The organism is Nocardioides sp. NPDC087217, assembly GCF_044744805.1.
In the GTDB taxonomy this organism is placed as follows: domain Bacteria; phylum Actinomycetota; class Actinomycetes; order Propionibacteriales; family Nocardioidaceae; genus Nocardioides.
On the sequence record NZ_JBIUZB010000006.1, the window covers coordinates 49,904 to 245,834 of the forward strand.

General features: G+C 69.8%; 184 protein-coding genes, 1 tRNA gene, 1 pseudogene and 1 riboswitch. Of the genes and pseudogenes, 126 read left to right on the forward strand and 60 right to left on the reverse strand.

The annotated features are described in order from the left end of the window. Window positions 1-172: 172 nt before the first annotated feature. The gene (locus tag ACIO3S_RS23090) at window positions 173-757 is read right to left on the reverse strand and encodes a DUF3043 domain-containing protein (protein WP_400468019.1); all 585 of its coding nucleotides are present in this window, start codon (window positions 755-757) and stop codon (window positions 173-175) included. 187 nt (window positions 758-944) lie between these two features. Here ACIO3S_RS23090 and ACIO3S_RS23095 point away from each other — a divergent pair, with 187 nt between their 5' ends. The 11 genes from ACIO3S_RS23095 (at window position 945) to ACIO3S_RS23145 (ending at window position 10,724) form a co-directional block, all read left to right on the forward strand. Next, window positions 945-1,727 (forward strand): PspA/IM30 family protein, encoded by a 783-nt coding sequence (locus tag ACIO3S_RS23095; protein WP_201451065.1) that lies wholly within the window; start codon window positions 945-947, stop codon window positions 1,725-1,727. Further along, window positions 1,724-2,002 (forward strand): hypothetical protein, encoded by a 279-nt coding sequence (locus tag ACIO3S_RS23100; RefSeq protein WP_350843654.1) that lies wholly within the window; start codon window positions 1,724-1,726, stop codon window positions 2,000-2,002. Before ACIO3S_RS23095 ends, ACIO3S_RS23100 begins: the two co-directional genes overlap by 4 nt. Before the next feature lie 6 nt (window positions 2,003-2,008). Next, window positions 2,009-2,917: a zinc metalloprotease HtpX gene (gene htpX / locus ACIO3S_RS23105; protein ID WP_350843656.1), complete on the forward strand. Its 909-nt coding sequence runs from the start codon at window positions 2,009-2,011 to the stop codon at window positions 2,915-2,917. A 10-nt stretch (window positions 2,918-2,927) separates the two neighbouring features. After that, on the forward strand, window positions 2,928-3,527 hold the full coding sequence (locus tag ACIO3S_RS23110) for a hypothetical protein (RefSeq protein ID WP_400468020.1): 600 nt from the start codon (window positions 2,928-2,930) through the stop codon (window positions 3,525-3,527). Window position 3,528: 1 nt separating this feature from the next. Continuing rightward, the gene (locus ACIO3S_RS23115) at window positions 3,529-4,314 is read left to right on the forward strand and encodes a class I SAM-dependent methyltransferase (protein WP_400468021.1); all 786 of its coding nucleotides are present in this window, start codon (window positions 3,529-3,531) and stop codon (window positions 4,312-4,314) included. A 60-nt stretch (window positions 4,315-4,374) separates the two neighbouring features. After that, a complete protein-coding gene (locus tag ACIO3S_RS23120) occupies window positions 4,375-5,100 on the forward strand; it encodes a response regulator transcription factor (protein ID WP_400468022.1) in 726 nt (241 codons plus the stop codon). 79 nt (window positions 5,101-5,179) lie between these two features. After that, window positions 5,180-6,610: a sensor histidine kinase gene (locus ACIO3S_RS23125; protein ID WP_400468023.1), complete on the forward strand. Its 1,431-nt coding sequence runs from the start codon at window positions 5,180-5,182 to the stop codon at window positions 6,608-6,610. Between the two features lie 109 nt (window positions 6,611-6,719). Next, complete coding sequence (locus tag ACIO3S_RS23130; RefSeq protein ID WP_400468024.1) at window positions 6,720-7,487, forward strand: ABC transporter ATP-binding protein; 768 nt, start codon at window positions 6,720-6,722, stop codon at window positions 7,485-7,487. After that, the gene (locus tag ACIO3S_RS23135) at window positions 7,487-8,836 is read left to right on the forward strand and encodes an FtsX-like permease family protein (protein ID WP_400468025.1); all 1,350 of its coding nucleotides are present in this window, start codon (window positions 7,487-7,489) and stop codon (window positions 8,834-8,836) included. The genes ACIO3S_RS23130 and ACIO3S_RS23135 overlap by 1 nt, the downstream gene beginning before the upstream one ends. Before the next feature lie 17 nt (window positions 8,837-8,853). Then, window positions 8,854-10,086: a histidine kinase gene (locus ACIO3S_RS23140; protein ID WP_400468026.1), complete on the forward strand. Its 1,233-nt coding sequence runs from the start codon at window positions 8,854-8,856 to the stop codon at window positions 10,084-10,086. Further along, window positions 10,083-10,724 (forward strand): LuxR C-terminal-related transcriptional regulator, encoded by a 642-nt coding sequence (locus ACIO3S_RS23145; RefSeq protein ID WP_400468456.1) that lies wholly within the window; start codon window positions 10,083-10,085, stop codon window positions 10,722-10,724. Before ACIO3S_RS23140 ends, ACIO3S_RS23145 begins: the two co-directional genes overlap by 4 nt. 11 nt (window positions 10,725-10,735) lie before the next feature. Here the strand turns inward: ACIO3S_RS23145 and nadA are convergent, their stop codons facing one another. Both nadA and ACIO3S_RS23155 read right to left on the reverse strand, forming a co-directional pair. Then, entirely contained in the window at window positions 10,736-11,908 is a 1,173-nt protein-coding gene (nadA, locus tag ACIO3S_RS23150) for a quinolinate synthase NadA (RefSeq protein ID WP_400468027.1), read from the reverse strand. 63 nt (window positions 11,909-11,971) lie between these two features. Continuing rightward, the gene (locus tag ACIO3S_RS23155; RefSeq protein WP_400468028.1) at window positions 11,972-13,021 is read right to left on the reverse strand and encodes a DUF695 domain-containing protein; all 1,050 of its coding nucleotides are present in this window, start codon (window positions 13,019-13,021) and stop codon (window positions 11,972-11,974) included. A 94-nt stretch (window positions 13,022-13,115) separates the two neighbouring features. Here ACIO3S_RS23155 and ACIO3S_RS23160 point away from each other — a divergent pair, with 94 nt between their 5' ends. Continuing rightward, window positions 13,116-14,201: a glycerate kinase gene (locus tag ACIO3S_RS23160; RefSeq protein WP_400468029.1), complete on the forward strand. Its 1,086-nt coding sequence runs from the start codon at window positions 13,116-13,118 to the stop codon at window positions 14,199-14,201. A 63-nt stretch (window positions 14,202-14,264) separates the two neighbouring features. Continuing rightward, entirely contained in the window at window positions 14,265-14,618 is a 354-nt protein-coding gene (gene erpA, locus ACIO3S_RS23165) for an iron-sulfur cluster insertion protein ErpA (protein WP_008363173.1), read from the forward strand. Window positions 14,619-14,686: 68 nt separating this feature from the next. On the opposite strand, the gene ACIO3S_RS23170 is transcribed toward erpA, so the two are convergent. After that, window positions 14,687-14,902, reverse strand: coding sequence for a hypothetical protein (locus ACIO3S_RS23170; RefSeq protein ID WP_400468030.1), 216 nt, complete (start codon window positions 14,900-14,902; stop codon window positions 14,687-14,689). 119 nt (window positions 14,903-15,021) lie between these two features. Here ACIO3S_RS23170 and ACIO3S_RS23175 point away from each other — a divergent pair, with 119 nt between their 5' ends. Then, the gene (locus ACIO3S_RS23175; protein ID WP_400468031.1) at window positions 15,022-16,005 is read left to right on the forward strand and encodes a carbohydrate kinase family protein; all 984 of its coding nucleotides are present in this window, start codon (window positions 15,022-15,024) and stop codon (window positions 16,003-16,005) included. Window positions 16,006-16,095: 90 nt separating this feature from the next. Here the strand turns inward: ACIO3S_RS23175 and ACIO3S_RS23180 are convergent, their stop codons facing one another. Together ACIO3S_RS23180 and ACIO3S_RS23185 are read right to left on the reverse strand one after the other, a co-directional pair. Then, window positions 16,096-16,332 (reverse strand): sulfurtransferase TusA family protein, encoded by a 237-nt coding sequence (locus tag ACIO3S_RS23180; protein ID WP_160024395.1) that lies wholly within the window; start codon window positions 16,330-16,332, stop codon window positions 16,096-16,098. Then, window positions 16,329-17,438: a cysteine desulfurase family protein gene (locus ACIO3S_RS23185; protein WP_400468032.1), complete on the reverse strand. Its 1,110-nt coding sequence runs from the start codon at window positions 17,436-17,438 to the stop codon at window positions 16,329-16,331. Before ACIO3S_RS23185 ends, ACIO3S_RS23180 begins: the two co-directional genes overlap by 4 nt. 175 nt (window positions 17,439-17,613) lie before the next feature. On the opposite strand from ACIO3S_RS23185, the gene ACIO3S_RS23190 reads away from it, so the two are divergent. From ACIO3S_RS23190 to ACIO3S_RS23235, 10 genes are all read left to right on the forward strand, one after another. Beyond that, window positions 17,614-18,504: a cytochrome c oxidase subunit II gene (locus ACIO3S_RS23190; protein WP_400468033.1), complete on the forward strand. Its 891-nt coding sequence runs from the start codon at window positions 17,614-17,616 to the stop codon at window positions 18,502-18,504. Then, on the forward strand, window positions 18,501-20,183 hold the full coding sequence (ctaD, locus tag ACIO3S_RS23195; RefSeq protein ID WP_400468034.1) for a cytochrome c oxidase subunit I: 1,683 nt from the start codon (window positions 18,501-18,503) through the stop codon (window positions 20,181-20,183). The genes ACIO3S_RS23190 and ctaD overlap by 4 nt, the downstream gene beginning before the upstream one ends. A gap of 5 nt (window positions 20,184-20,188) precedes the next feature. Continuing rightward, window positions 20,189-20,605, forward strand: coding sequence for a cytochrome c oxidase subunit 4 (locus ACIO3S_RS23200; RefSeq protein WP_160024391.1), 417 nt, complete (start codon window positions 20,189-20,191; stop codon window positions 20,603-20,605). A 150-nt stretch (window positions 20,606-20,755) separates the two neighbouring features. Further along, on the forward strand, window positions 20,756-21,964 hold the full coding sequence (locus ACIO3S_RS23205) for an Ig-like domain-containing protein (RefSeq protein ID WP_400468035.1): 1,209 nt from the start codon (window positions 20,756-20,758) through the stop codon (window positions 21,962-21,964). 150 nt (window positions 21,965-22,114) lie between these two features. Beyond that, entirely contained in the window at window positions 22,115-22,852 is a 738-nt protein-coding gene (locus tag ACIO3S_RS23210) for an HAD family hydrolase (protein ID WP_400468036.1), read from the forward strand. Further along, entirely contained in the window at window positions 22,846-23,823 is a 978-nt protein-coding gene (gene phnD / locus ACIO3S_RS23215; protein WP_400468037.1) for a phosphate/phosphite/phosphonate ABC transporter substrate-binding protein, read from the forward strand. The genes ACIO3S_RS23210 and phnD overlap by 7 nt, the downstream gene beginning before the upstream one ends. After that, window positions 23,820-24,635 carry a phosphonate ABC transporter ATP-binding protein gene (gene phnC / locus ACIO3S_RS23220; protein ID WP_400468038.1) on the forward strand — a complete coding sequence of 272 codons (816 nt, stop codon included), beginning with the start codon at window positions 23,820-23,822 and terminating at the stop codon, window positions 24,633-24,635. Before phnD ends, phnC begins: the two co-directional genes overlap by 4 nt. Window positions 24,636-24,711: 76 nt before the next feature. Next, window positions 24,712-25,536: a phosphonate ABC transporter, permease protein PhnE gene (gene phnE, locus ACIO3S_RS23225; RefSeq protein WP_400468039.1), complete on the forward strand. Its 825-nt coding sequence runs from the start codon at window positions 24,712-24,714 to the stop codon at window positions 25,534-25,536. After that, window positions 25,533-26,411, forward strand: coding sequence for a phosphonate ABC transporter, permease protein PhnE (gene phnE / locus ACIO3S_RS23230; RefSeq protein WP_400468040.1), 879 nt, complete (start codon window positions 25,533-25,535; stop codon window positions 26,409-26,411). The genes phnE (ACIO3S_RS23225) and phnE (ACIO3S_RS23230) overlap by 4 nt, the downstream gene beginning before the upstream one ends. Then, complete coding sequence (locus tag ACIO3S_RS23235) at window positions 26,408-27,259, forward strand: MurR/RpiR family transcriptional regulator (protein WP_091049949.1); 852 nt, start codon at window positions 26,408-26,410, stop codon at window positions 27,257-27,259. The genes phnE (ACIO3S_RS23230) and ACIO3S_RS23235 overlap by 4 nt, the downstream gene beginning before the upstream one ends. 82 nt (window positions 27,260-27,341) lie before the next feature. On the opposite strand, the gene ACIO3S_RS23240 is transcribed toward ACIO3S_RS23235, so the two are convergent. The 5 genes from ACIO3S_RS23240 to ACIO3S_RS23260 all read right to left on the reverse strand — a co-directional run bounded on the left by ACIO3S_RS23240 (window position 27,342) and on the right by ACIO3S_RS23260 (window position 32,261). Then, the gene (locus ACIO3S_RS23240; protein WP_400468041.1) at window positions 27,342-27,692 is read right to left on the reverse strand and encodes a hypothetical protein; all 351 of its coding nucleotides are present in this window, start codon (window positions 27,690-27,692) and stop codon (window positions 27,342-27,344) included. 124 nt (window positions 27,693-27,816) lie between these two features. Continuing rightward, entirely contained in the window at window positions 27,817-29,544 is a 1,728-nt protein-coding gene (locus ACIO3S_RS23245; RefSeq protein ID WP_400468042.1) for a cytochrome bc complex cytochrome b subunit, read from the reverse strand. Continuing rightward, a complete protein-coding gene (locus ACIO3S_RS23250; RefSeq protein WP_400468043.1) occupies window positions 29,541-30,704 on the reverse strand; it encodes a Rieske 2Fe-2S domain-containing protein in 1,164 nt (387 codons plus the stop codon). The genes ACIO3S_RS23245 and ACIO3S_RS23250 overlap by 4 nt, the downstream gene beginning before the upstream one ends. Beyond that, the gene (locus tag ACIO3S_RS23255; protein ID WP_350718894.1) at window positions 30,701-31,582 is read right to left on the reverse strand and encodes a c-type cytochrome; all 882 of its coding nucleotides are present in this window, start codon (window positions 31,580-31,582) and stop codon (window positions 30,701-30,703) included. The genes ACIO3S_RS23250 and ACIO3S_RS23255 overlap by 4 nt, the downstream gene beginning before the upstream one ends. A 13-nt stretch (window positions 31,583-31,595) precedes the next feature. Beyond that, window positions 31,596-32,261, reverse strand: a complete 666-nt coding sequence (locus ACIO3S_RS23260) for a heme-copper oxidase subunit III (protein WP_160024382.1) — start codon at window positions 32,259-32,261, stop codon at window positions 31,596-31,598. A 138-nt stretch (window positions 32,262-32,399) separates the two neighbouring features. On the opposite strand from ACIO3S_RS23260, the gene ACIO3S_RS23265 reads away from it, so the two are divergent. Further along, complete coding sequence (locus ACIO3S_RS23265; RefSeq protein WP_160024381.1) at window positions 32,400-32,810, forward strand: hypothetical protein; 411 nt, start codon at window positions 32,400-32,402, stop codon at window positions 32,808-32,810. Continuing rightward, window positions 32,807-33,844, forward strand: a complete 1,038-nt coding sequence (gene trpD, locus ACIO3S_RS23270; protein WP_400468044.1) for an anthranilate phosphoribosyltransferase — start codon at window positions 32,807-32,809, stop codon at window positions 33,842-33,844. Before ACIO3S_RS23265 ends, trpD begins: the two co-directional genes overlap by 4 nt. A 222-nt stretch (window positions 33,845-34,066) precedes the next feature. Here trpD and ACIO3S_RS23275 read toward each other — a convergent pair whose 3' ends face one another. After that, window positions 34,067-34,345, reverse strand: a complete 279-nt coding sequence (locus ACIO3S_RS23275; RefSeq protein WP_141803873.1) for an Lrp/AsnC ligand binding domain-containing protein — start codon at window positions 34,343-34,345, stop codon at window positions 34,067-34,069. A 23-nt stretch (window positions 34,346-34,368) separates the two neighbouring features. Next, entirely contained in the window at window positions 34,369-36,087 is a 1,719-nt protein-coding gene (locus ACIO3S_RS23280) for a DEDD exonuclease domain-containing protein (RefSeq protein ID WP_400468458.1), read from the reverse strand. An 85-nt stretch (window positions 36,088-36,172) separates the two neighbouring features. Here ACIO3S_RS23280 and ACIO3S_RS23285 point away from each other — a divergent pair, with 85 nt between their 5' ends. Continuing rightward, window positions 36,173-38,071 (forward strand): hypothetical protein, encoded by a 1,899-nt coding sequence (locus tag ACIO3S_RS23285; protein ID WP_400468045.1) that lies wholly within the window; start codon window positions 36,173-36,175, stop codon window positions 38,069-38,071. Here the strand turns inward: ACIO3S_RS23285 and ACIO3S_RS23290 are convergent. Both ACIO3S_RS23290 and ACIO3S_RS23295 read right to left on the reverse strand, forming a co-directional pair. Then, a complete protein-coding gene (locus tag ACIO3S_RS23290; protein ID WP_400468046.1) occupies window positions 38,052-39,968 on the reverse strand; it encodes an APC family permease in 1,917 nt (638 codons plus the stop codon). The genes ACIO3S_RS23285 and ACIO3S_RS23290 overlap by 20 nt on opposite strands. Before the next feature lie 82 nt (window positions 39,969-40,050). Further along, window positions 40,051-41,316: an NYN domain-containing protein gene (locus ACIO3S_RS23295; protein ID WP_160024377.1), complete on the reverse strand. Its 1,266-nt coding sequence runs from the start codon at window positions 41,314-41,316 to the stop codon at window positions 40,051-40,053. A gap of 123 nt (window positions 41,317-41,439) precedes the next feature. Here ACIO3S_RS23295 and ACIO3S_RS23300 point away from each other — a divergent pair, with 123 nt between their 5' ends. The 4 genes from ACIO3S_RS23300 to ACIO3S_RS23315 all read left to right on the forward strand — a co-directional run bounded on the left by ACIO3S_RS23300 (window position 41,440) and on the right by ACIO3S_RS23315 (window position 45,411). Beyond that, window positions 41,440-41,622, forward strand: a complete 183-nt coding sequence (locus ACIO3S_RS23300) for a hypothetical protein (RefSeq protein ID WP_091049976.1) — start codon at window positions 41,440-41,442, stop codon at window positions 41,620-41,622. Window positions 41,623-41,718: 96 nt separating this feature from the next. Further along, window positions 41,719-41,923: riboswitch (cyclic di-AMP (ydaO/yuaA leader) on the forward strand. 17 nt (window positions 41,924-41,940) lie between these two features. Further along, window positions 41,941-42,927, forward strand: coding sequence for an NlpC/P60 family protein (locus ACIO3S_RS23305; protein WP_400468047.1), 987 nt, complete (start codon window positions 41,941-41,943; stop codon window positions 42,925-42,927). Between the two features lie 37 nt (window positions 42,928-42,964). Then, window positions 42,965-44,167 (forward strand): hypothetical protein, encoded by a 1,203-nt coding sequence (locus tag ACIO3S_RS23310; RefSeq protein WP_400468048.1) that lies wholly within the window; start codon window positions 42,965-42,967, stop codon window positions 44,165-44,167. Beyond that, window positions 44,164-45,411: a M48 family metallopeptidase gene (locus ACIO3S_RS23315; protein WP_400468049.1), complete on the forward strand. Its 1,248-nt coding sequence runs from the start codon at window positions 44,164-44,166 to the stop codon at window positions 45,409-45,411. The genes ACIO3S_RS23310 and ACIO3S_RS23315 overlap by 4 nt, the downstream gene beginning before the upstream one ends. A gap of 88 nt (window positions 45,412-45,499) precedes the next feature. On the opposite strand, the gene ACIO3S_RS23320 is transcribed toward ACIO3S_RS23315, so the two are convergent. After that, complete coding sequence (locus ACIO3S_RS23320; protein ID WP_400468050.1) at window positions 45,500-47,293, reverse strand: AMP-dependent synthetase/ligase; 1,794 nt, start codon at window positions 47,291-47,293, stop codon at window positions 45,500-45,502. A gap of 132 nt (window positions 47,294-47,425) precedes the next feature. On the opposite strand from ACIO3S_RS23320, the gene ACIO3S_RS23325 reads away from it, so the two are divergent. Genes ACIO3S_RS23325 through ACIO3S_RS23345 form a run of 5 tightly spaced genes read left to right on the forward strand, consistent with a single transcriptional unit; the run spans window position 47,426 to window position 51,444 of the window. Then, window positions 47,426-47,872: an SRPBCC family protein gene (locus ACIO3S_RS23325; protein WP_400468051.1), complete on the forward strand. Its 447-nt coding sequence runs from the start codon at window positions 47,426-47,428 to the stop codon at window positions 47,870-47,872. Beyond that, window positions 47,869-49,086 (forward strand): ArsA family ATPase, encoded by a 1,218-nt coding sequence (locus ACIO3S_RS23330; RefSeq protein WP_400468052.1) that lies wholly within the window; start codon window positions 47,869-47,871, stop codon window positions 49,084-49,086. The genes ACIO3S_RS23325 and ACIO3S_RS23330 overlap by 4 nt, the downstream gene beginning before the upstream one ends. Next, window positions 49,083-49,505 (forward strand): hypothetical protein, encoded by a 423-nt coding sequence (locus ACIO3S_RS23335; RefSeq protein ID WP_400468053.1) that lies wholly within the window; start codon window positions 49,083-49,085, stop codon window positions 49,503-49,505. Before ACIO3S_RS23330 ends, ACIO3S_RS23335 begins: the two co-directional genes overlap by 4 nt. A 3-nt stretch (window positions 49,506-49,508) precedes the next feature. Continuing rightward, a complete protein-coding gene (locus tag ACIO3S_RS23340) occupies window positions 49,509-50,462 on the forward strand; it encodes an ROK family glucokinase (protein WP_400468054.1) in 954 nt (317 codons plus the stop codon). Between the two features lie 10 nt (window positions 50,463-50,472). Continuing rightward, window positions 50,473-51,444 (forward strand): ROK family protein, encoded by a 972-nt coding sequence (locus tag ACIO3S_RS23345; RefSeq protein ID WP_400468055.1) that lies wholly within the window; start codon window positions 50,473-50,475, stop codon window positions 51,442-51,444. On the opposite strand, the gene ACIO3S_RS23350 is transcribed toward ACIO3S_RS23345, so the two are convergent. Further along, window positions 51,441-51,929: a hypothetical protein gene (locus ACIO3S_RS23350; RefSeq protein WP_350718874.1), complete on the reverse strand. Its 489-nt coding sequence runs from the start codon at window positions 51,927-51,929 to the stop codon at window positions 51,441-51,443. The two genes, ACIO3S_RS23345 and ACIO3S_RS23350, sit on opposite strands and share 4 nt — an antisense overlap. Window positions 51,930-52,027: 98 nt before the next feature. On the opposite strand from ACIO3S_RS23350, the gene ACIO3S_RS23355 reads away from it, so the two are divergent. Genes ACIO3S_RS23355 through ACIO3S_RS23375 form a run of 5 tightly spaced genes read left to right on the forward strand, consistent with a single transcriptional unit; the run spans window position 52,028 to window position 55,925 of the window. Beyond that, window positions 52,028-52,795, forward strand: a complete 768-nt coding sequence (locus tag ACIO3S_RS23355; protein WP_400468056.1) for a lysophospholipid acyltransferase family protein — start codon at window positions 52,028-52,030, stop codon at window positions 52,793-52,795. Window positions 52,796-52,845: 50 nt separating this feature from the next. Beyond that, a complete protein-coding gene (locus ACIO3S_RS23360; RefSeq protein WP_400468057.1) occupies window positions 52,846-53,289 on the forward strand; it encodes a flavin reductase family protein in 444 nt (147 codons plus the stop codon). Beyond that, complete coding sequence (locus tag ACIO3S_RS23365; protein ID WP_400468058.1) at window positions 53,286-54,131, forward strand: arylamine N-acetyltransferase; 846 nt, start codon at window positions 53,286-53,288, stop codon at window positions 54,129-54,131. Before ACIO3S_RS23360 ends, ACIO3S_RS23365 begins: the two co-directional genes overlap by 4 nt. Before the next feature lie 25 nt (window positions 54,132-54,156). Continuing rightward, window positions 54,157-55,047: a hypothetical protein gene (locus ACIO3S_RS23370; RefSeq protein ID WP_400468059.1), complete on the forward strand. Its 891-nt coding sequence runs from the start codon at window positions 54,157-54,159 to the stop codon at window positions 55,045-55,047. Window positions 55,048-55,106: 59 nt separating this feature from the next. Next, window positions 55,107-55,925: an NADPH-dependent oxidoreductase gene (locus tag ACIO3S_RS23375; RefSeq protein ID WP_400468060.1), complete on the forward strand. Its 819-nt coding sequence runs from the start codon at window positions 55,107-55,109 to the stop codon at window positions 55,923-55,925. A 57-nt stretch (window positions 55,926-55,982) separates the two neighbouring features. Here the strand turns inward: ACIO3S_RS23375 and ACIO3S_RS23380 are convergent, their stop codons facing one another. Further along, complete coding sequence (locus tag ACIO3S_RS23380; RefSeq protein WP_400468061.1) at window positions 55,983-56,540, reverse strand: GNAT family N-acetyltransferase; 558 nt, start codon at window positions 56,538-56,540, stop codon at window positions 55,983-55,985. Between the two features lie 194 nt (window positions 56,541-56,734). Here ACIO3S_RS23380 and ACIO3S_RS23385 point away from each other — a divergent pair, with 194 nt between their 5' ends. Further along, window positions 56,735-58,069, forward strand: a complete 1,335-nt coding sequence (locus ACIO3S_RS23385) for an endo-1,4-beta-xylanase (RefSeq protein ID WP_400468062.1) — start codon at window positions 56,735-56,737, stop codon at window positions 58,067-58,069. A gap of 395 nt (window positions 58,070-58,464) precedes the next feature. Next, window positions 58,465-59,760, forward strand: coding sequence for a DUF222 domain-containing protein (locus ACIO3S_RS23390; protein WP_400468063.1), 1,296 nt, complete (start codon window positions 58,465-58,467; stop codon window positions 59,758-59,760). A gap of 20 nt (window positions 59,761-59,780) precedes the next feature. Here the strand turns inward: ACIO3S_RS23390 and ACIO3S_RS23395 are convergent, their stop codons facing one another. The 5 genes from ACIO3S_RS23395 to ACIO3S_RS23415 are packed head-to-tail and all read right to left on the reverse strand — an operon-like array spanning window position 59,781 to window position 64,129. Then, the gene (locus ACIO3S_RS23395; protein ID WP_400468460.1) at window positions 59,781-60,476 is read right to left on the reverse strand and encodes a GPP34 family phosphoprotein; all 696 of its coding nucleotides are present in this window, start codon (window positions 60,474-60,476) and stop codon (window positions 59,781-59,783) included. A 5-nt stretch (window positions 60,477-60,481) separates the two neighbouring features. Beyond that, window positions 60,482-61,354 (reverse strand): metallophosphoesterase, encoded by an 873-nt coding sequence (locus ACIO3S_RS23400; RefSeq protein WP_400468064.1) that lies wholly within the window; start codon window positions 61,352-61,354, stop codon window positions 60,482-60,484. Continuing rightward, a complete protein-coding gene (locus tag ACIO3S_RS23405) occupies window positions 61,351-61,824 on the reverse strand; it encodes a hypothetical protein (protein WP_400468065.1) in 474 nt (157 codons plus the stop codon). Before ACIO3S_RS23405 ends, ACIO3S_RS23400 begins: the two co-directional genes overlap by 4 nt. Continuing rightward, window positions 61,821-63,290, reverse strand: coding sequence for an FGGY family carbohydrate kinase (locus tag ACIO3S_RS23410; protein ID WP_400468066.1), 1,470 nt, complete (start codon window positions 63,288-63,290; stop codon window positions 61,821-61,823). The genes ACIO3S_RS23405 and ACIO3S_RS23410 overlap by 4 nt, the downstream gene beginning before the upstream one ends. Continuing rightward, window positions 63,287-64,129 carry a DUF1028 domain-containing protein gene (locus tag ACIO3S_RS23415; protein WP_400468067.1) on the reverse strand — a complete coding sequence of 281 codons (843 nt, stop codon included), beginning with the start codon at window positions 64,127-64,129 and terminating at the stop codon, window positions 63,287-63,289. Before ACIO3S_RS23415 ends, ACIO3S_RS23410 begins: the two co-directional genes overlap by 4 nt. Window positions 64,130-64,318: 189 nt before the next feature. Between ACIO3S_RS23415 and ACIO3S_RS23420 the strand changes: the two genes are divergently transcribed. Further along, entirely contained in the window at window positions 64,319-65,737 is a 1,419-nt protein-coding gene (locus ACIO3S_RS23420; RefSeq protein WP_400468068.1) for an APC family permease, read from the forward strand. A gap of 110 nt (window positions 65,738-65,847) precedes the next feature. Next, window positions 65,848-67,203 (forward strand): class II 3-deoxy-7-phosphoheptulonate synthase, encoded by a 1,356-nt coding sequence (locus tag ACIO3S_RS23425; RefSeq protein ID WP_400468069.1) that lies wholly within the window; start codon window positions 65,848-65,850, stop codon window positions 67,201-67,203. Between the two features lie 60 nt (window positions 67,204-67,263). Here ACIO3S_RS23425 and ACIO3S_RS23430 read toward each other — a convergent pair whose 3' ends face one another. The 5 genes from ACIO3S_RS23430 to pknB form a co-directional block, all read right to left on the reverse strand. After that, the gene (locus tag ACIO3S_RS23430; protein WP_400468070.1) at window positions 67,264-69,309 is read right to left on the reverse strand and encodes a family 20 glycosylhydrolase; all 2,046 of its coding nucleotides are present in this window, start codon (window positions 69,307-69,309) and stop codon (window positions 67,264-67,266) included. Between the two features lie 134 nt (window positions 69,310-69,443). Then, window positions 69,444-69,911, reverse strand: coding sequence for a GNAT family N-acetyltransferase (locus tag ACIO3S_RS23435; protein WP_400468071.1), 468 nt, complete (start codon window positions 69,909-69,911; stop codon window positions 69,444-69,446). A gap of 8 nt (window positions 69,912-69,919) precedes the next feature. Further along, on the reverse strand, window positions 69,920-70,894 hold the full coding sequence (locus ACIO3S_RS23440) for a hypothetical protein (protein WP_400468072.1): 975 nt from the start codon (window positions 70,892-70,894) through the stop codon (window positions 69,920-69,922). A gap of 193 nt (window positions 70,895-71,087) precedes the next feature. Continuing rightward, complete coding sequence (locus ACIO3S_RS23445) at window positions 71,088-71,987, reverse strand: deoxyribonuclease IV (protein ID WP_400468073.1); 900 nt, start codon at window positions 71,985-71,987, stop codon at window positions 71,088-71,090. A gap of 2 nt (window positions 71,988-71,989) precedes the next feature. Then, the gene (gene pknB / locus ACIO3S_RS23450; protein WP_400468074.1) at window positions 71,990-74,113 is read right to left on the reverse strand and encodes a Stk1 family PASTA domain-containing Ser/Thr kinase; all 2,124 of its coding nucleotides are present in this window, start codon (window positions 74,111-74,113) and stop codon (window positions 71,990-71,992) included. A gap of 113 nt (window positions 74,114-74,226) precedes the next feature. Here pknB and ACIO3S_RS23455 point away from each other — a divergent pair, with 113 nt between their 5' ends. Genes ACIO3S_RS23455 through ACIO3S_RS23465 form a run of 3 tightly spaced genes read left to right on the forward strand, consistent with a single transcriptional unit; the run spans window position 74,227 to window position 75,466 of the window. Continuing rightward, window positions 74,227-74,598, forward strand: coding sequence for an Rv2175c family DNA-binding protein (locus tag ACIO3S_RS23455; RefSeq protein WP_160024352.1), 372 nt, complete (start codon window positions 74,227-74,229; stop codon window positions 74,596-74,598). A gap of 35 nt (window positions 74,599-74,633) precedes the next feature. After that, window positions 74,634-75,038, forward strand: a complete 405-nt coding sequence (locus ACIO3S_RS23460) for a ribonuclease domain-containing protein (RefSeq protein WP_400468075.1) — start codon at window positions 74,634-74,636, stop codon at window positions 75,036-75,038. A gap of 5 nt (window positions 75,039-75,043) precedes the next feature. Next, the gene (locus ACIO3S_RS23465; RefSeq protein WP_400468076.1) at window positions 75,044-75,466 is read left to right on the forward strand and encodes a barstar family protein; all 423 of its coding nucleotides are present in this window, start codon (window positions 75,044-75,046) and stop codon (window positions 75,464-75,466) included. Here the strand turns inward: ACIO3S_RS23465 and ACIO3S_RS23470 are convergent, their stop codons facing one another. Then, window positions 75,467-77,029 (reverse strand): molybdopterin-dependent oxidoreductase, encoded by a 1,563-nt coding sequence (locus ACIO3S_RS23470; RefSeq protein ID WP_400468077.1) that lies wholly within the window; start codon window positions 77,027-77,029, stop codon window positions 75,467-75,469. A gap of 101 nt (window positions 77,030-77,130) precedes the next feature. On the opposite strand from ACIO3S_RS23470, the gene sigK reads away from it, so the two are divergent. Both sigK and ACIO3S_RS23480 read left to right on the forward strand, forming a co-directional pair. After that, window positions 77,131-77,733: an ECF RNA polymerase sigma factor SigK gene (gene sigK, locus ACIO3S_RS23475; RefSeq protein WP_400468078.1), complete on the forward strand. Its 603-nt coding sequence runs from the start codon at window positions 77,131-77,133 to the stop codon at window positions 77,731-77,733. Continuing rightward, window positions 77,723-78,400 carry an anti-sigma factor domain-containing protein gene (locus ACIO3S_RS23480; RefSeq protein ID WP_400468079.1) on the forward strand — a complete coding sequence of 226 codons (678 nt, stop codon included), beginning with the start codon at window positions 77,723-77,725 and terminating at the stop codon, window positions 78,398-78,400. The genes sigK and ACIO3S_RS23480 overlap by 11 nt, the downstream gene beginning before the upstream one ends. Window positions 78,401-78,406: 6 nt before the next feature. Here ACIO3S_RS23480 and ACIO3S_RS23485 read toward each other — a convergent pair whose 3' ends face one another. Further along, window positions 78,407-79,492, reverse strand: coding sequence for a polyprenyl synthetase family protein (locus tag ACIO3S_RS23485; protein WP_400468080.1), 1,086 nt, complete (start codon window positions 79,490-79,492; stop codon window positions 78,407-78,409). A gap of 34 nt (window positions 79,493-79,526) precedes the next feature. On the opposite strand from ACIO3S_RS23485, the gene metF reads away from it, so the two are divergent. Continuing rightward, window positions 79,527-80,417 carry a methylenetetrahydrofolate reductase [NAD(P)H] gene (metF, locus tag ACIO3S_RS23490; protein ID WP_160024347.1) on the forward strand — a complete coding sequence of 297 codons (891 nt, stop codon included), beginning with the start codon at window positions 79,527-79,529 and terminating at the stop codon, window positions 80,415-80,417. A gap of 7 nt (window positions 80,418-80,424) precedes the next feature. Here metF and ACIO3S_RS23495 read toward each other — a convergent pair whose 3' ends face one another. Continuing rightward, window positions 80,425-81,750, reverse strand: a complete 1,326-nt coding sequence (locus ACIO3S_RS23495; RefSeq protein WP_400468081.1) for a phytoene desaturase family protein — start codon at window positions 81,748-81,750, stop codon at window positions 80,425-80,427. Next, window positions 81,747-82,382 carry a DUF4126 domain-containing protein gene (locus ACIO3S_RS23500; RefSeq protein WP_160024344.1) on the reverse strand — a complete coding sequence of 212 codons (636 nt, stop codon included), beginning with the start codon at window positions 82,380-82,382 and terminating at the stop codon, window positions 81,747-81,749. Before ACIO3S_RS23500 ends, ACIO3S_RS23495 begins: the two co-directional genes overlap by 4 nt. Window positions 82,383-82,626: 244 nt before the next feature. Between ACIO3S_RS23500 and ACIO3S_RS23505 the strand changes: the two genes are divergently transcribed. The 5 genes from ACIO3S_RS23505 (at window position 82,627) to ACIO3S_RS23525 (ending at window position 86,347) form a co-directional block, all read left to right on the forward strand. Beyond that, window positions 82,627-83,220 (forward strand): hypothetical protein, encoded by a 594-nt coding sequence (locus ACIO3S_RS23505; protein ID WP_400468082.1) that lies wholly within the window; start codon window positions 82,627-82,629, stop codon window positions 83,218-83,220. A gap of 170 nt (window positions 83,221-83,390) precedes the next feature. Beyond that, a complete protein-coding gene (locus ACIO3S_RS23510) occupies window positions 83,391-83,852 on the forward strand; it encodes an SAV_6107 family HEPN domain-containing protein (RefSeq protein ID WP_400468083.1) in 462 nt (153 codons plus the stop codon). A 49-nt stretch (window positions 83,853-83,901) separates the two neighbouring features. Then, a complete protein-coding gene (locus ACIO3S_RS23515; protein WP_350841469.1) occupies window positions 83,902-84,627 on the forward strand; it encodes a methyltransferase domain-containing protein in 726 nt (241 codons plus the stop codon). A 21-nt stretch (window positions 84,628-84,648) separates the two neighbouring features. Then, the gene (gene dinB, locus ACIO3S_RS23520; protein WP_400468084.1) at window positions 84,649-85,833 is read left to right on the forward strand and encodes a DNA polymerase IV; all 1,185 of its coding nucleotides are present in this window, start codon (window positions 84,649-84,651) and stop codon (window positions 85,831-85,833) included. A 145-nt stretch (window positions 85,834-85,978) separates the two neighbouring features. Beyond that, window positions 85,979-86,347 (forward strand): DUF3040 domain-containing protein, encoded by a 369-nt coding sequence (locus tag ACIO3S_RS23525; RefSeq protein ID WP_160024339.1) that lies wholly within the window; start codon window positions 85,979-85,981, stop codon window positions 86,345-86,347. Between the two features lie 24 nt (window positions 86,348-86,371). Here the strand turns inward: ACIO3S_RS23525 and ACIO3S_RS23530 are convergent, their stop codons facing one another. Genes ACIO3S_RS23530 through ACIO3S_RS23540 form a run of 3 tightly spaced genes read right to left on the reverse strand, consistent with a single transcriptional unit; the run spans window position 86,372 to window position 90,959 of the window. Next, window positions 86,372-88,663 (reverse strand): transglutaminaseTgpA domain-containing protein, encoded by a 2,292-nt coding sequence (locus ACIO3S_RS23530; RefSeq protein ID WP_400468085.1) that lies wholly within the window; start codon window positions 88,661-88,663, stop codon window positions 86,372-86,374. Further along, on the reverse strand, window positions 88,660-89,952 hold the full coding sequence (locus ACIO3S_RS23535; RefSeq protein WP_400468086.1) for a DUF58 domain-containing protein: 1,293 nt from the start codon (window positions 89,950-89,952) through the stop codon (window positions 88,660-88,662). Before ACIO3S_RS23535 ends, ACIO3S_RS23530 begins: the two co-directional genes overlap by 4 nt. A 29-nt stretch (window positions 89,953-89,981) precedes the next feature. Then, window positions 89,982-90,959, reverse strand: a complete 978-nt coding sequence (locus ACIO3S_RS23540; RefSeq protein WP_350718818.1) for a MoxR family ATPase — start codon at window positions 90,957-90,959, stop codon at window positions 89,982-89,984. A 263-nt stretch (window positions 90,960-91,222) separates the two neighbouring features. Between ACIO3S_RS23540 and mraZ the strand changes: the two genes are divergently transcribed. The 22 genes from mraZ to ACIO3S_RS23650 all read left to right on the forward strand — a co-directional run bounded on the left by mraZ (window position 91,223) and on the right by ACIO3S_RS23650 (window position 114,012). Then, complete coding sequence (gene mraZ, locus ACIO3S_RS23545) at window positions 91,223-91,636, forward strand: division/cell wall cluster transcriptional repressor MraZ (RefSeq protein ID WP_231380332.1); 414 nt, start codon at window positions 91,223-91,225, stop codon at window positions 91,634-91,636. Between the two features lie 248 nt (window positions 91,637-91,884). Beyond that, window positions 91,885-92,883, forward strand: coding sequence for a 16S rRNA (cytosine(1402)-N(4))-methyltransferase RsmH (rsmH, locus tag ACIO3S_RS23550; protein WP_160024336.1), 999 nt, complete (start codon window positions 91,885-91,887; stop codon window positions 92,881-92,883). Continuing rightward, window positions 92,880-93,476, forward strand: a complete 597-nt coding sequence (locus tag ACIO3S_RS23555) for a hypothetical protein (protein ID WP_350718815.1) — start codon at window positions 92,880-92,882, stop codon at window positions 93,474-93,476. Before rsmH ends, ACIO3S_RS23555 begins: the two co-directional genes overlap by 4 nt. Window positions 93,477-93,488: 12 nt before the next feature. Then, entirely contained in the window at window positions 93,489-95,312 is a 1,824-nt protein-coding gene (locus ACIO3S_RS23560; protein WP_400468087.1) for a peptidoglycan D,D-transpeptidase FtsI family protein, read from the forward strand. Between the two features lie 155 nt (window positions 95,313-95,467). Continuing rightward, window positions 95,468-95,902 carry a MarR family transcriptional regulator gene (locus ACIO3S_RS23565; protein WP_160024333.1) on the forward strand — a complete coding sequence of 145 codons (435 nt, stop codon included), beginning with the start codon at window positions 95,468-95,470 and terminating at the stop codon, window positions 95,900-95,902. Between the two features lie 56 nt (window positions 95,903-95,958). Continuing rightward, window positions 95,959-97,674 carry an MFS transporter gene (locus ACIO3S_RS23570; RefSeq protein ID WP_400468088.1) on the forward strand — a complete coding sequence of 572 codons (1,716 nt, stop codon included), beginning with the start codon at window positions 95,959-95,961 and terminating at the stop codon, window positions 97,672-97,674. 138 nt (window positions 97,675-97,812) lie between these two features. Then, window positions 97,813-99,273: a UDP-N-acetylmuramoyl-L-alanyl-D-glutamate--2,6-diaminopimelate ligase gene (locus tag ACIO3S_RS23575; RefSeq protein WP_400468462.1), complete on the forward strand. Its 1,461-nt coding sequence runs from the start codon at window positions 97,813-97,815 to the stop codon at window positions 99,271-99,273. Window positions 99,274-99,411: 138 nt separating this feature from the next. Continuing rightward, a complete protein-coding gene (mraY, locus tag ACIO3S_RS23580) occupies window positions 99,412-100,530 on the forward strand; it encodes a phospho-N-acetylmuramoyl-pentapeptide-transferase (RefSeq protein WP_160024331.1) in 1,119 nt (372 codons plus the stop codon). Continuing rightward, window positions 100,530-101,978, forward strand: coding sequence for a UDP-N-acetylmuramoyl-L-alanine--D-glutamate ligase (gene murD / locus ACIO3S_RS23585; protein ID WP_400468089.1), 1,449 nt, complete (start codon window positions 100,530-100,532; stop codon window positions 101,976-101,978). The genes mraY and murD overlap by 1 nt, the downstream gene beginning before the upstream one ends. A 145-nt stretch (window positions 101,979-102,123) precedes the next feature. Further along, the gene (gene ftsW / locus ACIO3S_RS23590) at window positions 102,124-103,416 is read left to right on the forward strand and encodes a putative lipid II flippase FtsW (protein WP_400468090.1); all 1,293 of its coding nucleotides are present in this window, start codon (window positions 102,124-102,126) and stop codon (window positions 103,414-103,416) included. Window positions 103,417-103,429: 13 nt separating this feature from the next. Next, the gene (gene murG, locus ACIO3S_RS23595; protein WP_400468091.1) at window positions 103,430-104,506 is read left to right on the forward strand and encodes an undecaprenyldiphospho-muramoylpentapeptide beta-N-acetylglucosaminyltransferase; all 1,077 of its coding nucleotides are present in this window, start codon (window positions 103,430-103,432) and stop codon (window positions 104,504-104,506) included. After that, window positions 104,503-105,921 (forward strand): UDP-N-acetylmuramate--L-alanine ligase, encoded by a 1,419-nt coding sequence (gene murC, locus ACIO3S_RS23600; RefSeq protein ID WP_400468092.1) that lies wholly within the window; start codon window positions 104,503-104,505, stop codon window positions 105,919-105,921. Before murG ends, murC begins: the two co-directional genes overlap by 4 nt. Window positions 105,922-105,938: 17 nt before the next feature. Continuing rightward, window positions 105,939-106,859 (forward strand): cell division protein FtsQ/DivIB, encoded by a 921-nt coding sequence (locus tag ACIO3S_RS23605; protein ID WP_400468093.1) that lies wholly within the window; start codon window positions 105,939-105,941, stop codon window positions 106,857-106,859. A 199-nt stretch (window positions 106,860-107,058) separates the two neighbouring features. After that, a complete protein-coding gene (gene ftsZ / locus ACIO3S_RS23610; RefSeq protein WP_400468094.1) occupies window positions 107,059-108,294 on the forward strand; it encodes a cell division protein FtsZ in 1,236 nt (411 codons plus the stop codon). A gap of 9 nt (window positions 108,295-108,303) precedes the next feature. After that, window positions 108,304-109,014 (forward strand): peptidoglycan editing factor PgeF, encoded by a 711-nt coding sequence (gene pgeF, locus ACIO3S_RS23615; protein ID WP_400468095.1) that lies wholly within the window; start codon window positions 108,304-108,306, stop codon window positions 109,012-109,014. After that, window positions 109,014-109,718 carry a YggS family pyridoxal phosphate-dependent enzyme gene (locus ACIO3S_RS23620; protein ID WP_400468096.1) on the forward strand — a complete coding sequence of 235 codons (705 nt, stop codon included), beginning with the start codon at window positions 109,014-109,016 and terminating at the stop codon, window positions 109,716-109,718. Before pgeF ends, ACIO3S_RS23620 begins: the two co-directional genes overlap by 1 nt. A gap of 36 nt (window positions 109,719-109,754) precedes the next feature. After that, entirely contained in the window at window positions 109,755-110,240 is a 486-nt protein-coding gene (locus tag ACIO3S_RS23625) for a cell division protein SepF (RefSeq protein WP_160024322.1), read from the forward strand. A gap of 152 nt (window positions 110,241-110,392) precedes the next feature. Further along, a complete protein-coding gene (locus ACIO3S_RS23630; RefSeq protein ID WP_229788310.1) occupies window positions 110,393-111,160 on the forward strand; it encodes a DivIVA domain-containing protein in 768 nt (255 codons plus the stop codon). Window positions 111,161-111,631: 471 nt separating this feature from the next. Next, on the forward strand, window positions 111,632-112,060 hold the full coding sequence (locus ACIO3S_RS23635; RefSeq protein WP_160024321.1) for a TraR/DksA family transcriptional regulator: 429 nt from the start codon (window positions 111,632-111,634) through the stop codon (window positions 112,058-112,060). Then, window positions 112,033-112,629, forward strand: coding sequence for a signal peptidase II (gene lspA / locus ACIO3S_RS23640; protein ID WP_400468097.1), 597 nt, complete (start codon window positions 112,033-112,035; stop codon window positions 112,627-112,629). Before ACIO3S_RS23635 ends, lspA begins: the two co-directional genes overlap by 28 nt. Beyond that, window positions 112,626-113,567: an RluA family pseudouridine synthase gene (locus tag ACIO3S_RS23645; RefSeq protein ID WP_160024319.1), complete on the forward strand. Its 942-nt coding sequence runs from the start codon at window positions 112,626-112,628 to the stop codon at window positions 113,565-113,567. Before lspA ends, ACIO3S_RS23645 begins: the two co-directional genes overlap by 4 nt. Then, window positions 113,545-114,012, forward strand: a complete 468-nt coding sequence (locus ACIO3S_RS23650; RefSeq protein ID WP_400468098.1) for a GNAT family N-acetyltransferase — start codon at window positions 113,545-113,547, stop codon at window positions 114,010-114,012. Before ACIO3S_RS23645 ends, ACIO3S_RS23650 begins: the two co-directional genes overlap by 23 nt. A gap of 59 nt (window positions 114,013-114,071) precedes the next feature. Here ACIO3S_RS23650 and ACIO3S_RS23655 read toward each other — a convergent pair whose 3' ends face one another. Together ACIO3S_RS23655 and mmuM are read right to left on the reverse strand one after the other, a co-directional pair. Continuing rightward, window positions 114,072-114,485: a hypothetical protein gene (locus ACIO3S_RS23655; RefSeq protein ID WP_400468099.1), complete on the reverse strand. Its 414-nt coding sequence runs from the start codon at window positions 114,483-114,485 to the stop codon at window positions 114,072-114,074. A gap of 85 nt (window positions 114,486-114,570) precedes the next feature. After that, on the reverse strand, window positions 114,571-115,452 hold the full coding sequence (gene mmuM / locus ACIO3S_RS23660) for a homocysteine S-methyltransferase (protein WP_400468100.1): 882 nt from the start codon (window positions 115,450-115,452) through the stop codon (window positions 114,571-114,573). A gap of 143 nt (window positions 115,453-115,595) precedes the next feature. Between mmuM and dnaE the strand changes: the two genes are divergently transcribed. From dnaE to ACIO3S_RS23675, 3 genes are all read left to right on the forward strand, one after another. Then, window positions 115,596-119,180, forward strand: coding sequence for a DNA polymerase III subunit alpha (gene dnaE / locus ACIO3S_RS23665; protein ID WP_400468101.1), 3,585 nt, complete (start codon window positions 115,596-115,598; stop codon window positions 119,178-119,180). Beyond that, entirely contained in the window at window positions 119,165-119,794 is a 630-nt protein-coding gene (locus ACIO3S_RS23670; protein ID WP_400468102.1) for a hypothetical protein, read from the forward strand. Before dnaE ends, ACIO3S_RS23670 begins: the two co-directional genes overlap by 16 nt. Window positions 119,795-119,883: 89 nt before the next feature. Continuing rightward, window positions 119,884-121,404, forward strand: coding sequence for a hypothetical protein (locus ACIO3S_RS23675; RefSeq protein WP_400468103.1), 1,521 nt, complete (start codon window positions 119,884-119,886; stop codon window positions 121,402-121,404). A 71-nt stretch (window positions 121,405-121,475) separates the two neighbouring features. Here ACIO3S_RS23675 and ybaK read toward each other — a convergent pair whose 3' ends face one another. The 3 genes from ybaK to ACIO3S_RS23690 all read right to left on the reverse strand — a co-directional run bounded on the left by ybaK (window position 121,476) and on the right by ACIO3S_RS23690 (window position 123,481). Continuing rightward, window positions 121,476-121,988: a Cys-tRNA(Pro) deacylase gene (gene ybaK, locus ACIO3S_RS23680; RefSeq protein ID WP_400468104.1), complete on the reverse strand. Its 513-nt coding sequence runs from the start codon at window positions 121,986-121,988 to the stop codon at window positions 121,476-121,478. Beyond that, window positions 121,988-122,650 (reverse strand): LON peptidase substrate-binding domain-containing protein, encoded by a 663-nt coding sequence (locus ACIO3S_RS23685; protein ID WP_160024311.1) that lies wholly within the window; start codon window positions 122,648-122,650, stop codon window positions 121,988-121,990. The genes ybaK and ACIO3S_RS23685 overlap by 1 nt, the downstream gene beginning before the upstream one ends. A 75-nt stretch (window positions 122,651-122,725) precedes the next feature. Further along, window positions 122,726-123,481: a hypothetical protein gene (locus tag ACIO3S_RS23690; protein ID WP_400468105.1), complete on the reverse strand. Its 756-nt coding sequence runs from the start codon at window positions 123,479-123,481 to the stop codon at window positions 122,726-122,728. Between the two features lie 139 nt (window positions 123,482-123,620). On the opposite strand from ACIO3S_RS23690, the gene hisD reads away from it, so the two are divergent. The 12 genes from hisD (at window position 123,621) to hisF (ending at window position 132,153) form a co-directional block, all read left to right on the forward strand. Continuing rightward, window positions 123,621-124,928 (forward strand): histidinol dehydrogenase, encoded by a 1,308-nt coding sequence (hisD, locus tag ACIO3S_RS23695; RefSeq protein ID WP_400468106.1) that lies wholly within the window; start codon window positions 123,621-123,623, stop codon window positions 124,926-124,928. Then, window positions 124,928-126,022 carry a histidinol-phosphate transaminase gene (locus ACIO3S_RS23700; protein ID WP_400468107.1) on the forward strand — a complete coding sequence of 365 codons (1,095 nt, stop codon included), beginning with the start codon at window positions 124,928-124,930 and terminating at the stop codon, window positions 126,020-126,022. Before hisD ends, ACIO3S_RS23700 begins: the two co-directional genes overlap by 1 nt. Next, window positions 126,019-126,633 (forward strand): imidazoleglycerol-phosphate dehydratase HisB, encoded by a 615-nt coding sequence (gene hisB / locus ACIO3S_RS23705; protein ID WP_160024307.1) that lies wholly within the window; start codon window positions 126,019-126,021, stop codon window positions 126,631-126,633. The genes ACIO3S_RS23700 and hisB overlap by 4 nt, the downstream gene beginning before the upstream one ends. Further along, a complete protein-coding gene (hisH, locus tag ACIO3S_RS23710; protein ID WP_400468108.1) occupies window positions 126,630-127,274 on the forward strand; it encodes an imidazole glycerol phosphate synthase subunit HisH in 645 nt (214 codons plus the stop codon). Before hisB ends, hisH begins: the two co-directional genes overlap by 4 nt. Continuing rightward, window positions 127,275-127,607 (forward strand): hypothetical protein, encoded by a 333-nt coding sequence (locus tag ACIO3S_RS23715; protein ID WP_400468109.1) that lies wholly within the window; start codon window positions 127,275-127,277, stop codon window positions 127,605-127,607. It begins immediately after the preceding gene. A gap of 9 nt (window positions 127,608-127,616) precedes the next feature. Then, window positions 127,617-128,048, forward strand: a complete 432-nt coding sequence (locus tag ACIO3S_RS23720; protein ID WP_400468110.1) for a DUF1801 domain-containing protein — start codon at window positions 127,617-127,619, stop codon at window positions 128,046-128,048. Further along, window positions 128,045-128,554 (forward strand): DinB family protein, encoded by a 510-nt coding sequence (locus tag ACIO3S_RS23725; protein ID WP_400468111.1) that lies wholly within the window; start codon window positions 128,045-128,047, stop codon window positions 128,552-128,554. The genes ACIO3S_RS23720 and ACIO3S_RS23725 overlap by 4 nt, the downstream gene beginning before the upstream one ends. After that, window positions 128,555-129,232, forward strand: coding sequence for an isochorismatase family protein (locus ACIO3S_RS23730; protein ID WP_400468112.1), 678 nt, complete (start codon window positions 128,555-128,557; stop codon window positions 129,230-129,232). Between the two features lies 1 nt (window position 129,233). Then, window positions 129,234-129,704: an SRPBCC family protein gene (locus ACIO3S_RS23735; protein ID WP_400468113.1), complete on the forward strand. Its 471-nt coding sequence runs from the start codon at window positions 129,234-129,236 to the stop codon at window positions 129,702-129,704. 64 nt (window positions 129,705-129,768) lie between these two features. After that, window positions 129,769-130,488, forward strand: coding sequence for a VOC family protein (locus tag ACIO3S_RS23740; protein ID WP_400468114.1), 720 nt, complete (start codon window positions 129,769-129,771; stop codon window positions 130,486-130,488). A 157-nt stretch (window positions 130,489-130,645) separates the two neighbouring features. After that, window positions 130,646-131,395, forward strand: coding sequence for a bifunctional 1-(5-phosphoribosyl)-5-((5-phosphoribosylamino)methylideneamino)imidazole-4-carboxamide isomerase/phosphoribosylanthranilate isomerase PriA (priA, locus tag ACIO3S_RS23745; RefSeq protein WP_400468117.1), 750 nt, complete (start codon window positions 130,646-130,648; stop codon window positions 131,393-131,395). Then, window positions 131,392-132,153: an imidazole glycerol phosphate synthase subunit HisF gene (hisF, locus tag ACIO3S_RS23750; protein WP_400468119.1), complete on the forward strand. Its 762-nt coding sequence runs from the start codon at window positions 131,392-131,394 to the stop codon at window positions 132,151-132,153. Before priA ends, hisF begins: the two co-directional genes overlap by 4 nt. A gap of 116 nt (window positions 132,154-132,269) precedes the next feature. Here the strand turns inward: hisF and ACIO3S_RS23755 are convergent, their stop codons facing one another. The 3 genes from ACIO3S_RS23755 to ACIO3S_RS23765 all read right to left on the reverse strand — a co-directional run bounded on the left by ACIO3S_RS23755 (window position 132,270) and on the right by ACIO3S_RS23765 (window position 135,392). Continuing rightward, window positions 132,270-133,769, reverse strand: a complete 1,500-nt coding sequence (locus ACIO3S_RS23755; protein WP_400468120.1) for a YncE family protein — start codon at window positions 133,767-133,769, stop codon at window positions 132,270-132,272. 125 nt (window positions 133,770-133,894) lie between these two features. After that, window positions 133,895-134,650 carry a hypothetical protein gene (locus tag ACIO3S_RS23760; protein WP_400468122.1) on the reverse strand — a complete coding sequence of 252 codons (756 nt, stop codon included), beginning with the start codon at window positions 134,648-134,650 and terminating at the stop codon, window positions 133,895-133,897. A gap of 118 nt (window positions 134,651-134,768) precedes the next feature. Continuing rightward, window positions 134,769-135,392 carry a TIGR03085 family metal-binding protein gene (locus ACIO3S_RS23765; RefSeq protein WP_400468123.1) on the reverse strand — a complete coding sequence of 208 codons (624 nt, stop codon included), beginning with the start codon at window positions 135,390-135,392 and terminating at the stop codon, window positions 134,769-134,771. An 88-nt stretch (window positions 135,393-135,480) separates the two neighbouring features. Here ACIO3S_RS23765 and ACIO3S_RS23770 point away from each other — a divergent pair, with 88 nt between their 5' ends. After that, complete coding sequence (locus tag ACIO3S_RS23770; RefSeq protein ID WP_400468125.1) at window positions 135,481-137,265, forward strand: ABC transporter ATP-binding protein; 1,785 nt, start codon at window positions 135,481-135,483, stop codon at window positions 137,263-137,265. Next, window positions 137,262-139,079 carry an ABC transporter ATP-binding protein gene (locus ACIO3S_RS23775; protein ID WP_400468127.1) on the forward strand — a complete coding sequence of 606 codons (1,818 nt, stop codon included), beginning with the start codon at window positions 137,262-137,264 and terminating at the stop codon, window positions 139,077-139,079. Before ACIO3S_RS23770 ends, ACIO3S_RS23775 begins: the two co-directional genes overlap by 4 nt. On the opposite strand, the gene ACIO3S_RS23780 is transcribed toward ACIO3S_RS23775, so the two are convergent. Further along, entirely contained in the window at window positions 139,080-139,496 is a 417-nt protein-coding gene (locus ACIO3S_RS23780; RefSeq protein WP_400468129.1) for a DUF2752 domain-containing protein, read from the reverse strand. Next, on the reverse strand, window positions 139,493-139,750 hold the full coding sequence (locus ACIO3S_RS23785) for a CD225/dispanin family protein (RefSeq protein WP_350661348.1): 258 nt from the start codon (window positions 139,748-139,750) through the stop codon (window positions 139,493-139,495). The genes ACIO3S_RS23780 and ACIO3S_RS23785 overlap by 4 nt, the downstream gene beginning before the upstream one ends. Before the next feature lie 173 nt (window positions 139,751-139,923). On the opposite strand from ACIO3S_RS23785, the gene hisI reads away from it, so the two are divergent. The 3 genes from hisI to ACIO3S_RS23800 all read left to right on the forward strand — a co-directional run bounded on the left by hisI (window position 139,924) and on the right by ACIO3S_RS23800 (window position 141,100). After that, a complete protein-coding gene (hisI, locus tag ACIO3S_RS23790) occupies window positions 139,924-140,277 on the forward strand; it encodes a phosphoribosyl-AMP cyclohydrolase (protein ID WP_160024291.1) in 354 nt (117 codons plus the stop codon). Further along, window positions 140,274-140,825, forward strand: coding sequence for a Trp biosynthesis-associated membrane protein (locus ACIO3S_RS23795; protein ID WP_400468130.1), 552 nt, complete (start codon window positions 140,274-140,276; stop codon window positions 140,823-140,825). The genes hisI and ACIO3S_RS23795 overlap by 4 nt, the downstream gene beginning before the upstream one ends. A gap of 74 nt (window positions 140,826-140,899) precedes the next feature. Continuing rightward, window positions 140,900-141,100, forward strand: a complete 201-nt coding sequence (locus ACIO3S_RS23800; RefSeq protein ID WP_160024289.1) for an HGxxPAAW family protein — start codon at window positions 140,900-140,902, stop codon at window positions 141,098-141,100. A gap of 80 nt (window positions 141,101-141,180) precedes the next feature. Here ACIO3S_RS23800 and ACIO3S_RS23805 read toward each other — a convergent pair whose 3' ends face one another. Further along, the gene (locus tag ACIO3S_RS23805) at window positions 141,181-141,516 is read right to left on the reverse strand and encodes a DUF4190 domain-containing protein (RefSeq protein WP_400468132.1); all 336 of its coding nucleotides are present in this window, start codon (window positions 141,514-141,516) and stop codon (window positions 141,181-141,183) included. Window positions 141,517-141,665: 149 nt separating this feature from the next. On the opposite strand from ACIO3S_RS23805, the gene trpC reads away from it, so the two are divergent. The 8 genes from trpC (at window position 141,666) to pyk (ending at window position 154,173) form a co-directional block, all read left to right on the forward strand. Next, entirely contained in the window at window positions 141,666-142,448 is a 783-nt protein-coding gene (gene trpC / locus ACIO3S_RS23810; protein WP_400468133.1) for an indole-3-glycerol phosphate synthase TrpC, read from the forward strand. 8 nt (window positions 142,449-142,456) lie between these two features. After that, the gene (gene trpB, locus ACIO3S_RS23815; RefSeq protein ID WP_400468135.1) at window positions 142,457-143,716 is read left to right on the forward strand and encodes a tryptophan synthase subunit beta; all 1,260 of its coding nucleotides are present in this window, start codon (window positions 142,457-142,459) and stop codon (window positions 143,714-143,716) included. Next, the gene (trpA, locus tag ACIO3S_RS23820; RefSeq protein ID WP_400468137.1) at window positions 143,713-144,510 is read left to right on the forward strand and encodes a tryptophan synthase subunit alpha; all 798 of its coding nucleotides are present in this window, start codon (window positions 143,713-143,715) and stop codon (window positions 144,508-144,510) included. Before trpB ends, trpA begins: the two co-directional genes overlap by 4 nt. Further along, window positions 144,507-145,115 carry an SCO family protein gene (locus tag ACIO3S_RS23825; RefSeq protein WP_400468138.1) on the forward strand — a complete coding sequence of 203 codons (609 nt, stop codon included), beginning with the start codon at window positions 144,507-144,509 and terminating at the stop codon, window positions 145,113-145,115. The genes trpA and ACIO3S_RS23825 overlap by 4 nt, the downstream gene beginning before the upstream one ends. Window positions 145,116-145,143: 28 nt before the next feature. Further along, window positions 145,144-146,094 (forward strand): prolipoprotein diacylglyceryl transferase, encoded by a 951-nt coding sequence (lgt, locus tag ACIO3S_RS23830; protein WP_400468139.1) that lies wholly within the window; start codon window positions 145,144-145,146, stop codon window positions 146,092-146,094. 277 nt (window positions 146,095-146,371) lie between these two features. Further along, entirely contained in the window at window positions 146,372-150,928 is a 4,557-nt protein-coding gene (gltB, locus tag ACIO3S_RS23835) for a glutamate synthase large subunit (protein WP_400468140.1), read from the forward strand. Next, window positions 150,921-152,387 (forward strand): glutamate synthase subunit beta, encoded by a 1,467-nt coding sequence (locus ACIO3S_RS23840; RefSeq protein ID WP_160024281.1) that lies wholly within the window; start codon window positions 150,921-150,923, stop codon window positions 152,385-152,387. Before gltB ends, ACIO3S_RS23840 begins: the two co-directional genes overlap by 8 nt. Before the next feature lie 316 nt (window positions 152,388-152,703). Then, complete coding sequence (gene pyk, locus ACIO3S_RS23845; RefSeq protein ID WP_400468141.1) at window positions 152,704-154,173, forward strand: pyruvate kinase; 1,470 nt, start codon at window positions 152,704-152,706, stop codon at window positions 154,171-154,173. Here pyk and ACIO3S_RS23850 read toward each other — a convergent pair. Together ACIO3S_RS23850 and ACIO3S_RS23855 are read right to left on the reverse strand one after the other, a co-directional pair. Next, window positions 154,170-154,949: a transcriptional regulator gene (locus ACIO3S_RS23850; RefSeq protein ID WP_400468143.1), complete on the reverse strand. Its 780-nt coding sequence runs from the start codon at window positions 154,947-154,949 to the stop codon at window positions 154,170-154,172. The genes pyk and ACIO3S_RS23850 overlap by 4 nt on opposite strands. Before the next feature lie 32 nt (window positions 154,950-154,981). After that, window positions 154,982-155,067, reverse strand: a tRNA-Leu gene (locus tag ACIO3S_RS23855). Between the two features lie 72 nt (window positions 155,068-155,139). Here ACIO3S_RS23855 and ACIO3S_RS23860 point away from each other — a divergent pair. The 5 genes from ACIO3S_RS23860 to ACIO3S_RS23880 all read left to right on the forward strand — a co-directional run bounded on the left by ACIO3S_RS23860 (window position 155,140) and on the right by ACIO3S_RS23880 (window position 160,006). Next, on the forward strand, window positions 155,140-155,769 hold the full coding sequence (locus ACIO3S_RS23860) for a response regulator (RefSeq protein ID WP_160024278.1): 630 nt from the start codon (window positions 155,140-155,142) through the stop codon (window positions 155,767-155,769). Window positions 155,770-155,936: 167 nt separating this feature from the next. After that, window positions 155,937-157,277: a hypothetical protein gene (locus tag ACIO3S_RS23865; RefSeq protein WP_400468145.1), complete on the forward strand. Its 1,341-nt coding sequence runs from the start codon at window positions 155,937-155,939 to the stop codon at window positions 157,275-157,277. 8 nt (window positions 157,278-157,285) lie between these two features. Continuing rightward, complete coding sequence (locus ACIO3S_RS23870; RefSeq protein WP_160024276.1) at window positions 157,286-158,278, forward strand: branched-chain amino acid ABC transporter permease; 993 nt, start codon at window positions 157,286-157,288, stop codon at window positions 158,276-158,278. A gap of 1 nt (window position 158,279) precedes the next feature. Continuing rightward, complete coding sequence (locus ACIO3S_RS23875) at window positions 158,280-159,230, forward strand: ABC transporter ATP-binding protein (protein WP_400468146.1); 951 nt, start codon at window positions 158,280-158,282, stop codon at window positions 159,228-159,230. Next, window positions 159,227-160,006: an ABC transporter ATP-binding protein gene (locus ACIO3S_RS23880; RefSeq protein ID WP_400468148.1), complete on the forward strand. Its 780-nt coding sequence runs from the start codon at window positions 159,227-159,229 to the stop codon at window positions 160,004-160,006. Before ACIO3S_RS23875 ends, ACIO3S_RS23880 begins: the two co-directional genes overlap by 4 nt. 64 nt (window positions 160,007-160,070) lie before the next feature. Here the strand turns inward: ACIO3S_RS23880 and ACIO3S_RS23885 are convergent, their stop codons facing one another. Further along, window positions 160,071-160,643 carry a GNAT family N-acetyltransferase gene (locus tag ACIO3S_RS23885; RefSeq protein ID WP_400468150.1) on the reverse strand — a complete coding sequence of 191 codons (573 nt, stop codon included), beginning with the start codon at window positions 160,641-160,643 and terminating at the stop codon, window positions 160,071-160,073. Window positions 160,644-160,970: 327 nt separating this feature from the next. On the opposite strand from ACIO3S_RS23885, the gene ACIO3S_RS23890 reads away from it, so the two are divergent. Next, window positions 160,971-162,215 (forward strand): ABC transporter substrate-binding protein, encoded by a 1,245-nt coding sequence (locus ACIO3S_RS23890; protein WP_350718194.1) that lies wholly within the window; start codon window positions 160,971-160,973, stop codon window positions 162,213-162,215. A 167-nt stretch (window positions 162,216-162,382) separates the two neighbouring features. On the opposite strand, the gene ACIO3S_RS23895 is transcribed toward ACIO3S_RS23890, so the two are convergent. Continuing rightward, a complete protein-coding gene (locus ACIO3S_RS23895; RefSeq protein ID WP_160024271.1) occupies window positions 162,383-162,853 on the reverse strand; it encodes a hotdog fold thioesterase in 471 nt (156 codons plus the stop codon). 102 nt (window positions 162,854-162,955) lie between these two features. On the opposite strand from ACIO3S_RS23895, the gene polA reads away from it, so the two are divergent. Next, on the forward strand, window positions 162,956-165,643 hold the full coding sequence (gene polA, locus ACIO3S_RS23900; protein ID WP_400468153.1) for a DNA polymerase I: 2,688 nt from the start codon (window positions 162,956-162,958) through the stop codon (window positions 165,641-165,643). Between the two features lie 237 nt (window positions 165,644-165,880). Here polA and ACIO3S_RS23905 read toward each other — a convergent pair whose 3' ends face one another. Next, a complete protein-coding gene (locus ACIO3S_RS23905) occupies window positions 165,881-167,122 on the reverse strand; it encodes a lipopolysaccharide biosynthesis protein (RefSeq protein ID WP_400468464.1) in 1,242 nt (413 codons plus the stop codon). 200 nt (window positions 167,123-167,322) lie between these two features. On the opposite strand from ACIO3S_RS23905, the gene ACIO3S_RS23910 reads away from it, so the two are divergent. Both ACIO3S_RS23910 and ACIO3S_RS23915 read left to right on the forward strand, forming a co-directional pair. Next, window positions 167,323-169,026 carry a hypothetical protein gene (locus tag ACIO3S_RS23910; protein WP_400468154.1) on the forward strand — a complete coding sequence of 568 codons (1,704 nt, stop codon included), beginning with the start codon at window positions 167,323-167,325 and terminating at the stop codon, window positions 169,024-169,026. A gap of 20 nt (window positions 169,027-169,046) precedes the next feature. Further along, window positions 169,047-169,202, forward strand: a complete 156-nt coding sequence (locus ACIO3S_RS23915) for a hypothetical protein (RefSeq protein WP_160024268.1) — start codon at window positions 169,047-169,049, stop codon at window positions 169,200-169,202. A 73-nt stretch (window positions 169,203-169,275) separates the two neighbouring features. On the opposite strand, the gene ACIO3S_RS23920 is transcribed toward ACIO3S_RS23915, so the two are convergent. After that, entirely contained in the window at window positions 169,276-170,394 is a 1,119-nt protein-coding gene (locus ACIO3S_RS23920) for a glycosyltransferase family 4 protein (protein ID WP_400468156.1), read from the reverse strand. Window positions 170,395-170,567: 173 nt separating this feature from the next. Between ACIO3S_RS23920 and ACIO3S_RS23925 the strand changes: the two genes are divergently transcribed. Further along, on the forward strand, window positions 170,568-171,365 hold the full coding sequence (locus tag ACIO3S_RS23925; protein ID WP_400468158.1) for a class I SAM-dependent methyltransferase: 798 nt from the start codon (window positions 170,568-170,570) through the stop codon (window positions 171,363-171,365). Next, window positions 171,332-175,561 (forward strand): alpha-(1->3)-arabinofuranosyltransferase family protein, encoded by a 4,230-nt coding sequence (locus tag ACIO3S_RS23930; protein ID WP_400468160.1) that lies wholly within the window; start codon window positions 171,332-171,334, stop codon window positions 175,559-175,561. Before ACIO3S_RS23925 ends, ACIO3S_RS23930 begins: the two co-directional genes overlap by 34 nt. A gap of 53 nt (window positions 175,562-175,614) precedes the next feature. Here the strand turns inward: ACIO3S_RS23930 and ACIO3S_RS23935 are convergent. Together ACIO3S_RS23935 and ACIO3S_RS23940 are read right to left on the reverse strand one after the other, a co-directional pair. After that, window positions 175,615-176,616 (reverse strand): annotated as a pseudogene (locus tag ACIO3S_RS23935) (acyltransferase family protein); the annotation flags it as partial. Next, complete coding sequence (locus tag ACIO3S_RS23940; RefSeq protein WP_400468162.1) at window positions 176,616-178,544, reverse strand: hypothetical protein; 1,929 nt, start codon at window positions 178,542-178,544, stop codon at window positions 176,616-176,618. The gene ACIO3S_RS23940 and the pseudogene ACIO3S_RS23935, both read right to left, overlap by 1 nt. Before the next feature lie 110 nt (window positions 178,545-178,654). On the opposite strand from ACIO3S_RS23940, the gene ACIO3S_RS23945 reads away from it, so the two are divergent. Continuing rightward, complete coding sequence (locus tag ACIO3S_RS23945; RefSeq protein ID WP_160024263.1) at window positions 178,655-179,617, forward strand: DUF3068 domain-containing protein; 963 nt, start codon at window positions 178,655-178,657, stop codon at window positions 179,615-179,617. Between the two features lie 82 nt (window positions 179,618-179,699). On the opposite strand, the gene ACIO3S_RS23950 is transcribed toward ACIO3S_RS23945, so the two are convergent. Continuing rightward, window positions 179,700-180,584, reverse strand: coding sequence for a class I SAM-dependent methyltransferase (locus ACIO3S_RS23950; RefSeq protein ID WP_400468164.1), 885 nt, complete (start codon window positions 180,582-180,584; stop codon window positions 179,700-179,702). A gap of 251 nt (window positions 180,585-180,835) precedes the next feature. Between ACIO3S_RS23950 and rpsA the strand changes: the two genes are divergently transcribed. Beyond that, a complete protein-coding gene (rpsA, locus tag ACIO3S_RS23955; RefSeq protein WP_400468165.1) occupies window positions 180,836-182,317 on the forward strand; it encodes a 30S ribosomal protein S1 in 1,482 nt (493 codons plus the stop codon). 66 nt (window positions 182,318-182,383) lie between these two features. Here the strand turns inward: rpsA and ACIO3S_RS23960 are convergent, their stop codons facing one another. Beyond that, complete coding sequence (locus ACIO3S_RS23960) at window positions 182,384-182,545, reverse strand: hypothetical protein (RefSeq protein ID WP_400468166.1); 162 nt, start codon at window positions 182,543-182,545, stop codon at window positions 182,384-182,386. Window positions 182,546-182,634: 89 nt separating this feature from the next. Between ACIO3S_RS23960 and ACIO3S_RS23965 the strand changes: the two genes are divergently transcribed. The 4 genes from ACIO3S_RS23965 to ACIO3S_RS23980 all read left to right on the forward strand — a co-directional run bounded on the left by ACIO3S_RS23965 (window position 182,635) and on the right by ACIO3S_RS23980 (window position 186,878). Then, window positions 182,635-183,612 (forward strand): helix-turn-helix domain-containing protein, encoded by a 978-nt coding sequence (locus tag ACIO3S_RS23965; protein ID WP_400468167.1) that lies wholly within the window; start codon window positions 182,635-182,637, stop codon window positions 183,610-183,612. Window positions 183,613-183,653: 41 nt separating this feature from the next. Then, window positions 183,654-184,241, forward strand: a complete 588-nt coding sequence (gene coaE / locus ACIO3S_RS23970) for a dephospho-CoA kinase (protein ID WP_400468168.1) — start codon at window positions 183,654-183,656, stop codon at window positions 184,239-184,241. A gap of 89 nt (window positions 184,242-184,330) precedes the next feature. Beyond that, on the forward strand, window positions 184,331-185,623 hold the full coding sequence (locus tag ACIO3S_RS23975) for a glycoside hydrolase family 3 N-terminal domain-containing protein (protein WP_400468170.1): 1,293 nt from the start codon (window positions 184,331-184,333) through the stop codon (window positions 185,621-185,623). Between the two features lie 115 nt (window positions 185,624-185,738). Beyond that, the gene (locus ACIO3S_RS23980; protein ID WP_400468171.1) at window positions 185,739-186,878 is read left to right on the forward strand and encodes a DNA polymerase IV; all 1,140 of its coding nucleotides are present in this window, start codon (window positions 185,739-185,741) and stop codon (window positions 186,876-186,878) included. Window positions 186,879-187,043: 165 nt separating this feature from the next. On the opposite strand, the gene ACIO3S_RS23985 is transcribed toward ACIO3S_RS23980, so the two are convergent. The 3 genes from ACIO3S_RS23985 to ACIO3S_RS23995 all read right to left on the reverse strand — a co-directional run bounded on the left by ACIO3S_RS23985 (window position 187,044) and on the right by ACIO3S_RS23995 (window position 191,807). After that, the gene (locus tag ACIO3S_RS23985) at window positions 187,044-187,991 is read right to left on the reverse strand and encodes a sigma-70 family RNA polymerase sigma factor (RefSeq protein WP_160024257.1); all 948 of its coding nucleotides are present in this window, start codon (window positions 187,989-187,991) and stop codon (window positions 187,044-187,046) included. 204 nt (window positions 187,992-188,195) lie between these two features. After that, the gene (locus ACIO3S_RS23990) at window positions 188,196-190,331 is read right to left on the reverse strand and encodes a S9 family peptidase (RefSeq protein ID WP_400468173.1); all 2,136 of its coding nucleotides are present in this window, start codon (window positions 190,329-190,331) and stop codon (window positions 188,196-188,198) included. Between the two features lie 165 nt (window positions 190,332-190,496). Further along, on the reverse strand, window positions 190,497-191,807 hold the full coding sequence (locus tag ACIO3S_RS23995; protein WP_400468174.1) for a DNA polymerase IV: 1,311 nt from the start codon (window positions 191,805-191,807) through the stop codon (window positions 190,497-190,499). A gap of 137 nt (window positions 191,808-191,944) precedes the next feature. Here ACIO3S_RS23995 and ACIO3S_RS24000 point away from each other — a divergent pair, with 137 nt between their 5' ends. Then, a complete protein-coding gene (locus ACIO3S_RS24000; RefSeq protein ID WP_400468175.1) occupies window positions 191,945-192,865 on the forward strand; it encodes a DUF4192 domain-containing protein in 921 nt (306 codons plus the stop codon). Here the strand turns inward: ACIO3S_RS24000 and ACIO3S_RS24005 are convergent. Continuing rightward, entirely contained in the window at window positions 192,862-193,317 is a 456-nt protein-coding gene (locus ACIO3S_RS24005) for a hypothetical protein (RefSeq protein WP_400468177.1), read from the reverse strand. The genes ACIO3S_RS24000 and ACIO3S_RS24005 overlap by 4 nt on opposite strands. A gap of 117 nt (window positions 193,318-193,434) precedes the next feature. Between ACIO3S_RS24005 and ACIO3S_RS24010 the strand changes: the two genes are divergently transcribed. Next, on the forward strand, window positions 193,435-194,013 hold the full coding sequence (locus ACIO3S_RS24010) for an HhH-GPD-type base excision DNA repair protein (protein WP_400468178.1): 579 nt from the start codon (window positions 193,435-193,437) through the stop codon (window positions 194,011-194,013). A 139-nt stretch (window positions 194,014-194,152) separates the two neighbouring features. Then, window positions 194,153-195,727, forward strand: coding sequence for an RNA polymerase sigma factor (locus ACIO3S_RS24015; RefSeq protein WP_160024251.1), 1,575 nt, complete (start codon window positions 194,153-194,155; stop codon window positions 195,725-195,727). Window positions 195,728-195,931 lie beyond the last annotated feature (204 nt).

The window sequence follows — 195,931 nt, forward strand, 5'->3', positions numbered from 1 at the left end:
CCGCCGGCGCGCCCGCGCCGCCGGCCCGGGGCGCCCCCGCGGGCGTCCGGCCCCCCGCCCCCCGCCCCCCCCCCCCGGGGGGGGGCCCGCCCCCGGGGGGGGGGGCCCCCCCCCCCCCCCCCCCCCCCCCCCCCACAACTGCATTCTCGGCGTCTGGGGCCGGGCGCTGGGGTCAGCGGTAGTCGTCGGGGAGCTGCGTGCCGATCTTGACCTGCGGCTTGGGCAGGCGCAGGGGGCGGATCTGGATGGCGCGCATGATCGCGTAGTAGGTGGTGCCCTTGAGGTCGTTGTCGGGGAAGCGGCGCTTGAGCTCCTTGCGGAGCAGGAAGCGCAGCGCGACCAGGTTGATGATCACGGTGGCCATCACGACGAGGGTGAAGAGCTGGGAGTACATCGCCAGCTCGAGGCTGATGTAGGGCACCACGAGCGCGATGATCAGCACCGGGAGCACGATCTCGGCGAAGGTGAACCGGGCGTCGATCCAGTCGCGGATGAAGCGCTTGACCGGGCCCTTGTCGCGCAGCGGAAGGTAGCGCTCGTCGCCGGTCTTCATCGCCTGGCGCATCTTGTCGCCCTGCTCGGAGCGCTGGGCGCGGTTGGCGGCGTTGATCTCCTTGCGCGAGCGCGGCTGCTTGAGGCGCGCCTTGCGGGCCGCCTCCGCTTCCTTGCGCGATGGGGTCGGACGACCCTTGCCGGTCTCCTTGACCGGGTTCTCGGGCTCGACGACCTGCGGGGCGGGGGACTTGCGACCGAACAACTTAAGTGACCTCTTACCTGTTGGCTGGGACACATACAGGGTATCCCGATCGGCCTTGACAGCGAGTTTTGTGGACCCGGCCTAAGGTGAGAGGCAACACTTGTCCTAGGACGACGAGAGTCCAGCGGCAAGCGACGACGCGGGGCGGCCGGCGGTCGGCCGCATATGAGAGGCGTAAAGGGAACCGATGAGTGTGATGAAGCGGCTGAGCCTGGTCTTCAAGGCGAAGGCAAACAAGGCGCTCGACAAGGCCGAGGACCCACGGGAGGTGCTCGACTACAGCTACCAGAAGCAGCTTCAGATGCTGCAGCAGGTGCGCCGCGGTGTCGCGGACGTCGCGACCAGCCGCAAGCGAGTCGAGCTGCAGATCAACGGGCTCAAGCAGCAGTCCGACAAGCTCACCCAGCAGGCCCAGAAGGCCATCGAGATGAACCGTGAGGACCTTGCCCGCGAGGCTCTCACGCGCAAGAGCGGTCTCACCCAGCAGATGAACGACCTCAACACCCAGCTCGCCACCCTCCAGGGCGAGGAGGAGAAGCTGACCCTCGCCCAGCAGCGGCTGCAGGCCAAGGTGGAGTCCTTCCGCACCAAGAAGGAGACCATCAAGGCGACCTACACCGCCGCGGAGGCGCAGACCCGGATCAACGAGGCGATCTCCGGCATCGGCGAGGAGATGGGCGACGTCGGCATGGCCATGCAGCGTGCCGAGGACAAGACCCTGGAGATGCAGGCTCGCGCCGGCGCCGTCGACGAGCTGCTCGCCTCCGGTGCCCTCGACGACCTCACCGCCGGTCCCTCCGACGACATCACCCGCCAGCTCGACGCGCTCAGCTCGACCAGCGACGTCGAGGCCGAGCTCGCCGCGCTCAAGGGCCTCAACTCCCCGCAGCAGACGCAGGCGCTGCCCGGTGCCGACGCCAACGCACCGGTCATCGACGTGGAGTCGACCGAGAAGAAGGCCGAGCAGTGATCGTACGCATCCTGGGCGAGGGGCAGTACGACCTCGACGATGCCTCCGTCGACAAGCTCAACGAGCTCGACGCCGCGGTCGAGGCCGCCTGCAAGGGCACCGACGAGGCCGTCTTCGACGCGGCCCTGGCGGCCCTGCTCGATGGCGTACGTTCGATGGGCACCGCCCACCCGGTCGACGCGATCGACTCCTCCGACCTGATCCTTCCCGGACCCGGCTCCACGCTCGCCGAGGTCTCCGAGATGCTCGGCGACGAGGGCCTAATCCCCGGCTGACCAGCGATGTCACGCTTTCAGGGTGATGCCGGGCTGACCGCCCGGATGACCACGGTGATGTTCCTGCTCGGCGCGCTGTTCGTTGGGCTCATCGTGGCGCTGATGTTCGTCATGCCCGCGCAGTGGGCGCCGATCATCGGCATCGTCGGGCTCGGCATCGCCTGGTGGCAGTGGTACGCCTCCGACACCCTCGCGATGCGCGCCATGGGCGCGCGCGAGGTGTCGGCCCAGGAGGCACCGGAGCTGCACGCGATGATCGACCGGCTGTGCACGCTGGCCGACATGCCGAAGCCGCGGGTCGGGATCGCGCACACCGACATGCCCAACGCCTTCGCCACCGGCCGCTCGCCGAAGCGGTCCGCGGTCGTGGTGACCACCGGCATCCTGCAGCGCCTGACCGCCGAGGAGCTGGAGGGCGTGCTCGCCCACGAGCTCTCCCACGTCGCCCACCGCGACGTGCTGGTGATGACGGTCGCCTCCTCGGCCGGCATCGTGGCCGGGATGCTGAGCCGCGGCTCCCAGTACGGTGCGTACGCAGGTGGCGGCCGCCGCGACAACAACAACGGTCTCCCGGTGTGGCTGGTCGTGCTGCTGGTCTCGCTGGCGGTCTACGCCGTGTCGTGGCTGCTGCTGCGAATGCTGTCGCGCTACCGCGAGCTGGCCGCCGACCGGGCCGGCGCGCAGCTGACCATGAAGCCGGGCGCGCTGGCCAGCGCGCTGCAGAAGATCACCGGTGAGATCTCCGCGATCCCGAGCCGCGACCTGCGGTCCTCGCAGGCGATGAACGCGTTCTTCATCGCCCCGGCGATCAGCGGCCAGTCGCTGCGTACGCTCACCTCGACGCACCCCTCGCTGGAGCAGCGCCTGGAGCAGCTCGCCCGGATCGAGGCCGAGCTCGGCCGCCCGACCCAGTAGGGTCGGCGACGTGGGCTTCTGGGACGTCATCACGGGTCGTACGCGACCGAAGCAGGCCAACCTCGACGCACTGTTCGCGGTGCCGACCGCCGCGCTCACCATGCAGACCTCGCTCGGGCTGGTCCCGACCGGTGACGGAGCGGTCTGCTACCGGGCCGCGGCCGGTGCGGGGTTCGCCGGCACGCAGAGCGACATCGTCGAGCTGCTCGGCGCCTCCGAGGGCGCGCCGACGGTGACCACGAGCGTCGACGAGTTCGGCTTCACCTGGCTCAGCGTCGACCACGAGCCGCTGGACCCGGACAACCCCGACATCACCGGCCTGGTCACCGACCTCCACGCGGTCAACACCACCCTGGAGATGAACGGCTTCGGCCCCGGACTGCTGTGCTCGCTGATCGCCTTCCGTGACCGCAGCACGGGCACCGACGGGCGCAGCGTCGGCCTGATCTACCTCTACAAGCAGGGCACCTTCTACCCCTTCGTCCCGACCGGCCCGCAGCAGCGCGACAACCTGCTCGAGATCAACGTCCGCAGCGCTATCGAGGGCGATCTACCGGTCGAGAAGGACCTCTCCCGCTGGCTCGCCGTCTGGGGCGCCCCCGGGCTCTGAGATGGAACGTTCCCGAAGCTTCGGAGCGGTCGCGGAGGACTACGAGCGCTTCCGTCCTGGCTACCCCGACGATCTGGTCGCGCTGGTGAGCGAGGTCGCCGACGGCCCGGTGCGACGGGCGATCGAGATCGGTGCCGGCACCGGGAAAGCGACCCGGACGTTCGCGTCCGCCGGGATCGAGGTGGTCGCGACCGACCCCGACGCCGACATGCTCGGCGTGCTCCAGCGTGAGTGCGCGGGCCTGCCGGTGACCACCGTGCACGCCGCTCTGGAGGAGCTCGACCCGGCGGCGTACGAGCCGTTCGACCTGCTCTACGCTGCCGCCGCCTGGCACTGGACGGCGCCGGCGACGCGGTGGGACCTCGCCACCGCCCTGGTCCGCGACGGGGGAGCGGTGGCCTTCTTCGGTGGCCCGTTCGTGCTGGCCGACGACGAGGTCGCGGCCATCGAGGACGAGATGATCGCGGCGTACGCCCCAGAGGGACGCCACCTGCCGCCGCCGTCCGCGGCTGACGCGCCGATGCTGTTCCCCGGGGACGAGATGCTGGCCGACGGCCGGCTGAGCGACGTACGCCAGCGGGAAGTGCCGCGCCTGTTCACCCTCGCCCGCGCGGACTACGTGCGCCACCTCGACACCATCTCCGCGATCCGGATCCTGTCGGCCGCCGACCGGTCCACACTCTTCGCCGACCTGGCCGCGGTCCTCCCCGAGCGGGTGGAGGTGCGCGCGGACCTGATGGTCCACACCGCCCGCCGAGACGGGGACGGAACGCACGCGCGGCGGTGACATCGACACACCACAGTGGCCTCACAGGCACCACACAGCAAACAGCCGCATGATGGAGGCATGAGTGCTGGAGGAAAGGACCTGACCCGCGCCGACGGCTCGCCCCTGCGGGTGCTCGTGGTCGACGACGAGGTGAACATCGCCGAGCTGATCGCGATGGCGCTGCGGTTCGAGGGCTGGGAGATCACCATGGCCCACTCCGGCTCCAAGGCCGTGGCCGCCGCGAAGGAGACCGCTCCCGACGCGATCGTGCTCGACTGGATGCTGCCCGACTTCGACGGGCTCGAGGTCCTGCGCCGGGTGCGGTCGACCAACCCGGGCGTACCCGTTCTCTTTCTCACCGCCAAGGACGCGGTCGAGGACCGGGTCGCCGGGCTGACCGCGGGCGGTGACGACTACGTGATCAAGCCGTTCTCGCTCGAGGAGCTCGTCGCCCGGCTGCGTGGGCTGATGCGGCGGGCCGGCGCGACCCGGGTCGAGGAACACTCGGTGATCCGTGTCGGGGACCTGACGATGGACGAGGACTCGCGCGAGGTGCACCGTGCCGGGGAGGAGATCACCCTCACCGCGACCGAGTTCGAGCTGCTCCGCTTCCTGATGCGCAACCCCCGCCGGGTGCTGTCCAAGGCCCAGATCCTCGACCGGGTCTGGTCCTACGACTTCGGCGGCCAGGCCAACGTCGTCGAGCTCTACATCTCCTACCTGCGCAAGAAGATCGACGCCGGTCGTGAGCCGATGATCCACACGATGCGCGGCGCGGGCTATGTGCTGAAGGCCGCTGAGTGAACGAGCGCCAGCGAGTGAACCATCAACGTGTTGCGCGACTACGTCCGTACTATGGCGCTTGCGCGACCGAGGTGGTCGCGTGAGCGTCCGGCTCAAGCGGCTGGTCGCGCCCCTCAGCTCGCGACTGGTCATCACCGCGGTCTCCCTGGTCCTCGTCGTCTCGCTGCTGATCGCCACCTTCGCGACGATCGCGCTGCGTGAGACGTTGATGGACCGCCTCGACCGGGACGTACGTGACATGGCCCGCGGTGTGGCCGGCGGCCCGGGCCCGCGCAGCGACTTCAACATCGGACCGGGCTCGGTCATTGCGGCGTTCCCCGAGAACGGTGAGGCGCAGGGCAACCTCGGCGACTTCGACCCGAACCAGATGGAGTCACTCAGCGCCGCTGACCTGGAGGTGATGGAGGACGTACGCGTCGACGCGCGCCCTCACGACGTCGAGCTGCCCGACCGTGGCACCTACCGGGTGATCGCCCAATCCGTCTTCAACCCCGCTCTCGGTCAGACGGTGGTCGTCGTCACCGGCCATTCGACCGCCGAGGTCGACAACACGATCGAGAGCCTGATCTTCTGGGAGGCCCTGCTGACCCTGCTGGGTGTCCTGGCCGCCGCAGGCGCCGGCTACGTCGTCGTACGCCGCCAGCTCAGCCCGCTGCGCGAGGTCGCCGCCACCGCGCACACCGTCGCCGCTCTGCCGCTCTCCTCCGGCGAGGTCTCGGTGACCGAGCGGGTGCCCGAGCGGCTCACCGACGAGGACACCGAGGTCGGCCAGGTCGGCGCCGCGCTCAACTCGCTGCTGGACCACGTGGAGACATCGCTGGCCGAACGTCACCGCAGCGAGCAGCAGGTACGCCAGTTCGTGGCCGACGCCTCCCACGAGCTGCGTACCCCGCTGACCACCATTCGCGGCTACACCGAGCTGGCCCAGCAGCGGCCCGAAGCGGTCCCGACGGCGCTCGGCAAGGTCGAGGAGGAGTCGCTGCGGATGACCGCGCTGGTCGAGGACCTGCTCCTGCTCGCACGCCTCGACCAGGGCCGCCCGCTCGCCCGCGACTCGGTCGACCTGACCCGGCTGCTCCTGGAGGCCGTCGATGACGCCCACGTCGTCGACCCCTCGCACACCTGGCGGCTCGAGCTACCGGCCGACGCCGACTCCGGTGACGCCGAGGTGATCGTCACCGGCGACGCCCAGCGCCTCCATCAGGTGATCAGCAACCTGCTCACCAACGAGCGCCGGCACACGCCCGCCGGCACCACCGTCACCGTCCGCGTACGTCCTGACGGCTTCGACGTCCACGACGACGGCCCGGGCTTCCCTCCGGCCCTGGTCCCGCACGCATTCGAACGCTTCACCCGGGCCGACGAGGCCCGGCAGCGCGACGGCGGCGCCGGCCTCGGCCTCGCCCTCGTCCACGCCATCGTCACCGCTCACGGCGGCACCGTGACCCTCGCCAGCGCTCCGGGCGACACCACGATCGCCGTACGTCTCCCGCGCCCGTCCGAGGGATGAGGTGGGGTTTTCCCTACCCGGTTCGGCTCCTTGAGCCCATCGTGGGGGAGCGGCGGGTTCCTTAGCGTCGAAGGGTGACATCAGCCACCCGAGACCCCAGGAGCCACCCATGACCACACCCGCCCTCGAGGTCACCGGCCTCACCAGGACCTACGGCACCGGCGCGGCCGCCGTGGCCGCGCTCGACGGACTCGACCTGGCCTGCGCGCCGGGCACGTTCACCGCCGTGATGGGGCCCTCCGGCTCCGGCAAGTCCACCTTCCTGACCTGCGCCGGTGCGCTGGAGCAGCCGACGGGCGGCCGGGTCGTCATCGCCGGCCAGGACGTCACCGAGCTGACCGAGGCGCGCCGGACCAGGCTGCGCCGCGAGCGGATCGGGTTCGTCTTCCAGGGCTTCCACCTGCTGCCCTACCTGACCGCCGAGCAGAACGTCGCGCTGCCGCTGCGGCTGGCCGGCGGCCGGATCGACGCGGCTGCCCGCCGCCGGATCCGCGAGCTGCTCGACCGCGTCGGACTGGGTGATCGCACCGGCCACCTGCCGGCACAGCTCTCCGGCGGCCAGCAGCAGCGGGTCGCGATCGCCCGGGCACTGGTGACCGGTCCCGACATCGTCCTCGCCGATGAGCCCACCGGAGCCCTCGACTCCCACACGGCGGCCTCGGTGCTGGCCCTGCTCCGGAGCCTCGTGCGCGAGCTCGGTGCGACCGTCGTGATGGTGACACACGACCCCGTCGCCGCTGCGTACGCGGACAGCGTGGTCTTCCTCGTCGACGGCCGTGCCGTGGGGCGGATGGACAACCCTGCCGCCGAGGCCGTCGCCGGCCAGATGGCACATCTCGACGAGCTCACCGCCCGGGCCGAGCGGGAGATGGCGTGATGGTGACCCTGGCACTGCGCTCGCTGAGACACCGCGCCACCGCCATGACCGCGACCTTCCTCGCGATCCTCCTGGGTACGGCGGTCATGGGTTCGTTCACGCCGTTGATACAGGCTGCGCTCGACTCCGGCACACCGAGCGCCGAGCGGGAGACGCTGTTCATCCTCGGGGGAGTGGTCGGAGGCTGGGGCACGGTCATCGCGCTCTTCTCGGTCGTCTCCACCGTCGGGATCACCGTCCGGCAGCGCGAGGCCGAGATCGGCCTGCTGCGCACCGTCGGCGCTGAGCCCCGTCAGGTCCGCGCGCTGGTGCGGGCGGAGACGCTCGTGGTCGCGCTCGTTGCCGCCGTCCTCGGCGCCGTCATGGCGAGCCTGACCAGTCGGGCGCTCCTCGACCTGCTGCAGTCGGGGGGCGTGGTCAGCGAGCAGGTGGCCCACTCGGGCAGTTGGGTCGCGCTCGCTGCGACCGTCGTCCTGCTCCTGCTCGTCTCCCTGGCCGCCGCCGGCATGGCCGGATCACGTGCCTCCCGGGGACCGGCGACGGTTGCCCTCTCCGAAGCCAGGGCGGGCACCGGCCGGATCGCCTGGTGGCGCTGGGTGGTGGCGGTGGTCGTTGTCGGCCTCGCCGCGACCATGGTCGCGATGACCATGGCCACGGGCAAGGACGCCGCCGACCCGTCTGAAGCGATGGCGATGACCGGCTCCCTCGGCCTTCTGGTCGCGGTGGGTCTCGCCGCGCTGGCACCGCTGCTGCTGCGGGCCGGAAGCTGGGTGTTGCGGCCCCTGCTGGGTGGCACGAGCGGTCACCTGGCGGCGTACAACACCTCGCGGAGGTCCCACCTGCTTGCAGGGGTTCTCGCTCCTGTGATGGTGCTCTCCGCGGCCGCGGTCAGCATCCTGATGCTGGTCGGGATCAACGAGCGAACGCTGCCCACCGGTCTGCCCCCGGAGGTCGCCGAGGGCTTCGAGACGGCCAACCTGCTCAACAACGTCGTCACCGCGATGATCTGCGCGTTCGCCGCGATCATGGTCGTCAACGCCTTCGCCGCCCTCCTCGCCGACCGCCGCCTGGAGTTGCACAGGCTGCGGCTGCTCGGCGCCACTCCAGGTCAGGTGCGCGGCTCCATCCTCGCCGAGGCCGGCGTGGTCGCCGCGGTCGGCACCGTCGCCGGGCTGCTCGCCGCCCAGGCGACGATCGTCCCGTTCGCCTACGTCCGGGGTGAGGGTCTGGTCCCCGACGCCCAGCTCTGGCTGCCGCCCCTGCTGATCGCCGGTGCCGTGACGCTCACGCTGGCCTCCGCGGCCGGCGCGACGAGCCAGGCATTACGCACGACGTCCGGCACTCGCTGATGTCACACTCACTCCTGATGGCCGAGTGGGATGCACCGATCCGGACCGTGCGACCGGAGCCGTTCAGCGGGCAGGCGCTCGTCGAGCGGCTCCGGCTGACCGGACTGTCGCTGGGCTATGCCCTGATGATGGCGCCCGCCCTGGTGCTGGTGATCCTCACGGTGCTCTCGATCCCGCTCGGGCTGGTGTTCGGGGTCGGCATCGGGATCGCCCTGGGTGCGGTGCCGGCCACCCAGGCCGTCGCCGGAGTGCATCGCCGGGTGAGCGGGATGCTCCTCGGGGAGAGCATCCCGGAGACGTACGCGGACCTGAGCGCTCAGCCGGTCCTGAGCCGGCCGTTCCGGTGGCTCCGGGAGAAGGCGCGCTGGCGCGACTTCGCCTTCTGCTGCTTCTCGGCGACCGGGGGCTTCGTGCTCTCCCTGCTGCCCGCGGCGTTCCTGACCGTGCCGCTGACCTGGCTGGTCCTGGCGTTCGCCGGCATCACCTGGGTGGTGTGGCTGCTGCTCCTGCTCACCGGCCCGCTGCTGCTGGTGTGGTGGGTGACGACCCCTGCCCTCGTCCGGGCACGGGCGCTGGCCGAGCGCGGCATCTTCGGTCAGGGGCAGGTCGCCACGCTGGCCGCCAGGGTGGAGAAGGTCGAGTCGACACGTGCCGAGACGCTGGACCACTCGGCGGCCGAGCTGCGCCGCATCGAGCGTGACCTCCACGACGGTGCCCAGGCCAGGATCGCCGCCGTCGGGATGAGCGTCGGGCTGGCCGAGAAGCTGATGGCGACCGACCCGGACGCCGCCGCGGCGCTGCTGCGTGAGGCCCGCGAGACCACGGTGTCCGCTCTCGAGGACCTACGTGGCGTCGTACGCGGCATCCTGCCGCCCGTGCTCGCCGACCGTGGCCTCGTGGGAGCCGTCCAGGCCCTCACCGCCGGGCTGCCGCTGCCGGTCACGGTCGCGATCGAGCTGCCCGGCCGCCTGCCCGACCCGGTCGAGTCGGCGGCCTACTTCGCGGTGGCCGAGTGCCTGGCCAACGCGGTCAAGCACTCGGGCGCCGACCGGGCGTTCGTACGCGGCAGCCACAACGGGCAGCGGCTGCGGATCGTCGTGGGCGACAACGGCCGCGGCGGAGCCGACCCGGCCGGACACGGGCTCGCCGGCGTCGCGACCCGGCTGGCCGCGTTCGACGGCACCGTCGAGGTCGAGAGCCCCTCCGGCGGCCCGACCCTGATCACCCTGGAGGTGCCTTGCCGGATCTGAGGGTGGTCCTGGGCGAGGACCAGGCGCTCCTCCGCGTCGGCCTCACCCGGATCCTCGAAGCGGGCGGGATCGAGGTTGTCGAGGCCGTCGACAACGCGCCCGCCCTGGCCCGGGCCCTGGTCCGGCCGGACGTGGACGCGGCGGTGGTCGACGTACGTCTTCCTCCGTCCTTCACCACCGAGGGCATCACCGCGGCGATCGAGGCCCGGCAGGCGCGCCCAGGGTTCCCGGTGCTCGTGCTGAGCCAGTACGTCGAGCCGCTCTATGCCCGCGACCTGCTCGCCGGGGGAGAGGGCGCGGTCGGCTACCTGCTCAAGGACCGGGTCGCCGACGTCGACGCCTTCCTCGGGGCGGTACGCCAGGTGGCCGGCGGCGGGACCGTCCTCGACCCGGAGGTCGTCGCCGCGCTCCTCACCCGCCGGGAACGCCCGCTCGACCGGCTCACCGAGCGTGAGCGCGAGGTGATGACGCTGATCGCCGAGGGGCGCTCCAACGCCGCCATCGCCGCCCGGCTCTTCGTCACCGAGAAGGCGGTCGGCAAGCACATCAGCTCGATCTTCACCAAGCTCGACCTGCCCCAGGCGAGCGACGACAACCGTCGCGTGCTCGCCGTTCTGACCTGGCTCAACGACACCTGAGCCGAGGGTTGTCAGTCCTTCTCGGTCTTGCCCGGGAGATCGAGCATCCGCTGGAGCGCGAGCTTGGCGTAGCGCTCGGTGTCGGGGTCGACCTCGATGCGGTTGACGACCTGACCCTCGACCAGGGACTCGAGGGCCCAGACGAGGTGGGGGAGGTCGATGCGGTTCATCGTCGAGCAGTAGCACACGGTGCGGTCGAGGAAGACGATCCGCTTGTCCGGGTGGGCGTTGGCGAGGCGCTTGACCAGGTTGAGCTCGGTGCCGATCGCCCAGGCCGAGCCGGCAGGAGCGGCCTCGATCGTCGAGATGATGAACTCGGTCGAGCCGACCAGGTCGGCCTTGAGGACGACCTCGTGCTGGCACTCGGGGTGGACCAGGATCTGCACACCCGGGATCTCGGCGCGCAGGTCGTCGATGGTGTCGGGGGAGAAGCGGCCGTGGACCGAGCAGTGGCCCTTCCACAGGATCACCTTCGCCGCCCGCAGCTCCTCGGCGCTGAGGCCGCCACCGGGCTTGAGCGGGTCCCAGACCACGCAGTCGCCCAGGGACATGCCGAGCTTGAGCACGGCAGTGTTGCGGCCGAGGTGCTGGTCGGGGAAGAAGAGGACCTTGGCGTCGTCCTTCTGGTCGAAGGCCCACTCCAGCACGGCCTGCGCGTTGGAGGAGGTGCACACGACGCCGTCGTGGCGCCCACAGAACGCCTTGATGTCGGCGGAGGAGTTCATGTACGTCACCGGCACGACCTGCTCGGCCACGCCCGCCTCGGAGAGCGCCTCCCAGGCCTTCTCGACCTGCCCCAGCCGCGCCATGTCGGCCATCGAGCAACCGGCGGCGAGGTCGGGGAGGATGACCGCCTGCGAGGGCGAGGTGAGGATGTCGGCCGACTCGGCCATGAAGTGCACGCCGCAGAAGACGATGTACTCCGCGTCCGGCCGGGCGGCGGCGTCGCGCGCGAGCTTGAAGGAGTCCCCGGTCACGTCAGCGAACTGGATGACCTCGTCGCGCTGGTAGTGGTGTCCGAGGACGAACACGCGTCCGCCCAGCTTCTCCTTGGCGGCGAGCGCGCGCTTGACCAGGTCGGGGTCGGAGGCGGCCGGCAGATCGCCGGGGCACTCGACGCCACGCTCGGAGTTCAGGTCGGTGCCGCGCCCCAGGGGGAGCAGCGGGAGGTCGACAGTCGTCATGATGACGATAATACATGTCGGGGGCTCGGCGCCCTCGTGGCATGGGTCACATGGTGGTACGGATCAAGCCCGCAGGGGGCGCACGGCATCCCACGCCGGGTCGGTGTCGACCCGGGTGACGACGTCGCCGTAGGCCCAGCCGTCGACCGTCTCCTCCAGCCGCTGCGGGGCTGAGGTGGTGGGATCGACGTAGGCGTGGAGAAGGCGTACGCCGTTGGTGGTCTCGTGCGCCACGACGCGGCCGTCGCGACCGAGGGTCGTGGCGAGCCGGTCCTCGAGCTGGCCGAGCTCGCGCAGAGCGTCGGGCGAGGGGAGACCTCGCTCGGCGAAGCCGACGTAGGGGACCATCACGCCGACGTGATGGGTCAGGTTGGGGGCGGTGACCGGGTGCAGGGGCACGACCGCGCTCGCGATCACCGGTCCCTGAGGGCTCTCCCCGTGGAGCAGCACCCAGGCCGGGTTGCCGTCGGGGTCGACGTACTCCTTGCGGAGATTGCGTACGGCGACGCGCAGCCCGTCGAGGCCGAAGCCGTCGCGGGGTCGGGCCGTGGTGGTCTCGACCTCGCCGACCCACAGCTCGGTGCTGGACTCGCCCAGCGTCGTGTCGAGGGCGTGGAAGGCGACCTGCAGACGGGCGTCGTCGGCGAGGTCGGGGAAGGCCGGGTGGAACAGGGTGAGGTCGAAGTGGGCGCCGTTCTGTCGGGCGGCGACCAGCACGTCGGCCAGCCGGATCGCGGCGCCGCCGGGAGTGGTGAGCACGGCCTCGACCGGATCGTCGACGGGCGGGCGCTGGTCGCTGAACTCCCAGGGTGAGACGCCGTCGGGCTCGGGGGCGGCGAGCAGCCAGCGGCGTGCCAGCGCACGATGGTCGGGGTTGCCGCCGGCCGAGACGACCAGCAGCCGGCCACCCAACGGCCCGGGGCCCACCTCCCAGCTCAGACCGGCCTCGATCGCGTCGACCCGTCGGGCGAGCAGCGAGACGAGAGCTTCCTGGTCGTCCGCGTCGAGCGCCGCACCACAGGCCAGAGCTCCCTTCTGGGCCCACCAGGTCCAGAAGCCGTTGATCCGCCTGGTCTCTGAGTCGCCGGCCCCGCGCCGCCCGAAGATCCGCACGAAACGACCTTAACGCGACGCATGCGGAATGGTTACGACACCAAAAATGTCAGGTGGAACACCTGGTGCTTCCGTGCGCGGGTAGGTTTCGGCCATGCGAGTGCTGATCGCCCCCGACAAGTACGCAGGCACGCTCACCGCCTCCCAGGCGGCCGCCGCGATCGCGGAGGGCTGGCGGCGTACGGCGCCCCGCGACGAGCTCTCGCTCGCGCCGATGGCTGACGGCGGACCGGGTTTCCTCGAGCTGCTGCACGACGTCCTCGGCGGCGACCTCCACGAGGTCGAGGTCAGGGGGCCGCACGGTGAGCCGGTGACGGCGCAGGTGCTGGTCGACGGCGAGACCGCCTACGTCGAGTCGGCCCAGGCCGCCGGCCTGCACCTGACCGGCGGGAAGGGGGCGGAGCAGGCGAGCTCGTACGGAGTGGGCCAGCTGCTGCTCGCCGCCCGTGACGCCGGCGCGAGCACGGTCGTGGTCGGCCTCGGCGGCTCGGGCACCAGCGACGGGGGAGCGGGGCTGCTCGCTGCGCTCGGTGCCACCGCGGACCGGCCGCTCGATGCCGGCGTCGCCGGGCTCGAGGGCATCACCGAGGTCACGCTCCCCGAGCCCCTGGGCCTCGAGATCGTGATCGCCAGCGACGTGGACAACCCGCTGACCGGGCTCTTCGGCGCGATCAAGGTCTACGGCGAGCAGAAGGGGCTGGCCGAGGAGACCATGCCCCGCTGGGACGGGGTGCTCCAGGACCTGGCCGCCGCCACGTCACGCAAGACCGCGACCGAGAAGGGCGCGGGGGCGGCCGGCGGGATCGGGTTCGCGCTGCTCCTCCTCGGCGCCACCCGACGTCCGGGGTTCGACGTCGTCGCCGACCTGCTCGGGCTGCCCGAGCTTGCCGCCCGGACCGACCTGGTGATCACCGGTGAGGGCTCCTTCGACCCGCAGAGCGCGGCCGGGAAGGTGCCGGCGGGGGTCGCCAGGCTGGCCGAGCAGGCGCTGCGGCCCTGCATCGTGCTGGCCGGCAAGGTCAGCATGAGCGGGCGAGAGATGCGTACGCTCGGGATCGACGCCGCCTACTCGCTCGTCGACAGCGTCGGCGAGGAGCAGGCGCTCGGCCAGGCGTACGACTCCCTGGTCCAGGTCGCCGCCAGGGTGGCCCGAACGTGGTCCGCCGACCAGCGGGAATAACCGATGATGTGCGACGATTGACCTTGAGACACACCCGCACCCACGCACAGGGAGCCCAGCTACATGACCGAGCAGACTACCGAACGCCGCGCCGACTCCATCAACCTGAGCGACGTTGCCGCCGCGAAGGTGAAGAGCCTCCTTGAGCAGGAAGGCCGCGACGACCTGAGCCTGCGCATCTCCGTGCAGCCCGGCGGCTGCTCCGGCCTGCGCTACCAGCTCTTCTTCGACGAGCGCACCCTCGACGGTGACGTCGTCACCGACTTCGACGGTGTCTCCGTCGTCGTCGACCGGATGAGCGTTCCCTACCTCAACGGCGCCATGATCGACTTCGTGGACAGCATCGAGAAGCAGGGGTTCACCATCGACAACCCCAACGCCACCGGCTCCTGCGCCTGCGGCGACAGCTTCCACTGAGCCAACCTGGTCCAGTACGTCAGCAGCCCCTGCCGAAAGGCAGGGGCTGCTGACGTCTGGTGTCCGACTCAGGTCAGGGCGAGGTCGTCGGCGACGTGTCCGCAGGCCTTGAGCACGGCGGTGTCGCCCGGCTCGCGGGCCTGCATCCGCATGGCGGGCGCGGGGCGGGTCGCTTCACGCACCCGTGGCGCGGGCAGGCGCAGCGCGCTGTCGGCGGCGGCGCAGTCGGCGCAGAGCTGCGCGGGGCTGTCGAGGTCGTCGTACGGAACGCGCATGTCTGTCATGCAAACGACGGTAAGCACTACCAACGGGTAGCAGAAGGCCGACTCGGCGGTAATATTTCATCTGCTGTCTACGGTCGAGCCTTAACGTCGCCCGAGGTCTCGCCGGTAGGGTTCCGCGCATGTCCGGTTCACTCCTGATCGCAGGCTCCATCGCCACTGACCATCTGATGAGCTTCGGTGGAAAGTTCGCCGATTCGCTGGTCGCCGACCAGCTCGACAAGCTCTCGGTGAGCTTCCTGGTCAACGACCTCGAGATCCGCCGCGGTGGCGTCGGCGCCAACATCTCCTTCGGCCTGGCCAACCTCGGCCTGGCACCGGTGCTCGTGGGCGCGGTCGGCGAGGACTTCGCCGACTACCGTTCCTGGCTCGAGCGTCATGGCGTCAACTGCGACCACCTGCACGTCTCCGAGACGCTGCACACCGCGCGGTTCGTGTGCACCACCGACACCGCGATGGCGCAGTTCGCCAGCTTCTACCCGGGTGCGATGGCCGAGGCGCGCGAAATCGAGCTCGGCCCGATCGCCGCCAAGGTCGGAGAGCCGTCGTTCGTGCTGATCGCGCCGGACGACCCCGACGCGATGAAGCGCCACACCCAGGAGGCGCGGCAGCGCGGCTACACCTTCATCTCCGACCCGAGCCAGCAGCTCGCCTTCGGCGACGGTGAGCTCATCCGTGAGCTGGTCGACGGCGCCGCGTACCTGTTCACCAACGAGTACGAGTCGCACGTGCTCCAGCAGAAGACCGGCTGGTCCGCTGACGAGGTCCTCGCCCGCGTCGGCACCCAGGTCACCACGCTCGGCAAGGACGGCGTACGCATCCAGCGCAAGGGCGAGGACACGATCGAGCTGCCCGCCGCGAAGAACGTCAACGCAGTCGAGCCCACCGGGGTCGGCGACGCCTTCCGGGCCGGCTTCCTGGCCGCACTAGCCTGGGACTGCGAGCTCGAGCAGGCCGCCGAGGTCGGCTGCGTCCTCGCCGCCTACTGCGTCGAGACCGTCGGCCCGCAGGAGTACTCCTTCACCGCCGAGGAGTTCGTCGCCCGGGTCCGCGAGTCCTACGGCGACACCGCGGCCGACCAGATTGCGCCGCACATCAAGGCTTGAACTTCTCTGGCAATTCCTGCACTTCTCGGGCAATGCAACGCCAGAGAAGTGCAGGAATACCCGGTTAACCGGGTATCCCTACCGCTTCGCTCAGCTCAGACGGCGTATCCGATAGACGGGTACGCCGTCTTCGGCTTCCACCTCGCCGACGAACTCCTGGCCGCGCATGCGGGCCCAGGCGGGTACGTCGTGGTGGGCGGCCACGTCGTCGGCCGCGACGGCGATGACCTCGCCGACCTCGACGTCGCCGAGGTGGCGGCCGAGCTCGATGATCGGTCGCGGGCAGGCCTGGCCGCGGCAGTCGAGAACGACCACGGGCGCGCTCACAGCCCGGCCTCGGCGCGCAGGTCCTTGACGATCCCGGGCAGTGCGTCGAGCACGCGCTCCACATCCTCTCGCGTCGTGTCGCGGGTCAGCGATAGCCGAACGTTACCGTGTGTCAGCGCTCCCATGGCAGCAAGCACGCGAGAGGGTTCGCGGGTGTCGGAGGTGCAGGCCGAGCCGCTGGCGACACCGGCGCCGATGCGGTCCAGCGCGGTCACCAGCGCCTCGCCGTCGACGTACAGCGCCGAGAAGGTCACCAGGTGGGGGAGCCGATCCTCGGCGGGCCCGGCGACGTCCACGTCGGGGATCTCCGTCCGGACCCGCTCCCTGACCAGCGCGACCAGCTCGTGCTGGCGGGCGTTGACCTCCTCGCGCTCGGCGACGACCGCCTGGAGCGCGGCCGCGGCCGCCAAGGCCCCGGGGATGTTCGTGAACCCCTGATCCGTACGCGACCACTCATCGCCCGGGAACGGCCAGCGCCACCGGGCGGACCGGCGTACGACCAGCACTCCCACACCACCGGGACCACCCCACTTGCGGGCGGAGCCGGCGATCGCGTCTCCGACCGACGGCAGTGGCAGCCGTCCCATGGCGGCGCCGGCGTCGACGAAGAGGGACGCCGTGCCGGCGGCGGAGGCGACCTCGTCGAGGGGCTGGAGCGTGCCGACCTCGTGGTTGGCCTGCTGGACCGCGATCACGTCGACGTCTCCGCTCTGCACCGCTTCCCGGACGGCGGCGACCTCGACCCGGGCCTCGCCGTCCACGGCCAGCTCGGTGACGGGGGAGCGCTGCGACCATCGTGCGGCGTCGATGACGGCTTGGTGCTCGACGGCACTGTGACCTATGCCACCTGATCCGAGCCCCAGCAGGCCGGCGTGCACGGCGGCGGTCCCCGAGGATGTGAAAAGCACCTCATCTCGACGCACCCCCAGCGCCTCGGCGACAACCTCGCGGGCGTTCGCGAGCAGCAGCCCGGCGTTACGGGCCGGCCGGTGGAGGCGGCGGGGGTCGGCGTACCCCTGATCGGCCGCGGCGAGCAGCACCTCCCGCGCGGCGGGATGGAGCGGCTCGGCCGAGGCGGCGTCGAGGTAGGTGAAGCGGTCGGTCACAGAACCCAACGGTAGCCATACGCGACATGAGGAACCCCTGAAGATGAATCCGGAGGCGCTCGCGGTAGTCTGCCGACATCTGAGTGTTCGCATGAGAGAGAGGCTCGTAGTGGGTCTGCACTTGCCAGGGGCCGGAACGACTCCGTCCCACGCCCGCGCCCGACGTGGTGCGCTGGTGGCGACGCTGACGGCCGGCGCCCTCCTGCTGAGTGGCTGTACGGACGAGGCGGCGCGTTTCGGCTTCCCCGAGCCACGTTCTGAGCAGGGGGAGCACAACCTCGCCCTGTGGCAGGGCGCATGGATCGCCGCGTTGATCACGGGTGTCCTGACCTGGGGGCTCATCTTCTGGGCGATCTGGCGCTACCGGCGCCGCAGCGATGCCGACGTCCCGGTCCAGACGCGTTACAACCTGCCGTTGGAGATCTTCTACACGATCGCCCCGGTCCTGATGGTGATCGTGTTCTTCGACCACACCGTCAAGGTCCAGAACGAGATGCTGGACGACGGCAACCCGACCAACGTGATCGAGGTGACCGGCCAGCAGTGGCAGTGGACCTTCAACCACGGCATCGGTGAGCCCGACCTGAGCGCGGACGAGAACCTCGTCGACGACGAGTTCGCCTACGACAGCTACGGCTACGTCGTGGGCACGGGCTCGCACATCCCGACGCTGGTCCTCCCGGAGAAGACCACCACGCGGTTCAACCTGCGCTCGGCCGACGTCATCCACAACTTCGGCATCCCGGACTTCGGCATGAAGATGGACGTCATCCCGGGTCGGGTGAACCACTACTCGATCACCACGAAGGAGGCCACGGCCACCTTCGACCCGAGCGCGGAGGACCTCATCGAGGGCACCACCTTCCGCGGCGCCTGCTACGAGCTCTGCGGCGTCTACCACGCCCGGATGATCTTCAAGGTCGCGATCCTCTCCGAGAGCGACTACAAGTCCTACGTCGACACGCTGGCGCAGAACGGCTTCGAGGCCGAGCGCCCGCTGCTCGGTGGTGGCAAGTCCACCCGCCCCGCCGACGACATCCCCACTCACGAGGAGGAGGGCGAGTGACCGCCACCGCTGCGCGCCCGGTCACCGAGGGCCGCAAGCCGCTCGGAACGCAGATCTACCAGCTGCTGACCACCACCGATCACAAGCTGATCGGCAAGATGTACCTGGTCACGTCGTTCGTCTGGTTCCTGATCGGCGGCCTGATGGCGCTGCTGATGCGCTCGGAGCTGGCCTTCCCGGGACAGCAGGTCGTCAACGACGAGCTGTTCAACCAGCTGTTCACGATGCACGGCACGATCATGCTGCTGCTCTTCGCGACGCCGTTGTTCTTCGGCTTCTCCAACGTGATCATGCCGCTGCAGATCGGCGCACCTGACGTCGCCTTCCCGCGGCTCAACATGTTCAGCTACTGGCTCTACCTCTTCGGCAGCCTGATCGCGGCCAGCGGCTTCCTCACCCCGACCGGTGCGGCCGACTTCGGCTGGTTCGCCTACACGCCGCTGTCCAGCGCGCAGTACTCGCCGGGTGTCGGTGGCGACCTGTGGATCATGGGTCTCTACATGGCCGGTCTGGGCACGATCCTCGGCTCGGTCAACTTCATCACCACGATCATCTGCATGCGGGCGCCGGGCATGACCATGTTCCGGATGCCGATCTTCACCTGGAACACCCTGATCACCGCGCTGCTCGCGCTGATCGCGTTCCCGATCCTGGCCGCCGCGCTGCTGATGCTCGAGTCCGACCGCCAGTTCGGCTCCCACGTCTTCGACGCCGCCCATGGTGGCCCGATCCTGTGGCAGCACCTGTTCTGGTTCTTCGGTCACCCCGAGGTCTACATCATCGCGCTGCCGTTCTTCGGCATCATCTCCGAGATCCTCCCGGTCTTCAGCCGCAAGCCGATCTTCGGCTACATCGGCCTGGTCGCCGCGACCCTCGGCATCGCGATCCTCTCGGTGGCGGTGTGGGCGCACCACATGTTCGTCACTGGCGCGGTCAACCTGCCGTTCTTCTCCGGCATGACCTTCCTGATCGCAGTGCCCACAGGCGTGAAGTTCTTCAACTGGATCGGCACGATGTGGGGCGGATCGGTCAGTTTCGACACCCCGATGCTCTGGTCGATCGGCTTCCTGACGACCTTCCTCTTCGGTGGTCTGACCGGCATCATCCTGGCGAGCCCGCCGCTCGACTTCCAGGTCTCCGACTCCTACTTCGTGGTCGCGCACTTCCACTACGTGGTCTTCGGAACCGTCGTGTTCGCGATGTTCGCCGGCTTCTACTTCTGGTGGCCGAAGATGACTGGCCGGATGCTCGACGAGCGCCTCGGCAAGGTTCACTTCTGGCTGCTGTTCGTCGGCTTCCACGCGACCTTCCTCGTCCAGCACTGGCTGGGTGTCGAGGGCATGCAGCGACGCATCGCCGACTACCTGCCCAGCGACGGGTTCACCTTCCTGAACCAGTTCTCGACGGTGGGCGCGTTCCTGCTGAGCCTGTCGATGCTGCCGTTCTTCTACAACCTCTACATCTCGCGCAACGCCCCCAAGGTCGAGGTGGACGACCCGTGGGGTTGGGGCCGCTCGCTGGAGTGGGCCACCGCCTGCCCCGCGCCGCGCCACAACTTCGTCTCCATCCCGAAGATCCGCTCGGAGTCCCCGGCCTTCGACCTCCACCACCCGGAGATCGCCGCGCTGGAGCACGATGAGGACGATCTCGCCTCCACCAGCTCCAACAAGGAAGGCTGACCCCGATGAAGTCTGAAGCCTGGATCTTCGTGGTCTGCACCGTCTTCATGGTGCTGGTCACGCCGGCCTACTGGTTCGTCACCGCGGCCTCCGAGGAGGGCGGCGACTGGACCGGCACCTCGGCGCTGGTGATGTGCACGCTGCTGTTCGCGATGATCACCGTCTACCTCGGCTTCCACGCCATCAAGATGGACCCGCGTCCCGAGGACCGTGAGGACGGCGAGATCGCCGAGGGCGCCGGGGAGTACGGCTTCTTCCCGCCGTTCTCCTGGTGGCCGCTGTGGGCCGGCCTCACCTTCGGTCTGGTGGTCCTCGCCGTCGCGATGGCCGCCTGGTGGCTCCTCATCATCGCCGCCGTGCTCGGCCTGCTGGCCCTCGCCGGCTGGAACTTCGAGTACTACCGAGGCGAGTTCAAGCACTGAGCAGATGAACGTACGCGGGGCCCGATCCGAGATGGATCGGGCCCCGCTTCCCTTCTTGGGAAGCTCTTGGTGATGCCCGGTAGGGTTATCGCGCCCACGTCCCGGTTCAGGGCGTCGGGGTAAATGAATCAGGTCTGGAGCAGTCTCACCGTGTCAACGCAGTCACCGTTTCGCCGCCCGTCCGTGTTTGCCCGCCGCCGGGTGCTGTTGACCACCGCAGCGGCGGCCCTCGCGCCTGTGCTCGCCGCGTGCGGGGCGGACCCGGCGTCAAAGGAGCCCAAGAAGCCCACCGAGCCGACGGTGCAGATCACGCCCAACATCGAGAACGACGCCACCGGCGTCGCGGTCGACAAGGTCGTCAAGGTCGATGTGGCCAAGGGGCGTCTCGACGAGGTCATGCTGACCGGCGCCAAGGGCACCAAGGTGCGGGGCACGATCACCGAGGACGGGCTCAGCTGGAGCGCGGGTGAGGTGCTCGAGCCGACCGCCTCCTACACCCTCGCGGTCACCGCCACCGGCGACGACGGTCTGGAGCAGACGAGCCAGATCAAGTTCTCCACCGAGGATCTCGGCCTGGACCGCCAGACCTACCCCTCGATCGCGCCGCTCGACGGCGAGACGGTCGGCGTCGGGATGCCGATCATCGTGACGTACGACCTGCCGGTGAAGAACAAGGCCGCCTTCGAGAAGAAGATGATCGTCGAGTCGACCCCGAAGCAGGAGGGGTCGTGGTACTGGGTGAGCGACAAGGAAGTGCACTACCGCCCGCGCACCTACTGGCAGGCCAACTCCACGATCAACGTGAAGCTCAACATCAACTCGGTCCCCGCCGGTGGCGGCATCTTCGGCCAGAAGGACCGCGAGATCACGTTCAAGACCGGTGACGCGCACATCTACCGGGCCAATGCGCAGACCCACCAGATGGAAGTCTTCAAGAACGGGCAGAAGATCCGAACCATCCCGATCACGACCGGCAAGGAAGGGTTCATCACCCGCAGCGGCGTGAAGGTGATCATCGAGAAGTTCAAGCGCAAGACCATGAACTCCGAGACCATCGGGATCAACCAGGGCGACCGGGAGTACTACAACATGGAGGGCGTGAAGTGGGCCATGCGGCTGACGTTCTCCGGTGAGTTCATCCACGGCGCGCCGTGGTCGGTCGCGCAGCAGGGCAACGCCAACGTCTCCCACGGCTGCACCGGGATGAGCGACGAGAACGCCAAGTTCCTCTACGACATGACCCGCCGCGGTGACGTCGTCGAGACCGTCGGCACCAACCGGGAGATGACCTTCAGCAACGGCTGGGGCGACTGGAACACCTCCTATGACGAATACCGGGCGGGGTCTGCCCTCGCCTGAGTCGACATTGTGCATTGCAGTAATTAGCGTGCGACATCGTGTGGTTGATGCTTGAACCTGATGGCGACTTTACCTACGTTCCACCTAACACGTAATCGCGTTGCGCAGGGCTGACCCCGACGGCCCGCGCCGCCTTGGAAGGTGGACTCGTTGCCTCGGCCTGTGCTGGTGCTCGACCTGGACGGCACGGTGTGTCTCGGAGACACACCGGCACTTCTCTACGCCACCCGGGTGGCGGACCTCATCGACGCCCCTGAGGCGCTTCTGGAGACCGCAGCGGCGTTCCTTGGGCAGAGACTGCCCGAGACCGCCCCGAAGACGCTGACGGGCGCTCAGGACGGCTATGAGGCGGTCAAGATCCTGGGCCTGGCGGCCGGGGTCTCTGAGGAGCAGCTCAGCGCTGCGTACGTCGCGAGCCGGGAGGCGATCAGCGAGCAACCGGGCGACATCCGCACGCCCGACGGGCTCATCGACCTGCTGGACGGGATCGACGCGCACCGGGTGATCCTGACCAACTCACCCGGCGGCCGCGGCCTCGACGCGATCCTGGAGCACCTCGGCGTACGGGACGTGGTCGACGAGGTGTGCACCGACGCGCTCAAACCGACCCGGATGAAGGGGCACCTCGACGCCTTCCTCGACCACGTCGGGGCCGCCGAAACACCCGAGTGGTTGATGTCGGTCGGCGACATCTGGCGCAATGACCTTGCCCCCGCCGTCGAGCGTGGTTGTGTTGCTGCATACGTTGACGCCTTCGACCGCCGGCAGGGACCGGCACATGTTCGTGCAGGATCGTTCGTGGACCTGTACCCCGCAGTCTCGGACTGGTCGAGTGACCCGTCATCCTTCATAGCAGCTCACCCCCTCAAGGAGTCTGTCCAATGTTGAGAACCCCCAGGAACCGGTTGCTGGCGGTCGGTGCCGCCGCATCGCTCGCCCTCTCGCTCGCCGCCTGCGGTGGTGGTGAGGAGAGCACCGCGCCCGCGGAGGATCCCGAGGAGATCGTGCTGTCGCTGGTGCCCTCCGGCGACGTCGACTCGATCACCGAGAGTGCGAAGGGCCTGGAGTCCTTCCTCAGCGACAAGATCGGGATCCCCGTACGCGCCGAGGTGACCGAGAGCTATGCCGCCGCGATCGTGGCGATGAAGGCCGACCAGGCCCAGGTCGCGATGCTCGGCCCGATCGGCATGGTCCAGGCCGAGGACCAGGCCGGCGCGGTGCCGGTCCTGCAGTCGGTGCGCTTCGGCTCGGGCACCTACCACACCCAGTGGTTCACCAACGACCCCGAGACCTACTGCGCCGACGAGGTCAAGGTGGTCGAGGGCTTCAAGTACTGCAACGGCACCGATGCCGCCAAGACCGGTCCCGCCGGTGAGGACGCGCTCGCCAAGATCAAGCCCGGCACCTCGATCGCCTTCGTCGACCAGGGCTCCGCCTCTGGCTACTACTACCCGGCCACCCAGTGGGGTCAGGTCACCGGCGGCGACGCCCTGGTCGACCTCGACGCGCAGTTCGCCGGCGACCACGACGCCGCGGTCCTGGCCGTCGCGCGCGGTGACTACCCGATCGGGGTGAGCTTCGACGACGCCCGCGAGGAGGTCGCGGCCGACGAGCCGAAGGTGGCCTCCGAGGTCGTGGTCTTCGCCTACTCCACCGAGATCCCCAACGACGGCATCGTCGTCGCCGCCGGCCTCTCCAAGGAGCTGCGCACGAAGGTGACCAACGCCTTCACCGCGATGGCGAAGGACCCCAAGGGGCTCAAGACGCTGGAGGCGGTCTACGAGATCGAGGGTCTGGAGAAGGTCGACACGGCCGCGCTGAAGAAGGCGAAGTCCGTGGAGGAGAACTTCGGCGAATGAACGGCACGGATCCCGAGGGTGCGACCGGGGGTGCGACCGGTGGTGGGCACCGCATCGTCTTCGACGACGTCTCGGTGGTCTACCCGAACGGCACCCGCGGCCTGGACAAGGTCTCCCTGACCATCCCGGCGGGGGAGTTCGTCGTGGTCGTCGGGCTCTCCGGGGCCGGCAAATCGACGCTCGTCCGTACGATCAACGGCCTGGTGCCGGTCACCTCGGGATCGCTGACGGTGGGCGGGACCGAGGTGGCCACGGCGCGCGGGCGCCGGCTGCGCCGGCTGCGTGCCGAGATCGGGATGATCTTCCAGGGGTTCAACCTGGTGACCCGCCGCTCGGTGATGGGCAACGTGCTCACCGGGCGGCTGCACGCCCAGTCGTGGGTGCGGTCGGCCCTCGGGCTGCACACCAAGGCCGACACGGAGATCGCCTTCGAGGCGCTGGAGCGCGTCGGGATCGTCGAGAAGGCGTGGGTACGCGCCTCTCAGCTCTCCGGCGGGCAGCAGCAGCGGGTCGCGATCGCTCGCGCGCTGGCGCAGCAGCCGTCGGTCGTCCTCGCCGACGAGCCGGTCGCCTCGCTGGACCCACCGACGGCCAACCTGGTGATGCGTGACCTGCAACGGATCAACCGCGATCTCGGTATCACCACTGTGGTCAACCTGCACTTCCTCGATCTCGCCCGGCGCTACGCCGACCGGATCATCGGCATGCGCGCGGGTGAAGTCGTCTTCGACGGCCCTGCCGCCGAGGCCGACGACGCCGTCTTCGAGAGGATCTACGGCCGCTCGCTGACCGCTGAGGACGTTTTGGCATGAGCGAGCGCCAGCGAGCGACCATAGGCCTCATGCCGCCACCTCCGTACGATTGCGCTCGCGCTACGGAGGTGGCGGCATGAGTCAGGCCACCCTCGACCGCCCCGGCGGTTCGCCGAAGCAGGTACGTCCGGCGCAGCCGCCGCCGAGCCCGCTGCTCATCGGGGGTGTTCTCGGCGCTGTCGCCGTCACCGTGGTGGCGGGTTGGGCGATCGACTTCTCGCTCGCGCCGGTCATCGAGCAGTGGCCGATGCTGACGATGATCCTCGAGGAGGTGGTCCACCCCGAGTGGGCGGAGATCACCGACCCGTCCTCGCGGCTGTGGACCGCGCTGAAGGAGACCGCGGCCATCGCGGTCATCGCGACCTTCGTGGGCTCGCTGATCGCCCTCGGGGTGGCTCTGCTGGGCTCCAAGGTGAGCGCGCCGCCCGCGGTCTACCGGGTCACCAAGTCGGTGATGGCGGTGATCCGGTCGCTGCCCGACATGGCGTACGCACTTGTCTTCGTCGCCGTCGTCACCGGCCCGCTTCCGGGGATCCTGGCGTTGACCATCTTCAACATCGGCATCGTCGCCAAGCTGACCGCGGAGAGCATCGACGCCGTCGATCCCGGCCCGCTGGAGGCGCTCGACGCAGCCGGGGCGACCCGCTGGCAGCGCGCCCGGGTCGCGATCGTGCCTGCCGTGCTGCCCAACTACGCCTCGTACGTCCTCTATGTCTTCGAGCTCAACATCCGCGCCTCCGTGGTGCTGGGCGCGGTCGGGGCCGGCGGGGTCGGGCAGCTGATCATGCTCTACTTCAACCGCGCCGACTATCCCCGGCTGGCGGCGGTCGTGATCGTCATCTTCGTCGTGGTCATCGCGATCGACCTGTTCTCCCAGTTCCTGCGCCGGAGGCTGGTATGACCTCGGCGACAGCGACGACGCGGCCGAAGCCGCCGCCGAAGTGGCCCTACACCGCGGTCGGTCTGGCGCTGATCGGCATCGTGCTGGTGGCCGGATGGTCGCTGGACGATGCCAAATGGGAGCGGCTGCCGCAGTTCCCCGGGGAGATCCTGCAGTACGCCGGGCAGATGCTCGACGGCGTGCTCACCTGGCCGGGGGCGCATCCCGAGGGCCAGGCGGACCCGGAGCTCACCTACGGGGACTGGTGGCTGCAGGCGCTGAAGCTGATGGGGGAGTCGGTGGCGCTCGCCTGGATCGGCACCTGCGTGGGCGCGCTCTTCTCGTTCCCGCTGGCGTTCCTGGCCGCCTCCACCACCGCGCCGCTGGTCGTACGCCTCCCGGTGCGGCTCTTCTTCAACGCCATCCGCGCCGTGCCGGAGATCCTGCTCGCGGTGATCGTGATGCTGCCGCTCTTCGGGCTCAACCCGATGGCCGGAGCGATGGCGATCGGCATCCACTCGATCGGCTCGCTCGGCAAGCTGACGCTGGAGAACATCGAGGCGGTGGACCCACGTCCCGTCGAGGCCGTCGCGGCGGCCGGTGCGACGTGGTGGCAGCGCATCCGCACGGCGGTCATCCCGCAGATGATGCCGGAGACGGTGGCGTTCTGGCTCTACCGCTTCGAGGTGAACATCAGGGCAAGCGCAATCCTCGGCGTCGTGAGCGCTGGTGGAATTGGTGCGCTTTTAAACCGTGTCCTTCGGGGCAGAGAATGGGAGTGGGGTGGAATCATGCTTGCTGTGATCATCATCGTGACGATCCTGGTCGACCAGCTGTCAGCAGCGCTGCGTCACCGGATCCTGCACGGCGCCGAAGCCACTGCGGTGGCGGTATGACCAGCGCGCCGGTTCTTCCAGCCATCAGGGCCGCGATGCCGCGGCTCAACCCTTCCGAGCGCGCGGTCGCCGAGGTCGTGCTGACCCGTTCGGAGTGGGCCATCGAGGCGACCACCGCCGAGATCGCCGCCGAGGCTTCCGTCTCGACCGCGACCGTGGTCAGAGCCGCGCAGAGACTCGGGTTCCGCGGTTTCCCGCACCTCAAGGTGCTGCTGGCGCGCGACCTGGGCACGGCCAAGACCGAGACGACCGAGGGAGGCAGCCCGCTGACGGTGGTGCGCTCCTTCTTCGCCGACATCGCCGACTCCGCCTCCGACATGGTCGGGCTCCTCTCCGAGGAGCAGGTCACCCGGGCCGTGGAGCTTCTCGCCGAGGCTCGCTCGATCCTGGTCGCAGGGACGGGCGTCTCCTCGCCGGTCGCCCAGGACATCGCGATGCGACTGGGCTCCCAGGGGCTGAGCACCGTCGCGCCCAGCGACCATCTCGACCAGCTCATCCGGGCCCGTCTGCTCCAGCCGGGCGACGTCTGCGTCGTAGTCAGCGGCACCGGCGCCACCGCGCCCACCATCCAGGTCGCTCAGGCGGCCGTCGCCGGGGGAGCGGCCGTCATCGCGCTGACCTCCTTCACCGGCACCCAGCTGACCAAGCTCGCGGAGGTCGAGCTGGTCACCCCGCAGGGCGGTCGCGCCGGGTTCCGCCAGGAGCTCGACTCGATCATCCGGATCCCGCAGCTCATCCTCGGCAACGCACTCGTCGCCGCCGTGGCGGCCCGCGACCCCGAGGCTGCGGCCAACGTACGTGCCCGGGTGCTCGAGGTCGTCGGCGGCGAGCTCGACCCGCAGGGCTGACCACCCAACAAGGCCGAGTCGGCCCGTTCGTACGCGAAGAAGCACCGAGTCGGCGCGTTAGAACGCGCCGACTCGGCATGTTTCAGAGGTACGCCGCGAGAAGGTCTGCTTCGGCGCGGAGCTGCTCCGCCTTCTCGCCCGCGCCATGGGACTCCAGGTCCGTCGCGGCGCTCAGCCGCTCGGTCTGCTCAGCGGAGATGATGCCTCGGACATCGTCATCGGTCAGGTCGCGTCTCGCGGCCTCGGTGGCACCCACGCCGCTCGCGGCGCCGGCGATCGGTCCGTCGCTCACGAGGGCCTCCTCCGCCACCGGGAGGGCCTCGGCGTTGGCGATGGCGGACAGCGTCGAGCGGAGGACGGCCGTGGCCGTGGTGTCGCGCGCCTTGCGGGCGGTGAGGAGGTCGGCTCGGAGTCGAGCCTGGAGGCCGGTCATGTGCTGGACCCTAGGATCCGCGTCCGGTCGCGAGCAACCGGGTTTCGGCCGCTGGAACGCCCAGAAAACGCACGTGGCGCCGTCCCCCGCAGGGAACGGCGCCACGTGGCGTACGGCTTCAATATCAGCGGCTGAGGGGCTCCTCGATCGCCGAGTGACGGTGATCGTCGAAGTCGTGACCGTCGACCTGGTGACCCTCGTGGGCGGCCAGCTCGTGGGCCTCGTGCTCGGCGTGGTGGTGCGCCTCGCTGAGCTCCTCGGGGGTCGGCTTGTCCACGTCGTGGTCGTAGTAGAAGGCCCGGAGCTTCGCACGGAGCGAAAGCTTGCCGTTCTTCTTCAGCTCCGGCTCCTCGCCGGCCCGGCCGCGGTCGCGGACGGTCATGGCGTAGGCCTCGTCCTCGGGAAGCGGGAGGTGCTTCTCGTGGTAGGCGCCCTCCGGCGTACGGATGACCGTGCCGGTCTCGTAGCCGTGCAGCAGCTTCTCGTTGTCGTGACGCTGCAGCGAGATGCACCAACGACGCGTGATGATGAACGCCGCGATCGGACCCAGGAACACGAACGCCCGCAGGAAGTAGGTGATCTGGTTGATCGAGAGGTCGAACTTGATCGCGATGATGTCGTTGCCGCCGGCGGCCCAGAAGCCCGCGTAGAACGTCATCAGCGCGACGAACGTGGCGGTGCGGGTCGGAGCGTTGCGCGGGCGCTGGAGCAGGTGGTGCTCGCGCTTGTCGCCGGTGATCCAGGCCTCGATGAACGGGAGCATCAGCACGACCATCCAGGCCGCCATCGGCAGCACGATGACCGGGAAGAAGATGTTCCACGACCAGGTCGAGCCCCAGAAGTGCGACTCCCAGCCCGGCATGATGCGCAGCGCGCCGTCAGGCCAGCCCATGTACCAGTCAGGCTGCGAGCCAGCGGTGACCTTGGTCGGGTCGTAGGGACCGAACTTCCACACCGGGTTGAGCGAGAAGAAGGCGCCGAGCAGGGCGGTCACACCGAAGGTGATGAAGAAGAAGCCGGTCATCTTGGAGATGTAGTTCGGCACCATCGGGTAGCCGACGACGTTCTTCTCGGTGCGTCCGGGTCCAGGCCACTGGGTGTGCTTGTGGTAGATCAGCAGGATCAGGTGGGCACCGATCAGTGCCAGCAGCAGCGCTGGGATCAGCAGCACGTGGATCGTGAACAGGCGTGGAATGATGTCGTCGCCCGGGAACTCGCCTCCGAACAGGAAGAACGAGATGTACGTCCCCACGATGGGGATGGCCATGATGAACCCGTCCGCGGCCCGGATGCCGGTGCCGGAGAGCAGGTCGTCGGGGAGCGAGTAGCCGGTGAAGCCCTCGAGCGTGCCGAGGAGCAGCAGCGTGGCGCCGATGACCCAGTTGATCTCACGCGGCTTGCGGTGCGCGCCGGTGAAGAACACGCGCATCATGTGGATCATCATCGAGGCGATGAACAGCATCGCCGCCCAGTGGTGGACCTGGCGCAGCAGCAGGCCGCCGCGTACGTCGAAGGAGATGTCCAGCGTCGAGGCCATCGCCTCGGACATGTCGATGCCGCGCAGCGGCGCGTAGGAGCCCTGGTAGGTGATCTCGGCCATCGAGGGCTTGAACCACAGGGTCAGGAAGGTGCCGGTGACCAGCAGGACCACGAAGCTCCACAGCGCGATCTCACCCAGCATGAACGACCAGTGGTCGGGGAAGATCTTGCGGGAGAGGAACTTGCTCAGCCCGCCGATGCCGAGGCGCTCGTCGGCCCAGTTCGCGGCCGCGCCTGCCTTGGTCGGCTTGCCCGCCGGGGCAGCGGCTTCGGTGCCGTTGCTGGCGGCAACCTTGGACGTGTCGGTGCTCACTGGCCGCCCTCCTTGTAGCCGTACTGCTCAGCATCGGCGGCGTGGTCCTTGGACCAGTCGTCGAAGATCTCGTCGATGTCGTAGGTGTTGCGCTCCCAGAAGCTGACGCCCACAGGCTCAGGGTAGTCCGAGAGGGCAACGAGGAAGCCGTCCGCGTCGACGCCCAGGGGCAGCTGCGGGAGGTGGCGGCCGGCCGGGCCGAAGATGACCTTGCCGTGGTCGGCGAGGTCGAAGGTCGACTGGTGGCACGGGCACAGCAGGTGGTGGGTGGTGCGCTCGTTCAGCGAGATCGGGCAACCGACGTGGGTGCAGATCTTGGAGTAGGCCACGATGCCGTTGACCGACCAGTTGCGGGTCACGTCGTTGTCGATGTCGTTGGGGTCCATCCGCAGCAGGATGGTGGCCGCCTTCGACTTGGCAATCTGCAGCGGCGCGCCGTGCAGGCTGCCGTCGAAGATCGTCGCCGGCTCGGCGTTGACCAGGTCACCGATCTCCAGGTCGCCCGGGCGGATCGGGGTGCCGACCACGTCGCGTACGACCCGCACGCCGGCATCCCAGACGGTGTGCTCGAGGCCGGCGCCCGGGTAGGGCTGCTCCTCGGTGATCTGGGCGTTGGTCTGACCCAGGTCCCTGAGGATGACGACCGCGGGCAGGCCGAGCAGGGCGGCCGAGCCGATCATCGCGTTGCGGATGAAGGGACGGCGAGCCATGCCGGACTCGTGGAGCGCGGCCTTGAGCTCGGCGACCGCGGCCTCGCGGGTGGCGGGGGAGGAGGCGGCCGGGTGACGGTCCTCGGAGTGCTCGATGTCGACGACGAGCTTGCGGGCCCACTGGATGACGCCGATGCCGAGGAAGAGGAGGGCGAAGCCGAGGCTCGATCCCAGCGCCAGGTTGGAGGCGCCGAAGCCGGCCCAGACGTCACCGTCGTAGCCGGGCTCGATGGTGAAGTACGCGACGACGAACAGCACCGAGCAGATCGCGGAGAGACCGAAGAAGGCGCTCACCTGGCGCTCGGCGCGCTTCTCTGCCTTGGGGTCGACGTCGGTGGGACGCCAGTGATGCTCGTGCATGCCCGGGTCGGGCAGCAGCGCGTCGGTGTGCGCGTTGAGCTCGGGGTGCGAGTCGTCGTGCTTCTCGATCTCGCTGAGGTCGCTGCTCACTTGGCAGATCCCTTCTTGGTCTGGTTGGTGCGCGTGGTGTGCGCGGCGATCCAGACGGCGAACGCCACCAGGACGCCGAGCCCGACGACCCACGCGACGATGCCTTCGGTCACCGGACCGAGCGAACCGTTGTTGAAGCCGCCGTAGTCGGGCTGTTCCTTCATCGACTCGACGTAGGCGATGACGGCCTTCTTCTCCTCCGGGCTGATGTTGCCGTCGGAGAAGGTGTCCATGGACTGCGGACCGGTCAGCATCGCCTGGTAGATGTGCTTCGGGTCGGTGTTGAGGATGCTCGGAGCCTCGCCGCCGCGCGGCATGGCGCCGCCGGCGCCGGTGAAGTTGTGGCAGGCGGTGCAGTTGGTCAGGAAAATCTGGCCACCGAGGGCGACCGCCGCCTCACGCTCCTCCTCGGAGGCGAAGGTGTCCGGGTCGTACTGCTCCGGCTCCGGGACGGCCGGGCCGGGGCCGAGGCTGGCGACGTACGCGGCCAAGGCGTCGATCTCGTCCTGGTTGAAGCTGGGGTCCTTGACCTCGACCTGGGCGCCGGGCTGGGCCATCGGCATGCGGCCGGTGCCGACCTGGAAGTCGACGGAGGCGGCACCGACACCGATCAGGGAGGGGCCGTAGAGCTTCCCGTTCTGGGTGGTGATGCCCTCACCGTTGGAGCCGTGGCAGGTGGAGCAGTTGATCATGAAGAGCTCTTTGCCCTCGGCGACGAGAGCAGCGTTGTCCTTCTCCTGCTCGGCCTGGGAGGCCGGGGCGAGCGCGGCGTACGCGCCGCCGGTGCTCAACAGGGCGACCAGGAGCACGGCGGCACCGGCCAACGGGCGGCGACGGTGCCGCGACAGTCGACCGACGGAGCGGTTCAGTAGACGCACATTCAGTCCTTGGTCACTTGAGGAGGTAGATGGTCGCGAACAGGCCGATCCACACCACGTCGACGAAGTGCCAGTAGTAGGACACGACGATCGCGGAGACGGCCTGCTCGTGGGTGAAGCGCTTGGCGACGTACGTCCGGCCGAGCACGAACAGGAAGGCGATCAGACCGCCGGTGACGTGCAGGCCGTGGAAGCCCGTCGTCAGGTAGAAGACCGAGCCGTAGGGGTCGTCAGGACCGGTGATGCCGCGGTTGAGGGCGATGCCCTCCTGCACCAGGGCTGCGTACTCGGTCGCCTGTCCGGCTATGAAGACCGCGCCCATGAGGTAGGTGAGGATGAACCACTCACGCAGGCCCCACAGGCGGACCGCGAGCAGGGAGCCCTTACGTCCGACCTGGCCGCGCTCGGCGGCGAAGACGCCGAACTGGCAGGTGAACGACGACAGCACGAGGATGGTCGTGTTGACCGCCGCGAACGGGATGTTGAGCCCGGAGGTGTTGGCTTCCCACACCTCGGGGCTGACCGCGCGGATCGTGAAGTAGGCCGCGAACAGCGCCGCGAAGAACATCAGCTCGCTTGCGAGCCAGATGATCGTCCCCACGCTGACCATGCTCGGACGGTCGTGATGCCCGTGCAGGCGGGCTGTTGGAAGAGTCGATACTGTCGCCACGCCCGCCATTATGTCCTGCCCCCTTTCCAGAGTCTTCTTGGGACCCTGTGTGTCGTGTTTCAGGGTGCTGCTACACCCTTAGACACCGCTCAGGTTCGGTGTGTGACATGTGGCCGCAGGGCATGGTGTTGGCGCTAGCATCAGGGTGTGACCGACACCACCTCGAAATCACTGAAGATCCTCGTCTACAGCGACGACGTCGACGTACGCAAGCAGGTGATCCTCGCTCTGGGGCGCCGCCCGCACCCGTCTCTGCCGGAGGTGGAGTACGTCGAGGTGGCCACCGAGCCGGCCGTGCGTGCGCAGTTCGATGCCGGTGGCCTGGCTCTGGCCGTGCTCGACGGTGAGACCGCTCCGGCCGGCGGGCTGGGGATCGCCAAGGCGGTCAAGGACGAGGTGAAGGACGCTCCGCCGATCGTGGTGCTCATCGGTCGTCCTCAGGACGCGTGGCTCGGCACCTGGTCGCGTGCGGAAGCCACTGTGCCGCACCCGCTCGACCCGTTCGAGCTGGCCCGGACGGTCGTGGGACTGTTGCGGCCCGTTAACGTTGGCGCATGACGTCCGCGCCCAACTCCTGGCCCGAGGTCCTCACCACGCTGGTCGCGGGACAGTCCCTGTCCGCGCACCAGGCGGCGTGGGCGATGGGGGAGATCCTCTCGGGAGAGGCGACGCCCTCGCAGATCGCCGCCTTCGCGGTGGCTTTGCGCGCCAAGGGTGAGACCGTCGACGAGCTCGCCGGGGTCGCCGACGGGATGCTGGCCAAGGCCAACCCGATCTTCGTGCCGGGTCGCGTGCTCGACATCGTCGGCACCGGTGGCGACCGGTCCTTCTCGGTCAACATCTCCACGATGTCAGCGATCGTCGCGGCCGGTGCCGGGGCCAAGATCGTCAAGCACGGCAACCGGTCCGCCTCCTCCAAGTCGGGATCGGCCGACGTGCTCGAGGCCCTCGGCATCCGGCTGGACCTCGATGTCTCCCGGGTCGGCGAGGTGGCCGAGGAGGCCGGGATCACCTTCCTGTTCGCCGCGGCCTTCCATCCCGCGATGCGCCATGCCGCCGCCGCGCGGCGCGAGATCGGCATCGCCACCGTCTTCAACCTGCTCGGTCCGCTCACCAACCCGGCCCGACCCGCGTCCTCCGCGATCGGCTGTGCCGACGCCTCCGCCGCGCCGGTCATGGCCGGTGTCTTCGCCCGCCGTGGCGTCGACGCCTGGGTCTTCCGCGGCGACGACGGCCTCGACGAGCTCACCACCACCACGACCTCGCACGTGTGGATGGTCTCGCAGGGGGTCGTGACCGAGGCGACCGTCGAGCCGCTCGACCATGGCATCGGCCGGGCCACCGCCGAGGACCTGCGCGGCGACGACGCCGCCTACAACGCCGCCGTCGTCCGCCGTCTGCTCGCCGGGGAGAAGGGCGCCGTACGCGACGCCGTCGTGCTCAACGCCGGTGCTGCTCTCGCCGTCCACGACGCCGGGTCCGGCAGCGTCGACGAGCGGCTCGCCGGGGGCATCGCCCGCGCTGCCGACGCGATCGACTCCGGGGCCGCTCAGGGTGTGCTCGACCGCTGGGTTGCTGCTACCGCCCGTTGAGGGTTCTCGTCGTGCTGTAGGGGATTACGCGCCGAGTCGGCGCGTCTCTTGCGCCTCGCCCGCTTCGCTTCGCGGTGGGCTGTAGATGATTACGCGCCGAGTCGGCGCATCCGCACGCCTCGCTCGCTTCGCTTCGCTCCAAGGCGTGCAGATGCGCCGACTCGGCTACACACAGATGCGCCGACTCGGCTACACCAGACGGGCTTCGCCCGTTCGCCCGTGTTAGTCCAGACCGATGGAGAACGCGGCCTCGAGGTCGACCTGGGAGTAGGTGCGGAAGGCGATGTGGGTCTCGGTCTCGAGCACGCCGGGGACCTTGTTGACCTTGTCGGCGACGACGTTGGCCACGTCCTCGTGGGCACGGACGCGGACCAGGGCGATCAGGTCGATCTGGCCGGTGACGGAGTAGACCTCGCTGACGCCGTCGATGGCGGCCACGGCCTCGGCCACCTCGGGGATCTGGGAGACCTCGGCATTGATGAAGACGATCGCTGTGATCACGCAGGTCACGTTAGCCGATCCTCCTAGAGCGCCGCTGCCCGCCGGCCCGCACCGCCGATCGGACAGGTCCACTCGCCCTCGACGTGGGCGAGGCGTACGCCTGGGGACTCCAGCCAGCGCAGCACCAGCTCGGTCTCCTCGGCGCTCGCGGCCGGCACCGGGCCGGGGGCGGCCACGACCGTCTCGGCGCTGAGCTGGAGGTCGGCGACGTAGGCGTGGGCGTTGGCCTCACGCGGGATCACCCCGGCCCCGGCGAGGCGACCGTGGCGGACGACGTGGACCGCCCAGCGGCCGTCGTCCTCACGCCGGATCGCGGTGAGGTCGGGCAGCCGGGTCAGGCCGGTGAGTCGTTGGGTGCGCGCGGCGGCGCGCAGGTAGGAGGTCAGCCGGTCGCGGTGGACGGCCGCCTCCTCGAACCGCTCCTGCTCGGCCAGGCCGGTGAGCCGCTCGGTGACCGTCTCGACCACCTCGTCGGGCCGGTGGAGGAGCGACTCGCGGACCCGAGACACCAGAGCCGCGTAGGTCTCGGACGGGACGCTCTGGTCGCACGGGCTCAGGCAGCGGTGGAGCTCGGCGAGGACGCACGGGGTCCTGCGCGGCAGCAGAGGGAGCCGGTCGGCGCACTGCCGGATCGGGAACGTGTCGTGGAGCGCCTGGAGCGCCTTCTCGGCGACCTTCTTGGAGCCGAACGGACCGAGATAGTCGGCGTCGTCGTCGAGCACCTGCTTGACCAGCGACAGGCGGGGCCACGGCTCCTGGGTGAGCTTGACGAAGTGCATCTTCTCCGGGCGTCGCGAGCGGCGGTTGTAGGGCGGCTTGTGCTCGGCGATGAGCCGCAGCTCGCGCACGCCCGCCTCCAGCGCCGTCGCACACTCGATGCCCTGCACGGTCGCGGCCAGCCCGACCATCTCGCCCATGCGGGAGCGGGTCTCGGAGGCGGTGAAGTAGGTGCGTACGCGAGTGCGGAGGTCCTTGGAGGTGCCGATGTAGAGCACCCGGCCCCTGTCGTCCTTGAACAGGTAGACGCCGGGGGCGTGCGGCAGGTCCTCGGCCAGATGGCGCTTCTTGCGCTGGGCGGTGGTGACCTTGGCCGAGAAGACGGCCAGGTCCTCGAGGGTCTGCACGCCGATGTTGCCGAGGCGCTCCATCATGCCGTGGAGGACGTCGACCGTCGCGCGGGCGTCGGAGAGGGCGCGGTGGTTGGGGGTCGTGGGGGAGCCGAAGACCCGGGCCAGCGAACCGAGCTTGTGGTTGGGCGCCTCGTCACGGGTGACCACCCGGCGGGCGATCTTCACCGTGTCGAGCACCTCGAAGCGAGGCCAGGGCCGCTCCTGCTTGGCGGCGAAGTGCTTGAGGAAGCCCACGTCGAAGGGGGCGTTGTGGGCGACCAGCACACAGCCCTCAGCGAACTCGAGGAACGCCGGGAGCACCGACTCGATGGTGGGGGAGGAAGCGACCATGGAGTTGGTGATCCCGGTCAGCACGGCGATCGAGGGCGGGATGCCGGTGTGGGGGTTGACGAGGGTCTGGAACTCGCCCAGCACCTCGCCGCCGCGCACCTTCACCGCGCCGATCTCGGTGATCATGCCGCCGTTGTCGGGGCTGTTGCCGGTGGTCTCCAGGTCGACCACGCAGAAGGTCAGGTCGCGCAGCGGCCTGCCGAGCTCGTCGAAGCCTCGCTGGGCCTCCCAGCCTCCGGTGGTCTGCTCGCGCTGGCGGCGGGCGACGGCCCGAGCGCGCATCTCCTTGCGCGCCTCCCGCACCGCGCTACTACTGCCCATGCGAACACATTAGCGAGTGCCACCGACAGTCCTTCGCCACTAAGGTGTGGCGCACCTGACAGGGGAGGTGTGGGCGATCGCAGGGAGAAACAGCGGCATCGAGGGGGCGGCGTCCGGCAACGAGGACCGTCCCTGGGCGCGCTGGTTCGGTCGCTCGGGCTCGTTGCAGGTCGAGCCGGCCGAGGCCGGCGAGCAGGCCAGGACGCTGCTGAGCGAGGACGGACAGACCGCGGCGCTGCGGTTCAACGAACGTGTGCTCGACACGCTGACCGGCGATCTGGCCGGCCTGGTCGAGTACGTCACCGTCCTCGACGGCGCCCAGGCCGACGAGGTCCTCAACACCCAGAAGCTGATCGACAACGCCTTCGCCAGGGTCTCCGCCCAAGGCGTCGACCGGTTCGTGGCCTGGCTCGCAGAGTTGCGTACGCAGGGCCATCCGGCGATCGCGGTCCAGGCGCTGCACGCCTACGGCCGACTCGCGGACGGCGATCTGGCCGCCCTGGCGACCTCGCTGGAGTCCGCCGCGGACCCCGTGATCCTGATCGCGGCCGCCGCCCTGCACCGCCCGCCCGAGGACGCCGCCCGGCTCGCGATCGAGAACGAGCACGATACCTCCATCGCCCACGCCGTCATCCACGACGTGCTCCGTCAGCGGACCGTCCCCGACATCGCCCGGTTCCTCCGGGCGCTGCACCTGCTCGGGGCGCCGGACCTGGTCAACGACACGGTGAAGCAGTTCGCGGCCCCTGCCAGCGGTCGCTCGAACCTCGACAAGGCCCTCCTCTACGTCGCGCTGTACGCCAGCCCGAGGCTGCGTGAGATCGCCCTGGACCTGCTCTGGCGCACCCTCGGCGCGATCGGCGACCTCGGCCGGGCGCCGGGTCCCGCCCAGCAGCAGGATCTCGTCGCGGCGTTCTGGGAGCTGTGTCCGGGCGGACGCGTGCTCGAGGACTGGTTCAAGCTGCGCCTCGACGGCAGCGAGAACTCCGAGGAGGCGCGCGAGCACGTGGTGCTGCTGCTGCGGGGCAGCCGGGGACCCGGCCGCGACAGCCTCCTGGCAGCCATGGCCGGGGACGCGACGCCGATGAACCTCAAACGCATCTGCGAGACCCTCATGGAGGAGGGCGACGAGGCCCAGGCGGCGATGCTCGTCCGTGCGATCGCCCACAGCGGCCACATCGAGCGGCTCGGCGACTTCCTCGACCGGTGGTCGTGGGCGCAGCCGTCCGCCGACACCACGCGGAAGCTTCTCCACTGGGTGCTCACCCCGGAGGGCGCGGACCGCGCGCCGATGGGATCCGCCGTCGTGGAGGGTGTCGCCGGATATCTGGCCGACGGGCACGGCAGGACGCTGGGGGAGGACCTTCGCCGGCAGGCCGCGACCCTGGTCAGGCTCCGCCCGGCCGAGGAGATCGTGGGTCTGCTCGGCCACGTACCCTCCCGGGTCGGGAGGCGGGGCCGCTCGGCCGTCGCCGCCGACGTCGGCTGGAGGCTGGCCGAGGACCTGCTCGTCTACCCGGCGCCGACCGAGGAGACGTACGTCGCCTGGTACGCCGAGTGCCTCGCCGCCCTCGAGGCGGCCGGCTTCGCCGACGCGGTGCGTACGTCCTGGCACCATCTCGCCGACGAGGCGATCAACCGCCGTGGCGCCGGGCCGACGATCGCCGAGACCGCCCACCAGCTCCGGCGCAAGGAGCTCGCCGGCACGGCCGACCGGCTGCTGATCCGCTATCTCGACCAGGCGCAGAGCGTCACCCCCACCGACATCGTCGGCATCACCACGCGGCTGCGCCTGCACCGCTATCCGGAGGCGAGTCGCGCCGGGGTCCTGCGCCGCTCGGTGGGGCGGTGGCAGGACCGGGCCCGGGTCGATGCCGTCGTGGAGGCCCTGGTCGCGGCCGGCCAGGAGGAGGAGGCCGAGTGGGTCAGGTCCGGGTCGTCGTGAGCCGGGTCTGCCTGAGGTAGCGGCGCCCGGCACCGACGAGGAGGACGAACGCGCCCGAGGCGACGATCATCACCAGGGCGCGCAGGCTCCACACGCTCCACACGGAGTCGTCGTCGATCCGGTGGCGCACGGCGCTCAGCAGCGTCAGCGCGACCAGGTACAGCGCGAGCACGACGAACGGACGGTTCGCCGGGTCGCGTGAGACCAGGCGCGCGCCGTGGTTCTTCGCGTCGTACCAGCCCAGGCCGGGGACCCGGAGGTGATGGAGCCAGGGGAGCACGAGCAGGACGAGCGATCCCCAGCCGATCACCGCGACGCCCTTCCACACCCGGTCCCACGCGGACTCGTTGACGACCAGCGCGATGACGACGAAGGCCGCGTACGCCGCGAACGGGAGGAGCCGCTGGGCACCCGTCCCGAGCAGGTCGGAGCGCACGGCCAGGACGACGCAGGTGACCGCGTACAGGATCAGGATCGGGATGGTGTTGAGCACGGCCAGGGTCTGCCAGTCGCCGCCCACCGCGACCAGGACGACCAGCGCGAGCGCCAGGTTCACGAGCAGGATCAGCCAGAAGGAGTCGCCGGTGCGGCCGGGGAGCCGTGATGCCCGCGGCTCGTGCAGGCCGCTGGGGACGTACCTCTCCGCGCTCAGTGCGTAGACCTCGCGACTGAGGGCGTAGGTGAACACGATGCCGGACCCGATCGGGGCCAGGATCGCGGCGATCCGGACCAGCACGACCAGCCAGTCGAGCGGCGCCCCGGCCAGCGTGGCCGCGTCGGTCAGGCGTGCGTAGGAGGTGCCGTGCTCGGCCCCGGAGCCGGCCATGTGCTCGGCGTAGACCAGCTGGAGGGAGGAGTAGAGCAGGAATGAGCCGACGACCGTGCCGTAGACCGCCCAGCGCACCCGCCTGGCCGCCTCGCGACGGCCACCACGGACCTCGCCGGTCACGTCCAGGGGAGCCTGGAAGCCGATGTAGGCGTAGATCACGCCGCTGGTGATCAGCGCGCTGAGCACGCCGGTCGTGGTGGGCCCGGCCGCGGCTCCCGGAGCCGTCGGCCGGCCCGGGGCCGCGAGCGCCAGGAACACCACGAAGATCACCGGGATGGCGATCTTGAGCAGCGTCAGGGCCGCGTTCGTACGCAGGACGAGCCGTCGGGGCAGCAGGACGAAGGCGATGATCGCGGCGGTCACCAGCACCGCCAGGGTCGATCCGATCCCGGTGAGCCCGCCGTCGCCGGCCAGGGCGGGGACGATCTCGGCCAGCCCGTTGACGGCCGCGGCCGCCTGGGCGGCCGGGTTGATGGCGTACGAGATCCACAGCGACGCGGCGAGGATGATCACCACCAGCGGCCCGAAGGCGTCGTGTGGATGGAACAGCAGCCCGCCGGTGCGCTGGGAGATGAGCCCGAACTCGACCATCACGACCGCGATGGTGAGCATGAGCAGGCCGCCGGCGGCCCAGCCGAGGAGCGCGGCCTCGCCCAGGCTCTCGTGGAGGGTGGGAACGGCCAGGAGCCAGCCCGATCCGATCACGCCGCCCGCGGCGAGACCGACGACCTCGACGAGGCTCAGCTTGTCGGCCTGATCGGCGGGTCGCTCGTCCCTCTCGTCCTTCGCGGGCTCATCGGTGGCCACTGGCGTGACGGGCGTGACCGGCGCGACGGGCTCGGTGGGTTGCGGAGCGGGAGCGGCGGGGACCTGCGCGCGTCGCATCGCCTCGAACGCGATCGCGGTCATCAGGCCCCCGATGGCCGCGACCCAGAAGCTCGACTCGTGCAGCAGCTCGCGGAATCCCGGCGACTTGAGGGCATTGAGCTGGACGCTGCCGTAGATGGACATCACGAATCCCGCGGCGCACAGGATCATCCTGGCGATCGCGCTGAGGGTGTGCCGCACGCGCTGGTCTCCCACTCCCGATGATTCGAACGTCGGGAGAACCTATCGAATCAGGGCGGTGTGGCGCAGGAAGCCTGCTGGATCAACCAAGCAGGGGCGAGAGCGAGGAGAGCGGGACGGTGCGGGCGCCGGCGCGGCGTACGTCCTTGACGACCTCGGCGTCGTCGGTGGCGACCAGGATGACGCGGCCGGCGGGTTCGGCGTCGACGAGGTCACGGATGACGTCGTCGGCGATGACGCCCTCGGGGGAGAAGAGGACCTTGACGCCGCGAGGAGGCACCGCGGTGGGGCGTACGGATGCGGAGTGGGCGTCGAAGACGACGGTCGTCTCGGCACCGGTGCGGGCGGCGATCGGCGCGATCGCCCGCAGCAGCCGCAGCCGCTGGGCATCGAGCGCCGAGTCGGGCCACAGCGCCTTGGAGACGTTGTAGCCGTCGACGATCAGCCGGACCCGCGGCATCGCGAGGAACTGCTCGAGGTGGGCGCTGCTGGTGACCCCGGCACCGGCGGCGGCGTCAGCCGAGGCCAGCTCGGCCTCCACCCGCTCGCCCGGGGTGCCGGTGACCGGCGGCAGCGCCAGCTCGCGACGCAGGCCCCCGGCGGCGTCGAGCAGTGTGTCGAGCAGGAACCGGGCGCGCAGCGAGGCGTCCTCGCGGTCCGTCTTGGACGTACGCCGCTCGGCAGCGGCCTCGCGTTCCAGCTTGTCGATCTGGCTGCGGAGCTGTCGCAGCTGGCGGTCACGTGCGGCGAGCTCGTCCTCGGCGCGGGCGAGCGCCGTGCGGGCCTCGGTCAGGGCCTCGTCCAGGCCGGTGCCGGCCTCGCGCGCGGCAGCCCGGGCCTCGCCGAGCTTGCGTCGCAGGGCGGTGTTGTCGGCCTTGAGGTCGTCGAGGCGGGCCTTGCGGTCGGCACGCACCTCGCGGAGCTCGTCCTCGGCCGCGGCGAGCTTGCCGCGCAGCCGGGCCACCTCGGCGTCGACCACCGGCACCGCGGCGGCCTCCAGCCGGTCCAGAGCCTCCTTGAGCGAGACCTCCCAGCCGTCGGGGCGGATGAGCCAGACGACCGCGGCCGCCTCGGCCGGATCCTCGGGGAGGACCACGTCGTCGGCGGAGCCCTCGGAGACGTACGCCGGTCGCAGCTGGCTGCCGACCTTCTCCCGGACCTCGTCGTCGCTCTCGAGCACCGAGGCGATCATCGCGCCGCCGGCCTTGGCCCGCCGGGCGGGCGCGAAGTCGGCGATCCGCTTGAGCGCGGGCGGCAGGCGCACCACGTCGGGAAGCACCCCGGCCGTGAGCGCGACGATGCGCCCCCGGACCGTGTCGGGGAGCGTCGCGTACGCGGAGACCTCCATGTTCCAAGTGTAGGGACCCGGTCCGCGATCGCCGCCTCGAATACCGTGCTGCGATGGTGGTGACACGCCGGACGCAACCGGACGAAAGCAAAAATGTCGGTGCTCGGTGAGACCGTCACTCACATGACGACGAGAATCGACTGTGACACCTGCCTCGTGCGCGGTTTGGCGTGCCACGACTGCGTGGTCACCGTGCTTCTGGGGCCACCGCCGGAGCTGACCATCGAGGACGACGAGCGCCGGGCGCTCGACGTGCTGGCCGAAGGTGGACTGGTCCCGCCGCTGCGCATGGTGGAAGGGATGTAGCCGAACTTTTGGGCGTGGGTGGTTGGCAGGTGGGGGATGCCGTCGGCTAGTGTGCGCAGGAACTTGGCGCTCGTGGAAGTGGGTCAACCGGCCCACGCGAGTGTCGCGCTTAGTCCAGGCCCGCTTCGGGGCGGGCCAGGAGCCGGGGAACCACACCGGTCGTACGCCGCGAACACGGAGTGCGATCACCTGGGGTGCATCCGCCGCAAGGGCGATCTGGGAGACCAGATCGAGGAGCGGTGGTAAGGCAGGTCGTGCCTGAACCCGTCAGCTCACCCGGTAGGCGTCAACGACTACACACAAGGAGACCGTCCGCTCGTGACACGCGACCGGAAGCGACTCATTGCCGGAGCAGCCGGCATCGCCGCCATCGGAGTCGCCGGGATCATTCCCGCAGCGACCCCCGCCCAGGCAGACCCTGACATCGACGACGTTCGCAAGAAGGTCGACAAGCTCTACACCCAGGCCGAGGCGGCCAACGAGGACTACAGCAACGCCAAGCTGCGGCTGCAGGACCTCAAGGACCAGCTCGAGGACCTCAACTCCGACGAGAAGCGTCAGAGCAAGGAGCTCGACAAGATCCGCGCCGAGCTCCGTGACTCCGTGCTGCGGCAGTTCGAGGGCTCCGACGTCTCTGCCGTCGGCCAGGTGATCACCTCCGAGGACCCGCAGGAGTTCCTCGCCGGTCTCTCCACCGTCTCGTCCTACAACGCGCTGCAGGCCGACCTGCTCGCTCGGTACAACACCGAGGCGGAGGCCCTCCAGGTTCGCCGCGAGGCCACCGAGGACGCCAAGTCCCAGGTGGCCAAGATCAAGACGACCATGCAGCAGAAGAAGAGCGAGATCGACAAGAAGTACGAGGCGGCCCAGGCCGAGCTCGACGAGCTGGAGGCCGATGAGCTGGAGGAGTTCCAGTCCACCGACACCAGCATCCCCTCCAACCTGCCGCCGCCCTCGGGTCGCGCCAAGGTGGCCGTCGACTACGCCCTCGCCCAGGTCGGCGACGCCTACGTCTACGGCGCCACCGGCACCGAGTCGTGGGACTGCTCCGGCCTCACCATGGGTGCCTGGGGCCAGGCCGGCGTCTCGCTCCCGCACTCCTCCTCGGCGCAGTACAGCAGCGGACCCCAGGTCTCGCGCGACCAGCTCGCCCCTGGCGACCTGGTCTTCTACTACAGCCCGATCAGCCACGTCGGCATCTACATCGGCAACGGCATGATCGTGCACGCGTCCAACCCGAGCACCGGTGTGAAGGTCTCCCCGATGGACGAGATGCCCTACACGGGCGCCGTCCGCCCGGGCTGAGTTGACCCAGCACCCCGAAGAGGCCGATCGTTCGCAGGTGCGAACGGTCGGCTCTCTTCTTTCTCGCCCGGCCCTGATCGGGGCCGCGCTGGTCCTGGTGATGCTGCTCGCCGGGTTCGTCGGCTGGCGGCTCACCGGCGGGGGCGAGTACGTCGCCCCGACCCCGAGCAGCGCGCCGGTCGTGCGCGCCGACACCGGAGGTGCCCGGGCCTCGCTGGATGCCCTGGTCGACGGCGTACGCGACGGGGCGGAGCCCGAGGGAGAGGACGCCGCCTCGGTGGCGGTGCGCAACGCCCGTGCCATCGGCCTCGGGGACGTCACCGCGAGGTACGTCGCCGAGTCGGGCAACGTGGAGCCGGACGGCTCCTGGACGGCCGACGTCGAGATGTCGTGGCGCAGCCCCGGCGATCCGGCGCTGACCGAGGAGCTGAAGGTCGGCTTCGACGCCGAGGGTGCGATCACCGGTTTCTCGGCGGCCCAGGGCACGCGGCTGCCGCTGTGGCTCAGCGGCCCGGTCGAGGTGCGCCGCACCGGCTCCACCCTCGTGGTCGCCCAGGCCTCGGCCGAGGTCGCCGACCGCTACGCAGAGCTGGCCACCGCTGCTGTCGCCGGGGTCCGCAAGGTGATCCCCTGGAAGGACCCGCGCCTGGTCCTCGAGGTGCCCGCGAACGGCCTCGACTCCGCGCTCGGCGCGCAGCCGGGGACCTACGCCGCCGTCGCGGCGGTGACCGCGACCGTCGACGGGTCCACGAAGGCCGGGACCCCGCTGCACGTGTGGGTCAACCAGGGTGTCATCGGCGACCTCGACGCCCCCGGCGCCCAGATCGTCATCACCCATGAGGCCACCCACGCGGCCACCGACGCCGCGACCAACACCCGCCGGCCGATGTGGCTGGTCGAGGGCTTCGCCGACTACGTCGCGCTCCGCGACACCAAGCTGCCGCTGTCCGAGACCGCCGGCCAGATCCTCGCTCAGGTCCGCGAGAACGGCGCCCCCGACCACCTCCCGGGCAAGGCCGAGTTCAACACCCGCTCGGAGCACTTCGGCGCCGAGTACGAAGCCGCCTGGCTCGCCTGCGAGGTGCTCGCCGAGGCCGGTGGCGAGCAGGCCCTGGTCGACCTCTACGAGGAGACCGGTCGCGGCATCGGCCTGGAGAAGGCGCTGCAGGCCGGCTTCGGCTTCGGGGAGGACGAGCTGACCGCCCGCTGGCGGACCCATCTGTCACACTCGGCTCGATGAGTGGGGCGGAAGTGAGTGCGACGCGACGTACGTCCTGGGTGGTTCTCGTCCTCGGGGCGGTGGCGTTCGTGGTGCTCGCCTGGGCGTTGATCCCGTGGCATCCCTACCCGGGCGGCGCGCTCGACCTGCCCGACGAGCGTGACGTGTTCACGCCCGAGGAGCTCGAGCGGATGCTGGCCTACTCCGGCACCGCCCGCTGGATCAGCCGGGCCTCGCTCCTCGTCTCTCTGATCGTCGCCTGCGTGCTCGGGTTCACCTCGCTCGGCCGGCGTCTGGTGGCGCGGCTGCCTGGACCATGGCTGCTCCGGGTGGTGCTGGCGGTCGCCGCGGTCACGTTCCTCGGCTGGATCGCGACGCTGCCGTTCGGAGTGGCCATCCACCGGCTGCAGATGCGCTACGGGCTCTCCCGGCAGGCGTGGGGACCCTGGCTGGGCGACTCGCTGCTGAACCAGGTCGTCGGCATCGTGACCACCTCCGTGGCACTGCTCGCCCTCTTCGCCTGCATCCGCCTCGGCCGGCGTTGGTGGCCCGCGGTCGCCGCCGCCCTGGTCGCTGCTCTGGTGGTGGTCGGCTCGTTCATCTATCCGGTCGTCATCGAGCCGCTGTTCAACGACTTCGAGTCGCTGCCGCGCGGCCAGTTCCGGACCGAGGTGATGGCGATCGCCGAGCGTGAGGGCGTCGAGCTCGACGACGTCCTGGTGGTCGATGCCTCCCGGCGTACGACCTCGCTCAATGCGTACGTCACCGGCTTCGGCTCCACCCGCCGCGTCGTCCTCTACGACAACCTCGTCGACTCCCAACGGGGCGCCGCCGCGCGCGGGGCGGTCCTCTCCGTCGTCGCCCACGAGCTCGCCCACGCCAAGCACGACGACGTCCTGGTCGGCACGGTCATCGGCGCCGCCGGCGCGGTCGCCGGCGTCGGCCTGCTCGGCCTGCTGCTGTCCTACCGGCGCCAGGACGAGTACGCCACCCCCGAAGCAGTCCCGATGCTGATGGCGGTCTTCGCGCTCGCGAGCGTCCTGGCGATGCCGATCCAGAACGGCCTCAGCCGACACGTCGAGGCCCGCGCCGACGTCGAGGCGCTCCATGCCACCGGCGACCTGGAGTCGTTCACCCGGCTGCAGCACGACCTAGGTGCCCGCTCGCTCTCCGACCCGTCACCGCAGGCCTGGTCGCAGTGGTGGTTCGGCTCCCACCCGACGACGCTGCAGCGGATTGCTATTGCTCATCGGGTTCTCGACTGAAAATAGGCCGAGTCGGCGCATCTTGACGCCTCACTCGCTTCGCTTCGCTCCAAGGCGTCAAGATGCGCCGACTCGGCGGCACGAGCAACTACTTTGCGTAGAGCGCCTCGACCTCGTGGCTGAACTCGCGCATGACGACGTTGCGCTTGAGCTTGAGGCTGGGGGTGAGCTGGCCACCCTCCTCGGTCCAGGATTCGGGGATGATCACGAACTTGCGGATCGACTCGGCCTTGGAGACCGCCTTGTTGGCGTCGTCGACGGCGCTCTGGATGACGGCACGTAGGTCCTCGTCCTCGACGAGGTCCTCGATGTTGCCGGACTTGCCGTTGGCCTCGGCCCAGGTGGGCAGTGCCTCGGGGTCGATGGTGACGATCGCGCCGATGAACGGCTGACCGTCGCCGACGACGATGCACTGGTCGACGAGCACGTGGGCGCGCAGGCGGTCCTCGAGGACGGCCGGGGCGACGTTCTTGCCGCCGGCGGTGACCAGGATCTCCTTCTTGCGGCCGGTGATCTTGACGAAGCCCTCGTCGTCGACCTCGCCGAGGTCGCCGGAGTGGAACCAGCCGTCCTCGGTCTTCGCCTCCGAGGTGGCGGCCGGGTTCTGCCAGTACTCCTTCAGCACCTGGCCGCCCTTGAAGAGCAGCTCGCCGTCATCGGCGACACGCACCGAGGTGCCGGGAATCGGCCGGCCGACGGTGCCGATCTTGAACGCCTCGGGCAGGTTGACGGTGAGCGCGCCGGTCGTCTCGGTGAGGCCGTAGCCCTCCAGGACGGTGACGCCGATGCCGCGGTAGAAGTGGCCCAGGCGGTCGCCGAGCGGTGCCCCGCCGGAGATCGCGTAGGAGCAGTTGCCGCCGAGCGCGGCGAGCAGCTTGCCGTAGACGAGCTTGGAGAACAGCTTGTGCTTGGCGGCGAGCAGGAACGGCGCCTTGCCGGTCTCGGTGGCCCGGGAGTATTCGATGGCGACCTCGGTGGCCATGTCGAAGATGCGGCCCTTGCCGTCGGCGACGGCCTTCTGCGAGGCCGTGTTGTAGACCTTCTCGAACACCCGCGGCACGGCCAGCACGAAGGTCGGCTGGAAGGTGCCGAGATCGGCGACGAGGTTCTTGATGTCGGGGGTGTGGCCCAGACGGGTGCGGGAGGTGATGCAGCCGATCTGGATGATCCGCGCGAAGACGTGCGCGAGCGGCAGGAACAGCAGCGTGCTGCGGCCCTCGATGTTGAACAGGCCGTCGAGGGAGTCGACGACGACGCCGAGCTCGAACATGAAGTTGCCGTGGGTCAGCACGCAGCCCTTCGGGCGCCCGGTGGTGCCGGAGGTGTAGATCAGCGTCGCGGCGTCGTCGGGGGTGACCGCGCTGCGGCGGGCCTCGAGCTGCTCATCGGTGATGTCGGCGCCGAGCTTGACCAGCAGGTCGACGGCGTTGTCGTTGATCGACCACACGCTGTTGAGCGCCGCGCAGCCCGCGCGGACCTCGCTGATCCGGCTCATGTGGCCGGCGTCCTCGGCGATGATCGCCACGGCGGCGGAGTCCTGGAGGATCCATGCGATCTGCTCGGCGGAGGAGGTCTCGTAGATCGGCACCGTCGTCGCGCCGGCGAACCAGATCGCGTAGTCGATCAGCGTCCACTCGTAGCGCGTCTTCGAGAGCAGCGCGACCCGGTCCCCAGCGCCCACCCCAGCCGCGATCAGTCCCTTGGCGACCGCCGAGACCTCAGCGAGGAACTCGGACGACGTCACGTCGACCCAGGAGCCGTCGGCGCCTGGCCGGCTGAGGACGGCGGCATCGGGTGCCTCGGCGGCGTTGCGCACGACATCGTCGCTCAGACTGCCGGTGGGGGGAACAACGTACGTCGCGGGCGTGGAGAACTCGCGCACTAGGGCCTCCGCATACTGATGGTAGGTGGGTACGAACCGGAGGTTACCCCCGTCACAGCCCGACCATTTCACCGGGATGCTATCCGGTACGCTCCATGGCACCTAGCAAGTCAGGGAGTGAGGACACCACCGATGGCCGATCAGACCACCTCGACGATCGTGATCGAGGCCGCGCCCTCGGCAGTGATGGCGGTGATCGCGGACTTCAAGTCCTATCCTGCCTGGGCCAAGGGCATGCAGGAGGTCAGCGTCCTCGAGACCGGCGTCGACGGGCGGGCCGAGGAGGTCCGGTTCGTGCTGGATGTCGCGCCGATCAAGGACGAATACACCCTGGCGTACGACTGGGACGACGACCGCCAGGTCACCTGGTCGCTGGTCAAGGGCAACCTGCTGCGGTCGATGGACGGCGCCTACGTGCTGCGCGACCTCGGTGGTCGCACCGAGGTCACCTACCGGCTCGCGCTCGACCTGAGCATCCCGTTGATCGGCATGCTCAAGCGCAAGGGCGAGAAGGTCCTGATCGACACCGCGCTGCGAGGCCTCAAGCAGAGAGTCGAGAAGCAGGGCATGCCTTCGTGAGAATCCTCCTCTTCACCGGCAAGGGCGGCGTCGGCAAATCGACCGTCTCGGCCGGCACCGCGGCGATGTCCGCGGCCCGCGGCCTGCGCACCCTGGTCCTCTCGACCGATGCCGCCCACTCCCTGGGCGATGCGTTCGGGGTCGACGGCGCGTTGGGTTCGGAGCCGGTCCAGGTCACCGAGCACCTCTACGTCCAGCACGTCGACGCCCAGCGCCGCTTCGAGGAGTCGTGGGCGGAGGTGCAGGGCTACCTGCTGAGCGTCCTGGACACGATCGGGGTGGACCGGATCGCCGCCGAGGAGCTGACCATCATCCCGGGGGCCGAGGAGGTCTTCGCGCTCCTGGAGCTGCGCCGGATGGCGGTCTCGGGGGAGTGGGACACGATCGTGGTCGACTGCGCCCCGACCGCCGAGACGCTGCGGCTGCTCGCCCTTCCCGAGGCCCTGGGCTGGTATCTCGAACGCATCCTCCCGGTGCAGCGCAAGATGGTGAAGGCGCTCAAGCCGATGCTGACCAAGGCCGCTGGTGTGCCGATGCCCGGCGACTCCGTCTTCGACGCCCTGGTGCGGCTCCACGACGAGCTCGCGGAAGTCCGTGCCCTGCTCTCGGGCCCCGAGGCGTCCGTACGCATCGTGCTGACCCCCGAGCGGGTCGTGCTCGCCGAGGCACGACGGTCCTGGACGACGCTGTCCCTCTACGGCTACCGCGTCGACGGTGTGGTCGCCAACCGGATCTTCCCGGCCGGCGGCTCCGACGACTGGCGCGCCGGCTGGGTCAAGGCCCAGGACGACGTGCTCGGCGACGTGGGCGCCTCCTTCGAGGGGCTGCCCGTCTGGCGCTCGTTCTACCGGCCGACAGAGCCGGTGGGGGTCGAGGACCTGCGCGAGGTCGCCGAGGCGGCGTACGCCTGGACCGGCAGCGTCGATCCGCTGGCCGTTCCCGAGACCGCGGCCCCGTTCCGCACCGAGACCACCGGCGACGCCACGGTCGTCCATCTGGCGCTGCCCGGGCTGGCCCAGTGGGTCGAGCGCGACCAGGTGCAGCTGGGCCGCAACGGCGACGAGCTGGCGATCACCGTGGGGTCCTACCGGCGCCTGTTGACCCTTCCCGCCGCACTCGCGCGGATGCGCGTCAGCGGGGCGCGGGTCGAGGGCGGGGAGCTGCGAGTAACGTTTTCTCGTCAGACGACGAACACCGAGAGCGAGAGATCGTGAGCGAGCAGCGCCACGAGTGGGCGGACGAGCCGTTGGGGTCGACCGCCGAGGAGCTCGGCCGGCTGATGGAGGCCATCGGCGAGTGGGCCAAGGACTCCCGGATCGGCCACTTCACCGAGGCGGTCGGAGAGCATCTCGATACCGGGGCACCGGAGTGTGCCTACTGCCCGCTGTGCCGTACCGTACATGTCCTCCGGGAGTCGAGTCCGGAGGTCAAGGTGCACCTGGCCAGCGCTGCCGCTTCGTTGATGCAGGCCGCGGTCACGGTGCTCAACGCGGCGGCCACGAGTCCGGGTGCTGGCCCTAGTGAAGGCGAGGAAGCTCACAGTGATGGCGTGCGGGCTGAGGAAGATGCGACCCGGGACTGGGCGCAGCGCTCTACGAGGGTCGACCGGATCGATCTCGACGGCTGGAGCTGAGGCATGACGACGACGAAGAAGCTCGCCTGCGGTGTCGACGTCGGCGGCACCAAGATCCTCGGCGGCGTCGTCGACCACGACGGCAACATCATCGAGGACCACCGTGTCGAGTCGCCGGCGAAGAGCCCGGAGGCCATCGAGGCCGCCATCATCGAGGTGGTCCAGGAGCTCAAGTCGCGCCACGAGATCGAGTGCGTCGGCATCGGCGCCGCGGGCTACGTCGACAGCGACCGCTCGACGGTCATGTTCGCGCCCAACATCGCCTGGCGCGACGTGCCGCTCAAGGAGCGTCTGGAGAAGGTCCTCGAGCTGCCGGTCGTGATCGAGAACGACGCCAACGCTGCTGCGTGGGGCGAGTTCGAGTACGGCGCGGGTGCCGAGGTCGACAACATGATGCTGGTGACCGTCGGCACCGGTATCGGCGGCGGCCTGGTGCTCGAGGGCGAGCTCTACCGCGGCGCCTTCGGTGTCGGCGCCGAGATCGGCCACATGCGGGTCGTGCCGAACGGCCACCTGTGCGGCTGCGGCAACCGCGGCTGCTGGGAGCAGTACGCCTCGGGGTCGGCCCTGGTGCGCAACGTCCGCTCCGCCGCGCGCGGCGGATCCCTGCTGGCCCGCGAGGTCCTGGACCGGGCCGAGGGCGACCTCGACAAGATCAAGGGCCCGCTGATCACCGAGGCGGCCCGCGACGGGGATGCCTTCGCGATCGAGGCGCTGACCGACCTCGGCGTCTGGCTCGGCGAGGGGATCGCCTCGATCGCCGCCGTGCTGGACCCGGCCGTGGTAGCCATCGGTGGGGGAGTGGCCGAGGCCGACGACCTGCTGCTCGGGCCTGCTCGGCGCGCCTTCCAGGCTCAGCTGACCGGCCGCGGACACCGGCCGATGCTCGACGTACGCAAGGCCACGCTCGGCAACCAGGCAGGGCTGATCGGCGCTGCGGACCTGGCTCGCAAGTGAGCCAGCACCAGTGAGCCTGCACATCGGTGTCGACATCGGCGGCACCAAGGTGCTCGCGGCAGAGGTCTCACCGGACGGTGAGGTGCTCCGCACCGCTCAGCGCAGCACGCCCGGACGCCGGGTCGAGCTGGAGCTGGTGGAGGACGCGCTGACCGAGGCGGTCACCGAGGTGGCCGCCGGCCGGCCCGTCGCCGGCGTCGGCCTGGCCGCCGCGGGGTTCGTCGACGCCGCCGGGGAGCGGGTCATGTTCGCTCCCCACCTGCCCTGGCGAGGCGAGCCGACTCTGACCCGGCTCTCCTCGCGATGGGGCACCCGGGTGGCGCTCGACAACGACGCCAACTGCGCCGCGCTGGCCGAGCTGGAGCTCGGCGCGGCCCGCGGCGTCGACTCGGCCCTGCTCATCACCCTCGGCACCGGCATCGGCGGTGCCGTGGTCCTGGACGGCCGGGTCGTCCGGGGCCGCAACGGCATGGCCGGCGAGTTCGGCCACATGCAGGTCGTGCCCGGCGGGCTCCCGTGCGAGTGCGGCCTCACCGGCTGCTGGGAGCAGTACTCCTCCGGCAACGCGCTGGTCGCCTTCGTGCGCGCCCGCGTGGAGACCGAGGAGTACGCCGGCTGCGCGCTCGACGAGCTGGCCGCGGGTGACCCGCTCAAGATCACCGGCCCGGCGGTCACCGCCGCCGCGGCCCGTGGCGACGCGCTCGCGCTCGCTGCGTACGAGTCGGTGGGGTCGTGGCTGGGGGTCGGGATGGCCGGCCTCGTCGCCGCCTTCGACCCCGAGCTGTTGGTCGTCGGCGGGGGAGTCTCGACCGCGGGCGACCTGCTGCTGACGCCTGCGCGCACGGCTCTGGAGGCCTCGCTCGTCGGCCGTCTCCATCGCGAGGTGCCGCCGATCGTGGCGACCGCCTTCGGCGCGGAGGCCGGCGTGGTGGGAGCGAGCATCCTGGCCCGCCGGCTCACCTCGAGCCAGAGCCAGACCTAGACGCGGGCGCCGTCGTCCCAGGGGTCGCGGGGCTCGGACGGCATGGTCGCCAGCAGGTAGACGAAGCCGGCCAGGAAGGCGGCGACCAGGCCACCGATGACCCAGCTGTTGAAGTGCCGGCCGGTGACTTGGGTGACCACGATCAGGACCAGTACGGCGACCGGTGCGCCGAGCACCCCGATCCAGGCGAGCAGGCGCGCCGGGGTCGGCTTCGGGAGCGGCGGCGGAGGCGGTGGGACGTAGCCCTCCTCGTCGTCGCGCCACATGTCGTCATAGGCGTCCGGCTCGTCGACGGTCTCGACGATGTCGATCTTCTTCTCGAAGAGATCGCGGGCGACGGGCTCCTCCTCGAGGGCGGGGCGGTCGCCGTAGTTCTCGACGATCTCGCGCCATGCTTCGTCGTCCGACGGCTGGCTCTCCGAGGGCACGGAGGCGTCGTCGGGGGCCCCGGTCGCGTCCTCGGGCCGGTCGTCTCGGTCGCTCACTCCTCCAGCCTAGCCGGATCTCATGACAGGGTGCGGGAGTCGAAGTACCTGTCTCGTTATAGGCTCATCGGTCGAAGGCAAATAGGGAAGGCGATGGGGTGTCGACGAAGCTCTTCTACTCGTTCTTGAAGTGGGTGGCGATCGGGCCTCTCCTGCGAGCGGTTTTCCGTCCGTCCTATGAGGGCACGGAGAACATCCCGCGCAAAGGCCCGGCGATCATGGCCAGCAACCACCTCTCCTACGCCGACTGGCTCTTCATGCCGCTCGGGATGAAGCGGATGGTGCGTTTCGTGGCCAAGGCGGAGTACTTCACCGGAACGGGCCCCAAGGGCTTCCTGCAGAGGGTCTTCTTCTCGGGCACCGGCAACGTGCCGATCGACCGCGGTGGGGCCACCGCCGCCGAGGGGGCGCTCATCGCCGCCAAGCGGGTCCTGGCCGAGGGTGAGCTCTTCGGGATCTACCCTGAGGGCACCCGCTCCCACGACGGCAAGCTCTACCGGGGACGGACCGGCATCGCCAGACTGGCTCTGGACACCGGTGCGCCCGTGATCCCCGTCGCCGTGATCGGCACCGACGTGATCGCGCCTCCGGGCAAGAAGTTCGGCAAGCTCGTGCACCCGCGGGTCATCTACGGCAAGCCGCTGGACTTCTCGCGCTACGAGGGCATGACCAACGATCGCTACATCCTGCGCGCGATCACCGACGAGATCGTCTACGAGATCCTGAAGCTCTCCGGCCAGGAGTACGTCGACATGTACGCCACCGAGGCCAAGAAGCTGGCCGACGGCAAGAAGCCTGCGAAGAAGTCCTCCGGGTCGGCCAAGTCCGGGCCTACCAAGACCGGACCTTCCAAGGACGTAGCCTGACCATCCACTCGTCCCACCCGTTCCCGACGCCGGAGGATCCGGTACGCCGGTTGCGTGGTCGTCTGGGTGGGCGGGTGTCGCTGTGGACCTCGGGGTCTGCAGATTCCTGGGCGGGGCTGACGGTCTCCTCGCTGATGGTGGCCAACGGGTCGCCCGGAGCCGTCCTCGGCCTGCTCGATCCCGACTCGGACCTCCGCGACGAGCTCGAGGAGACCGGCGTGGGGGTCGTGTCGCTGCTCCACTGGCGCCATCGCGACCTCGCCGAGGCGTTCGGCGGCACCGCTCCCGCTCCCGGCGGTGCGTTCCGGTTCGGGTCGTGGGAGACGACCGAGTTCGGCCGTCGCCTCACCGATGCGCCGACCTGGGCAGGCGTACGCCTGGTGTCGATGCAGGAAATCGGCTGGTCTGCTCTGGCGACCTGCGAGATCGTGTCGCTCGAGGTCGGTGACGACGCCGACCCGCTGGTCCACCGGCACGGGAGGTATGAGCGATGATCGAGGGCTATCTGCGACGGCTCGGGATCGAAGGGCGGCCGGAGGCGACGTACGAGACGCTCGTCGATCTTCATCACCGCCATCTCGACACGCTTCCCTACGACAACCTCTCGATCATGCTCGCCGCCATCGGGGCCGTGGGGGCGCCGGACCCGGTGGATCCCGAGGTGACGCTGGCGCGGGTCGCGGCCGGGGGCAATGCGGGCTACTGCTTCCACAACAACGGGGTCTTCTCGCTGGTGCTGGAGGAGCTCGGTTTCGACGTCGTACGCCGCTTCGGCCAGATGCTCGAGGCGACCGGTCCTTCGGGGACGTTGGACCACCTGGCGATCGAGGTCCGTGGACTGCCGACCTCTTCGAACCCGGCCGGCCGTTGGGCTGCCGACGTGGGCTACGGGGACGGCTTCCGTGACCCGTTGCCGCTGGTCGACGGGCATTTCCGGCAGGCCGGCTTCGTCTACCGGCTGGCGCGGGTGGGGGAGTCGGGGTGGACCTTCCATCATGATCCGCACGGTTCGTTCAACGGGAGCTTCGTCCGTGGCGACGTTGCGCAGGACGCGATCGAGGCGTCGCACCTGCGGCTCTCCACGCCGCCCGAGGGCGACTTCGCTCGCAAGCTCGTCGTGCAGCGGCGTGGCGCGACGGGTGCTGACACCGTTCGCTCGATCCGGCACACGCGGACCGGATCCGGGGCGTCGACGCGTGAGCTGCGGAACTTCGAGGAGTGGCGCGCAGCCCTGGGCGGTCTCGGGCTGTCGTTCCTGGGTGCTGAGGAGGACGCGCTGCGCGAGCTCCACAAGCGACAGGCAGCCGAGTACGACGAGTGGTTGCTGACGCGGTAGTCGCCGACGTGCTGAGATGGCGGACATGAGCGACGAACCTGCCCCCGAGCTGCTCGACATCGCAGCCGAGCTCTACGGGCTGCCGCTGGCCGACTTCACGCCGGAACGCGACGCGCGGGTCAAGAGCTTGAAGGGCACGCCGCTGGCGGGTCCGGTCAAGGCGCTGAAGAAGCCCTCGACCGCGGCGTGGGTGGTGAACCTGCTGGTGCGCTATGAGACCGAGCAGGTGGAGCAGGTGATCTCGGTCGGCGCCCTGCTGCGCGAGGCGCAGACGGGTATGGACGCCGCTCAGCTGCGGGAGCTCACCAAGCAGCGCCGCCAGCTGACCGCGGCGGTGACGACCCGCGCCCGCGGGCTGGCGCGCGAGCACGGTCTCCGGGTCACCGAGGCGGTCGCGACCCAGGTCGAGGCCACCTTGACGGCGGCCATGATCGACGAGTCCGCCGCTCAGGCCGTACGGAGCGGCCTGCTCGTCTCCGCATTGGCCGCCACCGGGGTCGACGCCGTGAACGCGGCGTCCGCCGTCGCTCTTCCGGACGCCCTGGGCTTCGAGGTCCCCGAGGTCGTCCCGCCTCCTCGGGAGCCGCTGCGGGCCGTTCCGGACCTGCCCGACACCGCCGCGCTCGACGAGGCCCGGGAGGCGCTCACGGAGGCCGAGTCCACCCTCTCCGGTGCCGAGGAGAAGCGCGACAAGGCCGCGTCGGCCTTCAAGGACGTCGAGGCGAGGTCGCTCCAGGTGAAGTCGGAGATCGAGGACCTACGCCGCCGGCTGGCCGACCTGGAGTCCGCCGCAGCCGACGTCGACGACGAGCTCACCGAGGCGGAGGACGCCCGCGACTCCGCCGAGCACGCGGTCACGGAGGCCGCCGCTGCTCGCGACTCTGCAGCCGCTGAGGTGGAGCGCCTCGGCGGCTAGGTGGCTCCGGCCCACGGACGCTGTCAATGTCGAGTTGTTCAGTCGACTATTCTGGCCGGATGACCGAGACCGTCACCGACTCCGCCGTCTCTGCCCGCTACCGCGACCCCGCTCTCGCTCACCTGGCGACGACCAGCGCGGTGATCGAGCACCAGCTCGGGCACCGGTCGGTGCGCTCGTTCCTGAGCGACCCGGTCACCGACGACCAGCTCACCGCCATCGTCGCGGCCGCCTCATCGGCGCCGACCTCCTCCAACCTGCAGACCTGGAGCGTCGTTGCCGTACGCGACCCGGCCCGCAAGGCACGGCTCGCCGAGCTGGCCGGTGACCAGGCGTTCATCGAGGCAGCACCGCTCTTCCTGCTCTGGGTCGCCGACCTCAGCCGCGCCCGTGGGCTCGCGGCAACCGCCGGGAGCCGGGTCGAGGCGACCGACTACCTGGAGTCGACGCTCCTCGGGGTCATCGACGCCACCCTCGCCGCTCAGAACGCAATCGTCGCCGCCTCGTCGCTCGGCCTGGGCACGGTCTGCGTCGGCGGCGCCCGCAACAGTCCCGAGGAGATCGCGGCCGAGATCGGCCTGCCTCCGGGGGCGTTCGTGGTCTTCGGCCTCGCGGTCGGCGTGCCCGATCCCGCCGAGGAGGCCGGCGTCAAGCCCCGGCTCCCGCAGTCTGTCGTACTCCACCACGAGACCTACTCGTCCCCGGGTGTCGACGACCTCGCTGCGTACGACGATCGGCTCGGCGGCTACAACGCCACCTACGGTCTGGGCGGCGGCTGGTCCGAGCGCGTGCTGACTCGTCTCGTCGGACCCTCCAGCATGTCCGGTCGCCATCGGCTCCGGGCTCAGCTCGAGCGCCTCGGGCTCGCCGGCCGCTGAAGGGATGCTTCTCCCACGGCTCTGCCGGAGCGGATGTTCTCCTTCGCTCGCTGAGCGTCAGACGGCGGACGTGTCTCCGGGTTCGGCTGTGATGCGCTTCCGCATCCGGACCAGCGGGACGGGTGCGCCGCCACGGTCGTCGGTGATCCGCTCGACCGGTTCGAAGCCGTACGCGGTGTAGAGCGGCTCGCCGGACAGGGTGCCCATCAGCTCGAGGGTGGTGAAGCCCTCCGCTGACGCGGCGCGCTCGCAAAGGTCCAGGATCAGCCTGCCGACGCCGCGTCGGGCGAAGGCCGGGTTGGTGTACATCGCCCGCACCCTGGCCGGGTCCGTCTTCGGGTCCAGGAGCTTCGGCTCGCGGCCCGGGGTGTGGTCGCCGCCGTAGAGCGTCGCCCTCCTGCTCCAGCCGCCGCAGCCGGCGATCTGGTGGTCCTCCTCGACCACGAAGTAGGTGCCGTCCTCGATCAGCTGGGTGTCGATGCCCATCACCGTTCGGCTCGAGGTGATCTGGGCCGCGGTCAGGAACCCCTTCTGGAGCTCTCCGATCGACACGTTCATGATCGTCGTCAGGGCCGGGATGTCTTCGTGGGTCGCGATGCGGTGGGTGAAGGGCACGTGTCAAAGCGTGTCATGACACTGCGGTCTCGCTGCCGGGCGGGCGGAAACAGGAATCCTGTGTGAGGTAAGTCACGCCAATTCGGCCGAATCTATTGACGCTATAAAACGATGTCGATAACGTTTTCCAGCGAGTTCGCGCGAGCTCTGAGGTACCACCGACCACCTTTCATTCCGGGAGAACAGGATCGATGATGACCCGAGTTCGTGTCAGACCCCTGCACGCCGTGAAGGCCAGAGGAACCGCCGCCTTCACCACCCTCGCCGCCCTGGTGATCACCAGCGGCATCGCCATCACTGCCGTCGCCGGCCCCGCTCGGGCCGACGGCTCCACCCTGCAGGCAGCCGCGGCCGAGTCCGGCCGCTACTTCGGCACCGCCATCGCCGCGAGTCGGATGTCCGACTCGCAGTACACGACCATCGCGAACCGCGAGTTCAACATGATCACCGCCGAGAACGAGATGAAGATGGACGCGACCGAGCCGTCGCCGAACCAGTTCAGCTTCTCCTCTGGCGACCAGATCGCCAACTGGGCCATCCAGAACGGCAAGCGGGTCCGTGGGCACGCGCTGGCCTGGCACTCCCAGCAGCCGGGCTGGATGCAGAACATGGAGGGCAGCTCGCTTCGCAGTGCCATGCTCAACCACATCGCCGGGGTCGCCGGCCACTACCGCGGCAAGATCTACGCCTGGGACGTGGTGAACGAGGCCTTCGAGGACGGCTCCTCGGGGGCGCGCCGCAACTCCAACCTGCAGCGCACCGGCAACGACTGGATCGAGGCCGCCTTCCGCGCCGCCCGCTCCGCCGACCCGAACGCGAAGCTCTGCTACAACGACTACAACACCGACAACTGGAGCCACGCGAAGACGCAGGCCGTCTACAACATGGTCCGCGACTTCAAGTCGCGCGGCGTACCCATCGACTGCGTCGGCTTCCAGGCCCACTTCAACTCGGGCAACCCGGTGCCGAGCAACTACCACGTCACGCTGCAGAACTTCGCCGACCTCGGCGTCGACGTACAGATCACCGAGCTCGACATCGCCGGTTCCGGCACCTCCCAGGCCGAGCAGTTCCGCGGTGTGACCCAGGCCTGCATGGCGGTGACCCGCTGCACCGGCGTCACCGTCTGGGGCGTACGCGACACCGACTCGTGGCGGGCCTCTGACACCCCGCTGCTCTTCGACGGCTCCGGCAACAAGAAGCTCGCCTACGGCTACGTCCTCGACCAGCTCAACACCGCCGACGGCGGGTCCACGCCACCGGCGGGGAGCTGCACGGTCAGCGTCACCCGGACCGAGTCCTGGAATGACCGGTTCAACACCGTGTTCACCGTCAGTGGCACCGACGACTGGGTGGTCCGGATCAGCACCGGCTCGGGCCAGAGCCTGCAGAACTCCTGGAACGCGACCGTCTCCGGTACGTCGGGAACGCTCACCGCCACGCCGAACGGCAACGGCAACCAGTTCGGGATCACGCTCTACTCGGGCGGGAACACCGCGACACCGACCGCGACCTGCGCCGCGGCCTGATCGTGACTAGGCGGGGCCTCGGCCGTGATTCGCGACCGAGGCCCCGCTCGGCTGTTGGTTGAGCCGCGACCAACACGGTCGTTCTCGCATTGGGCTCGTTGAGGGCTGAGGAAGGCTCTCTTAGTGACTGCTCTTCGTTTCAGGGTTCGCCGCCGACCCGGTCTTTGAGTGTTTCTCGATCGTGCGCCGCGTCAAGGACGCCCTTCGGGCGCCGGCTTCGCCGGCCGCTTCGCGGTCCTTGACTCGGCACCCGATCGAGAAAGATTTCGCCTGTATCGGGGCGGCGGCGAGAGAGTGGCGCGGCATTCACGTTCCTTGTTCGCTGACCGCGTAACACTGGCTTGACCTGCTTAAATCGGTCGATTGATGGTGCTGTTTCGCATATAATAAGGCGCATGTACGAGACCATCGACCGCCTCCTCACCGGGCCGCCCGCGGGGGCGTCCGAGGCTGAGCTGGTCGACTGGATCGCGCGTCTCGAATCGGTCAAGTGCACCGCCGAGGCCGTCCAAGCCGAAGCAGCGGTACGTCTCGACGAAGCCGTCCGGGCACGCCAGGCCGAGGCCGGGGTTCCCGCCCGCAAGCTCGGTGAGGGCGTGGCCTCGCAGGTTGCGCTGGCGCGGCGGGTCTCGCCCGAGAAGGGCGCCAAACTGCTGGGGCTGGCGAAGATCTTGATCGCGGAGATGCCGCACACCTTCGCGCTGATGAAGGCCGGGCTGTTCTCCCAGTGGCAGGCCACCATCCTGGCCCGCGAGACCGCATGCCTCTCCCTCGACGACCGCCGTGTCATCGACCAGGAGCTCTGTGCGACCGGGCCGAACGGGGTACCCGCCAAGGCGGTGTCGATGGGACTGCGGCAGCTCGAGAACGCCGCCAAGAAACTCTCCATCACCCTCGACCAAGCCTCCGTCGTCGCCCGCGCCGCCAACGCCGTGAAAGACCGCCGGGTCAGCCTCCGGCCGGCACCGGACACGATGACCTGGCTCGGTGCCCTGTTGCCGGTCAAGGACGGGGTCGCCGTCTTCGCCGCCCTGGACCAGGCCGCCAAGACCGCTGCCGCCGCGGGCGATGAGCGCACCCGGGGGCAGGTCATGGCCGACACCCTGGTCGACCGGATCACCGGCCGCAGCACCACCGGCGCGAAGCCTCGGATCGAGGTCAAGATCGTGATGACCGCCGACTCCCTCACCGGCGACGCGGATCAGCCGGCCACGGTCGAGGGCTACGGCCCCGTTCCTGCCGCCTGGGCCCGCGACGAGCTCACCGACGCGGACGTGTTCGTGCGGCGACTGTTCGCCGACCCCGCCGGGCAGCTGGTGGCGATGGAATCCCGCTCACGCAAAGCCCCCGACGGGCTCGCGGAGTTCATCACGACCCGTGACGGTGGGATCTGCCGGACCAACGGCTGCGACGCCCCGATCCGCGACATCGACCACGTCGAGCGTCACGCCGACGGCGGCACCACCAGCGCCGAGAACCTCCAAGGGCTATGCGAGCGATGCAACCAGGCCAAGGAAGCTCTCGGCTGGCGGGCCAGACCAGGACCAGACGGCAGCATCATCACCATCACACCCACGGGCCACATCTACACGAGCCCACCACCCGATACCTGGAGACAGGACCCGCCAACACTGTCCCGGGCGGAGCTCATCCTGCGCGATGTGCTACTGGACTACGACCTCGCGGCATGAGGGCGCTGCGCTGTGCCACGTCACCAGCCAGCGTCGCCTTCGCCATTGAATCCTTGGGTGGGACTCTCACCGCGGGGTGGATTTCCCCGTCCGCTGTCAACCGATCGCAATGCAGTCCGGACGGCTGCGGACGCCCAACTACCTCTCGCGATCGCCTTTGCCCTTCGACGGAGAGCGGTCGGACTGCCGTTGGCGGGCGTGGGGAACTGGTCGACCACGTTCAGCACGGACAGGAAGGCGATGAGAACGCCGGTTCGTGGCTCGGGCGCGGAGTCGCGGACGAGCTCGCTCATGACCCGCAGCTGGAGCGTGTCCTTGCGCTCTCGATCTGCGACAGGCCAAGTCACGGGGACGGCGAGGAAGGAGGCGTGCTCCTTACGCGCCAAGTGGCCCTGGGAGACCAAACCTGCGGCCAGCTGCTCGAACCTGCCAGCACCGATGGACAGAGCAAGCGGCAGCGGCGCTCCGGACTCTTCCGCGACGCGGTCGAAGGCATCGCGCAACGGTTGCGACGACGACGGCCGTCGGTCCGGGACGGCGCGAAGCATCGTCTGCCGCATAAGGTGCTTATCGGACGCGACGGCACCATCGAGCGCGAGCTCGGCCAGAAGCGCTCCTCCGACGACCACCGCGGCGGCTCGGCTCGTCCGAACCTTCGGCGGCATCCTTCCGGCGTCGTCGAGAGCCAGGAGAATCAATTCCTCCGCTATCAGCATCAGGTTCACTCCTCCTCTGCGACGTCTTCTCCGGAGGCGGGGTCGTAGAGGTAGACCTGCTCGCCCGCACGGGGGTCGCGGGCGGAGAGCACGTGGAAGGTGGGGGAGGCCGGGTCGGCGAGGTCGACGACGCTCGCGCCGGCACCGAGCACGCCGCGTACGAGATGTGGGGGAGCGGTGGTGTCGATGCGGGTGACGATGCCGGGGGTCACCCAGACGGGTACGCCGGCGAGGAATCCGCTGACCTGGAAGTGCAGGTGTCCGGTGAGGATGGCGCGTACGTCGCTGCTCCGCACCACCCGGCCGAGGGCGGAGATGTTGCGGAGGACGACATCGGCCACGTAGGGAACCGAGGCGAGGTGAAGTGGCGGATGATGCAGGACGAGGACCGTTCCGTCGCGCACCGGAGTGGCCAGCTCGTTCGCGAGGCAGGCCAGCTGGTGCTCGTCGATGAAGCCGTGGGTCTTGCCCGGGACCAGGCTGTCGATGGTGATGACCCTGAGCTCGCCCAGGTGGCTGACCGCCGCGCACAGGTCCGAGTCCGGGTCCAGCAGCCGGCCGCGGTCGCTCCCGTCGGGATCGCGATGCCCGCTGCCGAGCACCTCGCGGAACGGGCCACGGGCATCGTGGTTGCCCGTCGAGTAGAGGTGGGGGATGCCGCGCTCGGCCGCGAACGCACCCACCCGCTCCATGACGGAGCGGCAGCCGGCAGCCGATCCGTCGTCGGCGATGTCGCCGCTGACCACGACGGCGTCCAGGCCGGGCAGGTGGCGGGCGTCGTGCAGGATGCGCTCCAGAGCGGCGACGGCGTCGACACCGTCCATGTCGATGCCGGTCGCGGAGACGTGGGTATCGGAGAGATGCAGGATCCGGGTCACGTGGTGAAGGCTGCCATGAGGACCTCGGCGACGCCGTCATTCTCGCTCAGTACGGCGACGTCCAGGTAGTGGGCGTCGACCTCGTCCCCGACCTGGGTGAGGTCGACCTGGGCACAGGCGACCGCGTCGTCGGTGCAGCCGGCCTCGTCCAGCACCGGCGAGCCGGGTAACCGGGCGAGCCAGGCGTCGAGCTCGGCCCGGGGGACCGTCATCGCGCCCTCGATCTGCCAGTCCTGGAACCCGATGTAGGTGCAGCTCGCCGCGGAGGTCCCGTCCGGCAGGTCCGGCGCTCCCACCGCCTGCGCGAGATCGACGCAGTCGGCCGGCTGGTCCTCCGCCGCCTCGCGCATGTCGGTGCCCACCCTGGCGACGACCAGCACGACGACCGCGACCAGCCCCGCGACGACGAGCAGCGTGCCCGCCATGAGCGTCCACGCCCACCAGGGAAGCCCGCGCGGCGGGCTGCTCATGCCCACTGTCTGGAGCGCTCGACCGCCCGGGTCCAGGAGGCGTACGCCTCATCGGCCGCATCGCGACGCGACGCGTCGGGGGAGAAGGTGCGGTCCAGAGCCCAGGTCTCGCGGATCTCGTCGAACGAGGACCACACGCCGACCCCGAGGCCGGCGAGGAAGGCCGCGCCCAGACCCGTGGTCTCGACATGGCGAGGGCGAGAGACGTCCACCCCGAGTTGGTCGGCCTGGAGCTGGCACAGCAGGTTGTTGGCGGCCGCGCCGCCGTCGACGTTGAGCGAGGCGACGGGCGTCGGCATGGTCGCCATCACGTCACGTACCTCGAAGGTGATCGCCTCCAGGGTCGCCCGCACGATGTGGGCGCGGGTGGTGCCGCGGGTGATGCCGATGATCGTGCCGCGGGCGTCGGGGTCCCAGTGGGGCGCGCCGAGGCCGGTCAGGGCGGGCACGAACACGACGCCCTCGGACGAGGTGACGGTGCGCGCCAGGGCCTCGGTCTCGGCGGCCGAGCCGATGATCTGCAGGCCGTCGCGCAGCCACTGCACCGCGGCGCCGGTCACGAAGATCGAGCCCTCGAGGACGTAGGTGACCTCTCCTGACGGTGACATCCAGCCGGGGGAGGTGAGCAGTCCGGAGTCCGACCGCTGCGGGGTGGTGCCGGTGTTGGTCAGCACGAACGAGCCGGTGCCGTAGGTGCACTTGGAGTCGCCCACCTCGAACGCGGCCTGCCCGAACAGCGCCGCCTGCTGGTCCCCGGCCACTCCGGCGATCGGCAGCGAGAGATCCAGGAAGGAGCGCGGGTCGGTGACCACGCCCTCGCCCCAGTTGGGGCCGATCTCCGGCAGCGCGTCGCGCGGCACCCCGAAGAGGTCGCACAGCTCGTCGGACCAGTCGTTGGCGCCGATGTCGAACAGCAGCGTCCGCGACGCGTTCGAGACGTCGGAGACGTGGTGCATGCCGCGGGTCATCCGGGCGATGAGGTAGGAGTCGACGGTGCCGATCGCATAGCGCCCCGACTCCACGTGCGCCCAGGTGTGCGGCTCGTTCTCACGGATCCAGGCCAGCTTCGTCGCGCTGAAGTAGGGGTCCAGGCGGAGCCCGGTCAGCTCCCGGACGCGGGCGTCGTGGTCGGCCATCGAGGCGCACATCGCGGTCGTACGCCGGTCCTGCCACACGATCGCCCGCCGCGGTGACCCCAGCGTCTCCCGGTCCCACAGCACGACCGTCTCGCGCTGGTTGGTGATCCCGATGCCGACGAGGTCGTCCTTGCCGTGGGCCGCGAGGACCGTACGGCACGCCTCCAGGGTCGCCTGCCAGATCCCCTCGGGCACGTGCTCGACCCGGCCCGGGCTGGGAAAGTGCTGGTCGAACTCCTCATAGCCCCGGGCCGCGACCTCGCCCTTCTCGGTCACGATCAGGGCGGTGACGCCGGTGGTGCCGGCGTCGATGGCGAGGATCGCGCTCACTTCGGCGTCCTGACGATGTCGAGGATGCGCCGGTCGATCCAGGACAGGTCCTCCGCCACCCGCATCTCGTAGTTCTCGGTGGCGACCCAGGCGAGGAAGCCCGAGGCGCCCTGCGCCGAGGCGTACGTTTCCACCTCGGCCTCGATCTCGGGGGTGACCTGCACCTTCTCAGTCTCGGTCGAGGCGGTCAGGTAGAAGTCGCTGAGGTCGAGGAGCCGCTTCAGCTCGGTGATCGGCGCCGGGTGATCGTCGACCCGGAGGTCGGCCGCGATGTCGTCGTTGCCGCCGTAGCCGGCCTCCTCGCGCACCACCAGGAGGGCCGCGCTCTGCCGGCCGCGGCTGTCGCCGCCGGCCTCGTCGCCCGCGGCCAGGGCCGCCAGCAGCCGGTGCTGCAACGGCTCCTCGGGCCCGGAGGCCAGCCAGGCCGCCTCCATCGCCTCGACCACCTCGGGACCGGTGAGGATGTTGCCCTGGATCGCGTACGCCCCATCGTCGGTGGAGCCGGTCCGGCCACCGGCCCAGGCGAAGCAGGACGGTCCGGTGTGGGACGCGGCGTTGCCGTCGACGTCGACGATCCCGACCTGACGGTGGTCCCGTCGCTCGTCCTCCTCCAGCAGCCTCTCGAGGGCGACCGAGGCGGTCGCACCCTCGTCGAGGTGAGCGAGCGCGAGACCCTTGTAGGCGACGTTGGCCTCGGCCTGGGTGGCGATGGCTCCGACCCCCGCGACGGCGGCCGGGACGGCCGATCCGACGGCGAGGAACTTCGAAGCGACGGCCACACCCCAGGTGGGCTCCCCGGTGCCTGGATCAACTGCTCGGGCGACGATGGAGAAGGTCATGGCGTGACCCTATCCACGAAATTTCGTCCGGTTACGGCGTGTTGACGAATTGTCGTACACCTGACGGCGAGGTTGGGCTTTGATTGAGGGATCCCTTCATCCCAATTTCGGAACTGAGTTTCGAACGTGACCAGGAAGGACATCATGACAACCCTGGCGAAAGAAGAAACACCCGAGCTGAAGAGAGTGATGGGGCCTTGGCTCCTTCTGCTCTTCATCGTCGGTGACATCCTGGGAGCCGGCGTCTACGCCGTCACCGGGACCATGGCCGGCTACGTGGGCGGCATCCTGTGGCTGCCGTTCCTGCTCGCCTTCGTGGTGGCCACCATGACCGCGTTCTCCTACCTCGAGCTGGTGACGAAGTATCCCAGCGCCGCCGGTGCCGCGCTCTACACGCACAAGGCGTTCGGCATCCACTTCCTCACCTTCATGGTGACCTTCGCGGTCGCCTGTTCGGGCATCACCAGCGCGTCGACCTCGGCCAACACGCTGGCGCAGAACTTCTTCGGTGGTCTGGAGATCAACGGCTGGATGGACGCGCCCAGCGAGGGTGTCGTCACGCTGGTCGCGTTGGGCTTCATGGTCCTGCTCGCGCTGATCAACCTGCGTGGTGTGGGCGAGAGCGTGAAGTTCAACATCATCCTCACCGTCGTCGAGATGGTCGCGCTGTGCATCGTGATCGGCGTCGGCTTCTACGTGATCGCCCAGGGCAAGGCGGAGATGTCCGAGCTGGTCTCCTTCGACGACTACTCCGACATGGGCGTGGTCTTCGCGGTCACCGCGGCGACCTCGGTGGCCTTCTTCGCGATGGTCGGGTTCGAGGACGCGGTCAACATGGTCGAGGAGACCAAGGAGCCGGAGAGGATCTTCCCGCGCACCATGTTCATGGGCCTGGGTGCTGCCGCGCTCCTCTACATCCTGGTCGCGGTCTCGGTCGTCAGCGTTCTGACCCCCGGAGAGCTCGAGACCATCCGTGAGTCCGAGGGCCGGGCTCTGCTCGAGGTGGTCGCCAAGGGTGCTCCCGACTTCCCGATCGACAAGGTGTTCCCGTTCCTGGCGGTCTTCGCCGTCGCCAACACGGCGCTGATCAACATGCTGATGGCCAGTCGGCTCGTCTACGGCATGGCCAAGCAGCGGGTGCTGCCCAAGCAGCTGGGCGCGGTGCTGCCCGGCCGCCGCACGCCGTACATCGCCATCATCTTCACCACGGTGCTGGCGCTCGGCCTGATCTGGTACGTCTCCAGCGACCCGGACAGCAACATCGTCTCCAACCTCGGCTCGACGACAGCGCTGCTCCTGCTGTGCGTCTTCGCGATCGTCAACATCGCCTGCGTGGTCCTGCGCAACCGACGTGCCGACACCGACAAGGCGTTCTTCACCGCGCCGAGGTGGCTGCCGCCCATCGCCGCGATCCTGTGCATCTACCTGGCCGGCCCGTGGGTCGACCGTGACGGCATCGTCTACGAGATCGCCGGCGGCCTGATGGTCATCGGCGTGATCCTGTGGGCCATCACCTGGCTCGTCAACAAGTTCGCCAACAAGGACGACGCGCCGCCGCACTTCCAGGACATCGAGCACATGGACGTAAACCCCGAGGACGACAAGTAACCGGGTGACTTCGGTCATGGCCGGCGTACGAACTCTTAAGGACGTACGCCGGCCCTGCCGTGTCTGAGATGACTTCGTAACAACCGGGTGATCCGCGTACCCTGAGGCTCGTGAACGACGCCTTCCCCTCCCTCGAGCAGCTGCACGCCATCGGAGCCCTTCAGCAGCCGACCTATTCCGACCCGGCCGCGCTGGCCGCGGCGGTCGAGAAGCTGAGGAACCAGCCGCCGCTCGTCTTTGCGGGGGAGTGCGACCAGCTCAAGAGCTCGATCGCCGCCGCCGGCCGTGGTGAGGCGTTCATCCTGCAGGGCGGCGACTGCGCCGAGGTCTTCGCCGAGGCGACCGCCGACAACACCCGCAACAAGCTGCGCGTGCTGCTGCAGATGGCAGTGGTCCTGACGTACGCCGCCTCCGTCCCGGTCGTGAAGATCGGCCGGCTCGCGGGGCAGTACGCCAAGCCGCGCTCCTCCGACACCGAGACCCGCACTCTGCCCGATGGTGGGGAAGTGACCCTGCCGGCCTACCGCGGCGACGCCGTCAACGGCTTCGAGTTCACCGAGGAGTCCCGCATCCCCGACCCGCAGCGGCTGCTGGACGTCTACCACGCCTCCTCCTCGACCCTGAACCTCGTGCGCGCGTTCACCACCGGGGGCTACGCCGACCTGCGCCAGGTGCACACGTGGAACTCCGAGTTCGTGCGCAACTCGCCCGTCGGCGCGAAGTACGAGGCGATGGGCTCCGAGATCGAGCGCGCGATCGCGTTCATGGAGGCCATCGGCGCCGACCCGGAGGAGTTCCACCGGGTCGACTTCTACTCCTCCCACGAGGCGCTGCTGCTCGAGTACGAGCACGCGATGACCCGCATCGACTCGCGCACCGAGACGCCCTACAACGTCTCCGGCCACTTCGTCTGGATCGGTGAGCGCACCCGTCAGCTGGACGGCGCCCACGTCGAGTACTTCCGCCACCTCAACAACCCGATCGGCTGCAAGCTCGGCCCCACCGCGACCCCCGACGACGCGCTCGCGCTCGCCGCCAAGCTCAACCCGAAGAACGAGGAGGGCCGGCTCACCTTCATCACCCGCTTCGGCGCGGGGAAGGTGCGCGACGGGCTGCCCGGGCTGGTCGAGAAGATCACCGCCGAAGGCGTCAACGTCACCTGGATCTCCGACCCGATGCACGGCAACACCTTCTCCACCTCCAACGGCTACAAGACCCGCCGCTTCGAGGACGTCCTCGACGAGGTCCAGGGCTTCTTCGACGTCCACCACGCCCTCGGCACCGTCCCCGGCGGCATCCTCGTCGAGAACACCGGCGACGACGTCACCGAGATCATCGGCGGCGGCGAGGAGCTCGACGAGGCCGGTCTCGTGCACCGCTATGAGAGTGTCGTCGACCCCCGGTTGAACCGGGTCCAGTCGCTGGAGATGGCGTTCCAGGTCGCCGAGATGCTCCGCAACAAGTAGCCCGTCGGACGCCCAGTCGGCGCGTCCTGCGAGGCAGGACGCGCCGACTGAGGGGATCGGTCAGCGGACCCTGACCGTGAACGTGGCCGTGCGACCGTCCGAGGTCGTCACCGTGCCGTGATAGGTACCCGGGCGCGCGTAGCGGTGCGACGCGCTGATCCGGTAGACGCCGGCGGCGTGGAGCCCGTCGCGCGGGGTGGTCGTGGTGAAGGTCGCGGGCACGCCGGGGGTGCCGTCACCGAAGCGGACCGCCGCGCCGAGCGCGCCCGTGAGCGCGGTGCCGCCCAGGCCGTCGGCGTCGTCGACCGCGTCGACGGCGACCGTGGATCCGTCCGTCTTCGTGCCCGGCGCGGCGAGCAGACCTGCCGCGATGGTGGCCGAGGAGCCGTGGCGTACGACCGCATCGGTGCCGGTCACGGCGGTGGACCAGGCGGCGTGACGGCCGTCGTAGAAGTTGGTGCCGGCGGTGTTGAGCCGGGTGCCGACGTCCGCGACCCGGCGGGCGAAGTCGGCCCCGTCGCGCAGCGACTCCTGGGTCCAGCCGACCTCCCCGTGCGCGAGGGCCCGCGGGAACATCATGAACTCCGCGTTGCTCACGCCACGGATGGTCTCCGACCACAGCGGCGCCTCGGTGCCCAGGATGTCGGCGTCACCGACCCCGGGGACGACGTTCTGGGGGCTCCAGGCGTAGTAGTCCGGGAAGTCGCACGAGCCCGAGCACGCCCAGGACAGCCCGATCGGCGTCTTGGGGTTGTACTTCATGTCGAGATACGACTTGTTGCCTGGTGAGACCAGCAGTTTGGCGCCGTCCTCGGTGACGGCGCGCTTGGCGAAGTCGGTCGAGCCGGCCCAGTACTGCACCCCGTCGCCGGGAGTGAGGGTCGTCTCCGAGTACTCGTTCCAGCCCAGCGTCTTCTTCCCGAGGTCGTGCACGATCTCCACGGCCCGCTTCTCGAAGTCGACATAGCCCTGATGCCCGTAGCGGGCGGTCATGGCGTGCGATTCGTCGCCACCGATGTGCAGGTAGTCGCCTGGGGTCATCTCGGCCAGCTGCGCGAAGACGTGCTGGACGAAGGTGTAGCTGACCTCGGCGTACGGGTCGAGATAGGAGTAGCCGACGTCGATCGTGCTGTTGACCGGCGCCACCGGCTCCGCGGCGGTGCCGGTGTGGCTCGAGCCGGCGGTGTTGAGCTGCGGGATCGCGTGCAGCGCCGCGTTGGTGTGGCCCGGGATGTCGACCTCGGGGACCATGTCGATCTCGCGCTCGGCGGCGTAGGCGACCAGGTCGCGGTACTGGGCCTGGGTGTAGTAGCCGGTGTGGCCGTCCAGGGCTTGGTAGGCGTTGGAGGTGACCGCCGTGCCGCCCGACTCTCGCGTCAGCGCCGTGTAGTCGATGTCGTCGCCGGCCGCGCGCCCGTCGTTGGTGATCTGGATGCGCCAGCCCTGGTCATCGGCCAGGTGGATGTGCAGTACCGACAGCTTGGCGGAGGCGGCGGCGTCGATGATCTGCTTGACCTCGTCGACGGTCTGGAACGACCGGGCGACGTCGACCATGATCCCGCGGTAGCCGAACCGCGGCGCGTCGAGGACCTTCACGGCCGGTACGCTCCACGTCTGGTGCACGCGTACAGGCGAACCGGCGAAGGCCGGGAGCAGTTGGTGCAGCGTCTGGGTGCCGTTGAAGAGCCCGTGCCGGGTCGCCCCGCTGATCCGCAGACCTGAGCGGCCGGAGGAGAGGGCGTACGCCTCGGGGTTGCCCGCCACCTGGCCGTAGTCGGCGCCGGGGTCGATGACCAGCTGCAGATCGGTGGGCTTCGGGTGTGCGGAGACGACCGGCAGGGCGTAGCCCGTCGAAGTGCGGAGCGTGGTGGCGAGCAGGCGCCCGACCGCTGCGGCTTCGCCGCGGGCGACGATGCGCGCGCCGGGGGTGAGGACGAAGTCGGGGCCGGACTGCTCGGCGACCTGCACCGGGAGCGGGACCAGGCCCGGGACGGGGGTGTCGGGAGCGGAGGTGGGGGTGGATGCGGTGGCCGACGGGGCCGCCATGGTGACCAGGCAGCCGGCGAGGGTCAGAGCGGCGGCTGCGGCGAGTATCGAGCGAGACATTCAACATTCCTCTCTGCCGCGGCGACGCGGCGAGTATCAAGAAGTTGTGCTGCTCCCGGCGAGCGTAGTGACGCGCTCGCGCACCCGACAGGGTTTTCGTAAATTCGCTCAACAAATTAATTATCGCCCGGTGCTCAGCCCCTCGCCCAGGCGAGCTGCATGATCTCGTCGCCGTCGTGGAGGATGCTGCGGTTGCTGGTGTCGGTGAAGCCGGTGCGCTCGTAGAGGCGCTGGGCGCGCCGGTTGTCGGTGCGGGTCCAGACGCTGAGGCCCTCCCAGCCGCGTGACTGGAGGTCGCGGATCATCTCGGTGCCGACGTGGGAGCCCCAGACGGCGGGGTCGACGAAGACCATCGAGATGTGGCCGTAGCCGGGGAGGGGTACGCCGTCGACGAGATAGGTCTCGGCCACCAGCATCCCCGCCGGGCGGGTGCCGTAGTGGGCGAGCAGCGCCAGCTCGGCGGAGTCCAGCTTCTCGCGGACGCGGCGGATCCGGGCCTCGGTGGCGGTGCGGCGGCGGGCGGCGTTGGCCGCCCGCCAGACGTCGAGCGCAAGGGCGCGCTGCTCGTCGCTGCTGATCTCGGCGACGATGATTCTCGGCATCTAGGCGGCTACAGCGTCATCAGCCAGATGCCGAGCACGAGCATCACGATCATGAAGATCGCGCCCACCCACAGCAGCACGATCCAGGTCGAGGGGTTGTCCTCGGGCTCGGCGGCCATCAGCGAGGAGACGTACTCCTGCTGGGCGCCGTAGTCGCCGAAGTCCTGCTCGATCGGTTCCTGCTCGGCGACGTAGCCGTAGCCGGTCTGCCAGTCGCCGGCCTCCTCGCCGACGTAGGCCTCCTCCGCGTAGCCGGTCGCGTAGGCGGGCTCGGTCTCGTAGACCTCGGCCGCGGTCTCCTGCTCCTCAGGCGGGGCCCAGTGGCGGACCTGCCCGTTGCGCGACTCCTGGACGAGCATCCCGGAGGGCTGGACGAAGGGCTGGTACGCCGCCTCGACCGTGGCCTCGGAGACCGGCTCGGGCTCGGGGACGGGCTCGGGTCCGGGAAGCGGACCAGGCTCCGGGGTCGGGTCGGGGACGGGCTCCGGGTCGGGGACGGGCTCGGGCTCCGGGACCGGTGTCGGCTCCGGGAAGGGCGAGGGGTCCGGGACGGGCGACGGCTCGGGCTCGGGGATCACGGCCTGCTCCGCGGCGGCCGGCTCGTGTCCCGGCGGGGGAGTGGCCGGCGGCGGGGCGGTCGGCGGGGCGTACGCCGGGCGGACCGCGGTGGTCCCGTCGGGCTCGTCGTCGGTGTCGAGCTTCTCCTCGACGGACGGCGCCTGGCGCCTCGAGGTGCGCTCGGTGGGCTCGTCGTTGGAGGCCGAGGATGCCGGGCCCGGCACGTTGTCGTCGCCGTAGGCGCTGATCCGAGGCAGGCTGAGGGAGGTCTGCGCCGCGTCGGGCTCATCCTCGACGGCCTCCGGGGCGGTCGATGGGACGGGCTTCCGGATCACGGTCGTCTCGTTGGGCTCGTCGAGCTCATCGGGCTCGGGCTTCGCTTCAGCAGCGTGCATGGCTTCGGGCTTCGCTTCAGCAGCGGACACGGGCGGCGTCCTTTCCTCTACATCGGTGGAGTCAGCCTCGGCTGCTCGGTCGGGCTCCGTGGCGACCTCGAGTCCACACATCGGGCACGCCGGCTCATCGGACAGCCGGTGTCCACACTGTGCGCAGCTGGTCATGCCACCCCCATGGCGTCGAAGATCACTCCCGTGCGTTCCCAAGCCTAGGTCACCCGCCTTAACCTTGGGCCGATGCCCGCAGATCGCGGAGCAGGGGGATATCGGGGTTGTCCGCGTCGCGAGAGCCGGGAGTCTCCAGGATGAAGGGGACTTCGTCGGTCGCCGGATGCGCGAAGAGCTCCTCGAAGGCCGTCGTGCCGATGTGGCCGCGGCCGATCTGCTCGTGGCGGTCGAGGTGCTTGCCGCGTACGTCCTTGGAGTCGTTGGCGTGGATCAGCCGGAGCCGTCCGGGGCCGCCGATCTCGACGATCCGGTCGACGCACGCGGTCGCGCCACCGGGCTCGTCCAGCGGGGCGCCGGCGGCGAAGACATGGCAGGTGTCCAGGCAGATCCCGGCCTTGGGGTGGAAGTCGACGGCCTCCAGGTAGGCCGGCAGGTCCTCGACGCCCGCGCACAGCGAGCGTCCCTGGCCGGCGGTCGGCTCCAGCAGCAGCCAGGGCGCGTCGTCGGCGGCGATCTCGTCGAGCACCGGCAGCAGCGCCTCGCGTACCTGCTTCATCGCGACGGCGTGCTTCTCGGTCGCATCCCCGTCGGGGGAGACGAAGGAGCCGGTGTGGATGACGACCCCTTCGGCGCCGATGTCGGCGGCCCGGCGGAGATTGTGGGCGACCAGGGCGGCCGACTTCTCGTAGGTGGCCGGGGTCGGCGAGCCCAGGTTGACCAGGTAGGGGGCGTGGACGAAGGCACGCATACCGCGCCGTTCGATCTCTGCCCGGAACGCCTTGTCCTCGGCGGGCTTCCCGGCCGAGAGCGCCCAGCCTCGTGGGTTGCCGACGAAGATCTGCAGGGTCTCGCCGCCGACGGCGTCGGTGTTGGCGAGGGCCCCGGCGACGAGACCCTTGCCGACCTGTACGTGGGTGCCGATCGGGTTGCGAAGAGAGGTCCGAGAAGAGGTCAAGGTCAGTTCAGCCAGATCGTGATCTCGGAGCCGTAGGGCGCCTCGCCACCGGCGGGCTCCTGCCGGGTCACGAAGTTGAGGCCGAGCGCGAAGTCGTCCTTCTCCTCCTTGACCTTGAAACCGGCGGCCTCGAGGGTCTGCTTCGCGGTGTCCTTGCTGCTGCCTACGACGTTGGGGACGGCGACGGCGTCGGGGCCCTTGGCGACCACGAGGGTCACGGTCTCGCCCTTGGGGAGGGTGCCGGAGTTGGGGCTCTGGCTGAGCACGGTGCCGGGCTGGATCTCCTGGTTCTCCTCCTCCTGGATCTCGACCTTCAGACCGTCGGCCTCCAGCGACTTCTTGGCGCGCTCGGCGCTACGACCGGTCCAGTCGACGATGTCGACGGGCGCCGGGCCCTTGCTGATCACGAGCACGATCGCCTTGCCGGGCCGCACCAGGGTGCCGGCGCGCGGCTGGGAGTTGATGACGTAGCCCTCGGGGACGTTGTCGTTGAACTTCTCGATCGGGTCGCCGATGCCGAGGCCCTTGTCGCGGATCTCGTCCTGAGCGTCGTCGGCGAGCATCCCCTTGACCTTGGGCACGGAGTATTCCTCGACGCCCTTGCTCACGCTGATCTCGACCGTCGATCCGGGCAGCGCCTTGTCGTCGCGGCCGGGGTCGGAGTCGATCACCACGCCCTCCTCGACGGTGTCGGAGAACTCGGTGTTGGCCGAGACCTCGAAGCCGGCGTCCTGCAGCTGCGTGGTCGCCGCGGCCTTGCTCAGACCGGCCACCGAGGGCACCCGCTCGTAGCGACCGTCGATGAACCACCACAGCCCGCCCGCCACCAGCGCGACGGCCACCACGGCGGCGCCGATCGCGATCGGGCCCCTCCAGGTCGCCGGCATGCTCCAGCGCTGCTTCGGCTGCGTGGGGGTCGGGGCGATGCGTACGTTCTCCTCGGGCTCGCTCAGCGAGAGCCGTGCACCCGCGGGGAGGCCGACGCCCGGAGGCGGCCCCGGCGGACCCGGGGGACGACCCGGCGGCGGACCGGACGGTCCGGACGCTCCCAGGCCGAGAGCGGGCAGGACGGCGGTCGTCTCGGCGGCGGACTCGTCGCGAGCCCGTGCCGGGGAGTCGGTGGCACCGGCGCCCTGGGCTCCCTGATCGGGTGCGCCGGGCCGGGGGAGAGCCAAGTCGGCGGTGAGGTCGGGGTCGTCGAAGATGCCCGCGGACAGGGTGGCCATGACCCGGTTGACCATGCGCAGCAGCACGCCGGCGTCGGCCGGGCGCAGCTCGGGATCACGGGCGGTCGCCCGGGCGACCAGGGCGTCGACGTACCGGGGGATGCCGGGGGCGGCCTTCGAAGGCGGCGGGACGTCCTCGTGGACGTGCTTGTAGGCGATCTCGACCGGCGAGGGGCCGCTGTGCGGCTTGCGGCCGGTGAGCAGCTCGTAGAGCACGACGCCGGCGGCGTAGACATCGGACCGTGGCCCGGACCTGGACTCGGTGACCAGCTCGGGCGCGAGATAGGAGACGGTGCCGACCAGGTTGCCGGTGGTGGCGTCGTTGGAGTTGTTGTTCATCACCCGGGCCAGACCGAAGTCGGCGACCTTGACCCGCTGCGAGATCGAGGCGGCACCGGTGGTGATGAGCACGTTCTCGGGCTTGATGTCGCGGTGCACGATCCCGATCGCGTGGGCCGCGGTCATCGCGCTCAGGATCGGCTCGATGTAGGCCAGAGCCTTCGCCGCGCCCAGGGGAGCCTGTGAGGCGATGGTGTCGCGCAGGGTGTGTCCCTCGATGTACTCCATCGCGAGGAAGGCGACGCCGTCGTCCTCGTCCTGGTCGTAGACGGCGACCACGTTGGGGTGGGAGAGCTTCGCGGCAGACCTGCCCTCGCGTACGAACCGCTCGGCGAAGTTGCCCTCCTCGTCGAGGTCCTGGTGCATGACCTTCACGGCGACGATGCGGTCCAGCCGCATGTCGTGGGCCACGTAGACCGTCGCCATGCCGCCCTTCGCGACCTTCTCGACGATCCGGTAACGCATCCCCAAGACCTTGCCCAGAAGGGGGTCGGATGCGGTAGCCGAGCTTCCGCCGTGGCGCCCGATGACGTCGTCACGGGGGTCCGCCTCACTAGCCACGCGATCCTCCTGTCTCCGGTCGGAGAAGTATTCCGGACCGGGCAATGGTACGGACCAGCGGGTCCCACTCACGACTTTCCGGACCGGCTACCCGGGCCGGTAATGTGATTGTTATGAGCGATGTGCGGCTGGCGGAGCAGGACCTGGGTGCCCTGGTTGACGAGTGGATCGACTGGGCTACGGCCGCGTCTCTGCTCGGAGTGACCGTGGGGAAGGTGCGCACCATGATCCGAGAGCACGAGCTCGCCGCGGCGGTGCCTCCGGGGATGAAGGGCCAGCACATCCCGGCCCTGTTCATCCAGGACGGTCTGCCGGTCAAGGGTCTGAGCGGGCTGCTGCACGTGCTCCACGACGGACGCTACGACGACCGCGAGATCATCGCCTGGCTCTTCCTCGACGACGACCTTCCCGGCCGCCCGATCGACGCGCTTCGGGAGAACCGCGGGTCGGAGGTCAAGCGCCGGGCCCAGGCCATGGCACTCTAGACGACCAACCGTTCCGTACGTCTCGGAGGAACCTCGTGAGGTCGAAGTCCGCCCTGATCGGCCTGCTGCTCGCCGTCCTGATGGCGCTGGTCGCCGGATGTGGCGGAGACTCCGGGGCGGGCGGTGGCGAGAGGACCGGCACCGACCCCGAGAGCGGGCTCGCCTGGATCGCGGAGTCAGACCTGCCGCCCGAGGGTGTGGAGACGCTCGAGCTGATCGACGCCGGCGGCCCGTTCCCCTACCCGGGCAAGGACGGCAGCACCTTCGGCAACCGCGAGGGGATCCTGCCCGAGGAGGCATCGGGCTACTACGCCGAATACACCGTGCCGACGCCTGGCTCCGATGACCGGGGCGCGCGGCGTATCGTCACAGGCGAGGGTGGGGAGTTCTACTTCACCGAGGACCACTACGAGTCGTTCTCACGGATCGACCGGGGGTGATGGGCATGAGTGGACTGGCAGGGCTTCTAGCGGGAAAGGTCGATCCCGGCGTCTATCGCTGGCACACCGAGCTGGCCGCGGCCGACCTCTCCGAGTCGGTGACCGGCGCGGGCTGGTCGCTGGCGCAGATCGCCGATGTGGCCGAGACCAAGGACGAGGTGCTCGGTGCCATCGGCGCCGCGCTCGGCTTCCCGGCTCACTTCGGCCGCAACCTCGACGCGCTCTGGGACTCGCTGCGCGACCTCTCCGCGCCCACGGTGCTGCTGTGGGAGACGTGGGGGTGCGCGGCGTACGCGGATCGTGCCGGGTTCGACAAGATCGTCCGGGTGCTCCAGGACCGGTCGGCGGAGATCTCCGAGGACCGGCCGGCGTTCACCGTGCTGCTGCGCGGGGAGGGTCCGGAGACGGACCTGACCGACCTGGGCTGATCACCCGACGTTGACCGTACGAGTGGGGTAGCCCGTGGCTCCGTCGGGAGCGGGCGGTGCCTCGTCGGCGGTCTGCGGAGTGCCGGTGCGGTCGTAGGCCCGCGCCTGGATCTGGTGCTCGCCCTCGGTCGCGTCCCAGCGGTAGGTCCACTGGCGCCAGGTGTCGATGCTGTCCTCGGCGGCGAGCGTGGCGGGCTGCCAGGGGCCGTCGTCGATGCGTACCTCGACCTTGCTCACACCCCGGTGCTGCGCCCAGGCGACACCTGCGATGGTGCGTTCACCGGGCATGACGTCGTCGCCGGGCAGGTCGATGCGGCACTCGGTCTTGATCGGGCCCTCGGCGGACCAGCCGCGGTCGGTCCAGTAGGCGCGGAAGTCTGCGAAGCGGGTGACCTCCAGCTCGGTGAGCCACTTGGTCGCCGAGACGTAGCCGTAGAGGCCGGGGACGACCATGCGGACCGGGAAGCCGTGGTCCCGGGTCAGCGGCTCGCCGTCCTGGGCGATCGCGAGCAGGGAGTCGCGGCCGTCGGTGAGCGCCTCGAGCGGGGTGCCGATGGTGATGCCGTCGGCACCGGTGGACTTCACCGCGTCCGCGTCGGGGGAGAGGCCGGCGCGCTTGAGGACGTCGCGGATGCGTACGCCGGTCCAGGTCGCGTTGCCGATCAGGTCGCCGCCCACCTCGTTGGAGACGCAGCAGATCGTCACGCGGCGCTCGTAGAGCGGCATCGCGAGCAGGTCCTCGTAGGTCAGTTCGACCGGGTCGTCGACCAAGCCGTGGATCTTGAGCCGGTAGTCGGCGAGGTCGACGCGTGGGGTGAGCAGGGCGATGTCGATGCGGTAGAAGTCGTCGACGGGGGTCAGGTGGGGCGTGAGCCCGTCGATCCGGAGCTCCGCGCCCGCCGGGAGGGGCGCGGCGGGGGAGACGGCCGCAGGGATGGCCACCCTCGTCGCGGGGAGCCGGCGTGCGGTGACCACCTTGGCGCCGACCCCGCCGGCCGCACCCACCGCGGTCACCGCCGCGGCGGCGACCAGGAACCTGCGACGGTCGAAGCCGTCGGGCGCCTCGGCCTCGGTGGGCGGGCTGTCGGCGTCGCGTAGGGGCCGGGTGAGGAGGATCAGTGCGGTGATCCCGACCGCGAGGCCGATCACGATCGCGACGATCCCGGTCGTCCCGTTGCCGGCCCGGTCGGCCAGGAGGGCGGCGATGTCGATGGCCCCGAGGAGTATCAGCATGCCCGCGCCGAGGGCGGGGCGGCGTACGGCCAGGGCCCCGGCGACCCCGAGCAGGGCCAGCGTGACCAGCCCGACGCAGGCGAGCAGGATCGGCTTGTCGGCGGTGCCGAAGGTGGCGACCGCCGCCTCCTTGAGCCAGCGCGGGGTGAGGTCGATGACCCGGTCGCCGAGCGCGAGCAGGGGCGAGGCGCCGCCGGCCAGGGCGGCGATGAGCTCGGCGACGCCGAGTCCGAGTACGCCGGCGGCGATGCCCGCGAGGGGGCCGTAGGGAAGACGCGGTGCCGAAGCGGAGCTCGAGGTCTTCTGCTCGGCGAGGTTGCCGGATGTCATGCTGTGGGTTCGTGGCCGATCGATGGGCGGATGGGACCAATCCTCCCACTCTTCGGCTGCGAACACGGGATGAGATCTGTGATGTGTCGGAAGGGGTGTGCATGCGGCGAGCGCTGCGGGTCGTGGGCGACGAGTCGTTGCCCGACCCCGATGACGACCTGGACCCGGCGGCGGTGCTCGCCGCGGTCGCCGGCGGCGACCTCGATGCCTTCGGCCGCCTCTACGACGAGCTGGCTCCGCTGGTCTTCGGCGTCGCCCGGCGGGTCGTGCGCGACCCCTCGCGTGCGGAGGAGGTGACCCAGGAGGTGTTCACCGAGCTGTGGCGCCAAGCCGCCCGGTTCGACCCGTCGCGCGGCTCCGTCCGGACCTGGGTGCTGACGATCGCGCACCGTCGCGCGGTCGACACCGTGCGCTCCACGCAGGCCTCGCGGGCGCGGGAGGAGCACGTCGGCCGGCGTGAGCCGGTGGACGTCGCCGGCCCGGAGGAGGCTGTGGTCACGGCCTCGGAGCACGAAGGCGTACGCCGCTGCCTGGACTCCCTCACGCCGCTGCAGTCCCAGGCCGTGCGGCTGGCCTACTACCAGGGCTTCACCTATCCCGAGGTCGCCGAGCTGCTCGGCCGGCCGCTGCCGACGGTGAAGTCGCGGATGCGCGACGGGCTGATCCGTCTCAGGGACTGCCTGGAGGTGCACGATGGCGCCTGACGTACACGGTCTGGTCGGGGCCTACCTGCTCAACTCGTTGGAGGACGAGGAGCGAGCAGAGGTCGAGGCGCATCTGGCAGCCTGCCCCGACTGCCGCGAGGAGGTCGACTCGCTGCGGTCGGCGACCGCGTCGCTGGCCGATGAGGTCGCCGAGACCCCGCCGGCGTCGCTGCGGGCGAGGGTGATGCGTACGGCCTCGGAGACTCCGCAGCTCCCGCCCGTGGTCGCCGCGGGCCGCGCTCGTCGTCGCTGGTTCGTGGGTGCGATCGCCGCGGTCGCGGCCCTGGTCATCGGTGTCGGCGTGACGGTCGGCGTCGTCGTACGAGATGACGACCCGCCCGCGATGACCGCCGCCCAGGTGATGTCGGCCCCGGACGCGCGGATGCACAAGGAGGAGACCTCCGACGGCGAGCTGATGGTCGCGATGTCCCACGAGATGCACATGGTCGCCGTCGACACCGCCCACCTCGACCGTCCCGCCGGGATGACCTACCAGGTCTGGTGGCACACCGACGCCGGGATGGAGTCCGCCGGCGTCCTCGATGAGGAGATGGCCGTCGCCGTACCGGTCGAGGACGGCGACCTGATGGTCACCATGGAACCCGAGGGCGGCTCCGACCAGCCCTCGGAGAAGGTCCTCTTCCAGATGCCTGCCGAGCGCCTCTGACGCCGGTCAGACCGTGCGCTGGGTGGCGGCTGTGGCGAGGGCGCGGAGGACTTCGGCGGCGCCGGCGTCGAGGGCGCCTGACGACTTGGCGTCGTCGAGGGCGGTGAGTCCCTGGTCGGCGAGCTCGGTGATGGTCTTCTCGACCTGCTGCTCGGCGCCGGAGGAGGCGATGATCGTACGCAGCGCCGCGACCTGGTCCGCGGTGAGCGGCTGACCGAGGGAGCGGTCGAGGAGGTCGGCGTCGGCGGGCGGCGACGCCTGCAGGGCGAGCGCGACCAGGACGGTGCGCTTGCCCTCGACGAGGTCGTCGCCGGCAGGCTTGCCGGTGACCGAGGGGTCGCCGAAGACGCCGAGGAGGTCGTCGCGGAGCTGGAAGGCCTCGCCGACGGGGAGGCCGTAGGCCGAGAGCGCCTCGATCTGCTCCGGGGAGGCTCCGGCCAGTGCGGCACCGACGTGGAGGGGGCGCTCGACGGAGTACTTGGCCGCCTTATAGCGCACCACCTTCATCGCCGCCTCGACGTCGGCCGCGCCGCGGGCCTGGACGGTGATGTCGAGGAACTGCCCGGCGATCACCTCGCTGCGGGTGTGGTCGAACACCGAGAGCGCCGCGGAGGTCTCGGAGCCCCCGAACCCAGAGGTACGCAGCAGCTCGTCCGACCAGGTCAGCAGCAGGTCGCCGAGGAGCACGGCCGCGGCGTCGCCATAGGCACGGGACCGGCCCGGCCAGCCCGCGGCGGAGTGGTCGGCCTCGAACGCGCGGTGCGCGGCCGGCGCCCCCCGCCGGGTGTCGGAGTCGTCGATGACGTCGTCGTGCACGAGCGCCGAGGCCTGGAGCAGCTCGAGCGCGGCGGCCGCCCGGACGAGCGACTCCTCCTCGGCCGGCGAGGGGGAGGGGCGGACCGCGTGGAAGCCCCAGTAGCAGAATGCGGCTCGCAGCCGCTTGCCGCCGGACATCGACTCGCGAGCTCGGCGCAGCAGCGGTTCGACCTCGTCACCGAGCGGAGCCAGCCGCTCGGACTGCGTCTCGAGAAAGGTGTCCAGTGCCCCCTGGACGCGACGGCGGAATTCATCGGCGTCCCACGTTTCATTCACTCTCCGAGCCTAGGGCACTCACTACGATGGCCCGATGGTGACTGGACGTGGACGCTCCCTGGCGGAGCTGATCAACCAAGGCGAGCGCTCGTTCTCCTTCGAGTTCTTCCCGCCGAAGGACGAGGCCGGCGAGGAGCAGCTGTGGAACGCCGTGCGCGCACTGGAGCCCTACCGCCCCACCTTCGTGAGCGTCACCTACGGCGCCGGCGGCTCGACCCGGGACAAGACGGTCGCCATCACCGGCCGGATCGCCGCGGAGACCGAGCTGCTCCCGGTCGCCCACCTGACCTGCGTCGGCCACACCCGCGACGAGGTCGCGGCGATCCTGGACGCCTACGCGGCGAAGGGAGTCGCGCACGTGATGGCCCTGCGCGGCGACCCCGCCGAGGGGCCGCGCGCCGAGTGGACCCCGACCCCGGGCGGCCTCGACTACGCGGTCGACGTGGTGAAGCTGGCCCGCGAGCGCGGTGACTTCCGCATCGGCGTCGCCGCCTTCCCGGAGGGCCACCCGAGTGCCGAGTCGCTCGAGGCCGACGCCGACGTGCTGGTCGCCAAGGCGAGGGCCGGAGCGGAGTTCGCGGTCACCCAGATGTTCTTCCGTGCCTCCGACTACTTCGGCCTCGTCGACCGGGTCCGTGCCCGCGGCGTCGACATCCCGATCCTGCCCGGGATCATGCCGATCCTGAACCTGGCCGCCATCCGTCGCCAGAGCGAGCTGATCGGCGCCGAGGTCCCCGAGGAGATCGTCGAGCGCCTCAGCGCCGCCGGCCCCGAGCCCGCCGACATCCGTGCCGAGGGCATCGCCGTGGCCGCCGAGCTCTGCCAGGAACTCCTCGACGGAGGTGCCCCGGGGCTGCACTTCTACACCCTGAACCGCTCCAAGGCGACGCTGGAGATCTTCGCCAAGCTCAACGTGACGGTCTAGCCTGCGCTCATCTCTCGGCAGGCCCGATCGACTGCGCGACCAGCGCGGACGAGAGACCGGCGTACGGCAGCCCGGAGCCGGGGGTGGCGTGGGCGCCGGCGGCGTAGACGTTGGGGAGCGGGGTGCGCGGCCCGAGGCGCTGGAACACCGTGCCGCGTCCCGCCCACTTCACGCCCAGCGGTGACCCGCGCCAGCGGCGTACGAGCTCGGCGGCGCCCAGGTCGACACGGTGCACGACGTGCTCCCGCAGATCGATCTTGTGGCGCGCCAGCGCCAGCAGGACGTCCTCCATCAGCTTGCCGTGGGAGTGGATCGTCCAGGCGTGCTGCCCCTCGGGGGCGAGCCCGCGGGTGCGTACGACCAGGGTGGGCTCGCCGTGGAGCACCAGCTCGTCGGGAAGGTCGACGAGGTGCTCGGGCAGCGAGGAGAGCCCGAGGTGGAACGTCATCGGCGGGATCGCAGGCAACGTACGTTCCACCAGCGGCCGCAGGGCCGGCAACGAGCGCGGGTCGAAGGCGACCACGACCGCTCCGTCGGCGCCGAGATCGATCTCCCCGGCGGTGGTGCTGACCGCGACCGCCCGCCCGTCGCGTACGACGATGTCCTCCACGCGGGTCGCGGTCTGCACCGAGACCCGGCGGGTGGCCATCCGGGCGGCGAGCACCTCGGCCACGACCCCCATCCCGCCCTCGACCCGCCAGGCGCCGAAGCGCTGCTCGAGATAGGCGATGAGCCCCGCCCAGGCAGGTACGTCACGCAGCTCCTGCCCCGCCGCGACGAACGGGTGCGCCGCGACCAGCCTGAGCCGCTCATCCTTGAACGTCTTGCGCAGCCGCTTGTGGAGGGTCTCGCGCGAACGGAACCGCTCCGCGACGGCCGAGGGCAGCGCCGTGGGCTCCCACGGCACCTCGAAGTAGTGCTGGCGCAGCACCTCCCAGTCCTCGCTGAACCTGGCGACGTAGTCGGTCCACTGCTGGCCCATGCCCGGGCCCAGCTCGTCGAAGGCCGCCAGCTGGGCGCCTCGGGTGCCGCCGGGCACCGAGACCGAGCTCTTGTCGGCGAACCGGTGCTCGCGGATGACGTCCATCGGCACCAGCTCCAGCTCACGCTCAGCCGGCCGCCCGGACTTGCGGAACAGGTCGCGCATCACCGCGGGCAGCAGCGTCGAGGTCGCCGAGGCGTCCCAGGTGAACCCCTCCTCGCGCACCGGCACCAGAGCGCCGCCGAGCTGACCGGAGGCCTCGAGAAGGGTCACCGAGTGGCCGAGCTTGGCCAGCCTGGCGGCGCTGGCCATCCCGGCGTACCCGCCCCCGAGGACGACGACCGCGGTCACTGGACGGGGTAGGGCTTGGTCGTGCCGTCGGACGGGCCCCCTGGAGGAGGGGCGCCACGTCTTCCGCGCCGGGTCAGCCTGCGCCAGCCCCCACGCACGGCGCGGAGGAGGAGATACACCAGCACCAGCCCGGCCACCAGCAGGATCGCGGCGATGCCGGCGGCGGCCAACGGGTGCTGGGTGGCGAACCAGACCACGCCGAGGACGAGGCCGTCCTCGGCCAGGCTGACCACCGAGTTGGAGACCGGCTCGGGGGAGGAGTTGACCGCCAGCCGCTCGCTGGCCTTGACCACGTGGGACATGAACGCCGAGGTGCCGCCCACGACGCCGCCGACGGCCGCGTTGAGCGAGTCTGCCTCACCGGCGAGCAGGACGCCGATCACGGCGCCGATCGTGGGCCGGATCACCGTGGAGATCGAGTCCCACGTCGAGTCGACGTAGGGCACCTTGTCCGCGACGAACTCGATCGCGAACATCGCCCCGGCGGCGGCCAGCACCGGCCAGGTGCCGAGCACGTCAGGGATCTCCTCGGCCCCCGTCGTCCGCTGCACGACGCCGAGCACCAGCACGACCAGATAGGCGTTGATGCCACTGGCCCACCCGCTGGAGAAGGTCAGCGCTAGAGATTCCATGGGGACATCTTGGCGTACGACACCGACATCCGAGCCTGCGACCGCGCGAGGAACGAGCGCGGCCGCAACGGGAGGAGGTCGAGCGAGCGCAGCGACTGAGCTTGCGAAGCCGCGAAGCGGGTCGAGACCGAATCGCGTCGGCCCGAGACCAGGCGCACGCGATCCCGTATTTACCTCCGTTGTGCCCCGTGCGGCAGAATGGGCTGATCAACGCAGAGTTCCCCCCACGTCGCAAGGAGACCGGATGACCATGACGACACCCGACGAGAACGAAGGTGTGGTCGTGAACGAGGACCTGGAGACCACCGTCGAGGTGGCGGCCCTCGCTGCTGAGCCCGTGCCGCGGGAGATGACGTGGGCGGTCCGGCTGATCGTCGGTCTGATCGCGTTCAGCGCCGTCGTGGTCGTGGTCATGGTGCTGCGTTCCGATGACCTGGTGCGCGCGTGGGCGGAGGGCAACGCCTCGGCCAAGCGCATCCTGGAGACCGAGGGGCTCGAGGCCCTCATCAACCCGCCCACCGACAACCGGGTCAGCGCGCCGGCCTTCATCGCCCCGGCGATCACCCTGTTCGGTGTGATGGCCGGCATGCTGGGTGTGCTCGCGGTCTTCCTCCGCAACGGCTTCGAATGGGCCCGCATCACGATCACCTTCCTGGTGTTCATCTCCGCGGTGGCCAGCGTCGGCGGCATCCTGACTGGCCCTCCGGTGATCATCAGCGTGCTCACCACGATCGCGATCGTCATCGCCGCGGGGCTGCTGGTGGTCATGTGGCTGCCGGCCAACACCCGCTACATCCACCCGCCGCACCTCATTCGCGGCGCCGTCGCCGACGACTGAGCGACCCGCACCACCCCTCGACACGCCCCGTCCTCGATTCGTCCTTGTGACTGTCGGTGGCGGGGTGTAGTTTGATCACGTGTTCGAACAGATGTTCGAACAACCAGGCTCTGGCGGGCGTCGTCCTCGACCCCCGACGCCCGCCGGAGCCGTCCACTGCGGGGTCGACCGTGAGCGAGAAGGACGACCCGATGCATCTGCTGCCGGCCACGACGCACAGCTACCTCTTCCGAGCCACCGAGACCCTCGCGGAGGCGACCGTGGCCGACGACGTGCCGAGCAGGTACGCCATCGCTCACGTCGCCGCGCTCCAGGCCGCCGCCGCGCTGATTGCCGCCCGCACCGATCCCGTCGAGGCCGCGAGCCGCGCCGGTCGCCGTCGCCCGTGGAACGCCTGGGTCCGTCTCAAGAAGGTCGCGCCCGAGCTCTCCGAGTGGGCCGACTACTTCGCCGCCGGCGCCGCCAAGCGCGCCGCCGCGGAGGCCGGCTCGATCCGTGCGGTCACCGCGGAGGAGGCCGACGAGCAGGTGCGTGACGCCGACCGGTTCCTCGCCGTCGTCGAGGAGTCGCTCGGGCTGATGGCTCACACCTCGCAGGCCACCCTGTCCCGGCACGACCGCCTCGTGGGCTGATCCAGGTGTGGCGTACGCAGGGTGGGAGGCAGGGCCTACGCTTGGCCTCATGTCAGCTGGCTCCGCTTCAACCAGTCGTCGGGCAGGCGCCCGGACCGTCGCCGTCTGGGACGCGCTCGACCCGGTCCTGGCCTCCGGCCCGCTCGACGTCCTCGACATCGGCGGCGGCACCGGCACCTCAGCCGTACGCATCGCCGGGCTCGGCCACCGGGTCACCGTCGTCGACCCCAGCCCCGACGCGCTGGCCGCGCTCGACCGCCGGGCCCGCGAGGCCGGCGTCTCCGTCGACGCGCGCCAGGGCGACCTCGCCGCGCTCTCCGACGTCGCCGACCCCAGCGGTGCCGACGTGGTGCTCTGCCACGGTGTCCTCGAGGTCGTCCCCGACCCCGCAGCGGCGCTGGCAGGGATCCGCGAGGTGCTCCGTCCCGGCGGCACGCTCAGCCTGCTGGTCGCCCAGCGCACCGCCGCCGTCCTCTCCCGCGCTCTGGCCGGCCACTTCGCGCAGGCCGCCGAGCTCCTCGACGACACCGCTCCGCAGGGGCGCTCCGGTCGCCGCTTCGCGCTCGACGAGGTCACCGGGCTGCTCGAGGCCGCGGGCTTCGAGGTCACCGACGTTCGTGGCGTACGTGTCTTCGTGGATCACGTTCCTGGGTCATTGCTCGATGTCGACCCTGGTGCAACCAACGCTCTCGTCGAGCTCGAGCAGCGGGCCTCGACCCGCGCGGACTACCTGCCGCTGGCTTCGCAGGTGCATCTGCTCGCTTCGCTTCGCTAGGCACCGCCTCGGAGGTCCGGGGTGACCGGCACCCCGATCCTCCATGTCGACATGGACGCCTTCTTCGTTTCTGTGGCGATCAGGCACCAGCCCGAGCTCTGGGACCAGCCGGTCGTCGTCGGGGGTCACGCAAGGGGAGTGGTGACCTGCGCCAACTATCCGGCACGCGCCTACGGGGTCAAGGCCGCGATGCCGGGCTCGATGGCGAGACGGCTGTGCCCTCAGCTCGTCTCGGTCCGTCTCGACTTCGGTGAGGTCGCCGAGGTCTCCCATCGGGTCCGCGAGATCTTCCGTCGCGCCACCCCACTGGTGGAGGTGGTCAGCGTCGACGAGGCGTTCCTCGACGTACGGGGAGCGACAAAGCTCTTCGGGAGCCCCGAGAGGATCGCCCAGCGGATCCGTCGCCAGATCGCCGAGGAGCTGAGCATCACCTGCTCGGTCGGCGTCGCGCCCACCCCGAGCGTGGCCAAGGTCGGCAGCCGCAAGGCGAAACCCGACGGGGTCGTGGTCGTCCGGCCGGAGGAGATCCCCGGCTTCCTCCACCCGCTCGACGTCGGTGAGCTCTACGGGGTCGGCCCGAGCACGAGGACCCGCTTGCGGCGACTCGGCTTCGAGACGGTGGGCGACATCGCCCGCACCCCGGTGCCGACCCTCCACCAGATCCTCGGCCCGCGCCTCGGTGGCCACCTGCACCGGCTCGCCACCGGCACCGACCAGCGGGAGCTGACCGGGCGGCTCGGCCCCGACCTGCCTGACCGGTCCACCGGCGCCCAGGAGACCTTCGGGCACGATCTGAGCGACCGCGAGGACATCGTCCGCGAGCTGCTGCGCCTCTCGGCCCGGGTCACCCGGCGGATGCGGCGGGCAGGCACGGTCGGCCGCACGGTCGCGCTCACCGTGCGGTTCACCGACTTCAAGACCATCTCGCGCTCGCGCACGTTGCCTGATCCCACCGACGTCACCCAGGAGGTGCACGCCACCGCGGTCCGCCTCTACGACGAGCTGAATCTCCGCGGCCGGGCGCTGCGCCTGGTCGGGGTCCGGGTCGAGCACCTGGTCGCCCGCGAGGGCACCGACCGGCAGCTGGTGCTCGGCGAGCGGGAGCGGGGCTGGTCCGAGGCCGACCGCGCCATCGACCAGGTCGCCGAACGCTTCGGATCCAGCCTCGTACGCCGCGCAAGCCTGCTCGATCAGGGCCGGGGTTGACGCACCCGCCACTTTGCTTGACACAATCGGTTCTGGTTGTGCCATGTGGCAGAACGTCAAGGGGCAAGAATTTTCTGGGCTCACTACCGCCTTCAGGTTGGCCAGCCTAGACTTGGAGATACCCCAACAGGACATGGGAGGTACGGTGCCACTCTCGGAAGAGGAGCTTCGCCTGCTCGAGCAGATGGAGCGCGCGCTCTCGGCGGAGGACCCGAAGTTCGCCTCCGCCCTCCGAGGCACGGCCCTGCGCCGTGCCCAACGTCGACACGCGGTCATCGCGGGCATCGTGCTCGCCGGTGGTGTCGCGTTGCTGATGACCGGTGTGATCTCACGGATGTGGATCGTCGGGGTGGTCGGCTTCTTGGTGATGCTGGCCTCGACCTCCGTGCTGCTCACCGCTCTTCGTGGTGCTGCCGCGGTCGAGGAGGACGACGGGGACCACACACCCCGCAGCTCGTTCTTCGACCGGGCCAGCGAGCGCTGGAAGCAGCGCCGCCGCGACAACGACCTCTGAGAGAACGACCTCTCAGAGGGACCTCTAGGACGAGATCAGCTCCCGCTCGGACCGCGCGACCGGTCCGTCGGAGGCTGGTGCCGGCGGGCGGCGGAAGACCGACGCCGGCCACAGGCGCGCCCGGCGACGGGCACGCCGATCGGCGTGCTCCCTGAGCGCGGCCGAGACGAGGCGTACGTCGTCCCCGATCGCCGCGGTGTCGCGGTGCTCCGCATAGCGGTTGCGCTCGACGGCGGCCACGATCCGCTGCAGCGCGAGCATCGGCTCGCGATCCTGCAGATGCGGCGCCAGGCCGGTGGCCTCCTCCCGAGGTGAACGGGTGCCGGTCCAGGGGAGACCGAGGTCGATCGCGGTGTCGCCCAGCTCGCTCCAGCCGGCCTCGGCGTCGCCCGCGAGGCGAGTCGTACGCCGCCGGCGCCGGATCACCGCCGGCGCGGCGAGCGCGACCAGGCCGACCAGAGCGACGATCCCCAGACCGGTCCAGACGGCGCCGGCGTTGGACTCCTCGGTGCCGGTGTCGGCGACCTCGGGCGTCTCGGGCGCCTCGCGCTGCGGACGGTTGGGCACCGGCGCGACGCTTGTGCCGGCGCTGGGGACAGGTGCATCCGGCTCGTTGCGGGCGTTGCCCAGCGCACCGGTGGTGTAGCCGGGCTCGCTGGTGTCGGCGGCCGCCGGGGTCGGCTCGAAGCGGATCCAGCCGATGTCCTCGAACCACAGCTCGGGCCAGGCGTGCAGGTCTCGGCCGCGGAACTGCCACACGCCGTCCTCGTCCTGGTCGCCGCCCAGGAAGCCGAAGGCGACCCGGGCCGGGATGCCGAGCTCGCGAGCGAGCACGGCCATGGCCGTGGCGTACTGCTGGCAGTAGCCGACCTTGTTGTCGGTCAGGAAGTCCAGCAGGGCCGCGCTGTCGGAGCCGACGTCACGCTCCAGGCTGTAGGTGAACTCGCCGCTGTGGCGGAACCAGTTCTGCAGGGCGACCGCCTTGGTGAACGGCCGGTCCTGGCCGGCGGTCCGCTCCAGGGCGATCTCCTCGATCTCGTCGGGGAGCAGCGGTAGGTCGGTCATGCCCGGAGGGGCGCCGACCCCGGGGTCGCCGGCGGCCAGGAGGCGCTCCTGGGACGGCTCGACGGGGGCGGCGGTCATCCGCCAGCTCTGGCCGGCGACGGTCTGGTCCCTGCCCTCGGTGGACATGAAGTCGAGGGTGTCCTCGTCGTAGCGCCACGGCCCCCGGGCGGTGACCTCGAGGGGATGGGCGAAGATCGGCAGCCAGGTCGACTGGAACTTCGCGCTCGCCCGCAGCTGGTAGGTCGTGGGATCGCCGAGCAGGGTCGCGTCGGACATCGGCGGCTCGAAGGTGGCCACGCCGCTGTGGTCGGAGGGCACGTCGCGGTTGCCCGAGGTCCACTCCGTGCCGGTGAACTTGGTCAGGGCTCCGACGCGGAGATAGGACGGGGGAGTCTCGGTGTCGCCGTAGACGGGGGTCACCGACACCATCACCTGGTCGCTCTGCCGGCGCAGGTCGTCGTAGAGCCCGACGGTCGGGTTGATCACGCGCAGGGGGCCGTCGCCGTCGCCCGGACCCAGACCGGGAAGGGAGACGTTCGGGCTGGGCAGCCACGCCGGGGTGAGCAGCGCGATCACTACCGCGGAGACGCCGATGACCGCCGGCCCGGCGGCGGGCACCACCGGGAGGTCGTCGTCGAGGCGCCGGCCCCAGCGGCTCAGCTGCTGGGCTCGGTCGAGGCGCAGCATCACCAGGAACGAGATCGCGGTGAGCGCGAAGACGACCCAGGAGACACCGCCCCACCCGCCGGCGCCGATGATGCTGAACGGCACCGTGAAGACGCCCAGCACCACGAGCCCCATCATCGGCGGCCGCCGCAGCGAGACGGCGAGGACGTCGGCCAGCAGCACCGCCGCGACACCGCCCGGGATGAGGTAGGGCGCCACCTCCGACCCGGACATCGGCAGGTCGAACGGATTGAACGCGACGTACGCCTCGGTCATCTCGGCCGTGACCCGGGCCCGGCCGCCGCCGGTGACGGGGAAGGGGTGCTGCACGACCAGCAGGCCGGTCGCGATCGTGCCGAGAAGCACCTGCAGCAGGACCACGACCGCGTCGTGCACGCGCAGCAGCCGCGCGGAGATGCCGGTGCCGACCACGAGCAGGCCGGCGACCAGGATGGGGCCGAGGTAGGGGAACCGGGTGCTCGTGAACGAGCCCCACGACGACAGCGCGAACAGGACGGTCAGGAAGCACGTCAGCGGCACCGCCATGGCGGGCACGACGCCGCGCGCGTCTCGGGAGGTCATCATCGCGCCGCCCCCGCTCCTGCTGCCGCGCCCCGGGTGCCGAGCTCGCGCCAGCGGGTGGCCACCGAGTCGCCGACCCCGAGCTCGACCGCCTTCCAGCCGTGCTGGATGAGCAGAGGTACGCCGCTGGGCCGCCGTTGCTCCGGTGCCAGGTGCACCGCGCTCCAGCCGTCGACGGCGAGCGAGAAGGCGAGCGCGGCCCCGGTGCGGTGTCGCACCCGGCGAAGCACGCCCGCGTCGTCCTCGTCGAGGGAGCCGAGCACCGCCACGGTGACTCCGCCCTGCCCGGCCTCGCCGATCCAGGAGGCGTCGATGCGGTGGTGCTGGACGGTCTCGACCACGGCGAGCGCCTCCAGCAGGGCGGCCGCATCGGCCTGGCCCTCGCGATCGTGCCAGCCGGCGTTGAGCTCACCGCTGCCCGCGGCGCCGGGGGTGTTTCCGCCGGAGGTCACCAGCCGCACCGAGTAGCCGGCCTCGACCAGGTGCACGGCGACTGAGGCGGCGACCACGACAGCGTGCTCGAAGGAGGAGCCCGCGCCCTGGCCGCGGTGGACCGAGCGACGATTGTCGAGGAAGACGGTGGCGCGGGCCTGCCAGGGCTGCTCCTCGCGGCGCACCATCAGCTCGCCGAGGCGGGCCGAGCTGCGCCAGTGCACCCGTCGCAGCTCGTCGCCGCGGCGGTATTCACGCACCGTGACGTCCTCCGCGCTGCCCCCGAGGAACGCCCTCGGCCGGGAGTCGCCCGACGAGGTCGCGTTGCCGGTCAGGGGAGTCGGGGGCAACGGGACCACTCTCGGCGTGACCGTGAACGGGACCGTGGACTGGAAGGCGCGGTTGAGCTCGACCAGGCCGAACGGGTCGGCCACGGTCACGCGCATCGGGCCGATGTCGAAGCGGCCCCGGATCTCGGAGCGGATCTGATAGCCGAGCTTGTGGCGCCACCCGAAGCCGATCCGGTCGACCACGAAGCGGGGGCGCCCACCCAGGGCGTACGGCACCGTCTCCTCCAGCAGCAGGGTCCCGGTGGGGATCCGGCCCTCGTTGGCGATGGTGAGCTCGACCTTGGCCGGCTGACCGGCCTCGGTCAGGTGCGGCTCGATGTGGCGGACCAGTGCGAGCCGGTAGCGGCCCCAGGCGGCGACCACCGCTGTGACCAGCGGCAGCGCGACCAGCAGCATCCCGATCCGGGACAGTGTGGACTGGTCCAGCAGGATCCCGCAGACGATGGCGGTGATCCCGGCGGCCAGGAAAGCCCGGCCCCGGATGGTCAGTCCGGACAGCGCCTCACGCATCGCGCCCCTCCTTGAAGTCGGCCCGAGGGTCAGGTCTGTGGCACCGGCACGGCGGACACGACGGACTCGAGGATGTCGGTGACCGACCGGCCGTGCATCGCCGCGGAGGCGCTGGGGAGGAGACGATGGGCAAGGACCGGACCGGTCAGCCTGCGTACGTCATCGGGGAGGACGAACTCGCGTCCGTGCAGGGCGGCATGAGCCTTGGCGGCCCGGAGCAGGTGGAGGCTCGCCCGCGGCGAGGCGCCCAGGGCGAGCTCGTTGTTGGTGCGGGTCGCCGCGGTCAGCGCCACGGTGTAGCGGCGGACCGCCTCCGAGACGTAGACCTGGTTGACGACGCCGACGAGCTTGCGGATCTCCACTGCGTCGGTGACCGGGTCGAGGTCGTCGAGGGGGTTGGCCGCGCTGTGGCTGGCCAGCATCGCGATCTCGGAGCCGACCGGCGGATAGCCGACCGAGACCCGCGCCATGAACCGGTCGCGCTGCGCCTCGGGGAGGGCGTACGTCCCCTCCATCTCGATCGGGTTCTGGGTCGCGATCACCATGAAGGGCGACTCCAGCTGGTAGGTCACGTTGTCGACGGTGACCTGATGCTCCTCCATGCACTCCAGCAGCGCCGACTGGGTCTTGGGGGAGGCCCGGTTGATCTCGTCGCCGACCACGATGTTGGCGAAGATGCCACCCGGGCGGAACTCGAACTCCCGGGTGTTCTGGTTGAAGATCGACACCCCGGTGACATCGCTCGGGAGCAGGTCGGGCGTGAACTGGATGCGACGCACCGAACAGTCGATCGAGCGCGCCAGCGCCTTCGCGAGCTGGGTCTTGCCGACCCCGGGCACATCCTCGATCAGGAGGTGTCCCTCGGCGAGCAGCACGGTCAGCGTGGAGTCGACGACGTCGGTCTTTCCTTCGATCACCTTCTCGATGCTGTCGCGAATGCGGCCCGCGACCCGCACCAATGTCTCGATCTCTGCCCCATTCGATGAGGCCTCCAACGGCGTCGTCACGTCGCGTCCTTCCGACTCACCCTGCTTATGGGAACACCGTACGGGGTAGCGCCTACGGGCGTCTGCGTCATTCACCCGACTGTGACCTGTAGGCGGTACGCCGCCGGCCTCCGCCGCACGCGGGCCGGGGGAGCGGGTGGTGGTGGGAAATCACCTCGTGGGGGAGGAAGGTGGTTTGAATGTGGGGGATTGTGGGGTACGGTGGGGCAAAGTGGAGGAACGATCCACGTTGAGCTGACCGCGGGGGCGAGCACATGTTCTTCATGGGCACGTACACGCCGAAGCTCGATGAGAAGGGCCGGATCTTCCTCCCGGCAAAGTTCCGAGATCGACTGGCGGAGGGGGTTGTCGTGACGCAAGGTCAGGAGAACTGCCTCGTGGTGTGGCCCGAGGACGTCTTCATGCAGGAGGCGCAGCGGGCCCAGCAGACGCCGCTCACCTCTCGGGACGCACGTGACTACGCCCGTGTCCTCTTTGCGGGGGCCGAGCAGACGACACCCGACAAGCAGGGCCGGATCGGCATTCCGCCGCTCCTGCGCGACTACGCCGGGATCGTCAAGGACGTGGTCGTGATCGGTGTGATGGACCGGATCGAGATCTGGGACCCGGCCAAGTGGGCGGAGTACTCCGCGGGTGCACAGGCCAAGTTCGCAGACCTCGACGAGTCGACGGACTGACAAAGGGACAGATCGACAAAGCGACAAGCAACAGAGCTGATCAGAAACGAAACAAGTCAACAGCGGATCCGCAGGACGAGGTCTCAGTCCCGCTCCACTCATCCAGCCATCCGGGGCACCTTCCCCGGCTCCGGACGGCACCTGGTGGTGACGGAGCGGGCATGAGACCTGGCTCTGCGGATCCGTGGCGTTGTCAGCCCGTGGCTCTACCGAAGAGCCGGGGAGAACACACCAGACGAAGCCGTGCGATGGGGGTCGAGGCGGTGACGAACCAGAAGCACGTGCCGGTGATGCTCGACCGCATCGTCGACCTGCTCGCGCCGGCGCTCGCCGATGGCGGCGTGCTCGTCGACTGCACGACCGGTCACGGTGGTCACACCGAGGCCGTCCTCGAGCGCATTCCCGGGTCGCGGGTGATCGGCATCGACCGAGACACCTACGCCCTCGGCATCGCGGGGGAGCGGCTGGCCCGCTTCGGCGACCGGTGGACAGGCGTCCACGCGGTCTACGACGAGATCCTCGACGTCGTCGCCGGGCAGGGCCTGGCCGAGGTCCAGGGGGTCCTCTTCGACCTCGGTGTCTCCTCGATGCAGCTCGACCAGCGCGAGCGTGGCTTCGCCTACGCGGAGGACGCGCCGCTCGACATGCGGATGGATGCCACCCGGGGTCAGACCGCGGCGGACGTCCTCAACAACTACTCCGCGGCCGACCTGACCCGGATACTGCGGGACTACGGCGAGGAGAAGTTCGCCAAGAAGATCGCCTACGCCATCGTCAAGCGTCGCGAGACGGTGCCGTTCACGACGAGCGGGCCTCTGGTGGAGCTTCTCTACGCGGAGATCCCGGCACCTGCCCGTCGCACCGGCGGACACCCGGCCAAGCGCACCTTCCAGGCGCTGCGGATGGAGGTCAACGACGAGCTCGGGGCGTTGCGTACGGCACTGCCGGACTCTCTCGAGGCCGTCGGCGTCGGTGGCCGAGTGGTGGTCGAGTCCTACCACTCGCTCGAGGACCGGCTCACCAAGCGGGCCTTCGCCGAGGCGACGAAGCTGGACGTACCTCCCGACATGCCGATCGTGCCGCCCGAGGCCGAGCCGTCGTTCCGTCTGCTCACCCGTGGTGCCGAGCAGGCCAACGAAGCAGAGATCGAGGAGAACCCGCGCGCCGCCTCGGTGCGACTGCGCGCTGTGGAGCGCACCAAGCCCCGAACCAACCTTCCCAAGTCGAACCCTGGAGCAGCCAGATGAGCATCTCCGCCGCGCCGCAGGCGCCCGTACGCAGCCCGGACCGGGCCACCGAGACGACCCAGGCACGGCTCACCGCCGTGCCTGCGCCGCTGCCTGCCCCGATGGCGCCGCGGCTGCCGTTCGTCGTGCTCGTCTCGATGCTGCTCATCGGTGGCGTCGTGGGTCTGCTCGTCTTCAACACCTCCATGCAGCAGTCGGCCTTCCAGGAGCAGCGTCTCCAGGAGCAGGCGACCACGCTGGCCGCCCGGGAGCAGGCGCTCGACGGTGAGCTGAAGAAGATGGAGGACCCGCACAAGATCGCCGCCAAGGCGAAGGATCTCGGCATGGTCGTCCCGCAGAACGCGGCCATGCTCCGGGTCCCCGAGGCGAAGATCGAGGGGGAGGCGGCCGCGGCCGACCGTTCCGCGACGCCGCCGCTGCACCCGAAGGTCGCCAAGCCCTACAGCGTGCTGCTCGCCGAGCAGAAGGCGGCCGAGGCGGCCGCTGCGAAGAAGAAGGCGGCCGAGCTCGCGGAGAAGAAGCGCGACCAGGAGGCGGCGGAGAAGCAGGCAGCCGAGGAGCAGCAGCGTACGTCTTCGGGCGAGGCTCGGTAGGGGAGCGGAGCGATGGCCCAGCGACAGGTCAAGCGGAAGGTCCGCCGGCCGGCGCGCCGCCCTGCCCCGAAGTCCACGCCGAAGGCGACGCAGCGACGCGGGCCGGTGCACATCCGGCTCCGCGTCGGCTTCATCCTGGTGGCGATGGTGCTCTCGGTCTTCGGGGGCCGGCTGGTGCAGCTGCAGGGCATCGACCCGCACTCGTACGCCGCGATGGCGGCCGCCGAGAACGTCGTCGACGTCGTGCTGCCGGCCGAGCGCGGCGAGATCCTCGACCGTGACGGCGAGGCGCTGGCCGACTCCTCCGACGGGCTGATGGTCCTGGCCGACCCGAAGCAGACGAAGAAGGACGCCCCGGCGATCGCCGCGTTCCTGGCCAAGGAGCTCGGGGTCGACTACGCCTCGGCGCTCGCCAAGCTGCGTAAGGACGGGAGCCGGTTCCAGTACATCGACCGTCAGGTCGTCGCGACCAAGGCCACCGACGTGGTGGAGCGCGCCAAGGCCAAGGGCTACCAGGGGCTGTGGACCAGCCGTGACCCGCTGCGCAACTACCCCAACGGTGACGTCGCGGCCAACCTGGTCGGCTTCATGGGCAACGACGGCCCCCTCGCCGGCCTCGAGGCCGCCTTCGACAAGCACCTGGCCGGCAAGGACGGCCACGCCGAGTACGACGCGACCAGCCCGATCAGCGGCACCCGGATGCCGCTGGGCACCAACAACCGCGTCGATCCGGTCGACGGCAACGACCTGACCCTCACCATCGACCGCGACCTGCAGTACTACGTCCAGCAGACCCTGATGGACGCCGTGCAGAAGTCGCGTGCGGAGTCGGGGATGGCGGTCGTGATGGACACCCAGACCGGCGAGATCCTGAGCCTGGCCGACTACCCGACCTTCGACGCCCGTGACCCGGCCGCCTCGCCGAAGGCCCTGCGCGGGAGCAACGCCCTCTCCAACGTCTACGAGCCCGGTTCGGTGCAGAAGGTGCTCACCGTCGCCGGCCTGCTCGACCAGGGGCTCGTCTCGCCCTCGACCCGGCTCAAGGTGCCGGGGTCCTACCGCTCGGGCGACGCCGACATCCACGACTGGTACGAGCACGGCATGGAGAAGCTCACCCTGGCCGGGGTGATCGCGAAGTCCTCCAACATCGGCACCGTGATGGCGGCCGACAAGTACGAGGACGGCCAACTGCGCGACTACCTGGCCGCCTTCGGACAGGGCCGGCGCACCGGTCTCGGCCTCGACACCGAGTCGGCCGGTCTGCTCGCCTCGCCGGAGACCTGGAACCCGGCCGACGAGGACCGCATCGACTTCGGCCAGTCGATCTCGGTCAACGCGGTGCAGATGACCGCCGCGCTCAACACGATCGCCAACGACGGCGTACGCATCGACCCCAGCCTGATCGCCGGGAGCGCCACGAACAACTCCGGCATCGAGGTCGGCACCGACACCGCCGATCGCACCCGTGTCGTCTCCGAGGAGGCCGCCACCCAGACCGCGGAGATGATGGAGCGGGTCATCAACGACCCCGTCAACGGCACCGCCAAGCAGGCCGCCGTCCCCGGCTATCGCGTCTCCGGCAAGACCGGAACCGCGCAGCGGGTCAACTCCGAGTGCAAGTGCTACGACGGCACCACCACGGTCTCCTTCGGCGGCTTCGCCCCCACCGACGACCCGCGGTTCACGGTCTATGTCGCGATCCACAACCCCGGCAACGGCGGTGGCGGTGGCACCGTCACCGGCCCGGTCTTCTCCCAGATCATGTCCTTCGTCCTGCGCCGCTACGGTGTCCCGCCGACCGGCACCGAGCCGTCGAAGATACCCACTGGTTGGTGAGCTGCGCCGGCTGCAGGAGTACCCGGTTAACCGGGTATGCCTGCACTTCTCTGGCAATGCAACACCAGAGAAGTGCAGGCATTGCCTGTGCGCTGTGACGGAAGAGACAGATGGTTCACGGCGAATGCATAACATAGGTATGTTATATTTCGTGTGTGAGCACGACTTCAGCCTCCGGACGTGACCTGTCGCTCGCCCTCGAGAAGGTGGTGCGACTGGTGCGGGAGGTGTCGACGGCGGGGGACGTGTCGCCGACGGCGGCCACGGTGCTGGCCGGACTGGCGAGGACCGGGCCGCAGCGGGTGACCGACCTGGCGCGGGTCGCCGGGGTCTCCCAGCCCGCGATGACGCAGCTGGTCAACCGGCTCACCCAGCAGGGGATGCTCGCCCGAGTCGCCGATGACGCCGACCGCCGGGCGGTCCTCGTCGAGGTCACCGACTCCGGACGAGAGGTCCTCGAGACCAGGCGCGGGCAGCGAGCCGGTGTGCTCGACGCAGCCCTGGCCAGGGTCTCCGCCGAGGACCGTGCCGCCATAGCGGCGGCGCTGCCGGCCCTCGACCGGCTCGTCGACGCCGTGCTCGACTCCTGACGCGCCGGCGGCACGGCGACGCGTACGAAACCAACGTCTGAGAAGAGGCAAGAAGAATGAGCTCCCACCAAGGGGCAGCTGCCGCAAGTCCGTTCAAGCAACCACGCGCCGTGTGGGCGGTCGCGTTCGCGTGCGTGGTGTCGTTCATGGGCATCGGGCTCGTCGACCCGATCCTCCCGGTGCTCGCCGAGGAGCTGGCCGCGACGCCCGCGCAGGTGTCGCTGCTGTTCACCAGCTACCTCGTGGTGACCGCCGTGGCGATGATCGGCGTCGGCTGGGTCTCCAGCCGGATCGGCGCCAAGTGGACGCTGATCCTCGGCCTGGTGCTGATTGTCGTGTTCGCCGGTCTGGCTGGGACCGTCGACGGTGTCGACGGCATCGTCGGCTTCCGGGCCGGCTGGGGTCTGGGCAACGCGCTGTTCATCTCCACCAGCCTCGCCGTCATCGTCGGCTCCGCGACCGGAGGGTTCGCGGGGGCGATCATCCTCTACGAGACCGCGCTCGGCCTCGGCATCGCGGTCGGTCCGCTCCTCGGCGGCGTCCTCGGTGGCATCTCCTGGCGCGGCCCGTTCTTCGGCGTCTCCGCGCTGATGGCGATCGCGCTGGTCGCCACGCTGGTCTTCCTGCCGCCGACGCCCAAGCCGGAGAAGAAGGTCAGCCTGCTCGCGCCGCTCGCCGCACTGCGCCACCGCGGGCTGCTGACGATGGGCATCATGGCGCTGCTCTACAACTGGGGCTTCTTCACGCTGCTCGGCTACGCGCCCTACCCGATGGGCCTGCACGACCCGCTCCAGCTCGGCTGGGTCTTCTTCGCCTGGGGCATCCTGGTCGCCGTCTTCGCCGTGTGGGGCGCGCCGTGGGCGCAGCGCCGCTTCGGCACCGCGCCGACCCTCTACGTCAACCTGCTCGGTCTCGGGGCCCTGCTCGCCGTCATCGGCCTGGGCGTCTCCTCGCCGACCGTGGTCATCGTGGCCGTGATCCTGTCCGGCATCTTCGTCGGCCTCAACAACACGCTGACCACCCAGGCGGTCATGCTGGTCTCGCCGGTGGAGCGGCCGATCGCGTCGTCGGCCTACGGTTTCGTACGCTTCATCGGCGGCGGTCTGGCACCCTTCGCCGCGGGCAAGATCGCCGAGGCGACCGACCAGTCGGTGGCCTTCTACGTCGGCGCCGCCGCGTTCCTGATCGCGATCCCCGTCCTGGCCAGCGGCCACCGGCTGATCACGGCCGCCGAGTCGGCCGAGACCGCCGAGCCGGTCGCGCCGACGCTCGAGCCCGTCGGACCGGTCCGTGGTGAGGGCCGCCCCGTGCTGGTGGCCGTCGGCGCCACCCTCGACGCCGACGCGGTCGTCGACCGGGCGGCCGAGATGGCCGCCGCCGAGGGCGCGCCGCTCGAGGTGGTCCACGTCCGCGAGACCGACGTGGTCGAGGAGCTGGCGATCGACGCCGAGGAGCCGGAGATGGCCGCCGCGACCGTACGCGCCCACCTGGACCGCCTCGCCGCCCGCGGCGTGACCGCGACCGGCCTGGTGCTGCACAGCGTCGGCGACCACGCCAGCGCCGGGATGGTGCTGGCCAGGTACGCCACCGAGGCCAGGGTCAGCACGATCGCGCTCGGCTCCTCGCCCCGCGGTCGTGCCGCCCAGCTCGCCGACGGCTCGATCACCTCTGCGGTCGTGCGGAACGCCGGCGTACCTGTCGTGCTCGTCGTTCCCGGCCAGGAGCCGCACGAGCTCAGCGCCGCAGCGTTGACCCAGCTACGCCACGCCTGAACGCCACGCCAGGGTCGGCCCGGCGGGACCTGGTCCCGCCGGGCGGATAACCTTCGCCAGGTGAGCAGTGCGTACGAGACGGCGGATCCCAAGAGCCCGACCCGCCCGCGAGTGACCGAGCCGGTGACGCTGGCCGAGCTGGCCGGCGAGTTCGGCCTGGAGGTGCGCGGCGAGGCCCGTGTCACCGGAGTCTCGCTGAGCTCCCAACGGGTGCTGCCCGGCGATCTCTACGCCGCCCTCCCCGGGAGCCGGGCGCACGGCGCCAGCTACGCCGCCAGTGCCGTCGAGGCCGGCGCGGTCGCGGCGCTCACCGACGCCGCCGGCGCCGCCGAGCTGGTGGCCCAGGGTCTCGGTGAGCTGCCCGTACTGCTCGTCGAGAGACCGCGTACGGTGCTCGGCGCGCTCTCGGCCCGCGTCTACGGCAACCCCTCGGGCAGGCTGCGGCTGATCGGGGTCACCGGCACGCAGGGCAAGACGACGACCACCCGGCTGGCTGAGAGCGCGCTGCTCGACGCCGGCCACCGCGCCGGCGTCATCGGCACCGTCGGCACCCGGATCGGCGGGCGCGACGTGAAGACGCCGCTGACCACGCCCGAGGCTCCCGACCTGCACGGTCTCTTCGCCCGGATGGTCGAGGAGGGGACCGAGGCGTGCGCCATGGAGGTCTCCTCCCACGCGCTGGTGATGGGCCGCGTGGACGGGGTCGTCTTCGATGTCGCCGTCTTCCTCAACCTGGGCCGCGACCACCTCGACTTCCACGAGACGGTCGAGGACTACTACGCCGCGAAGGCCGACCTGTTCACCTCGGAGCGGGCGATGTTGGGCATCGTCAACATCGACGACGAGCACGGCCGCCGCCTCGCCGCCGAGGCGACCATCCCGATCCTCACCTACGCCCTTCACGACGACACCGCCGACTGGCGCGCCACCGACGTCGAGCTGCGCCCCGACGGCTCCACCTTCACCGTCCACGGCCCCGACGGCCTGGAGTTCCCGGGCGCCAGCCCGCTGGCCGGCGACTACAACGTCAGCAACACCCTGGCCGCTTTGGCGAGCATCCACCACGCGTACGGCGACGAGACGGTGGTGCGCGACGTCGCGACCGCCCTCGCGAAGGGCTCCGGTGTCCCGGGCCGGCTCGAGCGGATCGACGAGGGCCAGCCGTTCACCGTCGTGGTCGACTACGCGCACAAGCCGGACGCGGTCGAGGCCGCGCTCGGCACCCTCCGTCCGCTGACCGAGTCCCGGCTGATCGTGGTGATCGGTGCCGGGGGAGACCGCGACACCGGCAAGCGGCCGATCATGGGGGAGATCAGCGCGCGGCTGGCCGACCACGTGATCGTCACCGATGACAACCCGCGCACCGAGGACCCGGCGAGCATCCGGCGGCAGGTGCTCGAGGGCGCCACCGGCGGGTCCGCGAGCGTCGAGGAGATCGGCGACAGGCGGGCCGCGATCGTCCGTGCGATCAGCCTCGCCGAGCCCGGTGACATCGTCGTCGTCGCAGGTAAGGGGCACGAGACGGGCCAGGAGATCAACGGCGTCACGCACCCGTTCGACGACCGCGAGGTCGTCCGTGCGGCGTTGGCCACACAGTGATCGATGTGCTGATACGGCGGGGTGCCGCAGAGCCGGCGAACCCGTAGGGAAGAATGCCGGGGGCCGGTGTCTTCGCTATGCACACCGGCCCGGGGGCAAGGACATGGAACGGCATGGCAAGGAAGGCACCCGGCTGACATGAGAGCGATCTTGCTGAGCGGAGCGATTGCGCTTCTGTTCTCGCTGCTCGGCACCCGATTTGCGATCGTACAGTTCACGAAGTTGGGCTACGGCCAGGAGATCCGCGAGGACGGCCCGACGACCCACCGCACCAAGCGCGGCACCCCGACCATGGGTGGCGTCGCGATCGTGATCTCGGTCGTCGTGGGCTACTTCGCGGCCAAGCTGTTGACCGGGGACGCCCCGAGCGCGACGGCCTATCTGCTGCTCTTCCTCTTGGTGGGCATGGCCGCGGTCGGCTTCGTCGACGACTTCATCAAGGTCTTCATGCAGCGCAACCTCGGTCTGCGCGCGTGGTCCAAGATGGTCGGGCAGACGCTGGTCGCGGTGGGCTTCGGCGCGGTGGCGATCCACCCCGGCCTGGCCAACGCCGACGGCATCACGCCGGCGGCGGACCAGCTCTCCTTCATCCGTGACTTCGGCCCACACTTCCTCGGCGGCGACGGGATCCTCTACTGGCTCGGTGGCGCCCTGCTGCTGGTGATCTTCTGGATCATGGTCACCGGCACGTCCAACGCCACCAACCTCACCGACGGCCTGGACGGGCTGCTGGCGGCGTCTTCGGCGATCGTCTTCGCCGCCTACACGATCATCTCGATCTGGCAGAACAACCAGCGCTGCGGCCGACCGAGCGTCGAGATCGGCACCTGCTACGAGGTGCGCGACCCGCTCGACATGGCGATCCTCGGCGCCGCGATCAGCGGCGCCTGCATCGGCTTCCTGTGGTGGAACGCCAGCCCGGCGAGGATCTTCATGGGCGACACCGGCTCGCTCGCGCTCGGCTCGGTGCTGGCCGGCTTCGCGATCCTGTCGCACACCGAGTTCCTGCTGATCATCCTCGGTGGCCTCTTCGTCACCGAGACGGTCTCGGTGATCCTGCAGACGGGCTGGTTCAAGATCACCCGCAAGGTGACCGGGACCCCCAAGCGCATCTTCCGGATGACACCGATCCATCACCACTTCGAGATGCTCGGCTGGGAACAGGTGACCGTGGTGATCCGTTTCTGGATCATCACCGGCCTCTGCGTCGCGGCCGGCCTGGGAATCTTCTACGCCGAATGGGTGGCGACCATCTGATGGACCTCACAGAACTCGACAAGCTCGGCCGCAACGACTCCTGGGAGGGCGTGAAGGCGGTCGTGGCCGGCTTCGGTGTCTCCGGTTTCGCCGCAGCCGACAACCTCACCCACCTGGGTGCCTCGGTGATCGCGCTCGACGAGTCGCCCGGCGACGAGGAGCGCCAGGAGAAGGCCAAGCTCCTCGGCATCCTGGGTGCCGACGTACGCCTCGGCGAGGGCGCCACCCACGTGCTGCCCGACGACGTCGACGTCGTGGTCACCTCTCCCGGCTGGAGGCCGACGGCTCCGCTGCTCGCCCAGGCGCGCGAGCGCGGGGTCCCGATCTGGGGAGAGGTCGAGCTCGCCTGGCGGCTGCGCGACCCCGACAACGCCGCCCCCTGGCTGGCGGTCACCGGCACCAACGGCAAGACCACGACGGTGCAGATGCTCGACAACATCCTGCGTACCGCCGGGCTCCGGTCCGTCGCCGTCGGCAACGTCGGCCTGCCGATCGTCGAGGCCGTGATGGACCCCGAGCCCTACGACGTCTTCGCCGTGGAGCTCTCCTCCTTCCAGCTCCACTACACCTCCTCGATGGGCGCCGAGGCCGCCGTCGTCCTCAACATCGCCGAGGACCACCTCGACTGGTACCCCTCGATGAAGGAGTACGCCGCCGACAAGGGCCGCGTCTACGAGGGCGTCGAGCGGGCCTGCGTCTACAACGTCGCCGACGAGGCCACGCTGCACCTGGTCGAGGAGGCCGACGTCGTCGAGGGCGCCCGCGCGATCGGCTTCACCCTCGGCACCCCGGCGGTGGGTCAGCTCGGCATCGTCGAGGACATCCTGGTCGACCGGGCCTTCATCGAGGAGCGTCAGACCTCCGCCGCGGAGCTGTGCCAGATCTCCGACCTCGCCTCCGCCGCGCCCCACTACGTCCAGAACGCGCTGGCCGCGGCCGCGCTCGCCCGGGCGCACGGTGTCTCCCAGGCCGCCGTACGCGACGGGCTGAAGTCGTTCCGTCCCGACGGCCACCGCATCGAGGTCGTCGCCGAGGCGGGCGGCGTCACCTGGGTCGACGACTCCAAGGCGACCAACCCGCACGCCGCCCAGGCCTCGCTGCAGGCCTACGACCCGGTGATCTGGATCGCCGGCGGGCTGGCCAAGGGTGCCCGCTTCGAGGACCTGGTCGCCTCCATCCACGACCGGCTGCGGGCCGTCATCCTGATCGGCCAGGACCGCGACGTGATCGCCTCGGCCCTCGCCGCCCACGCCGGCGACCTGGAGATCGTCGAGCTCGACGACCCCGACGGCGTGGCCGCTCTCGCGGAGGCCGTCGAGATCGCCGCCGCGCTGGCCAAGCCCGGCGACACCGTGCTCCTGGCCCCCGGCTGCGCCAGCCAGGACCAGTTCCGCGACTACAAGGCCCGCGGCGACGCCTTCGCCGACGCCGTACGCCGCCAGGTCTAGGTCGCTGGTCTCGACACGCCTCCGCCTAGCGGCTCCGGCGGCTCGACCGGCGTGAGGGCGACACGCGGGGGAGATGCGCGGCGAACGTAGAGACGGCGGCGAGAATGTAATGGACGTACGTCGCACCGCAACTGGGAGGTAGGCCGTGACGACCACCAGCCCCGACCAGACCGGTTCCGGCTCGGCCGAGCAGGCCAAGGCGTACCCGAAGTCGGTCCTCGGCTACCTCAAGGCCTGGTTCCACGCGCTGAGGGTGGCGCTGAACCGGCCGCTGGCCGCCTACTACCTGCTGCTCACCAGCACCGCGCTGCTGCTGACCATCGGGCTGATCATGGTGCTGAGCGCCTCGAGCGTGTGGGCCTACCAATACATGGGCAACTCCTACGCGATCGTCGGGCGCCAGGTGCTCTGGGTGATCATCGGCATCCCGTGTGCGTTCATCGCCTCCAGGATCAGGCCGAAGCACCTGCGACGGCTCGCCTGGCCGGGATACGTCGTCGCCTGCGTGCTGCTCTTCCTGACCATCTTCTTGGGCCACGACGTCAACGGGCAGCAGAACTGGATCGGGGCCGGCCCGGTCAAGATCCAGCCGAGCGAGATCGCCAAGCTGGGGATGGTCCTGTGGGCCGCCCACGTCTACGCGCTCAAGGAGCGCCGGCTCGACAGCCTCCACGAGGTGCTGATGCCGGTCCTGCCGGGCATCGCGCTGGCCACCGGGCTCGTCCTTGCCGGCCGGGACCTCGGCACGGCCCTGGTCTTCTTCGCGATCGTGCTCGGGATGCTGTGGGTGGTCGGGGCGCCCGGGCGGCTGTTCGGGATGGCGATCTCGATCATCGGCGTCTCGGTGCTGTTCCTGATCAGCACCGACACCGAGCGGCTCGCCCGGCTGACCAGCTTCGCGGACCCGTTCAAGGACTACCACGGACAGGGCTGGCAGCCCTCCCACGGCCTCTACGCACTCAGCTCGGGCGGCATCCTGGGCCAGGGGATCGGGGCCTCGCAGCAGAAGTGGGGCGACCTGCCCGAGGCCCACACCGACTACATCTTCGCGGTGCTGGGCGAGGAGCTCGGCCTGGTCGGCACCCTGCTCGTCGTCGGCCTCTTCCTGACCCTCGCGTTCGCGCTGGTCAAGGTCGCGCGCCAGACCGACCGGCCGTTCGTACGCTACTTCAGCTTCGGCGTGCTGGTCTGGCTGCTGGGCCAGATGATCATCAACGTCGGCATGGTGCTCGCGCTGCTGCCGGTCATCGGCATCCCGCTGCCGCTGGTCTCCTACGGCGGCTCCGCGCTGATCCCGTCGATGGTGGCGCTGGGCGTCGTGATCGGCTTCGCCCGTCGTGAACCGGCGGCAGCCGCGGCGCTGAAGCAGCGTAAAGCCTTGGCAAAGGATCGGGCCCGCCAGGCAGCCGCTTACCGGTCCGCTCAACGCAACCGCTAAGTTCGGACGCATCATGAAGGCCCTCCTCGCCGGTGGTGGCACCGCCGGACACACATCCCCCCTGCTCGCCACGGCTGATGCCCTGCGCCGTCTGGACCCCAGCGTGGAGGTGACCTGCCTCGGTACGCCTCGCGGCCTGGAGAACCAGGTCGTTCCCGCCGCGGGCTACCCGCTCGAGCTGATCCCCCCGGTCCCGATGCCGCGCCAGCTCAGCAGCGACCTGCTGAAGGTGCCGGTCAACCTGAAGGGCGCGGTCGACGCGACCTACGAGGTGCTCGACCGAATCCGGCCCGACGTGGTCGTCGGCTACGGCGGGTACGTCTCGATGCCGGCCTACCTCGCCGCGAAGCGGCGCCACATCCCGATCGTCGTGCATGAGGGCAATGCCATGCCGGGTCTCGCCAACAAGGCGGGAGCCCGGGTTGCCGACCGGGTCGCGGTGAGCTTCCCGGACACCAAGCTGCCCAAGGCCGAATACATCGGGCTGCCGATCCGCCGGATGATCTCGACGATGGACCGCTGGGCGCTGCGCGCCGAGGCACGCAGCTTCTTCGGGCTCGACCAGCACCGCCCCACGATCGTGGTCACCGGTGGCTCACAGGGCGCCCGGACGATCAACGAGTCGGTCTCCGGCGCCTACCCAGCCCTGGCCAGCAACGGGATCCAGGTGCTCCACGTGATCGGCCCGAAGAACGAGCTGGCCTCGCCCGGCCCCGGCTACCACGTGCTCAACTACGTCGACCGGATGGACCTCGCGCTGGCCGCCGCCGACCTGATGATCTGCCGCTCCGGCGCCAACTCGGTGATCGAGGCGAGCGCCGTCGGGGTCCCGGCCGTCTACGTCCCCCTCCCGATCGGCAACGGCGAGCAGGCCCTCAACGCCCGCGCCGTCGTCGATGCCGGTGGCGCCGTGCTCGTCTCCGATGCAGACATGAGCGCCGCCTGGGTCACCAGCCACGTACCCCCGATCGTCACCGACCGGGCCCGGCTCGAGGCGATGTCGAAGGCCGCCAGCGACCTGGTGCCACGCGACGCCGACGAACGGCTGGCTCGGATGATCTTCGAGGTCGTAGCAGGAGGCAGGTCATGAGAGTTCCCGTTCCCGAGCACATCCTGCCCGCCGAGCAGCTGGGCAGGGTCCACTTCATCGGCATCGGCGGTGCGGGCCTGTCCGCGATCGCCCGGGTCATGCTGGCCCGCGGGATCGAGGTCTCCGGCAGCGACGGCGCCGACTCGTCGATGGTCGCGGCGCTGCGCGAGGAGGGTGCGACCGTCTACGTCGGCCACGCGGCCGCGCAGGTCGACGGCGTCGACACGCTGATCGTCTCCACCGCGATCCGCGAGGACAACCCCGAGTACGTCGCGGCCGTCGAGAAGGGCCTGCGGATCTACCCACGCTCGGCCGGTCTGGCCTCGGTGATGGAGGGCCGCCGCGTCCTCGCCGTCGCCGGCACTCACGGCAAGACCACCACCACCTCGCTGCTGACCGTCTCCCTGCAGGCCGCGGGCGCCGCGCCGACCTACACCGTCGGTGGCGAGCTGGCCGCCTCGGGCACCAACGCCGCCGAGGGTTCGGGCGACCTGTTCGTCGCCGAGGCGGACGAGTCCGACGGCGCCTTCCTGGTCTACAAGCCGTACGCCGCGGTCGTCACCAACGTCGAGGCCGACCACCTCGACCAGTGGGGGACCGAGGAGGCCTACCGCGAGGGTTTCGCCCAGTTCGTGGGGCGGCTGGCTCCCGACGGGTTCCTGGTCGCGGTCATCGACGACCCCGGCGCCGCCGACCTGCGTCACGTCGCCCACTCGCTCGGCCGCCGCTTCATCGGCGTCGGTGAGTCGGAGCTGGCCGACGTACGCGCCGTCGACATCGTCCTGGAGGGCACCACCTCCTCCTTCACCGTCGTCGACGGGCTCGACGAGCTGGGCCGGATCACGCTGCAGATCCCCGGGCGCCACTACGTCGCCGACGCGTTGGCCGCTCTCACCGTCGGCCTGCGTCTCGGTCACTCCTTCGACCTGCTCAAGGCGGGGCTGGAGTCCTTCACCGGCACCCGGCGGCGGATGGAGCGCAAGGGGGAGGCCGCAGGCGTACGCGTCTACGACTCCTACGCCCACCACCCCTCCGAGATCGCCGGCGACCTCGTCTCCGGCAGGTCCGTGGCCGGGCAGGGGCGGCTCATCGTCGCGTTCCAGCCGCACATGGTCTCCCGCACCCGGATCTTCGGCGAGGAGATGGGCCGCGTGCTCGGCGCCGCCGACGAGGTCGTCGTCCTCGACGTCTACCTCGCCCGCGAGGACTACGACCCCGAGGTCACCGGCAAGCTCGTCGCCGACGCGGTGCCGCTGCCGCCCGACCGGGTCGTCAGCGTCGCCGGGCTCGAGGAGGCCGCCGCCGAGCTGGCCCGCCGCGCCCGACCGGGTGACCTCGTTCTGACGCTCGGGGCAGGTACCGTGACCGAGGTGGGCCCGATGGTGCTCGCCAGGCTACGTACGGCAGGGCAGTAACGCTGGGGGAGGCGAGCATGGGGGACAAGGGGTCGGACGCCGAGATCGCCGAGGCCTTGGAGATCGCCCGATCAGCGTCCGGGGAGCGCGAGATCGACCTCGACTCGGAGGAGGCCAAGGCCGGGGCTGAGTCGAGCACCGAACCGGAGCCGAAGGCGGAGCCGGAGGAGTCTGAGGACGAGCGTGCCGCGGTCGATCCTGCGACTCTGAAGAGCCGCAAGGCCTTCGCCCGCCGCCAGTGGCGCCGCCGCTGGCTGGCGTGGCGCTATCTGATCGTCGGCACCCTGGTCATCGCGCTCCTGCTCGGCGGCATCTGGGCGGTCTACTTCTCCACCTGGCTGCAGGTCAAGGGCACCTCGGTGCACGGCTCGATGAAGATGACCAGCGCGAAGCAGGTCGTCGAGTTCGCGGCCGTGCCGGTCGGCGAGCCGCTGGCCACGGCCGACCTCGAGGCCGTGCAGGTGCGGGTGCTCAACGGGCTGCCGATGGTGCGCTCGGTCAACGTCTCGCGCGAGTGGCCCGACAAGATCCGGGTCGACGTCACCGAACGTACGCCGGTGGCCGTCGTCTCGATCGGCGGCCGGCTCCGTGCTCTCGACGAGACCGGCACCGTCTTCTGGGACTACAAGAAGGCGCCGCGAGGTCTGCCGATGGTGAACACCGTGACCGGCACCAACTCCGACGCCCTCCGCGAGGCCGCCGCGGTGGCCTCCGCCCTCCCGGCAGACCTCGCCAAGTCGGTCGACCACGTCGAGGTGACCACCGTCGACTCGATCTCCCTGGAGCTGCGCAACGACAAGCGGGTGGTGTGGGGGAGCAGCGCCCAGTCCGACACCAAGGCCGACGTGCTGGTCGCGTTGATGAAGGCCGAGCCCGACGTGGCCCGCTACGACGTCTCCGTGCCCGGCCAGCCGGTCACCAGCAAGAGCGTCGGCTGATCCGGCGTAGGGATCTTCCCTACCGGACGGCAACGGATGGGCACAACTGATCCGCGTCCGCGTGTCGCGCCAGTTTGAGGACGTACGTCTGCCTACTGTTCTGAGAACGGCGAGGTTGACATAACTATAACCCTCAGGTTGAGGGTAAGGGTTGAGAACCAGCCGTAAGTACCAACCAGCGATCGAAGGGGCGACCACCGTGGGAGCTGCACAGAACTATCTGGCGATCATCAAGGTCGTCGGCATCGGTGGCGGCGGCGTCAACGCTGTCAACCGGATGATCGAGGTCGGCCTCAAGGGGGTCGAGTTCATCGCCATCAACACCGACGCCCAGGCGCTGCTGATGAGCGACGCCGACGTCAAGCTCGACATCGGTCGCGAGCTGACCCGCGGTCTCGGTGCCGGCGCCAACCCGAGCGTGGGGGAGAGCGCCGCCGAGGACCACGCCGACGAGATCGAAGAGGTCATCAAGGGCGCCGACATGGTCTTCGTGACCGCCGGCGAGGGTGGCGGCACCGGCACTGGTGGCGCCCCGGTCGTGGCCCGCATCGCCCGCTCCCTCGGCGCCCTGACCATCGGTGTGGTGACCCGGCCGTTCGCCTTCGAGGGCCGTCGTCGCGCCAACTCCGCCGAGGAGGGGATCAGCAAGCTCCGCGAGGAGGTCGACACCCTCATCGTCATCCCCAACGACCGGCTGCTGTCGATCTCGGACCGCAACGTCTCGGTGATGGACGCCTTCCGCCAGGCCGACCAGGTGCTGCTGCAGGGTGTCTCCGGCATCACCGACCTGATCACCACGCCCGGCCTGATCAACCTCGACTTCGCCGACGTCAAGTCGGTCATGTCCAACGCCGGCTCGGCGCTGATGGGCATCGGCTCCGCGCGCGGTGACAACCGCAGCGTCGAGGCCGCCGAGATGGCCGTCTCCTCGCCGCTGCTGGAGGCATCGATCGACGGCGCCCACGGAGTCCTGCTCTCGATCGCGGGCGGCTCCGACCTCGGCCTCTTCGAGATCAACGAGGCCGCCGCGCTGGTCGCCGACGCGGTCCACCAGGAGGCGAACATCATCTTCGGCGCGACCATCGACGACGCGCTCGGCGACGAGGTCCGGGTCACCGTGATCGCAGCCGGCTTCGACGGCGGCATGCCCAAGCGCCGCGAGGGCCAGTCGGCGCTCGGCAGCGTGCAGGGCCGCTCCACCGGCTCCCAGTCCGCCAACAACGGCGAGACCGCCGCGGTGGCCGCCGCGGTCGCGACCCGCCGCGCAGAGGAGGCCGAGGAGACCCCGGCAGCCGCGCCGGCCAAGCCCGCCCCGGCTCCGGCGACGCCTCCGCCCGCGGCTCCGCCGGCCGAGCCCGCTCCGGTCGCCAAGAAGCCCGCTCCGAGCGTCCAGTACAGCGATGACGAGCTCGACGTTCCCGATTTCTTGAAGTAGGTCCCTCGCTTGTATTCGTTCCGAGCCTCAGCAGGCCTCGTCGACCTGGCATTCACCGACAGGTACGGCGGGGTCAGTCTCGCTCCGTACGCCGAGCTCAACCTGGCGGTCAACGGCTCGGACTCGCCGGAGGCGAAGGCCGAGAACCATCGGCTGCTGCTGGCCGACTTCGCCGACGGCGCGCCGTACGCCGACCTCTACCAGGTCCACGGCAACACGGTCGTCGACGCGGAGTGCGGCACCCGCCCCGAGGCGGACGGGATCGTCACCACCGAGCGTGACCTGGTGCTGCTGGTCCGCACCGCCGACTGCGTACCCGTGCTGTTCGCGGACGAGGCGGCCGGGGTCATCGGCGCGGCGCACGCCGGACGCAAGGGGATGGCGGCCGGGGTCGTGCCCGAGACCATCGCCCGGATGCGCGCGCTCGGCGCGACGCGGATCAGCGCCTGGGTGGGGCCGCACGTGTGCGGCAAGTGCTACGAGGTGCCTGCCGAGATGCAGGAGGAGATCGCCGCGGCCGAGCCGGCCGCGCGCGCCACCACGAGCTGGGGCACCCCGAGCCTCGACGTCGGCGCCGGAGTGCTCGCCCAGCTGGCCCGCGAGGACGTCGAGACGGTCGACGCCAGCCGCTGCACGCGCGAGTCCGACGACCTCTACTCCTACCGCCGCGACGGTGCCGGCATGTCGCTGGGCGCCCTGATCCGGCTGCGAGGTGCCTGATGGCGACCGATCGCGCCGATGAGATCGCCGCGGGGCTCGCCGAGACCCGCGAGCGGATCGCGATCGCCGCCAAGGCCGCCGGTCGCCCCGCCGACGACGTCCACCTGGTCGTGGTCACCAAGTTCTTCCCCGCCTCCGACGTACGCATCCTGGCCGGCCTCGGTGTCACCGACGTCGGCGAGAACCGCCACCAGGAGGCGGCGGCCAAGGCGGCCGAGTGCGCCGACCTCGGTCTGCGCTGGCACTACATCGGCGGACTCCAGTCCAACAAGGCGGCCGCCGTGGCCGGCTACGCCGACGTGGTCGAGTCCGTCGACCGGCCCTCGCTGCTGCCCCGGCTCAGCCGTGGCGCGGGCGAGCGCGGCCAGATCCTCGACGTGCTCCTGCAGGTGTCCCTCGACCCGCCCGGACGCGAGGGTCGTGCCGGGGCGGACCCCGGTGACGTACGCGACCTGGCTGCTGAGGTCGAGACGACCGACGGGCTCCGGCTGCGGGGCCTGATGGCGGTAGCGCCTCTCGGTGAGGAACCGGAGCCGGCATTCGTCCGGCTCGCGCGGATCCGGGAGGACTTCCTGGTCGAATATCCCGAGGCGACGGTGCTGTCGGCGGGGATGAGCGGCGACCTGGAGCAGGCGATTGCCCATGGCGCGACACACGTACGTGTCGGGTCTGCGGTCCTCGGAGAGAGGCCAACTGTCAAGTAATGTCTCGGACAGCAATACTTTGGGGAAGGTGGGAACATGAGCGGCGCGATGCGCAGGTTCGGTGAATACCTCGGCCTGCTCGAGGACACCGGTTACGACGACGATGTCTACGAGGGCGACGACGACGAGACCCGCTCCCACGAAGCCGTCAAGGCGCCGGTGCGGTCCAAGCAGTCCCGTCCGGCTCCGGTGGCTGACCTTTCCGAGCGGCGACGAGCAACGGTGGTGCCCGCGGTGACCGAGCTTTCCAAGATCATCACGCTGACCCCGACGTCCTACAACGAAGCGCGTCAGATCGGCGAGAACTACCGCGACGGCACGCCGGTGATCATGAACCTCACCGAGATGAGCGATCCGGACGCAAAACGGCTCGTCGACTTTGCGGCCGGCTTGATCTTTGCTACCTATGGGAACATCGAGAGGGTCACCAACAAGGTGTTTCTTATCTCACCTGCGAACGTTTCGGTCACGGCTGAGGCCAAGCAGAGGATCGTTGAGGGCGGCTTCTTCAACCAGAGCTGAGGCCTTCGACACCTGCTCGTGGGTGGCTGGATGCGGTCCGCATCTGGCATGTCTACGGACAGGCGCTAGAGTTTCGACAGCATTACCTGATGCCGCCCCCCGGCGGTGCAGTCCGTACGTCTGAGTCAACCGAGTAATGAATGGGTGAGGTCATGCCGCTGACGCCAGAGGACGTGAGCAACAAGCGCTTTACTCCCGTCCGGCTCCGCGAGGGCTACGACATGGGCGAGGTGGACCAGTTCCTCGACGAGGTCGAGGCCGAACTGGCACGTCTCACCCGGGAGAACGACGACCTTCGCGGGAAGTTGGCATCTGCGCAGTCGGGTGGGGGTCCGTCCTTCCCGATGGCTCCCGAGCCGCCTGCTCCTGAGCCGATGCCGGCTCCTGAGCCGGTCTCGCACCAGATGCCGATGTATCAGGAGGCACCGCAGACCGGCGGCATCGAGACGATCCGGGTCGAGACCGTGCCGGAGGCGTCCAACGCCGCCGCGCGCCTGCTCGAGCTGGCCACGCGCAACCACGACGCGCTCATCGACACCGCCAAGAACGACGCCGACAAGATCGTCGGCGAGGCGCGGACCAAGGCCGAGCGTCTCGAGGCCGAGTCGAAGTCGAAGGCCGACCGCATGGAGGCCGACGCGCGCACCCGTGCGCAGATGCTCGACAGCGAGACCGCCGAGCGTCGCCAGCAGCTCTTCGGCGAGCTCGAGCGCGAGAAGGACAATCTGACCACCGAGGTCGACACCCTGCGCAACTTCGAGCGTGAGTACCGCTCCCGCTTGAAGAGCTACTTCACGCAGCAGCTCGACGCGCTCAACAACTCGGCTGAGTCACAGGCGCCCGTGATGGCCGCCGCCGTCAACGAGTCGGGCCCGGCGCCCAAGCGTCTGCGCTCCATCCTGGGGGAGGACGAGGGCTGAGGTCCTCGTAGTCAGGCTTCCATCGGCCGGTCCCGCTTCGCGGGGCCGGCCGATGCGTACGTCCGCTGCGTTCCTTCCGGAGCCGCGCCGGCTCCGACAGGAACGCGTTGTAGCAGGTGAGGCGGGTCCTGTAAGTCGATTTCGGAGTTTTTCCGCGCTGCGGACCAATATGCGTGGAGTTTCGGTGTGTTAGTTGAGTGGAGCCGAATCCCGGGCTACATTCCGGGCACGCACTCCGCACCGACTCGGCGGCGCGAAGTGACGGCAGGAGAAAGGGGACTCCATGTCTGTACCGATGAGGTGTCGCGCCAGCGCGGCAGTCGGGTGCGTCCATGTGGCGACGCCCGAGCTTTCTGGGAATACCAGCTCCTACGTCACGGCTTCCACGTCGGTGGCCGCGGCGAGCGCCTAAGCCAAACCTGACCACCGTGCGGCCCGGGGGGCCGTGTCTCACACCAGAAAGCGAGTGCCGTGCCTAAGAAAGCAACCAAGACTGTCGTCTCTCCTGACCAGCTGAAGGTCAAGGACGGCGAGGACCCGTGGACGAAGGATGAGCTCAATGAGGTCATCGACGAGCTTCACGAGATGAGGGCTCACAGCCTCGAGGTGCTCACCGCTCTCGAAGCCGAGCTCTCCGGCCTGATGAAGGACTCCGGCGACGGCGCCGGCCAGGACCAGGCCGACATGGGCGCGACCAGCTTCGAGCGTGACCACGAGCTGACCGTGGTCAACAGCGAGAAGGACAAGCTGGCCCAGATCGAGCGTGTCCTGGGATACCTCGAGGACGGCTCGTACGGCATCTGTGAGTCGTGTGGGGAGCCGATCGGCAAGATGCGGCTCATGGCGTTCCCGCGTGCCACACTGTGCATGACATGCAAGCAGCGCGAGGAGCGTCGCTGAGCGACGCACATACCGGTCCTGAGTCCGACGTGCGCCCTGTTCGGTGGGCCGAGTTCGCGACCGTCGCAGTGTTTCTGCTGGTCATCGACCAGATCACGAAGCTCTGGGCGGTCGCGACGCTCGTTCCCGGGCAGCCGCAGGAGCTGATCGGCTCGGTTCTCCAGCTCAACATCATCCGCAACCCGGGCGCGGCCTTCTCGACCGGGACCGGCTACACCTGGGTGTTCACGACGCTCTCGATCGCGGCCACGATCGGTGTGCTCTGGTTCGCGCGCCGGGTGCGCCACCGGGGCTGGGCCATCGCGCTCGGCATCCTGGTCGCCGGCATCAGCGGCAACCTGGTCGACAGGCTGATGCGTGAACCGGGCTTCTACGTCGGGCACGTGGTCGACTTCCTGCAGCTGCCCAACTGGCCGATCTTCAACGTCGCGGACATGTGCATCAACGTCGCCGCGGTGCTGATCGTGATCTTCTCGTTCAAGGGGATCGGGCTGGACGGGTCGATCGACGGCGGTGCCGCGGACAAGTCCGATGACACCTCGGACGAGCCCGAGGGCGAGAAGAAGTGAACTTCGGTCACGCCGACCAGCGCACGCTGCACGTCCCGGACGGTCTGGAGGGGGAGCGGGTCGATGCCGCCATGGCGCGGCTGTTCGGGCTCTCGCGCACCCGCGCGGCCGAGCTGATCGCCGAAGGGCTGGTGACCGTCGACGGCTCGGTCGTGGCCAAGAGCGACCGGGTCAGTGCCGGGTCGATGCTCGACGCGACGATCCCGTCGCAGGCAGACCCGCTGGAGATCAAGCCCGAGATCGTCGAGGGCATCAAGATCATCTACGACGACGACGCCTTCGTGGTGATCGACAAGCCCGTCGGCGTGGCCGTCCACCCCTCGCCGGGCTGGCAGGGGAAGACCGTCGTCGGTCACCTCGTCGCGGCCGGCTTCCGGATCTCCACCTCGGGGGCCAAGGAGCGCGAGGGCATCGTCCAGCGCCTCGACGTCGGCACCTCGGGCGTGATGGTGATCGCCAAGTCCGAGCACGCCTACTCCGTCCTCAAGAACGCGTTCCGGCAGCGTACGGTCGACAAGACCTACCACGCGCTGGTCCAGGGCCACCCCGACCCGCTCGAGGGCACGATCGACGCGCCGATCGGGCGCAACCCGAAGTACGACTACAAGTTCGCGGTCCGTGCGGACGGGCGTCACTCGGTGACCCACTACGAGACGCTCGAGGCGCACCGGTTCGCCTCGCTCCTCCAGATCCACCTCGAGACCGGGCGCACCCACCAGATCCGGGTGCACATGTCGGCGCTGAAGCACCCCTGCGTCGGCGACCTCACCTACGGCGCCGACCCGGCCCTGGCGCGGCGCGTCGGGGTCGAGCGGCAGTGGCTGCACGCGGTGAAGCTCGGCTTCGAGCACCCGGAGACGGGTGAGTACGTCACCTTCGAGTCGACCTACCCCGACGACCTCCAGCACGCGCTCGATGTCATCCGCGACTCCCACTGAGACGGTGCTCCGCCCGGCGGAGTCCGAGGACATCGCCGAGATCGTCCGCACCTACGTCGAGGCCCGTGCCGCCGCGCCGATGCCGGCGCCGATCTACCCCGAGTCGGACATCCGGGAGTGGCTCGCGGTCAAGGTCCTGGCGCCCCAGAAGGGTTCGCAGGTCTGGGTCGCGGAGGTCGACGGCGTCGTCTCGGCCTTCGTCGCCTTCACCCCGACCTGGCTCGACGACCTCTTCGTCCACCCCCGCGCCCAGGGCGCCGGCCTCGGCACCATGCTGCTCGACCTGGTGAAGTCGCTGACCCCCGACGGCTTCGGCCTGTGGGTCTTCGAGATGAACACCCCGGCGCGAGCCTTCTACGCCCGACACGGACTGCGCGAGGTCGAGCGCACCGACGGCTCCGCCAACCAGGAGAAGACCCCCGACGTACGGATGGCCTGGCCCTGACCCGCCGAGAAGTCGCTTCCGTCGGCCGAGACGTCACTTCTGTCGGCCGAGATGGCAACTCACGCGGCCGAATCGTTCCCTGTGGCGACCGAGTCGGCCCCGATCCGACGCGTGCGTCGCAGCCACCGGTCGGCCAGGACCATGCCGACCGGTGGCCCGACGAGCGTGAAGATGCTGCGGAATGCGTCGGGAGGATCGGCGAGCTCGCCGCCGGGTAGCAGCCCGAGAAGAACCGCCGCGAGCATGAGAAGGCTGAAGCCGAGGAGCCGATCGGAGGGGTCGTTGGCGCGTACGACCTGCCACAGGGCCCCGACGGCGATCCAGGCCAGCGCTGCGAGTGACGTGGACTGCGACTCCGAGAGCCACCGCGGGTCGACGAGATGGAGCCCGAAAGCGACCAGGATGACCACCACCAGGATCCAGCGGGCCCGAGTCGTGTCGGGCTTCGATGTGGAGTCAGTGGACGGGGGCACGGCGAGAGTGTGGCATGTCGGGAACCGGCGCGCCGGCAGAACGGCCGAGGCGTCACTTACGTCGGGCGAGATGGCACGCCGATGCCTACTCGGCCGACGTTCCTGACGTCTCGGCCTGCAGATGTGACATCTCGGCCGCGATGAGGGCGATCTCGCGCGGGCCGACGCGGCAGCAGCCGCCGACGTACGCAGCCCCGGATCGTGCCCAGGAGAGGGCCTCTCCGGGTCGGAAGTGAGGGGTGCCGGTCCAGGCGCCGTCGGCGTAGGTCTCCCCGGTGTTGGGGTAGACGACGGCGGGCTCGCCGGTGGCGGTGGCGAGCTGGACGGCGGCGGGTACGTCGGCCGGGTCGCAGCAGTTGACGCCGACGGCGACCACCGAGCGGATGCCGGCGGCCAGGGCGAGCGCGTCGGCCAGGGGCTGGTCGGCGCGGGTGCGGGTGCCGGCGCAGGAGTAGGAGAACCACACCGGGAGACCGATGTCGTCGAGGAGGTCGACGAGCACCTCGGCCTCCTCGATGTCGGGGATGGTCTCGACCGCGATGAGGTCGGGGTCCTCGGTCTCGAGCAGGGCCAGCCGGGGCGCGTGGAAGTCACGCAGCACGGCCGCCGAGACGCCGTAGCGGCCGCGGTACTCGGACCCGTCGCCCAGGTAGGCCCCATAGGGTCCGACCGAGGCGGCGACCAGGCGTCCGGGAGCCTCCTCGGCGACCTCGCGCGCGACGCGGACGCTGCGGCGCAGCAGCTCGGTGGCGTACGTCTGGGTCATCCCGGCCTCCACGAAACCGGGCACGCTGGCCTGGTAGCTGGCGGTCGTGGCGACGTCGGCGCCGGCGGCGAAGTAGGCGCGGTGGACCGCGGCGATCTCCGCGGGTGACTCGTCCAGCAGCCGGGCCGTCCACAGGGTCCCGGAGACATCGTGACCGCGTGCTTCCAGCGCGTTGGACAGGCCGCCATCGAGGATCGTCACCACAACTCAAGACTGTACGGCCAGCCGCCCGAAAAACTGTCGGTGGCGCCAGATAGTCTGTAGTCCTTCCCCCAGGTCGTCCGTTTGAGCACGGGCTCCTGCGCCCGCTCCATCCGTTCGACCTCGAGGAGGGCTCCACGCCAATGGCGGCCGGCTCCAAGGACTCTTTCGTCCACCTGCACGTCCACACCGAATACTCGATGCTGGATGGTGCCTCGCTCCTCGATGGTCTCTTCAAGCGGACCAGCGAGCTCGAGATGCCGGCGATCGCGATGACCGACCACGGCAACATGCACGGGGCCTACGACTTCTGGAAGAAGGCGAAGGCCCACGACGTCAAGCCGATCATCGGGATCGAGGCCTACATCACGCCGAACACCCCGCGCTCGGAGCGCAAGCGGGTGCGGTGGGGCAAGGGCGACCAGGCGCAGGAGGGCGGCGACGACGTCTCGGGTGGTGGCGCCTACACCCACATGACGATGTGGGCCGAGTCCACCGAGGGGATGCACAACCTCTTCCGGCTCTCGAGCCGCTCCAGCCTGGAGGGCTACTACTTCAAGCCGCGGATGGACAAGGAGATCCTCGCCGAGCACTCCAAGGGGATCATCGTCTCCACCGGCTGCCCCTCCGGCGCGATCCAGACCCGGCTGCGGCTGGGTCAGTGGGACGAGGCGCTCAAGGAGGCCGGCGAGCTGCAGGACATCTTCGGGAAGGACAACGTCTTCCTCGAGCTGATGGACCACGGCATCTCCATCGAGAAGCGGGTCCGCGACGACCTGCTCAAGCTCGGCAAGGCGATGAACATCCGCCCGGTCGCGACCAACGACTCCCACTACAACAACCCCGAGGACGCCGCCGCCCACGAGGCGCTGCTGTGCGTCCAGTCGGGCAGCCGGATGACCGAGCCGCCCTACTCCAAGGGCGGCAAGCGGTTCGCGTTCGAGGGCAGCGGCTACTACATCAAGACCGCCGCCGAGATGCGCGAGCTGTGGGGCCAGCAGGACCTGATCGAGGCCTGCGACAACACCCTGCTGATCGCCGAGCGCTGCGACGTCCAGTTCACCGAGTCGACCGGTGGCTACATGGCGCTCGCCGACATCCCCGAGGGCGAGACCGAGGAGTCGTGGCTGCGCAAGGAGACCTGGCGCGGCATCGAGCTGCGCTACCCGGGCGAGAAGACGACCCAGGAGGTCCGCGACCGCGTCGAGTTCGAGATCGACGTCATCCTGCAGAAGGGCTACCCGGGCTACTTCCTGGTGGTCGCCGACTTCATCCAGTGGTCCAAGGACAACGGCATCCGGATCGGACCGGGCCGTGGTTCCGGTGCCGGCTCGATCGTGGCGTACGCGCTGCGGATCACCGACCTCGACCCGCTCGAGCACGGACTCTTCTTCGAGCGGTTCCTCAACCCCGAGCGTCCCTCGATGCCCGACTTCGACATCGACTTCGACGACCACCGCCGCGGCGAGACGATCAAGTACGTCACGGAGAAGTACGGCGCGGAGAAGGTCGCCCAGATCGCCACCTTCGGCCGGATCAAGGCGAAGCAGGCGATCAAGGACGCGGCCCGCATCCTCGACCACGGCTTCGCGATCGGCGACCGGATCACCAAGGCGCTGCCGCCCGACGTGATGGGCAAGGGCGTCCCGCTCAAGGAGCTGTTCAACCCCGACCACAAGCGCTACGGCGAGGGCGGCGACTTCCGGGCCCTGCACGACACCGACCCCGACGTCCGCAAGATCTACGAGACCGCGCTCGGCCTCGAGGGCCAGATCCGACAGACCGGCATCCACGCCGCGGGCGTGATCATGGCCTCCGAGCCGATCATCGACATCGTCCCGCTGATGGAGCCCAAGCAGGACGGCCAGGTCGTCACGCAGTTCGAGTATCCGACCTGCGAGGCGCTCGGCCTGGTCAAGATGGACTTCCTGGGCCTCTCCAACCTCCACACCCTCGAGGACGCGCTCGGCAACATCCGCGCCAACCGCGGCATCGACCTGGTGCTCGAGGACGTCCCCTTCGACGACAAGCCCACCTACGAGCTGATGCAGCGCGGCGACACGCTCGGCGTCTTCCAGCTCGATGGTGGTGGCATGCGCGCGCTGCTGCGCTCGATGCTTCCCGACCGGTTCGCCGACATCACCGCGGTCTCCGCGCTCTACCGGCCGGGCCCGATGGGCGCCGACTCCCACAACAAGTACGCCCACCGCAAGAACGGCCGCGAGCCGATCGTGCCGATCCACCCCGAGCTCGAGAAGCCGCTCGAGGAGGTGCTGGGGGAGACGTACGGCCTGATCGTCTATCAGGAGCAGGTGATGTCGATCGCCCAGGTCCTGGCCGGGTTCTCGCTCGGACAGGCCGACAACCTGCGCCGCGCGATGGGCAAGAAGAAGAAGGCCGAGCTCGACAAGCAGTACGCCGGCTTCCAGGCCGGCATGCTCGAGCGCGGCTACTCCCAGAAGGCGATCGACACGATCTGGGAGATCCTGCTGCCGTTCTCCGACTACGCCTTCAACAAGTCGCACTCGGCGGCCTACGGCGTGGTCACCTACTGGACCGCCTACCTCAAGGCCAACTACCCGACCGAATACATGGCCGCGCTCTTGACCTCGGTCAAGAACGACAAGGACAAGATGGCGATCTACCTCAACGAGTGTCGCCGGATGAAGATCGCGGTGCTGCCGCCCGACGTCAACGAGTCCGCCCACGACTTCACCGCGGTCGGCAGCGACATCCGCTTCGGCCTCACCGCGGTCCGCAACGTCGGCGCCCAGGTGGTCGACGGCATCGTCGAGGCCCGCACGTCCAAGGGCCGGTTCGAGGACTTCAACGACTATCTCTCCAAGGTGCCCGAGCGGGCCTGCAACAAGCGCGTGATCGAGTCGTTGATCAAGGCCGGTGCCTTCGACGACATGAAGCACCGCCGCCGCGCGCTGGTGGCGATCCATGAGACCGCCGTGGACCAGTACATCGACATCAAGCGCAACGAGGCGATCGGTCAGGACTCGCTCTTCGGCGGCCTCGACGAGGACGGCGGCGACGGCTTCGGCGTCTCGGTGGCCATCCCCGACATGGACGAGTGGGACAAGATGACCCTGCTCGGCCATGAGCGGGAGATGCTGGGTCTCTACGTCTCCGACCACCCGCTGATGGGCCTGGAACACGTCCTCGCCAACGGCACCGACTGCACCATCGGCCAGCTGATGACCGACGAGACGCGGCCCCACAACACGACCGTCACGGTCTCCGGGCTGGTCACCAACGTCAACCGGCGCATCACCAAGAAGGGCGACGCCTGGGCGACGGTGACCCTGGAGGACCTCGAGGGTTCGGTCGAGGTGCTGCTCTTCCCGTCGTCCTACCAGCTGGCCGCACCGCATCTGGTCGAGGACTCGATCATCCGGGTCAAGGGCCAGCTCTCCCGCGACAAGGACCAGCCCGAGCTGCGTGGCCAGGAGGTCACCGTCCCCGACCTGACCGGCGGCCCGGGTGCCGCCGGGGGACCGGTGGTGATCTCGCTGCCGTCGACGCGGTGCACGCCGCAGGTGATCGCGTCGCTGCGTGACGTACTGACCACCTATCCCGGAGTAGCCGAGGTCAGGCTACGGTTGATGACCCGGGACGCGACCCGGGTCATGAAGCTCGATGACCGGCTACGGGTGGCACCGACTCCCGAGCTGTTCGCCGACCTCAAACAACTCCTCGGACCAGGATGCCTGACAATCTGATCGTGCCGCCGCCGCCCAGTCTCTACGCGACCGGCCACCGCTCCGCCCGCCCCGACCTGTCCCGCCCGGTGCTGGTCCAGGTGGCCATCATCGTGGCCGCATTCGTCATCGGCGGCCTGGTGGCCGGGCTCGCGGCGGCGACGTTGTGGACCCCGCCGACCGGGATGGTGCTCGAGGACAAGTGGTACCGCGGGCTCATCTCGATCGACCCGCCCGCCATCGGGCAGAACATCGATCAGGGCGTCTTCGCCGCGACCGCCTGGTTCTCGGTCTGTGCGATCGTGCTCGGCCTGCTGGTCGGCATCGCGGCCGCAGTCTGGCTCAACCGCTCCGAGCTGGTCACCCTGGGCGCGCTGATCGTCGGCGGTTCGATCGGTGGCGGCCTGATGCTGCTGGTCACGTCGCTGCTCTCGCCCGAGGACCCCCATGGTCTCGCCAAGGGTGCCGCTGATGGCACCGTGCTCGAGGACAGCTTCCAGCTGGCCTCGCCGTGGCTGATCCTGCTCGTCCCGGGCTCGGCGATGCTGGCGCTGATGGTCATCTTCCTGATGTGGGCGCCGCACCCTCCCGCGGATCACGAGCTCGACGGGCAGCAGGCCGCGACCGAAAGGTAAATTCGGCGGACAGCCGCCTTCTGGGCGGCGTAGATTCAACAGGTTGGACGGTTGGCACAATGCTGACCGACAGAACCTGAAAGTCACTGATGTCAGAGAACACGCCCGGTCAGAACCCGTCCGGACCGGAGGCGACAGAGATCCTCGATCTCGGCGGAGATCCTGCCGGAAAGAGCAGAAAGCCGCTGATCATCGGAGCGGCAGCCGTCTTCGGCGTCGCTGCGGTGGCGACCGCCGGCACCCTCACCGCCGTCGCACTGAGCAACGCCGGTGGCTCCCCGGCAGAGGCGTTCCCCGCCTCGACCGTGGCATACGCCGAGATCGACCTGACCGAGGCCAAGAACGCCCTGCCGACGCTGCGCAAGCTGCCTTCGCTCGAGAAGGAGCTCGGCCTCGAGAAGGGCGAGGACCCGCGCGAGGCGCTGTTCACCAACGCCTGCGACGACCTCGACTTCGCCAAGGACGTCGAGCCGTGGATCGGCTACAAGGCCGCGGTCGGCGCAGTCCCGACGGACGCGGAGCCGGTGGTCGCGTTCGCACTTCAGGTCACCGACGAGTCAGATGCCGAGGCCGGCCTCCCCAAGCTCGTCGAGTGCGGCGGCTCGGAGGCGGCCTGGTCGGTCGGCGACGGGTGGGCGCTCGTCGCGGAGACCGACGACGACCTCGCCGCGATCGAGAAGGCGGTGGAGGCCGGCACGCTGGCCGAGGACGCCGGCTTCGAGAAGTGGACCGGTGACGTCGGCGGCACCGGGTTCATCACGGCGTACGCTGCCAAGGAGCTGCCGGACGCCATCGCCGAGGCGGCCGAGAACGGCGCGTTCGACGAGGCCGAGGGTGAGCTCGCCGAGAACCCGATGGGTGGGATCGCGCCGCTGCCCGACCCGGCTGCCCTGGCCGACACGATTCGGTCGGCGATGAAGGACTTCGGCGGCGCCGCCTTCACCGTACGTGCCGAGGAGAATGCCTTCGAGCTCGAGGCCGCCTCGTCGATGGGCGCGCAGGCCGAGTCCATGGAGGCCGGCACCATCGCCGGCACGCTGCCGAAGGACACCACCGCGGTGATCGCGGCCAACCCGGCCGACGGCTGGCTCACGACCGGCCTGGCCGAGAGCGGCGCCGAGGACCAGTTCACGCAGATGCTCGGGATGGCGCCCGGCGACCTCGAGAAGCTTCTCGGTGACAGCTTCGCGATCGCCGCCGGCGAGATCGACCTGAGCGCTCCGGACTCGCTGGACGTCGGGATCAAGCTCGACGGTGCCGACCCTGCCGACGTCGAGAAGTTCGTCGGCGACCTCACCGCGGGCTTCGGTGCCGAGGGCATCGTCAGCGTCGACAGCGAGGGCGAGGTGACCTCCGTCGGAACCGGGGACTACAGCAAGGACCTGCTTGCCGACGGTGGCCTGGCAGAGACCGACAAGTTCAAGAACGCGGTCCCCAACGCCGAGGACTCCTCCGGGCTGGTCTATGTCGACTTCGACGGTCTCGACGAGCTGGTGACGGCTGAGGCTCCCGAGGTCGCCGACGACATCGAGGCGCTCGGCCAGCTCGGCTTCAGCGCCTACCTGGACGGCGACACCTCGCGAGCCCTGGCTCGCATCACCGTCGACTGACCCGCCGAACGACTCGGCGCGAACTAACCCATCGCCGAGTCGGCTCGTCATGACGAGCCGACTCGGCGGGGTCATCTGGCGATGGGGGCCGTGGTGGCTTCGGTGATCTTGATCAGGTCGGCCGGGGAGAGCTCGATGTCCAGGCCGCGGCGGCCGCCGGAGACATAGATCGAGTCGTACGTCGTCGCGGACTCGTCCAGGACGGTCGGGTGGGGACGCTTCTGGCCGACGGGTGAGATCCCGCCCGCGACGTAGCCGGTCGCTCGCTCGGCCGCGGTGACCTCGGCCATCTGCGCCTTCGAGCCACCCAGCGCGCGGGCGAGCGCCTTGAGGTCGAGCTGTCCGGTGACGGGGACGATGCCGACGACGAGCTTTCCGTCCAGGGAGGCCATCAGCGTCTTGAAGACCTGCTTCGGCTCGACGCCGAGGGCCTCGGCTGCCTCCAGGCCGTAGGACTCGGCGCGTGGATCGTGCTCGTAGGGGTGCAGCGTGTAGTCGATGCCGGCCTGGGTGAGGGCCACGGTCGCAGGGGTGCCTCCGCCGGCCCGCTTCCCGGCCTGTTTCCCGGTCTGTTTCTTCGGCATCAGTTGGGGGACCACTTCGTGCGGGCGACCTCGGTCGCGGGCAGCGAGGGGATGACGTTCATCGCCTTGAGCTCGGACCGGAGCAGGTCGGTGGCCATGCCGAGGCGTACGCCGGCATCGGGTGCCTCCAGGAGTGCCTGCCGGTCGGGCATGGGCAGGGGAGTGGTTGCCGAGATGGTCCAGGAGAGAAACTCCGGGTCCTTCGGGAGCGCGCCGGAGAACGGGTCGTCGCGGAACTCCAACAGTGCGGCCCGGTAGGCGGTGAAGGTGGCTCGTGCGGTGTCGACGATCGTGCTCGGGACCGCGACGTGGTCCTCGGGGAGGTCCTCCACGTCGGCGACCGGGAAGTCGCCCGAGCTGACCAGGCTGTCCATCCGGATCCGGTCGACCGCGAGCACCTCGAGGTCGAAGGAACCGTCCTCGTGCCGCTCCACCTCGGTGATCAGCAGCTTCACCCCGACACGGTAGAGCGACTGGGCGCCGGTCTCGCCGACCTCGTAGCCCTCGCGGATCGCGACCGAGCCGAAGTGGCGGTCCTCCTCTTCCTGGCGGAGCAGGTGGTGCACCATCGCGCGGTAGCGGTCCTCGAAGACGCGCAGAGGCAACGTCACGCCCGGAAACAAGACCGCGTTGAGCGGAAACATCGGTAGTCGGTCGGTCACGGAAACCAACCTATGGGGGCCGCGGGCGCGTGCGCCCGCGAACCCCCGTGTTCTGTTCGCTGTCGACCCGAGCCGTCAGTCGTCGTAGACCGCCCGGTCGATCTTGGTGTGGTAGCGCTGGCCGCCGGCAGCGCCGAGGACGGCCCCGACGAGCATCACGGCCACGAGGGCGATGCCGGTGATCACGGCGCCCCAGCTGAGCTGGTCGGTGCTCAGCCCCACGCTGGGCAGGTCGACCTGCCGCATGATGTCGTAGTTGGCGCCGAACAGCGTCCCGGCGACGGCCGCGATGATCATCGCCACGATCGCCACGATCCACACGCCCAGGCCCTGTCGGCGGGCGTCGAAGCGGGACATCCGGGCGGCGACGTACCCGCCGGCGTAGTAGCCGACGAACATCACCACGGCGAGCGTGATGGCCGCTGCGATACCGACCGAACCGGACATCTCCTGCAGGTCGGTCTGGGTCCAGTTCTGGTTGGTGCCGATCGCCGAGGCGACGGCGCTGATGATTGCTCCGAGAAGGACGGTGACTCCGACTGCTACCAGCCAGCCGAAGAAGCAGGCGCCCCAGTTCATGCCTCCGTAGGTGTCGTGGAGGGCGGCACGTCGGCCCTCCTCGGCGTGGCGGTGGTGCTCGACGGCGTCTCCCGCGCGCAGGTGGCCGGCCTCGCCCTCGGCGCTGTGCGGACGCTCGACGCGGTCGTCGTGGCCGACGACCGCCGGACCACCGGGTTGGTAGTCGCGGGTCGAGGCGTGGTTCTCGTCGACGCCGGGCTGGTTCTCGTCTGCTTGCTGGTGTTGTCGGTGGAACGGTCGTGTCAGTGCCATGACGATCCTCCTTTGGTGGGTCAGATTTCCCGAGTACCCGGATCGGGGCGCCGTATGCGTCTCTCCACCGCGTGTCGCGCCGCGTCCACGTGGCGTCGGCAGATCGGTTCCGGAGGCCGCCCACTCGTAGACTTGAGGCATGATCCGCCGCATCGACCTGAGGGGTGCCGACAGAGGCGCCGCTTCGACCATCGACTACCGCGCCGCCGTTCCGCGTGCCGAGTTCGACATCGAGGCGGCCACTCATGCGGTGCAGCCGATCATCGACGCCGTCCGGGTACGTGGCCAGGAGGCGATCGCCGAGTTCTCCGAGAAGTTCGACGGCGTGCGCGTCGACGACATCCGGGTGCCGGCCGCGGCGCTGACCAAGGCGCTCGACGAGCTCGACCCGGCGATCCGGGCCGGGCTCGAGGAGTCGATCGCCCGGCTGCGTACGACCTGTGCCGCCGAGCTCGAGAAGGACGCGGTCACCGACCTGGCGCCCGGCGCCCGGGTGACGCACCGCAAGGTGCCGGTGGGGCGCGTGGGGCTCTATGTGCCCGGTGGTCTGGCTCCGCTGGTCTCCTCGGTCCTGATGAACGTCGTTCCGGCGCAGGTCGCCGGGGTGCCTTCGATCGCGCTGGCCTCGCCGCCGCAGAAGGAGTTCGGGGGGCTACCGCAGCCCACCATCCTGGCCGCGTGCGCGCTGCTGGGCGTCGATGAGGTCTACGCCGTGGGCGGTGCCCAGGCGATCGCGATGTTCGCCTACGGGGTCGAGCCGTGCGAGCGCGTCGACATGGTCACCGGTCCCGGCAACATCTACGTCGTCACCGCGAAGCGCCTGCTCAAGGGGCAGGTCGGGATCGACTCCGAGGCGGGCCCGACCGAGATCGCGATCCTCGCCGACGAGACCGCCGAGGCCGCGTACGTCGCCGCCGACCTGATCTCCCAGGCCGAGCACGACCCGCTGGCCGCATCGGTGCTGGTCACCGACTCCGAGACGCTTGCCGCCGACGTCGAGGCAGAGCTCGACAAGCAGGTCGCCGCGACCAAGCACGTCGAGAGGATCCGTACGTCGCTGACCGGCGCTCAGTCGGGCATCGTGCTCGTCGACGACATCGACCAGGGCGTCGACGTCGTGAACGCGTACGCCGCCGAGCACCTCGAGATCCACACCGCCGATGCCGCCCGGGTCGCCGGCCGGATCCGCAACGCCGGCGCGATCTTCGTCGGCTCCTACGCTCCGGTGTCGCTGGGCGACTACTGCGCCGGGTCCAACCACGTGCTGCCCACCGGCGGCTGCGCCTGCCACTCATCGGGACTCTCGGTACGGGCCTTCACCAAGTCGATCCACGTCGTCGACTACTCCCGCGAGGGGCTGGCCGCGGTCAAGGACCACGTCGTCACGCTCGCAGAGGCCGAGGACCTGCCGGGTCACGGCGCGGCGGTGTCGGTGAGGTTCTCGTGATGAGCTGGCCGCCGATCCGTGTCGAGCTCGCCGGGATCGAGCCCTACGGCGCTCCGCAGCTGGACGTCCCGGTCCAGCTCAACGTCAACGAGAACCCCTACCAGCCATCCGCCGAGACGGTCGCCGACATCGCGGCCAGCGTCGGCGAGGCGGCGCGCACGCTCAACCGCTACCCGGACCGCGAGTTCGTCGCGCTGCGGGAGGGGCTCGCTGCGTACCTCTCCTCCGACGTGGAGGCGCAGATCACGCCTGAGCAGGTGTGGGCGGCCAACGGGTCCAACGAGGTGATGCTGCAGCTGCTGCAGGCCTTCGGAGGTCCGGGGCGCACCGCGATCAGCTTCGCGCCGACCTACTCGATGTATCCGGAGTACGCCCGCGACACCAACACCGAGTGGGTCGTCGGACACCGGGAGAGCGACTTCGCGATCGATCTGGAGAAGGCACGGGCGCTGGTCGAGGAGACCCGGCCCCATGTCGTACTGCTGCCGAGCCCCAACAACCCCACCGGCACCGCGCTGCCGCCGGAGGCGGTCACCGTGCTGTGCGAGGCGGTCGGAGACAGCGGCATCGTCGTGGTCGACGAGGCCTACGGCGAGTTCCGGCGGACCGGGGTGCCCTCGGCGCTCGAGCTCCTCTCCGAGCACCGCAACCTGGTGGTCACCCGCACGATGTCGAAGGCGTTCGCCGGGGCGGGGCTGCGGCTCGGCTACCTGGCGGCCGACCCGGCGATCTGTGACGCGATCCGCGTCGTACGCCTGCCTTACCATCTCTCCGCGGTGACCCAGGCGGCAGCGAGCGCGGCCCTGCGGCACGCGCCGGAGCTGCTGGGCTACGTGGCCTCGCTTCGTGAGGAGCGGGACTCGCTGGTGGAATGGCTGCGTGACCAGGGGCTCGAGGTGGCCGACTCGGACGCCAACTTCGTCCTCTTCGGGCGCTACGCCGACCGGCACGCGGTCTGGCAGGGGCTGCTCGACCGCGGAGTGCTGATCCGCGAGACCGGACCCGACGGATGGCTGCGGGTCTCGGTCGGGACGCCCGACGAGATGACCGCTTTCAAGCAAGCTTTGACCGATGTGAACGGAGCACGCGCATGAGTTCGGCAAGGACTGCCCGCATCGAGCGGGAGACCTCGGAGTCGAAGGTCGTCGTCGAGGTCGACCTCGACGGCACCGGGCGGGTCGACGTCTCGACCGGGGTCGGCTTCTACGACCACATGCTGACCGCCTTCGGACGGCACTCTCTCGTCGACCTGACCGTGCACTCCGAGGGCGACGTGCACATCGACGCCCACCACACCGTCGAGGACACCGCGATCGTCCTCGGCCAGGCGCTGCGCCAGGCGCTCGGTGACAAGAAGGGCATCCGCCGCTACGGCGACGCGACCGTCCCGCTCGACGAGGCGCTCGTACGCTGCGTCGTGGACGTCTCCGGCCGGCCCTACTCGGTCCACACCGGCGAGCCGGAGGGCCAGCAGTACGTGCTGCTCGGCGGCTCGGGTGTGCCCTACCTCGGCTCGCTGACCCAGCACATCTTCGACTCGATCGCCCACCACGCCCACCTGACGATGCACGTCAACGTGCTCGCCGGGCGCGAGCCGCACCACATCGTGGAGACGCAGTTCAAGGCGTTCGCACGGGCGTTCCGTGACGCGATCGCCTACGACCCGCGCGAGACCGGGATCCCGTCGACGAAGGGTGCCCTATGAGTTTGCCGTCGGTCGTGGTGCTCGACTACGGCTCCGGAAACGTACGCTCCGCCGTCCGCGCCGTCGAGCGCGCCGGCGCTCGGGTCGAACTGACCGGTGACCTCGACGCCGCGATGGCGGCCGACGGTCTGCTGGTGCCCGGTGTGGGTGCTTTCGAGGCCTGCATGAAGGGCCTGCGCGCGATCCGCGGCGAACGGATCATCGCCCGGCGTCTCGCCGGCGGCCGCCCGGTCATGGGGATCTGCGTCGGCATGCAGATCCTCTTCGAGACCGGCATCGAGCACGGCGTCGAGACCGAGGGCTGCGGCGAGTGGCCCGGCGTCGTCGAGCGTCTCCAGGCGCCGATCGTGCCCCACATGGGCTGGAACACCGTGGACGCCCCCTCGGGGACCTCGCTGTTCGCCGGGGTCGAGAAGGAGCGGTTCTACTTCGTGCACTCCTACGGCGTACGCGACTGGACCCTGGTCACCAACGACCGCACCGTCGCGCCGCTGGTCACCTGGGCCGAGCACGGTGGCGACCGGTTCGTGGCCGCCGTCGAGAACGGCCCGCTCAGCGCCACCCAGTTCCACCCGGAGAAGTCGGGCGATGCCGGCGCCGCGGTCCTGCGCAACTGGGTGTCCTCCTTGAAGGCGGCGTAGGTGGCCCAGACCGGAGCCCGCGCGAAGGCCCGTGCCGAGCGCGAGCGGCAGGCTGCCAAGGCCGCCGAGGAGCGTGCCGCCCGGGCGGCCAGGTCGGCGGAACGCCGAGCCCGTCGGGAGCGTCTGACCGGGTGGGTTCCGGCTCGCCGGTCCCGGCCGACCAGTGCGCTCGCGGAGCGCCGGCGGCGCAACGTACGGATCCTGATCGTCGTCCTGCTCCTCCTCAACGCGCTCGTCTACCTCGTCACCGAGGACGTCGGCACGACCGCCTTCGCGGCCGTCGCGTCGGTGCTGGTCGCACCCGTGGCCTACACGATGCTGTTCCGCCGCTAGAGTGGCCGGATGGCCACGACGACCTGGACCGACGCCGACCCGGAGGGTTTCATCGAGGCCGTCGAGCCTCCGGGTCGTCGTCGGGACGCCGCCACGCTGCTGGAGCTGATGCGGCGCGCCACCGGGGTGAAGCCTCGGATGTTCGGGTCCGCGATCGTGGGTTTCGGCGAGTACCACTACGAGTACGCCTCCGGCACCGAGGGCGACGCCCCGGCCGCGAGCTTCTCGCCCCGCAAGGCCGCCTCGGTCGTCTACCTGAACGACGGCATCTCGGCCCACGAAGACCTCCTCGCCCACCTCGGCCCCCACACCCACGGCGTCGGCTGCCTCTATCTCAAGGACGTCGCAGCGGTCGATCTGAGTGTTCTCGAGGAGATCGTCCGACGCTCGTACGCCACCCTCACCAGCGGCATCTACGGCAAGCGCGCCGCGGAGGGATGAGCGTCGTGATCGACGACTTCGCGAAGGCTCATCTGCACGACAAGCTCCGTGGCGTCCGGGAGGCGCTGGTGTGGAAGCTCGAGGGGCTCTCCGAACATGACGTCCGCCGTCCGATGACGCCGACAGGCACCAATCTGCTCGGCCTGGTCAAGCACAACGCCCTCTCGGACGCCCGCTACTTCGGCGAGGTCTTCGGCCGTACGCCGCCGCTCGACCTCCCGCCGTGGGACACCGCCGGATGGTGGGACGCCACTCACCGGGCGGCGGAGAACGAGACCCGGGACGACGTCCTCGACCTCTCTCGCCGCGTGTGGGCGCACGTGGACGCCACCATCGAGTCACTCCCGATCGACGCGCCCGGCTACGTACCGTGGTGGGACGAGGACGTCATGCTCTTCAACATCATGGCCGCCCGCCTCTGCGACGCCACCCGTCACGCCGGCCACGCCGACATCCTCCGCGAGACCATCGACGGCTCTGTCGGCGTCAACCGCGAGAGCGCCTGAGTGCGGTCGCCGCAGGTGCACAGCTGGGCGATACCCGAGCGCGAGTACGCGCGCCAGGAGGCTCGCCGCGGCAGGCGCCATGCGTACCAGAGCCTCGACCCGGCCAGGACCGCGCTGCTCGTCGTCGACCTCGTGCCGTTCTTCTACGAGGGGAATGCGACGTGCTTCGCGATCACCCCGAACGTGTGTCTACTGGCGGATGCCCTCCGCGGGGCCGGAGGCGTGGTCGCGTGGATCGTGCCGGGCGACCCCGGACCGACGGCCTGGGCGCAGGAGTTCCGCGGGGAGAAGGTGGCCGAAGTGTTCCGGCGCAGCGGCGGGACCGGGCCGATCGAGGGTCGGCTCGGACCGGGGCTGGAGGCGCGCGAGGGCGACATCCTCGTCGAGAAGACCGCGACCAGCGCGCTCTTCCCCGGCAGTTCGACGCTGGACGACCAGCTCCGGGAGCGTGGCATCGAGACCGTCGTCGTCACCGGCACGCTCACCGAGGTCTGCGTCGCCGGTACGGCCCGCGATGCGGCAACGCTGGGATATCGCACGATCCTGGTCGCCGACGCCACGGCGGGTCGTGACGACGAGTCCCACAACGCGACGCTGACGACCATCTATCGCACCTTCGGCGACGTACGCAGCACCGATGACGTTCTCGAACTCGTCGCCGCAGGCGTACTGTCGTGACATGACCGACTACGAGGTCTCCAGGTCCGCGGTCCTTCCCGGCGACATCGGGCGCGTGCACGCGCTGCTCGACGACTTCCACCAGTGGCCGTCGTGGTCGCCGTGGGAGGAGCTCGACCCGGACATGTCGCGCACCTACTCGGGTGCCGAGTCCGGTGTCGGCGCGCGTTATGCCTGGTCGGGCAACAAGCGTGCCGGGGCCGGGGCGATGGAGATCACCGAGTCGAGGCCCGAGCACATCGAGGTCGCGCTGGAGTTCCAGAAGCCCTTCAAGAGCCGGAGCACGGTGAGCTTCGACCTCGCCACCGTGGCCGGCGGCACACAGCTGACGTGGACCCACACCGGCTCGGTGAGCGGTGTGATGGGGCTGATGACCAAGTTCTACTCGATGGAGAAGGCGATCGCGCCTGACATGGAGAAGGGGCTGGCCAAGCTGGCGACCGTGGCCGCACGCCCGGCAAGCACGGACTGATTCGGTCGGCGCGGCTCCGAAACCCGATTGCGTACGTCTCCCGGGGCGGCCTACGTTGCCGGTCATGACACCTCGGCGCTTCGGGATCTGCATCGATGCCAACGACCCGGAGAGGATCGCGGGATTCTGGGCAGCGGTGCTGGGCCGGGAGACCGAGACGAGTGGCGACGAGATCCGGCTGCTGCCACGCGCGGAGGACGATCTTCGGATCCGGTTCCTGCCCACGGACGCGCCGAAGACGCTGGCGAACCCGCACCATCTCCATCTGACCAGCAGCCTGCCCGATGACCAGCAGCGGACCGTCGACCGGCTGATCGGACTCGGCGCGTCCCATCTCGATGTGGGTCAGCAGCCGGACGAGGACCACATCGTGCTCGGCGACCCGGAGGGCAACGAGCTGTGCGTGATCCCGGCCGGCAACCGGTGGCTGGAGGCGACGGGCTTTCTCGGCGAAGTCGCGGCCGACGGGTCGCGGGAGAACGGGATCTTCTGGAGTACGGCACTCGGCTGGCCGCTGGTCTGGGACCAGGACGGCGAGACCGCGGTCGCGACCCCGTCGGGCAGCGCCAAGGTCGCCTGGGGCGGGCCGCCGCCCGTGCCGCGTGGGCCGCGGGACCGGTTCCGCTTCGACCTGATCGCGCCCGAGGACACCGGTCCTGCCGACGAGATCCGCCGCCTCGTCGGGCTCGGCGCCAGGCTGATCGCCGAGACCCACGGTGGCGGGCGATGGGCCACGATGAGGGACCCGGACGGCTACGAGTTCGAGGTGCTGGCGCCCCGCTGAGCCTGTTCCTCCGTCAAGGTATGCAGCCGGGAGCTCGCTTCCCGTGCGGAGTTCCGCGCGGGATGTGTCCCTCGGCGTGCATACCTTGACGGAGGAACCGTCTCGCAGCAGGACGGCGGGGCACGGGTGGCCGCGTACAGAACATAGGATCGTCCCCATGGGTGACTACCTTGAGCTCCTGCCGGCCGTCGATGTGAAGGGCGGGCAGGCGGTGCAGCTGGTCCAGGGCGTGGACGGGTCGGAGAAGCGGTTCGGCGATCCCTATGAGGCTGCCCTGAGGTGGCAGGAGACCGGGGCCGAGTGGATCCATCTGGTCGACCTCGACGCCGCGTTCGGCCACGGCAACAACCGCGAGATCCTCGCCGGGATCGTCGGCAAGCTCGACATCAAGGTCGAGATGAGCGGCGGGATCCGCGACGACGAGTCGCTCGAGGCGGCGATGGCGACCGGCTGCCGCCGCGTCAACATCGGCACGGCCGCGCTGGAAAACCCGGAGTGGACCCGGCAGGCGATCGCGACCTACGGCGACCGGGTCGCGGTGGGTCTGGACGTACGCGGCCGCACCCTCGCGGCTCGCGGCTGGACCAAGGACGGCGGCGACCTCTACGAGACGCTCACCCGCCTCGACTCCGAGGGCTGCGCGCGCTACGTCGTCACCGACGTCAACAAGGACGGCATGCTTCAGGGCCCCAACCTCGACCTGCTGCGCGCGGTCTGCGATGCCACCGACCGTCCGGTCGTGGCGAGCGGGGGAGTGACCACCATCGACGACATCGAGGCGCTCATGGGTCTGGTCGAGATCGGCGTGGAGGGTGCGATCGCCGGCACGGCGCTGTACACCGGTTCCCTGGATCTGGCCGATGCGCTCGATCTCACTCTCGGCCGGCCGCGTGGGGATCAGTCATGAGCCTTGCGGTACGCGTCATCCCCTGTCTCGATGTCGACGCGGGTCGCGTCGTCAAGGGGATCAACTTCAAGGAGCTGCGCGACGCCGGGGACCCGGTGGAGCTGGCTGCGACGTACGACAAGGAAGGTGCCGACGAGCTCACCTTCCTCGACATCTCCGCCTCCCACGAGGGACGTGCGACGACGCTCGAGATCGTCACCCGCACCGCTGAGCAGGTCTTCATCCCGCTCACGGTCGGCGGCGGCATCCGCAGCGTCGCCGACGTGGACCGGATGCTTCGTGCCGGTGCGGACAAGATCGCGGTCAACACCGCGGCCATCGACCGTCCCGAGCTGATCGCCGAGATCGCCGACCGGTTCGGCAACCAGGTGCTCGTGCTGTCCGTCGACGCTCGGCGGGCGCCGGCGACCGACTCCGGCTTCGAGGTCACGACGCATGGTGGCCGCAAGTCTGCCGGGATCGACGCCATCGAGTGGGCCGCGAAGGCCGTCGAGCTCGGCGCCGGCGAGATCCTGCTCAACGCGATGGACGCCGACGGCACCGAGGACGGCTTCGACATCGACCTGATCAAGGCCGTACGCAGCGAGGTGACCGTCCCGGTCATCGCCTCCGGTGGCGCCGGCAAGGCGGAGCACTTCCCGCCCGCGGTGGATGCCGGCGCGGACGCGGTGCTCGCGGCGACGATCTTCCACTTCGGCAAGGTGCGGATCGGCGAGGTTAAGCAGGCGCTCTCCGGCGCCGGCACGCCTGTTCGCTGACGCCCGCGCGCACTTTCCCGCCATGGCGGGAAAGTGCTGCGCCCGCCGGGCGGTCTGCCCGGCAGAATCGCGCCATGGCGGGATTCTGCTTCCCATCCGTCAGATGGCCCGCGGCACTATCGCACACCCGGGTCGCCCGCGCCGCTACCGCACAGCTCATCGCCGGACAGGCGAGCCCGGCGCCCGGCTAGCTCAGCAGCGCCGCTCGGGATCTGCCCGTGGCGTACACGCTGGGGGTGGTTGCCGACGTCGAGGTAGGCGAGCTCCTTGCCGGTGCGGAAGTCGATGACGGCTACCGCGTCGGCGTCGGACAGCGATGCCCAGCAGGTGTTGCCGAGGCCTTCGGTGGTCCAGTAGGGCTTTCCGTAGTAGTGGCCGGTGGTCTCCTCGTCGAGGATGGTGTGCTCGCCCGTCGAGCGGTCGACCATCGCGACGTAGTCGTCCATCGTCCCCGCCGCACACAGGGTCTCGCCCTTGGAGTCGATCGAGAGGCCGTGATGGGCGGAGTCGTTGACGTAGAGCTCGCGCGGCAGCTGAGTGCGCTTGGGGAGCTGGATGACTCGGGTGACGGCGCCCGTGCGGGGCTCCTCGATGGAACCGGTGGAGTAGCCGACCTTCCCGTCGATGTCGGCTGCCTGGGTGTCGAACTCGACCAGGCCGTGCAGGAACGACATCTGGAAGTAGATGAACCGCTCACCGGGGGCGACCGCCATGGGACGTACGGCTGAGGAGATCGAGGGGTAGCCGGCCTCCTCCAGCTCCTTGCCCATCTCCCAACGCTGGGAGACCTGGAAGGTGGACTCGTCGACGATCTCGAACCAGCGGTCGCCCTTGATCGCGTCGTGGATCGGGCCGATCTTGATCGGCGGGAGCAGGTCGGTGCCGGGGATGGTGCCGAGGCCGAGCTGGTCGAGGTTGATCAGCGGCAGCGAGTCGAGGGAGATCTCCTTCTGGTCGCCGGGCAGGTAGACGCGGCCGATGGAGGCGTGGAAGATGCGCGAGCCATCCTTGGAGTAGTTGTTCTCGTGGGGCGTCTCGCCGGACTCGAACGTACGCAGCCGCTCACCCGTCCGCGGGTCGCCCGCGCCGCCCATCCAGTACTCGTGCACCGAGCGCGAGGTCGAGTCCGAGACGAGCAGCTTGGTGCCGTCGGGGGAGAGGCCCATGTGGTCGGTGCGGTGACCGTCCATCTGCTGCTCGATCACGACGGAGTCCGGCGAGCCCGCGAGCGCCTTCTCGATGTCGATCCAGACCACGTCGGCGAGGCTGGGGCGCGAGACCGCCAGCAGCTTGCCGTCCCGGGTCGTGAACATGTCGTCCACGAGCTGGTCGTTGCCTTCGCCGGGGCCGTAGCGGACCAGGTAGTACATGGCCAGCCGTTCGGGATCCTGGTGGATCGCAGCGATCTCCTCGTCCTTGTCCGGCACCAGGTCGATGTCCTTGCGCAGCACCTCGAAGCTGCGGGCATCGACGATCGAAGCCGTCCCGTCCCAGTTGTTTCCCACGACCATCACGTCCCGCAGCTCTGGAGTCGCACTCGCGCTCATTGCCGGAGCTGCTGCGGTGAGTGAGAAGACGAAGAGCATGGCGACGGTGACTGCTGCCGCACGACGCATCGTGGGACCTCCTGGGGGATTCGGTTATCTGAGACACAACGTCTCGGACCGCCGGGAGGTTACGGGCGTCCGCGGGAACGGGTCGTCGCGCGGACGGATCCGAAGAAGGCGTACGCCGATGCGGATCAGGCTGGCGCCTGCATCAGCTCGGCGAAGGTCACTGCGTTCTTCGGCGCCTCGATCTCGTACGTCTCGCCCCAGCCCGTCATGATCGTCTCGACGCTCTGACCGGCGATATCGAAGCTCACCTTCTGCATCAGGTCATCTGCGTCGAGCCAGTAGTCGAAGACCAGGCCGTCTTCGAGGCCGACCTTCTCGAGGATCTCAGTGTCGAAGCCGGCGTCCTCGGGAACCTTCTCCGGGTCAACAGTCACCTCGTAATGGGTGGTGTCGACGCCCTCGAGCTTCTCCTCGCCGATCTTCTCCACGTCAGTGACCGCGGGCTTGATGTCCTCGACGTGGGCCGCCGGGTTCATCGAGCCCATCTCCGAGATCGCTTCGCCGAACGGGTCGTTGGGGTCGTCGGGGTCACTGATGATCCACTGATCGCCGAGGTCGGCACTGTGGATGTACCACTTCTCCTCGACCAGCACGATCTTCGTCTCATCGCCCTCGAGATCAGCCGTCATGTCCAGGGCCATGTCCGCGTCGTCGTCTCCGAGGACCATGTCGGCCTCCAAGCCGCCCGCGGCGCCCATGTCCATGACGACGTGGACACTGCCTTCTTCGAGGCTTGCAGCGACGATCCGGTCCATGAACTCCGCCGGCGTCGGTGACTCGGCTGACCCGTCGCTCGTCCCCGCCGATCCGCAGGCCGTCAGGACGAACATGGCTGTTCCGGCCACGGCAGTGACATGGAGCGGATTGGTGTGCTGACGCATGGGCTCTTCTCGCCTGAGGTCCCGACAGAGGACAGTCAACGCAACCAGATCTGCGGGCGCCGAGCCATAGTCCGTTCGGGCTTGTGGGGATAGCTCGAACGGTCTTGCCCTGGCGTATTCAGAACCCGAGGCTGGCGTTCTCCAACTGCGTGATCCGCTCCGCCGGACCGTCGAACGCCAGGCCCCGCACCTCGTGACGCCCGAAGCAGAAGAGCATGAGCTCGCCGACCGGGCCGGTGATGGTGACGGGTTCGTCGCCGGCGCGGAGGGTGGCGGTCTCGGTGCCGTTGCTCACCACGAGCGGGGTCTGAGCGGAACGGACCAGACCCTTGCCGAGCAGCTTCAGGGTGCGCCAGAGGTCTCGCTCGGCAGCGGCGGGGAGCGTACGTGGCTCCCAGCCCGGCTGGGCGCGGCGGAGGTCCTCGTGGTGGACGAAGAACTCGACGGTGTTGACGGCCCTGTCGACGGGACCGAGAGCGAACGGCGTGCCCTTCGGGTCGCGGAGGCGGGCCGCGAGAGACTCGAGCGGCTGAGCGGCGTACGCAGCCTCCGCCTTCCGGAGCACCGGCGCGAGCGGTGACAGGAACATGCCCGCCGATGCCCACGGGCGGCGTTCGCGGACGAGCAGGTGCACCAGCAGGTCCTTGACGTCCCAGCCTTCGCAGAGCGTGGGGGCCGTCGGTCCGAGGGAGACGGCGGTGTCGCACAGGGCGATGCGCTCGGAGCGCGCGAAGGAAGCCACGGCCTGCACCTTATCGAGCCACTCCAGCGCTGGGCGGTCTCAAAAAAATTCGTCGCAGTCACGGTGCTGACCTAGGCTTTACCTCGAGATGAGCGACGAGGAACAAATACCCCAGCGGGCCACGACGACCGACGGGTTCAAGGTTCTCGGAGTCGCTATCCGGCGCGAGTGGGCCGTCTTCACACTCTCGACCCTCGGCTCCGCGCTCTTCGGTGCGCTGACCGTCGCCGACGCCTGGGTGCTGGGCTGGTCCACCGACCATGTGCTCGTGCCGGCGCTGCGCGACGGCGAGATCGGTGCCGGCTGGCTGTGGGCCGTGGTCGGACTCTTCGTCGGTGTCGCGATCCTGCGGGCCGTCGGGGTGGTCGCGCGGCGGCTGGGCGCCGGGGTGATGCAGTACCGCATGCAGGCCCATTCGCGTCGCGCGGTGACCCGCCAGTACCTCGCGCTTCCGCTCGCCTGGCACCACCGGCACCCGACTGGCGAGCTGCTCTCCAACGCCAACTCCGACGTCGAGGCGTCCTGGGCGCCGATCGCGCCGCTGCCGATGGCGGTCGGGACGGTCGCGATGATGGTGATCGCGATCGGGCAGATGTTCTGGACCGACGTCGTCCTGGCCTCGGTCGCGATCCTCGTGTTCCCGGCGGTCGTCGTCGCCAACCTGGTCTTCCAGCGCTTCTCCTCGCCTCTGATGACCCGCGCCCAGCAGCTGCGCGCGGAGCTCTCCGGGATCGCCCACGAGTCCTTCGACGGCGCCCTCGTGGTCAAGACGCTGGGCCGCGAGGCGGAGGAGACCACCCGCTTCCAGGACAAGGCCCAGGAGCTGCGCGACGTCAACATCCACGCCGGCCGGCTCCGCGCCGCCTTCGACCCGATCCTGGCCGCGCTGCCCAACGTCGGGGTCCTCGCCGTCCTGGCCGTCGGCGTCGGCCGCGTCTCCAGCGGTGCCGCGGCACCCGGTGACGTCGTCCAGATCGGCTTCCTGCTCACCATCGTCGCCTTCCCGATCCGCTCCTTCGGCTGGCTGCTGGGTGAGTTCCCGCGCAGCGTGGTCGGCTACCGGCGGGTCCAGCGGGTGCTGGAAGCGACCGGACGCCTGGCCTACGGCACCGCGAGGACCAGCCGAGAGCCGACCGGCGCCCGCGTCCGGGTCGACGGCATCTCCTACGCGTACGCCGACGGCCCGAGGCTCCTCGACGGGGTCGACTTCGAGGTCGAGCCGGGGCGTACGGTCGCGATCGTCGGGGAGACGGCCGCAGGCAAGAGCACCCTGACCATGCTGCTCGCGCGGCTGGTCGACCCCGAGGCGGGCCGGATCACCCTGGACGGCACCGACCTGCGCGACCTGGGCGCGGGGGAGTGGGCCCGGGTCGCGGCGCTGGTGCCGCAGACGGCCTTCGTCTTCGACGACTCCGTACGCGGCAACGTCACCCTCGGCGCCGACCTCACCGACGACGAGGTCTGGTCCGCGCTCAAGGCCGCCCAGGCCGACGGCTTCGTCACCGCGCTTCCGAACGGCCTCGACACCACCCTCGGCGAGCGCGGGGCGAGCCTCTCCGGCGGGCAGCGCCAGCGCCTCGCCCTGGCCCGGGCGCTCGTACGTCGCCCACGACTCCTGATCCTCGACGACGCCACCTCGGCGGTCGACCCCGAGGTCGAGCAGCGCATCCTCGCCGCCTTGCGGGACGGGGCAGGCGACACCAGCCTGGTCGTGGTCGCCTACCGCAAGGCCACGATCGCGCTCGCCGACGAGGTCGTGCACCTCGAGGACGGCCGCATCCGCGACCGCGGCACCCACACCGAGCTGCTCGCCCGCGACGAGTCGTACGCCCGCCTGGTCAACGCCTACGAGACCCCGGAGACCATCCAATGACCGCGACCCTCGAGCCCGAGACCCGGGTCGGCAGCGGCGAGGAGCTCGGCGCGATCGAGACCATCCGCCGCGGCATCAAGCACTCCCCGGAGCTGGTCGAGGGCATCCGCGGCACCTTCGCGCTGGCCGTGGTCGCGAGCATCGGGCAGGTCGTCGTACCTGTCGTCGTCCAGCAGACCCTCGACAACGGCCTGAGCGGTCCGGACGGCCCCGACCTCGGCTACGTCCTGCGCGCCGGCCTCGTCGCGGTGGTCGCCATCGCGGTCACCGGCTGGGCGTCGTTCAAGATGACCAGCCGGCTCTTCACCGCCGCCGAGCGGGGCCTGGCGACGCTGCGTACCAAGGCCTTCCGGCACGTCCACGACCTGCCGATGCTCACCCAGTCGACCGAGCACCGCGGGGCGCTGGTCTCGCGGGTGACCAGCGACGTCGACCAGGTCAGCCAGTTCATTGTCTTCGGCGGTCTGCTCTTCATCGTCAGCATCGGGCAGATGCTGATCGCCACCGTCGTGATGGTGATCTACTCCTGGCAGCTCGCGATCCTGGTGTGGCTCTGCTTCGGCCCGCTCTTCCTGAGCCTGCGGTTCTTCCAGCGCAAGCTGTCCGCGGCCTACACCCTCTCCCGCCGCCAGGTCGCCAAGATGCTCTCCGCGGTCTCCGAGCCGGTCGTCGGCGCGGCCGTGGTGAAGGCGTACGCCGTCGAGGACCGCACCCAGGAGCGCATCGACCGCGAGATCGATGCCACCAGCGCCGCCCAGATCAAGGCGCAGGCCTACACCTCGATCTTCTTCAGCCTCGGTGGCCTCTCCGGCGGCCTCGCCAACGCCGGTGTGATCGTCGGCGGCGTGCTGCTGGCGCTCGCCTACCAGGGCACCGGCGGCGCGCTGACCGTCGGCGAGATCCTGGCCTTCGCATTCCTGGTGACGCTGTTCGTGGGCCCGGTGCAGATGGGCACCCAGATCCTCACCGACGCGCAGAACGCGATCGCCTCCTGGCGGCGCACGATCGGCATCCTGGACACCCCCGCCGACCTCGTCGACCCGGGCCCGGCCGGGACCGCCCTGCCCCGTGGCCCGCTCTCGATCGAGTTCGACGCGGTCACCTTCGCCTACCCCGGCGGACGTCCGGTGCTGCACGACATCTCCTTCGAGATCGCGCCCGGCAGCCGCGTCGCCGTGGTCGGTGAGACCGGGTCGGGGAAGTCGACGATCGCGAAGCTGCTCACCCGGGTGATGGACGTGACCGACGGCCGGGTCCGGCTCGACGGCGTCGACGTACGCGAGATCGGCAACGCCTCGCTGCGCACCAGCGTCGTGCTCGTCCCGCAGGAGGGCTTCCTCTTCGACTCCACCCTGGCCGAGAACGTCCGTTACGGGCGGCTCGACGCGACCGACGAGGAGATCGAGGAGGCCGCCCGGATCCTCGGCCTGGGGGACTGGCTGGCCGGTCTCCCCGCCGGCGTCCGCACAAGGGTCGGGCAGCGCGGCGAGTCGCTCTCGGCCGGCGAGCGCCAGCTCGTGGCACTCCTACGCGCTCAGCTGGCCGATCCCGACCTGCTCGTCCTCGACGAGGCCACCTCCGCGGTCGACCCGCGGCTGGAGACGCGGATCAACCGAGCCCTGGAGCGCCTGATGAGCGGTCGTACGTCGGTCACCATCGCCCACCGGCTCTCCACCGCCGAGGCGGCCGACGAGGTGATCGTCGTCGATGCCGGACATCTCGCCCAGCGCGGGCCGCACAGCGACCTGGTGGCGCAGGCCGGCTCGACATACGCCCGCCTGCACGCCTCGTGGGTCGCCCAGCAGGGCAGCTGATCAGGCCGCCAGCACGGTGAACGGAGCCCAGGGGAGGTTGCGGAAGACCGTGAAGGCGACGGTCAGCGCCAGCCAGGTGTAGACCGCGGTGCGCGACCGGGCCCAGCCGGGCGCGGGAGGGCCGCCGACGCGGCCGCGGAGCCAGAAGAACCAGAGCAGCGCGAGCAGCGGCAGCCCGATCAGGAACATCAGCGCGTTGTGGCCGATCGCGCCGGATAGGTCACCCGACAGCAGCGACATCGTGCCGCGCGTCATCCCGCAGCCGGGGCAGTCGATACCGGTGAGAGCGTGGATCGGGCACGGGGGAACATAGGCGACGAGCCCGGGAGAGGTCGCGAAGACGGCCGCGAGGCCCGCCCCGCCGGCCACGACGGCCAGTGGGACGAGCCCCGCGCGCACCCGTGAGGGTGTGGTCACATGGTCCCCGACTGGGCGGCCATGCCGACGCCGAGGACGACCGAGGCGATGATGTAGAGGACGATCACGACGACGCCGGTGATGGCACCGATGATGCCCCACTTCTTGGCGCCCTCGGCGTCACCCTGGACGGCCTTGACGATCGAGACGATGCCGAAGGGCAGGCAGCAGAAGAGCGTGACCAGGATGCCGATCACGAGGGCGCTGGTGTCGGTCTGCTTCGCCGGTGCCGGCTGCGGGGTGGGGTTAGCCATGGTGCGGTGTTCTCCAGTTTGAATAGTCGACTCGTAGAGTCGGCTGACAGGGCCGTACCGAGACCGGCCCAGATGACCGGGAGAGTCTGGCAGCCCGGCGCTTCAGGGGCGCCCGATAACGGCCGCGACATGCCGGTTGTGTCCGTACTGTTGCCCAGCGGGATACTGGAGTCGTGACTGGACCCACGAGCGAGGGACTGGACCCCGCCATCGCCGACCGCCTCAAGCGCAACCCCGACGGGCTGGTGCCCGCGGTGGCACAGCAGCATGACACCGGCGAGGTGCTGATGCTCGGCTACATGGACGACGAGGCCCTGGCGCGCACGCTCGCGACGGGCCGGGCGACCTACTGGTCCCGCAGCCGGCAGGAGTACTGGGTCAAGGGGGAGACCTCCGGCCACCGGCAGTACGTCAAGGAGGTGCGCCTGGACTGCGACGGAGACACGATCCTGCTCAAGGTCGACCAGGAGGGCCCCGCCTGCCACACCGGCGACCACACCTGCTTCGACGCCGGCCTGATCTCATGAAGGGCGCCTTCGGCCCCACCGTCACCGCCGGACTCGCCGGCGCAGCCCTGGCCGCCTGGGCGGGCTCCAACGAGTGGGTGAAGGTGACCGCCCCGGCCCAGATGCCGGCCGATCTCAACGACTCCCCGGCCACCACCGGCCTGGCCCTGGTCGCCCTCGCGGCCTGGGGCGTGGTCCTGGTCACCCGAGGTCTCGTACGCCGCCTGGTGGCCGCCCTCGCCGGCCTGGCCGGGATCGGCGTGATCGTCACCTTCTTCGGCCACGCCGGGATCGACGCGCTCGGCCGGGCGATCGACTCCGAGGTGGTCTGGGGCGAGACCGAGCACACCACCACCCCCTGGCCCTACCTCGCGCTCCTCGGCGCGGTCGCGACCGTCGCGGGGGCCGTCGCGGCCGTACGCCTGGCTCCCTCGTGGCCCGAGATGGGCCGCAGGTACGACGCCCCGGCCGCCGCCAAACCGGAGCAGAAGCCGTTGGAGGAGCAGTCCACGATCGATGTCTGGAAGTCGTTGGACGAGGGTCGGGACCCGACAACCGGGGATCAATGAATACACTGCAGCCAAGCCCACCTGGATCGCTTCGGGCTTCGCTTCAGCAAGAGAACTCGTAGAGGAGTCATCGCATGTCCGCCAGCCACGGCAACACCCCGGCAGCTTGGATCGCAGTCGCGGTCGGCCTCCTCGGCTTCCTCATCGGAAGCGTCGCCATGATGCTCGACCCGATCAGCTGGCTCGTCTTCTGGGTCGGCGTCGCCGTCACCGTCGCGGGCGGCCTGCTCTTCATCGTGCTCTCCAAGCTCGGCTTCAACGTCGAGTCACACTGAGCCTGTGAAACAGCGAGGCCCCCGGCGGATCCGCCGGGGGCCTCGCTGATTTCAAAGAGCCGAGCTCACATGGACTGCGCTCAGTACGTGGTGGTGGTGCCGCTGAAGTCGAGAGCACCGGACAGGTTCAGGATGAGCCCGATGACGAACAGAACGATGGCGACGATGCCGAGGATGAAGCCGGCGGTGGCCATGCCACGCCCGCCCTGCGCGCCACCGGAGGCGTCGATCTCGTTCTGGGCCATCTTGCCGAGGATGATCGCCGGGATACCGGTGAAGATTCCGCAGCAGATGCAGCCGAGGATGCCGAGGACAAGTGCCCAGATCGCCTTCTTGTTGTTGCCCGCAGGCTGACCGGGCTGCCCGGGTGCCGGCGAACCGTACGGGGGCGGCGGCGGAGGAGTTCCGTAGCTCATGTGTGTCTGACCTCCAAAGTCAGGCGAGTTGGGTAGAGATGGAAGAAACTTAACGTTTCCCGCCCGCACTGTGGCGCCAAATCGGGCGTGTCACGGTTCGGGTGAGAGGCTTTGCACGTGGGTCATACCCGGAAACGAGAGGTTTAAACATGTCGGTGCTCGAAAAGATCATCGACGGCGTACGTCTGGACCTGGCGCAGCGCCAGGCGACGGTGTCCGAGGCGGATCTGCGGGCCCGGCTGGCTGACGTCGACGCGCCCCGCGACCCGATGCCGCACTTCCGTGCGGCGGGCAGCAGCGTGATCGCCGAGGTGAAGCGGAAGAGCCCCTCCAAGGGCGCCCTGGCCGACATCCCGGACCCGGCCGAGCTGGCCCAGAAGTACGCCGCCGGCGGTGCCGCCGCGATCTCGGTGCTCACCGAGGAACGCCGCTTCGGCGGGTCCCTCGCCGACCTGCGCGCGGTCCGCGCGGCCGTCGACACCCCGATCCTGCGCAAGGACTTCATCGTCGAGCCCTACCAGCTGCTGGAGGCCCGGGCAGCCGGAGCCGACCTCGCGCTGCTGATCGTGGCCGCGCTGGACGACGACACGCTGCGCAGCCTCTACGACCAGGCGCGCGAGCTGGGGCTGACCGTGCTGGTCGAGACCCACGACGAGGCCGAGGTCGCCCGGGCGGTCGACCTCGGCGCCGAGCTGATCGGCGTCAACGCCCGCAACCTGAAGACCCTGGAGATCGACCAGGACGTCTTCGGCCGGCTCGCGCCGCTCATCCCCGAGGACCGGGTGAAGGTCGCCGAGTCGGGCATCTTCACCACCACCGACGTCAAGCGCCACGTCTCCGAAGGGGCCCGCGCGGTCCTGGTCGGCGAGGCGCTGGTCAAGCATGGCGACCCGCAAGGCACGGTCGCCGAGTTCACCGGAATCCAAGGCTAGGACCAGCCATGACAACTCACATCCACGAGACGACGAGCTACGACGCCGACGAGTTCGGCTGGTTCGGTGGCGAGGCCGAGGGATTTGGCGGCCGCTTCATGCCCGAGGCGCTGATGAAGGCGCTCATCGAGCTCGACGACGCCTGGCAGAAGGCGAAGGCCGACCCGGCGTTCGTGGCCGAGTTCGACGCGATCCTGCGCGACTACGCCAACCTGCCGAGCCCGCTCTACCACGCGACCCGGCTCTCCGAGCAGCTCGGCGTACGCGTCCTCCTCAAGCGTGAGGACCTCAACCACACCGGCGCCCACAAGATCCGCAACGTGCTCGGCCAGGCGCTGCTGACCAAGCGGATGGGCAAGACCCGGGTCATCGCCGAGACCGGCGCCGGCCAGCACGGGGTGGCCTCCGCGACCGCCGCCGCCTACTTCGGTCTCGACTGCACCGTCTACATGGGCAAGGTCGACACCGACCGCCAGGCGCTCAACGTGGCCCGGATGCGGCTGCTCGGCGCCGAGGTCGTACCGGTGCCCTCCGGCAGCGGCACCCTCAAGGACGCGATCAACGAGGCGCTGCGCGACTGGGTCGCCAGCGTCGACCACACCGCCTACCTGTTCGGCACCGCCGCCGGGCCCCACCCGTTCCCGACGCTGGTCAGGGACATCGTGCGCGGCATCGGCGACGAGGCCCGGGCCCAGTCCCTCGAGCAGTTCGGCGGCCTCCCGAACGCCGTCGTTGCCGCGGTCGGCGGTGGCTCCAACGCCATCGGCATCTTCACCGCGTTCCTGGACGACGAGGACGTCGAGATCCACGGCTTCGAGGCCGGGGGAGACGGGTTCGAGACCGGCCGCCACGCCGCCACCATCCAGGCCAACGACCCCGGCGTGCTCCACGGCGCCCGCACCTACGTGCTCCAGGACGAGGACGGCCAGACCATCGAGTCCCACTCGATCTCCGCCGGTCTCGACTACCCCGGGGTCGGGCCGCAGCACGCCTGGCTCGCCAAGTCCGGCCGGGCGAGCTACACGAGCATCACCGACAAGGAGGCGATGGACGCCTTCGCACTGCTGTCGCGCTCGGAGGGCATCATCCCGGCGATCGAGTCGGCCCACGCGATCGCCGGCGCCATCAAGATCGCCCCGGAGATCAAGGAGCGCCACGGCGAGGGCGCCACGATCCTGATCAACCTGTCCGGTCGCGGCGACAAGGACATGGGCACGGCCATCGACTACTTCGGGCTCGGGGACAGCAAGCAGGGAGAAGCAAAGTGAGTACGTCGGTAGCGTTCGAGAAGGCGAAGGCCGAGAACCGCGCCGCCCTGGTCGGCTACCTGCCGGCGGGCTTCCCGACGGTCGACGGCTCGATCGAGGCGCTGACCACGATGGTCGAGGCCGGCTGCGACATCATCGAGATCGGCCTGCCCTACTCAGACCCGGTCATGGACGGCCCCACCATCCAGGACGCCGTGCAGCAGGCCCTCGACGGCGGCGTACGTGTCGACGACGTGTTCCGCGTCGTCGAGGCCGTGGCCGCGACCGGGGTGCCGACCCTGGTGATGACCAGCTGGAACCCGATCGAGCGCCGTGGCGTGGACCGCTTCGCCCAGCAGCTGCAAGACGCTGGCGGCGCGGGCCTGATCACGCCTGACATCACCCCGGACTTCGCGCCGGAGTGGATCGAGGCCGCCGACGCCCGTGACCTCGACAAGGTCTTCCTGGTCGCGCCGAGCAGCACCGACGAGCGGATCGCGATGACCACGGCCCAGTGCCGAGGCTTCGTCTACGCCACCGCGGTCATGGGCGTCACCGGCGCCCGCGCCAAGACCTCCGACCTGGCCGCCCCGCTGGTCGCCCGCACCAAGAAGACCACCGACCTGCCGGTCGGCGTCGGTCTCGGGGTCAGCAACGGCACCCAGGCGGCCGAGATGGCTGCGTACGCCGACGGGGTCATCGTCGGCTCCGCCTTCGTGCGTACGCTGCTGGACAACCGCTCCGACGAGCAGGCGGCGCTCAAGGCGCTGGCGAGCCTGACCGAGGACCTGGCCGCGGGAGTCCGCGCGCGTTGAGGTTCCTCGCTCTTCCCGTCCTGCTCGTCCTCATCGGAGTCCTCACCGGTTGCGGCGCTCCCGGCACCGGCCAGGCGCCGGCCTCGGCGATGACCGGGCAGGAGCACACGCCCTACCGGCTCTCCGACACCGCGCTGACCGACACCGAGGGCGAGCCGTACTCGCTGGCCACCGATGCCGACAAGCCGCTGACGCTGGTCTTCTACGGCTACACCAGCTGCCCTGACGAGTGCCCGCTGGTGATGTCGAGCCTGACCGCGGCACTGACCCGCCTCGACGACGCGGATCGCGAGAAGGTCGAGGTGGTGTTCGTGACCACCGACCCCGCACGCGACTCCGAGGAGGTCCTGCGCAAGTACCTGGACCGCTACGACAAGGACTTCATCGGCCTCACCGGCGACCTGAAGGACATCGTCACCCTGGCCGAGTCGATGCGGCTCTACATAGGGGAGGCCGACCGGCTACCCAGTGGGGGCTACGATCTCGGGGTCCACGACACCCACGTCTCGGCCGTCTCCCAGGGACAGGCCAGCGTGGTGTGGTCGATGAACACCTCTCCCAAGCAGTTCGCCGACGACATCCACCGCCTTCTCACTCAGAAGTAGCCAAGAAGGGCCCCGCATGATCCTCCCGATGTCCATCCCCAGCCCCGCCGAAGGCGTGCTCTGGCTCGGGCCGGTCCCGTTGCGCGGCTACGCCTTCGCGATCATCCTCGGCATCATCGTCGCCGTCTGGGTCTCCGAGCGGCGCTGGCAGGCCCGTGGCGGGCGGGCCGGCGACATCCAGGACATCGCGCTGTGGGCGGTTCCGTTCGGTCTGGTCGGCGGCCGGATCTACCACGTCATGACCGACTGGCAGCTCTACTTCGGTGACGGGGCCAACCCGATCGAGGCGCTCTACATCTGGCGCGGCGGGCTCGGGGTGTGGGGCGCGATCGCGCTCGGCGCGGTGGGCGCGATCATCGGCGCCAAGCAGAAGGGCATCAAGATCGTCCCGCTGCTGGACACGATCGCCCCGACCTGCCTGCTCGCGATGGGCATCGGCCGCTGGGGCAACTGGTTCAACCAAGAGCTCTTCGGCAGGCCCACCGACCTGCCCTGGGGCCTGGAGATCGACCCGTCGCGCTACCCCGACGGACCCAGCCAGTTCCCGGTCGGCACCACCTTCCACCCGACGTTCCTCTACGAGTTCTGCTGGGACATCCTCGCCTTCTTCGTGATCGTCTACCTGCAGAAGAAGCTGCGTCTGGGCGGCGGCCGTGTGGTCGCCCTCTACGTGATGGCCTACTGCCTCGGCCGCGGCATGATCGAGACCCTGCGCATCGACAACGTGCAGCTGGTCAACGTGCTCGGCCTGCGCTGGAGCGAGTGGATGTCGATCATCCTGTTCGTGCTCGCGGCCGCATGGTGGGCGTACGCCACCTTCACCGGCCGGGGTACCCTCGAGGAGGAGGTCTACAGCGATCCTGCCAAGGCCCCGGCGAACGACGTCGACGACGACACCGATAACGAACCCGCGAGCGACACTGACGGCAACGCCGCCGACAACGGGACCGACGACGAGGAATCCTCGACAAAGGCCTGATCAGACGCAGATATTAGGCGCAACGTAGCGCCTCGCGGGAGGGTGTCCGCCGATGGACCCTCGTTCGCAACCTACGCGTGACACAGTGGTAACCTAGCCGCACTCGCGCGGGCCAACGCTGTCCCCTGCAGATTGCCAGTTTCATCCCCGCAAGGGCGCGCGCACCTGTCGCAGACATCCCCCGCTCCGGACTCGACTCGAAGCAGAGTCAGAGAACCGGGGCTATTGGGCTGCGTCGGTCGGTGCGTGCCTGAGCCCGGACAGACGGGAGATCCCGGTGCCGTACGAGCACTCGTATCCATCCCCCCAGGGCCTCTACGACCCTCGGTTCGAGAAGGACGCCTGCGGCGTCGCCATGGTTGCGACGCTGACCGGCGTGGCCAGCCACGACATCGTGAAGCAGGGCATCCGTGCCCTGGTGAATCTCGACCACCGCGGCGCCGCCGGCGCCGAGACCAACTCTGGCGACGGCGCCGGGATCCTGCTGCAGGTCCCCGACGCCTTCCTGCGTGAGGTCGTCGACTTCGACCTTCCGGCCGAGCGCGCCTACGCCGTCGGCACCGCCTTCATCCCCGGCGACGCCGACCAGGTCGAGCGCACCGTGAAGATGGTCGAGGAGATCGCGACCGAGGAGGGCCTCGAGGTCCTCGGGTGGCGTGACGTACCGGTCAACCCCGACTCCCTGGGCGCCACCGCCCTCGCGGTCATGCCGACCTTCCGTCAGCTCTTCGTGGCCGGCGCCAAGCAGCGCGTCACGGGCCTGGCCCTGGAGCGGCTCTCCTTCTGCCTGCGCAAGCGTGCGGAGAAGGAGACCGACGTCTACTTCCCGTCGCTGTCGAGCCGCACCATCGTCTACAAGGGCATGCTCACCACGCCCCAGCTGGCCGAGGTGTTCCCCGACCTGGTCGACGAGCGGGTCGCCTCGGCGATCGCCGTCGTCCACAGCCGGTTCTCGACCAACACCTTCCCGAGCTGGCCGCTGAGCCACCCGTTCCGGTTCATCGCCCACAACGGCGAGATCAACACCGTCATGGGCAACCGCAACTGGATGAAGGCCCGCGAGTCGCTGCTCGAGTCCGAGCTGATCCCCGGCGACCTCGAGCGGCTCTTCCCGATCTGCACCGAGGGCGCCTCCGACTCGGCCTCCTTCGACGAGGTCCTCGAGCTGCTCCACCTGGCCGGCCGCAGCCTGCCGCACGCCATGCTGATGATGATCCCGGAGGCGTGGGAGAAGCACGAGGAGATGGACCCCGCCCGCAAGGCGTTCTACGAGTTCCACTCCTCGCTGATGGAGCCCTGGGACGGCCCCGCGTCGGTGGTCTTCACCGACGGCACCCAGATCGGCGCGGTCCTCGACCGCAACGGCCTGCGTCCCTCCCGCTACTGGGTCACCGAGGACGGACTCGTGGTGCTCGGCTCCGAGGCCGGGGTGCTCGACGACATCGACCCCGCCACCGTCGTCCGCAAGGGCCGCGTCCAGCCGGGCAAGATGTTCCTCGTCGACACCGCGGAGCACCGCATCATCGAGGACGACGAGATCAAGTCCGAGCTCGCCGCCGAGCACCCCTACGACGAGTGGCTCCACGCCGGTCTCGTACGCCTCGACGACATCCCCGAGCGCGAGCACATCGTCCACACCCACGCGAGCGTCACCCGCCGTCAGCAGGTCTTCGGCTACACCGAGGAGGAGCTCCGGATCCTGCTCGCGCCGATGGCCAACACCGGCGCCGAGCCGATCGGCTCGATGGGCACCGACAGCCCGATCGCGGCCCTGAGCGACAAGCCGCGGATGCTGTTCGACTACTTCGCCCAGCTCTTCGCACAGGTCACCAACCCGCCGCTGGACGCGATCCGCGAGGAGCTCGTCACCAGCCTCAACGGCACCATCGGCGCCGAGTCCAACCTGCTCAACCCGGGTCCGGCCTCGTGTCGTCAGATCGTGCTGCCGTTCCCGGTCATCTCCAACGACGACCTGGCCAAGATCCGTCACATCAACCGTGACGGCGACATGCCGGGCTTCGCGGTCCACATCGTCCGCGGCCTCTACGAGGTCGACGGCGGCGCGGAGGCGCTCCGCTCCCGCCTGGACGAGATCGCGGCCGAGGTGTCCCAGGCGATCGAGGACGGCGCGCGGATCATCGTCCTCTCCGACCGCCACTCCACCCAGGAGATGGCGCCGATCCCGTCGCTGCTCCTGACCGGTGCCGTCCACCACCACCTGGTCCGCGAGCGCACCCGCTCGCAGGTCGGCCTGCTGATCGAGGCCGGAGACGTACGCGAGGTCCACCACGTGGCCCTGCTGATCGGCTACGGCGCCGCCGCGGTCAACCCCTACCTCGCGGTCGAGTCCGTCGAGGACCTCGCCTACGAGGGCTACTACGTGAAGGCCGACGCCGAGAAGGCGATGGCCAACACGATCAAGGCGCTCGGCAAGGGTGTCCTCAAGGTGATGTCGAAGATCGGCGTCTCCACCGTCGCCTCCTACACCGGCGCGCAGATCTTCGAGGCCGTCGGCCTGTCGAAGGAGGTCGTGGACCGCTACTTCACCGGCACCACCTCCAAGCTCGGCGGCATCGGCCTCGACGTGATCGCCGAGGAGGTCGCGAAGCGGCACGCCACCGCCTACCCGCGCGACGGCGTCGCCAACGCCCACCGCGCGCTGCCCATCGGCGGCGAGTACCAGTGGCGCCGCGAGGGCGAGCCGCACCTGTTCGACCCGGAGACCGTCTTCCGGCTCCAGCACGCCACCCGCAGCGGCCGCTACGACGTCTTCAAGCAGTACACCGACCGCGTCAACGAGCAGTCGGAGCGGCTGATGACGCTGCGCGGGCTCTTCAAGCTCAAGAGCGCCGAGGAGCTGGGTCGCCAGAAGATCTCGATCGACGAGGTCGAACCCGTCGAGGCGATCGTCAAGCGCTTCTCGACCGGCGCGATGTCGTACGGATCGATCTCCCAGGAGGCTCACGAGACGCTCGCCGTCGCGATGAACATCCTCGGCGGCAAGTCCAACACCGGTGAGGGCGGCGAGGACCCGGATCGTCTCTACGACCCCAAGCGCCGCTCGTCGATCAAGCAGGTCGCCTCGGGACGCTTCGGTGTCACCAGCGAATACCTGACCAACGCCGACGACATCCAGATCAAGATGGCCCAGGGCGCCAAGCCCGGTGAGGGCGGCCAGCTGCCCGGCCACAAGGTCTACCCGTGGGTGGCCAAGACGCGTCACTCGACGCCGGGCGTGGGCCTCATCTCCCCGCCGCCGCACCACGACATCTACTCCATCGAGGACCTGGCTCAGCTGATCCACGACCTCAAGAACGCCAACCCGAGCGCTCGCGTCCACGTGAAGCTCGTGGCCGAGGTCGGTGTCGGCACCGTCGCCGCGGGTGTCTCCAAGGCCCACGCGGACGTCGTGCTGATCTCCGGTCACGACGGCGGCACCGGCGCGTCCCCGCTGACGAGCCTCAAGCACGCCGGCGGTCCCTGGGAGCTCGGCCTCGCCGAGGCGCAGCAGACGCTGCTCCTCAACGGCCTGCGCGACCGGATCGTGGTGCAGACCGACGGTCAGCTCAAGACCGGCCGCGACGTGGTCATCGCCGCGCTGCTCGGGGCCGAGGAGTTCGGCTTCGCCACCGCGCCGCTGGTCGTCTCCGGCTGCGTGATGATGCGGGTCTGCCACCTCGACACCTGCCCGGTCGGCGTCGCCACCCAGAACCCGGTCCTGCGGGAGCGGTTCACCGGCAAGGCGGAGTACGTCGTCAACTTCATGCGCTACATCGCCGAGGAGGTCCGTGAGCTCCTCGCCGAGCTCGGCTTCCGGAGCCTCGACGAGGCCGTCGGCCACGCCGAGGCGCTCGACGCCCGCGACGCGATCGACCACTGGAAGGCCTCCGGGCTCGACCTGTCGCCGATCTTCACCCGCGTGGAGTCGCCGCAGCAGTTCTCCGACCAGGCCCTCTACAACACCAAGGGCCAGGACCACGGTCTGGAGAAGTCGCTCGACGTCAACGAGCTGCTGCCGCTCGCGGCACCGGCGCTCGAGCGCGGCGAGCCCGTACGCGCCCAGCTGCCGATCCGCAACGTCAACCGCACCGTCGGCACGATCCTCGGTCACGAGATCACCAAGCGCTACCGCGGTGAGGGTCTGCCCGAGGGCACGATCGACCTCACCTTCACCGGCTCCGCGGGCCAGTCCTTCGGCGCGTTCATCCCCAAGGGGCTGACGCTGCGCCTGGAGGGCGACGCCAACGACTACGTCGGCAAGGGCCTCTCCGGCGGCCGGGTGGTCATCCGCCCGGAGCGTACGGCCGGGTTCCGCGCCGAGGAGCACATCATCGCCGGCAACACGCTGGCCTATGGCGCCACCAGCGGGCGGATCCACATCCGCGGAGGCGTGGGGGAGCGGGCCGCGGTCCGCAACTCGGGTGCCAGCATCGTCACCGAGGGTGTCGGCGACCACGGCTGCGAGTACATGACCGGTGGTCGTGTCGTCGTGCTCGGCCCGACGGGGCGCAACTTCGCGGCCGGCATGTCCGGCGGCATCGCCTGGGTCCTCGACTTCCAGCAGCAGCGGCTCAACGGCGAGCTGGTCGAGGCCACCGGCGTCGAGGAGAAGTACGCCGCCGAGCTCGAGCAACTGGTCCGCGACCACCTCGAGGAGACCGGCTCGGCCGTGGCCGAGGCGCTCCTGGCCGACTGGCCGAACTCATCGACCCGCTTCACGCAGGTCATGCCCAGTGACTACAAGCGCGTGCTCGAAGCCCAGGAGGAGGCCCTCGAGGAGGGTCTCGACGAGGACGAGGCCGCAGCTCGGATTATGGAGGTCCTCCATGGCTGACCCGAAGGGTTTTCTGAAGAACGGCCGTGAGGTCGCGACCCGGCGTCCTGTCGAGGAGCGTGTCAAGGACTGGCACGAGGTCTACCCGGGCAAGATCGGCAAGACCCTGCTGCCGATCATCAACACCCAGGCCTCGCGCTGCATGGACTGCGGCATCCCGTTCTGTCACCAGGGCTGCCCGCTCGGCAACATCATCCCCGAGTGGAACGACCTGGTCTGGCGCAACGACTGGGAGGGCGCCTCGGAGCGTCTGCACGCGACCAACAACTTCCCCGAGTTCACCGGTCGTCTGTGCCCGGCTCCGTGCGAGGCCGCCTGCGTGCTGGGCATCAACCAGCCCGCGGTGACCATCAAGAACATCGAGGTCGCGATCATCGACAAGGCCTGGGACGCGGGCCACGTCAAGCCGCAGCCGCCCGAGTGGCTCTCCGGCAAGGCGGTCGCCGTCATCGGCTCCGGTCCCGCGGGCCTGGCCGCCGCCCAGCAGCTCACCCGCTCGGGCCACACCGTGGCCGTCTACGAGCGGGCCGACAAGATCGGTGGGCTGCTGCGCTACGGCATCCCCGAGTTCAAGATGGAGAAGTCGCAGGTCGACCAGCGCCTGGCGCAGATGCGTCGCGAGGGCACGGTCTTCCGCCCGGGCGTCGACGTCGGCACCGACATCACCGGCGCGCAGCTCCGGGACCGCTACGACGCCATCGTGCTGGCCAACGGCTCGACCGTCGGCCGCGACCTGCCGGTCCCCGGGCGTGAGCTCGACGGGATCCACCAGGCGATGGAGTACCTGCCGCAGTCCAACCGGGCCTCGCTCGGTGAGGCGGTCCCCGACCAGATCCTGGCCGAGGGCAAGCACGTGGTCATCATCGGTGGCGGTGACACCGGCGCCGACTGCCTCGGCACCGCGATCCGCCAGGGCGCGGAGTCGATCACCCAGCTGGAGATCATGCCGCGTCCGCCGGAGGAGCGCCCCGAGGGCCAGCCGTGGCCGACCTACCCGATGACCTACCGGGTTGCGTCCGCGCACGAGGAGGGTGGCGAGCGGGTCTACGCCGTCTCCACCAAGGAGTTCCTCGGCACCGAGGACGGCCGCGTACGCGCTCTGAAGCTCGTCGAGGTCGAGTTCATCGACGGCAAGCTGACCGAGAAGGAGGGGACCGAGAAGGAGATCCCCGCCGACCTCGTGCTGCTGGCCATGGGCTTCACCGGCCCGGAGAAGGACGGCCTCCTCACCCAGCTGGGTGTGGAGTACGACGCTCGCGGCAACGTCGCCCGCGACGACTCCTTCGCCACCTCCGTCCCCGGCGTGTACGTCGCCGGCGACGCGGGTCGCGGACAGTCGCTGATCGTGTGGGCGATCGCCGAGGGCCGCGCCGCCGCGGCCGCCGTCGACACCTACCTCACCGGCTCGACCAACCTGCCCGCGCCGATCCGTCCGACGGACCGGCAGCTGATGGTCTGAGACCCCAGGCTGAGGCACAACGGCGTGCCGACCACTGGCCCGGCACCTCCATCTCGGAGGTGTCGGGCCAGTCGGGTCTCAGCCATCGGATCGGAGGATCCGACAGCGTTCGTACACACTTGTGGCACTGAGTTTGTGGCACACCTCCATTGCCCGCGCCTGCGGGGAGGGGCTAGCCGATGGCGACCTCACGCCGGGCCCAGCGTGGGGCGACCACGTCTGACCCGGGCCACGGCGTAAACCTTGGATGAACGGCCTGATCAGGACGAGGTCCGGGTGCTGGTTTGAACGTTCCAGAGGGGTAGTCTGGGCTCCCGTGAGAAGAGCGAAGATCGTCTGCACCCTGGGACCCGCCGTCGGGACGGAGCGTCGCATCCGCGAGCTCGTCTACGCAGGCATGGACGTCGCCCGGATGAACATGAGCCACGGGTCCCACGACGACCACTCCAGCAACTACGCGCTGGTGCGGGAGGCGGCCGCCGCGAGCGGGCACAGCGTCGGCATCTTCGCCGACCTGCAGGGGCCCAAGATCCGGCTGGAGCGGTTCAAGGAGGGCTCCGCGACGCTACGCCGCGGCCAGGCCTGGACGATCACCACGCGCGACGTGCAGGGTGACGACGAGATCTGCGGGACGACGTACAAGGGCCTTCCCGGTGACGTGAAGGTCGGCGACCCGATCCTGATCGACGACGGCAAGCTGCGCCTGCGGGTCACCGCGGTCGACGACACCGAGGTCCACACCGAGGTGCTGGTCGGCGGGCCGGTCTCGAACAACAAGGGCATCAATCTGCCCGGTGTCGCCGTCTCCGTGCCGGCTCTGTCCGAGAAGGACGAGGAGGACCTCCGGTTCGCGCTCAAGCTCGGCGTCGACATGGTCGCGCTCAGCTTCGTACGCAACGCCAGGGACTACGAGGACGTCCGCAAGATCATGGACGAGGAGGGGCGCGTCGTCCCGGTCATCGCCAAGATCGAGAAGCCGCAGGCGATCGACAACCTTGACGAGGTCATCGCCGCGTTCGACATGTTCATGGTGGCCCGTGGAGACCTCGGCGTGGAGTGCCCGCTCGAGGAGGTCCCGTTCCTGCAGAAGCGGATCATCGAGCTGGCCCGTCTCAACGCCAAGCCGGTCATCGTCGCCACCCAGATGCTCGACTCGATGATCTCCAACCCGGCGCCTACCCGCGCCGAGGCCAACGACGTCGCCAACGCCGTCCTCGACGGCGCCGACGCAGTGATGCTCTCCGCCGAGACGAGCGTGGGGGACTATCCGATCCACACCGTCGAGACGATGGCCCGCATCATCGCCGCCACCGAGCGCCACGCCCTCTCCTCGGAAGGCAGCCGCGCCGCCGAGCTCAGCCCCATCGACTGGGACCCGCACACTCGCTCCGGCGTCATCGCCAAGGCCGCCGCCGAGGTCGCCGACCGGGTCGGCGCGAAATACCTGGTCGCCTTCACCACCTCCGGTGACTCCGCCCGCCGCCTCTCCCGCCTGCGCGGCGCGATCCCGTTGCTCGCCTTCACCCCCTCCGATGCCGTACGCAGCCAGCTCGCGCTCAGCTGGGGCACCGAGACCTTCCGCACCGACGAGGTCGAGCACACCGACGAGATGGTCCGACAGGTCGACGAGAACCTGCTCAAGCTCGGCCGTGTCGAGGAGGGCGAGCTCGTCGTCATCATCGCCGGCTCGCCTCCCGGCATCCCCGGCTCCACCAACGCGCTGCGCATCCACCGCATCGGCGACGCGATCAACGAGGTCGCGCCGGCCTACGAGCGCAAGGGCTAGCTCTTCGGGCCGATGAGGCGGTCGAGCTCGGCGACTGCCTCGCGGCGCGAGACGCTGATCGTCTTCCAGGAGGACCGGCGCCACGGGATGCCGACCAGATCGAGCGCCCAGGTGCAGAGGTCGCGGATGTCGTCGGAATGGTTGACGAACTGCCACCGACCGTACGCGTAGCGCTTCTTCTCGCCCGCGACGACACGAGTCGCCCAGTTGTTCACCCGGCATCCGTCAGAGTGGAACAGCCCGCGTAGGAACGGTCCGGGATGAGCCGTCACGATCTCCTTCTGCCAGTCCTCCAGGGCGATGGGGCGCTCGTGTTTGCGGCCGGGGCCGAGTTGAGGAAACAGGCAGGGGAGGTGTTTCCACGAGATCGTGGTGATCACAGCCCCGGGCACGAGGCGAGTATGTGGACGACCGCCGGGTTTGAGCCGAGCCATCAGCACCGCGAGGCGCTCGTTGATGTCGGGGTACTTCCGGTCGTTGATGATGTGCAGATTGAACACACCGCGCCGGCCTTCGCTGATGTGTCCGTCCCCGAGATACCAGCCAAGAAGCTCGGAGTACGCCTCTTCATCAAGGTCGGCCCCGTCGCATCGTGGACATGGCGGCGCGAGATGGGTCTGGCCGCGGACGATCCCGCGACGTTGGTAGAGCCGGCGCCATCGACGGATCGTCTTGATCGCAACGCCGTGCTTCGCCGCATTGTCTGCGTCGCGCATCCCCTCGTCGGAGCAGCGCAGTGCACTGTCGACGACGGACTGGGGACGTACGTGGGGCATACGAGCATCATGAGCGTGGCCACCGACAATTTTGGTGCCGGATGTGGGATTCGAACCCACAAGCCCTTTCGGGCAACGGTGTTTGAGACCGCAGCGTATGCCGTTCCGCCAATCCGGCTGGATCGAGAAGAAATCTACCGGACCGTGGGCGGAATCACTGCACCGGGACGTGCCTCCGATGGCCTAGTCTGTGCTCGTGACGCAGAGCAACCCCAGCAGCACCCCGGAGAGCCAGGCGCGGCGTACGGTCGTCATCGCGGAGGACGAGGTCCTGATCAGGATGGACCTCAAGGAGATGCTCACCGAGGAGGGTTACGACGTCGTCGGTGAGGCGGGCGACGGCAAGGCCGCGATCGAGCTCGCGACCGAGCACAGACCCGACCTGGTGATCCTCGACGTCAAGATGCCGGTGCTCGACGGGATCGCGGCGGCGGAGGCGATCGCGCGCGACCGGATCGCGCCGGTCGTCATGCTGACCGCGTTCTCCCAGCGCGACCTGGTGGAGCGGGCCCGCGACGCGGGCGCGATGGCGTACCTCGTCAAGCCGTTCAACATCACCGACCTGGTGCCGGCGATCGAGCTGGCGGTGAGCCGTTTCCAGGAGCTCGCCCAGCTCGAGCGGGAGGTCGCCGGTCTGACCGACCGGCTGGAGACCCGCAAGGCGGTCGACCGGGCGAAGGGGATCCTGCAGGAGGGTCTGACGCTGAGCGAGCCCGACGCTTTCCGGTGGATCCAGAAGACCGCGATGGACCTGCGGCTGTCGATGCGCCAGGTCGCAGAGGGCGTCATCGAGCACGGCGTGAGCGGCCCACGTACCTGAATCCGTGTAAACGGCACGTCACAGATCGGTTGCGGTCTCCAATGAGGGTCAACCTGTGGCTTGTTCGTGGGTGATCTCGGCCTAGACTGCCCGCGCGGATCCGGCCGACCAGCGTATTCAGCTGGTGTCAGGGTCCGTCTTTAGGACACACAGGCAGGAGTACCCACGTGCGCAAGCGGCTCTACAGAGTCCTCGTCGCGCTCATCGGTGCGCTGATGGTGCTGTTGGTTGGGAGCCCGGGTGCCGCACAGGCAACCGAGACCCCACCGCCGGACGCCACCGCGATCCAGGTGACGCTTCAGGACGAGGCCAACAAGGATGCCCAAGGCAATCCGAAACCGATCCCGGGAGTGACCCTCGAGGTCAGCAAGGACGGCGAGAAGGCCGGTGAGGGCGTCACCGACGACAAGGGTGTGGCGATCATCGTCGTCGAGGAGCTCGGGAAGTACACCGTGACCCTCGACGAGAAGACCCTCCCGGAAGGCACGGTCCTCGACGAGGACACCAAGGGCGAAGCCACCGTCCAGGTACGTTTCCAGGGGCCCAACAACCGGGCGATCTTCCCGATCGGGGTAACCGCCGGTGAGGAGTCGAACTTCGGCAAGGACCTCGCCCAGAACCTGCGCGCGGGCATCGTGTTCGCCCTGGTCCTGTGCCTGGCCGCCCTCGGGTTCTCGCTGATCTTCGGCACGACCGGCCTGTCCAACTTCGCCCACGGTGAGATGCTCACCTTCGGTGCGTTGATGGCATGGACCTTCGACCAGGTCTTCAAGACCGGCGCCCTGGCCTCGGTCTCGGTGCTCCTCGCCGGCATCATCGCGGTCCTCCTCGGTGGCCTGGGTGGCTTCGCACAGGAGAAGATCCTGTGGGGCCCGCTGCGCCGGCGCGGCACCGGCCTGATCGCGATGATGATCGTCTCGATCGGTCTGGCGATCTTCCTGCGCTACCTGTTCCAGTACTTCTACGGCTCCTCGACCCGGTCGCTGTCGCAGTACAACGGCCAGCAGCGTGAGCAGCACTGGTACTACCTCGGTCTCTCGCTCGCCGACCGCGAGGTGGTCATCGTGCTCGTCGCGATCATCACGATCACCGCGGTCTGCCTGTGGCTGGCCAAGAGCCGGATGGGCAAGGCGATGCGCGCGGTCTCGGACAACCCGGCACTGGCCGCGTCCTCCGGCCTCCGGGTCGACGGCGTCATCACCAACGCGTGGGTGATCGGTGGCGCGCTGACCGCGCTGTCCGGTGTGCTCTACGCGATGCAGCTGCAGGTGAACAGCTTCATGGGCATGCGGATCCTGCTGGTCATCCTCGCCGCGGTCACCCTCGGTGGTCTCGGCACGATCTGGGGCGCTCTCGTCGGCTCGCTGGTGATCGGGCTCGTCTACGAGCTCGGGCCGCTGTTCGGCGTACCCGCCTCGATCAAGGAGATCGGCCCGCTGCTGATCATGATCGTGATCCTGCTGGTGCGGCCCCAGGGCATCCTGGGTCGTAAAGAGCGGCTCGGGTAGGAGAGACAATGGATATTCTCGACATTCTCCGGGCAGCGTTGCAGCAGGCACTCGGCCCGCAGGCAATCGTCTTCGCCCTGGCCGCCATCGGCCTCAACATCCACTTCGGCTACACCGGGCTGCTCAACTTCGGCCAGGCCGGGTTCGTCGCGGTGGGCGCCTATGGTCTGGCCGTCTCCGTGGTCACCTACGGGGCGCCGTTCTGGCTCGGTATCGTCATGGCGATCGTGGCCCCGCTGCTGCTCGCCGTGGTCCTGGGTGTGCCGACGCTGCGTCTGCGCGCCGACTATCTGGCGATCGTGACCATCGCCGCAGCCGAGGTGCTGCGGTTCGTCTTCGGCTCGGTGGAGATGAAGGACACCTTCGGTGGCTCCAACGGGCTCAACGGATACGCCAGGCCGTTCCAGGAGGCCAACCCCTACAGCAGCGGCCTCGACCTGGGGTTCATCTCCTTCGGGCGCAACGACCTGTGGTCGCTGACCGTCGGCTGGATCCTGGTCGCGCTGTGCTGCCTGCTGGTGTGGGCGCTGATGCGCAGCCCGTGGGGCCGTGTGCTCCGCTCGATCCGTGAGGACGAGGACGCGGTCCGCTCGCTGGGCAAGAACGTGTTCGCGTACAAGATGCAGGCCCTCGCCCTCGGTGGTGTCATCGGTGGTCTGGGCGGCATGTTCCTGGCCCTCAAGCAGGCCTCGGTCGTGCCGAGCGACTACTCCACGCTGCTGACCTTCTACGCCTTCGCCGCGCTGCTCCTCGGCGGCGCGGGCCGAGTGATGGGCCCGGTCATCGGCTCCGTCCTGTTCTGGTTCCTGATTGCGGGGCTAGGCTCGTTCTTCAGCCAGTCGGCGGGTAAGGGCGGATGGATCCCGACGGTGATCATGACCGACACCCAGGCCAGTGTGATCCGCTACATCATGCTGGGGCTGGCCATCATGCTGCTGATGATCTTCCGTCCCCAGGGGATCATCGGCGACCGTAGGGAGATCGCGATCGATGGACGCTGACATGACTGACCAGACGAGCACCGAGACGAGCGACGTGGCGAGCAAGACCGGGCCCGCGGGCTTGGTCGGGGCGAGCACGGCGCCGGGCAGCAAGAAGTCCGACCCGATCATCGTCGCCGACAACATCACGCGTACGTTCGGAGGACTCACCGCCGTCGACGTCGACCACGTCGAGATCCAGCGCGGTGCGATCACCGCGCTGATCGGCCCCAACGGAGCCGGGAAGACGACGTTCTTCAACCTGCTGACCGGCTTCGACCAGCCCAACACCGGCTCGTGGAGCCTGGAGGGCAAGTCGCTCAAGGGCGTGGCTCCCTACAAGGTCGCCCGCCTCGGGATGGTGCGCACCTTCCAGCTCACCAAGGTGCTGGCCAAGCTCACCGTGATCGAGAACATGCGCCTGGGCGCCACGGGACAGAAGGGTGAGCGGTTCTGGGCCGCGCCGTTCAAGTTCCTGTGGGGCAAACAGGAGGACGAGGTCACTGCGAAGGCCGACGACCTGCTGGCCCGGTTCCTGCTGGACAAGAAGCGCGAGGACTTCGCCGGATCGCTCTCCGGCGGTCAGCGAAAGCTGCTCGAGATGGCCCGCGCGCTCATGGTCGACCCCGAGGTCGTCATGCTCGACGAGCCTATGGCGGGTGTGAACCCGGCCCTGAAGCAGTCGCTGCTCGGCCACGTGAAGTCGCTGCGCGACGAGGGCCGCACGGTCCTCTTCGTGGAGCACGACATGGACATGGTCCGCGACATCTCCGACTGGGTCATCGTGATGGCCCAGGGCAAGATCGTCGCTGAGGGCACTCCTGAGTCGGTCATGGCCGACCAGCGTGTCATCGACGCCTATCTCGGGGCCCACCACGACACCGACCTGAGCGAGCTCGACGAAGAGGTCCTCGAGGCCGAGGTCGAGGCAGAGCTCGAGGGCGACATCGCCCAAGAGGAGGACTCGAAGTGACTTCCACCGAAGCGGAGGAGTTCCGCGAGAAGCATCTGGGCGAGGCCGAGGGTGCGGTGCTCCGCGCCGACGGGCTCATCGCCGGCTACCTTCCCGGGGTCAACATCCTCAACGACACCGACCTCTACTGCCAGCCCGGCGAGCTGGTCGGCATCATCGGCCCCAACGGCGCCGGCAAGTCGACTCTGCTCAAGGCGCTGTTCGGCCTGGTGAAGATCCATGAGGGCACGGTCAAGCTGAACGGTGAGGACATCACCGGCAAGCGTGCCGACGAGCTGGTCTCGCGGGGTATCGGGTTCGTCCCGCAGAACAACAACGTCTTCCCGAGCCTGACCATCGAGGAGAACCTCGAGATGGGCTGCTACCAGGCCCCGAAGAAGTTCGCGGAGCGGTTCGAGTTCGTCACCGGGATCTTCCCTGCCCTCGGTGAGCGCCGCAAGCAGCGTGCTGGTGGCCTCTCCGGCGGTGAGCGTCAGATGGTCGCGATGGGCCGGGCGCTGATGATGGAGCCGTCGGTCCTGCTGCTCGACGAGCCCTCCGCGGGGCTCTCGCCGGTCATGCAGGACGAGGTCTTCGTGCAGACCCGCAAGATCAACCAGGCGGGTGTCTCGGTCGTGATGGTCGAGCAGAACGCTCGCCGCTGCCTGCAGATCTGCGACCGCGGCTACGTGCTCGACCAGGGCCGCAACGCCTACACGGGAGCTGGGCGCGAGCTCGCCGACGACCCGAAGGTGATCGAGCTCTACCTCGGCACCCTGGGTGCCAAGGAGGACTGAGCGCGTACGTCCTGAAACGGCCGGGCCCCGGAGCAGCATGCTCCGGGGCCCGGCCGTTTCGTGCTCAGGCGACGGTGTGCGAGCGTCGCTGGGAGCGCCGGGCGGCGAGCAGCTCGCCGACGGCGCTGGACTGCTTCGGGCCGCGCTGCAGGCGGGCGTGGTGGGGCAGGGCCCGGCCCAGGACGGTGAGTCGGGAGCGTACGACCGCGGTCGGGGCCACCCGCATCACGGCCTGGGCGCCGAGGCCGATCCGGGCGAGGAACCGGTTGCCGTCACGGCCACCTGCGGAGGCCGCGGCTGCGATCGTCCTGATCCCGCGCTCCTCGGCGAAGGAGACGGCCGACTCCATCAGCATCCGGCCCACGCCACGGCGGCGGAAGCTGGGGACGACGTGGGGCGCGAAGATCTGCACCGTCGGCTCCAGGTTGAGCGGGCCGAAGGTGGTCGCACGCAGGTAGACCGCCCCGACGGGCTCGCTGCCGCACTCGGCGACCAGGAGGCGTTGGTCGGGGGAGGCTTCGGCGCCACGGATGATCGTCTCCAGGTCGCTCAGCTGCTCCTGGGCGTCCGCCATCCGCAGCGAGTCCTGCCAGATGCCGAGAAGGAAGAGCGCGTCGTCGGCTCGTGCCTCTCGCATCGTCACCGGCACCCTCATCGAGTCCGTCCTCCGAGAGTGCCGTGCGTACAGATGATCACAATTCCTCCACGATCGTGGCTGTTCCTGGGCGGAATCGGGTTTCCCGAGTGATTATGGGTCACCACGGCGCCGATAGTACGGAGCCGATGATGGCGGCAACCCAGGCAATGATGCCATGGGGGAGATGTAACGGATTGGTGAAAAGACAGGTCCCTCGGGTGATTCACCCTCCCAGCGTCTCTAATGTGTCTCCGCAAGGTCCGGCGTGAGCCGGGCCAGCCCATACGAAAGAGGGACTAAGCAGTGAACTCATCATCCTCTACCTGGATGAAGCTGACCGCAGGCGCCGGCGCCTTGGCGCTCAGCTTCACCCTCGCCGCCTGCGGCGGCGAGACCGCTTCCGAGGAGCCGGAGAAGAAGGCCGCCGCTAAGGGCGACGGCACTCTCACCATCGGGCAGCTTCTCCCGCAGACCGGTAGCCTCGCGTTCCTCGGCCCGCCCGAGTTCGCCGGTTCCGACCTGGCGATCCAGGACATCAACGCCGCCGGTGGTGTGCTCGGCAAGGACGTAGTTCCCGTCGTAGCAGACTCCGGTGACACCACCTCCGCGATCGCCCCCACCGAGGCCGACAAGCTCATCGACGCCAAGTCCGACGTCATCGTCGGCACCGCGTCCTCGGGCGTGTCGATGACCGTGATCGACAAGATCATGTCGTCGGGCACCGTGATGTTCTCCCCGGCGAACACCTCGACCGAGTTCGACGAGGGCGACTTCGCCAAGCCGGACCTCTACTTCCGCACGGCTCCGTCCGACATCCTGCAGGGCGCCGTCATGGCCAACCTGCTGCTCGAGGACAAGCGCACCAACGTGGCGATCCTGGCCCGCCAGGACGCCTACGGCGAGACGCTTGCCGAGGAGATCAAGGCCAACCTCGAGGGTGCCGGCTCCAAGGTCGCCACCACGGCGTTCTACTCCGAGGACGCCACCTCGTTCGACGCCCAGATCAACGAGGTCGCCGGCTCGGGTGCCGACGCGGTCGTCGTGGTCGCCTTCGAGGAGACCAAGAAGCTCATCCCGCAGCTCATCGCCGCGGGTGCCGGTCCGGCCAAGCTGCCGACGTACTTCGTCGACGGCAACCTGTCGGACTACTCCAAGGACTTCACCAAGGGTGAGCTCAAGGGTGTCAAGGGCACCCTCCCGGGCGCCGAGACCACTGGTGACTTCAAGGAGCAGCTGCTGAAGGTCGACCCGAAGCTGGCCGACTACTCCTACGCCGCCGAGTCCTACGACGCCACCATCGTCTCCGCGCTGGCGGCTGTGAAGGCCGACAGCGACGCTGGCGAGGCCATCGCCGAGGAGATCGTCGACATCACCACCGGTGGTGAGAAGTGCGAGACGTACGCGGACTGCGTCAAGCTCATCGAGGACGGCAAGGACATCGACTACGACGGCAAGTCCGGCCCGATCGAGCTCGGCGAGACCGGTAGCCCGACGGCCGCGTCCATCGGTATCTACCAGTACAACGACAAGGCGACCTACGCCCCCGTCAAGTACATCGCTGGCGAGGTCTGAGCCTGTGACCCTGCGACGAAGTCGCAGGGTCACAACGCGAAGAGATCGAGCGAGCGCAGCGGGTGAGCTTGCGAACCCGCGAAGCGGGTCGAGATCCAGTCGCTGAGCGAGACTGATTGACGAAGGGCCCCGGAGCGACACGCTCCGGGGCCCTTCGGCGTTCGTTCCTACATCGAGATCCGGTCGGCGTCGATGAGCGAGCAGGTGATCCGTGAGGTGCAGACCCGCTTGCCGCGCTCGTCAGTGATCACGACCTCGTAGGCCGCCGAGCTGCGGCCGAGGTGGATGGCGGTCGCGGTGCCGGTGACGATGCCGGAGGTCGCCGACCGGTGGTGGGTGGCGTTGATGTCGACGCCGACGGCGATCTTGCCCAGGGACGCGGCGTGCATGCCGGAGCCGGTGGACCCGAGCGTCTCGGCGAGCGCGACCGAGGCGCCGCCGTGCAGCAGCCCGTACGGCTGGGTGTTGCCCTCGACCGGCATGGTGCCGACGACCTTCTCGGCCGAGATCTCCAGGATCTTGACGCCCATCTTGTCGTTGAGGCCGCCCATGCCGTGGGGGAGCGAGGCGAAGAACGTCTCGCCCGCGGTCTTGTCGGTCGGCGAGACGGTCTGGTCGGTGGTCGATGCATCGGTCATGGATGCATCGTCGCATGTGCTGCACGGGGTCTGGGAGCGGGGGACGCGCGGGTCTCGACCCGCGGTCGCGCTGTTGTCGGTGGTCGTGGATAGAGTCGGACCGTGGCTGACGTGACGCGTGACCGACTGCTCCTTCTCGATGGGCACTCGCTGGCCTACCGGGCCTTCTTCGCCCTGCCGGTGGAGAACTTCTCGACCGTCACGGGGCAGAACACCAATGCCGTCTACGGCTTCACCTCGATGCTGGTCAACGTGCTGCGCGACGAGACCCCGACCCATGTCGCGGTCGCCTTCGACCTGTCGCGCCAGACGTTCCGGCTGGAGGAATACTCCGAATACAAGGCCAAGCGCAACAAGACCCCCGACGAGTTCAAGTCCCAGCTGCCGCTGATCCAGCGACTGCTCGACGCGCTGCACATCCGCCACCTGTCCCTCGCGGGCTATGAGGCCGACGACATCATCGCGACCCTGGTGACCCAGGGGCTGGAGGCCGGGATGGAGGTGCTCATCCTGACCGGTGACCGCGACTCGCTGCAGCTGGTCACCGAGTCCTCCACCGTGCTCTACCCGATGCGTGGTGTCTCCGACCTGGCGCGGATGACGCCGGAGGCCGTCGAGGCGAAGTACGGGGTCCCACCGCACCGCTATCCCGAGATCGCCGCGCTGGTGGGGGAGGACTCCGACAACCTGCCCGGCATCCCCGGCGTCGGCCCGAAGACCGCCGCGAAGTGGATCAACACCTACGACGGCCTCGACAACCTGATCACCCACGCCGACCAGATCAAGGGCAAGGCCGGCGACAACCTGCGCGCCCACCTCGGCGACGTGATGCGCAACCGGCGGCTCAACGCCCTGGTGCGAGACCTGGCCCTGGAGGTCGGCCCGGCCGACCTCGGGCGGGTCGAGTGGGACCGGGCAGCGGCGCTGGAGCTCCTCGACGAGCTCGAGTTCCGCGGCGAGATCCGCACCCGGATCACCGACGTGCTCGCCCCCGAGGACGACGTCCCGGTCGACGAGAGCGGGTTCGCGCTCGAGGGCGAGACGCTGGCTCCCGGCGCCGTCGCGACATTCCTCGAGGAGCTCGGGGCCACCCCGGTCGGGGTGCATGTGCGCGGCACCTGGGGTTCCGGCACCGGCCGCGTGGACGGGTTCGGCTTCGCGACGCAGGAGCGGGCTGCGTACGTCGGGGTGGAGGAGCTCACTCCCGAGGACGAGGCCGCGCTGGCAGGCTGGCTCGCGGACGCCTCGAAGCCGAAGATCATGCACGACGCCAAGGGGCCCGAGCTGGCTATCGACGCACACGGCTGGTCCTTGGGCGGGCTGGTCACCGACACGGCGCTGTCGGCCTACATCGTCGCGCCCGACCAGCGCTCCTACGACCTCGCCGACCTGACGCTGCGCTACCTCAAGCGTGAGCTCAAGCAGGAGGACGACGGCGGCCAGGAGTCGCTCTTCGGCGACGACGAGGTCGGCGGCGACGGCGTGGCCAGGACCTCGATGCTCTACGCCCGGGCAGTGATCGACCTCGCCGTCGAGCTCGACTCGGCGGTCGAGGCCGCCGGCGGGCACCGGCTCCTGTCCGAGGTGGAGCTTCCGCTGCTGCATCTGCTGGCGCGGATGGAGAAGACCGGCATCGCGGTCGACACCGAGCACCTCGACGCCCTGGAGCGACACTTCGCGGGCCAGATGAAGCAGGCGGCCGACGAGGCCTACGGCGTGATCGGGAAGGAGATCAACCTCGGCTCGCCCAAGCAGCTGCAGGTGGTCCTCTTCGACGAGCTCGACATGCCGAAGACGAAGCGCACCAAGACCGGCTGGACCACCGACGCCGACGCGCTGCAGCAGCTCTACGTGAAGACCGAGCACCCCTTCCTCCTCGCGCTGCTGCGCCACCGCGACGTCACCCGGCTGCGGGTCACCATCGAGGGCCTGCTGAAGACCGTGCAGGACGACGGCCGGATTCACACCACCTTCAACCAGACCATCGCGGCCACCGGGCGGCTCTCCTCGACCGAGCCCAACCTGCAGAACATCCCGGTGCGCACCGAGGAGGGTCGCGGGATCCGCAAGGGCTTCGTGGTCGGCGACGGCTTCGAGTCGCTGATGACCGCCGACTACAGCCAGATCGAGATGCGGATCATGGCGCATCTGTCCGAGGACGAGCTGCTCATCGAGGCGTTCCGCTCCGGGCGCGACTTCCACTCGATCACCGCCGCTCGGGTCTTCGGCGTCGACCCCGACGCGGTCTCCAGCGAACAGCGGGCGAAGATCAAGGCGATGAACTACGGCCTCGCCTACGGCCTGTCTGCCTTCGGTCTCTCCCAGCAGCTCGGGATCGAGCCGAGCGAGGCGCGAGGGCTGATGGAGGAATACTTCGAGACCTTCGGTGGCATCCGCGACTACCTGCGCAGCCTGGTCGAGGAGGCGCGGCGCACCGGCTACACCGAGACCATCATGGGCCGCCGCCGCTACCTTCCCGACCTGCTCTCGGACAACCGTCAGCGCCGCGAGACCGCCGAGCGGATGGCCCTCAACGCCCCCATCCAGGGCTCGGCCGCCGACCTGATCAAGGTCGCCATGCTGCGCGTCCAAGCCGCCATCGACGAGGCCGGCCTCTCCTCCCGGATGCTCCTCCAGGTCCACGACGAGCTCGTCTTCGAGGTCGCGTCCGGGGAGCGGGAGGCGTTGGAGTCGCTCGTACGCGAGCAGATGGGCTCCGCCGCCGACCTCAACGTCCCCCTCGACGTCTCCGTCGGCACCGGCCTGTCCTGGCACGAAGCCGCCCACTGACCGCCGAGGCGTCGCCCCGGTCGGCCGAGACGTCACCCGCGTCGACCGAGACGTCAGTTGTGGCGTACGAGATGGCAGTTGTGGCGAACCGAATCGGTCGTTATGGGCGACGAAACTCGATCTTCGTCGGCCCTAGCTGCTCTTTCGGCCTGCATAACTGACGCTTCGGCCGACGCAAGTGACGTCTCGGACCGCCAGAAGTGCCATCTCGGCCGACGCAGCTGACGTCTCGGCGGGTCAGGGGCGCTGAGGGGTCTGGCTGAGGCGCCAGAACGTGGTCGCCAGGAGGACGGCGGCGAGGACGGCGTCGACACTGAGGACGGCCCAGACGAGACCTTCGACGGTGGTCTGCATCGCGCCGAGGGCGAGGGCGGCGGCGACGGCCACCCAGAGGAGGTACGCCGAGAGCCGGCTGCGCCGGGCGAGGACCGAGTAGACGAGCAGCTGGAGCACGGAGAGCACCATGCCGAGGATCGCGAAGACCCAGAGCAGGCCCTCGATCTCGGCGTAGTCGGGGCCGCCGATGAAGATCATCGCGAGCCACGACAGCAGCCACGAGCCGGCGATCGCGCACGCGCCGAGACCGCCGACGAGCGCGAGCGACTTGATCAGCGCGGAGCGGCGGCTGGCCTCGGCCGACATCGACGGAAAGGCGATGATCACCACGAACTGCGGTAGGAACAGCACCGCCTTGGTGAGGATCAGGCCACCCGCGTACAGGCCGGAGACGTGGTCGGTGAGCACGTTGCGCGCGATCAGGATGTCAACGTTGGAGAGCGCGAAGAAGCCGAGCAGCGCGAACGAGCCATGGAGCATCTCGACGACGACGGGCTTCACCGGCCCGGGCCTCGCGTCGGTGTCGGTACGACGTCGGAGCACCCACCATCCGACGATCGCCGGTGCGAACTGGGCCAGCGCTACGCCGGCCATGGCGGCTCCCTCGGTGGGGCGGATCCACATCGCGGCGGTGGTGACGATGACGCGGGGGATACCGAGAGCCAGGTAGACCATCGCCAGGGCGAGCCAACGGCGCTCGCCCTGCAGCACCCCGGCCTGACCACCCATGATGGTCAGCGGTACGGCACACACCGCGACCAGCATCGCGGGATAGATCGAGTCGAGCCGCAGCACCCGCCACACCAGCGGTGAGGCGGCGAGCATGACGATCCCGACGACGATGGCCGCGCGGTAGGTCGCGCGAAGCACCGTCTGCTCGATCACGCGCTCCTGGCCGGGCGTCTCGGTCACCCGTCGCGACGCCGTCGCCTGCATGCCGAGCTGGACCACGCCGACCACGAGGAGCAGCGACATCATCGATGCGACGCCGCCGTACTGTCCGGGGCCGAGGATCCGGGCGGCGATGATCTGGAAACCGTAGGTCGCGACGTTGGTGACCATGATGCAGACAGCGAGGAAGCCGCTGCTGCGGATGAGCGAGGACAGCCTGCGCCGGCGGGCGCTGGTCGGGCTGTCGGTCATCGTGGGCACTTGGAAAGCCTAGGGTGCGGCGGGTCACATGCCGGCACCGGCATCCGCCCAGGACCGGAACTCGATCGCCACAACTGACATCTCGTCCGACCTAACTGACATCTCGTCCGACCTAACTGACGTCTCGTCCGGCGTAGCTGACGTGTCGCGCGACCGGGGTGACTTCTCGGCGTGGGGCTTAGGGTGGCCGCGTGATCGAACGGGCGGCCCCGACCGTGTGGGCGGGTGTGCTGGCGGTGCTGATGCTGGGGCCGGCGCTGGGGGCGGGGTTCGTGCTCAGCTACGACATGGTGTGGGTGCCGGATCTCGCGCTGACCCGGGATGTGCTCGGCCTGGGGTCGGGGCTGCCGCGGGCGGTGCCCTCGGACGCCGTGGTCGCGGTGCTGGACGAGGTCGTGCCGGGTCTCGTGCTGCAGAAGCTCGTGCTGATCGGAGCGCTCGTGCTCGCCGGGGCGGGTGCCGCCGAGCTGGTGCGGGAGCGCTCGCTCGCCGCGCGGCTGGCGGTAGTGAGCCTGACCGTGTGGAGCCCGTACGTCGCCGAGCGGCTGTGGATGGGTCACTGGCCGATGCTGCTGGCCTATGCCGTGGTGCCCTGGCTGGTGCTGGCCGGCCGCCGTTGGGCCGCGACTGAACCCGTTCCGGCCCAGCGCGGCCCGGTGTGGCTGCTCCCGGTCCTGCTCGTCGGGAGCCTGAGCGCCAGCGCGGGAATCGTGTCGGCCGCCGTACTGCTCGCGACCGGTCTGCGCCGGGGCCGGCGACCGGTGCTGCTGCTCGCGATGGTGGCCGCGGTCAACGCGCCCTGGGTGATCGCCGGCCTGGCCCACGCGGGGGAGGCGGCGTCGGCGACCGGGTTCGAGGTCTTCGCGCTGCGCGGCGACGCTCTGCCCGCTCCGCTGGCAGCTTTGACCCTCGGCGGTATCTGGAACACCTCGGTCGTCCCCTCGAGTCGCGAGAGCTGGCCGGCGTGGGTGGCCCTGGCGCTCCTGGTGGCGCTGATCGGTGCCGGACTGCGGCGGTGGTGGGCCGCCGAGGGCCAACGGACCGCGATCCTGGGGCTGTGGGCGGCCGGGATGGCGATCGCCGTCGCCGGCTGGGCGGCGCCCGAAGCCCTCGACGACCTCGCCCAGCACATCGCGGGTCTCGCGCTGATGCGGGACAGCAGCCGCCTGCTTCCGCTGTGCCTGCCGCTGATCGTCGTGACCGTCGCGGCCGGGGTCGACGCGCTGCGCGATCGGCTTCGCGGGACCGCACCCCGATGGGCCGCCGCCGTTGCCCTGGCCCTCGCCCCGATCGCCGTGCTTCCAGACGCCGCCTGGGGTCTCGCCGGCGGCATCGGCACGGCCGACTACCCGACGTCGTGGCAGCGGGCCGGCGCGACGCTCACCGAGGAGACGGCACCGGGTGACGTACTCGTCCTGCCCTGGTCCGCCTACCGGGCGCCGGCGTGGAACGAGCATCGTCCCGTCCTCGATCCGCTGCCGAGGATGCTGCCCAGGGCGAGCGTGACCAACGGCGACCTCGTCATCGGCGGGACCGAGATCGAGGGGGAGGACCCGCGCGCGACGGCCGCCGCCGAGGCCCTCGCGGCACCGGACCCCGAGGCACGGGCGAGCGAGCTGAGCCGCCTCGGGATCGGGTACGTCATCACCGACCGCACCGCGGGCGAGGCGCCGCAGGTGGCCGGCGAGACGGTCCACGACAGCGGCGACCTGCTCCTGCAGCGGCTGCCGGGGGAGGCGACCGCGCCGGACGCCTACACCATCGGCTCGGTGACCCTGACGGCGGTGATCGTCGGGTGGGTGGCGTACGGCCTGGCCTGGCTCGGAGCCACAACATCAACAGTTCTGCTACTGATCAGTATTGTTCGGCGGCCGGCTGCTAAAGTTCGCCGCTAGGAGAGGGAGGTCACATATCCATGGGCAACATCATTGCCATCGTCGCCAGCATTCTTGTCGGCGGCGGAGTCGCCGCAGCGACCATCGTCGGAGTCGTCACCAGCAGCACGGACAACACCGTCGAGAATCCTCCGAGCGTCTCTGAGTCGACGGTTCAGTACGGCACCAACGACTGAGCTCGACGTAGCGAAAGAGGCCCGGCGGTGATCCGCCGGGCCTCTTCTCAATCTCTACGACAGTCCAGAGCAGTCAGTCCGCGCTGACCACGTGTCCCTGGAGCGCGGAGGCGAGCACGGCGTTGAAGTTGAGCTGGCTCTGCTCCCAGGTGTGCTTGCGCGCGTGCCACCGCGCGCCCTCGGCCAGCTCCTTGCGTCGGATCTCGTCGCCGAGCAGGTGGTCGAGCGCGGCCACGAAGCCGGCCTGGTCGTCGACCAGTACCCCGGACTCGCCGTCGTCGATCGACTCGGTCGTCCCGCCCGCGTCGCGGAAGGCGACGGTCGGGGTGCCGTGCTGAGCGGCCTCGGTGACGACCAGACCCCAGCCCTCCTTCAGCGACGGCAGCGCCATCAGCCAGGACCGCTCGTAGACCGCCTCCTTGGTCTCCTCGTCGACGTGCCCCAGCATCTCGACGAAGTCCCCGGCCCCCACCCGGGAGACGTACGCAGCCAGCTCGTCGGCCCACCAGCCACCGCCCACGATGCTCAGCCTCAGGTCCGGGTAGGACGCCCGCAGCGCCACCGCCGCGTCGACGGCGAGCTCGACCCGCTTGTGCGGCACGAGCCGCCCGACGACGCAGATGGAGGGATGCTCGGTCTTCGCCGGCCGGTCGCTCAGCGCCGGCGCGGCGCCGTTGTGCACGACCGCGACCCGCGCAGGGTCGACGCCGAGCGTGGCCAGCTCCGCCCGGGTGGCGCGGGAGACGGCGACGTACTGCTTGTGGCGGTAGAGCCGCGGCGCCAGCCACGACTCGACCCACCAGCCGATCCGTCCGGACAGCCCGGGATAGACCACCGGCCACTGCTCGCGGTGGACGTGGTGGACGAGCACCGTGACCGGGGCCCGGGTGCCGAGCGGGCAGAAGAACGGCAGCCCGTTCTGCACGTCGACGACCGCGTCGACGCGGCCGATCGGGCCCAGGCGGCCCAGCGCGAGCAGCAGCACGCCCCACAGATAGATGCTGAGCTTGCCGCCGCGGCGTACGTAGCGGATACCGTCGCGCTCCTCCCGGGCACGCGCGCCTGGATAGGTGGCGGTGAACACGGTGACCCGTGCTCCCGCGCCCACCAGTCCGGCGGTGATCTGGTGGAGGTAGTGCTCGGCTCCACCGGCTTCGGGATTGTCCGTGTCGCGCCAGCTGAAGACCGCCACATGGCGACCATCCAGCTGCGCTCCCTCGTTGGCGCGCAAAACTCAGTTCTCCCCTGACTCGCAGTTTCCCCGCACTGAGCGCTCCCTCCCCAGGGGTCACGCAGTTACCGGAGAGTAGGACACTTCGTGACCAAATGCACACCCGTTGGGGTAATTCGGTTAGGGTTCCCGCCGTGCCGAACCTCCTCGACCCCCGGAGCGGGGACCAGATCGACGCCCCGGTCGGCAACGACTGGCGGGCGACGCTGCGGCGCTCCGTACGCCTCTTCAGCGACTTCCGCGTGGAGCAGACCGATCCTGCGCGCTTCTACACCGCGCTGGCGGCGGACTCGGTCGGCCAACTCGCGCACTACACCGACGGAGAGACCCTTCAGGGCACCGTTCTGCTCGACGTCGGCGGCGGCCCGGGCTACTTCCGCGACGCCTTCATGAACGCCGGCGCGACCTACCTCGCGCTCGACGCCGACGCCGGTGAGATGCAGGGTGCGGGGATCGTCGCCGAGGGCAGCATGCTGGGCGACGGGATGCGGCTTCCCGTCCGCACCGGAAGCGTCGACGCCTGCTACTCCTCCAACGTGCTCGAGCACGTCCCGACCCCGACAGCCATGCTCGACGAGATGCTCCGGGTCACCAGGCCCGGCGGCGTCGTCTTCTGCTCCTACACCCTCTGGTGGGGCCCCTGGGGCGGCCACGAGACCAGCCCGTGGCACCTGCTCGGCGGCCGCTTCGCGCGCCGGCGCTACCTGCGCAAGCACGGCCACGAGCCCAAGAACAAGTTCGGCGAGTCGATGTACGCAGCGACCGCCTCCGCCGGGCTGCGCTGGGCGCGCGCCCAGCGCCGGGCGGGCAACGCCGAGATCCTGGCCGCGGTTCCGCGCTACCACCCGGCGTGGGCGGCGTGGCTGATGCGGGTCCCGGTGGTGAGGGAGGTGCTCTCATGGAACCTCCTGCTCGTGCTGCGCAAGACGTGACCCCGGACCCTCCGAGCGCTACCTCACGACTGAGGATCGCGGCGTACGTCGCGATCCTGACCGCGATCACCTTCACCCAGGCCCCGGGCCGGATCGTCGCGGACACCAAGTTCGACCTGAGCGCCGACCCGTGGGCCTTCCTGGCCCGGGCGCTGAACATGTGGGACGCCCAGGGCGCCTTCGGCCAGGTGCAGAACCAGGCGATCGGCTACCTGTGGCCGATGGGTCCCTTCTACGGTCTGGGCCAGCTGGCCCAGCTGCCGGAGTGGGTGATCCAGCGGCTGTGGTGGGCGCTGCTGCTCAACCTGGCCTTCCTGGGAGTCCTGATGGTCGCCCGCGAGCTGCAGCTGGGGCGGCCGTGGGCGCAGGTCGCGGGTGCCGCGGCGTACGTCCTCACGCCACGCGTGATGACCATCCTCGGCGCCAACTCGGCCGAGCTGTGGCCGACCGCTATCGCGCCCTGGGTGCTGCTCGCGGTCATCCGCGCCAGCGGCACCACCACGACGAAGGACCTGGTGCGCTGGTGCGCGGTGGCCGCCCTCGCGGTCGCCTGCGCGGGCGGGGTCAACGCGACCGCGGTCTCGGCGGTGATCGTCCCGGGCGTGGTCTTCCTGCTGACCAGGACCGGTGCCCGGCGGTTCGCCGCACTGGCGCTGTGGGGCGTGTTCACCATCCTCGCCACCCTGTGGTGGACGATCCCGCTGGTGCTCCAGGGCCGCTACATCCCGCCCTTCCTCGACTACATCGAGACCGCCGCGGTGACCTCCTCGACCACCGGCCTGCTGCCGACGCTGCTCGGCACCTCCGACTGGGTGGCGTACGCCGACCCGCTCTACTACCCGGCCGGGGAGAGCCTGCACGCCACACCCTTTCTGGTTCTCGACGCGGCCGCGGTCGTCGCCATCGGGCTCGCCGGGCTGGCCGGGGTCGGCCGTGCGCGTCGTCACCCCGAGACCCGGTTCCTGATCGGCTGCGTGCTGGCCGGCGCCGTCCTGGTCGGCATCGGCTACACCGGCGCGCTGGCAGGCTGGGGAGCCGAAGCCCGTCAGGACCTCGTCGACGGCGCCCTGGCGGCGGTGCGCAACAGCCACAAGTACGACGCGGTGCTCCGCCTCGGGCTCGCCGCCGGGGTCGTGCTCACCGTCGAGACCATCCTCTTCCGCGCCGAGCTGGCGCGAGCCTCCGGGACGGCCAGGAAGGCCGCGCAGTGGCTCCGGACGGTGTTCGTCATCGCCGTGGTGGCCGCACTGGCCGGCCTGGCGGTGCCCTGGGTGCGCGGCCAGGTGCCGCCGCCCGGGTCGATCGAGAACGTCCCGACCTTCTGGACCGACGCCGCCGACTATCTCTCCGAGAACGACGACGGCGGCGTGACGCTCGTGGTCCCGGCCGCCCGGTTCGGCGACTACCTGTGGGGCAGCACCCACGACGAGGTCTTGCAGCCCCACGCCGACTCCCGCTGGGCCGTACGCGGCGTGGTTCCGCTGGCCGAGCCCGGAAACGTCGTCTGGCTCGACCGGGTCACCGAGGAGATCGAGCGCGGCATCCCCAGCGCCGATCTCGCCCCGATGCTGGCCAAGGCCGGGGTGACCCGGCTGCTGGTCCGCAACGACCTGCACTGGGGCACCACCGGCGCCCCGCCGCCCTCGCTGGTGCACGCCACCCTCGCCCAGTCGCCCGGGCTGACCCGCGAGGCGAGCTTCGGCACCGAGTTCGGCAACACCACCTACCACCGCGAGAAGGGCACCCGCGTCCTCGTCGACGGGGGACTGGCGGGGGAGTACCCGCCGATCGAGATCTACGAGGTCGACGACGCCACCTCCGACGGGACCCTCATCCCGGCGAAGACGACCGTGATGGGCGACCCGGGCGAGCCTGCCAGCGGGGCGCCGGCGGTGCTGACCGCCGACGACACCCGGTCGGCCGCCGACGGCTCCGGGGAGGGGGCCGATGTCATCCTGACCGACGGCCAGCGGCGGCGTACGACCCTCTTCGCCGGTGTCCGCGCCAACTCCTCCGCGACCCGGACGGCCGAGGAGGGCGTCGACTCCGACCAGCCCGAGAGCTTCCACCGCTACCTGGAGAACCAGGAGCGGTGGCAGAGCACGATGGTCTGGCGCGGGGTCGAGGCCGTGGAGGCCTCCAGCTCGGCGGCGACCCCGGAGGAGGTCCCGGTCGACCGCGGCCGGGCACCCTCGGCGGCCCTGGACGGCGACCCCGACACCGCGTGGCACACCGAGACCGGATGGGACCACGATCCGGAGGGCTCCTGGCTCCGGGTGCGGTTCGAGGACGAGACCGACCTCGGCAAGGTCACCATCACGATCCCCGCGAACGTCGTCGGGGTCGAACGGCTCGAGCTCGTTGCCGGCGCCCAGATGCGCAAGGTCTACGCCCCGCAGCCGGGGGAGGAGGCGACGTACGACCTCACCGGGTTCAGCGCGCGCAACCTCACCATCACCGCCCGCGGAGCCACCGCCTACGGCCCCTGGGGGATCAGCGAGCTCGACATCGAGGGCGTCGACGCCCAGCGCCTGGTCGCACTCCCCGAGCCGCCGGAGGACACCACGATCCGCAAGATCCGGCTCGGTCGCGACGCCGACCGCAGCGGCTGCATCGACCAGGGTGGCGTGCTCTACTGCGAGCCGTTCCTGGCCGCCACCGGCGACGACGGCGACGATCTGGACCGGCTGATCACGCTCACCCGCGGGCAGTCGTTCGACGTCACCGGGAGCGTGTCGCTGCGCCGCGACCACGCCTACGCCGCGGCGGCCGCCGCCCTCGCCGGCGTGGACATCACCGCACCGAGCCGCGGAGACATCGCCCAGTCGGCGCTCGCGATGGCCGACGGCGACGAGGGCACCTCCTGGCGGGCGCCGTCGACCGGCCCGGCCACGGTGACCGTCGGGTTGCCTGAGCGGCAGCGGATCAGGTCGCTGCGGCTCATGGTCAACAAGGCGGCCCCGGTCAGCATCCCGACCGAGGTCGAGATCACCGATCTGCGCCGCCCCAAGCGCACGGTCACCCGCGAGGTCGACTCGGACGGTGACATCGAGGTGCCGAGCGGCTGGCGCACCGACCGGCTCCGGATCCGGATCACCGAGACCGACGCCGCCTACGACCAGCCCTCCAGCATGGCCGACGCGTCCGAGCTGCCCGCCGGCATCTCGGAGGTGGAGGTCAACGGCCGTCCGCTCGGCGACGGGACGCTCCGGGCGGGCTGCGCCGACGGTCCTCGCATCCGCGTGGGCGAGCGGGTGCTGCGTACGGCGGTCAACGGGTCGCTCTCCGCGCTGCTGCGCGGTGGCGAGCTGCCGCTGAGGGTCTGCGGTACGGCCCCGATCAACCTGGCTGCCGGCGAGAACACCCTGCTCGCCGACCCGGTGGACGCGCTCCGTGTCGACAGCCTCGAGCTCAGCGCGGAGGTGATCGCGGACGCGGAGTCCCCGGAGGTGGTCGAGGTGGAGCGCGACGAGCGCGACGCCGCGGTCTCGGCGACCGTCTCCGCCGAGGCGTACGACCGGGTCCTCGTGCTGCCGCAGAACATCAACACCGGCGCCACCGCGACCCTGGACGGCAAGGTCCTGCGCGCCCAGCGGGTCGACGGCTGGCAGCAGGGCTGGATCGTGCCTGCCGGCGCCGGGGGAGAGGTACGTTTCGGCTTCGCGCCCGAGGCCACCTACCGTGCCGGGCTGATCGCCGGTGCGGGCGGCGCGGCGCTGGTCCTGGCGCTCGCGCTGGTGACCTCATGGCGCCGCCGTGGCACCCCGCCCAGCCTCGAGCTGTTCCCCGTCGCCGCGCCCTGGCGGTGGTACGACGCCGGGCTGCTGGTCCTCGTGGCCGGTCTGCTCGCCGGCTGGTGGGGTGCGCTGGCGGCCGTGGTCGCCTGGCTGCTGCCACGCCTGACCGGCCGCCGGCCGGTCGTCGTACGCCTCCTGGCCGCCGGGTCGGGGGCAGCGCTGCTCGCCGGCGCCCTGGCCGTCGAGATCCTCCCGACCGCCTGGGACCTGCCCTGGGACCCGCCCGCCTGGACGGCTCAGGCGCTCTCGCTGGTCGCGATCGTGCTGGTCGCCGCGGCCGCTTCGGTCTCACCAGGCTCTGACGCAGCCTCCGGCTCAGGCTCGGACCGCCGCTTCGGCCGGCGCCCGGAGGGACGCCAGCCGCGCAGCCGCATCACCCTGCGCTCGAAGAGGATGTAGGACAGCGCAGCGACCGGAATGGTGACGGCGAGCGTCATCCCCAGAACGGTCCAGAAGCGGTCGTTGAAGGTGCCGAACCCGAGCAGCTCCATGCCCATCAGCAGCACGAACATGTGGATCGAGAAGATGCCGTAGGAGATCTCGCCCAGCGCGCTGGGCACCGGACCGGCCAGCCAGCGGCGTACCGGGCCCTCGAGCTCGGGCCCGAAGACCAGCGGGAAGATGACGCACACCGCGACCGCGCCGTAGAGCACGCACTTGAGCGCGGACTCGGCCGGCGTCGGCGCATCCACCAGGCCGATCGGGCCGGTGATGGGCGTGCAGGCCGCGACGAAGAGTCCCAGGGCCAGCAGCCACCATCCGGTCAGGTCGCGCGCGGCGGCGTCCAGCCGCACGCGCATGCCCGGGTCGACCGAGCAGGCCGCGAGCGCGGTGCCGGCCAGGAACCACGGCAGGTACGCCGGCAGCCACTCGGCAGCGAACGGCTGGTCGAACCAGGTCCGGGCGCCGGCGGCGAAGGCCACGCCGCCGATCGAGAGCAGCAGGCAGACGACCAGCACACGGCGTACGTCCAGGCGGTCTCGCGGCGTCAGCAGCCGCACCACCAGCGGCAGCGCGAGGTAGAAGGCGACCTCGGTGCACAGGCTCCACATGTGCGCCAGGCCGTAGGCGTGCGTGTCCTGGGTGTAGATCTGGGTCAGGGTCAGGTTGGCGATCCAGCCGCCGACGCCGACGTCGGAGTTCGCCGGCGCGGCGATCAGGCAGACCGCCACGACGACCCAGTAGAGCGGGAGGATCCGCAGCGCGCGCTTCCACAGGTAGCGTCCGGTGCTCGGCGGCGGCGCTCCGGCGGCGCTGGCCGCGAACCACGGCCTGGCCAGCAGGAACCCGGAGACCACGAAGAAGAGCGCGACGCCGAGGTCGAAGTGGGCGAGCATCGCCCCGGTCCAGCCCTGCGGGTAGCGGCCCGTGTGGAACCCGACGTGGGTCAGCACGACCATCAGCGCGCCGACGGCGCGCAGCGCGTCGAGCGTGAGGAATCGGCGGTCCATCATCAGCCCTCGTCCTCAGCCCCTGAGATCGGGTCACCGAACGGCACCACGCTCCCGACCTCGATGCCACCCAGGCAGGGCTTCGATCCCGGAGTCAGGCTCTGGAGGCCGATGGTGTCGAAGCGTCCCTCGCCGGTACGCAGGTAGAGGCTGCGGAACCCGGGCTCGACGTCCACGTCGTAGGAGTGGTCGCCTGCGGTCACCCGCATCCGGCCCGCGTCCTTGGCAGCCGCCACGTAGGCGACCCGGATCCACCACCCGGCGCCGTCGACGCCACCGTCCAGGCCCACCTCGAGCGGCGTCTGCCGCACCCGCAGCTTGCACTTGTCGAGACTCGGTGTCGGGTCGACGGCGCCGACCGAGCGTCGCTCGGGCTCGACCAGCGCCGGCCGGATGTGGCCATCCTTGTCGACCAGGTAGAGATTGTCGGTGCTGGCCCGGGGGAACGCCATCTTGTCCGACAGCGGCCGGAGCACGCGGCTCACCTGGTTGTAGGGGTACGACGCGCCCCAGACCATCCACTCGGGCACCGGCCCGTCCGCCATCGGCAGCGGCTCCTCGACCTCGACCTCGGCCAGGTCGGCGCGGACGGTGTCGATGTAGCGACGGGTGTTGTCGTCGTCGTGCCAGCCCTGGACGTAGGAGTAGGACGAGAAGAGCCCCAGCGCGGCGACGACCGCGGTCGCCACCGCGACCCGTCGTGGGTTGTCCAGGAAGGGTGACGTACGCGTCGGGGTGAGCGTCTCCACCGCCCCGCGCAACGGCAGCGTGGCCAGCGCGAGCGCCATCGCCGTCACCGCGATCGTGTCGGTGAGGTAGCGGTAGGCGAGCGCGATGTCGGCGCCGACCCCGCCGGCCCGGATGGCGGTGATCAGGGCGATGTCGATGACGAGGATGCCGCCGACCAGCCACCAGGCCCGCAGCGCGATCGAGCGCGTGCGGGCGAGCTCGAAGGTCAGCAGCGCCAGCACGCCGACGGCGAGCACCGAGACCACCGCGCCGGGCTCGGCCCAGCCGGCGGAGTTGCCCTCGATCCACTTCCACCGCAGCGGCCCACCGACCGCGCCGGGCGCCCACGACTCCAGCAGGAACCGCTGCGCGACCAGCGCGAACCCGTTGGCGTCGGAGCTGCCCGACGCCTTCGACGATCCCGCGCCCAGGGTGAGGTAGGCGATCACGGAGCCGATCGAGACGAACCCGTAGAGGAGCACACCGGGCAGGTAGCGGCCCAGGATCGTCCGCAGCCGGGTCAGGATGTCGCCGGTCGCAAACCAGCCCAGCGCCAGCACGGCGTACGGCCAGAACAGCAGCATCGCCTTCTCGCCGAAGGCGATGGCGGCCAGGGTGATGAGGATCGTCAGCAGGGCCCAGCGGAACCGCCGCGTACGCAGGTAGTTGAGGTGTGCCCAGGACCCCCAGAAGATCGCGGCGAGGAACGGCAGCTGGGTGATCCCAGGACCCCAGGACAGGAACGCGGGCAGGCTGATCGAGCTGAACAGGAACAGCGCCAGGGGCGGCAGGATGCCGCGCCGCTTCCCGAACGCGGAGCAGAGGAAGACCAGCGCGCCCAGGTTCGCGATCGCCTGCAGGACGAGGAGCTCGACGGCGGGATAGGCCCAGGCGTAGGGGTCGAGGCCGAAGTTGTAGGCCGTCAGCGCGAACGCTCCCGGCATCAGGTGCCCGGCGAACCCGTGGAAGAGCAGGTCGGCCGAGAGGCCGTCGGACATCAGCTTCGACATGAAGTTGGCGTCGTCGAAGCGGTACCACGAGCCGCTCAGCGCCCAGGCGCGAAAGGCGAGCTGGGCCACGATCAGGGCGAGCGCGGTCGCCACGACATTCCGGGGAGTCGCGAGCAGGCCGTCGGCAGCGGGCGCGTCAGTAGGCCCGCCGGTGTGCCCGGCAGCGGTGGTGGTGGAGTGGGGGGAGGACACGAAGAGGAAGTGTCGCACAGCGGTTTGTGACCCGTTGCACACCGGACCGGGTATTGCTGCTACGGTTCGCGGATCGAGGGGGGAACTGAGGCCTTGGGAGGGGCAAAAACATGCGAAGAGTGATTGGTTACATCTTCTTGCTGGTCGGCGCGTTCGCGCTGGTCGCTGCCGCGGTAGCGGGCTTCTGGGGCCGGGACGCCGCGGCGACCGTGCCGCTCAACGTCAACACCACGACGGTCCTGGACGGCACCGCCAGCGGCGCGCTGGCCAAGTCGGATACCCCAGTTCCGGTGAAGTACACCCGGACCACCGAGGCGGCGCCGAAGGAGTCGACCGACGACGTCGTCGTCTTCGTCGAGGCCGGCTGCATCATGATCCAGGAGGGCGACACGCCTCCGTGCGCCCGCGCCGAGGACGACGACCGCGTGGTGACCACGACCGAACGCGCCTACGCCATGGACCGCAAGAGCTCCGAGGTCGTCGAGGACCAGGCCAAGTACGTCGGTGAGGACCGAGCCGTCGACGGCATGACCGGCCTGGCCGGCAAGTTCCCGTTCGAGACCGAGCGCCACGACTACGAGTACTGGGACGACACGCTCGGCACGACCGTCATCGCCACCTACGTCGACGACGTCGACGTCGAGGGCGTCAAGACCTACCAGTTCGAGGTCTCCGCCTCCGAGGACGACGCGTCGCTCTCGGCGGGAGAGGACGGGGTGAAGGACACCGAGGACGACATCCGGGGCACCTACGAGGCGACCCAGACGATCTTCGTCGAGCCGACCACCGGCTCCTACATCGACCAGAGCGCGACCCAGAAGATGGTCACCAGCACCGGCATGGTGCTGATCGACGCCGACATGAGCTACTCCGACGAGACCGTCTCCAACAACGCCGAGGACGCCAAGGACAACATCGCCCAGCTCAACCTGATCGGCACCTGGATCCCCGTCGGCGGCGTCGTCGCCGGCCTGATCTTCCTGCTGATCGGCCTGTGGCTGGCGCTGCGCGGTCGCAAGCCCAACGGTGGCGCCCACGCCGCCGCGGACGACCGCACCCTGGTCGACGCCTGAGGCTCAGCACACACCAGAGTCGACGTTCGCGGGCCCGGGAGCTGCCAGCTCCCGGGCCCGCGCTCGGCTTTTGTGAGCGGGTCTAGCCCGCCAGATTGGCACCGAAGATCGCGGTCCCGGGGGTCAGCAGACCGCGGGTGCGCGACCAGCCGCCCCAGACCCGCTCGTGGTCCTCGGGCCACTCGGGCTCGACGAGGTCGGTGATCCGGAACCCGGCGCCGGCCAGCAACGAGACCCAGTCGCCGAGCGTGCGGTGGTGCTCGACGTACGACACCTTGCCGGTCTCGTCGTCGACCTCGACGTAGGGGGTGCGGTCCCAGTAGGACTGCGCCGCGATCAGGCCCTCGGCGCCGGGGTCGTCGGGGAACATCCACCGCGTCGGGTGGGTGATCGAGAACGCGAAGCGGCCGCCGGGCCGCAGGACCCGGGAGGTCTCCGCGAGCGCGTGGGCGATGTCGCTGACGAACTGCAGCGCACCGAAGGAGCAGAAGACCACGTCGAAGGCGTCGTGCGCGAAGGGCAGGTCGGTCGCGGTGGCCTGCACGGCAGGGACGACCACGCCGGTCTGCTCGTCGAGGCGCCGGGAGTGCTGGAGCTGGCGGCCCGAGAGGTCCAGGCCGATCGCGCGCCCGCCCTGGGTGTTCACCCACCGGGAGCACTGACAGGCGCCGGAGCCGAGCTCGAGCACGTCCTTGCCGCTGATGTCGCCGAGGATGCCGAGATCGGCCTCGGTCAGGCCCTCCGGACCCCAGACGAACCCGGCCTCACCGAGGAACGGTCCGTGCGTGGCTTGGTACTCGTCGGCGTAGCGGTCCCAGTCGGGGCCGTTCGCGCGGCGCGACTCGGCTTCCCCGACCGTACGCCGCTCGGCTCTGACCACTGGGCCGGTCGTTCCGATGGTTTCGATCGCGCCGAAGGGATCGATGGGCGCCTCCGGTCGAACGACCGGGCTGATGGCTTGGTCCACGCCTACAGGGTATGCCCAGCGCGGTGACGTCGACAGTTGGACGGAGCCTGTGACTGGAGCGTAGGCTAAGAAACTGCGTCTGAAGTCTGCCCGGGTCCCAGACCTAGTGGACCTTGGCTTGCTACCTCGACCGCCGGTTCACGCCGGGCGACGAAGCCTGTTTGTGCTGGTGCCGGCAGGGGTGGCCGACCCGAGACTTGAGCCGTGTGTGACCCGACGATATCTGTCCACCCAAGGAAACCACCTCCCTTATGACGAGCACGCTCAACATTCCTCTTCCCGACTACGACGCGCCTCAGGTCGCGATCAACGACATCGGGTCGGAAGAGGACTTCCTCGCCGCGATCGACGAGACCATCAAGTACTTCAACGACGGCGACATCGTGGACGGTGTCATCGTCAAGGTCGACCGGGACGAGGTCCTGCTCGACATCGGTTACAAGACCGAAGGTGTCATCCCGTCGCGCGAGCTCTCGATCAAGCACGACGTCGACCCGTCCGAGGTTGTCGAGGTCGGCGACAAGGTCGAGGCCCTGGTGCTCCAGAAGGAGGACAAGGAAGGCCGCCTGATCCTGTCCAAGAAGCGCGCGCAGTACGAGCGCGCCTGGGGCACGATCGAGCAGGTCAAGGAGGAGGACGGCGTCGTCGAGGGCGCGGTCATCGAGGTCGTCAAGGGTGGTCTCATCCTGGACATCGGCCTGCGTGGCTTCCTCCCGGCCTCCCTCGTCGAGATGCGTCGCGTCCGCGACCTGCAGCCGTACGTGGGTCAGACCCTCGAGGCCAAGATCATCGAGCTCGACAAGAACCGCAACAACGTGGTCCTGTCGCGCCGTGCCTGGCTCGAGCAGACCCAGTCCGAGGTTCGCCACGGCTTCCTGACCCAGCTCCAGAAGGGTCAGATCCGCAAGGGTGTCGTCTCCTCGATCGTCAACTTCGGTGCGTTCGTGGACCTCGGCGGCGTCGACGGTCTCGTCCACGTCTCGGAGCTGTCCTGGAAGCACATCGACCACCCGTCCGAGGTCGTCACCGTCGGTGACGAGGTCACCGTCGAGGTTCTCGACGTGGACATGGACCGCGAGCGTGTCTCCCTGTCGCTGAAGGCGACCCAGGAGGACCCGTGGCAGCACTTCGCCCGCACCCACCAGATCGGCCAGATCGTCCCGGGTAAGGTCACCAAGCTGGTGCCGTTCGGTTCGTTCGTCCGTGTCGAGGAGGGCATCGAGGGCCTGGTGCACATCTCCGAGCTGGCCGAGCGCCACGTGGAGATCCCCGAGCAGGTCGTCCAGGTCAACGACGACGTCATGGTCAAGATCATCGACATCGACCTCGAGCGTCGTCGCATCTCGCTCTCGCTCAAGCAGGCCAACGAGACGGTCACCTCGACCGACGTCGAGGAGTTCGACCCGACGCTCTACGGCATGCCGGCGACCTACGACGACCAGGGCAACTACATCTACCCCGAGGGCTTCGACCCGGAGACGGGCGAGTGGCTCGAGGGCTACGACGACCAGCGCGCGAAGTGGGAGGAGCAGTACGCTCAGGCTCACGCTCGCTGGGAGGCCCACATCAAGCAGCAGCAGGAGGCCGCCGAGAAGGCTGCCGAGGCCGGCGAGGCCACCTCCTACTCCTCGGGTGGCTCGGTCGACGAGACCGTCTCCGAGGACGAGGGCGGCTCCCTCGCCTCCGACGAGGCGCTGCAGGCTCTCCGCGAGAAGCTGACCGGCGGTCAGTGAACGCTTGAGCTGATGCTCTGAAAACGCACGAATGCCCGGCCCCTGTGGGGCCGGGCATTCGGGGTTTTAGGGCCACCTGATGCCTGGCAGGCTGCTCTGCGGCTCGAAGGCCGGGTCGGTGGCGTGCGACCGGGGCGCGGTCTTGGGGCGGTCGCTGCGGACGGAGGCGAACGTGGCGTACGCGGCGACGGCGAGCAGGGCGATGAGGACGATGAGTGCTGTGTTCATGGCAGTAATTCTTCGCTACCAGGTATTCCTGCCACATTGGCAGAAATGCCTAAGTTGCGCGATTTCCTGCCAACTGGCACCCTTCTGAGGTGCTTAGGAACGTCGCTGCGGTGATCTGGGACGGTGTCGCCCCCTTCGAGTTCGGTGCGGTCTGTGAGGCCTTCGCCATCGACCGGCGCGACGACGGGGTGCCCTTCCTCGACTTCGGCGTGTGTGCGCCGACGGCGGGCATGGTCCGCACCAACCTCGGCTTCGCGTTCGAGGCGCCCCACGGTCTGGAGCGACTCGAGGAGGCAGACCTGATCGCGATCCCCGCCTTCGGTGGTCCCAGCGGCACCCTGCCCGACGAGGTCAGGCGGGCGCTGCTGCGTGCGCACGCGCGGGGCGCCCGGTTCCTCACCGCCTGCTCAGGCGCCTTCGCCCTGGGCGAGGCGGGCCTCCTCGACGGGATCGAGTGCACCACCCACTGGAAGTACGCCACCGAGCTGCAGCGCAGGTTCCCGGAGTCGAGGGTCGTCCCCGAGGTCCTCTACGTCGACACCGGCCAGATCGTCACCAGCGCCGGCACCGCCTCCGTGCTCGACGCCGCGCTGCACATCTGGCGCCAGGAGTACGGTGCCGCGGTCGCCTCCGCCGTGGCCCGGCGCATGGTCGTCCCGCCGCAGCGCGACGGGGGACAGGCGCAGTTCATCTCCCACCCCGTGCCCGAGCCCGACGCGGAGACCCTGGGCCCGCTGCTGGCCTGGATCACGGCCCATCTCCACGAGGAGCTCGACGTGGACTCGCTGGCCCGGCAGGTGCTGATGTCGCCGCGTACGTTCGCCCGCAGGTTCCGCGCCGAGACCGGGGCGACGCCCTATGCCTGGATCACCGCCCAGCGGGTGCGTCGGGCCGAGGAGCTGCTGGAGCGTACCGACCGGTCGGTGGAGTGGATCGCGGGCGAGGTCGGCTTCGGCAACGCCGCGGCGCTGCGCCACCACTTCACGCGCGTGCGAGGGCTCTCCCCGCAGGCCTACCGGCGCCGGTTCGCCTGCAGCGACAGCCTCGACTCGGCCATGCCGGCCTAGGCGGCGTGAGGCGCCGACAGCGGTCCCATTAGGTTGGGGCCATGCGCGTAGGACTCACCGGCGGGATCGCCTCGGGGAAGAGCACGGTGTCGGAGCTGCTGGCCGGGTTCGGGGCGGTGATCGTGGACTCGGACAAGATCGCCCGGGAGGTCGTCGAGCCGGGCACACCGGGGCTCGCCCAGGTCGTGGCGGAGTTCGGGCCGTCGGTGCTGACCGAGTCCGGTGCGCTCGACCGGGCCAAGGTGGGGGAGATCGTCTTCGCCGACCAGGGTGCCCGTGAGCGGCTCAACGCGATCGTGCACCCGTTGGTCGGGGCGCGCTCCGCAGAGCTCGAGGAGGCCGGTCGGGCGGCCGGGAAGCTGGTCGTCAACGACATCCCGCTGCTGGTCGAGGTCGGCTACGCCCCCTTCTTCGACGAGGTGATCGTCGTCGACGTACCGGTCGAGACCCAGGTCGAGCGGGCGATCGCGCGCGGGATGACCGAGATCGACGCCCGGGCCCGGATCGCCGCGCAGGCCAGTCGCGAGGATCGGCTCGCCGCGGCGACGTACGTCATCGACAACACCGGCACCCTCGACGACCTGCGGAAGCGGGTGCAGGAGATCTACGACGCACTCGCCGGTTCGTGAGATGGGCGGGGGTTGCTGACATACTCGGCCGCGTGACTGGGGGCAAGCACACCGATTCAGAGGATCAGCGGCGTCGGCCGAGGCGTTGGATGCGACCGGTGATCGCGGGTGCCGTGCTGGCCCTCGCGGCCGGTGCGGGCGCGGCAGCGGTGACCGTCGGCATGCCGACGAGGGTCGAGGACGAGCCGAACAGGCCGGCCAATGCCACCACGAGGACCGACCCGACCAAGGACACCACGCCGCTGGCCTGGGGTCCCACGCGCGGAGAGCTGGCGACCGCCCGCGAGCTGGTGTCGGGCTGGGACGAGGAGCAGCTCGCCGGACAGGTGATCGTCGGCCGCTACCACGGCACCGACCCGGCCAAGGCCGCCAAGATGGTGCGCAAGCTCCACCTCGCCGGCGTCAGCGTGACCGGCGAGAACGTCGTCGACGAGGCCCAGGTGCGCGAGACGACCGCCGCGGTCTCCCGTGCGGTGGCGGCCGATGGCCGCTCGTTCCCCGCGGTGATCGGCGTCGACCAGGAGGGTGGCGTCGTCTCCCACCTGCGCGGCGTGGCCACCGAGTTCCCCGAGTTCGCGCGCACCGGGGATGCCATCGAAGCGAAGCCGGGCAAGGGAGTCACGGTGACGACCGAGGCGGCGCGGACGACGGCGCTCGAGCTGCGCGACCTGGGCTTCACCTGGGCGTTCGCGCCGGTCGCCGATGTGACCGTCGGCGCGGCCGATCCGACGATCGGCTCGCGTTCCCCGAGCGAGGACCCGAAGATCGCCGCGACAGCGGTCTCCGCGGCCGTGCAGGGCTACAACGCCGCCGGTCTGGTCTCCACCACCAAGCACTTCCCGGGCCACGGCGCCGTCACCGGTGACACCCACCTCGGGCTCCAGGAGCTCGACTTCGGGAAGAAGAAGCTCAAGCGCCGCGACCTGGTGCCGTTCGACGCCGCTGTGGATGCTGGCGCACCGGCCGTCATGATCAGCCACGTCGACGTCAAGGCCGTGGCTCCGGGGAAGCCGGCCAGCATGGCGGCTCCCATCTACGACCTGCTCCGCGAGGACCTCGGCTTCGACGGCATCGCCGTCACCGACTCCTTGGGCATGGGCGCGGTCACGACCACCACCAAGAAGCCCTCGGTGGCCGCCCTCGAGGCCGGCGCCGACCTCCTGCTGATGCCGGCCAACTCCAAGGCCGCCCACCGCAGCGTCGTCAAGGCGCTGCGCTCCGGTCGCCTCGACCGCTCGCTCGTCGAGGACGCCGCCGCGAAGGTCGTCGCCATGCAGCTGTGGCAGCAGCGCACCGCCGGTGCGGTGCCGGTTCCCGGTGACGTACGCCAGCAGGCGGAGCGTGCCTCCGCGGCTCTCTCCGAGGCCGCCTCGCAAGGCTGACTCCTCGCTGCGGCTGTTCGTGGCACCATCGACGCATGAGCGAGCGTCAGCGAGCGACCATAAGCCTCATGCCGACGCCTCCGTATTCTTGGCCCTCCTACACGGAGGCGTCGGCATGACGGTGGTGCTGCACGTCGACCTGGACCAGTTCATCGCGGCGGTGGAGGTGCTACGCCGGCCCGAGCTGGCCGGTCAACCGGTGATCGTCGGTGGGCGCGGGGACCCGACCGAGCGGGCCGTGGTCTCGACGGCCTCCTACGAGGCTCGGGCGCACGGGGTGGGCTCGGGGATGCCGCTGCGGCTGGCGGTGCGGAAGTGTCCCGACGCCGTGCTGCTTCCGGTTGACCACGTGGCCTACGACGAGGCCTCCGCGGGTGTCATGGACACGCTGCGATCGCTGGAGTGGGGCGGCGTACCTGTCCTGGTCGAGGTCCTCGGCTGGGACGAGGCGTTCCTCGGGCCCGGGCACGACCACGGCGACCTCGGTGATCCGGCGGCCTTCGCCCAGGACGTACGCGATCTCGTGCTCGAACGCACCCGGCTGCGCAGCGGCGTCGGTGTCGGCGACAACAAGCTGCAGGCGAAGCTCGCCACGGGGTTCGCCAAGCAGCGGGTCGACGGTGCCCTCGCGCGTGAGGCCGGTGCGGGCGGTCACGAGCCCGGGCCGGGCGGGCAGCTGCGGGGGACCGGCGTCTACCGGATCACCCACGAGACCTGGGACGCCGAGATGGGTCACCGTCCGACCGACGCGCTGTGGGGGATCGGGGCGAAGACCGCGAAGCGGCTCGCCGGGCTCGGGATCGAGACGGTCGCCGACCTGGGTGCGGCCTCGGCGGAGCGTCTGGCCGCCGAGATCGGCCCCACGACCGGCCCCTGGCTGCGCCGCCTGGGCCGTGGCGCCGACTCCAGCCCGGTGGACCCCTCGCCGTGGGTCGCGCGCGGCCACGGGCACGAGGAGACCTTCCAGCAGGACCTCGTCGAGTGGCCCGACATCGTCGCCGCGACCCGCCGCCTGTGCGGCGAGTGCCTCGCGGACGTGGTGAAGGAGGGTCGCCCGGTGACCAGGGTCGAGATCAAGGTGCGCCTCAAGCCGTTCTTCACCGTCACTCGCGGCCACAAGCTCCCCGAGCCCACCCTCGACCCCGACCGTCTCGCCGACGAGGCAGAGGCGCTCCTGGAGCGGGTCGAGAAGGACCGCCCGATCCGCCTGATCGGCGTACGTCTGGAGATGGCTCCGCCGCCCGGCGGCTACTGACGGCCCGAAACTGCAGTTGTGGCGGTCGAAACCGCAGTTACGGAGACCGAATCGGCACCTTTGGGCGACGAAACTCTAGTTTCGTCGCCCAGAACTACCTTCTCGGCACGCCAAAACCACAGATTCGGCGCCCCTCCAGGAAGAGCGCCGAATCTGTGGTTGGGATCAGGCCGCTAGGTCAGGGTCTGCGAAGCGGCGCAGCTTCTGCAGGGCCTCGCGCTCGAGCTGGCGTACGCGCTCGGCGGAGATGCCGTGCTTGACGCCGATGTCGGCGAGCTTGTGCTGACGGCCGTCCGTGAGCCCGTAGCGGGAGCGGACGATGTCGGCGGAACGCTCGTCGAGCTGGCCGACCAGCGAGTTGAGCCGCTCGCGCGACTCGACGTCGATGACGTCCATGTCGGGCGACGGTGAGGACTCCTGAGCCATCAGGTCACCCAGCGAGGTGTCGCCGTCCTCGTCGATCGGCGTGTCGAGCGAGACGTGGTCACGACCCCAGGAGAGCAGGTCGAGGACGCGATCGATGTCCATTCCGAGCTCGGCGGCGATCTCCTCCGGCTCCGGGTCACGGCCGAGCTGACGCTCCAGGGTGCGGCGGGCGCCGCCTACCTGGTTGAGCTCTTCGACGACATGGACCGGGAGTCGGACCACACGCGCCTGCTGCGCGATGCCGCGGGTGATCGCCTGACGCACCCACCACGTCGCGTACGTCGAGAACTTGTAGCCCTTGGTGTAGTCGAACTTCTCAACGGCCCGGATCAGGCCGGTATTTCCTTCCTGGATCAGGTCGAGCATCGGCATCTGCGCACGGCCGTACTTGCGCGCGATGGACACCACCAGTCGCAGGTTGGCGTTGATGAACTGACGGGTGGCGCGGTGGCCTTCCTCGGCCAGCCACTCCAGCTCGGCTCGGGTGGCTCCACCGGGTGCTTTCTTGCGGCCGACGCGGCCCTCGGCCAGCAGATGCTCGGCCATCAGGCCGGCCTCGATCGCCTTGGACAGCTCAACCTCTTTGGCAGCATCCAGGAGCTCGTTGCGGGCGATCTCGTCGAGATACAGCCCGACGCTGTCACGGCCCTCGATCTCTCGGGTGGCAGTGGCGGTGCGTGTCGCCATGGGAACCTCCTCACGGTGAGGTTTGTGGCCTCACGGTGGTTTCAACGCTTCGCCCCTCCCAGGTGTTCCCTGGTAGAGCGCCTGTCATCGAATCCGTCTTCGATCTCTTGTCCGGTTCGACGTACGCGGCGGGCGATAAGTTGCATCGCGAGGTGAATCTCAGGGGTTTCTCATGGAGTACCCCGAGATCCCCACAGATATGCCCTACGAAGAGGTCACCTGGTCGATCATCCAGGCAAGGCTGAACGCTCGGTCCTCCCACGCCTTGTAGCGCCCCGAGACTCCTCCGTGTCCGGCCGCCATCTCCGTCTTCAGCAGTACGTCACCAGGATTCTCTGCCGTCGCGCGCAGCTTGGCGACCCATTTCGCGGGCTCGACGTAGAGCACCCGGGTGTCGTTGATGCTGGTCTCGGCCAGGATCGGCGGGTAGTGCTGCCGGGTGACGTTCGTGTAGGGGTCGTAGGAGGACATGTAGTCGTACGTCTCCTTGTCGGCCTCCGGGTTGCCCCACTCGTCGTACTCGGTGACGGTCAGCGGGAGCGTCGCGTCGAGCATCGTGGTCAGCGCGTCCACGAAAGGCACGGCGGCCACGATCGCGCCCACGGCGTCGGGTGCCTGGTTGGCGACCGCACCCATCAGCAGTCCGCCGGCGCTGCCGCCTTCGGCGATGATCTGGCTGGGCGTCGACCAGCCCGACTCAGCGAGGTGGCGCGCGCAGGCGATGTAGTCGGAGAAGGTGTTCTGCTTCTTGAGCATCTTCCCGCCGTCGTACCAGGCGCGGCCCATCTCGCCGCCGCCGCGGATGTGGGCGATCGCGAACCCGATCCCGCGGTCCAGCAGGCTCAGCCGGGCGATGGAGAAGTAGGGGTCCATGCTGGCCTCGTAGGAGCCGTAGGCGTAGAGCAGCACCGGGATCGGCCCGGTCTCGTGGAGCCCCTTCTTCGCCACGATCGAGATCGGCACCCGTACGCCGTCCTCGGCTGTCGCCCAGAGGCGGTGCTCCTCGTAGTCGTCGCGGTCGTAGCCACCGAGCACCGGGGCCTGCTTGAGCAGGGTCAGTTCGCGGCTGCGTACGTCGTAGTCGTAGACCGAGGCCGGGGTGCGCATCGTGGTGTAGCCGAGCCGCACGACCGGGGACGCGAAGGTGGGGTTGGAGCCGGAGCCGATCGTGTAGAGCTCGTCGTCGAACTTCACCAGGTAGTCGTCGGCGACACCGTTCTCACCGAGCTCCAGGATGCGGAGCTGGGTCAGGCCCTCGCTGCGCTGGTGCACGACCAGGTGGCCGGCGAAGGCGTCGACGTCCTCCAGGCGTACGCCCTGGGTGTGCGGGACGAGCGGCTGCCACTCGGTCCGCGGGGTCGGGGCGATCGGCGCGGTGGCGATCTCGAAGTCCGGGCCGGAGGCGTTGTGGGTGACCAGGAAGACGTCCTCGCCGGCGATGGTGGCGTGCTCGATGGAGTATTCGACGCCCTCCTCGCGGGCGGCGAAGACCTGCCAGCCGGCGTCGGGGTCGTCGAGGTCGAGGAAGCGGTATTCGGCGGTGATCTTCGCGGCGGTGCCGATGAACATGAACCGGTCGGACTTGGTCCGTCCCACGCCGACCCAGAACCGGTCGTCGGTCTCGTGGAAGACCAGCTCGTCCTCGTCCTGGCTGGTGCCGAGGCGGTGGCACCAGATCTTGTCGGCGCGCCAGGACTCGTCGGCGGTCGTGTAATAGAGGTTGGCGGAGTCACGGTCCCAGGTGGCGCCGCCGTGGACGTTGGTGAGCTCGTCGGTCAGCAGCTCGCCGGTGGTGAGGTCCTTGACGCGCACGGTGTAGCGCTCGTCGCCGGTCACGTCGCTCGCGTAGGCGAGGAGGGTGGTCGACGGGCTGACGGAGGACCCGCCGAGGCTGAAGAAGTCGTGGCCCTCGGCGAGGGCGTCGAGGTCGAGCAGCACCTCCTCACCTGGGAGGGCGGGCTGGTCGTGGGTCACGTCGGCCGGGGTCGGGGGAGTCCAGTCGTCTTCGTCGGCGACCTTCACCCGGCAGCTCGCGCCGTACTGCTTCCCCTCGAAGCTGCGGCCGTAGTACCAGTAGCCGCGCGACCGCGTCGGGACGCTCAGATCGGTCTCGAGCGTGCGCGCCTTGATCTCCTCGAAGATCTGGGTGCGCAGGTCGGCGAGGTGGTCGGTCTGCTCCTTGGTGTAGGCGTTCTCGGCCTCGATGTAGGCGATGACCTCGGGGTTCTCCTTCTCCCGGAGCCACTCGTAGTCATCGGTCCGGGTCAGGCCGTGGAACTGCTTGGACGAGGGCTTCTTGGGGGCGATCGGCCAGGGGGTCGAGGAGAGGTCGGCAGACATGAACGAGACCCTATCCCCGCGACCCTCGAAGCCCCGAGCACGGCACCGACGCGCCGGTCGCATCGCGTCGCGCTATCGCACACCGTGGTCGTCTGGCGCGATACTGCACCCGCTCGCCGCGACGGCGAGATCGAGCCGGGGGAGTGGTCGTCAGGAGAGCCGGCGTCAGGACTCGCTGAACGGCTGCAGGTCGGGGTCGTCGACGGCGTACGACCGCACCGGACCGGCGGGAGTCTCGGCGGTCTCGAAGCGCACGGTCACGACGCCGCGTCCCGAGCCCCAGACCCAGCCGCGGCCCATCTCGGCGTGAACGACGTCCATCCCGGCCGCCCAAGTCGGCCTCCGCACGGGTTCGGGCAGAGGGAGGTCGGGCTCGGCGTCCTCGTCGGTGTCGTCGCCGAAGAGGTCCTCCTGGATCCAGTCGGCGAGTCCGGAGACGCCGACACCGAGGAGGCGTACGCCCCCGGCCGTCTCGCCGGCGGTGAAGAGCTCGCCGAGCAGGGTCCTGGCCAGGCGGGCGATGGTGCCGGCCTGGTCGGTGGGGGCCGGCAGGGTCGCGGAGCGGTTGATCGTGGTGAAGTCGTAGAGCCGGACCTTGATCGTGATCGTGCGGCCCGAGAGCCCGTTCTTCTTCAGCCGGGAGGCGACCTCGCCGGCCTGCCGGGTGAGGATCTGCTCCATGAGCGGCCGGTCGGTCAGGTCGGTGTCGTAGGTGCCCTCCACGCTGACCGACTTGGTCTCGCGCTCGGGCTCGACGCGGCGGTCGTCCTGGGCCCTGGCCAGCTTGTAGAGGTTGGTGCCGTGGGACTTGCCCACCAGGCGTACGAGCTCCTCGACGCTGACCTGCTCCAGATCGGCGACCGTGTGGATGCCCGCGCGGCGCAGGCGCTCGGCGGTGGCAGGACCGACGCCGGGGATCACCTTGACGTTCATCGGGCGGAGCAGGTCGAGCTCGGTGCCGGGCGCCACCACGACCAGGCCGTCGGGCTTGTCGAGGTCGCTGGCGATCTTCGCGATGAACTTCGAGCTGGCCAGACCGACGCTGGCACTCAGCCCGCCGGTGACCTCAGCGACCTCCTCGCGGATCCTCGAGGCGGTCGCGGTGACGGTGTCGACCTCGAGGTCGGGGAGGTCGGCGGCGGCGAGGTCGACGAAGGCCTCGTCGAGCGAGAGCGGCTCGACCAGCGGCGAGAGGTCGCGCAGGATCCCGAAGACCTGCTCGCTGACCTTCTTATAGGCATGGAAGCGCGGGTAGAGGAAGGCGGCGTGCCCGCAGAGCGCGCGGGCCTCGCGGGTCGACATCGCCGAGCGGACGCCGAAGGTCCTGGCCTCGTAGGAGGCGGTGCTGACCACGCCGCGTCCGCCGATGCCGCCAACGACCACCGGCTTGCCGCGCAGGGACGGCTTGTCGCGCTGCTCGACCGAGGCGAAGAACGCGTCGAGGTCGAGGTGCATCACCGACGCCTGCGCTCTCATGGTGGCAACCTATCTGGCAGCGGGGACAGTCTGGCCCGGGCCGCTGACCATCCACAGGCGAGGTTGGGGAGGCAGTTGTCCACAGGCACGGATATTGGCGCCGAAACTGTCGGTGGGTCGCGGGGAGTGTGGTCCGCATGACCACGAAACTCTCCATCGCCCGTCCCGAGGACGTCCTGGCGGCAGTCCCTGTCCTGCTCGGCTTCCAGCCCGAGAAGTCGATCGTCATGCTGACCTTCGGCGGTGAGCATCAGGTCCACGGCAGGATCGACCTACCTCCGCCGGACGAGGTCGAGGGCTGCCTGGACAGCCTGCTCCTGCCCGCCGTCCGCCACCAGGTGCGTGGTGTCCTGCTAGTCCTCTACGACAGTGGCCCGCGCTTCGGGGTGAAGATCGCCCGCCGTCTCGCCGAGCGGCTCGCCGAGTGCGACATCGACCTGATCGGGTGCCTGCGGGTGCAGGACGGCCGGTGGTTCGACCCGCTCGGGTTCCACGGCGTTTCCGAGGACGGCGTGCCCTTCGATGTCGGGGCGCACCCGTTCCGCGCCCAGGCGGTCTACGACGGACATCTGGTGCGCCGCTCGCGCACCGAGTTGGCCGCCTCGATCGCCGCGGTGCCCGAGGCCGTCGCCGAGACCGAGGCGGCACTGGAGCAGGCGACGTCGATGAAGATCTACGAGGTCGGCCGACTGGTCGACGATGCGATCGCCGGGACGGTGCTGTCGGCCGCCCAGATCGCCTCCCTGCTGCTCGCGCTGCGCGACCCGCAGCGGCGTGACGCCGCCTGGGGCGGGATGACCCGGGAGGAGGCCAGGGCCCACGTGCGTCTGTGGACCGATGTCGTACGCCGCAGCCCCGACGACCATGTCGCCCACCCGGCCGCCGTGCTGGCCTTCGCCGCCTGGCTGGGCGGTGACGGCGCGCTCGCCTGGTGTGCGCTCGACAGGTGCTTCGCGAGCGAGCGTCACCACGGTCTCGGGGTGCTCGTCGCGCAGATGCTCGAGGGTGCCGTTCCGCCGACGGCCTGGGAGGAGGTGCGGTCGGAGCATCCGGCCTAGTCGTTGCGGTAGCGCAGTCGCTTCCACCGGCGACTGAGCCCCGAGCGAGGGTCGACCCACGCGTTGCGGGTCACCACGACGTACGTCAGGGGTGCCCCGATCTCCCGGAACGCAGCCCGGGCGGCGGCGAGCCAGCGGAGGTCGACGTCCTCGATCCCCAGGTCGCCGGCCCGAGTCAGCCACACGATCGGATCCGGCACGCCGACCCGGCGGCGCATGCTGTGGATGATGTCGGTGCGCAGCCAGTGGTCGGTGGGCTCGTCCTCGCGATGCGCGTGAGCGACCTCCTTGCCGCCCGGGATGCCGAGGTGGACGAGCGCCAGGAACGAGCGCCGGTGCTCGGTGGCGGTGTGGTCGAGCACAGCACGTCGCAACCGCTTCTCGAGCACTGGCGAGAGCGGCTCGTGCAGTCCTTCGATGGACGTCTCGGACAGACTGGGCATGGTGGCCATGGGCCTAGCGTGCAACGGACGCCGGAATCCCGCGACCGTCTTTCCACAGGGCCCAGACCTCAGGCGCGGCGTGACGTCTCGGCTTCGACCGCGTGTTGCTTTCCTGGATGAGGCAGGATGTCCCTTATGCCTTCTCTCCACATCACCGGCGACGAGGCCGCCGACAAGCTGCTCTCCGAGGATCCGTTCGCGCTGCTGCTGGGTATGGCCCTGGATCAGCAGTATCGGATGGAGGATGCGTTCAAGGGAGGTCACAAGCTCGTGACCCGCCTCGGCCATCTGGATCCCGCCAAGATCGCCGAGATGGACCCCGAGGAGTTCAAGACGATCGCCTCGACGCCGCCCGCGATCCACCGGTTCCCCGGCTCGATGTCGGGGAAGGTGCAGGGGATCGCGACCATCGTCACCAACGAGTACGGCGGCGACGTCACCCGGCTGTGGACCGAGGCCACCAGCGGCAAGGACCTGCTCAAGCGGGTCCAGGCGCTCCCGGGCTTCGGGAAGCAGAAGGCGCAGATCTTCGTCTCCCTGCTGGCCAAGCAGCTGGGGGTGCGACCCGATGGCTGGCAGGAGGCCGTCGGTGACTACGCGCTCGATGGTTACCGTTCTGTGGCTGACGTCGTCGACGTTGCGTCGTTGCAGAAGGTACGTGACTACAAACAGCAGAAGAAAGCCGCAGCCAAAGCAGCCGGATGAGTTGCTGGGGGACATGATGCCCCGGATGGGGAATGTTCACCACCATCGTGGCAGAATGAATCTGCGGCTCTTGACGACCCCGGGCCCTGCCGCGCCCAAACTCAGTTTTTGATAAGTCTCGACCAAGTTCGACGGAGAGGTGTTCGTGTCCTCGAACGCGCGCAAGATACCCGCTGAGGTACTCGCCCACCCTGCCGTGAAGGCGCTGATCGACCAGGCCAAGCCAACCGGACGGGTCAGTCCCGACCAGGTCCGCCAGGCCAGCGAGGATGCCGCGGTCGAGCCCAGGCACCTCAAGGCACTGCTCGGTCACCTGAGCACGCTCGGCATCTCGGTGGACCTCGGCACCGCCGTCACCGGCCGTGCCGCGGCGGCGACTACCTCGACCCGCAAGACGACCACGGCCAAGGCGCCGGCGAAGAAGGCCGCCGCCAAGAAGGCGGCGGCTGCGCCCGCGAAGCCGGCTACCGAGGTCGCGGCGAAGAAGGCCGATGAGCCCGAGCCGAAGAAGACGACCGAGATCGACGAGGACGGCGAGGAGATCGTCCTCGAGGACGTCGAGGTCGATGTCGACGACATCGAGGTCGACGACACCGACACCGACACCGACGACGAGACCCCGGTCGTCCAGCTCGGTCCCGACGGCAAGAAGATCCTGCCCGACATCCCCGACGAGCAGTTCGAGAAGGATGTCGCCGCCGATCCCACGATCAAGGAAGACGAGAAGGAGGCCTCGAAGCAGAGCTTCGTCGTCTCCACCTCCGACGACACCGACGAGCCCGAGCAGACCGTCATGGTCGCCGGCGCGACCGCCGACCCGGTCAAGGACTACCTCAAGCAGATCGGCAAGGTCCCGCTGCTCAACGCCGAGATGGAGGTCGAGCTCGCCAAGCGGATCGAGGCCGGCCTCTTCGCGGAGGAGAAGCTCGGCAAGGGCGGCAAGATCACCCCGAAGATCCTCGACGAGCTCGAGTGGATCGCCGAGGACGGCAAGCGCGCCAAGAACCACCTCCTCGAGGCCAACCTCCGTCTCGTCGTCTCGCTGGCCAAGCGCTACACAGGCCGCGGCATGCTCTTCCTGGACCTGATCCAGGAGGGCAACCTGGGTCTGATCCGTGCGGTCGAGAAGTTCGACTACACCAAGGGCTACAAGTTCTCGACGTACGCCACCTGGTGGATCCGTCAGGCGATCACCCGCGCCATGGCCGACCAGGCCCGCACCATCCGTATCCCGGTGCACATGGTCGAGGTCATCAACAAGCTCGCCCGCGTCCAGCGCCAGATGCTCCAGGACCTGGGCCGCGAGCCCACCCCGGAGGAGCTGGCCAAGGAGCTCGACATGACCCCGGAGAAGGTCATCGAGGTCCAGAAGTACGGCCGTGAGCCGATCTCGCTCCACACCCCGCTGGGTGAGGACGGCGACTCCGAGTTCGGCGACCTGATCGAGGACTCCGAGGCGATCGTCCCGGCCGACGCGGTCTCCTTCACGCTCCTCCAGGAGCAGCTGCACGCGGTGCTCGACACGCTCTCCGAGCGTGAGGCCGGCGTCGTGAGCATGCGCTTCGGCCTGACCGACGGTCAGCCGAAGACTTTAGACGAGATCGGCAAGGTCTACGGGGTCACCCGCGAGCGCATCCGCCAGATCGAGTCCAAGACGATGTCGAAGCTGCGACACCCGTCCCGATCGCAGGTTCTGCGCGACTATCTCGACTGAATCTGGCTAAGATCTCCTCGAACGCCTTCCCGGACTTCTGGGAGGGCGTTCGCCATTTCCCGCAGACGCGGGACGCCGAGAATGCAGTTGTGGGGGGGGGGGGGGGGGCGGCCGAGGCCCCCCCCCCGAGCCCCGGGGGCCCCGGGGGGGGGGGAGGGGGCCCCCCCCCCCCCGCAGGCCGGGCCGGGGGGGGGGGGGCGCATA

Excerpts from the sequence above, each read along its gene's own strand:
- ACIO3S_RS23095 (WP_201451065.1), top strand. The coding sequence starts at position 945 with ATGAGTGTGATGAAGCGGCTGAGCCTGGTCTTCAAGGCGAAGGCAAAC.
- htpX (WP_350843656.1), top strand. The coding sequence starts at position 2,009 with ATGTCACGCTTTCAGGGTGATGCCGGGCTGACCGCCCGGATGACCACG.
- ACIO3S_RS23115 (WP_400468021.1), top strand. The coding sequence starts at position 3,529 with ATGGAACGTTCCCGAAGCTTCGGAGCGGTCGCGGAGGACTACGAGCGC.
- ACIO3S_RS23120 (WP_400468022.1), top strand. The coding sequence starts at position 4,375 with ATGAGTGCTGGAGGAAAGGACCTGACCCGCGCCGACGGCTCGCCCCTG.
- ACIO3S_RS23130 (WP_400468024.1), top strand. The coding sequence starts at position 6,720 with ATGACCACACCCGCCCTCGAGGTCACCGGCCTCACCAGGACCTACGGC.
- ACIO3S_RS23135 (WP_400468025.1), top strand. The coding sequence starts at position 7,487 with ATGGTGACCCTGGCACTGCGCTCGCTGAGACACCGCGCCACCGCCATG.
- ACIO3S_RS23140 (WP_400468026.1), top strand. The coding sequence starts at position 8,854 with ATGGCCGAGTGGGATGCACCGATCCGGACCGTGCGACCGGAGCCGTTC.
- nadA (WP_400468027.1), bottom strand. The coding sequence starts at position 11,908 with ATGACGACTGTCGACCTCCCGCTGCTCCCCCTGGGGCGCGGCACCGAC.
- ACIO3S_RS23160 (WP_400468029.1), top strand. The coding sequence starts at position 13,116 with ATGCGAGTGCTGATCGCCCCCGACAAGTACGCAGGCACGCTCACCGCC.
- erpA (WP_008363173.1), top strand. The coding sequence starts at position 14,265 with ATGACCGAGCAGACTACCGAACGCCGCGCCGACTCCATCAACCTGAGC.
- ACIO3S_RS23170 (WP_400468030.1), bottom strand. The coding sequence starts at position 14,902 with ATGACAGACATGCGCGTTCCGTACGACGACCTCGACAGCCCCGCGCAG.
- ACIO3S_RS23175 (WP_400468031.1), top strand. The coding sequence starts at position 15,022 with ATGTCCGGTTCACTCCTGATCGCAGGCTCCATCGCCACTGACCATCTG.
- ACIO3S_RS23200 (WP_160024391.1), top strand. The coding sequence starts at position 20,189 with ATGAAGTCTGAAGCCTGGATCTTCGTGGTCTGCACCGTCTTCATGGTG.
- phnD (WP_400468037.1), top strand. The coding sequence starts at position 22,846 with ATGTTGAGAACCCCCAGGAACCGGTTGCTGGCGGTCGGTGCCGCCGCA.
- phnC (WP_400468038.1), top strand. The coding sequence starts at position 23,820 with ATGAACGGCACGGATCCCGAGGGTGCGACCGGGGGTGCGACCGGTGGT.
- phnE (WP_400468039.1), top strand. The coding sequence starts at position 24,712 with ATGAGTCAGGCCACCCTCGACCGCCCCGGCGGTTCGCCGAAGCAGGTA.
- phnE (WP_400468040.1), top strand. The coding sequence starts at position 25,533 with ATGACCTCGGCGACAGCGACGACGCGGCCGAAGCCGCCGCCGAAGTGG.
- ACIO3S_RS23235 (WP_091049949.1), top strand. The coding sequence starts at position 26,408 with ATGACCAGCGCGCCGGTTCTTCCAGCCATCAGGGCCGCGATGCCGCGG.
- ACIO3S_RS23240 (WP_400468041.1), bottom strand. The coding sequence starts at position 27,692 with ATGACCGGCCTCCAGGCTCGACTCCGAGCCGACCTCCTCACCGCCCGC.
- ACIO3S_RS23260 (WP_160024382.1), bottom strand. The coding sequence starts at position 32,261 with ATGGCGGGCGTGGCGACAGTATCGACTCTTCCAACAGCCCGCCTGCAC.
- trpD (WP_400468044.1), top strand. The coding sequence starts at position 32,807 with ATGACGTCCGCGCCCAACTCCTGGCCCGAGGTCCTCACCACGCTGGTC.
- ACIO3S_RS23280 (WP_400468458.1), bottom strand. The coding sequence starts at position 36,087 with ATGCGCGCTCGGGCCGTCGCCCGCCGCCAGCGCGAGCAGACCACCGGA.
- ACIO3S_RS23295 (WP_160024377.1), bottom strand. The coding sequence starts at position 41,316 with ATGGAGGTCTCCGCGTACGCGACGCTCCCCGACACGGTCCGGGGGCGC.
- ACIO3S_RS23300 (WP_091049976.1), top strand. The coding sequence starts at position 41,440 with ATGACGACGAGAATCGACTGTGACACCTGCCTCGTGCGCGGTTTGGCG.
- ACIO3S_RS23315 (WP_400468049.1), top strand. The coding sequence starts at position 44,164 with ATGAGTGGGGCGGAAGTGAGTGCGACGCGACGTACGTCCTGGGTGGTT.
- ACIO3S_RS23325 (WP_400468051.1), top strand. The coding sequence starts at position 47,426 with ATGGCCGATCAGACCACCTCGACGATCGTGATCGAGGCCGCGCCCTCG.
- ACIO3S_RS23340 (WP_400468054.1), top strand. The coding sequence starts at position 49,509 with ATGACGACGACGAAGAAGCTCGCCTGCGGTGTCGACGTCGGCGGCACC.
- ACIO3S_RS23365 (WP_400468058.1), top strand. The coding sequence starts at position 53,286 with ATGATCGAGGGCTATCTGCGACGGCTCGGGATCGAAGGGCGGCCGGAG.
- ACIO3S_RS23370 (WP_400468059.1), top strand. The coding sequence starts at position 54,157 with ATGAGCGACGAACCTGCCCCCGAGCTGCTCGACATCGCAGCCGAGCTC.
- ACIO3S_RS23375 (WP_400468060.1), top strand. The coding sequence starts at position 55,107 with ATGACCGAGACCGTCACCGACTCCGCCGTCTCTGCCCGCTACCGCGAC.
- ACIO3S_RS23385 (WP_400468062.1), top strand. The coding sequence starts at position 56,735 with ATGACCCGAGTTCGTGTCAGACCCCTGCACGCCGTGAAGGCCAGAGGA.
- ACIO3S_RS23390 (WP_400468063.1), top strand. The coding sequence starts at position 58,465 with ATGTACGAGACCATCGACCGCCTCCTCACCGGGCCGCCCGCGGGGGCG.
- ACIO3S_RS23395 (WP_400468460.1), bottom strand. The coding sequence starts at position 60,476 with ATGCTGATAGCGGAGGAATTGATTCTCCTGGCTCTCGACGACGCCGGA.
- ACIO3S_RS23405 (WP_400468065.1), bottom strand. The coding sequence starts at position 61,824 with ATGAGCAGCCCGCCGCGCGGGCTTCCCTGGTGGGCGTGGACGCTCATG.
- ACIO3S_RS23415 (WP_400468067.1), bottom strand. The coding sequence starts at position 64,129 with ATGACCTTCTCCATCGTCGCCCGAGCAGTTGATCCAGGCACCGGGGAG.
- ACIO3S_RS23420 (WP_400468068.1), top strand. The coding sequence starts at position 64,319 with ATGGGGCCTTGGCTCCTTCTGCTCTTCATCGTCGGTGACATCCTGGGA.
- ACIO3S_RS23430 (WP_400468070.1), bottom strand. The coding sequence starts at position 69,309 with ATGTCTCGCTCGATACTCGCCGCAGCCGCCGCTCTGACCCTCGCCGGC.
- ACIO3S_RS23435 (WP_400468071.1), bottom strand. The coding sequence starts at position 69,911 with ATGCCGAGAATCATCGTCGCCGAGATCAGCAGCGACGAGCAGCGCGCC.
- ACIO3S_RS23455 (WP_160024352.1), top strand. The coding sequence starts at position 74,227 with ATGAGCGATGTGCGGCTGGCGGAGCAGGACCTGGGTGCCCTGGTTGAC.
- ACIO3S_RS23465 (WP_400468076.1), top strand. The coding sequence starts at position 75,044 with ATGAGTGGACTGGCAGGGCTTCTAGCGGGAAAGGTCGATCCCGGCGTC.
- ACIO3S_RS23470 (WP_400468077.1), bottom strand. The coding sequence starts at position 77,029 with ATGACATCCGGCAACCTCGCCGAGCAGAAGACCTCGAGCTCCGCTTCG.
- sigK (WP_400468078.1), top strand. The coding sequence starts at position 77,131 with ATGCGGCGAGCGCTGCGGGTCGTGGGCGACGAGTCGTTGCCCGACCCC.
- ACIO3S_RS23480 (WP_400468079.1), top strand. The coding sequence starts at position 77,723 with ATGGCGCCTGACGTACACGGTCTGGTCGGGGCCTACCTGCTCAACTCG.
- metF (WP_160024347.1), top strand. The coding sequence starts at position 79,527 with ATGGTGACTGGACGTGGACGCTCCCTGGCGGAGCTGATCAACCAAGGC.
- ACIO3S_RS23500 (WP_160024344.1), bottom strand. The coding sequence starts at position 82,382 with ATGGAATCTCTAGCGCTGACCTTCTCCAGCGGGTGGGCCAGTGGCATC.
- ACIO3S_RS23505 (WP_400468082.1), top strand. The coding sequence starts at position 82,627 with ATGACCATGACGACACCCGACGAGAACGAAGGTGTGGTCGTGAACGAG.
- ACIO3S_RS23515 (WP_350841469.1), top strand. The coding sequence starts at position 83,902 with ATGTCAGCTGGCTCCGCTTCAACCAGTCGTCGGGCAGGCGCCCGGACC.
- ACIO3S_RS23530 (WP_400468085.1), bottom strand. The coding sequence starts at position 88,663 with ATGATGACCTCCCGAGACGCGCGCGGCGTCGTGCCCGCCATGGCGGTG.
- ACIO3S_RS23535 (WP_400468086.1), bottom strand. The coding sequence starts at position 89,952 with ATGCGTGAGGCGCTGTCCGGACTGACCATCCGGGGCCGGGCTTTCCTG.
- mraZ (WP_231380332.1), top strand. The coding sequence starts at position 91,223 with ATGGGCACGTACACGCCGAAGCTCGATGAGAAGGGCCGGATCTTCCTC.
- rsmH (WP_160024336.1), top strand. The coding sequence starts at position 91,885 with ATGGGGGTCGAGGCGGTGACGAACCAGAAGCACGTGCCGGTGATGCTC.
- ACIO3S_RS23555 (WP_350718815.1), top strand. The coding sequence starts at position 92,880 with ATGAGCATCTCCGCCGCGCCGCAGGCGCCCGTACGCAGCCCGGACCGG.
- ACIO3S_RS23560 (WP_400468087.1), top strand. The coding sequence starts at position 93,489 with ATGGCCCAGCGACAGGTCAAGCGGAAGGTCCGCCGGCCGGCGCGCCGC.
- ACIO3S_RS23570 (WP_400468088.1), top strand. The coding sequence starts at position 95,959 with ATGAGCTCCCACCAAGGGGCAGCTGCCGCAAGTCCGTTCAAGCAACCA.
- mraY (WP_160024331.1), top strand. The coding sequence starts at position 99,412 with ATGAGAGCGATCTTGCTGAGCGGAGCGATTGCGCTTCTGTTCTCGCTG.
- murD (WP_400468089.1), top strand. The coding sequence starts at position 100,530 with ATGGACCTCACAGAACTCGACAAGCTCGGCCGCAACGACTCCTGGGAG.
- murG (WP_400468091.1), top strand. The coding sequence starts at position 103,430 with ATGAAGGCCCTCCTCGCCGGTGGTGGCACCGCCGGACACACATCCCCC.
- murC (WP_400468092.1), top strand. The coding sequence starts at position 104,503 with ATGAGAGTTCCCGTTCCCGAGCACATCCTGCCCGCCGAGCAGCTGGGC.
- ACIO3S_RS23605 (WP_400468093.1), top strand. The coding sequence starts at position 105,939 with ATGGGGGACAAGGGGTCGGACGCCGAGATCGCCGAGGCCTTGGAGATC.
- ACIO3S_RS23620 (WP_400468096.1), top strand. The coding sequence starts at position 109,014 with ATGGCGACCGATCGCGCCGATGAGATCGCCGCGGGGCTCGCCGAGACC.
- ACIO3S_RS23625 (WP_160024322.1), top strand. The coding sequence starts at position 109,755 with ATGAGCGGCGCGATGCGCAGGTTCGGTGAATACCTCGGCCTGCTCGAG.
- ACIO3S_RS23630 (WP_229788310.1), top strand. The coding sequence starts at position 110,393 with ATGCCGCTGACGCCAGAGGACGTGAGCAACAAGCGCTTTACTCCCGTC.
- lspA (WP_400468097.1), top strand. The coding sequence starts at position 112,033 with ATGCAAGCAGCGCGAGGAGCGTCGCTGAGCGACGCACATACCGGTCCT.
- ACIO3S_RS23650 (WP_400468098.1), top strand. The coding sequence starts at position 113,545 with ATGTCATCCGCGACTCCCACTGAGACGGTGCTCCGCCCGGCGGAGTCC.
- dnaE (WP_400468101.1), top strand. The coding sequence starts at position 115,596 with ATGGCGGCCGGCTCCAAGGACTCTTTCGTCCACCTGCACGTCCACACC.
- ACIO3S_RS23670 (WP_400468102.1), top strand. The coding sequence starts at position 119,165 with ATGCCTGACAATCTGATCGTGCCGCCGCCGCCCAGTCTCTACGCGACC.
- ACIO3S_RS23675 (WP_400468103.1), top strand. The coding sequence starts at position 119,884 with ATGTCAGAGAACACGCCCGGTCAGAACCCGTCCGGACCGGAGGCGACA.
- ybaK (WP_400468104.1), bottom strand. The coding sequence starts at position 121,988 with ATGCCGAAGAAACAGACCGGGAAACAGGCCGGGAAGCGGGCCGGCGGA.
- ACIO3S_RS23690 (WP_400468105.1), bottom strand. The coding sequence starts at position 123,481 with ATGGCACTGACACGACCGTTCCACCGACAACACCAGCAAGCAGACGAG.
- hisD (WP_400468106.1), top strand. The coding sequence starts at position 123,621 with ATGATCCGCCGCATCGACCTGAGGGGTGCCGACAGAGGCGCCGCTTCG.
- ACIO3S_RS23700 (WP_400468107.1), top strand. The coding sequence starts at position 124,928 with ATGAGCTGGCCGCCGATCCGTGTCGAGCTCGCCGGGATCGAGCCCTAC.
- hisB (WP_160024307.1), top strand. The coding sequence starts at position 126,019 with ATGAGTTCGGCAAGGACTGCCCGCATCGAGCGGGAGACCTCGGAGTCG.
- hisH (WP_400468108.1), top strand. The coding sequence starts at position 126,630 with ATGAGTTTGCCGTCGGTCGTGGTGCTCGACTACGGCTCCGGAAACGTA.
- ACIO3S_RS23720 (WP_400468110.1), top strand. The coding sequence starts at position 127,617 with ATGGCCACGACGACCTGGACCGACGCCGACCCGGAGGGTTTCATCGAG.
- ACIO3S_RS23725 (WP_400468111.1), top strand. The coding sequence starts at position 128,045 with ATGAGCGTCGTGATCGACGACTTCGCGAAGGCTCATCTGCACGACAAG.
- ACIO3S_RS23735 (WP_400468113.1), top strand. The coding sequence starts at position 129,234 with ATGACCGACTACGAGGTCTCCAGGTCCGCGGTCCTTCCCGGCGACATC.
- ACIO3S_RS23740 (WP_400468114.1), top strand. The coding sequence starts at position 129,769 with ATGACACCTCGGCGCTTCGGGATCTGCATCGATGCCAACGACCCGGAG.
- priA (WP_400468117.1), top strand. The coding sequence starts at position 130,646 with ATGGGTGACTACCTTGAGCTCCTGCCGGCCGTCGATGTGAAGGGCGGG.
- hisF (WP_400468119.1), top strand. The coding sequence starts at position 131,392 with ATGAGCCTTGCGGTACGCGTCATCCCCTGTCTCGATGTCGACGCGGGT.
- ACIO3S_RS23755 (WP_400468120.1), bottom strand. The coding sequence starts at position 133,769 with ATGCGTCGTGCGGCAGCAGTCACCGTCGCCATGCTCTTCGTCTTCTCA.
- ACIO3S_RS23760 (WP_400468122.1), bottom strand. The coding sequence starts at position 134,650 with ATGCGTCAGCACACCAATCCGCTCCATGTCACTGCCGTGGCCGGAACA.
- ACIO3S_RS23770 (WP_400468125.1), top strand. The coding sequence starts at position 135,481 with ATGAGCGACGAGGAACAAATACCCCAGCGGGCCACGACGACCGACGGG.
- ACIO3S_RS23775 (WP_400468127.1), top strand. The coding sequence starts at position 137,262 with ATGACCGCGACCCTCGAGCCCGAGACCCGGGTCGGCAGCGGCGAGGAG.
- ACIO3S_RS23785 (WP_350661348.1), bottom strand. The coding sequence starts at position 139,750 with ATGGCTAACCCCACCCCGCAGCCGGCACCGGCGAAGCAGACCGACACC.
- ACIO3S_RS23795 (WP_400468130.1), top strand. The coding sequence starts at position 140,274 with ATGAAGGGCGCCTTCGGCCCCACCGTCACCGCCGGACTCGCCGGCGCA.
- ACIO3S_RS23800 (WP_160024289.1), top strand. The coding sequence starts at position 140,900 with ATGTCCGCCAGCCACGGCAACACCCCGGCAGCTTGGATCGCAGTCGCG.
- ACIO3S_RS23805 (WP_400468132.1), bottom strand. The coding sequence starts at position 141,516 with ATGAGCTACGGAACTCCTCCGCCGCCGCCCCCGTACGGTTCGCCGGCA.
- trpC (WP_400468133.1), top strand. The coding sequence starts at position 141,666 with ATGTCGGTGCTCGAAAAGATCATCGACGGCGTACGTCTGGACCTGGCG.
- trpB (WP_400468135.1), top strand. The coding sequence starts at position 142,457 with ATGACAACTCACATCCACGAGACGACGAGCTACGACGCCGACGAGTTC.
- lgt (WP_400468139.1), top strand. The coding sequence starts at position 145,144 with ATGTCCATCCCCAGCCCCGCCGAAGGCGTGCTCTGGCTCGGGCCGGTC.
- ACIO3S_RS23840 (WP_160024281.1), top strand. The coding sequence starts at position 150,921 with ATGGCTGACCCGAAGGGTTTTCTGAAGAACGGCCGTGAGGTCGCGACC.
- ACIO3S_RS23850 (WP_400468143.1), bottom strand. The coding sequence starts at position 154,949 with ATGCCCCACGTACGTCCCCAGTCCGTCGTCGACAGTGCACTGCGCTGC.
- ACIO3S_RS23870 (WP_160024276.1), top strand. The coding sequence starts at position 157,286 with ATGGATATTCTCGACATTCTCCGGGCAGCGTTGCAGCAGGCACTCGGC.
- ACIO3S_RS23875 (WP_400468146.1), top strand. The coding sequence starts at position 158,280 with ATGACTGACCAGACGAGCACCGAGACGAGCGACGTGGCGAGCAAGACC.
- ACIO3S_RS23885 (WP_400468150.1), bottom strand. The coding sequence starts at position 160,643 with ATGCGAGAGGCACGAGCCGACGACGCGCTCTTCCTTCTCGGCATCTGG.
- ACIO3S_RS23890 (WP_350718194.1), top strand. The coding sequence starts at position 160,971 with ATGAAGCTGACCGCAGGCGCCGGCGCCTTGGCGCTCAGCTTCACCCTC.
- ACIO3S_RS23895 (WP_160024271.1), bottom strand. The coding sequence starts at position 162,853 with ATGACCGATGCATCGACCACCGACCAGACCGTCTCGCCGACCGACAAG.
- ACIO3S_RS23905 (WP_400468464.1), bottom strand. The coding sequence starts at position 167,122 with ATGACCGACAGCCCGACCAGCGCCCGCCGGCGCAGGCTGTCCTCGCTC.
- ACIO3S_RS23915 (WP_160024268.1), top strand. The coding sequence starts at position 169,047 with ATGGGCAACATCATTGCCATCGTCGCCAGCATTCTTGTCGGCGGCGGA.
- ACIO3S_RS23930 (WP_400468160.1), top strand. The coding sequence starts at position 171,332 with ATGGAACCTCCTGCTCGTGCTGCGCAAGACGTGACCCCGGACCCTCCG.
- ACIO3S_RS23945 (WP_160024263.1), top strand. The coding sequence starts at position 178,655 with ATGCGAAGAGTGATTGGTTACATCTTCTTGCTGGTCGGCGCGTTCGCG.
- rpsA (WP_400468165.1), top strand. The coding sequence starts at position 180,836 with ATGACGAGCACGCTCAACATTCCTCTTCCCGACTACGACGCGCCTCAG.
- ACIO3S_RS23960 (WP_400468166.1), bottom strand. The coding sequence starts at position 182,545 with ATGAACACAGCACTCATCGTCCTCATCGCCCTGCTCGCCGTCGCCGCG.
- coaE (WP_400468168.1), top strand. The coding sequence starts at position 183,654 with ATGCGCGTAGGACTCACCGGCGGGATCGCCTCGGGGAAGAGCACGGTG.
- ACIO3S_RS23975 (WP_400468170.1), top strand. The coding sequence starts at position 184,331 with ATGCGACCGGTGATCGCGGGTGCCGTGCTGGCCCTCGCGGCCGGTGCG.
- ACIO3S_RS23980 (WP_400468171.1), top strand. The coding sequence starts at position 185,739 with ATGACGGTGGTGCTGCACGTCGACCTGGACCAGTTCATCGCGGCGGTG.
- ACIO3S_RS23985 (WP_160024257.1), bottom strand. The coding sequence starts at position 187,991 with ATGGCGACACGCACCGCCACTGCCACCCGAGAGATCGAGGGCCGTGAC.
- ACIO3S_RS23990 (WP_400468173.1), bottom strand. The coding sequence starts at position 190,331 with ATGTCTGCCGACCTCTCCTCGACCCCCTGGCCGATCGCCCCCAAGAAG.
- ACIO3S_RS23995 (WP_400468174.1), bottom strand. The coding sequence starts at position 191,807 with ATGAGAGCGCAGGCGTCGGTGATGCACCTCGACCTCGACGCGTTCTTC.
- ACIO3S_RS24000 (WP_400468175.1), top strand. The coding sequence starts at position 191,945 with ATGACCACGAAACTCTCCATCGCCCGTCCCGAGGACGTCCTGGCGGCA.
- ACIO3S_RS24005 (WP_400468177.1), bottom strand. The coding sequence starts at position 193,317 with ATGGCCACCATGCCCAGTCTGTCCGAGACGTCCATCGAAGGACTGCAC.
- ACIO3S_RS24010 (WP_400468178.1), top strand. The coding sequence starts at position 193,435 with ATGTCCCTTATGCCTTCTCTCCACATCACCGGCGACGAGGCCGCCGAC.